Here is a 191,071-nt window from a genome sequence, read left to right as displayed (position 1 = left end):
GCCTCCCTCGCGCCATCAGAGATGTGTATAAGAGACAGCTGGTACGACCTGTCGATCGACAACGAGGACGCTCGGGACAACCTGACGCTCGCTTTTCTCCAGAACTACTCCGGGCCGGGCTTTCGCGAGGAACTCGACCGGGCGCTGGACCTGGCGCGGGAACTCGACCAGTCCTACGAGGAGGCCTACAAGAACGGCGAGACGACCACGCGCCAGGAGTGCCAGACCCTCCAGGCCGCGACGTTCGTCGAGGACTGGCTCGACGAGTCCGCCGCCGAGGGGCAGTACCCCGTCGTGAGCGTCCGCCGAGCGGAAGGGGGCGGCCCGCGGGACGCCGGCGAGATCTACGGCCGCGCGGAGCTGTACACCTGCATCCCGAGTCAGGTGACGGCGGATCTGTTCGGCGACCTGCACGCCGGCGTGTTGATGAGCGCGACGCTGCGGCCCTTCGACGTGACCGAGGACGTGCTCGGCCTGGCCGAGCCCGAGACCCTGGCCTACGGACCGCAGTTCCCCGAGGAGCGCCGGCGGACCTACGCCGTCGACGGCCCCGCCCTGTTCGCCAGCAAGCGCGACGACATGGGGGTCCAGTCGACGGTCGCCGGCGCGCTGGAGGACGCGGCGCGGTTCACGCCCGGCAACACGCTGGCCTTCTTCCCGAGTTACGCCGAGGCCGAGCGCTATCACCAGCGCGTCGACACCGACGGCGCGATGTATCTCGACCGCCCCGGCACGTCGGCCAAGGAGCTGCGCGAGCGGTTCACCGACGACGACGGCGCGATGCTCTTCACCTCGCTGTGGGGGACCCTCGCCGAGGGGGTGAGTTTCGACGGCGACGACGCCCGCACCGTCGCTGTCGTCGGCGTTCCCTATCCCCACCTTGACGACCGCATGGACGCCGTCCAGGAGGCCTACGACGCCGAGTTCGGCGAGGACGAGGCGGTCGCGAGTCGCGGTGGCTCGTCGACCCGTAACGACGACGAGGGCGCGGGCTGGCGCTACGCCGTCGAGATCCCCACCGTCAGGAAGACCCGACAGGCGCTCGGTCGCGTCGTCCGATCGCCCGAGGACTTCGGCGCCCGAATCCTGCTCGACAGGCGCTACACCGAGCGTTCGGAGGTCGAGATGTCCGACTACTCGGTGCGGGGCACCTTCCCGCCCGAGGAGCGCCGGGAGATGGTCGACGTCGACCCCGGGAAGCTGAAGTTCGCGCTGTTGAACTTCTACCAGGACGTGGACGGCTACGACGGCGAGCCGCCGCGGCCGTAGGGCGGTCCCGAGCGGTTCACCGCGCCGAGCAGCGCGAGACGCGGCTTTTCGCCCACGTTTTGCGGCGAGTGGTCTCGAGGGGAGCGAGCGACCGCCGAGACGGGAACGGGGAGCGCCGAAGCGACCAGCGGGCGCTCGCGATGCGAACGGTGAACGAAGTGAACCGTGAGCGAAGCGACCCGTGAACGGTAAGAGCAGTCTACCGGGTTCGGGCGTCGACGGTGTCCGGACGCGGGTATCGTTCACCCGGCTGAACTCGCAAGCGCAGGTTGCGGGTCGCCGCGGTCTGGGCGCGAGCTGTTCGCCGGGTTGTCCCCCGATTCCGGGTACGTAAGCCGGGTCCGGCCCAACGACGCCACGCTATGGTGCTCGACACAGAGGAACCCGAGACGGAACGGCACGGCAACTTCACGGTCGCTGGCGTCGCCCATCGAGGGACCGACGTCGACGAGGCCGCGCTGTGGGACTCGATCGACGACTACGCCGACCACCTCGACGACGCCGCGGTCGACACCGACCGCTACGCGGTCATGTTCGACGTGGACGCCGACAGCGGCGAGTTCACCTACGTGGTCGGTCGCGAGGTCGAGGACACCGACGAGCTCTCGGCGGAGCTGACCGCCGTGGAGATCCCGCAGGCGACCTACGCCGCCCTCCACCCCGAATACGAGTCCGTCGAGGAGATGGTCCTCGAGGTCCACGAGGAGGTACTCGACGGCGACGACCGCGGGGACGACGTACACGCCCCCGTCTTCGAGCGCTACGAGTCCGACCGCGACCCGACGACGACCGCCGACCGGGAGATCTACGTCCCCGTACGCGACGACGAGTACTGATACCGTCTCCCCGACCCCGCAGTCGGCGGGCGCTCGTCCACCCGAAATCGGGGGCTTTGAATCCCCCCGTAGCGAATCGACGAGCAATGACTGTAGTCGCGTTCGACTTCGACGGGACGCTCTCGGACTCGGAGATGACCGTCCTGCTGGGCGACCGGAACGGGACGGCCGACGACATGGCCGAGATCACCGAGCGGGCGATGAACGACGAGATCGAATACGCCGAGAGCCTCCGTCAGCGCTGTGCGCTGCTGGAGGAGTTGCCCGACGAAGAGGCGCAGGCCGCCTTCGACCAGGTGGAACTGCGACCGGGCGCCGCCGACGTGATCGCGGCGCTGCGCGACGCCGGCGTCTACGTCGCCATCCTCACCGGCGGGTTCGAACGCGGGGTCGCCGCCGCGCTCGAACGGGAGGGTGTCGAGGTCGACGCCATCGTCGCCAACCGCCTGCCCGTCGAGGGTGACGCGCTGACGGGGACCGTCGAGGGCCCGCTCATCGAAGGGACCAAAGACGACGCGCTGGAGGTGCTGACCGCGGTGGTCGGCGCCGACCGGACCGACACCATCGCCGTCGGCGACGGCGCCAACGACCTCCCGATGCTACAGGTCGCCGGCCTCGCCGTCGGCTTCGACCCGAAACCGGCCGTCGCGCCCGCTTGTGACACCATCGTCGAGACGATGGAGGAACTCCACGAGGTGCTGCAGGGCGAAGACGTACTGGACTGAACGGCACTGCTGTCCTGCGACCGCGTCGCTCCGCTGAGGCCGTCGAAGGTCACCCCTGAAAGCACTTACCCCGGCCGAGAGTGATGCGACCGTGCGCCACAGATCACTCGCTCTCCTGCTCGTCACCGCCCTGGTCTGTAGCACGGGGTGTGTGGGGATGGATTCTGGTGCGACCGATGCCCCTCCCACGGACACGTCGACCGCGACGCCAGACCCGTTCGACTGTCCCTACGTACTCGAGGCGGATCCGGCGACCGACGATCAGAAAGAGCGGATCGACCGTCGGATCGATTACGAGGACCTCGACGCCGCTCGCCAGTCCGAGTTCGACCGCATGCTGAACGGAGCCACCGAAGTGGAATCGCTCCCCGAGCGGTGGGCGTCGCCGGTCCTCGTGAACTACCGGGGAGCGGAGTACTACGTGGTCGCGTCGACCTGCTGAGTCGGCCGCTCCGGCGGTTCGCCGATTTACCGGCCACCGACGCCGAGGTTCGACGAGACCGTCTGACTACGTCTCATCCGAGGAAGTACCGCAGCCACGGGTTCGACTGGACGACCGCACTCGACTCGATGTAGCTGTCGACGCCGAGGATCCGGCCGGCGCCGATGGCGCCGAGGCCGAACAGCAGCAGGACGTAGACGATGTGGCTGGAGACGACCCAGCCGTGCTCGATGGGGAACCCGGCCATCACGCCGCCCGAGAGGTGGGACATCCAGAAGAGCAACATCTGGAGCGCCCCGCAGAGCGCGGCGAACCGGACCGCGACGCCCGCCAGCAGGGCCAGGCCGATCAGGATCTGCCCCCAGATAACGAGCGGGTCGACCAGCGGCGCGGCCGCGAGCGCGTCCCAGAAGCCGAAGGGGTTGCCCGCCGGGATCGCGTTCTCCAGGTAGCCCGCGGCCGTCCAGTCGCCGGCCAGCAGTTTGTCCAGCCCCGCCTGCAGGAAGATCCAGGCCATGACCACTCGCAACCCCACCAGCGCGTAGCCGATCCAGTCCTCCGAGTACTCGAAGGTCGTCTCCCGCCCGAACAGTTCCGCCTCCAGCGTGCGCCGTTTCGTTGACATTTTCGCGTCCTCCGCCGAATTTTCGACGGAAGATCATTTAACAGTAGGTGATGGTTTCCCGACCGGGGAACCCAACCAGTTGGGTTTCAGGAGACGAGCGGACGGATCGGGTCGAGGACGCGGGGAGCGCGAGACGGCGCCGTTACTCCGTCGCGGCGTCGATCGCCTGGTCGAGGTCGCCGACGATGTCGTCGACGGATTCGAGGCCGACGGAGAGCCGAACCATGTCGTCGGTGACGCCGGCGGCCTGTTTCTCCTCGTCGCTCAGTTGCTGGTGAGTGGTCGAGGCGGGGTGGATGATCAGCGTCTTCGCGTCGCCGACGTTCGCCAGGAGCGAGGCGATCTCCGTCGATTCGACGGTCGTCCGCGCGGCGTCGTACCCCTCCTCCAGCCCGAAGGTGATCATGCCGCCGTAGCCGCCGTCGAGGTACTCGCTGGCCTCGCCGTGGGTCTCGTGGTCGTCGAGGCCGGGGTAGGTGACCCAGGAGACCTCCGGGTGGTCGGCCAGATGTTCGGCGACGGCCATCGCGTTCTCGCAGTGGCGGTCCATCCGCATCGGCAGCGATTCGAGGCCCTGCATCGTCGTCCACGAGTCGAAGGGGGACTGCTGGCAGCCCAGGTCGCGCAGGCCGCGGGCGACCGCGGCGTAGGTAAAGGCGGCGTCGCCGAAGCGCTCGCGGAAGTTGACGCCGTGATACGCGGGGTTGGGCTCGGCGATCTCCGGGAACGAGTCGGCGTGCTCGTCCCAGGGGAAGGATCCGCCGTCGACGAGGACGCCGCCGACGGTCGTGCCGTGGCCGTGGATCCACTTCGTGGTGGAGTTCCAGACGAGGTCGGCGCCGTGGTCGAGCGGCTGGCAGAGATGCGGCGTCGCGAACGTGTTATCGACGAACAGCGGGACGCCGTGGTCGTGGGCGATGTCGGCGATGCGCTCGATGTCGGGGGTGACCAGCGCGGGATTGCCGATCGTCTCGAAGTGGACGTACGCGGTGTCGTCGTCGATGGCCTCCTCGTAGGCCTCGTAGTCGAGCGTGTCGACGAACCGCGCCTCGACGCCCATCCGCGGCGCCGTGTGGGTGTAGTAGGTGTAGGTGCCGCCGTACAGCGAGGAGGCGGTGACGATGTTGTCGCCCACGTCCGCCAGCATGAAGGTAGCGAGGTTCAGCGCGGCCATCCCCGAGGACGTGGCGATGGCGGCCGCGCCGTTCTCCAGCGAGGCGATGCGCTCTTCGAGCATCGCGTTGGTCGGGTTCATCAGCCGCGAGTAGATGTGGCCCGGCTTCTCCAGCGCGAACTGCTGAGCGGCGTCGTCGGCGTCGTCGAAGACGTAGCTCGTAGTCTGGTAGATCGGCGGCGCGCGCGCGCCGGTCGCCGCGTCGGGTTCCTCCTGGCCAACGTGCAGTGCCTTGGTCGCCGGGTCCCAGTCGTCGGACATACCACCAACCCACGACTGCCGACCACATAAGTCCCCCCAAGCCCGGCGAGACCCGCCCGCTGTCGGCGGTCCCGGCAGGATTTCCCAGCGGCCGAACCCGTTCGCTCCGAACCGATGGTCTCGCCGGCCGGGAACCCGCTCCCGTCCCGTCTAACACGCAGTTAAGTCGCTGGAAGCCCTCGGTAGTTGGTAATGAGTTCCTCGGGTATCCTGTCGCGGCTGGTGACGACGGTCAGCGCGAACGTGTTGCGGGCCGTCGGCTCGCTCATGATCGTCCTGTCGGTCGGTATCGCCGCGGCCAGCGTCTCCACGGACTTCCGACTGAGCGGTGCCAACGCGACCGGTGCGACCGCCACCTACACGGCCGACGTGGGCGCAGTCACCGCCCTCGTCGAGTTCGCCAGTGCCCATCCCGCCTACCCCGCGGCGATGCTGGTCGGGCTGGTCCTCGTCGCCGCCGGCGACGAAACGCCGCTGATCGGAAGTTAGCGCCCGGTCGATGCGGTGCCCCCGTCCCGAGTCTGACGCACTTTTATAGGGGAATCCGTCCTCTACTCGGTCGATGACGCGACTCGGCGGAGACCCCGGCACGGGAACGCTCCTCGACGGGCAGACGCTGCGCATCGCCGGCCTGGTGACGCTCTGCTGCGTGGCGGCCGTCACCGCCGCGAGTCTCGGCACGTCCCACGGGCTCTCGATCCCCGACCACTCGGGGGCAAACGCCGCGACGGTCGTCGCCGACCTCGGCGCCGCGGCGGCGCTGGTCGAGTTCGCCGTCGCCCATCCGGCGTACCCCGCACTCGCGCTGATCGGAGTCGTCCTCGTCGTCGCCGGCGAGGAGACGCCGCTGCTGGGCTGATCGGTCGGTTCACGGTTCGACCCGAAACGAGGGGGTTCCCACGCCGTCGCTACTCGAAGTCGTGGATGCGCAGGTCGAGCGTGTCGAGCGAGACGATGGGCGCGAAGGCCACGTCGGGGTCGATGTTGACGCTCTTCTGGAAGTCCGTCTGTGCCTGCCAGCAGCCGGAGTTGATGGCGAGGACGTTGTGGTACTTGCCGTACCCGAGCTTGTGGACGTGGCCCGTGTGGAAGATGTCGGGGACCGACTCCATGACGAGGTAGTCCTCCTCCTCGGGCGCCAGGCGGGTCTGGCCGCCGAACTGCGGGGCGACGTGCCGTTTTTTCAGCAGCTGGTACATCGGCTTGTGCGGTTCGTCGTAGCTGGCCTTCTCGTCCGGGAGTTCGGCGATCACCTCGTCCAGCGAGACGCCGTGATACATCAGCACGTCGACGCCCTCGACGGTCACGGTGGACGGGTTACCCGAGATGCGCGCGTCGTGAGCGGTCATGATGTCCCGGAGGTCCTCGTCGAAGGCGGGCTGGGGCTCGGCCAGCCGGACCGCGTCGTGGTTGCCCGGGATCATGATTATCTCCATGTCGCCGGGCACCTCCTTGAGGTACTCGCTGAACCGCTCGTACTGCTCGTAGATGTCGACGATGTCGAGTTCCTCGTCCTGGTTGGGGTAGACGCCGACGCCCTCGACCATGTCGCCGGCGATGAGCAGGTACTCCACCCGGTCGGCGTCGGCGGTGTGGAGCCAGTCGGTAAAGCGGTGCCAGGCGTCGGCCTCGAACTCCTGGCTGCCGACGTGGACGTCGCTGATGAGCGCCGCCTCGACGTCGCGGTCGGCCGTCGACGGCTCGTAGGTCCGGGGGATCTCGGGAAAGTACAGCGAGTCGACGAAGAGGATGCCGCCGTCGTCGGCCAGCGTCCCGTCGACGGCGATCACCTCGTCGAGCAGGAGTTCGTTCACCAGGTCGGCGATGTCGCGGTCTTTCATCACCAGACAGGGGAACGTGCCGTTGGTGTCCTCAAGTTCGACCAGCCAGTGACCGCTGGCGGTCGAGCGGATGTCCGAGACCATCCCGACCATCGCCGCTTCGCTGTTGCCCGGCATCGACTCGATGGCGTCGGTCGGCCGGTGGTTGACCCGTCCGCGCAACTGCTTCGAGAGCTTCTCGTAGCGGTCGCGGAACACCGAGACGAAGTCGGAGTACTCACCCGTCCCCGTGCTCTGGATATCCCCCTCGATGGCGATCGACTGCTGGTCGGGATCCGCGGGCGTCCGTCCGTCGCTCGGGGCCGTGTCGCCGGATCGACCCCCCTCGCCGCCCGCGCCGACCCCCTTCGTTTCGACTGCAGCGCTGGCACCGCCGTCCTGGGATTCGTTCGCGGCCGTTCCAGTTGAAACAGAGGGGTCTTCAGTCGGGGGAGCGTCGGCGTCTGCTGCGGTCGGTTCCGGGTCGGTTCGGTCGGCAGAACCACCGGACCGCGACCGGGTATCGACGACTTCTTTGACGTGGTCGGCGGTGAGTACGACGGCGTCGTCGGGGACCGTTTCGAGTGTACGTTCGAGGGCGCCGGCAGGGTCGGACGCGGAGGCGAGGAGGGTGACCGCCTCGGGTTCGGCGTTGTACCCGTGGCTGGCGAGTTCGTTGGCGACGTGAACCGGCGTCTCGAGCGGCACACTCAGTGATCGGTGGCGGTCCGCAAAAGCGTAGCGAACCCGCGGGACGGCGCTCGCGCGCTGAGGGCGGGTCAGAACATTCAAACGCCCACTGACCCAACGGGCTGGCAATGAGTCCGCCCGGTGACGACGAGCTGCCCTCCGAAGAGCCCGACGGATCCGGCGGTGGCGGGACCGAGTCGGGCGGAAGCGACGCTCGCGGTCCAGACGCGGCCGGCCCCACCACGGGCGACGACCCCACCGATCCGAGTCCGTCCGGTTTCGACCCCGACGGCAGGGCCGACGCCCCCTCCGAATCGCAGGCCGGCGGCGAACGCGGCGAGGGAACGGACGTCGCCGTCAACGGGGGGGCTCCGACTGCGGACGCGGCGCCCACTCGACACGGCGACGCCGAAGCGGCCGAATCGACGGCCGAGAGCGGGGCGCGGACGTTCCTGATCGACGTGGTGTCGAGCGCGCTGGCGGTGTTGCTGGTCGGCGCGTTGCTGTTCGCGGTCAGCGGCGTCTGGCCGCCGATGGTCGCCATCGAGAGTTCGAGCATGGCGCCGCACATGAACACCGGCGACCTGGTGTTCGTCATGGACGAGCAGCGGTTCCCGGGCGACGGCGAGATCGCCGGAACCGGGGTCGTCACGCTCCGCTCGGGCCAGGACAGCGACTACCGGCAGTTCCAGCGCCCGGGGGACGTGATCGTCTACAAGCCCAACGGCGACGACGGGGCCACGCCGATCATCCACCGGGCGATGTTCTACGTGCAGGAGGGCGAGAACTGGTACGAGGAGGCCGATCGCCAGTCGATCGGCCGGTACAGCGAGTGCGGGGAGTCGACCGAAGAGGCGCTGCCGTACTGCCCGGCACCGCACGCCGGCTTCATCACGAAAGGCGACGCCAACGGCGGCTACGACCAGGCCCAGCCGGACCCGCTGAGCGCGCCGGTCAAGGCCGAGTGGGTCGTCGGCACCGCCGAGGTCCGCATCCCGAAGCTCGGGTGCATCCGACTGCGGAACGAGCGGTGTCTGGGCGCCGCCCGCGCGGCGACTACCGACACCGGGCAGACGGTCGACGCGACGCTCGCGGCCGGCGCGGCGAATCGAAGCGCGGTCGCTCCGTAGAGACGAGTCGGGAGTCACGACGAGCGGTCACGGGCGCAGTCGTCGGGTCTGGCCGTGGCCGTCAGTTCGAGTCGCTGTCGAAGCGGGTCTGGACGAACGGCTGGGTGTCCTCGATATCCGACAGCCGCGAGTCCGAGAGGAGGACGGCCTCGGTCTCGTCGATCGGGACCGACAGGGAGATCTCCTTCGTGCGGCCGTAGCGGCCCTTGCTGACGACGACGGCGTTGACGATGCCGAGCATGTCCAGCTCGGAGATGAGGTCGGTGACCCGTCGCTGGGTGAGCGTGTCCACGTCGATCTCCTCGCAGAGCCGTTGATAGACGTTGTACACCTCGCCCGTGTTGATGTTGTGGACGCCGTTTTTCTCCAGCATGATGATGGCGAACAGGACGAGCTTCGACTGGGTCGGGAGGGTGCGGACGACCTCGACGACGCGGTCGAGTTCGATCTTCTCCTGGGCCTTGCGGACGTGGTCCTCGTCGACGTCGTCTGTCTGGTCGCGCTCGGCGAGTTCGCCGGCGGTCCGGAGCAGGTCGAGCGCGCGGCGGGCGTCGCCGTGTTCCTGCGCGGCGAACGCCGCACACAGCGGGATCACGTCGTCGGTGAGCGCGTCGCCCTCGAAGGCGACCTCGGCGCGGTGTTCGAGGATGTCTCGCAGCTGGTTGGCGTCGTAGGGGGGGAAGACGATCTCCTCCTCGCCGAGGCTGGACTTGACCCGGGGGTCGAGGAAGTCGGTGAACTTCAGGTCGTTCGAGATGCCCATGATCGACACGCGCGAGCGCTCCAGCTCGGAGTTCATCCGCGAGAGGTTGTAGAGGGTGTCGTCGCCCGACTTCTCGACGAGCTTGTCGATCTCGTCGAGCATAATAACGACGACCCGCTCGTGGTAGTCGACGGCGTCGAAGAACGTGCTGTACACCCGATCCGTGGGCCACCCGGTCATCGGCACCTGTTCGAACGACTCGCGGTCGTCTTCCAGTTGCTCGATGCGGTCCTCGACGGCGGCGACCGAGTCGTACTCGGTCTCGGCCAGCACCGTCGGGTTCTCGTGCGCGCGCTCGCGGAGCGATTCGAGGTCGTCGAGCTCCTCGTCGATGACCGCTTCGTTCTTCTCGACGAACTTGTTCGCCAGCTGGGCGAGCACGCGGTACTGCGTGTCGGTGACCTCGCAGTTGATGTACTCGACCTCGCAGGGGACCTCGTACTTCTGGGAGGTGGATTCGAGCTCCGTGCTGACGAACTTCGCGCTGGCGGTCTTGCCCGTCCCCGTCTTCCCGTAGATGAGGATGTTCGAGGGCGAGTCCCCGCGCAGCGCGGTCACGAGGATGGTCGCCATGTTGTTGATCTGCTCCTCGCGATGGGGGAGCTTGCGCGGCGTGTAGGAGGGGCGGAGAACCTCCTTGTTCTCGAAGATGGGGTCGCCGGCCAGCAGGTCGTCGAACAGTCCCTGGGAGGCCTCCTCGGGCTCCTCGGACCCGACGTCGTCGAGCATCACGTCGTCGAGTACCGACGAGTCGGCGTCGTCACTCTCGGAGTCGAAGTCGACCCCGGACGAGCCGACGCCGCCCCGGACGGTCGAGGACGAATCGGTGTCGACCGTACTCGCGGTCTCGGGATCCGACTCGTCGTCCGTCGGATCCTGGTCCCCGGCGGCCGACGCTTCGTCCTCACGAGTCGTTCGCTGCTCCCGGTCGCCCGACTGTCCCTCGGCGGCGCGCTCGGACTGTGCCCCCTGGTCACCCGTCGACGGGGGTAGCTGTTCGTCGTCTCCGTCCGCCCCATCCACGAACCGCTGTGAATCGAGCGTCGTATCCTGGTCTGTGTCGTCCCCGTTCATCGTAGTCGTTCGAGTACCGCGAAACCGAACCCCTCTGTTTCGTCTGGAAGTGCCATCGCGCACCCGCGGAGCGCGACTCATACCGATGATATCACCGCGTTCCGTCGATTCCGACGAAACCGGCGAGTCCAGTTGAACCACAAGAACCCGTGGTTGATACGATATTAAATATTTCGGTGACTATCGCGTGGGGGCCCGCGGCGGCGAACGGATCCCGCCGATACGGCGACGTAAACGGAATCTTCGGCAGGCATCACGATACCGAATTCCGTGCCACACCGCCGACCGTTCGAAAGCGACGCGGGGATTGGATCGAACGTGTCGAAGAGACGATCAATAGGCGTGACCCCCCCCCCACCCCTTTGTTTCGGGTGGAACCAGCAAACAGATAGGTAGGGGGTCAGCGACGACCGGCCGCTCTGAATGGAGAGAAAGATTTACCACCTAGACCGTTAAACCAAATCCGCACCAGAGAGAAAACAATATTTCGTCTAGTTTTATGTCTAGTTGTAGAGCGTCTATGTTTCCTAGTTATCTTGAAATCACCGCAGGTTATTCTAGACTAGGTCGGAATCACCGAGACGCATCCCGTTCCGACCTCGGTCCGAGGACACGTCCCGTCACCGTTCGAGCGGCCCCTACGGGTCCCGGTCGTTCCAGTTGAAACGAAGGGGTGGGGGGTCCGGTGGAATCACTGTGTCGAGTGAACAGGGGACATCCAATCGAATTCCCGATGGACCGGACCGACTCCTCCGTCCCGGTTCGAGTCGACATGGCCACCCCCTGTCCGTCGGGTTGGGCTGGGTCACTCGTCTACTGGTGACACCGTGATCTCTTCCCGATCGTCCCGCGGTCGTCCCACGACCGTCTCCCCCCCTGCTGACTCTCTTCGACGCTTCGCTCGTAACTCCGGTGACGGAGGCTGAACCGACCGAATTCCGCCGTTGTTGTAGAATTATTTATATATGTCTGACGTAGGCTTAAGTGAGTCGGAGCGGCTTATTCGCTCAGACGCGCCTTCGCGGCGCAGGAGGATAGGATGGGACTGTTCACAGAACTCAAAGACAGTATTTCGCGGGCAGCATCGACGCTGTTCTCCGAGGAGGATCCGAAACGTATCGGTATCTACGGCCCGCCGAACGCGGGGAAGACGACGCTCGCCAACCGCATCGCCCGGGACTGGACCGGGGACGCGGTCGGTCCCGAGAGTCACGTCCCCCACGAGACGCGCCGGGCTCGCAGGAAGGAAGACGTCGAGATCGAGCGCGACGGCAAGACGGTCAACATCGACATCGTCGACACGCCGGGCGTGACGACGAAGGTCGACTACACGGAGTTTCTCGAACACGACATGGAGAAAGACGACGCGGTCCGTCGCTCCAGGGAGGCGACGGAGGGCGTCGCGGAAGCGATGCACTGGCTCCGCGAGGACGTCGACGGCGTCATCTACGTGCTCGACTCGACGGAGGATCCGTTCACACAGGTCAACACGATGCTCATCGGGATCATCGAGAGCCAGGACCTGCCAGTGTTGATCCTCGCGAACAAGATCGACCTGGAGGAGTCGTCGGTCCAGCGGATCCGCAACGCGTTCCCCCAGCACGAGACGACGGAGCTGTCGGCCCTCGAAGGTGACAACATGGACGAAGTGTACGACCAGATCGCGGAGTACTTCGGGTGAATCATGGCTGAAGCACGACACCCCGAAGACGAAGACGGAGTGCAGATCGACCTGATCAGCGCCGAGCGAATGGACGGCAAGACGACGATGGAGAAGATCCGGATGATCTTAGACGGCGTCCGGGACAACAACATCGTCATCCTCGAAGCCGGGCTCACGCCCGACGAGGAGTCGCGGCTCATCGAGGTCACCATGACCGAGATCAGCCCCGACGAGTTCAACGGCATCGAGATCGAGACCTACCCCAAATCGCAGGCGGACGACTCGAGCCTGCTCGGCCGACTGATGGGCAAAGAGGAGACCAAGAAGCTGACCGTCATCGGACCGGCCAACCAGATCGAGACGCTTCACAAGGACGAAACCCTCATCAGCGCGCTCGTCTCACGGAAATAGTCAGGCATGCCCCACCAGTGTACGAGCTGCGACCGGACGTTCGCCGACGGCTCCAAGGAGATGCTGTCGGGCTGTCCGGAGTGTGGCGGCACGAAGTTCCAGTTCCGTCCGGACGGCTTCGACGGTGCGAGCGACTCGGGCGGTCCGGACGCGAGCGACGGTGGGGTTTCCGATCCGACGCCGGAGTCGCCGCCCGAGCCGACCGATCGGCCGGGCGACTCGGTGAGCCGGACGGTCGGCAACGCCGCCGCGACGGTTCGTGACCTGGTCGGCGGGTCGGCCGGAAGCAATGCCACCGAGGCGCGCCCGCCGTCGGAGTCGAGCGGTGCGGGCGCTTCGCCCGACACCGCAACCACGGGCTCCGCGAACGCGGGCTCCTCGACGGTGACCAGCGAAGGCTCGGACCCGACCGCGGAGGCCGACGGCTCGTTCGACGACGACATCATCGTCGCCGAGTCCGAACCCGGGACCGAAGACACCGCACAGGCCGACGCGCGTAGTCAGCTCGTCGACCCCGACGAGATGCCCGACTCCGACGGGTTCGACCCGGCGGACGCCGACGAGGCGGGTGAGGCGGCCGACCCGTCACCCGACGGCGTGGCGGCCGAACAGGCCGAAACCGACGTATCAGCCCGCGAGGGACCCGATGAGGACTCGGCGAACGGGCGCACCGTCGCGGAGGAACCGGACGCCGAGCGGGCGGACCGACCGGATCTGGCCGAGTTGCGCGAGGAACTCAACGACCAGTTCGAGAGCATCCGGGTCCTCGAACCCGGGCAGTACGAACTCAACCTGATGGAACTGTACGACCGCGAGGAGTACATCATCGCGCTTCAGGAGGACGGCCGCTACAGCATCCAGGTGCCCGAGACCTGGCGCCAGGCCGACGCCTGAACCCACCCTCCTGCGCCGCTCACCCCCCGGTTTCGACTCGACACCCTCCCCACCGGCGCCCCGGCGATGCGATATCCCGACTCACCGCTCCGACGCCGATGCCGGGCTCCGGGACTCGCTCCGACTCACCACGCCCCCGCGATCGCCAGTGCAGGCACAACCGTTATACTCTCGGCCGTCGATATCCGCGCTAACGGAGGGGTACCCGTGAGTCACCAGCGCACGCATCTCGAGGAGTGGGCGTCACTGCTCGACGAGCGAGTGTCCGAAGAAGCCCTCGACGAGGGGCGCCGAACGGACGGTCGTGCCGACCGGTCGGAGCCGCGTCGAGGTAGATAACTCGTCAGTGCCGCGTCGTCGTCACTCCTCGCTCGTCATCTGATCGTACTGGTCGGAGAGCTTCTCGGCCGCGTCGTCCATCAGTTCCCGCTCGTACTCGGAGAGTTCCCACTCGACGACCTCCTCGACGCCGTCGGAGCCGAGCTTGACCGGGACGCCGAAAGCGGTGTCCTCGTAGCCGAACTCGCCGTCGAGGACGACCGAGCCCGGCAGCACCTCGCCGGTGTCGTGGAGGATGGCCTCGACCATGTGGGCGACGCCGGTCGCCGGGCCCCACTCGGTCGCGCCCTTGCGTTCGATGACGTTCATCGCCGACTCCTGGAGGTCTTCGAGGATGGCCTCGCGCTCGTCGGCGTCGAACTCGGGGTCGCGACCGTCGACGCGGACCTTCGAGAACATGGGGACCTGCGCGTCGCCGTGCTCGCCGAGGATGGTCGCCTCGACGTTGCCGACCTGTGTATCGAACCGTTCGGAGAGGACGTAGCGGAAGCGCGCGGAGTCCAGCCGACCGCCGAAGCCGACTACTTTCTCGCGTGCGCGCGAGCCCGTCTCGTAGAGGTGGCGGTTGAGCAGGTCCACCGGGTTCGAGGTCGTCACCGTGACGAAGTCCTCGTTGTGCTCGGCGATCGACGAGCCGATGTCGTCCATGATCGGCGCGTTGTCGCCGGCGAGGTCGATGCGGGTCTGGCCCGGCTGGCGCGGGATACCGGCCGTGATGACGACGACGTCCGAGCCGGCGGTGTCCTCGTAGGTGCCCTGCCGGACGGTCGTGTTCGAGTCGTAGGCCACGCCGTGGTTGGCGTCGGCGGCCTGGCCGATCGTCACGTCCTCCTGGTCAGGGATGTCCACGAAGACGAGGTCGTCGACGATGTCCCGAAGCGCAAGGTTGTACCCCGCTGCCGCCCCGACGGTGCCCGCCGCACCGACGATGCTAACTTTCGTCATATCACGTCAAACTGTGCCACGTTCAGTGGGTAAATCTATCGAAACCCGTCCGCTGGGGCCGTCGTTCGTCCATTAGCGGTTCGACAGCCGTCGATCTTTTCTTTCGGTGTGGCAGTGGCTGGGCGGGGCGACCGCGGGGCGGCCGTGCCGACGGTCTTTTTGGCGGTCGCGGGTATCCTACGGGTATGAGCGACTTCGACAAGGAAGCCGAGCGCGAGCGGCTCCGCGAGAAGTACGAACAGGACAAGCAGAAACGGGAGGCCAGCGAGCGGATGAGCGACCTCCTGCTGAAGGGCGCGACGATGACGAACGCCCACTGCAACGACTGTGGTGACCCGATCTTCCGCTACGACGGCGACGAGTTCTGCCCAACCTGCCAGCGCGTGGTCACGAACGACGAGGCCGTCGAGGAAGCCGCCGAAGGTGAGGGGCAGGTCGACGAGCCCGTCGAGACGCCCGAGGAAGCCGGAGAGGCCGGTTCCGCGGAAGCGGACGGGACGACCGACCGGCCCCAGACGGCCGAGAACGGTGACACTCCCGACCACATCGAGGTCAAACAGCCCGACGGTCCCGCCGTCCGGACCGGTGCCGACGAGGCCGGCGCCGGGGAGTCGGCGGTCGAGGGAGCGAGCGCCAACGCCGGTTCGGCGCGCAGCCAGCACCAGCCCACACAGGAGCAGTCGAGCCAGCAGCCCACTCAGCAGCAGTCGAGCCAGCAGCCCACACAGGAGCAGCCGAGCCGGCAGCCCACTCAACAGCAGCCGAACCAGCCGCACGAGCGACCGTCCCGGAACCCGTCGGAAACGTCGGCCGCACCGACAGCATCGGGCGACGACTTCGGTTCGGCCCGCGCGTCGCTGGTCCGGACCCTCCGGAAGCACGCCGAACGCGCCGAAAACGCCGACGACCCACGCCGTGCCCGCGACCACCTCGCGGCGGCCCGCGAAGCGGCCGAGGCCCTCGGCGCGCTGTCCGGGTCGTACTGAGAAGAACCGCCCACCGCGTTTTCCCCCACTGCGGCCGACTTCCCCGGTCGGCAGCCGCCGGCCCTACGTTTCCAGTGCGTCGCAAGCCGCGTCGAGCGCCTCGCTCGGGCTCGGACACTTCTGAAGCGTCTCGCCGCCCTCGGTGTGGACGAGCCGCGGGAACTTCGAGCGCGTGTCGAGGACGCCGATCCCGGGTAGCGTGTCGACGCCGACCTCGATGTCGGAGAAGGCGTCGAACCGCGGCGTGCCGTCGGTCATCGCCGTCGCCCCCCCGGCGTCGACCTCGGCGGCCGCCGGCCCTTCGGCCGAGTCGGCGAGGACCGGATAGGTCAACTCGTACCGGCGCCGCCAGTAGCCGGCCCGCTCGGCGGTGTCCGGGAGCGCGGCGACGACGGCCACGTCCTCGGCGGCGAACTCGTCGAACGCCTCGCTGTAGGCCGTGGCCCGCTCGCGCGACACCTGGCAGTAGTGGTCTCGCAACAGGAGTACGACCACGGCGTCGAACTCGCCCGCGAGATCGTCGCTCGCGACCGTGTCCGGCCCTGGCCCCCCGTTCGGCAACTCGAACCTGACGATCCATTGCATGCCGTCGCTCATCTATAGCCCCCTGCTGTTATCAACTTTGAACCCAGGGGTAATCGTTGTTTTGATTGTTCAATATCTCGACTCGAAACGAAGGGGTGTCGGACTGCCGAGACGGAACGCTGTGTGGCGGTCGACCTCGCGGGTCAGCCGTCGTAGTCGCTTCCTACCACTTCACGGATGCGTTGTGCGGTCACTTCGCCGACGCCCTCCGCGGCCATGAGATCGTCGGCGTCGGCGGTCATCACGGCCTCGACGCTGCCGAACTCCGCGAGCAGGGATTCGGCGGTCACGGGGCCGACCTCGGCGACGCTGGCGACGACGTACTCCTGCTGTTCGGCCAGCGTCTTCGAGCTCTTTTCGCCGTGGACGCTGACGGTCCTGTCTTCGTCCTCCTGCTCGCGGGTCGCGATGGTCGCCATGAGTTCCCGGGTCTCGTCGGCGTCGGTCGTCCGGAGGACGCTCGCGCCGAAGTCGACGGCGATCGAGGCCAGCGCGCCGTTGATAGCGTTGGGGTGGACGTTGCGCTCGCCGTAGAGGTCCTCGCCCTCGACGACGACGACGGGTCGGGCGTAGTAGCGGGCCGCGTCGGTGAGCTGCTCGAACAGCGAGCGTTCGTCGTCGCCGGTCAGCGTGTCCAGGAAGTCCGATACGGTCTTGCGCTCAACGACCACCCGGTCAGAGAGCACGTAGTCGCCGACCGCCAGCGTCTCCAGGCGCGTCACGACGCCGTCGGTCCGCGAGAGGTCCTTGGCGATCGCCGCGTCCAGCTCGCGCTGGTCGACGACGACTTCCACGCTCTCGTCGTCCGCGCTCGCCGTTGCGACCTCCCCGTCGGGCTCGTCGCGGTCCGCGGTGTCGTCGGCTGGGGCGGCGTCGCCACCAGCACCGGACTCGCCACCGGCGAACGCGTCCAGTCCCGCTTGCCCGTCGCCGTCGCCGGACGCTTGCGAGGTGGTTGCGGAGTCCCCAGTTTCGGGTGCAGCGTCGTCCGCCTCCGATGTAACTTCGCCCACTTCGGCTACCGATTCGCCCCCCGTTTCGTGTGGAGCCGAACCGTCACTGCCGTCCGCGTCGGCACTATCGCTGGCGTCGGCGCCACCGCCAGCGTCGGCGAACTCGTCCATCCCGGTCTGGGTGAGTTCGCTCTCGATCTCGCCGGCCATCGACTTCAGCGAGCGCAGTTCCTTCTCCATGCGCTTCTGGTCGTTGCGGGCCTTCCAGAAGTACGCCTCGTCGCGGGTGTCCTCCGCGAGCAGCACCGACACCGCCCCCTCGGTCTGGCGGCCGGTCCGGCCCTTGCGCTGGATGGCGCGGATGGCGGTCGGGACGGGCTCGTAGAAGAGTACGAGATCGACCTCGGGCACGTCCAGCCCCTCCTCCGCCACGGACGTCGAGACCAGCACCTCGAACTCGCCGGCGCGGAACTCGTCCAGCGTCTCCTGTTGCTCGTTCTGGGTCATCCCGTCGCTACCCTCGGTGTCGGACTGGCCGACGAACTTCCGGGCGGTGAAATGCTCGCCGAGGAAGTCCGTCAGCGTCTCCGCCGTGTCTCGCGATTCGGTGAAGACGATGACCCGGTCGCCGTTCTCGATGCCGAGCGTCTGGGCGATGAGCATCCGCGTCCGCCGGAACTTCGGGTGGAGGTCGTCGTAGTCCTCGGCCCGCCTGATCGCCTCCCGGACCTTCGGCTCGGAGATCATCCGCTGGTCGGCCTTCGAGGCGCCCGACGACCGGGCGGCCTGTTTCTGCCGTTCGAAGTACCGGCGGAGGCTCTCGACGCTCTGGGTCTCGGCGTAGGTGACGGCGGTCCGTAGCTTGCGGACCTCCGCGAGGAAGCTCATCCCCTCGTACCCCTCCGACTGGTCGTTGTTCATCAGATCCCGCAGCTGTCCCTGGATCTTCTGGATCTCCCGCTCGGACACGTCGGCCTTGCTGGTGTTCGTGACGCCTAGCTCTCGGAGCTTCGCGAGGCGGTCCTCGATGACCTCGTTGATCGCGTCCCGGAGCTCGATCACCGTCTCGGGCAGCTCGATCCGTTCCCAGTCGACGCTGGTCTCGTGGGTGTAGGTCGACACGTCGGCGTCGTCCTCGGTCATCACCTCGACCTGGGCGAGCCCGAGGTTGGCGCAGACTTCGAGGATGGCCTCCTCGTCGTCGCCGGGGGAGGCGCTCATGCCGGTCGCGAGCGAGTCACGGGCCTGTTCGTGGTAGCGCTCGGCGATGTAGTTGTACGCGTAGTCGCCGGTCGCGCGGTGGCACTCGTCGAAGGTACAGTGGACCACGTCGGTCAGGTCGATGCGGTTGCCGACGAGGTCGTTTTCGACGACCTCGGGGGTCGCGACGACGATCCGGGCGCCCGACCACAGATCCGCGCGGTCGTCCGGGCGGGTGTCGCCAGTGTAGACGACGATCTCGTCGTCGGGGACTTCCAGCGCCTCGCGGTAGAACTCGGCGTGCTGGGTGACCAGCGGCTTGGTCGGCGCGAGCAGCAGCGACTTGTTCACCACGTCGCCGGCCAGCCGGTCGGCGGTGACCAGCAGGCTCACCGTCGTCTTGCCCAGCCCCGTCGGGAGACAGACCAGGGTGTGGGTCTCCAGCGCGGCGTCGGCCAGCTTGCGCTGGTAGGTCCGGTCCTCGAGAAAGCCGTCCGCGAGGAGCGGCCCGGAGACCCCCTCGCCCTCGTCGGTCGTCGCCATTTCGTTTGGGTAGTTCCCGCCACCCGATAAGGGTTCAGATACCGCGGCGAAAGTGAAACGGAGCGCCGACGGCGCCGTTCCCGACTCAGGTCCCCGAGGCGACGCTCACGAGTCGCAGTTCCTCCCCGTCCTCGCTCTCTTCGAGGCGAGCGTTCGGGAGCGTACAGGGCCACTCGTCGTAGTCGACCGGCAGGTCGCTCTCGCCGTCGCGCCAGCGGTCGTAGTCGACGTCCTCCCAGTTCACGTCGTAGTCGGCGTGGTCGCCCCACCCCAGCCCGTCCCAGGTGTTCTCGTCGATCTCCGGTGAGGGTTCGAGGTAGAACGCCGCCCGATCGTCGTCGAAGTCCACGATCGTCCCGATGGGTTTGCCGCGGTCGCGGACGAGCGTGCCGAGATACTCCTGCCAGTTCGGGTCGTCGAGCATACCCGCTCTTGCCGGGCGCACCCGATGAACGGCGGGCCTGCCGTGGCAAGCCAGCCGGCGCGCGGCTCAGACCGGCGTCGAGGGGAGGAACTGCATCGCGAGGAACATCGCGACGGCTCCCGCGACGGGGATGGTGAGGTTGTCGTCGATGACGTACCCCCGGATCACCGGTTTGACACCGTCGGCGAGCGTGGCGGCGGCGCCGCCGAGGACGGCCGCGACGGGCGTGACGAACGGGACCGCAAGCAGCGTCGCGACGGCGAAGGTCGTCAGCAGGACGGTGACGTCCTTGGCCGTCCGCAGTTCGCCCGACCCCAGCAGGCCGGAGACGGGGTCGGCGATCGTGAGCATGAGGATCGCCGGGACGGCGACCGCCGGCTCGAAGGCGAGCGCGACGACGGTCATGCTGAAGACGGCGAGGAAGTAGCCGGCGAGGTTGTCCTGTTCGTACTCGCGGGTGAGCTTCTCGTAGACCCACCAGTCCAGGCCGACGACCAGCCGGACGACTTCGAGCACGAGCGCGACGGCGAGCCCGGCGACCAGCAGCGCCTGGACGTGGACCCACTCGACGCCCGGGGCGAACAGGTACGCGAGCGGCACCGCTGTGCCGCTCGCGTGGACCAGTCGACGGGCGATTTCGTCGCGCATTGGTGAGAGCGGGTCCCCCGGATCCCGGCGGTGCCTACAGCTCCGCGAACGCCAGTTCGCCGTCGCGCAGCGCTTCGAGCGTCTCCGGGAGCTCCTCGACGGCGATGCGCTTCTGGGCGGTAGTGTCGCGCTCGCGGACCGTCACGGTGCCGGGCTCGCCCTCGTCGTCGTCCCGGGCCTCGCCGACGGTCGCGTAGTCGACGGTGACGCAGAAGGGGGTGCCGACCTCGTCCTGGCGGCGGTAGCGCCGACCGATGGCCCCCGAGTCGTCGTACGCCACGGAGAGGCCCCGCTCGCGAAGGTCCGCCGCGATCTCGCGAGCCTCCTCGCCGAGGCCGTCGCGGTCCATCAGCGGGAAGACCCCGACGGTCGTCGGCGCCACTTCTGCGGGCAGTTCGAGGAACGTGCGCTCCTCCCCGTCGACCTCGTCCTCGCGGTAGCAGTGGTCGAGGACGGTGTACAGCGCGCGGTCGATCCCGAGCGACGGCTCGACCACGTGGGGCAGGAAGTGCTCGCCGGATTCGGTCACCTCCTCGACGGCGAAGCCGGTCTGGCTGACGGGCACGTCGAACGAGTCGCCGTCGACCTCGACGGTGACCTCGCCGTCCTCGCCGGCGGATTCGAAGGCCTCCGGGGTACGCTCGGCGAGATCTTCGAGCGCCTCCGCGACGGCGGCGGCGTCGCCGCCGAACTCCGGCCCCAGGTAGCTCATGTCGGGGTCGACGGTGGGGCGTTCGACCGTGAGGGGTTCGTCGTACTGTTTGAATATCGTGTAGTCGTCGTCGGAGTGTTCGTCGTGTTTCGAGAGGTCGTAGTCGCCGCGGTAGGCGAAGCCGGCGATCTCCACCCAGTCGCCCGTGACGTAGCTCTCGGCGTCCCAGCAGTCGGCGGCGTAGTGGGCGAGTTCGCCCCCGAGGTGCTGGCGGAAGCGGAACCGGTCCATGTCGACGCCGATCGACTCGTACCACTCCGTCGCGACGCCGAGGTAGTAGGCGATCCACGGGTCGGCGACGACGCCCTCCTCGACCGCCTCGCGGATCGTCAGCTCGCGGGCCCCGCCGCCGTCCTCGTTCTGGGCCTCGGCGCTGTAGAACGGCGCGACGACATCTTCGACCGCCGAGAGGTCCGGCTCGTCCGCTTCGGGGTCGATGAACAGCTCTAGCTCGGCCTGGGTAAACTCCCGGACGCGAACCAGCGACTTCCGGGGGCTGATCTCGTTGCGGTAGGCCCGGCCGATCTGCGTGACGCCGAAGGGCACCTGGTTGCGGGCGTACTCCTTGAGCTGGGGGAACTCGACGAAGATGCCCTGGGCGGTCTCGGGCCGCAGATAGCCCGGCGACGACGAGCCCGGCCCGATCGTCGTCTCGAACATGAGGTTGAACTCCTCGATGGCCTGGCCCGCCAGGCCGGTGCCACAGACGGGACAGACGAGTTCGTACTCGGCGATGATCTCGCCGACGCGGTCGGGACCGAGCGCTTCGGCCTCCTCGTAGTCGGTGTTGTCCTCGACGACGTGGTCGGCCCGGTGGGACTCGCCACAGTCGGGGCACTCGACGATCATGTCGTCGAAGCCGTCGAGGTGGCCCGAGGCCTCGAAGACGGGTTCGGGCATCACCGTGGGGGCGTCGATCTCCATGTTGCCCTCCTGGACGGTAAAGCGGTCGCGCCAGGTGTCCTCGATGTTGTCCTTGAGACTCGCACCCTGCGGCCCGAACGTGTAGAAGCCGGAGACGCCGCCGTACGCGCCGGCGCTCTGGAGGAAGAAACCGCGACGCTTGGCGAGTTCCGTCAGGTCAGAACTACGGCCCTCACTCATCGAAGCGCCTCCAGCAGATCCATGTCCCGGACGACGCCGGAGAGCTCGTCGCCCGAAACGAGGGGGATCTGCTCGATGTCGTGTTCGATCATCAGCTGGGCGGCGTCCTGGGCGGTGCGGCGGCCGCTGATGGTGACCAGATCGCTCGTCATGAACTCCGAGACGGGACCGGCGGGGATCTCGACGTTGCGGGTGGGCATGTAGCGCGAGCCGACGGCCTTGACGCTCTCCCACTTCCAGTCGTCGTCGTCGGCGGCGAGGCTGTCGCCGGTCTCTTCCTCGCCCTCGACGACGCGGGCTACGTCGATGATGTCGACCTCGGTGATCATCCCGCTGGTCTCGCCCGCGTCGTCCAGCGCGACGCCGTAGGGGGCGTCGGCGTGGGAGAGCTCGCGCTCGGCGACGGGCAGAGGCGCCCCCTCGTAGACGCAGTTGACCTCGTGCTGGGCGAGGCCGTCGACAGTTACGTCGCCGTTCACGTCGCCGGTGGCGATGGCCCGGACCACGTCGGTGATGGTGACGACCCCTTCGAGTCGGCCGTCGACGACGGGGACCCGCCGGGCGCCCTCGGCGAGCATGAGTCCGGCCAGCTCGGTCAGGGTGGCGTCGGCGCCTGTAGTGGGGACCTCCTCGACGAGCATGGCGAGCTGGTCCTCGTCGGGCTGGTCGATCAGGGCGTCACGGGAGACGAGACCGCGGAACTGTTCGCCGTCGTCGCCCTCGGTGACGACCGGGACCGACGAGAACGCCCGCTCCTGGAGATACTCGAGGACGTCGTCCCGGGTACCGGGTAGCTCGGCCGTGACGAGGTCCTCGCGGGGCGTCATTACGTCTGCGACGTTCATAGTACAGCGTACTCCCAGCCCCAAATACTAAGACCTTACACTTCACCGCTCGCCGGCGAGCGACCACGCCGGCGGGAAAACGCGGCGGCCGCTCACTCCTCGGCGAGCGGGAGCGGCTCGTTCTCGGTGACGACTTCCAGCGCGATGTTCGTCGCGATCGACTCGATGTCGTCGTCGACGAGCAGTTCCTTGATCCGAGCGTTCAGCGACGCCGTGTCGGTGAACTTCCCGATCGCGATCACGTCCTGGCTGCCGGTGACCTCGTAGACGCCCACCATGTCGCCGGCGTCGGCAAGGTCGGCGACGACGGCCTCGATCCCGTCGCCGGCCACGTCGAGGTTGAACACGGCGGTCACTCCGAAGCCCAGCGCGCCGTAGTCGATCCTGGGCCGGTAGCCGTCGATGATCCCGGCGTCCTCCAGCGTCTGCACGCGCTTGGTAGCCGTCGCCGTCGCGATCCCGACTTCGGCGGCGAGCTCGTTCGCGCTGGCGCGGCCGTCGGCCAGCAGCGCGTCGACCAGCCGCCTGTCCGTCTCGTCGATATCGACCATCTGTCCCCCTCCTGGGAACCCTTAGACCGCGTCCCGGCCGGTCTTGCCCGTGCGGATCTGCGTCGCGCTCTCGACGGGGAGGACGAACACCTTGCCGTCGCCCTTCTCGCCGGTGTTGCCGCCCTCGGCGATGGCGTCGACCACGTCCTCGGCGGGGATGTCGGCGACGACGCACTCGATTTTCACTTTCTGGTGGAGGTCGACGACGTACTCCTCGCCGCGCCACTGTCCCTTCTTCGCCGGCTGGGAGCCCCGCCCCGAGACGTTCGTCACCGTCAGCGACGGGGCGCCGATCTCCGCCAGCGCCTGTTTCACGTCGCCCAGCTTGTCCGGGCGCACGACCGCGACCACCATCTTGATCTCGCCGTCGTTGGGAAGCTCTTCGCCGCCGTCCGTTCGAATTTCGGTGTCGGTCATAGTCGTTGAGTTCGCGTTCGCGTGGTCGTCCGTGTCGATACCGTCAGTGTGCGTGTCGTCGGTCATCGGTCAGTCACTCCGTTCGTCCGTAGTTCGTTCGGCGGGAACGTAGTTCTCGCCGGAAACACCGCCGTCAGATCGCGGCTCTGACGAGGTCTGACTCTCTTCGGTCGCCAGACCGCCGTCCGTCCGAACCGTGCCGCCGTCGGCGACCGCCGCACCTTCGTCGCCGAACTCGGGGTAGGTCTCGACGCCGTGTTCGCTCACGTCGAGGCCCTCCTGCTCGTGTTCGCGGCTGACGCGGGCCTGGCCGAGCGCCTTCAGCGCGCCCCAGATGAGGCCGGTCGTGACGACCGTCCAGGCGACGATGACGACGACGCCGGTCAGCTGTGCGAGGAACATGTCGACGCGGCTCGTGTTGCCGAGATAGCTCGGGGCGACGACGATCGGCAGCATGAGCGTCCCGATGACGCCCGCGCTCCCGTGGACGGGGAACACCGCACACACGTCGTCGATGTTGAGCCGCTTCTCGACGATGCTGAAGACGATGGGGAGCTGCGCGCCGGCGACGCCGCCGACGAGGAACGCGCCCCACCACGTCGCGGCGTGGGGGATGGCCGTGATGCCGACGAGGCCTGCCAGCAGGCCGTTGGCGACGTACAGCGTGTCGACCTTGCCCGTCTTCGCCCACGCGACGCCGCCGGCGGCCATCGCACCGGAGGCCATCGCGAGCGTGGTCGTCATCGCGACGCGGCCGAGCTGCTCGCCGAGGAAGGCGCCCTCCCCGTTGAAGATCGCGGAGGTGCCGACGTTGAAGCCGTACCACCCGAACGCGAGCATCAGCGTGCCCAGCACGGCGAAGGTCATCGAGTGGCCCGGGATGACGTTGGCCGAGCCGTCGTCGTTGAACCGGCCGATGCGCGGGCCGAGCACCCACGCGGCGGTGAGGCCGGCGATGCCGCCCATCGCGTGGACGACCGTCCCGCCGGCGAAGTCGTCGAAGGCGACGCCGAACGTCGAGCCGACGAAGCCGTCGATGCCGAGCAGGCCGGCGTCGTACCAGGCCATCCCGGAGACGACCGGGTAGATGACCGCGGCCAGCAGGAACGTGTAGGCCACGTAGGCGCGCAGCTTCGCGCGGCCGGCGACGGCGCCGGAGACGATGGTCGCGGCGGTCATCGCGAAGACGGCGCCGTAGAGCCAGGTGATCCAGTCGGCGGGGGCCTCGTAGCCGAAGGCGGGCGCGAAGCCGCCGCCGCCGACGAGGCTGTCTATGCCGGCACCGATCAGGAAGAACACCGATACCCCGACCGACCAGGTCAACAGGTTCTTGGTCAGCTGGTTCGAGACGTTCTTCGAGCGGACCTGGCCCGCCTCCAGCATGGCGAAGCCGGCGTGCATGAAGAAGATCAGGAAGGTGACTACCAGCACCCACGTGGTGTTTATCGCGTCTATCAGCGTCTGGGTTTCCGTCTGCAGCGCGGTGAGTTCGAGCATGTTGATGTGTTGTCTCGGTGTGGCGCCCGACTGGTTTCGAATCGTTCAGTCGAGCGCTGTTTTGCCCTCCGAACGTTTCGGAGAGTACGGGAGAACTGTGCGGAATCACTCCGTATAAGGGTTGGCTTTACAATGATGCAACTTTCAGGAGTTACGTAGACGCTCGTCAAAATTATAGTAGAGTATTATGGATTTAAGGTTGTATTCCGTCCAGAAACGGTGGGTTGACACGCGTCTAATTTGGACGCTCGTCAACCGAGGATCACGGCAAAATCGGCCTATCCGGGGGGTAGACGCTCTCGCGCGGTCGACGTGACGATCGGCAGTGGAAGGGGGAGGAAAGTGATCGGGTGTGGTTCGACCGCGGGGACGACCGTTACTCCTCGGTGTCGACGGGGAGGCGGTCGTACTCGCAGACGGTGTCGAGGACGATGCTCGTCCGGGCCGACCGCACCTCGGGGTGGGTGAGCACCGACTTGATCTGGGCGTTCAGGGCTTCCGTGTTCTCGAACTTCCCGACGGCGACCACGTCGTCGCTCCCGGTGACCTCGTAGACGCCGACCATGTTGCCGGCGTCGCGCAGGTCGTCGACGACCGTCTCCAGGCCCTCGCCGTCGACGTCGAGGCGGAAGACGGCGGTGACCTCGTAGCCGAAGGCGCCGTAGTCGATCTCCGGTTGATAGCCGTCGATGACGCCGTCCTCTTCGAGGCGCTGGAGTCGCTTCGTGGCGGTCGCGGTGGCGATCTCGGCCTGCTCGGCGAGTTCGCTGGCGCTGGCGCGCCCGTTGTCGAGCAGGGCGTCGATGATCCGCCGGTCAGTGTCGTCCAGTTCTGCCGACATCGAATTTCAGACGGCCCCTGGCCCCGAGTCGCCGGTCCGGACTTGGACGGCGTCCTCGACGGGGAGGACGAAGATCTTGCCGTCGCCGGGCTCGCCCGTCTGGGCGGCGTCGGCGATGGCGTCGACCACGTCCTGGGCGGGGATCTCCGAGACGACGCATTCGATCTTGACTTTCTGGTGGAGGTCGACGACGTACTCCTCGCCGCGCCACTGGCCCGTCTTGGCGGGCTGGGAGCCCCGCCCCGAGACGTTCGTGACGGTGAGCGAGGGGGCGCCGGCCTCGGCCAGCGCCTGTTTCACGTCGCCGAGCTTGTCGGGACGGACGACCGCGACGACCATCTTGATCTCGTCGTCACTCATCGGAGACACCTCCCTGGCTCCCGCCATCCGTGCGGACCTCCGTTCCACCGTCCGCGCTCACGGCCGGGCTGTCGCGGCTGCCGCCGGCGGTGAACTCGGGGTAGACGGAGACGCCGTGTTCGCTCTCGTCGAGGCCGGCCTCCTCCTCGGCTTCGGAGACGCGCAGGCCGAACAGCACGTCGGCGATCTTGAACGCGACGATGCTGGCGAGCACGGTCCACGTGCCGACGACGGCGACGCCGGCGACCTGCATGATGAGCTGGTTGACGCCGAGGAACGTGTAGCCGCCGGAGGCGGTGACGCCGAACAGCGGGATCAGGATGGTGCCGACCGCGCCGGCCATGCCGTGGACGGCGAAGACGCCGCAGACGTCGTCGATCTTCAGCGAGTCGACGACCCAGCGGAACGTCGGCAGGACGAGCGCGCCGGCGAGGCCGCCGAGGATGACGCCGCCCCACCACGTGACGTGGGGGACCGCGCCGGTGACGGCGACCAGCCCGGCGAGCAGGCCGTTGGCGGCCCACAGCGGGTCGGGCTTGCCCTGCCACGCCGAGGAGACGAGCATGGCCGCGACGCCGCCGGCGCCCATGCCGAGCGTCGTGTTCATGACGACCTGGCCCAGCGCACCGCCCTGGAAGGCGACGCCGGAGTCGGTGACCGAGAGGACCGTCGCCTGCGTGCCGACGTTGAAGCCGTACCAGCCGAACGCGAGGAACAGCGTGCCCAGCACCGCGAGCAGCATCGAGTGACCGGGGATGGGCTGGCTGTTGCCGCTGGAGTCGTAGCGCCCCGAGCGGGGCCCCACCATCTTCGCGCCCACGAGGCCGGCCATGCCGCCGCACATGTGGACGATGGTCGCGCCCGCGAAGTCGAGGTAGCCGGCGCCGATGGCCTGGCCGAGGTAGCCGTCACCGGAGAGCAGGCCCGTTCCGCCCCAGGCGATGCCGGGCATCGCGGGGTAGATGACCGCGACCATCGCCGCGGCGACGAAGACGTACGCGCGGAAGTTCATCCGCTCGGCCACGGCACCGGAGACGATGGTCGCCGCGGTCATCGCGAAGACGGCGCCGAAGAACCAGCCGATGTACGCGCTGGGGTCGTTGACGTAGCCCCAGGCGCCGGCGATGTCCAGCGCCACGCCGGGCGTCGTCAGCTGCCCGACGAGCGCGCTGAACGCCGACCCGATGGCGAAGAAGACCAACACGCCGAGCACCCAGTCGGTCATGTTCTTCATCAGGACGTTCCCGACGTTCTTCGCCCGTACCTGCCCGCTCTCCAGTAGCGCGAACCCGGGCTGCATGAAGAAGATCAGGAAACAGACCACGAGGACCCAGACGTTGTTCACGCCGTTGGCGACCTGCGTCGGGTCCAGCTGCAACAGCGCGTCGGCCGCCGGCGCCAGCAGCGCCGTCATGCGACGGTCACCCCTGCCCCGCCTGAGCAGCCCGAATTATATTGATGATCGTATACCTTTCCACCCATTCTCACTACGTTCGTAGTGTACATCTCGATTGAGGGTCATGGAATCCTACCACATAAGGGTGTGCTTGAAAACATCGAAATCTTGCGTGCATAACGAGACGGCTGTCAGAAGTATCCCATGGTATTATGGATATAAGGTCTCCGTTCGTCCAGATCGATGGACGATCCTCCGCTCGAATCGAACGTTCGTCGACCGGTTCGCGGGGGAGGGGCGGTCGAACGGGGGCGCTGGGCTCGCGCGCGCCGCTCGCTCTCGGGCGCTCGCCGACGCCGGTATCGGGGTGTGGACAGACACAGTACGGACGCGAGCAGGGACCGGTCACACTGGGTGCCGCCCGCCGACCCCGACGGACCGCGCGAATTGTGCCAAGCGCGAGAGTTATGTGTGATCATAAGAGTCGAAGATACGACTACGAATGCACACTTATTCATCGATAAACATAACCGTAGGTGGGTATATCGGCGATATTGCTATCTGTTCCGTGATCGAGGTGTCGAGACGATGACCGTCGGCGAGCAGCGGGCTCGGCCGGACTCGGCGGCAGCCGACCACGACGAGCAGATGGTCGCGAACGCGGCCGGCGCGCTGGACGTGGTCAGGACCGCGTCGGCGACGGTCGACGCGGAGCTCGACGCGATCGCCGAGGAGGCGGGCCGTCAGGTCGACGAGGCCGACTCGGCGGTCGACGACGTCTCGTCGCTGTCGGCGACGATCGAGGAGATCGCCGCGACGGCGACCGCGGTCAGCGAGCAGTCCGAGCGGGCCGCCTCGGAGGCGGCGGAGGGGCGCGAAGCGGCGGCGGCGGCCACCGAGACGCTGCGGGAGGCCCGCGAGGCCGGCCAGGCGGCGCTCGAACGGATCGACGCGCTGACGACCCAGATCGACCGGATCGCCGAGGCGCTGTCCGGGATCGACGACATCGCCGACCAGACGAACATGCTCGCGCTGAACGCGAGCATCGAGGCGGCCCGCGCCGGCGACGGGAGCGACGGGTTCGCCGTCGTCGCCGAGGAGATCAAGTCCCTGGCGGGGGAGTCCCAGTCCCAGGCCGACGACATCGACGCGCTGCTGGCGGACGTGCGCGACGCCACCGACGAGACCGTCGCCCAGCTCGAACGGGCGGTCGAGCGGATCGACCGGGCGAGCGACCGGTCGGCGGAGACGAAGGCGGCGTTCGACGACGTGACCGACGCGGTCGACGAGACGGCCGCCGACATCGGGTCGGTGTCGGCCGCGGCCGACGAGCAGGCGACCACGAGCGAGCGCGTCGCCGCGACGGTCGAGCGCGTCGCCGAGAGCGCCGGGAGCGTCGAACGCGATATCGAGACGATCCGCGACGCCCGGAGCGAGCAGACCGAGATGCTCGCCGAGGTCGAGGAGGCCCTCGAGAGCGCGGCGGGCTCGCGCGAGCGCGAACTCGCGGAGGCGGTGCGGATTCCGACCGGGATCGACGGCGTCGACGCGCTCTGCGACGGCGGGATCCCCCAGGGCGGCCGCGCGGTCGTCCGCCACGACGGGGCGGGCCCGGTCGGGCGCCTCCTCGCCCAGTTGTGTGCGGCCGCGATCGCCGACGAGCGGGCGGTGTCGCTGTCGGCGCCGCCCGGGCTCGACCGAGCGACGCTCGACGCCGCGCTGGACGCCGTCGGCACCGGCGTCGACGAGGCGCTCGCGACCGACCGGCTGTTCGTCCTCGACATGTTCGACGACTGGGGCGCCGGCCGCAACGTGTTCGACCTCGACCGCCGGTCGCTGAGCGACGTGAACGAGCGCACCGCCGACCGGCGCGACCGCCCGCTCCTCGTCGTCGGGAACGTCGCCGGCGAAATCGAGGTCCTCGGCGAGCGAGCCGCCCGGGCCGCCCGGTACGACAACGACGACGGCGTCCTCGAATCGACGGACACGGTCGTCAACGTCGTCGACGACGCCAGTGTCAGCGACTCCTTCGCCGCATTCTACGCCGGCGCGGCCGACCAGGTCCTGTCGCTGACCGGCGGCGACAGACGGCCGACCGTCGAACTGGCGACCGCCGTCGACGGGGCCGGGGGTGTGAGCCGTCCCGTGGCCGCGTCGGCGGAGCCCCCGTTCCTCACCGTCGCCGACGGGGAATCGTGATGAGCGGCCAGCGGAGCGCAGAGCGGTTCGACGCGCTGTTCGAACTCATCGACGACGCGGTCGTCGAGGTGGAGATCGTGGAGATGCGGCCGGTCGTCCGCGCGGTCAACCCGGGGTTCGAGTCCGTGTTCGGCTGGTCGGCCGAGACGGTCGTCGGCGAGTCGCTCAACGACTTCATCGTCCCGGAGGGCCGCGCGGAAGCGGCGGTCGACTTCGACCAGCGGACCGCCGACGGGAAGGTCAACAGCGGCACCGTGACTCGTCGAACGGCGGACGGGCTTCGGCAGTTCATCTACCGCGGGGTCCCGTACGAACACGGTGACGGCGGCCGGGGCGGACTGGCGATCTACACCGACATCACCGAGCGGACTCGTCGCAAGCGCCACCACGCGGTGGTCCATCGCGTGCTCCGTCACAACCTGCGCAACGCGCTGACGGTCATCCTCGGGAGCGTGAACGAGGTCGAACGAATGACCGACGGTCCGGTCGCCGAGCAGGCCCGGCTCGCCCGCTCGGCGGCGCGAGACCTCGAGACGCTCAGCGAGCGCGCGCGCCTCGTCGAACGCGCCTTCGACGAGGAGATAAACCGGCAGGTGGTCGACGTCGCCGACCTGTTTCGATCGGTGGCGAGCGCGGTGCGGTCGGTGAACGGGTCCGCGACGGTCACTACGGAGTTGCCCGGGCGGCTCCCGGTCCTCGCGGGGGGACCGCTCGAGGCCGCGCTGGAGAACCTCGTCTCCAACGCCGTGATCCACGGCGGCGACGCGCCGGACGTTCGGGTCGTCGGTCGGCGAGCGGGCGACACGGTCGAGATCGACGTCGTCGACGACGGCCCGGGGATCCCCGACGGGGTACGGGCCGTCGTCTTCGCGGACCGGCCGCTCACGCAGCTCTCTCACAGCACCGGACTCGGTCTCTGGCTGGCCAAGTGGGCCATCGAGGCCTGTCACGGACGTCTCGACTATCGACGTGTCGACGGTGAGACCGTCGTCCGGGTGACCCTCCCGGCGGTCGACGAGGCGTGACGGGTCGTCACCGCTACAGCCGCTCGGCCACGTCCTCGGCGAAGTAGGTGAGGATCAGGTCCGCGCCGGCGCGCTTGATCGACAGCAGCGACTCGTAGGCGACCGCTTCGAGGTCAAGCCACCCCTTCTCGGCGGCGGCGTGGAGCATCGCGTACTCGCCGGAGACGTTGTACGCGGCGACGGGCTGGTCGAAGTTCTCGCGCACGTCCGCGACCACGTCGAGGTACGGCAGCGCCGGCTTGACCATCAGCACGTCGGCGCCCTCCTCCGCGTCCAGCGTGACCTCGCGCATCGCCTCGCGGCCGTTCGCGGGGTCCATCTGGTAGTGGCGGCGGTCGCCGAAGGCGGGCGCGCCGTCGGCGGCGTCGCGGAACGGGCCGTAGAAGGCCGACTCGTACTTCGCCGCGTAGCTCATGACCGGGAGCGACTCGAACCCGCGGTCGTCCAGTTCGGCGCGGATCGCCCCGACCATCCCGTCGGTCATGCTGGAGGGCGCGACCATGTCCGCGCCGGCCTCGGCGTGGGAGGCGGCGGTCTTCGCCAGCAGCTCCAGCGTGCGGTCGTTGTCGACGGTCATGTGTGGGTCCGCACGGGCGTCGTCCTCCACCACCCCGCAGTGGCCGTGGTCGGTGTACTCGCAGAGGCACACGTCGGTTATCACGTAGGCGTCGGTCTCCTCGGTGATCGCCCGGACGGCGCGCTGGACGACGCCGTCGTCGGCCCACGCACGCGAGCCCTCGGGGTCTTTCGACTCGGGGATCCCGAAGAGGATGACGGCCTCCACGCCGGTCTCCCGGACCTCTCGGACGCGCTCGACCGCCTGGTCGACGGGCACGCGCGTGTGCCCGGGCATCGACTCGATCGGTACTCGCTCGTCGGTCGTCGCGTCGACGAAGACGGGCGCGATCAGGTCCGACGCCGAGAGGTCGGTCTCCCGGACGAGCGGGCGGACGCCGTCGCCTCGGAGTCGCCGGGGGCGGTGTGACAGATCCATACCCGCATTCGTCGTCTCGGGGTAATCAGGCTAGCGACTGTCGGACCGAATCGTCTCCGAGCGGAAGACATTTGACCGACACGCCCGCACCGCTCAGGTGAATGGCATCACTCGATTCGACCCGTCGATCCCGGCTGCGCGGGTTCGCCGAGGACTACGGGTTGATCGTCGTCGCCGGCTTCTTCTTCCTGCTGGCGGTCGCCGGCGCCGTCCTGTTCGTCTTCGGCGACGAGCAGTTCGCCCAGCGGATCATCGACACGTACGGCCTGCCCGTCCTGCTCCCTATCTTCGTCCTCGAAGGCGCGATGTTGCTGTACTTCGCCCCGAGCGAGGCCCTCGTGCCGGGAGCCATCGAGTTCCTCGCGACCGAGCCGTCGGGGTACGAGTGGCCGGTGATCGCGCTCATCTTCGTCGTCGCGACGGTCGGCGCGACGCTGGGCCAGGTCGCGCTGTTCCAGCTCGCCAAGCGCGGCGGTCGCGAGTGGCTGCTCCAGAAGCCGTGGTTCCGGATCGACGAGTCCAAACTCGACCGCTTCGACCGCTGGTTCGACCGCTGGGGCAAGTGGGGCGTGTTCGTGAGCAACGCCCTGATCCTCACCCGCGGCATGCTGACGGTGCCCGCCGGCGTCGCCGAGATCGACACCCGCGAGTTCGTCGCCCTCTCGGCGGCCGGCACGGTCGTCTTCGAGACCTGGCTCGCCCTGGTCTGGCACTACGCCGTCGAATTCGGCCTGCTGAACTTCTTCTGAGCGACCGCCGCGACGGTCACTCCTCGGATTCGGCGTCGGCCACCCGTTCGTCGACCCATTCGACGGCCCGCTCGACGGTCGCGGGGTCGGTCCCGGTCACCTTCACCCGACCGGGCTTGCCACGCCGGGCGGGGTAGCTGCCGACGGCCACGTCGAAGCGCTCGCGCGCGCCGTCGAGTACGTCCTTCAGCGCGCCCTCGGGGGTCGCGGTCTCGACCGACGCGGAGACGGCATCGCCACCGAACTCGTCGGCGACCGAGTCGAACATCACCCGCAACTCCTCGGGGAACCCCGGGAAGACGTAGACGTTCTCGACGACACAGCCGGGGTTGAAGCTCTCGGCCGTCACGAGGGGGCGAGCGCCCTCGGGCAGCGCCGCCGTCTCGTCCAGGTCCAGGTCGAAGTCGTGGGTCTCGTAGTACTCGGGGTCTTCCTCGCGGAACTGTCTCGCCTTCTCGGCGATCCGGTCGCGCACGTCCGACTGGACTTCGAGATCCCGGTCGAAGGCGTCGGCGACGGCCTCTATGGTCACGTCGTCGGGCGTGTCGCCCAGCCCGCCGGTGACGACCACGGCGTCGAAGTCGTCGGCGAACTCGCCGACCCAGCGGGCGATCAGCGCGCGGTCGTCGGGGATGGTGAGCATCCGCGCGACGGTCGCGCCGCGTTCGGTGAGCTGGCGAGCCAGCCAGGTCGCGTTCGTGTTCTCGGTGTCCCCCGCGAGCAGTTCGTCTCCGACCGTGACGAGCGCGACTTCCATGGGCGTGTGCAGGGCGTAGAACGGGTAAACGCTACCGGGTTCGCGACGACGACTCGCTCGTGTCGTCAGTGTCTCGGTTGTCTCTGATCGGCTTGGCTTGGGTGGCAATCGAGTGGACGCGGCCGCCCTCGACGGCAATCGGTGAACGCCCTCGCCGCGCTCGCGGTCGCTGACCGGGATATTCGCGCTCTCCGCACCACCCGCGCGGATAGCGCCCGCTCAGGCGACTGAACTGCACGCGAGCAGGGCGATCGGCTCCGCCGACCGCCGCAAGCCGTGGCGGCGCAGCCGCCACGCGCGTCTCGCCCGTTCAGTCCGCCAGGCACTCCATCCGCACCGCGACAGCGACCGCAGACGGCCACGAACCTCCCCAGCCGATTCGCTCCTGTCGTCGCTCATCCACTGTCAGAGCACGCTCTGACAAGCCCTCGCTCACACGGTTCGCGAGGACCTCNTCCCCAGCCGATTCGCTCCTGTCGTCGCTCATCCACTGTCAGAGCACGCTCTGACAAGCCCTCGCTCACACGGTTCGCGAGGACCTCGCACGACTATTTCGAGCGGCCCGCCAAGAGGCGGGCACGCTCACGGCAGCGCCGTTCACATCGAGGCGCTCCGGAGTCGCGCCTCGCACCGCTCGACAGCGTGTGCCACTACACTTATCCAGTAGCTATCTTGTTCGGAAGGTCCCCGCGCCGGGAACGCCTGGAGCATGGAGTATCGGCCTCAGACCAGCTCTTCGACGTCGACGCCCCAGCGCTTGTCGTTGTATTCGAGATGTCGGTCGCTGCCGAGTTCGCGCTCGATGCGCCGGCGGAGCTGCTCGTTGGCCTGGCGGTCGATGTGGGCGAGTTCGTCGGCCTTGGCGACCGCGAGGGGCGGTCCCTGCTCGCCGGCCACGTCGTGGAGAATCTGCAGGCGCAGCGCCTCGCGGGTGTCGTCGTCCTTCGTGAACGCGTAGGGCGCCTCGACGCGGTAACAGAGGTCGTCGCGGGGGTCGTACAGCACGAAGAAGGTGACCTCGTAGGCCTCGGGGTCGAGGCGGCGTTCGATGTCGAGCGCGTCGCCGTCGGCGGCCATCACGCGGTCGGTGCCGACCCGCGAGCGGAACCAACCCGTCGCGGTGAGCGCGTCGGTCCGCAGGTCGCCGCTTCCGTCCCGGCGGGCGAGCACGCGCTGGAAGAAGGCGTTGTCGTTGGCCCAGGGGGCGTTGGTCTTCTCGCGGACGACTCGGGTGATCGCCTTGGCGGTGCTGTTCTTGATGAACCCGACTAGCGGCACGTCCCGGTCGACGAAGGTCTCGACGAGCCGGATGTAGTTCTCGACCACGTCCCGCGGGCGCTCGTCCTCGACGAGCAGGTCCGCCAGCTCCGTGTCGCGCTCGCCCCACTTCAACAGGCCCGTGGGGTAGAGCGGCCCGTCGAGGATCAGCAGATCGTCGACGATCTCGGCCTGTTGGCGGGCGTGCTCGCTCTCGGCGAGGTACAGCGCGAGCGCGTGGACGACGTTCTGCTCGTAGCGGTCGACGCTGGGGGCGTGCAGCGCCCGCTCGCGGACGTAGCCCTCGTCCTGCATCGTCCAGTCCTCCTGGCCGATGCGGTAGGTGTCGTCGTTGGAGTGGGCGGTCATCACGATGGTGCGCGCGCGGTGGAGGTCGAGGTCGGAGGGGACGGCGGCCATCGCGGCCTGGGACACGTCGAGGACGAGCCCGTTCTTGAAGGTCGTGGGGTTGATCGTCCCCGAATCGAGGCCGTGCTGGGTGGGGAACGGGGCATCGCGAAGCGCGACGGCGTCGATGGGGACCTTCTCGCGGCGCTGCTCGCCCAGCGGTTCGAGGACGGCGTCGCCGTCGCGATAGAGCGGGTCGAGGAAGTCGGCCCACACCGTCTCGGCGGCCTCGGCGTGGTCGTCCTCGTCGACGCCCTCGCCGACGCGGCCGGCCAGACGGGCGATGCCGTCGACGTGGACGGGGTCCAGGGTCATTCCGAGGTCGGGTCCTCGGCGAGCATCTTCTCGATGGCGTCTGCGACCTCCTCGTATGACTGCATCTGGAGGCCGTCCGTGGTGATGAGGACGCCGCGGCGGTCGCCCGTCACCCGGAGGAGGTAGCCGTTGGTGAACGCGCGGACGGTGAAGCGGTACTCGCCGAGCTCCGAGGACTGGTAGGCGTTGCTCGTGTCGCGAAAGCCGCGCCACTCGTGGCCGACGAAGGTGTCGAGGTCGGCGTCGCGTTCGAGGTCCTCCCGGAGGTACAGCTGCTCGAAGTCCGAGCGTGTGAAGTAGGTCACCGACCGGAGGCTGTCGCCGGTCGCGGTCCGGGCCGTCGTCACGATCTGGTCGGCGAGGTCGTCCGACAGCAGTTGCGCGTCCATAGGCTAACGACGGTCGCCCACTCACAATAACTTTCCGCGGAATCGGGTGATCCGGCCGGCGTCAACGGGTCCCACGCTCCAAGGCCGCCCGTCCGCCCTCGACCCACGTCCGGAACAGCTCCGGGCCGAGGGTCGGCTCGTCGACCCCGACCAGTTCGCCCCTGCAGTGAGGACGGTAATCGGGCGGTGAGGCGACGAGCGTCAGTCGCGCCGACCGACACCGACTTGGGCCGGCCGGGCGGAGGGCCGAGTATGAAAGCCGCGCTCGTCATCCTCGACGGCTGGGCGCTCAACCCCGACGAGGGAGTTCGCGACGCCGTCGCCGCCGCCGAGACGCCGAACTTCGACCGCCTCTGGAACGCGGGCGGCCACGGGACGCTCGTCACCTCCGGGCGTCGCGTCGGCCTGCCCGAGGGACAGATGGGTAACTCCGAGGTCGGCCACCTCAACATCGGCGCCGGTCGCGTCGTCGTCCAGGAGTCCGCCCGCGTCACCGACGCTATCGCCCGCTGGCGGGGGGAGCGCGTGGCGGCGGAGCCGCCACGTTCGGACGAGGCCGGCGACGCCGGCCTCGCACCGGACCCCCAGGGCGACGGCGCCATCGACGACAACGAGGCCGTCCAGTCGGCGTTCGAGTACGCCGACGAACACGACGGTCGCGTCCACTTCATGGGGCTCGTCTCGGACGGCGGCGTCCACTCCTACCAGTCCCATCTCCACGCGCTGATCGACCTCGCGGCCGACGAGGGGGTCGAGGCCGTCACCCACGCCTTCACCGACGGCCGCGACACCTCGCCGACCGGCGGCGAGGAGTACCTCGCCGATCTGGAGGCCCACGCCGAGGAACAGGGCACGGGCCACGTCGCGACGGTCTCCGGGCGCTACTACGCGATGGACCGCGACGAGAACTGGGACCGCACCGAACTCGCCTACGACGCCATCGTCGAGCGCCACGCCGGCCACGAAGCGGACTCCGCGGTCGACGCAGTACGAGAGTCCTACGACCGGGGCGACACCGACGAGTTCGTCGAGCCGACGCTCGTCGCGGACCGACCGGCGCTGTCGGACGGCGATGCCGTGGTCTTCTTCAACTTCCGCTCGGACCGCGCTCGGCAGTTGACGCGGATGCTCGCGGACATCCGTTCCGACGCCTGGGGGGGCCGCACCGACCCGCCGGCGACCCGCGTGGTCACGATGACCCAGTACGACGAGACGTTCGACCTCCCCACCGCCTTCCCCCCGGTCCGCCCGGAAGATACGCTCGGCGAGGTCGTCTCCGAGACGGGCCACACCCAGCTCCGGCTCGCCGAGACCGAGAAGTACGCCCACGTCACCTACTTCCTCAACGGCGGCCGCGAGGTGGAGTTCGACGGCGAGATCCGAGAGATCGTCCCCAGCCCCGACGTGCCCACCTACGACCGCCAGCCCGAGATGAGTGCGGCTGAGGTGACCGATACCGCCATCGAGACTATCGAGGCCCGGGACCCAGATCTCCTGGTCTGCAACTACGCAAATCCGGACATGGTCGGTCACACCGGCGACTTCGACGCCGCCGTCGAAGCGGTCGAGGCGGTCGACGAACAGCTCGGGCGGCTCGTCGAGGCGGTCCGGGTCGCCGGCGGGCACGTGCTGGTCACCGCCGACCACGGCAACGCCGACGACATGGGCACCGAAGAAGAGCCCTACACCGCCCACACGACGAATCCGGTCCCGCTGATCTACGTCGCGCCCGACGGCACCGACGGCGGTCGGCTCGTCCGTGAGGGCGGCGCGCTCGAAGACCTGGCACCGACGCTGCTGGAGTTGATGGACATCGAGACGCCGTCAGCGATGACCGGCGAGAGTCTGCTGGAGTAGCCGACCGCCTCCGCTGTTCTACAGCTCCACGGGCTCGCCGTCCTCGATAGACTCGTTGACCGCCAGCGTCAGTTCGAACGTCCGCCGAGCGTCCGCGTAGGGCGAGCGTAGCCCCGCGCCGTCGCCCGACGCAACCGCGTCGACGAACGACTCGACCTCGGCGGCGTAGGGGTTGCGGTCGAACTTCTCGTCGACCGCCTCGCCGTCGACGACGCCCGAGACCGACTGCTCCGTGACTTCCAGGGTCGCGCCGTCGGCGACGACCTCCAGGCCGTGCTTGTCGTCCTCGGCGGCGCAGGTGGTCGAGACGTGCGATATCGCCCCGTTCTCGTGGGTCATCGTCGCGGAGGTGGCGTCGGAGAAGTCCACTTCGTCGGCGAGGCGGTGGCTCCCGGCCGCTGCGACGCGCTCTACGTCGCCCGCGAGGTGGCGGACGGTGTCGTAGACGTGGGTGGCCTGTTCGACGACCTGCCCGCCCGACTTCTCGGCGTGGCGCCACCAGTGGTCCTCGCCGCCGGCGACGCCGCCCCACCAGTAGCCGTCGACGTAGCCGATGTCGCGGCCGGAGAGGATCTCGCTGGCGCGCTCGACGCCCGCCGAGTAGCGCCAGTCGTAACCGACCTGCGCGAGCACGTCGTTGTCCTCGATCGCGGTCTCGATCTCGCGGGCCGTCTCCGCCGAGAGCGCGAGGGGCTTCTCGACGAACAGGTCGTAGCCGCGCTCGGCGGCGGCGATCTCCTGGTCGTCGTGGGCAAAGGGTGGGAGGCAGACGAAGACGGCGTCGGGGTCGGTCTCCTCGTAGAGGTCGTGGTGGTCCGAGAAGGCGGGCGCGTCGAAGCGGTCGGCCGCCGATTCGGCCGTCTCGCTGTCCACGTCGCAGATCCCGACGATCCGTGCGTCGTCGAGGGCTGCGAGGTTGTCGAAGTGCTGCCACTGGGCGATGCCGCCGGCGCCGACGAAGGCCAGGTCGACCGTCATTGGCTGACCCGCGCGCCGGCGGAGCAAAAAGGCGGCGTCGGCGGAGAGCGCGGCCGGATCGTGGTCGCGGGGGCGGACGCGGTGCGGTAGGTGGGGCGCGGTGAGTCGCCCGTCGTGGACGGTGCCGACCCGCTATTTGGGTTTCCAGTCGAGCTTGATCGTGAACGCCTCGCGACTACCGCGCAGCAGCGAGGACATCTCCCGGACGCCGATCTCCATCCCGATCTCCTCGGGCGGCGCGAGGTGGACGGTCCGGTTGTTCACGTTCACGTCGAAGCTCCCGTCGCCGCGCAGGTCCGCGGCGAGCGATTCGAGCTTGTCGGCGGCCTCGTCGCGAGTCATGTCGTACGCTTCGAGCTCTTTCGCCATATCCGCCTTTCGGGAATCGGTGGGGAAAAGTAACGGGCTGAAACCGACGGTAACGGCTCCTTACGGCGGATCGTCGCCGTTCGATCGGCCGACGGCAGCCGCCGCGGGCTCCTACTGGGCGACCTGCTCGGGTCGAGTCAGCACCTCGCGTTCGACGCCCTCGAAGGCCTCCGCGAACCCCGGCCCGAACGCGGAGGCGGGCGTCTGAAATCCCTCGCCGGCCGCGCCGCCGAGTACGCGCCGGGCGGCCTCGACCGCCGTCGCCGTCGTCAGGTCGTAGGTGTCCGGCGTCCGCATCCGCGCGCGAGCGACACTGCCGTCCTCCCCGACCACCTCGCCCCAGACGTGCGTCTCGCTCTGTGCGCGCTCGTCGGCGGTCGGTCCGGACACCAGGCGGCCGGCGACCGCCTCGGCCGCCCGGCGGACCGGCCCTGCGGCGAGGGCGGGAACGAGCCGTCGGGCGCGCTCCATCGCGCCGGCGACGCGGTCGGGGACACCGGCGTACACCTCGATGTTCGGGATGCCCGTCGAGTAGTACGCCGAGGACACGTCGCCCCAGGGGACGGTGACGGCGGTCCGTTCGCCCGTCGGGAAGTCGAAGGTCCGGCGCTTGAACGCGACGGGAACCGTCTCGACGCGGCCGTCGCGACGGACGGCGCCCGGGCGGTCGAGCCCGCGGAGCATCGACTTCGCGGTCCCCGGCGAGAACGTCCCCAGGCCGTCGATGGCGAGCGTGAGTCGCTCGGCCTCGGGGAGCAGGCCGTGCAGCGTCGCGGCCAGGCAGTCGGTCGGGACCACGTCGAAGCCGACGCCGGGGACGACGGCGACGCCGGCGTCGGTCGCCTCGGCGTCGCGAGCGGCCGTCGCTTCGAGCACGTCGACGTTCCCGGCCAGGTCGAGGTAGTCGGTGCCGGCCCGGAGACAGGCGTCGATCAGCGGTTCGGCGGTGTCCTCGAACGGCCCGGCGCAGTTGCATACCGCGTCGACGCCGGCGACGCGGCGCTCGACGACGGTCGGGTGTTCGAGGCTGAACACCCGGTGGTCGCAGCCTCGTTCGGTCGCCGCCGCCTCGACGCGCTCGGCGTCGCGTCCGGCGAGGATCGGGTCGAGGCCGTCGGCGACGGCGCGCTGGGCTATCAGCGACCCGGTGTACCCGTACGCTCCGTAGACGAGCAGGTCCCCTTCCATGGCGCCCCGTTCGCGCTCGACGTGAAAAACGGGCGCGTCCGTTCACCTCCGAACGCCGACGGAGCCGGATCGCGCCGGTCACCCCGGCCGGTCGGCCGCTCGTTCAGCCGTGCTTTCGGCGCGGTAACCGGCGGATACGACGGCGCCGTCCTCGGGTCGTTCGGTAGCGAGCGGATTACTATCGGCGCCGATGCCCGAGTGGCTTACGGAGGTTTACCATGTCAGTCACATCTGCGAAGGAGCTGTTCACGCACGAACTCGAAGACATCTATTACGCCGAGAACGAGCTGCTCGACGTGCTCGACCAGTTGGCCGACCAGACCGAACACGAGGAGATCTCGCGGGCCTTCGAGGAACACCGCGAGGAGACGAACGGCCAGATCGAACGTCTCGAATCGGTGTTCGAGATGCTCGGGCAGGAGCCCGAACAAGAGGAGTGCGAGGGGATCCAGGGCCTGATCGAGGAACACGAGGAGCTGCTCGAGATGGACCCCGAGGCCGACGTGCTCGACGTCCACAACCTGACGGCGGCCCAGAAGACCGAACACTACGAGATCGCCGCCTACGGGAACCTCGCGCTGCTGGCCGACCGGCTGGGCATGGACGAGGCCGGCGACATCCTCCACGAGAACCTCGAAGAGGAAGAGGCGGCTCTGGAGAGGCTGAAGACGCTCACCAGCGAGTACGACTACGAGCCGATCGTCGCCGCCTGAGACGCCGACTCGCCGTCGAAACCGCGGATCGCCACCCCCTCGCCGCGTCTCTCAATCCAGCGTGACGACGACCTTCCCCTGATGTTCCCCGGATTCGAGGTAGCGGTAGGCGTCGCGGACCTCGTCGAAGCCGAACGTGCGGTCGACGACCGGTTCGATGTCGTTCGCGGCGATGGCGCGGTTCATCCGGTCGAACATCTCGCGGCTCCCGACGCCGACGACGCCCTCGACGGTCAGCCCCTTCCCGAGGACGGGGCCGGGGTGGACCTGGCCGTCGGGACCGTCGAGGACGCCGATGAGGCTGACGTGGCCGCCCGGCGCGGCCGCTTCGAGCGACTGGTCGAGCGTGCCGGGCCCGCCGACTTCGACGACGTGGTCGACGCCGCCGCCGGTCCGCTCGGCGACCGCCTCGCCCCACTCGGGCGTGTCCTCGTAGTTGACCGTCTCGTCGGCGCCCCACTCCGCGGCGCGGTCGAGCTTCTCGTCGCTAGCGGAGGTGACGACGACCTCGGCGCCCTGTGCGTCGGCGAACTGGAGCGCGAACGTCGAGACGCCGCCGGTCCCCAGCGCCAGCACCGTCTCGCCCGCCGTCAGGTCGCCGTCCTCGACGAGTGCGCGCCAGGCGGTCAGGCCGGCACACGAGAGGGTCGCGCCCTGCTCGTAGTCGAAGTGCTCGGGCAGGACCGCGAGGCTCTCGGCCGGGAACGTCGCGTACTCCCGGAGCGCACCGTCGATATTGCCGCCGGTCGTGCGCGCCCACTGCTCGGGGCTCCCCTCGCCGGCCACCCAGTCGGGGGCGAACGGCGTCGCGACGCGGTCGCCCTCGGCGAGCCGCCGGACACCGGCCCCCACCTCGACGACCTCGCCGGCGCCGTCGGAGAGGGGAACGACCGGGAGTTCTGCGCCCGGGTAGTGTCCCTCACCGGCGATGATCAGGTCGCGGTAGTTCAGCGAGCAGGCGCGGACCCGGACGAGCGCCTCGCCCGGTCCCGGTTCGGGTCGCTCGCGTTCGACGGCCACCACACCCTCGTAGTCCGCTGCGGAGTCTTCGACTTCGTACGCTCGCATCGGCGGGAGTTGGACCAGACCCTCTTGGGCCCTCCGGACGCGGCAGGCGACTGGGGTGACCGTCCGACGGCCGGGACCGACCGCGGACCCGTGACGGTGAGCGAGCCCGCCGCCGAGGTGTCCGGTCGGTCCGGCGAGATAGCGATAACAACGTTCTTGCGGCTGTGTACAGAGGGATCGAGACAGAGATGAGCGTCTCCAGCGAGTTCGACCTCGACGGAAGCGTCTGCGTGATCACCGGCGGATCGGGCGAACTCGGGTCCGCGATGGCGAAGGCGATCGGCGCTCACGGCGGGAGAGTCGCCGTCCTCGCCCGCGGCGAGGAGGGGCTGGCGGAGACGAGCGAGGAACTCGCGGCGATGGACGTCGAGCACGTCACGCTCCCGGCGTCGGTCCTCGACAGGGCGGAACTCGAAGCGGCCGCCGAGACGGTCGTCGAGGAGCTCGGGCGGATCGACGCGCTGATCAACGCGGCGGGGGGCAACAGCCCCGAGGCGACGACGGGCGAGGACACCTCCTTTTTCGACCTCACGACCGAGGGCTTCGAGCGCGTCCTGAACGTCAACTTCGTCGGGACGGTGCTCGCGACCCAGGCGTTCGGCGAACACATCGTCGAGCAGGGCGAGGGCGTCATCCTGAACGTGTCGTCGATGACCGCGGTCACGCCGCTGACGAAGATCCCGGCCTACTCGGGCGCGAAGGCGGCCGTCTCGAACTTCACCGAGTGGCTGGCGGTCCACGTCGCCAACGAGTACTCGCCGGACGTGCGCGTCAACGCGATCGCGCCGGGATTCTTCCTCACGGAGCAGAACCGATACCTGCTGATCGACGAGGAGACCGGCGAGTACACCGACCGCGGCGAGTCGATCGTCGAACACACGCCCCAGCGGCGGTTCGGTGACCCCGAGGACCTGGCGACGACGGTGCTGTGGCTGCTGGCCCCCGGCTCGTCGTTCGTCCACGGAGCGGTGATCCCGGTCGACGGCGGGTTCTCCGCGTTCAGCGGGGTTTGAACCAACGGTCGGCGCCGCCCCGCCGACCCGTCACGGAAGTCGTCGCCACGGCGAGGGTTCCGTCTCGACCGCGGAGAACCGCGGGAGGGCGCGGCGTCTGACGCCTGACCGACTGGGGTTTATGAGGTGTGAGCGCCTTCGTTGGAACCGAGACGAGGATGATCCCGACCACGGAACACGGCGACGACGCAGGTGTCGGCGAGGCGGGCGGGGAGCGGTCGATCCCCATCGAGATCAGCGTCGCGACCGACGGCGACGAACGGCCGCCGGTCGACGACGCGACGCGCGTCGACGTGGAGGTCGACGGCCAGATGTACCCGACGGCGCGGCTGGCCGACGGCCGCTACGTCGCCTGGTGGTTCGAGACCGACGCGCCGGAGCTGTCGGACCCCGTCACCACCGAGTGGGTCGCCGCGCCGACCCGATTCCTCGCCGCGGGCACGCTCCACGAGCTGTGGGAGGACCCCGCGGCGTTCGACCAGTTGCCCGACGGCGAGCTGTAAGCGACGCCGTCGGTTCGATTTCTGTCCGACGTGACGGCTCCCCGGGGCGAAAGGGTAATCCGCGCGTGGTCGAAGGTGTACCCACGCAGTTCTGCCGGGAGCGTTGGGGCCGCGCCCGCCGGCACAACCGGAGTGTCTGCAGACGATGAACGACCGACCGCGGCCGGTGTGTGTAGTTCGCGTCGGCGGTGATCCCGACCCCGAGAGCGACGCCCTCGCCGCGGTGGCAGGCGCGACCGTTCGGCGCGTCGACGGCCCCGACGACGCGCTCGCGGCGCTCGACGACGAGCGGGTCGACTGCGTCGTCGTCGACCCGGACGACGCCGAGTGGGACCCGGTCGCGCTCGTCGCGGCCCTGAACCAGCGCGACCCCGGTCTCGACGCGCCTGTCGTGCTCGCGACCACGAGCGACCTCGACCCGTACGTCGAGGCGGACGTCGTCGGCGCACTGGCCGCGGTCGTGCGGCCGGACGACCAGCGGGCGCTGACCGACGCCGTCGGCGAGGCGCTCGCGGCGAGTCGCGAGCGAGCGGCCGACCGCGAGGACGCCGCGCGGTACCGGGCGCTCGTCGAGGGCGCGCCGGTCCCCGTCTGCGCCCTCGACGGCGACGGCGCGATCCGAAGCGCGAACGACGCGCTGGCGGCGTTGCTGGAGCTGGCGGACCCCGACGACGTGGTCGACCGCAACGCGCGGGAGTTCGTCGCCGCGGACGCCCGGGCGAGCGCCGCCGCCCGTCTCGAACGCGTGATCGACGACCGCGAGCGGACGCCGCCGGCCCAGCGGACCCTCGTCGCCGCCGACGGCACCGAGAAATACGCCCTCGCGTCGATGCAGCCCGTGACCGACCGGGGGGAGCCGGCGGCCCAGGTCGTGTTGCACAACGTCACCGAGCACAAGCGCCTGGAGGCGGCGCTGCGCGAGCAGCGCGACCGCTTCTCGACGCTGTTTGAACACCTGAGCGAGCCGGTCGTCGCGACTGAGTTCGACGACGGGGGACCGCTCGTCACCGACGTGAACGAGTCGTTCGCCGAGACGTTCGGCGTCGACGCCGCGGCCGTGACCGGCCGCCCGCTCGACGACCTCATCGTGCCGACCGAGGACCGCGAGACGGCCGCGGCGTTCAACGAGCGGGCGCGGACGGGCGAGCGGCTGGAAGTCGAGGTGCGCCGCCGGACGCCCGACGGACCGCGGGATTTCCTGCTGCGGTTCGCCCCCTACGACGACGCCAGCGGGGGCTACGCCATCTACATCGACGTGACCGAGCGCCGCGAGTGGGAGCGCCAGCTGCGCCGACAGAACGAGCGTCTGGAGGAGGTGGCCCGCGTCGTCTCCCACGACCTCCGCAACCCGCTGAACGTCGCGGCGGGGACGGCCGACGCGCTGGCGGCCGACGCCGACGACGAGGACCGAGACCACTTCGAGCGGATCGGCCGCGCTCACGACCGGATGGCGGCGATCGTCGACGACATGCTCGCGCTCGCTCGCCAGGGCCAGTCCGTCTCGGACCTCGGACCGGTCGCGCTCGCGGCGATGGCCCGCGACGCGTGGGACACCGTCGAGACCGCCGACGCGACGCTCGACATCCGGACGACAGCGACGGTCATGGCCGACGAGAGCCGCCTCCGCGGCGCCTTCGAGAACCTCTTCACGAACGCGGTCACCCACGGCGGCGCGGACGTGACCGTGACGGTCGGCGACATGCCCGACTGTCCGGTCGACGAGCGCGACGACGGCGACCCCCGTCGCGGCGGCTTCTTCGTCGCCGACGACGGCCGCGGCGTCCCCGACGAGGACCGCGAGAGGGTGTTCGACTCGGGCTACTCGACGGGCGAGGAGTCGACGGGATTCGGCCTCGCCATCGTCCAGAGCATCGTCGAGGCCCACGGCTGGGACGTTCGCGTCACCGACCGTCTCGACGGTGAGTCGGGCGCGCGCTTCGAGGTCACCGGGGTCGAGTTCGCCGGGAACTGAGCGGTGCCTCGCGGTCCTCGGTCAGGACTGCCGCGACTCCTCGGCGTTGAACACGTCCGGACCCGCCGAATCGGCCGGTTCGGACTGGTAGCGGCCGCTCGATTTGATGATCGACAGCGCGCTCATGATGTCCGTCCGGGTGAGTAGCCCGACGAACTCGTCGTCGTCCATGACGAGCAGGCGGCCCACGGCGTGGGAATCCAGCTCCTCCAGCGCGGTCATGACGCCGTCGTCGGGCGCGACGGTGTAGATCTCCGTCGACATGACCTCCTCGACGCGGTAGGCGTCGCGCTCGACCTCCCGCACCGCGCGGGCGTCTTCGAGGGTCACGAGGCCGACGATCTCCCCGTCGCGCTCGACGGGGTAGCCGGTGTGCCGTTCCCGGAACATCGTCTCGATCAGGTCGGCGACCGACCCGTCGTCGTCGACGGTCGTCACGCGGTCGGCCGGGGTCATCACGTCGGCGACGGTGACCCCCTCGAAGGCCGCCCGCATCGTCGTCTGCTGGGCCTCGCTGGCCGCGCCGATGTAGATGAAGAAGGCGATGGCGACCAGGAAGAGGCCGCCCCCGCCGAACAGGCCGAACAGACCGAGGCCGACGGCGAACAGCTTGCCCACCTCCGCGGCGATCTCGGTGGCGCGGGCGTACGGGCGAGTGCGGTTGAGCAGCGCCCGGAGGACCCGACCGCCGTCCATCGGGAAGACGGGCAGCAGGTTGAACCCCGCCAGCACGACGTTCATCAGCGCCAGGTACCCGAAGACGAACTGGGCGGCCGCCAGCGTCAGCGAGTCGCCGACCGGAACCGCGAGGAACGCGACGTAGGAAACGACGCCGAGCGCGATACTGACCACGGGGCCGGCGATGGCGATGAGGAACTCCTGGCGCCAGTCCTCGGGCATCTCGTCCAGCTGGGCGATGCCGCCGAAGATCCACAGCGTGATCGACGAGATGGGGAAGCCGTAGCGCATCGCCACCAGCGAGTGGCCCAACTCGTGGAGCACGACACCGACGAACAGCCCCAGCGCCGCGACGAGCCCGAGCCCGAGCGAGAGTTCGGTCGAGGTCGTCAGCACGTCCACGGCGATCCCCGACCCGAACAGGTCGTTGACGATCTCGACGTACCGCCCGATCTGCGACCCGATCGCCCAGGCGAACAGCGGCAGGACGAGGAGGAACGTGAGATCGACGTCGATCGGGATGCCGAAGGCGCTCCCGATTCGGAATCGGCGCATACCTCCGAGTAGTCCCGGCACGAACTTAAGCCCGCCCGTGGCGACGGGGATAGCAGCGAGGTCCGCCCCCTGCGAGGGGTATATACCGACAGCGGGCGACGCTCGGGCCATGTACACGAGCTTCGGGCTCGACGCCATCGGCGTCGACCGCCCCTTTCCCGAGGCGGCCGCGCTGGCCGCCGAACACGGCTTCGACGCGGTCCAGGTCGACCTCGGCTATCTCCGCGAGGTCGGCCCCGACGACTACCGCGCGGTCCGCGACGACCACGGCCTCCGCTCCGGAAGCGCCACCCTCCCCGTCGACGTGACCGCCGACGCCGAGACCTACGAGGCCGATCTGGACGCGCTCCCCGAGGTTGCCGAGTCGGTCGCCGCCGTCGGCTGTTCCCGGATGTCGACCTACATCATGTCGTTCAGCGACGAGCGACCGTTCGAAGGGAACTTCGCGTTCCACCGCGACCGGCTCGAACCCGTCGCCGCGGTCCTCGCCGACCACGGGATCGACCTCGGCCTGGAGTTCCTCGGCCCCGAACGGCTGCGAGCGGGCCACGAGTACGACTTCATTTCGACCGCCGACGGCATGCTCGACCTCTGTTCGGCGGTCGGCGACAACGCCGGCCTGCTGCTCGACTGCTGGCACTGGCACACCGCCGGCGGCTCCGTCGAGGCGCTGGAGGCCCTCGACGCCGACGATATCGTCGACGTCCACGTCAACGACGCACCGGAGGGGCTCGGGCTCGACGAGTACGTCGACACCGAGCGGGCGATGCCCGGCGCCACCGGCGTCGTCGACATCGAGACCTTCCTCTCGCATCTCGACGCCGTGGGCTACGACGGCCCCGTGATGGCCGAACCGTTCTCCGACGAACTGGAAGCGATGGCCGACGCGGACGCCGCCCGCGCGACGGCCGAGTCGCTCGAACGCGTGTTCGAGCCCGCCGGCGTCTGAACGAAAGCCATGTCCGAGGGGAGTCGGCTCGCCCGCACTTGACAGCATGCGGTGAAAGCCCTCGACCCGTTCGCTCTGAGTCGGCTCGCCCACACTCGACGGCATGCGGTGAAAGCCCTCGGCCCGTTCGCGGTCGCTGAGCGGGATATTCTCGGGCGCTTCGCGCCCTCGAATAGAGCCCGCTCAGGCGACTGGAACGAGCGCGAACGTGCCTCGCCCTTTCAGTCCGCCAGGGGCCGCACCCACTCCGCATCCCCCCCGCACAACAACCGCAGACGGCCACAACCCTCCCCAACCGATTCACTCCGTCACTTCGTTCCTCCGTTCATCCCTCGCACGATGCTGTCGCGCGATGAAACGCACGACAGCGCGCGCCACCACGCCTGACCCATCGTCCGTGCTCGCCGACCACGTTCCGCCGCGCCGGGGCCACAGTCATTGTCCCGGGGGTCGTAGCCGCGGGTATGAGCGAGCGTGAGGCGACCGACGACGAATCGACCGCGGACCCGGCGACGCCGACGGTCCGCCGCGCGGAGGACATCGAGTACGAGCCGGTGGACGCCGCCGAGGGGCTGTCGAAGGCGGTGCTGGTCGGCGAGGACCACGGCGCCGAGAACCTCGCGATCCGGCGGTTCACGCTCGCGCCCGGCGCCGAGGTGCCGAAACACAGAAACGAGATCGAACACGAGCAGTACGTCCTCGCGGGCGAGTACGTCGTCGGCATCGACAGCGAGGCGTCGGAGACGCCCCGAGTAAACGGCGAAGCCGTTGACGGCGAGGAGCACACGGTCAAGGGCGGGGACGCGCTGCACATTCCCGCGGGCGCGGTCCACTGGTACCGCAACGAGCGCGACCTGGAAGGAGCCTTCCTCTGTGCGGTCCCGACCGGCGACGACGCCATCGAACTCGTCGAGGAGTAGCGGGCGCGAGCGAGCTACTCGGGCGGCCAGCACGGAGGGACGCCGCGGACGACGCGCCGCCCGAGCCTTTTTTGACCGCGGTGGCCCACCCTCCGGCAATGACCGACCACGAATCGCTCGTCAGGCGCTCGCTCGCCGGGACCGACGCGTTCGACGAGCGGGTCCGCGCGCAGGCCGACCGGCTGACCGACGCGCTGGCCGACGGCGCCTTCGACAACGAGGCGGCGACGCTGGGCCTGGAGCTGGAAGTGTACGCGCTGGCGGGCGACGGCGCCGACCGAACGCTCGCGCCGATCCCCGACGACGTGTACGAGGGCCCGGCCGACAAGGAACTCGGGCTGCACAACGCCGAACTCAACGCCGCGCCGAGCGAGTTCGACGACGAGGGGGTCGCCGCCCAGGCCGCCGAGATTGAGAGCGACCTGGCCGCCACCCGCGAGCGAGCGCGCGAGCACGGCCTCGAAATCGTCCTCGACGCGATGCCCGCGGTCGCGCCCGCGGAGGGGACCCACGCCTATCTGGACGACGTGACCGTTCACGGTCCCGGTCGTCAGGACACCGGGAGCGACCACCCGGTCGTCGTCCCCGGCGGCGACCCCGACGACCCGGTCCTCGTCGCGCGGAACATGCGAAAGGACCCCCGCTACGGCGCGCTCGACAACGTCGCCGTCCGGCGGGCCGGCGGCGAGATCGACTTCTCGGTCCCCGGCGCCGAGACGGGCTATCGAACCATCCTCTTCGAGTCGCTGGCGACCTCGATCCAGCCCCACGTCCAGGTTCCCGACACCGACTCGTTCCCCCGCTATCACAACCTCGCGACCCGGACGCTCGGCCCGCTGGTCGCGCTGGCGGCCAATTCCCCGTTCCTCCCCGGCGACTGCTACGGCGACGTGGACGACCCCGAACGGCTCGTCGACGAGACCCATCACGAACTCCGTATCGCCGCCTTCGAGCAGTCGATGAACCAGAGGTGTCGGAAGGTACGGGTGCCCGATGACCTCGACGACCCCGCCGAGGCGCTCGAACACGTCGTCGCCGACGACAGCTTCGCGCCGTTTCTCAGAGAGTGGATCGAAGACGAAGATGACCTGGAAGAGGAGGGCCAGAAGGGCGGCGACCCGACCAGCGCGGCCTGGGAGTTCGACTACAAGCGGGGCACCTTCTGGCGGTGGGTGCGGGGCGTGGCCGGCGGCACCGCCGTCGACGGCGCCTGCGACCAGCGGTCGCTGCGCATCGAGTACCGCCCGCTGCCCACCCAGCCGACCGTCCGCGACATCGTCGGCCTGCAGGTGCTCACCGCGGGCCTTCTCGAAGGGCTGGTCGCCGTCGACCACCCGCTCGCCGAGTTGTCGTGGGACGACGCCGAGCGGAGCTTCTACGGCGCCGTCGAGGACGGTCTCGACGCCGAGTTGGCGTGGGTGACCGCCGACGGCGAGCGGACCGACGACAGCGACGAGGTCTTCGCCGAGGTGTTCGAGTACGCTCGGCGCGGGCTGGCCGAGCAGGGGGTCGACGAGGCGACGCGGGACCGCTACCTCGACCCCATCGAAGCGCGCTGGGGGGCCGGTGTCACGCCCAGCGCCTGGAAGAAGGAGCGTGCCCGCGAGCATCTGGCCGACGGCGCGGACCTGGAGGAAGCGCTCGCGCGGATGCAGGGCGAGTACGTCGAGCTGAGTCGCGGGCGCGAGCACTTCGCTGAGTGGATCTAAGCCGACGCTCCGCGCCGAGTAATTGCGGATCCGTTGCGGGTCGCTCGCGGAACGGTTGCCCTACATAACCGTACCGCCGGCGTGCGTCGTGACGGCACGGGCACACGGTCGAGTCGGTTTCTTTCACCCCCCGCGAGTCCACTCGGATATGTCGACAGCGACCGAGGCTGCGACGGAGGAATCGCACGCGAACGACTCCTGGCAGGCCGGCGTGGTCGGGGGGATACTCGGCGCGCTCGGGATGGGCGCACTGGTGGTCGTGATGAACGAGCCGACGATCGCCGTCGCGATCCCGTCGCTGTACGCGCTAGCGCCGCCGCCCAGCGGCGCCGCGGGGCTGTTCGTCCACGCCTCCCACGGCGCCGTGCTGGGCGTGGTCTTCGCCGCCATCGTCGGCGCGCTGGACCTCGATTCGCCCGGCGAGCAGGTCGGCGCGGGCGTCGTCTGGGGCGTCCTGACGTGGGCGGTCCTCGCTGCGCTCGTCATGCCGCTGTGGCTCGGCGCGGTGGGGTCACCGGCGTCGCCGCCGTTCCCGAACTTCGCCGTGCCGTCGCTGCTGTGGCACGCTGTCTACGGACTGGTGCTCGGCGGCGTCTACGCCGCGACCGTCGACCGACTGTAGGCGGCGCTGGGACCGGTCACTCGTCCACCTCGACCGCACCGGTTCCCGACCGGTCGACCGCCGCGAGGTCGATCTCGCCGTCGGACATCGGCACGCCCTCGAAGGGATCAGCATCGAGCAACAGCGAGCCGTCCAGGTCAGCGTAATCGAACAATGGCGCGAGGTGGGCGCTGGCCGCGATGGTGGCGTTCGAGGCGACCATACACCCGATCATCGCCTCGCAGCCGCGGGCCTGGGCGATTTCCGCGACCCGACGCGTCTCCCGCAAGCTCCCGCACTTCTGGAGTTTCGCCACGACGATGTCCACGGCGTCGGCGATGCTGGGTACGTCCGTCGCGCGCTCGACGGACTCGTCGGCCGCGACGGGGACGGCCCCCTGGTCGCGGACCCGACGGAGTCCCGCGATATCGTCGGCAGGGACCGGCTGTTCGACGAACTCGACGCCGTGGCCAGAGAGGGTTTCGGTCTTCGCGACGGCCTCGGCGGGCGTCCAGGCCGCGTTGGCGTCCACGCGGACCGTCGCCTCGGGCGCGCCCTCGCGGACGGCCGCCAGGCGTTCTGCGGTGCGGCCGGCCCCCAGTTTCACCTTGAGGATCGAGTAGCCCTCGTCGACGGCGCGTTCGGCCCAGCGGCGGGTCTCGTCGGGCTCGGCGAGGCCGATCGAGAACGACGACGTGGGCGCCGCGGCGGGGTCGAGCCCCCACTGGCGATAGAGGGGAACGTCGAGGCGTTTCGCGGCCAGGTCGGCCAGCGCGGTGTCGACGGCGGCCCGTGCGGCGGGATTGGCTCCGACGCGCTCCCGTAGCTCGCGGTCGATCCGCTGGCGCACGTGCGGGTCGCCCACCTCCTCGACGACTTCGAGGAGGTCCGGCAGGACGGCCTCGACGGTCGCGGGCGTCTCGCCGTAGTAGGTCGACGGCGCGGCGGCGCCGATACCTTCGTGGGAACCATCGGATACCTGGACGAGGACGTTCTCTGCCGTCTCGGTCGTCCCGCGGGCGATGGTGAACGGGTCCGCCAGCGGGAGGGAAAGGCGTTCGAACTCGGTAGTGAGGTCGGCGTCGGCGCTCGCTGGCATCCTCAGTCCTCCCCGAGGACCGCCGGGAGCAACTCGGCCGCGTCGAAGCGGACGGGGTCAGTCGCGGGCGCGTCGATGGCCTCGGCGTACTCCTCGACCGCGGCGCCGGCCGCGTCGTCGTCGAGTCGCTGGGTGTTCAGCGCCCCGGCGACCACCTCGGCGGGCGCGACGGGCGCGGCCAGCGACTCGTAGAGCGCCGCGTACTCGCCTGGCGGCGGGATCGGGACGTGCTCGTAGCCGTGGACGGCCTCGTGGTCGGCGACGTGACAGAGGACGAGCCGGTCGGGCATCGCCCCGTGGAGGATACTCGTCGTCACGCCCGAGTAGGCGGGGTGAGCGATGGCGCCCTGGCCCTCGACGAAGAGTACATCGAACTCGGCGGCGCGCTCCTCGACCATCCGCTCGACCGCGCCGGCGGCGAAGTCCGAGACGACCCGATCCACGGCGATCCCGTAGTTCTCGACGGCGATTCCGGTCTGGCCGGTTGGGACGACGCCGGCGTCGACCCCGCGGTCGCGGGCCGCCGCCGCGAGTTCGAACGTCGTCGTCATCTTCCCCGACGAGCAGTCGGTGCCCACGGTGAGGACGACTTCGGCGTCGACATCGCTCGCCGTCCCCTCGCTGACGGTCAAGTCGTCGGGCGGCCGGCGCAGGTCGCGGATCGCGGCGTCGCGTTCGTCGGCCAGGTCGGCGAACTCGGGGTCGTCGCCGAGGAAGTAGTGCAGGCCGGCGACCACGTCGGCGCCGCGTTCGAGCGCGCCGCGTACGTCCGGTCGCCACGTCTCATCGAAGCCGCCGCCGATGGGCGCGATCCCGACGACGAGCGCGTCGATCGGCTCCCCGACCGCGTCGATGCCGTCGACGATGGGGGCGTCGGCCGCGTCCGGGACGTGGTCGCGGACGCGCTCGCCGGCGCGGGTTCGGTCCAGCACCGCGACCACCTCGTGGTCGCCGTACTGCAGGATCCCGACGGCGGTCTTCGCCCGGTCGGGGAACCCCTCGTGGGCCAGGATCGCGACACGCATGGATCGGTGTTCGTGCGGGTCGGATTTAATCGCACGGTGGAGGGGGCTTTCTCAGTCCCCGCTCTCAGCACCGCGACCGCAGGCTCGATCATGACCGCGAACAGCGTGAAAGCCCCAGCCTGCTTCGGTCGCGCGCCTTGCTGCGCGCTTCGCTCACTCCGTTCGCTCCAGTGCTTGCTGCGTCGGGCTTCCCGAAGCAGGCTGCCCCTTTCATTCCCGCCCATGTCGGCTGATCGGCCAGTCTGTGCGGGTGGGAATGAAAGGAGCGGGGCTTTCACGCTGTCTGCGGTTGCTGTTGTTCCGTTCGCACTCGGTGCTGTCACGCTGTTCGTGGCCGTGCTGCTCGCGGAAGTTCCGATTTTCACTCCGCCACAGTCTACAACGCTCGCAACCGTACTTGCCAGAACTCCCGGAACGCCTCGTCGAGAGCGGGCTCGGGCTCACCGGAGGCGCTGACCGACGAAACCCCGTCCGCCACCTCTTCGAACTCGTCCAGCACCGTGCGCTCGCCGACGACGTACAGCCGCTCGGTCTCCCGGTCTTCCAGCGCCACCTGGCAGCGCTCGATGTGATTCTCGATCTGCTCGTCGCGCAGCCGTTCGAAGCGGGCCTGCGAGTAGCCGCCCTTGGAGTGCTGGCTCTTCAACTCGGAGTCGAACCCCTGGAACGCCACTCGCTCGTCCCCGTCGTACTCGCCCATGGCGAACAGATCCGAGCGGACGAGGGCGAACGTGAACGAGCCCGTGGGTTCGAACCACGACCGGTCGAACGCGAAGGCGTCGCTCCACTCCGCGAACGGCTCGGGCGGGTTCGGCACGGAGAGACAGCTGTCGACCAGTGCGGCGTCGTCGGTGACGGCGAGACAGGGGGCGGCGCGGCCCACCAGCGCCGCGCGGTCGCCGAAGGCCTCCCGGACGGGTTCGGACAGGTCGTGACCGTCCGGGACGTACGCGGTGAACGCGCCCTCGGGGTCGGTCTCGACCGACTCCAGGCGGTCGAGGACCGCGCGGAGGCGCCCGTCGCGCAGCGTCTCCTCGGCGGCGAACGACCGGTCGGCGCCGGCCTGGCCGTCGCGCAGCCGCTCGACTTCGCCCTCCAACTCGGCGATGCGGTCTTCGAGGCGGTTGACCCGCTCCTCGGCGTCCTGGCGGTCGCTGGCGGCGTCGGCGCGGCGGCGTTGCTCGGCCTCCAGTTGTTGCTCGCGGCTGTCGAGTTCGTCCTCCAACTCCGCGATGCGCTCTTTGAGTTCGGCGCGACCGAGCACCCGGTCTAACATCACCGGATGGGGACGCCGCGTGCGGTTAAAATGCGGGGTCCCAGCGCCGGGTCAGATCCCGGTCGGCCCGCCGAACTCCCCGTCGACGGGGTGGTCGGGGACGGCGTCGTCCATGGCTTCCTCGCTGGTCGGGGTGCCCGCGGCGACCGAGAGCAGTTGCTTGGCGCGCTCGGCCTTGGCGAGGAACACCTCCCGGAGCGAGGGGGGGTTGCGGACGTTCGTCGCTTCGACGAGCGACTCGGGGATGGCGATGGTGTCGGCAGGGACGCGCTCGTCGCCGTAGACGGTGAAGTGTGTGTTCTCCAGTTTCATTACCAGTGGGAGGTCCGTCCGGGAGACCCCCTCGCCCGCGTACAACTGCTGGTTGACCTGCTCGTGCTGGGCGGCGGCGATAGCCGCCGCGTCGCCCTCTCTGGGTTCGACGTAGAGCCGCCCCAGGTAGTAGCCGCTGGAGAACTGTTCGAACATTGCTGTGCGAGTGGATCACAACCATGGCAACGGATAAGTCTTCCCCGGTAGCCTTATACCGGCGTGCTTTCAGACCGCACGACGGGACCGCGGTGGGACCGTGACAGGACCGGTCAGCGGGATGACGGGGGAGGGGCGCGGGTCGTCTACGGCTTCGATACGGCTATGTGGCCGGGGGACTCGGGGTCGTCTATGGACGAGTCGCCGGTCGGCGACGAACGGGCGGAGGGGGGAGCGGCCGGTCGCCACGCCGTGATCCCGCGCCGATGGGCGCGGTACTACCTGGAGAACGCGCCCAGTCTCCTCTGGCTCGTGTTCGCCAACGTCGCGGGCGTGTTCGTCGGCGTGTTCTTCTACCTGGAGACGCTGCCCGAGGTGGACACGCTCGCGTGGCCGGTGTACATGGACTCGCCGGTCGCGACGCTGTTGATGGCGCTGGCGCTGGCCACGCTGCTACCGAACCTCGGCCGCCGACTCGACGCGGCCCCCGCTAACCTCGTACTCGCCTATCTGTACACGATCTCGTTCGTCTGGCTGGTCGAGACCGGGCTGTGGCTCGCGCTCGCGCTGAACCTCCACTTCGGCCTGTACTACCCCGACGTGTGGCGCTACTTCGGGGTGCTGGTCACCCACCTCCTGTTCATTCCCGAGGCGTACCTCCTGCCGCACTTCGGGCGGACCACGCCCGGCGCGCTCGGCCTCGCGCTGGCGCTCGCCCTCGGTAACGACCTCGTCGACTACGGGTTCGGCCTCCACCCGCCGCTGCGCTACGAGACGGGGGCGCTCTTCTCGGCCGGCGGGTTCACCACCTCGGGCGTCGTCCTCGCCGTCGGAAGCGTCGCAACGTCGGTCGTCGCCGTCGGGCTCGCCGCCCGGGCGTTCCCGCGACTGGGGGCCGACGACGCGGCGTCGCGGTGACCGCTCACGGTGCCCGGAACGGTCGCACGACGGCGTCGGGACGGCGGGGAAACGCTTTTCACTCTCTATCGCGAACCTCAGGTGAATGGACTCCGCCGAACTGCTCGACCTGCTGGGCAACGCCAACCGTCGGCGGATCCTCCGGTTGCTCGCGCACAAGCCCTGTTACGTCACGGAGATCAGCGAGTACATCGGCGTGAGCCCGAAAGCGGTCATCGACCACCTCGAACGGCTCGACGAGGCCGGGCTCGTCGAGAGCAGCGTCGACGACCAGCGCCGCAAGTACTTCCGCATCGCGCGCAACCTCCGTCTCGAAGTGACCGTCTCGCCCTACCAGTTCGGCACCAAGAGCGCCTATCCCGGCAGTTCAATCGACGTGACCACCTGCCGGCACATCTCCATCGACGCCGAGGTCCAGGAAGATTCGGACACCGGCGAACTCGCCGCGGAACTCGACCGCCTGCAGGATCTCGATCGCGAACTCTCGCTCGCCCAGCGGTGGGTCCACGGCCGCCTCGCCGAGGTGATGGGCGAGCTGACCGACCAGTTCGAGGGCGAGGACGCCCGGCTGCTCGGGGACGTGGTCTCGGCGCTGGCGACTCGCTCGGGCACCGTCGAGGCGGTGAGCCGCCGCGTCGAGGCGCCGCCAGAGGTCGTCGAGGAGGCCCTCGAACGGCTCGCCGAAGAAGACGTGGCCGAACGCGACGGCGACGAATGGTCGCTACCGGACTGATTACTCCTCGAGGTCGTAGGCTCGTTCGGCGTCGCGTCTGAACTGGTTTCGCTCGACGAGTTCGGGGACCGCCTCCTCGGCGTCGTCGCCGCCGACGGCGAACGCGACTGCGACGAGCGCGACGCCCGCGGCCGCGAGCGCCAGCGAGTCGCTGAGGACGCCGTAGGCGGCGATCCCCAGCGCGACGAGTCCGGCAGCCAGCAGTCGGCCGACCCGGCGTTTGCGACGCTCTCGCTCGTGAGCCGCGACGATCGCCTCGCCCTCCCCGGCCGGGGCCGCGCGGTAGACCGGTGCGTCGTCGGTCTCGTAGCGGAGTACGTCGACGGGCCCGCTCTCGGTGTCTGACTCGCCAGTCACCATCGACCGTATCTGTCGCCTCCGGCGTCGTAAGCGTTCAGGATCAGACCTCGCGGGTGAGCCCGTCGCGCAGGTCGCGGCCGAAGTAGTGGCCGACGACGGCGACGAGGATACCCGTGGTCGCGCCGAGCGCGGCGGTCGGCGCCAGGCCGAGACTCTCGACGGCCGTCAGCGTGAGCACGCCCTGCATCATCGTCGCGACCACGGCGGCGGCCGCGCCGGCCACCGCGACCGGGACGTATCGGCGGGTTCCGCTCATCGCGCCGAGGAGGAACGCACCCAAGAATAGGCCGACCAGGCCGGTGACCGACCCGATGAAGGGGACGGCGCTCCCGACGAACATCCCGCCGATCACGACGACGGCGGCGAGCAGGAACGAGCGCAGCGACGGGACGCTGATCCCGAGACTCGGCCGACCGATCGAGGGCGTGAGCCGCGAGCGCAGGCTCGGCCCCGAGTCGGTGTCGGACGCGGCGCTCGACTCGCTCTCGGCGGGCGACGCGGCCGGCCCGCCGCTCGCGCCGTCCGGCCCGCTCGTCAGCGAATCCACGTCGACGCCGAGTTCGTCGTCGCTGAACCCCACGTCGCCGTCGGAACCGTCGATGTCGCCGAGGTCCTCGACCCGCTCGTCCGTCCGCTCTGACATACCCGACACTCCGGACCGAGGGCCCATGTGCCTTTTCCTCGGGTCGCCCGCGCGGCGACAGAACGGTCGATCGCTTCCGGTGCCCGCACGTTTTTGCGCCCGATCCGCGTAGGAGATACATGCCAGTGGAGACGCACCCGCCGGCCGACTGGACGAGCGGGTACGTGGACGTGGCGGACGGCGTCAGACTGCACTACGACCGCAGCGGCGGATCAGGCCCGCCGCTGCTGGTCGCGCACGGCGTCTTCGACGACGGCCGGTGTCGACTGCCGCTCGCGCGCGATCTCGCCGACGACTACGACGTGATCTGCTACGACGCCCGCGGTCACGGCCACTCCGACGCCCCCGAATCGGGGTACGACGCCGACACGCGCGCCGCCGACCTGATCGGGCTACTCGAAGGGCTCGGCGTCGAAGACCCGACCTACTTCGGGCACTCGATGGGCGGCGATACCGTGCTGGCGGCCGCCGCGCTCGACCCCGGCCGGCCGCGGGCCGTCGTCGCGGTCGACCCCGCCTGCCTACTGGGCCACAACGCCGAGAACCGCGGCGACGAGCGCATGGACGACGCGGAGATCGAGGGGGTCCGCGACCGCATCCTGTGGTGGCAAGACCACAGCAAGGCCCAGCTCCTCGAAGCCGACGACGAACTCGCCGGTCACGTCGCGGCCGGCGACGAGGAGTTGGCGAGCCTGCTCGCCGACGCGCGCCTGCGGGTCAGCCCGAACATCACCGAGGTGTTTTCGAGCGGCTGGGTCGACCCCGAGGAGACCTTCCCCGGGATCGAGGCGCCGACGCTCGTCTTCCGCGCGGACGTGGACGAGGAGGCGCGCGAGCGCGACCGCGAGGCCGTCGACTCGATCCCCGACGGCCGACTGCGACACGTCGACGACGCCGGCCACTGCGTCTTCCGCGACCGCCGCGAGTTCGCGACGGCGGAACTGCGGTCGTTCCTCGCCGAGGTCTGAACGGCGGGCACGCTCGCGGGCACGTTCGGTGACCTGCGCCAGTCGTGGCCGGGTGACGGCGCGACCCCCCAGCGACCGCCGATCGACGCACTATCCGACCGACCGGTAGTCGACGCGTTCGCCGGGATACCCGTCGGCGCTCCGGAAAATCGCTCGTCGTTATCAGTCGGCGGGCTGGCGGGGTCCGCGGTGTCGCCCTTCGTCGTCGTCGTCCGCCCGCTTGCTGGCGACGATCTGGCTGGCGACGAACGGCGCGGCGACGATGGCGCCGGCCAGCCCCCACAGCGAGGTCTTGAAGAGGTCGATCCCCGCGCCGCCGCCGCTCGCCGCGGCGGGATTGCCGACGACGACCGCACCCTTCATCCCCGCCGCCTTGTGCGGCGTACAGGCGTACTTCACGACGCCCTCGCCGTCGAGTTCCAGCGCGTAGGTGTCGCCCTCGGAGCCCTGCATCGGGCTCTCGAAGTCGTGGGTCTCGCCGGCGACGTTGTGCTGACCGCCCTTGCCCGTCCACTCCCAGACGACCGTCGTGCCGGGGTCGACCCGCACCGCCGCGGGCCCGAACGCGAACGGACCGCTGTTGCCCTCGGCGCCCACCTCGATGGTCACCTCGTCCTGGCCGGTCATGTCGACCGTGCCGTCGTAGTTGCCGACGCCGTCGAACCACCCCTCGTAGTCCGGTTCGACGAAGTCGCCGCTCCCGCCGGACCCGCCCGAGCCGCTCCCGCTGGTCTCGTTGCCGCCGCCCCCGCCGGAGGCAGTCGCGGTCGAACTCCCCGAGGAGACGGTCACGTCGGCGTCGCCGACGATGACGGCGCCTTTCATCCCCGACACCTTGTGCGGCGTACAGGCGTACTTCGAGACGCCCTCGCTCTCGAAGGTGTGGCTGAACGTGGCGCCGGCCTCGGTGATCATCTCGCTCTCGTAACTGCCGTCCTCGGCGACGACGTTGTGGGGCGTGCCCTCGCCGGTCCACTCCCAGACGACCGTCGTGCCGGGGTCGACCCGCACCGCCGCGGGCCCGAACGCGAACGGGCCGCTGTTGCCCGAGACGCCGACCTCGACGGTGACCTCGCTCTTGCCCGTCTCGTCGACGACGCCGTCGGCGTTGCCCACGTTCGAGAACCAGTCGGTCAGATCCGTCGACTGGGCCGCGGCCGGCCGCGCACCCGCGGCGGCCAGCCCCCCGACCGTCGCCCCGATAGCGAGGGTCTTCATGGCGTCACGACGCCCCTCGTCGATACCGTCGTCCGTGCTCATACACGACCGTTGCCGCCTTTCTCAAATAACCACCCTCGGGCGTTCCCGGAGACTGGGAACGCCGTCGCTCGGCGACGAACGCGTTCGGCCGGATCCTATCCGGGCGGGAACCCGCGTCCCCCCTTATCCGTGTGGTTAACTCACATCCGAATGTACCCGGCCATGACCCCCAAATCCACCCGTCGAACGTTCCTGAAGACCGGCGCCGCGGCGGGCGCCGCGGCCGTCGCCGGCTGCGCCGGCGAGATCCCCGACGACAGGGTCACCGTCACCGAGGTCGACAGCGAACCCCGGTCGCTCGACGCCCCGAAGGCGCCGACGGTCGACCGGGTCGCCGCCGATCCGACGGCGATCCCCGACCCGATCGACCGGTCGGAACCGGCGACCGTCGAGGCGGAACTCACCACGCGGGAGGTGACCGCCGAGATCGAACCGGGGGTCACCTTCGAGTACATGACCTTCGACGAGCGGATCCCCGGCCCGATGATCCGCGCCCGCGTCGGCGACACGGTCGACCTGACGATCACGAACGCCGAGGGCAACCGGATGCCCCACAACGTCGACCTGCACGCGGTGCGAGGCCCCGGCGGCGGCGCCGAGGCCACGAACGTCGCCCCCGGTGAGACCGAGCGCGTCCGCTTCGAGGTCACCTACCCCGGCGCGTTCATCTACCACTGCGCCGTCGCCAACATGGACTACCACATCTCCTCGGGGATGTTCGGCATCATCCTCGTCGAGCCCGAGGACGGCCTCCCCGAGGTCGACCGCGAGTTCTACCTCGGCCAGCACGAGGTGTACACCGACGGCGAGACCGGCCAGGAGGGCCACCACACCTTCGACATGGGCGCGATGGCCCGCGAGGAGCCCACCTACGTCCTGATCAACGGCGAGAAGTACGCCATCACGCCGGACAACTACGCCGAGATGGCCGCCGAGACGGGCGAGACGGCGCGGGTGTACTACTGCGTCGGCGGCCCGAACCTCGCCAGCTCCTTCCACCCCATCGGGAGCGTCTGGGACGAGGTCTACCCGCAGGGCGGGCTGGGAGGGAGGCCCCAGCGGAACATCCAGACCACGCCCGTCCAGCCCGGCTCGACTGCCATCGCCACGATGCACTACCCCGTCCCCGGCCCGATCAAGCTCGTCGACCACGCCCTCTCGCGGGTCGCCCGCAAGGGCGCGATGGCCGTCATCGACGTGCAGGGCGAGGAGAACACCGAGATCTTCGACCCGAACCCCGAGGCCTGAGAGTCGACGGGGCGGGTCACAGGCGTTCCTGCCGGTCACGGTTCGGCGGGCGTCGTCTGTCCGGCCTGATGCACGATGCCGTCCGGTTCGGTGTGCGAACAGCCTACTGCAGGTCCTGATAGACATTTTATATATTCTCGGAGTTGTGCAAGATAGAGCGCGCTTGTCCGACAGGATAACTGATCGGGCCGTCCAATACAGGCCATCGTGCGACGAGCCCACTCCAGCCAGTTCGTAATCTCGCGAACTCGGTACTTCGAGTGTGGGTCTAATACTACTGTCTCGCCCTTGTCGGCAACACCCTTTTGATAGTCTCTCTCTCTATCAGTATCTGCACCCGAGCAGCTTTCTGTGTGTGACACTGGATCGATGATTTTCTGAGAATGCGGACTCGCGAACTTCGTGGGGGATCGACTCGTGATCAGCTAGAGCTCTGTTGTCGAAAAATGAATATCAGACCAATCAACGCAAGTATCACAGCTACAGGTGTGAATCCGGGTCCAGTCGCGCCGGTTGTTGGTAGTTCGGTGTCTTCTGGTGTGAACTCAGTCGCCGTTGCCACTTCGGCTTGAGTGGCAGTCTCGGTTGGAGCCGGAGCAGCAGTCTCGGTCGGAGTGGGTTCGATGGTCTCGGTCGGAGTGGGTTCGATGGTCTCGGTTAGAGTGGATCCGGCGGTCTTGGTTGGTGTGGAGGTGGCAGTCTCAGTCGGAGTGGGTGCGGCGGTTTCGGTCGGAGTGGGTGCGGCAGTTTCGGTCGGAGTGGGTGCGGCAGTCTCGGTCGGAGTGGGTGCGGCGGTTTCGGTAGGGGTTGGTGTAGCAGTCTCAGTCGGGGTGGGTGCGGCGGTTTCGGTCGGAGTGGAGGTAGCAGCTTCTCCGTCATCGGAAGAATCAGATTCTTCCGAACTGTCCGTCTCTGTGCCTTTCACTGACTCGTCGGCGACTACAGTGAAATTAGAGAATCCAGGAGTGTTCCCGGTCACTGTTACTGTAGTGCTGTTCTCGCCCAGAACGCTCGTCGGAATCTCTTCGTAATCACCAGCAGATTCGTTATATCTGACGAGTCTGAGCGACTCTGCAGGGTTATCGAATTTCGATTTGTCGAGTGTCACATTCACGTTGGCGTCTGAATCGGGATCAGGCGGGATAATACCGACCGTATCCAACGTTGTATCTTCTGTTGAGACGTTTTCGACATCTGAAGTCATGTTCGCAAAGTCTTCTTCACCAGTCGGCGGTAGACCTCCTTTGACGTTGACGCGCAACTGACCGCTACTGATACTTTCTTTAAATTGGATTTCGATTTCGTCGACCGACTGATTCTCCTTCTCGGTTGCTAAACGAATCGCGACTTTCCGGACATCCTGATTTACAGGCCTGTACTGCGGCGTGCTACTAACCACTACTGGCCTCGTGACCGTATCATTCGCAGTTTCGAGCCGATGGTAGTACACCCCGATGCTGTTGTTGCCGTGTCCTGCGATGGCTCCCTCTATTTCTTCGTCTTCGCTGAGTGTGACAAACTGGCCGACGGTGGGTGTCCCTCTGATTCCGTTGGAGCCTATCGACACCGTCTTATTAACTATTAGTTCCGATGAATTGAATTTCCCATCTTGGTTGTGGTCAAAATAGTATTTCACCTGTTGAGTCCCCGCATCGGGAGAGTAGTTTGCTATGGGGGCTGAGATACTGAGACCGGACACATAGCTGTCCTCGATCCTGTTTTTCACGACGTTTCCTACCCCGTCGACCGCCTGTGATCCCTGTGCGTTAAACGCGCTAATCTGGAAGTTTCCTGCTCCATTCGTCGCCGTATTGCCCGCTGCTGCTGCTGTCCCTGGGACGCCGGTGAAAACAGTGCCCAGAAGCATACACGAGATAACCAAAGATTTCAATTTGGTGTTGGGTCCCTTCTCCATGATGGCTCGCGGGTACAGGCTCGGTTGCTATTATTCTTGGGACACACGGATACTGAATCTCAATACCCGAAATACTGCAATCGGGTAGCCTCTCCCAGTGAATCGAGTATCGTCTCTTTGGCGAGTAACTACTGATGTATTTTAGTACCGAGTAGCGGACAGTTCGGTGTGAAATAACTGAACACAATGGGGCGCTGTGCTGGCCTCTTGCGCTCCATCTTGCATATCACTCGTGCCGAGAGTTGGGTGTGTTGTATCCGGTTCTGCTACATCGTTCACTTGTACCGAGGGTTCGCGCGAGCGTAGCGAGGGCGAGTCACGCGGCTGAACGGAGCGAGCCCACCCATCTCTACCCCTGTCTCTGTCGGCCGGGTTTCCTCGGCACGCAGAGCGCGCCTGCGGGAACCCACCCGTCAAAAAGATGGTAACGTACAAGCGGCGTCCGGCCAGAGGGCGGGTATGGACGCCGACCCGATGTTCTACGACGACCGGCTCGCCGCGGAGATGGACCGCGGCGAGTTCGTCCTTGCGGTCGTCACCGCGACCAAGCCCGACTTCTACAAACAGGCGCCGGTCGTCGCCGCCGCCCGCGAGCGGGACCTCCCCTGTTTCGTGGTCCACACCGGCCAGCACTACGACGACCTGCTCGGTCACGGTCTCGAGGAGTACGATCTCGAACCCGCGATCGCCGCCGACCTGGGCATCCGCGGCGACCTCAGCGAGAAGACCGCCCAGATGATGCTCGCGGTCAAACAGCTGGCCGAGCGCCTCGCGGAGTGGCCCGACACGACCGTCCTCCCGCTGGTCCACGGCGACACCCACGCCGCGGCTATCTTCCCGCAGGCCTGGCTGTTCGCCACCAACCAGCAGGTGGCCCACAACGAGGCCGGCCTCCGCGGGATGGCGCCCGACTACGACGCCGTCCCCGACACGGCCGAGGGGTACCCCGACCCGGCCGCGCTCGTCGACGCCCAGTGGGACGGCGAGTGGCGCGTCGACCGCACCGAGCCGTTCCCCGAGCAGTACGACACGTTCGTCGGTTCGGCCGCCGCCCGCTACCAGTTCGCCCCCGTCGAACTCAACCGCGAGCACCTCGAATCGGAGGGCTACCCCCCCGAGGTCGACGGCGACGAGCGCATGCCCGTCGTCGGCAACTCCGTCGTCGACGCGATTCAAATGAAGGCCGACCACGACGGCGAGAGCGTCTTCGACGTCTACCCCGTCCTCGAAGCGCGGGACGACTGGATCCGCGTCGACGTACACCGCCGCGCGAACCTCTTGCCCGGCCGATTCAGGGCGCTCGTCGAGGGCGTGATCGCGCTGGTCGAAGACGGCTACAACGTCAACTTCGTCGAACTCACCGCGACCCGTCACGCGCTCGAACGCCACGGCTACCGCGACCGCCTGCAGCGGCTGGCCGACGAGCGCGACAACTTCCTCTTCACCGGGCTCTGGAAGAAACACGCCCACGTCTACGAGTTCCTCCGCTCCGGGCAGTGTCTCGCCGAACTCACCGACTCGGGCAGCATGCAGGAGGAGCTGAACTACATCGACGAGGCGTGCTGTCTCACCGCCCGGTTCAACACCGACCGCCCGGAGACGGTCTTCGACGCCGAGACGAACCTGCTCGTCCCGCCGGTCTCCGGCGAGTTCGTCCACGAGACGGTCACGCACGTCCTCGAAACCGACGCCGTGCGCGAGCGCCTCCGGTCCGGCCCCGATCTGTACGGCGAAGGCGTCGGCGAGCGTATCGTCGACTTCCTCGCCGAGCGCCGCGACGCGGACACCTTCGAGTGGTCCCACGAACGGCAGGGCTTCGACGGCCTCGACGGACAGTCCGTCGACTACCTGTAGCGGCGCACGGACCGAAAACGGCCGAGAGAGATTCTAACTGCCGTACTCTTCTTCGAGGTACTCGACGATGTCAGTCCCACGTTTTTCCGCTCGGGTATCCTCGCTCGCTTCGCTCGCTACGGGTACCACTCGCGCAAAAACGTGGGCGAAAAAGCGCTCGCTCCGCTCGCGCTCGATCAGCTACCGTACTCTTCTTCGAGGTACTCGACGATGTCGTCGCTCTCGGGCATGCCCTCGACGCCGTTGTCGGGGTCGACGAGGACGGGGACGCCCGTCTGGCCGCTCACGTCCTCGACCTCGGTCCGCTCGGAGTGCGACCGGGGCACCATGTGCGACTCGTAGTCCAGACCGAGCTCGTCGAGCTTGCTCGTGACCTTCGCGCAGTAGGGACAGCCTTCGAGTTCGTACAGTTCGAGGTTTGCCATCGCTTTCCGTAGGGGATCCACGGTGAAAGGGCCAACGGTCGTGTGTCCCGGCCGCGCAGGGCCGGCGGCCGGTCGCCGAAGCTGTTCGGCCCGTCCCGGGGACCGATCAAAGCCAGGTTGAAGCTTACGGGAGTGGTATTTGTGTTCCGACTGACGATCCGAGTGCGATGAGAGACGACTGCCACCCTGACCGGTCGCCCGCGACCGGCCTCCGACCGACGTACCGTCCGCCGATAGCCCCGCCCGCTCGCGACCGCCCCACGGGGGTGGTCGGATGACCGCCGACGGCCTCGTCGCGCGAGTTCGCGGGGGCGTCCGCCCCGCGCTCCTCGTCTTCCTCGTCGCGACGCTGGTCACGAGCCCGCTGGCCGGCGTCGTCGCCGCCGACGCGGCGAGGAGCGCCGACTCCGGTCCCTCCTTCGAGGAGTCGATCACGACGGTCCGGCAGGGCGAGACGGCCGAGATCGCCGTCAACACGACGGGCGCGTCCGGCGACGGCGTCCAGTTCGTGATCGGTGACGCCGACGACGAGGACCAGAACTTCGAGGCGCATGCGACGGTCACCGACGCCGACGGCGACGGGACCGTGGTCGTCCGCTTCGACACCGCCGCCGTCGACGAGGGCAGCCCAGAGTCGTACCTCACGGTCGCCGGCGACGACGCCATCGAGGACCGGACCGAACTCGCGGGCACCGACGACCCGCTCGCGCCCACGGCCTACGACCTCGCGCTGGGCGACCCCGCCGATCCGGTCGCCATCGGGACGCTGGCGCTGCTGAGCGCCGACGGCGACTCGGCGGGCGGGGCCGACGGCGACGACGGAACGGCGACGCCGCGCCCGCTCCACGACGGGACGACCGTCGACACGACCGACGGCGAGGTCGTCGTCGACGCGGGCGCGGGGCAGACGATCGCCGGCGAGACGACGCTCGACCCCGGGACGACGCTCTCGATCCGGGTGACCTCCCGCTCGGATAAGTCGCCGTTCCTCATGCAGGCCGAGACCACCGTCGGCGACGACGGTTCGTTCTCCGCGCCGTTCGACTTCGGCAACGTGCCGGTCGGCACCGCCCTCGAGGTGTCCGTCCGTGGCGACGGCGAGGCGCTCGCGGAGGTCTACGGGCGCGTCGCCGACTGCGAGGACAGCTGTCCGACCGCGACGGCCACGCCCGGCCCGGACGGCGAGGGCTCGACCGCGACGCCGCTCGATACGGACGAGATCCAGGTCCAGAGCGTCGCCCAGGTCGCCAGCGGTGACACGGTTCGGATCCCCGTCACCTTCGGTGACGCCGACGCGCTGACGGTCACGCTCGGCGACGAACGAGCGGTCAACTACGAGACGAGCGCCGTCGTCCGCGACACGAACGGCGACGGCCGCGCGGTCGTCGTCGTCCGGACGGGAGCCGCCGCCGACGCCGACCGACCGGTCCTCGCCGTCGCGGAAGCCGGCGAGACCCGCCCGGCGAACGTCACGAGCGAGACCACCCTCGACGGCTCGCTCGACCCGTTCGAGTACGACGTCTCGGTGTCGGCGGGGACCGCGGCCGACGGCGAGCCCGACGCCATCGGGACGCTCGTCGTCCTCGCCGACGACGGGAGCGCGGGCGACGACGCCCCGACCGCCACCGCCGACGACCCGCCCGCCGACCCCGCCGGGCCCAACGGCGCGACGGTCGCCGCCGAGGGCGGCTCGGGCTCACCCCTCGCCGGCCTCGGCGCGCTCGCCGTCGGCGGCTTGATCGCCTTCGGCGGCGTCGCCACGTTCCTCGGCTTCGTCCGCGACTGACCGCCGCCCACGCTTCCGTTCACCCTCCTGCGCTCCGCTGTTCCTCTCGGGCTCTCGTCCTTCCTCCCTCGCTTCACTGTTGCTCCTGCCTTCTCTCTCGTCCGCGTTCTCCGCTTCCCGCTCACCGTTCCGTCTCTCGGGCCTCGCGACCTTTACCGCCGGTGCCCGGTCGACGCCGGACCGACGGTCTCGCTGTGTCGTCCCGAGCGTTGCTGGGTCGTCCCGTTCGTCGTGGCGCGCACCGGTCGCTCACCGCTGAGTCGTCGATGCGGACGGCGACCGCTCGTTCGCGCGGTACCGGTCGCTGCAGGGTGGAGCCGAACTCTCGGAAGTCGGAGCCTACCGGTCGAGCGCGAGGGCCGCGAGCGCGGCCACCGCGAGGCAGAGGAAAAAAAAGAGGACGCCGGGTTCGACCACGTCGAAGACGACCCAGGCCAGCGAGCCGGGCTCGCCGATCGTCGCGTTGGGGCTGGCTGGGCCGGCGCCCGAGCCGCCGATCGAGGGGCGGGCGACCCGTTCGGCGCCCCACTGGACGAGCAGGGCGGCGACCCCGAGCAGGCCGATCCCGCCCACCACGTCGGTCAGCGTCCGCTGGACGCGGGGGCGAACCTCCTCGTTGCCGACGATCACGAGCGGGTCGCTGGCCGGGCCGTAGACGGTCATCTCGTTGCCCTTCTCGGAGTACCGCGAGTCGACGGGCTCGACCAGCCCGGCGGCTTCGAGGTTCGAAACGTGGTAGTGAACGTTCTGGACGGACGTGTCGACGGCGTCGGCGATCTCCGAGGCGGTGCGCGGCCGCTCGAACAGCGTCCGGTAGACCGCCCGCCGGGTGTCCGTCGCGAGCGCGTCGAGCACGTCGTCGGTCTCCTCGCCCTCGACGTCGAGGACTCGCAGTCGCTCGTCGCTCGTCGCCGTCCGGTCCTGGATCCGGTCGATGAGTCCCGACATCTCTCCGTCCCGATCGATCCGTCCGCGCCCATATATCCCTACCCGAAGGTTAAATCTCGCTTTGAACGCCCGCCGTCGCTCGGTATCGGGAACGCCCGCCGCGCCGGATTCGATCGGCCGCTGCGCTCCGTCGAACACGCCCAGCGGACGGAGGTGGCCGCGTCGCCGAACGGATGCGGCGGCAGGTTTTCACGGCCGGGCCGCCCACTCCCCGTATGAGCGCCATCGAGGAGAAACGGATGTACGGCGACCGTCGCGAGGAGACGGTCGCCTACCTCGCGACGGGACAGGGCGTAGCGACCGTGCGGGTCTCGGGCGACCAGGTGGGTCGGTTCGGGCTCGCCCACCGGGCGGACGCTCGCGACGTGACGACGGTCGACGGCGCGGTCGTCGTCGCCACCGACGAAGCAGTTCTCGTCGGCCCCGAGGAGTTCGAGCCGCTCGAATTCGGCCCGGCGGTCGCCGTCGGGACCGACCGCGAGGGCGACGTGCTCGCCGCCGACGAGTCCGGCCGAGTCGCCCGCTACCGCGGCGACGAGTGGACGGACCTGGGAACGGTCGCCGACGTGCGGGCCATCGCCGACGGGTTCGTCGCCGCCGCCGACGGCGTCTGGCGAGTCGACGGCGACGGCCTCGCGAACGCGGGGCTCGACGCGGCCCGCGACGTGGCGGTCGCCGACGGCGTCCCGCTGGCGGCGACCGACGACGGGCTGTACCGACTGGGCAACGGCTGGCTGCGCGAGCGCGAGGGGGCTTTCCGCGCGGTCGCCGCCGGCGGCGACCACGCCCACGCCGCGACGGCCGACGCGCTGTTCGAACGCGACGGCGAGGGGTGGGGAGCCGTGGACCTGCCGATCGAGGAGCCGGTCGTCGGCGTCGACTACGGCGAGTGCGTCTACGCGGTCACCGCCGGCGGGACCTTCCTCGTCGAGGCCGACCCCGAGACGACCGCCGACGGCGCTGGCGGCTGGCGTTCGCGGTCGATCGGACTCCCCGGCGTGGTCGCGCTCGCGGTGGCCTGAGCGGTCACCGCTCGGGGGAGAGCGGTCCCGGAGGGGCGACGGACGGCGGAGGCGATCGACGACTCGTCAGTTCCCGTCGCCGTCTCGACCGCGCGCGAGCGCGCCGGCGACGAGCGCCGCCGCCGCGGAGAGGAGGCCGAACCCGGCGCCCGCCCCGTCGGTCGTCCCGGCGGGCTGGGTCGGTGAGCCCACCGACGCGTTCGTCGCCGAGTCGGTCCGGCCAGCGGCCGATGCGGGTGTCGGCGTCCGGCTCCCCGTTCGGGTCGGTGTGGACGCCGGGCCCCGCGCCGCGGTCGAACTCCCCACCGGGGTCGGAGTCGGCGACCGAGTGGGCGACGGCTCCGCGATCGGATACGTCGCGGCGACGCCGGCGTGGTCTGAGGGCCACACGGTGACGGGCTCGCCGTCGACCGTCGCCGCCACGCGGTCGGCGGGGTCGGCGCCGAGCCGTTCGACCGCGGTCGGGGCGGGGCCGCGCGAGAGCACGTGGTCGACGCGGCTGCCGAAGCGCGGGCGCTCGTTCCGCAGGTTCGCCGGCTGACAGCAGGTGTCGCCCGGCTCCGGCGGCGCGACGCTGGCCGCCGCGTCGGTCAGCGCCCGGGTCACCGTCTCGTAGGCGTCGCGGCCGGCCGCCGGTCCGCTGTTGAGGTCCGCGCCGACGACGACGGTGCCCTCGGCGGGGAGCACGTCGACCAGTTCTGCGGCCTGCCGACGGCGGACGCCCGACTTCGACGATTCGAGGTGGGTCGAACAGGCCGTCAGGGCCGTCCCGTTGACGACGAGGTCGGCCAGGCAGTACCCCCGCCGGAGCGTCACCGTCAGGTCGTCGCCGAGTATCGGGAACCGTGCCTGCGCGTCGTAGCGGCCCGAGCCCGCGTCGCGCACGTCAACCCCCTCGCGGACGAGCAGCGCGACGCGGTCGGTCAGGCGCACGTCCAGCCACTCGTCGTCCGACTCCGCCGGGACGGACACGTCGGTCGTGACGGCGGTGGCTGCCACCTCGTAGGCGCCGTCCCGGTCGGCCAGCGCCGCGGTCACGAGGTCGAGCATGTCGACGACCGTCTCCCCGCTCCCCTCGCCGAACAGCGGCCGGGTCCGGACGACCGCCGCTTCCTGGAGCGCCACCACGTCGGCCTCGGCGGCGAGCAACCGCTCGGCGATCGCGTCCGCCCGGGCGGCGTAGGGATGGCGCCGCGCCTCGGCGAGGAGGTCCCCGGCGATCGACCGCGCCTCGGACAGCGAGTCGGCGTCGAACAGGTCGAACAGGTCGACGCCGAGATAGCAGTTCCAGGTGGCGACGGTCACCGCCGCGGCGCCGTCCGCGCCGGTCGCGGCGTCAGTTCGCTCGCCGACGGTGTCACCCCTCCGCTCGCCGGGCGCGGCCGTCGACCGACCGACGGCGCTGGCCCCGAGTCCGGCCGCGCCGGCGAGAACCGCCCGACGCGTCGGCGAGCCGAGCGGCGAGTCGGTCGCGTCGTCACGGTCGCTGCCGTCACCGTCGCCGTCGTCGCCCCCGGCCGCATCGGTCGTCGCGGGCATCGTCGGCCCGTATCCGGTTGTCCCTCTTGACGATGTCGAACCAGTTCTCAGCGTCGATTCTGGGGGGTCACTCGCCGGTCGACGCCCCGGTTCGCCGGTCGCGGGCGACCGTCCGCTGCAACCGAAACGGTGTTTACCGGCGAACGCGACCCCCCGGACATGATCGTCAGCGGGTCCACGTCACAGGCGTTCGCGGCCGCACTGGCCGACGCGACGGGTCGGGACCTGGCCGCCGTCGAGTACGACCGCTTCCCCGACGGCGAACTCCAGGCCACCCTCACCGACTTTGCGGCCGACGACGCCGTCGTCGTCGGGTCCACCGTCTCCAGCGACGCCCACGTCGAACTGCTCCAGCTCCAGGACGCCGTCCGCGAGGCCGGCGCGAACGAGGTAACCACGGTCCTCCCCTACATGGGTTACGCCCGCCAGGACGCGGCATTCTCCGATGGCGAGCCCGTCTCGGCCCGGGCGGTGGCCCGAGCCGTCTCGACGGGGACCGACCGCGTACTCACCGTCAATCCCCACGAGACCGCCGTCTGTGACTTCTTCACGGTTCCCGCCGAGCCCGTCGACGCCGCCGGCCGCCTGGCCGACCCGCTGCCCGCCGATCTGGCCGACCCGCTCTTCCTCTCGCCCGACGAGGGCGCCATCGACCTGGCGGCGACGACCCGCGACGCCTACGGTCGCGGCTCGACCGACTACTTCGAGAAGGAGCGCGACTACGACACCGGCGCGGTGACGGTCGAGCCCAGCGACGCCGCGGTCGCCGACCGCGACGTGGTGCTGGTCGACGACATCGTCGCGACGGGGTCGACGATGAGCGAGGCCATCGCCGTCCTCACCGACCGCGGCGCCGCCCGCGTGTTCGTCACCTGTGTCCACCCGATGCTCGCCGCCGACGCCCGGACGAAACTCGAACGCGCCGGGACGACCGCCATCTTCGGCACCGACACGATCGAACGCCCGGTCAGCGCCGTCAGCGCCGCTCCCGCCGTGGCCGACCGCCTCTGAGTCCGTCGCCGCGCCGCCCGTCTCCGCAGTGACGTGTCAACACCGAAGCCTATAAGCCGGCCGTACGTGAGCTACCAGATAGCACGGACCAATGACGCGACACACGCAAGGCACTTCGGGGGCGACGGAGGGGCCACCGCTGGGGACGCTCGATCCGGACTCGATCGAGCGGATAGACGTCCACCTGCAACGGGCGCTCGATACCGAGGACACCGACGAGAAGGACTTTCACGTACGCCACGCCAGGCAGTTGCTCGAAGCCTGCCGGGAGTAGCTCACTCCGACCGGGGTCTGACCCGTATCCGGCCGTCGCCCGTGACGGTCACGTCGGTCCCCGCGTAGTCGATTGTGACGTTGACCGTCAGCGGGTCGCCCGAGCGGACGAGCATGTCCAGCGCGTCCGCGTCGACGACCCCCTGTACCGGCGGGAGCGCCGTCACGTTTCGGTTCGTGACCGCCGCGACGGCCTCCGCGACCGCGATACTCGGCGAGTCCTCCTCGCCCCAGTCGTAGTGGTCGAACGTGACACCGCTGGTTTCGCTGCTGTGCGCGTCGACACTGTCGCCTTCGTCCCCCTGCTTTTCGTCTCTCATGTCTCGTATCCGATTGACGACGCCGGTCGGCCCGATACGTGACCGGCAATACACGTCACTACGGTCCCCTGTCGCATATGCCTTGTGTCGCCAGCTATCAGTAGTGAAATTAACCATCGGCCCAATCGGACCCGTCAGATAGTCATACGATGGTGTCACTGTAATCATCGATAAATGTAGTGCTAACTTAATCTCCGAAGAAAATGACATTAGGCAGATACACCCTGCCACCGTTTTCCGCACGGGATGTCCTCGCTCGCACCCGCTCGCTGTGGGCACCCCCGACGCAAAAAGATGGGGCAAAAACCGGGTCTCGTTCCACTCGACCCGGAGCACCGGCGGCCTGCGGCCGCCGGACGGTCCCGACTTAGTCCCACTTGGCGCCGGGGTTGGTGACCGCGCCGTTTGCCGCAGACCCGAAGTCGCGGTGGTACTTGGCGAGCACGCCCGACTCGTAGTTCGGTTCGGGCTCGTAGTCTTCGAGACGCGCCTCGATCTCCTCGTCGCTGAGGTCGACCGAGAGTTCGAGTTCGTCGACGTCGATGGTGATGGTGTCGCCGTCCTCGAGCGCGGCGATCGGGCCGCCGACGAACGCTTCCGGGGCGACGTGACCGATCGAGAAGCCCCGGGTCGCGCCGGAGAAGCGACCGTCGGTGAACAGCGCCACGTCGTCGGCGTGGCCCTGGCCGGCCACCGCGCTCGTGACGCCGAGCATCTCACGCATGCCCGGACCGCCGCGCGGCCCCTCGTTGCGGATGCCGATCACGTCGCCGCTGTCGACTTCCCCTTCCTGGACGTACCGCATCGCCTCGCTCTCCTCGTCGAAGATCCGGACCGGTCCCTCGTGGCGGCGGTACTCCTCGCCGGAGATCTTGATGACCGCGCCCTCGGGCGCGAGGTTGCCCGTCAGGATGCGGATCGCGCCCTGCTCGTTTTTCGGCTCGTCGACGGTGTAGAGGTAGTCGGCGTCGACGTCCTCGATCGCGGGCGGGTCGTAGGCTTCGAGCGCCTCGCCCATCGTCTCGCCGGTCACGGTCAGTGCCTCGCCGTGGAGCAGGTTCGCCTCGTACAGCGCGTTGAGGACGACCGGGACGCCGCCCACCTGGTGGAGGTCGTTCATCACCTTCTCGCCGCCGGGCTGCAGATCAGCGATCTTCGGCGTGCGCTTGCTGATCTCGTTGAAGTCCTCGATATCCAGGTCGACGCCGGCTTCGGCGGCCATCGCGAGCAGGTGGAGCACGGCGTTGGTCGAGCCGCCGATCGCGACCTGCAGGGCGATAGCGTTCTCGAACGATTCGCGGGTGAGGAAATCGGATGGGCGACGGCGCGCCTCGACGACCGCGGTCGCGAGTTCGCCGGCCCGGCGGGCTTCCTCGTAGCGGCTCTCGTCTTCAGCCGGCGGGCTCGCGCTGCCCAGCGGCGCGAAGCCGATCGCCTCGGAGATCGAAGCCATGGTGTTGGCGGTGAACATTCCGCCACAGGACCCGGCGCCGGGGCAGGCCTGCTGTTCCATCTCGTAGAGTTCGTCCTCGGTCATGTCACCGTCGGCGACGGCGCCGACGCCCTCGAAGACGTTCTGGATGGTGATATCGCGGCCGTCGTGTTCGCCGGGCATGATCGACCCGCCGTAGAGAAAGACGCTCGGCAGGTCCGTGCGGATGGCGGCCATCATCATCCCGGGCATGTTCTTGTCGCAGCCGCCGATGACGACGAGCCCGTCCATGCGCTCGCCGAAGCTCACCAGTTCGACGGAGTCGGCGATGACCTCCCGGGAGATGAGCGAGGCCTTCATGCCCTCCGTGCCCATGGAGATGGCGTCGGAGATGGTGATGGTGCCGAACTCGATCGGCATGCCGCCCGTCTCGTCGACGCCCTCGTAGGCCTCGTCGGCCAGGTCGTCGAGGTGGACGTTACACGGCGTGATGTCGGCGGCCGGGTTGGCGACGCCGACCATCGGCGACGAGAGGTCCTCGTCGTCGTAGCCCATCGCGCGGAACATCGCGCGGTGGGGCGCGTGCTCGGCGCCTTTCGTGACCTCGCTGCTCGGGAGGTCGTCGGGTTTGTCGTCGGCCACTCCGCTCGCACCGTCGCGGGGTTCCGATTCCTGCTGACTCATACCTCTGAATCGTCGCCAGTGGCCTAAACCGTTTTCCACCGCGTGCGGAGACGTCCCATTCGACCCCGAACCGGTTCGACCCGGTCCGACGACTTCCCCGCGGGCGGCGTCGTGCGCGCGTCTGACGGGTAGCTTTGTAGGACGGGCGACAACGGTCGGCTATGCCCAGTCTCTCGGAAGCCTACGACCGCGGGGAGTGGACCGGGCGCGACCCGCGGCGCGTGTCGGCGGGCGGCGGTCTGTTCGTCGTCGGTGCGCTCGCCGTCGTGAGCGCCATCCTCGTGTTGACGACGGACCTGGCCGCCGTCTTCGACGCGACGAGCACGACCGACGCCCGCCGCGTCGCGGGCGTCCTCGCCGGGCTCGGGATCCCGGCGATGTTCGTCGGCGTCGTCGCCGTCCTGCCCGCCAGCCGCCGTGAGCGACTCGGCGCGCTCGCCGGCGCCGCTATCACCGTCGCCGGCGTCGTCATGTACTGGCGCGTCTACCCCCAGCGGTGGGTCGAGGCCAGCGACTCGATGGCGTTCCCGACGGCGATGCTCTATTTCGTCGGCGGGAGCGTCGCGCTGTGGTTCGTCCTCTCGGCCGTCGCCTCGTTCAAGCTCCGCAACAACCCCCAGGGGACCGTTCGGCTGGCGGTCACCCGCCAGGGCGAAACCGAGGAGATCCACGTCACCCGCAGCGAGTACCAGCGCTACAAGCGCGCCGTCCAGGGCGACGCCGACAACAGCGAGGCCGTCGCCGAGGAACTGCGCGCGCTCCACCGGGACTGAGCCCGCGCCGCACCGCTCGACCGTTTCTGCCGACGTCGACGCTGTCGACAGCGCAGCGAGCGGTAGCCGACCGTCCCCCCCGCCGACGCGACCGCCAGCCAGTGGCGACGCCGCTCCGCTGACCGTCGGCTTTATTCGACGGTAGGAACAACGAGCGGTCGATGCGAATCGAGCCCATCCACGCCCGGTACCCCTGGCGGGGGGAGTCGCGACAGGCCGTCGGCGAGGCGGGCGTCGACCTGGCGGCCCTGGTCGCCGAGGACGCCGCCGTCGTCGAACGGGGGGTCGAGCGCGTGGTCTGGGCGCTGGAGGACGGCGCGGTCGGCGACAGCCACGATATCGACCGGATCGAACTGCTCTCCTATCCGGTCGCGCGCGTCCTCGTCTCGCTCGTCGACGAGCACGTTCTCACGCGCAAGTACGCCGAGGCCGAAGCCGCGACGGCCTTCGAGCGCTTCACCGCCGACTTCGCCGATACGACGGAGTTCAAATCCGCCAGCAAGCCCCGGCTCACGCTCCGGGAACTGCTCGCGGAGTTCGACCTGTCCGGGAGCGTCCGGGCGGCCGACGGGACCGTCGGCGACGGCTCGGCCGTCGTCAGCGACGGCGCCTCCCGGGAGTTCCACGTCGAAGTGGGAACGTACCTCGACCTGGTCGCCGACCAGCGAGGCGACGAGTGGCGCCTGGTCAACCGCGCGCTCGCCGACGGCGAGGTGCTGGTCGACGGCGAGGAGCTCCTCACCCTGTTGCGCCAGGCCGTCCGTCACCGCGTCGACGACGGCCTCCCCCTCTCGGTCCCCGAGACCATCGCCGACGAACTCGCCGAGGAAGCCGAGAACCTCCGCGAGCGGCTCTCCGAGCTCGACCTCACCCGCGACATCGACACCGTCGTTCCCGAGCTGTTCCCGCCCTGCATGAAACACCTCCTCGACCAGGTCCAGCAGGGCGACCACCTCGAACACCACTCGCGATTCGCCATCGCTTCCTTTCTGACCAGCATCGGTATGACGACCGACGAGATCGTCGATATCTTCGAGGTCAACCCGGGCTTCGGCGAGGAGGCGACCCGCTATCAGGTCGACCACATCCGCGGGGCGACCAGCCCGACGGACTACTCCCCGCCCGCCTGTGCGACGATGCAGTCCTACGGCGACTGCATCGGCAAAGACGAGATCTGTAAAGACGAGATCAACGAGTCTCACCCGCTGAACTACTACGAACATCAGCTCGACGAGGCCGAGGAGGACGACCTGACCGACTGGCGCGAAGCGCGCGAGGACGGGGACGGAGAGAGCGAGGACCCCGAGGACGGAGAAGCCGAAGACGCAGAAGACGGGGAAGCCGAAGACGCCGAAGCCTGAGCGGTTCCGGCGCGACGGCGGAGGGCGTCTACGCCTCGTCGAAGCTCGCCCGGTACAGGATCAGTCCGGCGACGGCCATGATGAGGACGAACAGGCCGACGACGCCGACCATGACGAGCCCCCCGTCGGGCTGGAGTACGGGCGCAGCCGAGCCGTTGTCGGTCACGTTGGCGGGGTCGGCGTAGTTGGAACTGACGACGTAGGCCGCACCGACGAACAAGACGACCGAGGCCGCCGAGATACCGAGTTCGACGGCGAACTTCCGGTCGATTTCCATGGCCGTGGATTTCCCCGGCCCGGGCAAAAGCGCTTCGAAGCGCGCGTTCACTGGTCACCGACCGGCCGCCGACGCATCGGCGTCGTCGACCGCCGGCACCGCGCGCGCACACCCGCGATGGAGTTAGGTGCGTTCGGAACCTACGTTTCGAGTGGACGCGACAGCGATAAACACCAGCGTCCGAACGCCTATGTCCGAATCACGTACCCCTACCCAGGTCCGAAAGACCGCACTCGCACCGGACGTTCGGCGGCTCGACGAGCGGGCCGCCCGCGCCTGGACCGAGCGCATGGCCGTCCGCCCGCTGGGCGGCGGCCGCTACGCCGTCGACAGCGCCAGCGGCGCGACCTACGTCGTCGACCTCCCCGCGGGCACCTGTACCTGCCCCGACTACCAGATCCGCGGCGAGCGGTGCAAACACCGCCGGCGCGTCGCCATCGAGATCACCACCCGCCGAGTGCCCGCTCCGGGCAAGCGCGCGGCCGTCTGCGACGCCTGCGGCGTCGACACCTTCGTCCCCGAGAGCGAGGGAGCCCCCGACCTCTGCGGGGCCTGCCGGCTGGAGCCCGGCGACGTGGTTCGCGACCGGGAAACGGACGACCGGCTCGTCGTCGCCCGCGTCACGCCCGAGCGGGCGCACGAGGTCGTCATCGAGGGCGTCGGCGAGACGGTCGCCGACTACGCCACCAACGAGGGCTACCCCCTCGACGATCTGGTGGTCGAAGCGGTGTATCTGGGCGACCTCGCCCGCCGGGAGTCGCCGCGCCGCTACTCGTTTCCCCTGTCACGGCTGCAGCGGGTCGACGACGCCGCGGTCGTCGACCGAGATCTGCGTGAGCGCGCCACGGCGTAGCGGCGACCCGGCGGACCGCGTCCCGTCGTCCGCTTCGTGTCCGGGCACGAGACCGTCTTCGACGCCGGCGAGCCGCGCCTCCGGCCCGCGGTGGGGTGGGTTCGAGACGAAACCGGGGGGTCGAGCGCGGGCCCGTCGGGGGACCGCGACGCTACAGCATCTCGGCGGCTTCCTCCTTCGAGAGGTCGCCGCGTTCGAACGCCGAGAGCACGTCGAGGGTTCCCTGGTCGGGGCCGTCGTCGGCCACCTCGTCTAAGGTGACCTTCTCGGAGTGGCCGACGAGTTCGTCGAAGTCGACGCCGTGGGCCAGCGCGGTCTCCTTCTTGACGCGGTAGTTGCCGCCGTCGGTGACGTGGACGGCCTCGTCGCCGGGGTGGAAGAAGTACCAGTCCTCGCGGTCGAAGCGGACGCCGATGCGGGGTTTGGCGCCGAAGTTGCGCGAGAAAAAGAGGAGCGCCTCGACCTCCTCGCCGTCGAGGTAGATGGGGTCGCCCGCCGACGACTTCGCCTCGACGGCGTAGAAGTCCTCGCCGTCGCCGGCCAGCACGTCGGGGAGTTCGCGCTCGGTGGCGCTCCCGCTGGCGGGCGCGCGCATCACCGCGAAGCCGGCCGCGTCGAGTTCGTTGACGAGCTCCCGCTCGCGGCGGTCGCCCTTCGCGTTCGAATTCGCCATCTGCCCGAAGATTGCCGACGGCCGGCTAAAGACTGTCGGGACCGGAGCGGAAGTGGTCGCCCGACCGCCCGACTGCGAACCGGTGACGCGCCGGCCGCGCTCAGCGGCCGAGCGCGACGGTGGCCATCGCCGAGGGCGTCTCCCAGACGGCGTCGGACTCGTCGTACCAGGCGACCTTCGCGTCGCGCCTGATGCCCCCTTCGGCGTCGTCGACGACGTGAACGTCCATGCCGAGGCGGTCGCCGACGAAGGGCGCGACGCCGTAGGGTTCCCAGGGCACCGCGATTTCGGCCCGCCAGCCGTCGCCCGTCTCGGTCACGGTCGCGTCGACGGGGTCCACGGTGGCCGAGTTGGCACCCGGAGTCAGCCGGCCGGATCCGGCCTCGACGACGAGCTGGAGGTCGTCGACGCCGTCGTACTCGTCGCCGCCGTCGTGGGCCAGGTCGAGGTACAGCTCGACCGCGTCGTGGTCCAGCACCGCCTCGTCGGCCACCGTGACGAGGACGTACAGCGCGCGCCCGTCCCACAGCGCCCGCCACTCGCCGGTCACGTCCGACGCCTGCTCGGCCCAGACTCGGGTGTCGATCGGGTGGGGCGGCGTGTCGGCCCAGGCGTCCTCGACCGACCGGTCGACGGCCGGCGCGTCGCCCGCGGCAGGGATCGTCGCCGCCGCCTCGGCGGACGCGGCGGTCGTGAACTCGGCGGTCGCGGGCCGGGACTCGCGACCGGCCCCGTCGACCGCGGTGGCGCTCACTGCGTATCGCTCGCCCGGGTTGAGCCCCGTCAGCTCGTACGACTGGCGCGAGCCGCGGAGGACCCGCGGGTCGTCGTCGCCGAGCGCGATACGATACTGCACCACGTCGTCGCCGCCCGAGTCAGTGGGCGCCACCCACACGAGCGTCGCCGCCGTCTCTCCGATCGACGAGAGGCCGAGGCTCTCCGGGGCGCCTGGCGGTCGGCCGGTCGGCGTCGCCGTCGCGGTCGGCGCGTCCGCGCCCGCCGGCGGCCAGTGGCGCTCGCGCTCGGCCGCCAGCCACCGCTTGACGAGCTCGCCCATGTACCGGTCGCCCCCGCGGAGGTTCCACTCGGCGTCGAACATCGGCGGGACCCACTGGGAGTCGAACGCGCGGGCGCACCAGCCGACGTTGTCGTGGCTGGCGAGCCACTCCCGGAAGGGACGACCCCACGACCCCGTCGTGGCGGCGAAGTGAGAGTCGACGTTCGCGTCGTCGGCGTACCCCCACTCGGTGACGAACACCGGCACGGACAGCGCCGGGTCGCCGAACGTCGCCTCCCAGGTCTCCGGTTCCCAGGAGGGGTAGACATGGGCCGAATAGACGACGTTGTCGTCGGCGAACGGCTCCTCGGCGGCGTAGGCGGTCAGCGACGACCACCGCGGCGAGCCGACGACGACCGGCGTCTCCGGCGCCCGCTCGCGGACGAACCGTACCCAGGGCTCGGCGTACTCAGTCCAGGTCCGCCAGGCCTCGATCCCGCCCGTCGCCGGCTCGGTGGGCTCGTTGAACAGCTCGTAGAGGACGTGGCTCTCGTCGGCGTACCGCGGCGCGACCGTCCGCCAGAACGTCCGCAGTCGGTCGTCGATGGCGTCCGTGTCGTAGCGCTCGGTCGCGTGATAGTCGATCAGCAGGTAGACGCCCCGCTCGGCCGCCAGCGCCACCGCCTCGTCGAGATACTCGTTCGCGAACCGCTCGACGCCCACGTTGGCGAGGGTCTGGGGCGTCGCGGGAACCCGGAGGACGCGGCTGTGCCAGCCCGCCCCGGCGTCGGTGGCGAGTTCCAGGGTCTCCCGGTACCCCTTCCCGCGGGCGTCGGCCCGCTCGCGCCCCCACACCGGCCCGGGGACGTTCACGCCCCGCAGGACGACACGGCCCCCCGACGGGTCGGTGAGCCACCGCCCGTCGACCGACAGCCGCGGCGGCCCCGCCGGTCCCGACCGCCCATCGGACCCGAGAACGTCCCCACAGCCCGCCAGGCCCGCGAGCGACCCGGCAGCGGCGCCCGACAGGAACCGTCGCCTTCGCATACACGTCGGTTTCGGCGTGACCCCTAAAATGGTAGCGTCGTAGTTATCAGTAGAGATTCCTGAAAGCGAATCGCACATAAGAGGTATCGAACCGTGTGTAGGAAGGTACACAACAGTTATCGAGTGCGATTCTGTGCGGGATACGTCAGCCTTCTGGGCTGTCGGTGTCGGTGGCGTCGTCGAACACGTCGGAGACGACGAAGCGGGCGCCGTCGTGGTCTGGGTCGACGGCGACCGACCAGCCGTGGGCCTCGACGACGGTTTCGACGATCGCGAGGCCGAAGCCGGTCCCGTCTTCGTCGGTCGTGTGGCCGTATTCGAAGACCTCGTCGACGGTGTCGGCCGGGATGCCGGCGCCGTCGTCGGCGACGGCGAAGCCGTCCTCGGTGAGTTCGACCGTGACAGTCAGCCCGTCGCTCTCCGTGCCGTCGTCGGGGAGTCCGTGTTCGACGGCGTCGTCGGGCGCGTCAGCGCCCGACGGCTCGACGGAGCTTGCTCCGTCGGTGCCCTGCTGAGCCTGCGAATCCGGGCTCGTGGAACCGTGTTCCACGGCGTTCCGGAAGCAGTTCTCGAAGGCCTGCCGGAGGCGGTCGGGGTCTGCCGCGATAGTGCGGCTCTCGGGCACCGACAGCGTCGCCGACCCGCTGTCGACGGTCGCCCAGGCGTCGCGGGCGACGGTCGCCAGATCGACCGACTGCGTCTCCTCGATGTCCCGGCCCTGCCGGGCCAGCGTCAGCACGTCGTCGATGATCTCCTCCATCCGAAGGTGGGCGTCGTCGATCGTCTCGACGTGGGGATCCAGCGCCTCGACGCCCTCCGCTCCGAGGTCGTCGACTTTCCCATCGATCAGTTGGAGGTGGCCGCTGGCGACGTTCAGGGGGTTGCGCAGGTCGTGGCTGACGGTGCTGGCGAACTGGTCGAGCCGTTCGTTCTGCCGCTGTAGTTCCGCCCGCGAGCGTTCGGTGCGCTCGCGTGCCGCCTCCGCCTCCCGGATCTGGCTCCGCAGCGCCTCGCGCATGTTGTCGAACGCGACGAACAGCCGTCCGATCTCGTCCTCGCGGCTCGTCGAGAGGTCCACGTCGAGGTCGCCGTCCGCCATGGCTTCCGCGCGCCGGCGCAGCCGGCGCAGCGGGACGACGGTCCCGCGGCCGAGGACGAACCCGACGACCGCCAGCGTCGTGATCGAGGCGACGACGAGGACGACCACGTTCCGCCCGACCGTCTCGCTGGCCTGGTAGAGCTGCGACTTGGGCGCCTCGGTCACGACGACCCACGGGCTGTCGGGGACCGGCGCGAACGCGACCACGTCCGAGGCCCGCTCGCGGCTCGCCGACTCCCCCGCGACCGCCCGCTCGAAGGCAGCCGTCTCCGCCAACGGGCTCGGCGCCGTCTGCCGGGAGGCGAACACGTTCCGCCCCTCGGGGTTCAGCAGCTGCGTCCGGACGATCGAGCGGGCCCGGTGGAGCTGTTCGAAGTCGCCGCGCACGTCACCGACGACGACGAGTACGCCCTCGCCGACGCGGACCCGTCCGGCGAAGGCCATCAGCAGGCGACCGTTGGACTCGTAGGCCCGGTCCGAGACGCCGACGCGCCACTCGCCGCCCGACGCGTTCCGCGCCGCCGCGATCGGCGCCGTCCACTCCGGGCGCCTCGTGTCGACCGCGCTCCCCTCCACGTCGGCGACCGTGCTCGCGAGGACCGTCCCGTCGGCGTCGACGTAGTGGATCCCCGCCACGTCCGTACTGGCCTGTGCCCGCAAGGCGTCCAGCGTCTCGCCGATCCGTTCGGGGTCCTCGGTGGCGTAGACGTTCGAGCCCGAGAATCCACGTACCTGCGCCCGCATGCTCGTCATCCACTCGCCGACCGAGTCGGCCTGCAGCGTCGCTGTCGACCGGAGCGTGTGCTCCGCGTCGTCCTCGATGATCCCCCGGATCTGGACGTAGCTTCCGACGCCGACGACCGCGACCAGCAGGATCACGACTGCCATCGCGACCGCGAACTTCAGGGCGTAGCTGCGCCGGACCGGCCCCGGGACCAGCCGCTCGGCGACGCCCCGAACCGACCCCGACGCGTCGCCCGTGTCGGCTCCGTCCGCGTCCGATTCCGCCGTGTTCGATCCCTCCATCGTCGTCGCTCCCGTCGTACTCTCTGATACGATCCCTTGAGCGTTGTCCCCCGATTCTCAGGGTCTGATCGGCAATGATTTATATATCGACTGGCCATTCAGTCAGATATGTCGGGGGACGATTCGACGCGCGCGGCGATCATGGACGCCACCTTTCGCGCGCTCGCGAACCACGGGTACGCCGACCTGACGGTCCAGGCCATCGCCGACGAGTTCGAGAAGAGCAAGTCGCTCATCCACTACCACTACGACTCGAAGGCGGACCTGATGGTCGCGTTCCTCTCGCACCTGCTCGACGAGTTCATCGACGAGGTCGAGGGGGGCGGCCCGGACGACCCGCGCGAGCGACTGCTCCGGATGGCCGAGATCGTCGTGGTCGGCCTGGGCGACGACGCGGCGACTCGCGATTTCCACACCGCGCTGCTCGGAATGCGCGCCCAGGCCCCCTTCGAGCCGGACCTGCAGGAGCAACTCGTCGAGAACGACCGGCTCATCCGCGGCGTCGTCGCCGACATCGTCCGCGAGGGGATCGACGAAGGGGCGTTCCGCGACGTGGACCCCGAGCGCTACGCCGCGCTGTTCCGCTCGACCATCGAGGGCGCCCAATCGCACGACGTGATCCTCGGCGACGCCGCCCCGACCGACGAGGCGTTCGCCGGGATCGAGGCGTACCTGATCGACGACCTGCTGATGGCGGACGGCGTGCCCGACGGCGCCGACGACGGAGGGGCGTGACCGCGTGACGGATGCACCGGACGAGTCGTCGGCCGAAACGGCGGATATCTCGGAGGACGGTCGGCCGGACGAACCGGCTCGGGACACCGACTACGACCTGACCGAGGGGTCGCTCCTTCGGCCGCTGGTGGCTCTATCGGCGCCGATCGTCTTCACGCAGCTGCTTCAGGTGGTGTACAACCTCGTCGACACGTTCTGGGTCGGCCGGCTGGGCGGCGACGCCGTCAGCGCCCTCTCCTTTTCCTGGCCGCCCGTGTTCGTGCTCATCTCGCTGGGCGGCGGACTGACGCTGGCCGGGAGCGTCCTCGTCGCCCAGCACAAGGGCGCCGGCAACCTCGAACGGGTCAACGAGGTGGCGGGCCAGACGCTGGCGTTCGTCACGTTGTTCTCGCTGGCGCTGGGCGCCGTCGGCTACCTGCTCGCGCCCGCGTTCCTCCGGCTCATCGGCGCCGATCCCGGGACCACGGTGTTCACCTACTCCCTGGAGTACATGCGGGTGATCTTCCTCGGCGTCTGGTTCATGTTCGGCTTCTTCGTCTTCCAGTCGCTCCTCAGAGGCTGGGGCGACACCCGAACGCCGATGTACCTGATGGCCGTCAGCGTCGCCGTCAACGTCGTCCTCGACCCGATCTTCATCTTCGGGTTCGTCGACAACCCCCTGTTCGGTATCCTCGGCATGCGCGGGCTCGAAGCGGACCTGCTCGCCGCGACGGGGTTCACCGGCCACGGCGTCGAGGGCGCGGCGATGGCGACGGTCCTCTCTCGCGCGCTCGCGACGATCCCGGGAGTCGCCCTGCTATTTTCGGGCCGACTCGGCCTCTCGCTGTCGCTGGCCGACCTGCGACTGGAGCGGGCGACCGTCCGGAAGATAATCGAGATCGGCTACCCCGCCAGCATCGAACAGAGCTCCGGCGCGCTGTCGTACACCGCGATGACGGCCATCGTCGCGGTCATCGGCTCGACGGCCGTCGCCGCCTTCGGCATCACCGCCCGGCTGACCTCGTTCGTCTTCCTCCCCGCGGTCGGGCTGGGGATGGGCGTCGAGACGGCGGTCGGCCAGAACCTCGGCGCGCGCCGCGCCGACCGCGCCCGAAAGGCCGTCTATCTCGCCGTCGGCATGCTCGTCGCCGCCTACGTCGTCGTCAGCGCCGCCGGGATCTACTGGGCGCGGGACATCGTCGGCGTCTTCATCGTCGGCGAGGAGGCCGACCGGATCGTCGATATCGGGGAGACGTACATGGTGATCGTCGCTCCCACCTTCGCGTTCATGGGCACATTCCACGTCATCAAAGGCTGTTTCAACGGCGCCGGCAACACCCGCGCCGCGATGATCATGTCGGTCACCGCCGTCTGGGGCCTGCAGGTCGTCCCCGCGTGGGTCCTCGTGACGAACTTCGACATGGGCACCACCGGCGCCTGGTGGGCCATCGCCGTCATGCACGTCGGCTCGGCGCTGATCGTCGGTGCCTGGTTCCTCCGTGGCACCTGGACCGACACCGTCGTCGAGGAGGAGGAAGCGGCCGCGACGGCCGCGGACTGATCCCCGGCCGCCGCCGCTTCTACCCGTATTCGCCGCATTCGATCGGTCCGGGTCGCCGCTTCCGCGACCGCCAGTCCTTTATTTGATTGAATACTCAATCAAGAGCATGACCGACGACGCCGCGGACGAGAGCGCGACGACCGAGGGCGATCCACCGGACGGTCGGTCCGACGACGCCGCCGACGCGACCGCCGACGGCGGCGACGAGCCCTCGACGGCCGACGAGATCCGCTGGGCGGCGTTCGACGTGCTGGTCGAGGACGGCTTCGACGCGTTCACCACCCAGGCGGTCGCCGACGAAGCGGGCGTGAGCCAGTCGCTCGTCCACTATCACTACGACACGAAGGAGGATCTCGTCTTCGCGATGTTCACGAACGGGCTGGACCACCTCACCGACGAGGTCCGCGAGCGCGCCGACAGCGACGACCCGCGCGAGCGACTGCTCGAACTGGCCCGGTACATGCTCAGAACGCCGGAGGGCGAGGGGTTTCAGGAGACCGTCGAGTTCTCCCGGATGCTGCTGGAGATCGAGGCCCAGGCCCCCTACGACGACCGCCTGCGCGACGCCGTCGAGTACGATTCGGAGTTCCTGGAGGGGTTCGTCACCGACGCCGTCGAGGAGGGGATCGAGTCCGGACAGTTCCGCGACGTGGAGCCCGAACCGTTCGCGGTCACCTTCGTCGCGGCCATCCGCTCGGGGCAGAACCGCCGCGCCATCTTCGCCGACGACGAGCGGGTCGACCCAGTCCTCGACGGCGTGGTGGCGATGGTCGACGACTACCTCGGGGAGGGCGACGCGTGAGTCGGCCGACCCGCTCGCCGGCGGCCGACCGCGTCCCGCGCGCCACCGCTTCACACACCACCGCCAGCGCTTTCCGGGACCCGACGACAGATCGATGGACGCCGCGCCATCGCCCCGCCGCCCTCCCCCGAGGTGACTACGAGTGAGCGAATCGTCCGACACCCCCGAGTACGAGGTGCCCGACCACGTCGACAACCCGCTGGTCCACCTGATCCGGCGGTACGCCAGCCCCTACGGCGCCCGCTACGCCGTCGCCATCGTCGGCACGGCGCTCGCCCAGATCCCACAGCGCGTCCCCGCGCTGGTCGTCGGCGTGGCGCTCGACGCCATCCTCCTGTCGAGCACGCCCTACGACCTCCCGCTGGTTCCCAGCGGGTGGGTCCCGACGACGACGGAGGGCCAGGTCACCTTCACCATCGGCCTGCTCGTCGGCGCGTTCGCGCTGGACGGCGCGCTGACCTGGCTCTCCGGCCGGGTCGCCGGTACCGCTCGCCTGCGCACGCTGCACGACATCCGCGTCGACACCTTCGACGCGCTGGTCGGCCGGGAGATGGACTTCTTCGACCGACGCCAGACCGGTGACGTGATGAGCGTCCTCAACAACGACGTGAGCAACCTCAACGGCTTCGGCAACAACGCCGTCGAGGGGCTGCGCTTCGTCACCCAGATCGCCGTCGCCTTCGCGTTCATGGCGCTGTTGCACGTCCGGCTGGCGGCGCTGTTGCTCGTGCTCCCGGTCGGGCTCGCGTTGCTCGGTCGCTGGTACACGACTCGCGTCGAGCCCGTCTACGAGGACGTCCGCGAGAGCGTCGGGCGGATCAACGCGCGCCTGGAGGACAGCATCGACGGCATCGCGACCGTCAAGAGCTTCGCCCGCGAGGACCGCGAGCGGACGGCCGTCGCCGACGCCTCCCGCGAGTACCGCGACCGCAACTGGTCGGTCATCCGTTTGCGACTCATCTTCAACTACAGCAGCTGGTCGGTGTCGTCGTACTCGTTCGTCGGGCTGTTCGCCGTCGGCGCCTACATCAACCTCAACGGCGCGCCGCCGTTCCTCGGCCGCTCGCTGACCGCCGGGACTCTCCTCACGTTCCTGCTGTACAGCAAATCGTTCTACGGCCCGATCCGCCAGCTCATGCTCGACGTGCTCGACAGCTACGAGAACGCCCTCGCGTCGAGCAAGCGCATCGTGGCCGTCCTCGAAACCGACCGGCAGGCGAACGAGACCGGCGACGACCTCCGCGTCACGGAGGGCCGCATCGAGTACGACCGCGTCGACTTCGGCTACGAGAGCAGCGACGAGCAGCAGCTGAGGGACGTGAGCTTCACGGCAGAGCCGGGCTCGCTCGTCGGCATCGTCGGCCCCACCGGCGCCGGCAAGTCGACGATCACGAAACTGCTCTTTCGCTTCTACGAGGCCGACGCGGGCACCGTCACCGTCGACGGCCAGGACGTGACCGACGTGTCCCCGCGCAGCCTGCGCGAACACCTCGGGTACGTCAGCCAGGACCCGTTCCTCTTCTACGGGACGATCCGCCAGAACATCGGATACGGGGTCGACGACGCCAGTGACGAGGACATCGAACACGCCGCGAAGCTGGCGGGCGCCCACGAGTTCGTCACCGGTCTCGACGACGGCTACGACACACAGGTCGGCGAGCGCGGCGAGAGCCTCTCGGGCGGCCAGCGCCAGCGGATCGCCATCGCCCGCGCCCTGTTGCGCGAGCCGGAGATCCTCGTCTTAGACGAGGCGACCAGCCACGTCGACAACGAGACCGAGCGCCAGATCCAGGAGAGCATCGACGCGCTGGCCGGCGAGCGGACGACGCTGGCCATCGCCCACCGGCTGTCGACGGTCAGGAACGCGGACACCATCGTCGTCGTCGACGACGGCCGCGTCGTCGAGCAGGGGAGCCACGAGGAACTCGTCGAGCGCGACGGCCTCTACGCCGACCTCTGGCGGGTACAGGTCGGCGACACCGACGCCGTCTCCGAGGCGTTCCTGCAGCGGGCCCGGGCGGAGGATCGGCCCTCCGAGCGCATCGAGTCGGCGGTCGACGGGGAGGTGTCGCGATGAGTGGCGAGGACGAGCAAGGCGAGTCCTCGGGGAACGCGAGCGGCCGCGCCGCGAGCGACGAGGAGGCGGACTCCGACGACGACCGCGAACGCGGCCGGATCGCGGCGGCGGCCGACGACGTGCGCTGGCCGCTCCCCTCGCTGCTGCGCGACGGCGGCCGCGGGAACCTGCGGTGGCTCGGCGCCGGCAGCGTCTCCTCGGTGATCGCCCAGTTCCTCTCGAACCTCGACATGTTCGTCGTCGGGCTGGCGTTCGACGCGATGTTCAACGACCGGGCCTACGACCTGCCGCTCGTGCCGGCGGGGTGGATCCCGGCCGACCCGACCGGGATGCTCTGGTTCACCGCCGCGCTGCTGGTCGGGCTGAAGCTCGTCGACATGAGCTTCGGCATCTTCGCGGAGTACTCGCTGTTCCTGTTCGCCCAGCGCACCCTCCACCGCATCAGGGTCGACGCCTTCGACCGCGTCCAGCGCCTGGACATGGGATTTTTCGACACCCAGCAGACCGGCGAGGTGATGAGCGTCCTCAACAACGACGTGAACGCGCTGGAGCAGTTCCTCGAAGTCGGCCCCAACCTCGGGGTCGTCGCCGCCGCGATGTTCGCAAGCTCAGTCGTCTACATGGCGCTACTGAACTGGCAGCTCGCCCTCATCTCGGTCGCCGTCGCGCCGCTGTTGCTGGCCGCGAACGTCTGGTTCGGCGCCCGCCACGAGGCGCGCAACGACGACGTGCGCGAGGAGACAGGCCTCCTCAACGCCCTCCTCGAGACGAACATCAGCGGCATCCAGACGGTCAAGGCCTTCGGCGGCGAGGGCCACGAGACCGACCGCGTCACCGACCAGTCGGCCACCCACCGAACCGCGAGCTGGCGGGCCCACATGGTCGGCGTCGGCCACCAGCCGGCGCTGCGGATGCTCGCCGGCGCCGCGTTCGTCGCGACGCTGTTCGTCGGCACCGAGTGGGCCATCGACAGCCGCTTCTGGTTCCTCCCGGGTACCATCACCGCCGGCGAACTCGTCCCGTTCATGTACTACACCCAGCAGCTCGTCCTCCCCGTCCGATTCCTCGCCTGGGTGACCGGCCTCTACAAGGGCGCCACCGCCGCCGCCAAGCGCATCCTCGGCGTCCAGCGCATCGAACCGCCCCGCGAGGACGGCCGGACCGAACTCGACGACCCCGAGGGCCGCGTCGAGTACGACGGGGTCTCGTTCTCGTATCCGGGGACCGACGAGCGCGTCCTCCACGACGTCGACCTCGACGTCGAGCCGGAGGAGACGGTCGGGCTCGTCGGCGAGACCGGCGCCGGCAAGTCCACCCTGCTCAAGCTCCTGCAGGCGTACTACGACCCCGACGAGGGGAGCGTCCGCGTCGACGGGACCGACGTGCGCGAGATCAGCCGCGAGAGCCTCCGCACCGCGATCGGCTACGTCGCCCAGGACCCGTTCCTGTTCACCGGGACGATCCGCGAGAACATCGGCTACGCCGTCGACGGGGCCACCGAAGAGGACATCGAGCGCGCCGCCCGCGAGGCCGGCGCCCACGAGTTCATCGCCGACCTGGAGGAGGGGTACGACGCCGAGGTCGGCGAGCGCGGCGTCATGCTCTCTGGCGGCCAGCGCCAGCGGATCGCTATCGCCCGCGTCCTGCTGGCCGACCCCCCGATGCTCGTCTTCGACGAGGCGACCAGCCACGTCGACAACCGGACCGAGGTGCTGATCCAGCGCTCGCTCGACGCGGTGACCGAAGACCGCACCACCTTCGTCGTCGCCCACCGCCTCTCGACCGTGCGCGACGCCGACCGCATCGTCGTCATGGACGACGGGCGGGTCGTCGAACAGGGCACCCACGACGAACTGCTCGAGTTGGACGGCAAATACGCCGACCTCTGGAGGGTGCAGGTGGGCGCCGTCGGGACCTGAGGCGGTCCCGGCCGCCGACTTCGGGGACTGCCGGGGGCGAAGCGCTTACCCGGCTGTTGGCCCTATCTCCGTCGAGATGAGCGACCCAGCCATCACGCTCTACCGGCTGCAGGCCTGCCCGTTCTGCGAGCGGGTCGTCCGCACGCTGGAGGCGTACGACCTCGACTACCGCTCGCGGTTCGTCGAACCGATGCACAGCGACCGCGACGCCGTCCAGCGGCTCACCGGCAAGCGCTCCGTGCCGGCCATCGTCGACGAGTCGACCGGGGTCACGATGTCCGAGAGCGCCAATATAGTCGAGTACCTCGACGCCACCTACGGCGAGCGTTCGAAGGGAGGCGCCTGAATGGACCTGCCCTTCGAGGTCGTCGACCTCCCCGAGACCGACCACCCCGAGGTCGGCGACCGCGTCCCCGACTTCGAGCGGCCGCTCGTCGGCACCGAGTTCTGGGAGGACGTGGCGCTCTCGGATCTGACCGACGAGGCGCCCGTCGTCCTCCTGTTCCACTCGATGGACGGCGCCTTCCCGGCGACGTACGTCTGGAACGAGGTCCGCGACCGCGGGTGGCTCGACCGCGAGGACTGCCAGGTCGTCGGCCTCTCCATCTCCTCGCCGTACGAACACGCCGACCTGCTGGACGACCGCGGCGTCGACGCGCGGCTGTACTCCGACCCGAGCAACGGAGTCGCCGAGCGCTTCGACATCGTCAACGATCTGGACGGGATGGCCGGGGTCGAAGAGCCTCGGCCCGCCGTCTTCGTCCTCGACGGCGAACGCGTCGTCCAGTACGCCTGGGTCGCCGAGGAGTGGCCCGACTTCCCCGACTACGACGACGTCGAGGCCGCGATGGACGAGCTGTAACCCGATTCGGCGGAACGACGGGCGCCCCCGCGCGCCACCGACACCGGCGGGACCCGGTGACATCGATGTCAGCGCCTTTTGAAGTACCGCGAGCGCCTACGTAGTCGTAATGGCAGATCCGAACCCGACACCGGGCATCCACCACGTCACCTGTATCGCGGGCGACCCCCAGCGGAACATGGACTTCTGGGTCGAGACCCTTGGACTGCGGCTCGTCAAACGGTCGATCAACCAGGACGACCCCGGCACCTACCACTTCTTCTTCGCCGACGCGGAGGGGACCCCCGGGACGAGCATGACTTTCTTCCCCTGGGAGGGGATGAGCCGCGGCAAGGTCGGCTCCGGCCAGGTCTCCCGGACCGCCTTCCGCGTGCCCGAGGGGAGCCTCGACTACTGGGAGGACCGGTTCGACGACTACGGCGTCGACTACGACGACCGCGTCGACCGGTTCGGCGAGACCGTCCTCCCCTTCGAAGACCCCGACGGCCTCCCCGTCGAGCTGGTCGAGACCGAGATCCCCGACGACGACCCCACCGTCCCGTGGACGGAGTTCGTCCCCGAGGAGTCCGCCATCCGCGGGTTCCACTCGGTGACGCTGTGGCTCGCCGACCCCCAGCCCACCGAGGAGCTACTGGAGACGATGGGTCTCGAACGCGTCGGCACCGAGGAGGCCGAGGGCGACACGCCCGGCGACGAGCGCACCCGATTCGAAGCCACCGGCACCGTCGGGCAGTACGTCGACGTGCTCCCGACCATTCAGGGCGGTCGCCAGGGCCACGGGACGGTCCACCACGTCGCCTTCCAGACGCCGACCGACGACGACCAGGCGGCGATGCGCTCGGCCATCCGCTCGCGCGGGCTCAGTCCCACCCAGCAGATCGACCGCCACTGGTTCCGATCGGTGTACGTCCGCGAACACGGCGGCGTCCTCTTCGAACTCGCCACGAGCGACCCCGGCTACGACAGCGACGAACCGCTCGACGATCTGGGCGGCCGGCTCGTCCTCCCCGGGACGTTCGGGGACCGCCGCGAGGAGATCGAAGCCAACCTCACCGACGTCACCGTCCCCCGCGCCGAACAGGCCGAAGCCGACGACTGAGGAGGGTTACCGAGGTGCGGAACGGATACGAGACGGCCACCGTGGCGCGTGCTGTCGAGCGTGCCCGCCTCCTGGCGGGCCGCTCGAAACAGCCGCGCGAGGGATGAGTAGCGCAGCCTGCGAGCAACGCAAGAGGCTGGGGAGGTAAGAGGCCGTTTGCGGTGCCGTGCGGGGCGGGTTCGGCCCCTGGCGGACTGAAAGGGCGAGGCGCGCTCGCGTTTAGGTGGTCGCCTGAGCGGGCGACTATCCGCGCGGGCGGTGCGGAGAGCGCGGATATCCCGCCTCAGCGACCGCGAGCGCGTCGAGGGCTTTCATCGCTTGCTGTCACTTGCGGTCAGGACATCTCCGAGCGAGCGGGTCGAGGGCTGTCATGGCCTGCGGTCTCCGTCGAGTACCGTCGATCCAACTCCTAGCGAGCGAATCGCGTCACGCTTTTGCCGACGACCGACGGAACACCGACAATGAGCGACGTGAAGCGCGCCGCACGAGCCATCGCGGACGGCGACCTCGCGGTCTACCCCACAGAGACGGTCTACGGGATGGGTGCGAACGCCGTCGACGCCGAGGCGGTCGAGCGGGTCTTCGAAGTCAAGGGCCGGGACCGCGACAAACCCGTCTCGCTGGGGGTCCCGAGCGTCGAGCGCGCGACCGAGTACGTCGACCCGACCGAGCGGGAACTGCGGTTCATGCGGGCGTTCCTCCCCGGCCCGGTGACCGTCGTCGTCCAGCGCCGCGACGTCGTCCCCGACGTGCTGACCGCCGGCCGCGAGCGAGTGGGTGTTCGCGTCCCCGACCACGACCTCGCGCTCGACCTGTTCGAGGCCGCCGGCGTGCCCGTGACCGCTACGAGCGCCAATCTCTCGGGAACCGGGAGCGTCCGTGAACTCGACGAGTTGAGCGACGAGGTCCGGGACCGGGTGAGCGCGATGGTCGACGGCGGCCGCACCGACGGGATGGAGAGCACCGTCGTCGACGCCGAATCGGGCGACGTCCATCGCCGCGGCGCGATGGCCGACGAGATCGAGGCGTGGCTCGCCGACCACGCGGACACCGAGTAGTTCGACCCGAAACCGGGGGGTCGTCCGGGTATCGACGCGCCAGCGGTGATCCGAGCGCGACCGACCACAGCGCCCCTCACAACATCGATTTCAGCGAGCGGGTCGTCACGCCGCACTGGCCCTGATAGTCGCAGGGCGAGCACTTCTCGCGGTTGGGAGTCCGCGAGGGCGGGCCGTCGATGGCGTCGGCGGTGCGGACGGCCGAGCGGTAGGTCGCCTTCCGGCGCGTCGTGAGCGGCACCTCACGGACGACGCCGTAGGCGGGATACTCGGCGATGGCGCTCTCGACGGTCGTTTCGCGTTCCCAGGCCAGCGCCTTCGCGGCAGCGACCAGCCGGACGGTCTGGGGTTCCCAGACTCCCTGGTCGGGCGGAGCGCCCGCGAACACCAGCGACGGCCGCGGCGGGCCCGACAGGACCTTGTGGGCGATACCGCGACACTCCCGCCCCTCCAGCAACACGTCGCGGCCGGCGGGGTCGACCAGGTCGTCCCAGGCGTCGAGACTCGCTCGCAGACGGCCGAGTCGCGAGCGATACTGCGTGGGCGTGACCTCGATGGGGGCGGCCTGTATCTCGGGGTCCGAATCGAGCAGTTCCGGGTAGCGAAAGGCCAGGTCCCGGCGAGCGTGGACCTCCTGTGGAACGTCCTCGTCGGCCGAGGGGTCGCGGTGACGGTAGTAGAGCTTCCGCGGGCAGTACGCCGCCGTCGCCACGTCGCGGAACGTGTGCATACACGGCGGTGGCCCGGCTTTCGGTCTTAAATTCTCGGTGGCACTGGTCGGAGTCGTCGACCGTTCGGCGAGCGAGAAAGATCGAGTCCGGGGCCGCCACTCAGAACGAGACGTTGGTCTCGATGTCCTCGGCGGCCTCGTCGAGGCCGTCCTCCGTCACGCTCTCGGTGAGCGACCCGGAGATGGCGGCGTCGGTGCATATCTCGTCGAACTCGGTGCGGTAGCGGTGGTTCGCCGCCCGGGCGGCGTCCTGGGCGTCGACGACGCGGCGGTAGTGGGCCAGCGTCGACTCGTCGACGCCGAACTCGGCGGCCAACGTCGCATCGTCGGCGTCGCGACGGCGGCGCAGTTCGCAGACGTCGAACGGCGCCTCCGTGTCGTCCCCCCGGAACAGGTGCAGATCCATGCGTGCGCGGAACACTTCCTCGGGCGAGAGGCCGAGGTCGTCGGCGATCCCCTCGTCGGACCCCTCGTCGTAGAACCCCCGGACCAGGTCGACGTACGTCTCCGTCTCGAACGTCGAGTCGAAGTCGTAGCGGTCGGCGAGCGCCTCGATTACCCCCCGCAGGCGCTCGCGGATCGTCGCCTCGTCCGGCTGGTCCGCGATGGAGCCCCGCGGCTCCTCCTGGGTCTCCGTGACCGTCTCCTCGTCGGAAACGTCCATGAAGATGTCCCGCAGTTCCTCTGTCTTTTCGTCCATTGCCCGAACCGCACTGCAGGGACGCACACCTAAATAATTGTTGACACCTGCGGCCGGTCGGCACGGTCGTCGCCGGCTCGGCGGCGCCCGCAACCGGCGAAACCGACAAACGGAACAACGATTGTGAACCGTGCCCGTGTGGGATCGTGACAAACGTTAAGGGCGCGTCCCACCGCGTTCTAGTATGCTCTTGCTCCAGGCCGACGCGCCGACCCGCCCGACGTTTTGGGGGATCGGCCCCGTCGGGAAGGCGGCGTTCTACTATCTGGCCGCCGTCGCCATCGCCGTCTTCCTGCTGGGGTCGTACCGTCGCGTCGCCCGCTACGCCGAGGGCCGCGAGGACCCGCTGAATCGGCTCGACGACCTCCCCCAGCGGGTCGTCGGCGCCGCCGGCACGATCCTCTCGAACCGAACCCTGCGCGACGGCGACCTCGTCGCGGGGCTCGCCCACGCGTTCGTCCTCTGGGGCTTTCTCACCCTCCTCATCGCGACCACCATCCTCGGCATCGACATGGACGTGTACGGCCCGCTCACCGGCGACTCCTTTTTCGTCGGCGACTTCTATCTCTCCTACTCCTTCGTCGTCGACGCGATGGGCCTGCTGTTCGTCGTCGGCCTCGGCGTCTTCCTCTACCGTCGCTACGCCGCCCGCGACGGCCGCCTGTGGGGCCGCCACACCTCCGCCGAGGACGACCTCTTCGTCTGGGCCCTGTTCCTGCTGGGCGTCGGCGGCTACCTCACCGAGGGGGTTCGCATCCTCGGGCAGAACTTCCCGGACTTCGAAACGGTGAGCTTCGTCGGGTGGGCGGTCGCCGTCGCCCTCGACGGCGTGGGCGTGACCCCCGCCGCGGCCGAGGCCGCGTACCCGCTCGTCTGGTGGAGCCACTCGATACTCGCGCTGGCCTTTGTCGCGGCGCTCCCGCTGGGAAAGCCGTTCCACATGCTCGCCTCGGCGGCCAACGTCGTCGCCCGCGACGAAGACGCCGGCCGCCGACTCCCCGGCGTCCCCGCCGATCTGGACGCGACCAACGCCGAATCTATCGACGATTTCACCTGGAAGGAGTTGCTCGACCAGGACGCCTGCACCAACTGCGGCCGCTGCTCGACGGCCTGCCCCGCCAAGGCCGCCGGCCGCCCGCTCGACCCGCGGGACGTGATCCTCGACCTGAAGAACTACCGCGAGAGCCGCGACGCCGGCGGCGAGGCGGTCGACATCGTCGCCGACGGGGGTCGCTCCGTTATCGACGCCGAGACGATGGAGTCCTGCATGTCGTGTATGGCCTGTATGGACGCCTGTCCCGTCGAGATCGAACACCTCGATTCGTTCACCCGGATGAACCGCCAGCTCGTCGACCAGGGCGACCTCGACCGCAACGTGCAGGACGCCTTCCAGAACGTGATGCAGCAGGGCAACACCTTCGGCGAGTCACAGCGGACCCGCGCCCAGTGGGCCGACGACCTCGACGCCGAACCCACGGACGCCCGCGAGGAGTCCGTCGAGTACCTCTGGTACGTCGGCGACTACCCGAGCTTCGACGACCGGAACAAGCGGGTGGCTCGCTCGCTCGCCAGGATCTTCGAGCGGGCGGACGTGGACTACGGCATCTGCTACGACGACGAGGTGTACGACGGCAACGACGTGCGCCGCGTCGGCGAGGAGTTCCTCTTCGTCGAGCAGGCCGCGACCATGGTGAGCGCCTTCGAGGACTGCGAGTTCGAGCGGATCGTCTGCACCGACCCCCACGCGTTTAACACCTTCGACAACGAGTACCCCGAGGTCGACTTCGAGGCGTTCGCCGACGACCCGATGATGGAGGTGCCCGAGGACAACTGGGACGGCGCCCCCGTCTTCCACTGGACCCAGGTCGTCGAGGATCTGGTCGACGAGGGCCGACTCGGCCTGCGCGGCGACGAACTCGACTACACCGTCACCTACCACGACCCCTGTCACCTCGGGCGGTACAACGGCGAGTACGAGGCCCCCCGCGACCTCGTCCGCGCGACGGGCTGCGAGCTGGCGGAGATGCCGCGCAACCGGAGCGACTCCTTCTGTTGTGGCGGCGGCGGTGGCGGCCTCTGGATGGAGTTCGACGAAGACCCCAAGCCGAGCGAGGAACGGCTGCGCGAGGCCGTCGAGGACACGGCCGTCGGCCCCGCCGTCGAGAAGTTCGTCGTCGCCTGCCCGATGTGTACCACGATGTTCGAGGACGGCCGCAAGACCGGTGGCTTCGAGGACGACATCGAAATCGTCGACGTGGCCGAGTTGCTGATCGAAGCGATCGAGGTGCGTGAGGGAGGCGGTGTGCCAGCCGGTGAAGGCGACGCGGCGGCGTCGCCGGCCGACGACTGAGCGACGCCGGACTCACGACTCGGCGACGGAGGCGCCGGGACGCCCCTGGCGCCCGCGTGTCACCGAATCCTCGCGACCGTCCGTCGCGCCGAAGCGCGGCGACGGCGCGGTCAGTACAGCCCTTCGGTCAGGCTCACGGTGCCGTTGCCGACTTCGACCCGGACGGTGTGGCCGGGGGCGGAACTGACGCGGCACTCGGTGGCCACCTCGCGGCGGTTGTCGAGTTCGACGACGACCTCGTACTCGCCGGGCGGGAGGACGTTCTCGACGGCGATCACCTCGCCGGGCTGGCAGAAGTACCGCGACTCGAAGACCGGGTCCTCGCCGCGCCCGAGAACGGTCACGTCGAGGTCGTACCCGCACTCGCGGTCGTAGTTGCGCAGGTGGATGTCCTCGGTGCGAGGGGGCTCGCGGGTCGCGGAGCGGCCGGGGCTGCGGTCGGCGAACGGCAGGTCGCCGTCGGAGGGCGGGTTCGCTCGCATACCTCCTCCTTCGAACGGGCGCATCAAAGGTCCGCTGAAGGCTCAAACGGCGATTTAACCCGCTTCCCGCGCGACCGTTCGATCGCCGGACCCCGCCCGGATCGACGGTCCCGTGGCGGGACGGATCGACCGCCGCGACCGATCGGTTAACACGCTCGGGGCCCACCTGCGTCCCATGGGACTGATCGCCGAGTTTCGGCTGGCCGGTGAGTCGCTCGCGCTGGTGGACGTGGCGGCGGGCGTGCCCGACGCGACCGTCGAGTTCGAGTCGGTGCGGGCGGCGCCGTCGGGGCCGCCGGAGTTCGTCGTGCGGACGGTCGGGGCCGACCGGGAAGCGGTTGCGGCGGCGTTCGCCGAGGCCGACTCGGTGACCGACCACTCGATGGTCGTCGCCGACGGCGACGCGCGCCGCTACCGGTGTCGACCCACCGGCGGTCCGCCGGAGGGGCTGGAGACCCTCGCGAACAACAAGTCGGTCCCCGACCGCGTCACCGTCACGCCCGACGGCTGGACCGAGCGGCGCTGGTTCGCCGACCGCGAGGAGTTCGACGCCTTCCGCGAGTTCTGTCGTACCAACGACTTCACGTTCCGTCTCGACCGCCTCGTCGAGGTCGACGGAGACGACGTCGGCGAGGACGCGACGTCCGGCCCGTTCGGCGCCGTCGACGGCGACGCCCCGCGCCCGCCCGGGATGACCGAATCCCAGCGCGAGGCGCTCGTCCTCGCCCACGAGATGGGATACTTCGACGTACCCCGCACCGCCTCGACGGCCGACGTTGCCGACGAACTCGGCGTCGCCCCCGCCTCCTGTTCCGAGCGGCTGCGCCGCGCCCAGAGCCACCTCGTCGCGCAGTTCCGCCGCGCCGACGCCAACATAAAACCCCGAATGGATTAGGGCCAGGGCTACGGGCGCGTAGCCGTAACCCACTCGCGTGAGAGAACGGAAGCCACGAACGGACGGCGGCCGCGACGCCGGAGACGGTCGCGGGAACGCCATCGAGGCCAGCGGCGTGGAACTGACGTACGCCGACGGGACGGAGGCAGTCAGGGGGATCGATCTGGCGGTCCCGAAAGGCGAGTTCTTCGGCTTCCTCGGCCCCAACGGCGCCGGGAAGACGACGACGATCAAGACCTTCGCGACGCTGCTGGCGCCGACGGGCGGGTCCATCACCGTCAACGGCTACGACGTGCGCAGCGAGTCCCGCCGCGTCCGCGAGACGATCGGCTACATGGCCCAGGAGACCAGCGTCGACGAGGAGCTCACGGCTCGCGAGAACATCCGCTTCGCCGCGCGGGCCTACGGCGTGCCCAAAAGCGAGCGCGCCGACCGCATCGACGAACTGCTCGATCTGGTCGACCTGGCCGACGTGGGCGACAAACGCGCCGGCGAGTTCTCCGGTGGGATGAAAAAACGGCTGGACGCCGCGACCGCGCTCGTCCACAGCCCCCCGCTCGTGTTCCTCGACGAACCGACGACGGGACTCGACCCCAAAGCCCGCAATCGCCTCTGGGAGTACTTCGAGCGCATCAACGAGCGCGGGACGACCCTGTTTCTCACCACGCAGTACCTCGAAGAGGCCGACCAGCTCTGCGACCGCATCTCGGTCATCCTCGACGGCGAGATCGTCGCCACGGGGTCGCCGATGGAGCTGAAACGACGGGTCGGCGGCGAGATCCTCGACGTCGAGATCGCCGGCGACCCCGGAGACACCGACGACCCCCGCGAGCGCGCCGCCGAGATCGCCCGCACCGGCGACGTGTTCGGCGCCGACGCCGACGTGGCGGTCACCGACGACGGCGTCACGGTCACCTCCGAGCGAGCGCGCCAGCACGGGACCGACCTCCTCGTCGCGCTCCGGGACGCCGGGATCACGGTGACCGGCTTCAACATCCGCGCACCGACGCTCGACGACGTGTTCCTGGCGATCACCGGCGAGGAACTCGACTCGGAGGACCGCTCGGCCGAGCGCGGCGACGTGACCGGCCCGGAGGTGACCGCCGAATGAGCGACCGATCGGCCGACTCCAACCACTCCGACCGCACTCACACCGACGGCGGTCCGGCGAGCGAAGCGAGCCAGACCTCCTCGGAGCGTCGCTCTGACGGCGGGACCGCCCGCCCGACCGGCGACCGTTTGTCGGGCAACTCCTTCCTGGGCGACTTCTGGGTGAACTTCGTCCGCTGGAACATCAAGGCGGTGCGCAACCCGTTCGTCGTCGTCGGGTCGCTCGTCCAGCCGATCATCTTCCTCGTCCTCTTCACGCAGGTGTTCGGCCAGGTCGCGACGGGCGCCATCAGCGGCGGAGCGACCGGCGGGATCACCTACGAGACGTTCCTGCTGCCCGCTATCGCCATGCAGGTGTCGCTCGCGGCCGGCGCGGGCTCGGGGATCGGTCTCGTCAACGACATGGAGGAGGGACTGTTCGAGAAGACGCTGGTGATGCCGATGAGCCGCTCGGCGATGTTCCTCGGCAAGACCGCCGCCGAGATCCTCCGCATCGTCGTCCAGATCGCCATCATCCTCGGGCTCGGCACGCTCCTCGGCGCTAACGTCGCCACCGGATTGCTCGGCGCCGTCGGCATCATCTTCATCGGGATCCTCTTCTCGCTGTGGTTCGTCGCGCTCTCGAACATCTTCGCCGTCGTCACGAAGGACCAGGAGTCGACGATCATCGGCGCGAACCTCCTGCAGTTCCCCCTGCTGTTCGTCTCGACGGCCTTCCTCCCGCTGTCGGCGATGCCCGGGTGGATCCAGACCGTCGCGACCTTCAACCCGATCACCTACGGCGTCGACGCCGCCCGCGCGCTGATGCTCGACCAGGACGTGATGACTGTGGTCGAGGTCACCCGCTTCGGCGGGATCTGGGACACCCTCGTCCCCGCGGTGGCCGTCCTGCTCGCGCTCGACATCGTCATGGGCGGGATCGCCGTCTACCTGCTCAACCGCGCGTCCTCGTCGGACGTGCAGTAAGCGACCGTCCTCACTCGCTTCGGTTCCTCTCGCCGACCGCTACAGGTCCGGCTCCTCCCTGTCGGGGTTCTCGATCACCTCGATCTCCACGTCTTCGCTCGCGAGCCCGAGCCGCGCGAACTGCGTGCGGACGTGTTCTTTCGCCGCGTCGAGCGCCGTCTCGCGGGTGTCGAAGCCGCGGGCCGTCGGCGCCTCGAAGGCCACGTGGCGCTCCTGCCCGTCGATCCGCTGAACCTGTCCGCCCGACTCGACCTCGTAGAACTCGTCGCAGACCCAGACGTAGGGGGCGCCCTCGTCGGGGGCGCCCTCGAAGGTCGGCGGCCGCTCGCCGCGCTCGTAGAGCGTCCCCGTCAGCGCCGTCCCGCCCGCGTGACCGCGTACCAGTAGCATATTCCCGATAGTAGGGAGCCGAGCGGCAAAAGCGCGCCGGGCGGTTCCAGAATCACTATCGTGTCGGCCCGCCGACCGCTCGGTAATGTCCCCGGATCTCGAACCCCTCGCTCGCCACCTGGCGATGCCGTACTACGACGACGCCCTCCCCGCCCACGACAGCTTCCACGCCAAGCGGGTCCGCGACCTGTCGCTCCGGCTCGCCGCCGACTGGGATGAACCCGTCGACCGCGGCGTTCTCGCCGCTGCGGCCTGGCTGCACGACGTCGGCCGGCCGCTCGAACGGACCGGTGAGATCGACGACCACGGCGAGTGGGCGGCCGCTCGGGCTTCGGACCTGCTGGCCTCCGAAGGCGTGGCGGCCGACCGCGTCGACGCCGTGGTCCACTGTCTCCGGAGCCACAGCATCCGGCCGAGTTCCCCCGAGCCGGAGACTCCGGCGGCGAAACTGCTGTTCGACGCGGACAAGCTGGACGCCGCCGGGGCGGTCGGACTCGTCCGCCTGGCGTGTATCGTCGGCGAGCGCTCCGGTCGCGCCGGTGAGAAGTACGCGGCTATCGACACCGGGTCGGTCCCCGGCGCGGACGACGCCGGTACGCCCGACCTGACGCTGCTGCGCGAGTGGGCGCGCGAGCGGCTGGACGCGCTGTACACGCCCCCCGGTCGCCGCCACGGCGAATCGCGCTGGGCGTTCATGCAGGACTTCTTCGACCGGTTCGAGGCCGAGACCGCGATTCCTGACACCTGACCGCTCCGGCGCGGCCGCTCACTCCCCGCTCACAGCGCCAGATCGACGACGACGGGGAGGTGGTCGGAGGGGAACCAGCCGTCGCCGACCACGTCGGCGGCGACGCCGTACCCCTCGACCGCCGCACCGGCGACGAAGACGTGGTCGATCTGCAGGTCCGGTCGCAGCGACTCGAAGTCGGTTCGGGTGGTGTCGGGGCCGTGGGGCGGGTACGGGCTCGACTCCCGGGCGTCGACGAGCGGTGACTCGCCGCCGCCGGCCTCGCGGTCGTCGCCGTCGACGATCGCCCGATACGGGTCGTCACCGGCCACGCAGTTGAAATCCCCGCCGACGACGACCGGCTCCTCGTCCTCGCGGATCTCGCTCACCCGCTCGCGGAGCACCCGAGCGCCCTCGACGCGGGCGCGTTCGCCCTCGTGGTCGAGGTGGGTGTTACAGTACAGGACCGTCCCGCCGGCGTCGCGGTCGCGTAGTCGGGCCCACGTGGCGATCCGGGGGTAGGCGGCGTCCCAGCCGACGCTCCCCGACTCGTCGGGCGTCGGCGAGAGCCAGAACGTCCCCGAGTCGAGTCGCTCGAAGCGCTCGGGCCGATAGCCGACCGGGCAGAACTCCCCGTCTCCCTCGCCGGCCTCGCGCGAGCGTCCGACCCACTCGAAGTCGGGGAGGGATTCGCGCAGGTCCGAATACTGGTGACCGAGCGGCTCCTGCAGCCCGACGATGTCGGGGCGGTGAAAGCGGACCGTGCCCGCGACGGCGTCACCCCGGCCCGCCCAGTCGAACTCCCCGTCGCGCGCCGTGTCGCGGCGAACGTTGTACGTGAGCACCCGAACCGCCTCACCGTTCATACCCGCCTCTCGGGCGCCGGGGGCCTTGAGGCTACCGAGGGCGGCGGTCGTCGACGCTTTCCCGACGACCCCACGGCCGCCAGGACCTCGACGGGGCGGCCGCTCGGCGGTGGCCGACCGACGCGACGACCGCGGCCTCCGAGCGTCCCGAAGCGCCGCGGGGTCGTCGGTCGGTGAGGCCCGGTCGCTGCCGTCGCGGTCCAGGGGGCGGTTTCGTCAGCTACTTGCGGGGCTGTTCCTAAGCGTGGGGCGATGGAGTACCTGGAGTCTCGTCGGGGACGCGTCGAAGAGCGGCTGGAGGCGACGCTCGACGCCGTCGAACCCGACGAACTCGGCGAGGAGGTGCGCCACGTCGTGCTCTCGGGTGGCAAACGGGTGCGCCCGACGGTGACGGTGCTGGTCTGCGAGGCGCTGGGCGGCGACGTCGACACCGCCGTCGAGTTCGCCGTCGGCATCGAACTCGTCCACAGCGCCTCGCTGGTCGTCGACGACATCATCGACCGCTCCGAGCTTCGGCGGGGAACGCCCAGCGCCTGGGCGGAGTTCGGCCACGGCCCCGCCATCATCGCCAGCGACGGGCTGCTCGGCGAGGCGTTCGCGCTGTTCTCCTCGAACGAACGGGCGATGCAGGCCGTCTCGGAGTCGATGGTCGAACTCGGCGAGGGCGAAGCGACCGAGCTGGTCGCCCAGCCGACGAGCGAGGAGGAGTACATGGAACTGGCCCGCCGGAAGACCGGCGCCCTGTTCCGGGCGGCGGCCGAGCTGGGCGCCATCGCCGCCGAGGCCGACGCCTACACCGTCGAGAACTTCGGCAAGTACGCCGAGCGGGTCGGCGTCGCCTTCCAGATGCGCGACGACGTGTTGGACGCGACCGCCGACGCGGCCGACCTGGGCAAGCCCACCGGCCACGACGCCGCCATGGAGCGCCCGTCGCTCGTACAGGTGGCCGACCTGACGCCCGAGGAGGCCAACGATAGGGCGCACGAACAGTCCCAGGTGGCCCTCGACGCGCTGGCCGCCGTCGACGCCGAGGACTCGAAGGCGATGGATTATCTCAGCGACCTCGCGGAGTTCGTCGTCGTCCGCGAACGGTAGCCGGAGATTTTGCGGCCTATCGGGAGCGGTTCCAGTCGAACCGACGCTCGGTCTCGAGGACACCGGCCAGGAGTATCGAGAGCGTCCCCAGCGTGACCGCGTAGCCCGCGGCCGTGGCCGAGTACGGGTCGAAGACGACACCGACGAGGGTCACCGCGGACCCGCAGACGCCGACGACGAGGGCGGCTACCGCGCGGAGTCGCGGCGCCGCGACGGCCCAGACGAGCGCGACCGACGCTACCCCCGCGGTCAGCGCCCACTTGAGCGCGGGACGGAGCCCGACCGACGCGAATCCGGCGTCTAGCAACTGTGCCCGGGCGAACGCGACGACGAGAACGACACCGAGCGCGAGCAGTAACGCCGAGCGGGTCGCCCATCGCTCGGCCTGGGACCACAGCTCGTCGGCGGTCGACATGCGCGGACGGTCGTCCGGCGCGTTCAAAAGTGCCCTGCCGACCCGGGCCGTCTACTCGTCGTCGGCCGCGACGACCGCCTCGGCGCCGCAGTCCGGACACTCCTCGTACTCGGTGGCGAAGCGCGCGTCGCAGGCCTCACACCGGTAGTCGTGGCGCTCCTCGGCGGCCTCTTTGGCGCTCTGCTTGAACTCCTCGACCTCCCGGCCGAGCCTGTTGAAGATGCCCATCGCTCTGGTCTACCGAGGTCGTCGACCGGGATAAGCCTCGTGGCGCGCCCGTCCGGTCGCGGTCCCCTACCCGTCGAAGTGTACGTCGGCGAAGTCGAGGACGGCGTCGAGGTAGCCTTCGTTCAGGGAGTGGCCGGTCTCGCGGCGGTAGTGACAGAGCGAGCCGACGGTCTCGTCGGTGATCGCGTCGTCGCCGTACAGCGGGAGGTCGTCGCCGATGCCCTCGGCGCCGAGCAGTTCCCAGACTGGCTCGGCGGCGCGGACGGCGTCCAGCGCGCGGCCGGGGTTGGTCCAGTAGTCGCGGGCGCCGGCGGTGTCGAAGAGCGGGCGAGGCGCGACGAGCGCGGCGAGGGAGTGGCTGTCGACGGGCAACCGGTCGACCTGCCCGTCGAAGGCCGCGTAGGTGTCGGCGAACCACTGGGGGAACATGCCGGTGATGTCGCCGACCCCCTCCTGGTCGTTGTCGCGGTCGAGGGCCATTCCGCCGGTGCCCGACTGGTGGGGCGCGACGAGGCCGATCCGCTCGTCGGTCGCGCCCGCCAGCAGCGCGGCCTTGCCACATCGGGAGTGGCCGAGTACGGCGATCTCCTCGGTGCGAACCGCGTCCATCGGGCCCAGCGCGTCGACGCAGCGCTGGAGTCCCCAGGCCCACGCGGCGAGGACGCCCCACTCGGTGCCCGGCGGGCCGGGCAACTCGCCGTCGTAGTACGGGCGGACGCCGTCGGCGGGGTCGCCGCTGTCGGGGTCGACATCGGCGAGCTGGAAGGTCGCGAAGCCGTAGCCCCGCGCGATGACGTGTTCGACGCACCAGTAGTCGGCGGCGGCGCCGCGCTCGGCGGCTCCCTCGTCGCGGCCGCCGTGTTCGCGGGCGGTGTCGGTGATCCTCACCGCCGGGTCGTCGACCGCGGCGTGGTTGCCCCGCCAGTTCAGCCCCAGCAGGACCGGCACCGAGCGGTCGGCGGCGACGGCGTCGCTCGGCAGGAAGACGGCGAGGGTAATGGTGGGCGCGTCGTCGGGTAACTCGGCGAACGCGATCTCGGTCTCGACGAGCGTCGCCGCGCCGTCGAGAATCTTCGGGGTGCGCTCGCTCGTCGTCTCGATCTCCGGCGGGTCGGGCGCGTAGCCGTAGACGTAGTGCCGCAGGAGCCGGCGGAGTTCCTCGCGACGCTCGCGCCAGTCGGCGGGATTCTCGACAGGCGAGCCGTCGCGGAATTCGAGAAGCGGGGGCAACTCGTCGGTCGGGCGACACCGCGACGGCGGCGCCAGCCCGTCGGCGTCTCGGGACACGTCCGTTCCGGTGGCCCGCCAGCGGCAAGGCGTTTGCCCCGCCTGGGGCGGCGGAGCGCGGTCAGACGGGAGTGCGGTCGAGCGCGCCGTCGGCGCGCGCTAGTCGTCGGCGTACTCCTTGCGGAAGCCGCGGAACTCGGTGCGGTGGGCCTCCTCGTCGGCGAGCAGCGTCACGGCCAGGTCCTCGGTGAGCGGGTCGTCGGCGTCCTCGGCGGCGTCGATGAGGTCGTGGTAGGTGTCGATGGCGTCGGACTCGGCGTCGAGGACGCCCTCGATGACGGCGAGCACGTCCGTCGAGTCCTCGGGCGGCTGGAGGCTCTCCTGGTGGGCCTCGAACGCCATCGAGCCCGGCGGGCGGGCCTCCAGCTGCTTGAGTCGCTGGCCGATCTCCTCGGCGTGGGTCAGCTCCTCCTGGATGTCCGCCTGGAGGCTCGCCTTGACCTCCTCGGCGTGGATCCCGTCGAGGACGATCGCGTTCGTCTGGTAGTTCATCACCGTCTCGATCTCGTCGCTGTACGCGCGCTTCAGCAGGTCGACGACGCGGTCGGATGTCATGACGGTTCTGACTACGGTCGCCAGCGTCATAGGGGTGGCGTGGGACGGGGTGACTCGGCCGTCGCGAGGCGGTACGCAGCCGCGTGCGTCCCGTGGGGCGACGGCGGTGAGTCGGGAGAGCCGACGCCAGCGAGTCGTTCCGGGAGGCCAACGGCTTTCGGCGCGCGGGACCGATCTGGACCGATGACACGCTCTGCCGTCCAGCTGTACACGCTCCGGAACGTCGACCGCCCGTTCACCGAGGTACTCGAACTGGTCGCCGACGCCGGCTTCGAGGGCGTGGAGTTCGCCTACCGCGTCACCGAAGCCGACACCGACGAGGTGCTCGCGACGCTCGACGAAACGGGCCTCGACGTCGCGGGCGCTCACGTTGGAATCGACGAACTCGAAGACGACTTCGAGGAGACCGTCGCCTACTACGACGACCTCGGCGTCGAACACGTCGTCGTCCCGTGGCTCGACGCCGAGCACTTCGAGTCCGTCGCGGCCGTCGAGGCCGCGGCCGCCCGCCTCACCGAACTGGCCGACGAACTCGCCGCCCACGGCATGACCTTGCACTACCACAACCACGACCACGAGTACACCGACCTGGGTGATCGGACTGGCTTCGACGCCTTCGTCGACGAGACGGCGTTCCCGATCGAACTCGACCTCGGGCTGGCGCTGGCGGCCGGCGACGACGTGGTCGAGCGACTGCGCGACCTCGGCGACCGCTCCCGGCTGGTCCACCTCAAGGACTACGACGTGGCCGGTGGCGAGTCGGTCCCGGTCGGCGAGGGCGACCTCGACCTGGACGGGGTCGCCGACGCCGTCGCCGACAACGACAGCGAGTGGCTGATCTACGAGTACGAGGGCGCCGACCCGCTGGACTCGCTGGAGCGGGCGGCCGAGCGGACCAACGAACTCGTCTGAGCGGCGCCGAGCGGGGGCGGGGCGAACCGGTCGCGGTCAGTTCCAGGGGCCAAACGCGGGGTCGAAGACGCGGTGTTCGCGTTCGATGTCGTCGATACGGGCGACGTCCTCGTCGTCCAGTTCGAGGTCGCGAGCGGCGATGTTCTGGCGCATGTGCTCGCGACCGCTGGCCTTGGGGACGACGGCGACGTTGTCCTTCGAGAGGAGCCAGGCGAGCGACACCGTCGCGGGCGTGGCGTCGTGTTTCTCGGCGACCTCGCGGACGGCGGGCACGTCGAACACCTCGCCCTGTGCGAGCGGGGAGTAGGCGACCAGCCAGTGGTCGTGTTCCCGGGCGTAGGCGCGGAGTTCGTCCTGCTGGAGCAGCGGGTGACACTCGACCTGGTGGGCGGCGACCGGCGCGTCGAGGTAGTCGCGGGCCTCGTCGAGCAGTTCCGGCGTGAAGTTCGACAGGCCGACGTGGCGGACGACCCCTTCGTCGCACAGTTCGTCGAGCGCACGGAGCGTCTCGTCGGGGTCGTAGCTGTCGGCCGGCCAGTGGACGTACAGCAGGTCGATGGTGTCGACGCCGAGGCGGTCGCGGCTCGCAGCGGCCGTCTCGAGCGCGTCCTCGTACGCGAGGTTGCCAGGGGCGAGTTTCGTCGCGAGGTAGACCTCCTCGCGGTCGACGGCCGCGTCGGCGATCCCCTCGCCGATGTAGGTCTCGTTGTCGTAGTCCTGCGCGGTGTCGAAGTGGCGGTACCCCTCCTCGAGGGCGGTCGCGACGTTGTCGCGCCACTGCTCGCGGTCGTCGTCGGAGTACGTGCCCAGCCCGATCGGTGGGAGCGCGTCGGTCGGCATCGTCTTCCTGTCGGACTCGGCCGCCTTCGGAATGACGGTCGCGGCAGCGCCATCGGGGGCCGGGGAGACGACACGGGCGGACGCCGGCGACGGCCAGCGGTCGATACAGCGCTCGTTTGAGCCTCCTGAAGACACTTTGCCGCGGCGCGCGCTCGGTCGAACACGATGGACTGGGACCGACGACGCTACCTCGGGCTGCTCGCCGCCGCGTTAGCGGGGACCGCCGGCTGCCTGGGGAACGGCGGCGACGCGACGGTGACCGACCTGGGGAGCGGCGCGGGCGACGGCGATCTGACCGCGACGCCGACCGCGACCGGCCCCCCGACAGTCACCGATAGGCGGACGACCGACAGGCGGACCGCAACGGCTCCCCGGACGACACCCGCCCCGTCGCTCGTACTCGATTCCGTGGAACCGACGGGCGACGCGTCGCTGACCGTCTATCCGCCGAAGCTGGCGTCGATACTTCGTGAGGCCGCGGCCGGTGACGGTCCCGTCCGCGCGGTGGCCGACGCGTTCGTCTACGCGCCGGTGCCGGTGGTCCCCTCGTTCGACGCGGTCGCGATCGACGACCCGCACGGCGACGCCGGCGGCACGTACGCGGTCGACTGCGAGGGGGGAACCTACCACGAGATGACGCTACAGGCCGAGGAGGTCCCGTCCGAGGAGGCCGACGATCCGACCCCCGTCTCGTCGTTCCGGGCCCCGTACCGCGAGCTGGTCGTCGACGCGCTCACGGAACCGGCCGCGCGGACGCAGGTTGCCCCGCAGACTGAGCGCGGCGAGTGGGTGCGCGAGCACTTCTTCGGCGAGTACGTCGCGTACGAGGGGCAAACCTACCGCGGCCGAGCGGTCCACCCGACCGATGCGGTCTTTTTCAGCACCGAGGTCTGGTACGTCTGCTCGCTGTCGCCCGTCGACGACGCCGACGACTCCGTTCGGCTCCGCCTGCCCGAGATCGACCCCGCGGTCCGGAACACCGTCGACGGCGCGCTGGAGGAGTGGTCGAAGAACGAACGAGCGCCCGCCGCCGCCGGGCCGCCCCTGGACGAGTCGGTTCGCGCGTTCGCCGACGGCACCGACCGAATCCTCACGCACACTCACGCCTACGACCCGTCGGTTCGATCCCGGGACGAGCGGGAGTCCGGGTGACCGGGCCTCCCGGGAGCGACGCCCCGCGACGACCCGCTCGGACACTCCGACGGATCGGTGGACACATGGGCGACGGCGGGCCAATCCAGCACGATGGACATCGACTGGCGGGCGCGGGCGAGCGAGGTGTGGACCGTCCCGAACCTGATCTCCCTCTCGCGGCTCCCCCTCGTGGCGGGGATCGTCCTCACCGTCGATTCGCCGGTCCGCTACGCCCTGTTCGCGCTGGTCGTCCTCTCGGACGGCGTGGACGGCTGGGTGGCCCGCCGGCTCGACCAGACGACAGAACTGGGCGCCCTGCTCGACCCCGCGCTGGACAAGCTTACGGCCCTGGTCCTCGTCGTCGCCCTCTTTCCGGCGACGGGGCTCGACCTCGCGTATCTGGCCCTCTTCTTCGCGCGGGACGCCTTCGTCGTGGCGCTGGTTCCCCTGGTTCCGTTCCTGGCCTTCGAGACGGACAAGGTGAAAGCGCGGCTGCCGGGGAAGGTCGTCACGAACCTGCAGTTCCTGGCGATGGTGGCGATGCTGGTGCCGGCCGTCGGGGCGACCGAGGCGCTGCTGTGGGCGCTCGGCGTCGCGTCCGCCGTGGCGGTCGCCGACTACGTCGTCTTCGTGGCCCGGGAGCAGACCGACCGCGCGTGGGTCCACGACTGGCGGGGGATAGCGGTCGCGGCCGCCGCCGTCGCCCTGGCGTTCGCCGCCGTCGTCCGACTGTTGCTCGCCGAGCAGCTCGCGGACGTGCTGGCGGCGCTGTAGGGGCGAAACGCCACTGTGAGGGTGGGATACAGGTGAACAGGGGAACCGCTAGAGCAGCCCGCCGTCGCTCCCGTAGGCGTTCATGTCGGCGAAGCGGTCGGGGTAGTCGCCGGCGGGGTGGGTGGGCTCGTCGCCGGGGAGGACGACCCGCTTGAACTTGTCGTGGGAGTTCTCCCAGCCCAGATGGGCGAACTCGGCGCGGCGTTTGAGCTGGTGGACGAGACCGTCCCGGTGGTACATCCGGCGGGGGGCGCCCGAGCGCAGCGCCGCGACGAGGTCCGCCGCCGAGTCGATGGGCCGGTCGAACTCGACCCAGGCCTCGCCGATGGTGGCCGTGAGATGGGCGTACGAGGAGAGGTACGTCGGGAGGCCCGACTCGCGGGCGATCTCGCGGGCGCGGCGGTCGTCCCACGGCCAGTGTTTGGGGTTGTACACCTCGACGGCGTCGACGGCGTCGGCGTGGTCGGCGATGTCCGTTTCCGTCATGCTGAGCGTGAGGAACTCGGGGTGGGGGACCAGGATTCCGGTGTCGTGGTCGGCGATCTCGGCCACGGTGTCCTCGAAGGTGAGGAAGTCGGGGACCGGCTCGTCGGGGTCGACCGCGAGGACGTGCTTGCGGGCGGACCACTTGCCGGTGAAGTACTCCCGACCGGGCACCACCAGGAGGTCGTCGTCGGAGAAGCGAGCGGCGCGCTCGCGGATCGTCGAGAGATGGGTGAAGTGGGGGGCGTAGACGATGGCGTCGAGGCCGACGGCCTTGGCCCGGCGGACGACCCCCTCGTCCAGAATCTTGACGTGGAGGTCGACGCGCGACTCGCCGTCGGTCGATGCGCCACCCTGAGCCATGCCACGAACTACGCAAGCCGGACTTTATGTGTTACGAAGCCCGGAAGCGCGCTGTCGGGCGACTGTGCGGTCGAGCGCTCCGGCGGCGACGGGTCTGGGTGACCGTCGGTCGGCTGCTCACCGGAATTTTCTGGCGAGGTCGGCCAGTCCGGCGGCCTTGCGGCCGGCGGCGAGGAAGGACCCGAGGACGACCATGAAAACGTAGAGGCCGAGCGTCGAGAGCCAGACGACGAGCATGGCGGCGACGGCGGCCCAGTTGTTCAGGTAGTAGAAGGCGCCGATGGTCATCGCGGTGCCGTAGAGGAGGACGACGTAGGGGCCCCACCCCGTGGCGTGGCCGCGGCGCTGGCGCTTGCGGACGTAGCGCCGGAGTTCCTCGCGGATGTCGTCGCGATGGACGGTCTTCTCGTCGATGCGGGTCCGCAGCGCATCCAGTTCCTCGCGTAGCTCGTCGACTTCGGCGTCGACCCCCGCCTCCTCGGACCCCGGGCTCGGGGAGGCCGTGCGCTCGTCGCCCGCGGCGGAGTCGTCGTCGCCACCAGTGTCGGCGGTCATGGGCGCGTACCTCCACTGTCGCCTGGGTCCCTCTTGGTGTTGGTGGTACGGCCCCCTCGCTCGGCCAGCACCGCGTTCAGCGCCGCCCCGACGAGCAGGACCGTCGCACCCACGTAGTACCACGTCACCAGCAGCAGGACGACCCCGAGCACCCCGTACACGTCGAACTGCCCGGCCATCCCCGCGTAGACCCGAAAGCCCGTCCCCAGCAGCGCCCACCCGACCGCGGCGAAGACCGTCCCCGGCAGCGCCTCGCCGAGCGCGGTCTCGGTGTCCGGGAAGATCACGAACAGCGGGAAGAAGACGACGCTCAACACGACGACGAGCGCGACGGTGCCGAGGAGTCCGACCAGCGCGATGTCGGCGTAGCCGACCGCGACCCCGACGCCGACGAGCGCCGCCAGGCCGACGCCGACCGCCCCCAGCGCGACCGCCGCGTCGCGCACTTTCCCCACCATCGAATCGGCGGTCTCCGTGCCGTAGATCCGTGAGAACGCGATGTCCAGGCCGCGGAACACTTTCAGCGTGCTCCAGGCCAGCAGGCCGACGCTGACCAGCGTCGCGGGCGCGGCCCCGGCGGCGTCGACCAGCGTCGACCGCACCAGGTCCTGCCCCACCGGCGAGAGCGCGTTCCCGGTCGCCGCCACGACCTCGCCGGCCAGCTCCTCGCCGCCCAGCGTGGCCGCGACGACGAGCAACAGCAACAGCGCCGGCAGGAGCGACACGAACGCGTAGTAGGCGATGCCCGCCGCCAGGAAGGTCACCTCCCGCTCGCGAACGAGCGCGACGACCCCGCTCCCGACGGCGACGGCTTCCCGCCCGCCCGCTCGCGCCCGCTCGCCGACCGACTCCGGTTGCACGCTCTCGTCTGCGTGCCTCGCCCACTAATAGCCGCGGGCTCCGTCGGTCGCGTCTCGGCCCCGGGGGCGCGGTCGCGCCTCGATCCGGCGGTCAGACCGCGTGACGAAAGGACCAAGGCGCGCCCGCCGTGCCGTAGGTGTATGGACCGGGGACTCGACGAGGTCGTGATGCGCGGGACGGTCGTCCTGCTCACCGGCGGCCTGCTTCTGGTCGCCGCCGGGACTGCGGGCATCACCGGCTCGCTCGCGCTCGTGGCCGCGCTCGTCCTCGTCGGCGTCGGCCTCTATCTCGTCTCGGAGCGGGTCGGTGCGGTCGCCGCCGCGGACGCGAGCGACCTCGACCCGCGCGTGGTCGCGGCCGACCTCTGGCTCGGGCCGTTCCTCGCGGCCGCCGTCGCCGGCTTCTACCTCGGCGCGACCGCCGGCGAGGTGCAGGCGCTGGGCGGCCTCCTCGGCCTCGTCGGCATGCTCAACTACTTCCTGCGCCCGTTCTACCACCTGCTCTACGGGCTCGCTCGGCGCGTCCAGACGCTGTGAGCGCGGTCCTCCGCGGATAGGAAGGTACTCGTGTCGTCGGCCTGTCCGTTCTGGCGATGACGACCAGACGGAAGGTGCTCGCGGCGTTCGTGAGCGGCGCCGCGGTCGGGGGAACTGCCGTCGGGCTCGCGTCCTCGGCCCTGGAGTCCGGCTACGGCTCCGTCTCGTGGATCAACGAGCGCGAAGAACCGGTGTGGGTCCGCACGGTCGTCCGGTCCGACGGGGGGCCCTTGTCCTCGGCCGGCATCGCCTACGAGAGCGAGTACCGGATCCGGCCGACGACCCACACCCGAGGCGGGGACACGAACGTCGTCGAGACCGGGACCTACGACGTGACGGTCACGGTCGAGTCGGCCGACCGCTCGGAGCGAGCCGGGCCGTTCACCGACACCTGGGCGCCTGCGGGCTGTTTCCACCAGGACCTGATCGTCACGGTCACCGACGACCTGTCGGTCGAGTTTCTCCAGGACGAGTGCTGAAAGGCGTTGCGCTCCGCCCCGCCTCCGACCGCGCCGCGTTCGTCCCTGCTCAGTCCTCCTCGACGGCGGCGGCGCGGATCTCGGTCACCTCGGCGTCGGTCTTGAACGTCGTCCCGCCGTAGTGGGTCCGCGAGGCCGAATACCCGGCCGCCCGCAGTCGCTCGATGAACTCGTCCATCGCGACGGCGCCGACCCCCCAGCGCTTGCACAGCCGGTGCTGGTCGTAGTGGGTCGGCTCGTCGAGTTCCGCGGCGACCGTCTCGCACAGCTCGCGGGCCTGCTCGGCGGTGCCCATGCCGTCGTCGACCGCCTCGCGGACCGTCTCGGCGAACGCGGGGTCGCAGGTTCGGCCCAGCCAGATGGGGCCGGCGGTCTGGATCGCCTCGTCGCACTCCGGACACCAGTCCAGCGGGTCGGCGACCAGCCCGGGCGTCGCCTCGCGGTAGAGACAGTGCTCGCAGTGGTCGACGTGGCCCAGTTCGTCGACGAGCGCGTTGGCCGCTCGCGCGCCCGAGTCCAGCCGGAGGTAGGTCCGGGCGTAGTGTTTCGTCGCGTGGCTGAACACCGGTCGAGCGGCCAGGTCGTAGCGGGCCGCGGTGCGCACGAGCGCGGAGATCAGGACTCGCATCCCCATCTCGGCGTGGTACTCGGTGTTGCGCGGGACCGCCGAGTAGTGGCGGACGCCGCTCTCGAAGTGGGCGCCACAGAGCGGGGCGGTGTCGGTGGCGGTGATACACACCAGGCGGGTCGCCCCGCGGAAGGCGGCGTCGGCGAAGGGGATCGGCGTGCCGAACGGGTCGATATCGACCACGTCGAACGTCTCCTCGTGCATGAGGGCGTTGGCGTCGCGGTGGACGACGCGACCGTCGAGGTCGTTGCGCGCCATGTTCTCGCGGGCGAGTTCGACCGCGTCGGGATCGACGTCACAGCAGGTCGCCTCGAACCCCTCGGCGGCGGCCCGCACCCCGCGGACGCCCGAGGCGGCGTTGGCGTCGAGGTAGCGGGGCGTGCGGTCGCCGTCGCGGTCGGTCTCGGCTTCCAGCGCCCGGAGGACGGCGACGGTGAGGTCGCGGTTGAGCTCCTGGACGGGGTTGAAAAAGACCGCGTCGCCGACCCCGGCGTCGGGCTGTTCGGGGACCGCGACCGTCACGTCGCCCTCTGTCACGCGCATACCGGGACCACTCCGGCGACGGCGAAAAGCCATGCGTTTGCCGGTCGGGGTCGGCCGCCGTCCCCGTCCCCACCGTCCGGCCGTCAGGGCTCCGAGAGGACGTGGACGCGGTCGGTGTCGAGCGCGAGCGACACGCGGTCGCCGGTCGCGGGCGCCTCGGCGGGGTCGACCCGGAGCGTGACCGATTCGCCGTCGGGCAGGTCCGCGACCGCGCGGACGTGTTCGCCGAGGTAGAACCGCTCGCGGACGGTCGCCTCGAAGGACCCGTCGCCGACGCGGAACGCTTCCGGACGGACGACGACGGTCACCTCGCCGTCGTCGCCGTTCGGTGCGGCCGTCGTCGCGTGACCGAAGTCGAGCGTGCCGTTCCGGGCGGTCGCCCGGAGGCGATTCGACGTGCCCACGAAGTCGGCGACGAACGCGTTCGCGGGGCGCTCGTACACCTCGTCGGGCGTCCCGACCTGCTCGACGCGCCCGTCGTTCATCACGGCGATCCGGTCGCAGACGGCCATCGCCTCGGTCTGGTCGTGGGTGACGTACAGCGCCGTCACGGCCAGTTCGTCCAGCAACTCGACCAACTCGCGCTGGAGGCGGGTCTTGAGTTTGGCGTCGAGCCCGGTCATCGGCTCGTCGAGCAGGAGGATGGTCGGTTCGATGGCCAGCGCCCGCGCGAGCCCGACCCGCTGTTGCTGGCCGCCCGACAGCGTCGTCGGGTCGCGGTCGGCTAACTCCGCGATGTCGAGCAGTTCCAGCAGCTCCGTCGCCCGCTCGCGGCGCTCGGGCTTCGAGACGCCGCGCATCTTCGGGCCGAACTGGACGTTCTCGCGGACGGTCATGTTCTCGAAGAGGGCGTACGACTGGAAGACCAGCCCCACCGAGCGCCGCTCGGGCGGGACGCGGGTCACGTCTTCCTCGTCGAACAGCACGCGGCCCTCGGTGGGCGTCTCGAAGCCCGCGATCGTTCTGAGAGTGGTCGTCTTGCCGCAGCCGGAGGGCCCGACGACCCCCAGTATCTCGCCGTCGCCGACGGTCAGGTCGACGCCGTCGACGGCGGTCGTCTCGCCGAATCGTTTGGTCACGCTGTCGAGTGTGATGGTAGCCATGTTATCTGGTGGAGAATCCCCTGTTGCCGAGCAGTTGCAGCGCCGCCGTCACCGCCGCGATGAGGACGAAAAACACCGACACCGCGGCGCTGGTCGTCAGGAAGGTGCTGTTCGAGATGTTCGCCTTGAGGAACAGGGCGAGCGGCCGCGCGCCCCGCGAGAAGACGACGTAGGAGAAGTTGAACTCCGCCGCCGCGAGCGCCCAGCAGATGATCGCTCCCGAGACGATACCGCGTCTCGCGTTCGGGACGATCACCGACAGGAACGTGCGCGGCCACGAGGCGCCCAGCGAGCGGGCGCTCTCCTCCAGTTGGCGCAGCGGCATCGACTCGAAGCTCGACTGGACGGCCATCACCATGAACGGGGCTTTCAGCAGCGAGTAGCCGACGATGAGTCCGAAGTCGGTGCCCGAGAGCTGCGGGTACGCCCGGAGGAAGGCGACGCCGAGGACGATCCCCGGCGCCAGCGGCAACACGGCGAGGGCGTTCAGCAGGTCGCGGCCGGGGAACTCGTAGCGGGCGACCGCGTAGGCGATCGGGACGCCGACGACGAGGTTGATCAGCACGCCGCCGAGCGCCAGCCACATGCTCCGGAACAGGGGGCTCTGGCCGGGCGCGGCCAGCGGGTTCTCCGTCAGCGTCCGCAGGACGGCGCCCAGCCGCAACGAGTAGTCGGCGGCGCCCTCCGTCGTCCGCAGGCCCAGCACCTGCTCCCAGTGGGTGAACGTGACGAACCCCGAGGGGAGCGCGCCGGTCCACTCGGCGGCGAACGAGGCGACGAAGGTGACGACCACCGGGAAGACGAGAAAGGCGAACGTCAGGGCGAACACCGCCGTCACGAGCGGCCGACCCAGCACCGCCGAGGGGGACCGGCGCCACGACCGCTCCGTGATCTGCCCGGCGGCGACGGCGCCGCCGTCCGTGCGGCGCGGGTCGGTCGCCTCGTCGGACGTAGCCTCGTCGCCGCCGACGACGTCGTCGCCCTCGACGGCGTCGGGGTCGCGGTCGCTCACAGCCCCACCTCCGCGCTGGTGTAGCGCAGGCCCAGCGTCGTGAACCCGAGGACGAAGACGAACCAGACGGTGGCCATCGCGGCCGCCAGCTGGATCTGGAAGCCGTTCGACAGCCCGTAGTCGATCTCGTAGGTCCACACCCGTAGCGCCTGGAGGATCAGGACGGTGCCGAAGATGGCCAGGGCCGTCCGGACGGTGAGGATGAAGGCGCCGATGAGCCCGGGTTTGATCTGCGGCAGCGTGACGTGATAGAACGTCCGGGCGGGAGAGGCGCCCAGCGACCGGGCGGCCTCCTCCGTGCGTTCGTTCACCTCGGCGTAGCTCCCCCGGAGAAGCAACAGCGCCCGAGGTACCATCGAGTAGCAGTACGCGACGAACAGGCCGCCGACGCTCGTGGCGATGGCCAGATCGGCCGCGCTCCGGCCGGAGAACCACGCGATGAGGTTCGTTATTAGGCCGCTGTTGCCGAGCAGGACGATGATCATGAACGCGGCGACGATCCCGGGGAGGCTGATCGGGAACGAGAGGAGCGTCAGGAGCGCGCCCCGGAACGGCAGGTCGTACTTCTCTAGAGCGTGGGCGGTCGCGGTCGCGACGCCGAGGCTGACGACGGTGGTCGCGAGCGCGAACCACAGCGTGTTGAGAGCCGACGCGCGGAGGTGCGGGTTCGCGACCAGTTCGCGGTAGGCGGCCAGCGAGAACCCCTCCGAGACGTATCTCGCCTCGGAGACGCTGATCCGGGCCATCTCGGTGAGCGGGTACAGCCCGGCGACGACCGCGAGCGCGAGGAACGGCGCGCACAGCGCGGCGATGCGGCGACGCTCGCGGTCGCGCTCGGTCCGCGGAACGAGGAGCCGCTCCATCGGTTCGGGGAGCCTGGCGACACCGGCGCGGGCGGCGCTCGCGGCCGCGTCGACGACCGGGGCGAACCGGTCGGGGACCCTGCCGGGCGACTCGTCTGCCGCCATCGGCCTACAGGCCCGCCGAGCGCTCGATCTCGTCGATGATGTCTTCCTGCTTTTCGACCATCGTCCCGTAGTCGACCTGGAACTCCGTCTCGTCGTAGGTCGACTGGGCCGGGAACTCGTCGGGCATCTCCAGTTCGGGCGCGCGGATCGGCCGCACGTAGGCGTCGAGGAACTTCCGCTGGCCCTCCTTCGAGAGCACGTAGTCCATGAACAGCTTGCACGCCTCGGGGTTCGGGGCGCCGTCCATCATCCCGAAGCCGTAGGGCTGGTTGAACGCCCCCGCGTTCCCGTCGGCCCCCTTCAGCAGCGCCACGCCGACCTTGTCCTCGGCGACGTCTCCGTTGTTGTACTTGAGGTTCAGGCCGGAGTAGTCGTAGCGGACGAACGTGGCGTACTCGCCTTTGGTGAACTGCGCGAGGAAGTTGTCGGTGAACTCGGCGCCGCCCTCCTGGATCTGCTCGTAGTAGTCGATCACCGGCTGGACATCGTCGAGCGACCCGCCGCGGGCGTTGTTGACCGACAGCGCGGTCGCGAGCCCGACCGCGGCCGTCGGGGTCTGGAGCGCCAGGTCCTGCATGATGTCGGGATGGAGCAGGTCCTCCCACGTCTCGGGCGCGTCGAGGCCGCGCTCCTCGTAGATGTCCTCGCGGTAGGTGACCGCGGTGGTCATCCGCCGGGTGGCGGTCATCTCACCGTCGTCGGTCTTGAGCTTGCTCGGCACCGTGTCCCAGTTTTTGGGCTTGTATCCGGTGAGAAACCCCTCGTTCTTGGCGATAATGCCGTAGGTGTAGCCGCCGTTGTACGCCGAGTGGTCGGGGTTCTGGGCGCGCGAGCGCATGTGCTTGAGCGCCTCGCCCGACGATCGGTCGTCGTCGTTGAGCGGGACGCCGTACTCCTCCTCGAAGGCGGACATGATCGCCGGCCAGTTCGACCAGCCCGACTGCACCGCGTAGACGTAGAGTTTTTCCGGGAACGACGAGGCGTTCACGGTCGTCTGGTAGTCGCCGTGGCCGACTTCGTACTGCTCGCCACTGGGTGTGCTCGTCCCGCCGCCCCCGAGCGCGCTGGAACAGCCGGCCAGTCCGGCCGCCGCTACCGCACCCGTACCTGTGAGGAACCGCCGTCGTGTTCGCGTCATACGGGTGAACCGCCGAAGACGACGTACATTCTGGTTTATATTTTCTACCCGTTACGATCCCGAGGCGTACGTTCCCCACTGTGCGATAGTCGCTGCTATTGACGTGGACCGACCGCTATATACGACCGGGTAGTGGCCTCACTCCGCGTCCGCGGTCGCCGCCACGACCGCCTCCGCCAGCGCGTCGAAGTCGGCGACCTCGGGGACCACGTCGACCTCGATTCCGGCGTCTGTCGCCGTCTCGGCGGTCGGGTCACCGATGACGCCCACGACGGCCCCGTCGAGTCCGTCGAGCGCCTCGGGGCGGACGCCGCGCTCGTCGGCGGCCGCGAGGAAGTGCTGGACCGTCAGCGACGAGGTGAACACCGCCCCGTCCAGTCGCCCCTCGGCGGCCAGCACCGCGGAGTCGCCGGCGTCGGCGGGCCGCTCCAGCCGGTAGAGGACGGTCTCGTGGACGTACGCGCCGGCGGCTTCGAGCCCGGTGAGCAGGACCGCCGAGCCGTGGTCCGAACGGGCCACCTCGACGCGGGCGCCGGCCACGTCGTCGCCGAGTTCCTCGACCAGTCCGGACGAGGTGAACTCCGACGGGACCCGGTCGACTCGATAGCCGTGCGCCCGCAGCACGTCGGCGGTCGACTCGCCGATGGCGCAGACGGTCGCCTCGCCGGGCTCCCAGCGCTCGTCCGGTCCCCCGCCCTCGGCGCGCTCGCCCGCCACCAACTCGACGCCGGTCTTGCTGGTGAACACGACGTAGTCGGCGTCGCTGCGGGGGGCGGCGCCGGTCGGGTCGACCGTCAGCATCGGGTCCGGGACGGCCTCGGTGCCCAGCGATTCGAGCAGTTCCACGGCGGCGTCCAGTCGCTCGTCCGGCGGCCGGAAGACGGCGATCCGCGGGCGGTCCGCGGCACTCATCGGCGATGTCCCCCCGTCACTGTTCGCTCACCTCGCCCTCCTCGGGCGCGTCGCTGCCGTACCCGCGGAGGAACGCGGCCAGCGTCTCGCGCTCGCCGGCCACGTCGCCGATCACGGTGATCGCCGGCGGCGAGATGTCGGCCTCGTCGCGGGCGTCGACGACGGTATCGAGCGTCCCCGTCGCGACCCGCTGGTCCGGCCAGGTCGCGCGTTCGACGAGCGCGACGGGCGTGTCGGCGTCCATCCCGGCCTCGCGGAGCGCGGCGGTGTAGTCGGGGAGCTTGCCGACACCCATCAGGACGACGATGGTGCCGCCGGTGGCCGCCAGCGCGTCCCAGTCGACCGCGGATTCGTCCTTCGTGGGGTCCTCGTGGCCGGTGACGAACGAGACCGAGGAGGCGTGGTCGCGGTGGGTGACCGGGATCCCGGCCACGGCGGGGCCCGCGATGGCCGAGGTGACGCCCGGGACGACCTCGAAGTCGATCCCGTGGTCGGCGAGGTAGGCCGCTTCCTCGCCGCCGCGACCGAAGACGAACGGGTCGCCGCCCTTCAACCGGACGACGGTCTTCCCGTCCTCGGCGAGTTCGACCAGCCGCTCGTTGGTGACCGACTGGGGCGTCCGGTCGCCGCCGGCGCGCTTGCCCACGTCCTCGCGTTTCGCCTCGGGGATCAGTCCCAGAATTTCGGGCCCGGGCAGCTTGTCGTGCAACACCACGTCGGCCTCCTCTAGCAGGCGCTGCGCCTTGACGGTCAACAGATCGGGGTCGCCCGGCCCGGAGCCGACGAGGTAGACGGTCCCGGTCATTCCTCGCCACCCGCACCGGCGCCGTCTCCCTCTCCGTCGCCGCCGTCGGCGGCGCGTCCGTCACCGTCCTCGTCGGGCGTGTCCGGCGAGGCGCTGGCGGCGCCGCTCTCCTCGCCGGTCGTTCGGCGCGCCTGCTCGATCAGGTCGGCGGCGCCGGCGTCGGCGAGATCCGCGGCGAACTCGCGGGCTGCCTGCGCGTGGTTCTGGACGGGCAGTTCGCGCGTCTCGCGGACCTCCTCCTCGCCCTCGCGGTCGAGCACCCGAACGGCGGTGCGGACGACCGACCCCTGGAGGACGGCGTAGATACCCACGGGCGCGACGCAGCCGCCGCCCAGTTCCTTCAACACTGTGCGCTCGACGGTCGCTTCGACCCGCGTCGGCGAGTGGTCCAGCACGCTCCGGAGGTCCTCGGCGAGCTCGCCGTCGCGGGCGGTCACCGCGAGCGTCCCCTGGCTCGGCGCGGGGACGAACCCCTCGGGACCGAGCTGTCGGTGCTCGACGTGGTGGAGCAGGCCCGCCCGCTCCAGCCCCGCCTCCGCGAGGACGATAGCGTCGTACTCCGTGTCGGGATCCCGTTCCAGCGCCCGCCGCTGGAGTTCGGTCAGGTCCTCGAACCACTCCTCGACGGTCCGGTCGTACTCCGAATCGTCGTCCTCGTCGTCTTCGTCGTCCTCGTCGTCGTCGTCGGCATCGTCGAGGTGCTTGTACTCGGCCATGTCTTCGGCCTCCTCATCGGCCTCGGCGACGACGCGGCGCTCGTGTTCGGCCAGTAGCGGCGGCGCGAGCAGCTTCTGGATGCGCGTGTCGACGTTGCCCCGCAGCGGCTGGACGTCAAGGTCCTCGCGCTCGGCGAGCAACTGCGCGCCGCGCCGGAGGCTGGACGTGCCGACCGTCGCGCCCTCGGGCAGCCCGTCCAGGGTCGCCCCGTCGCGGGTGACCAGCACGTCCCGCGGCGCGGCCCGCTCGGGGACGCCCGCGACGATCATGTCCTCGGGCATCGCCGTGGGCATGTCCTTCATCGAGTGGACGGCGGCGTCGCAGTCGCCGTCGATGACCTCCTCGTCGAGCGCGCGGACGAACGCCCCCGTCTTCCCGAGTTCGTGGATCGCCTCGTCGGTGATCTGGTCGCCCGTGGTCTCGACCTCGACGAGTTCCACGTCGAAGCGACGGTTCTCAAGCCGTTCCTTGATGGTTGCGGCCTGCCGCAGCGCGAGCGCGGACCCGCGAGTCCCCAGCCGGAGCGTCGTACTCATTGGTACGCACTCGGCCGCCCGAGGTGAAAAGCACACCAGTTCCGGACTCGGACGGCCCTCGGCGCGGCTCCGCCCGGTCCGGCGGGCCGACCGCCGACGAGGTGCTCGAACGCGTGATTTTTCCGTCCGGCGGCGTCACCGATCGCCGTGCCCTCCAGCCCGCCATCGAGCGACAGCGAGACTCGCAGAGCGTTCCTGGCGACGTTCGGAACCGTGACCGGGGCGGCCCTTGCCGGCTGCGCCGGGCGACTCCCGGGAACGGATCCGAAAGGGGTCGACGCCCGACGGACGACCGAGGCCGGCGAGATCAGCTGGGAGTACCCGCCGAACGACGACGCCGACGGGATCGGCTACGCGAGCGTCGAACTCGACCGAAATCGGACTGGCGAACGGTCACCCTCGGCGTACCGTCTCACGCTCAACTCGACGGTGCGGGGCTCGCACGGGAGCGAACAGTACGAGGGGTACCGGGCGGACTGGTTCCGGTTCCGGGTCGGGCCGCCGGCCGCGTACGCGGCGCGGTACGGCTTCGAGATGCGAGTCCAGCCGCCCCCGTGGCCCGAGCTTTCCCTCCGGTACGACCGGCGGGGCGGCCGGCGAGCGCTCGTCGTCGAGAGCGAACAGTTCGGTTCCGACGGGACGATCACGTTCGACCTCCTGTTCGTTCCGGGCGGGAGCCCCGCACCCCAGCGGTTGCACTGCTCGTTCGAAGTCCAGGCGTCGCGGGGCGGCGCGCTCGCGAAGACGGTCAGCGCGGACGGCCAGGGGACGCTGGCGATCCCGTCCGACTCGGGCTGACCCGCTTCGCCGAGCACGCTCCTCGGTTCGGTCATCGAGGCTCGTCTCTGCCGAGGCGAGAGTCGAGGCCGTCTCAGCGGATCGCCGCGGACGGCCCGCGGTGTCGGGGAGTGACACGAGTGATTGATATGGCGTCCGCCCTCTAATTCCCGTATGGAGTGGAAAACGGACTGGGGCCTCCGCGGGCGCATGTTCTTCACCATGTTCCTCCTGGCCGCCCTGTACATCGCCTTCCTCGGGGTGTTGCTGTGGACGAACCAGTCGTTCGTGCTCATCGTCGGCTTCATGAGCGTCTTCCTGATCGCACAGTTCTTCTTCAGCGACAAACTGGCGCTGCGCAGCATGGGCGCCCGGGAAGTCTCCGAGGAGGAGTACCCCGAACTGCACCGGATGGTCGGCCGGCTCTCCCAGCAGGCCGACCTGCCGAAACCGACCGTCGCGGTCGCCGATTCGCGGACGCCCAACGCCTTCGCGACCGGGCGCTCGCAGAAGAACGCGACCGTGGCGGTGACGACCGGTCTCCTGAAGACCCTCGACCAGGACGAACTGGAGGGCGTGATGGCCCACGAACTCGCCCACGTCAAGAACCGCGACGTGGCGGTGATGACCATCGCTTCGTTCCTCGCGACCATCGCGATGTTCATCCTCCGGTGGGGCTTCCTGTTCGGCGGCGGCGGCCGCAACCGCGAGGGCGGAGGTGCCGGCATCCTCGTCGCCATCGTCGCCTCGCTGGTGGTCTGGATCGTCTCGTTCCTGCTCATCCGCGCGCTCTCCCGGTACCGCGAGTACGCCGCCGACCGCGGCGGCGCCGCCATCACCGGCAAGCCCGCCGCGCTCGCGAGCGCGCTGATGACCATCGACAACCGGATGGACCGCGTCCCCGACGAGGACCTGCGCGAGCAGTCGGAGATGAACGCCTTCTTCATCGTCCCGATCAGCAAGGGCGTCGTCGCGAACCTCTTCCGCACGCACCCGACGACCGAGCGCCGCGTCGAGCGCCTCCAGGAGCTGGCCGGCGAGATGGAGACCGCCTGAGCGCCGTTCGACGGAACTCTCATCAGTCAGCCAAAGTTACTTTTCGGCATGGAATGGCAGACCGACAGCCGCCTGACCCGTCGGATGGTCCTCGCCCTCGCGCTCGCCCTCCTCGGCTACGCCGCGCTGCTCGGCCCGGTGGTCTGGCTCCTCCCGCCCGCCGGCGCGCTCGTCGTCTGCGGCGTCCTCCTCGCCATCCTCGGCGGTCTCGTGCTGGAGGCCGACCGGCTGGCCTACCTCGCGACGCGGGCCGTCGCTATCGAACGCGATGACCACCCCGAACTGTTCGACACCGTCGAGCGACTCGCCCGTCAGGCCGACTTGCCCCGGCCGCCCGTGGCCGTGATCCCCAGTGACGAGCCCAACGCGATGTCCGCCGGGACCGGCAACCGTACCGTCGTCTGCGTGACCCTCGGGCTCCTGAAGGAACTCGACGACGAGCAACTGGAGGCCGTCCTCGCCCACGAACTCGCGCACGTCAAGAACGGCGACTCGTCGGTGCTGACGGTCGCGGGGTTCCCGGCGACGGTCGCGCTGGCGATGCTCTCGACGGCGCTTGAAGGGATGAACGGGTGGGCTATCGTCCTGGGCTACTTCGGCGCCGCGGTGGCCCTGGCGATACTGAGTCTCCCCCTGTTGCTGGTGAGTCTGCCGGGGACGCTCGTCCTCTCGCGGTACCGCGAGTACGCCGCCGACCGGGGTGCGGTGGCGATCACCGGCAAGCCGGTCGCGCTCGCCGAAGCGCTCGCCGAGTTGCACGGCCTCTCGAAACCGCCCCAGGAGGACATGCGCTCGATGGCAGGGTTCAACGCCTTCTGCATCGTGCCGTCGCCGTCGCTGGGACTGCCCGGGACACATCCGCCGACGCACATGCGCATCCGGAAGCTGCGGGAACTGGCGGCCGAGCTGGAGCGGCCGGCGTAGGGGGAGAGGACGGCCGCTTCCCCAGCGGTTAGGTGCCCCCAGTCCAAGCCGGGAACAGCATGAGCGAACTCGACCTCCATCGACTCGGACTCGGCACCTGGCAGAACACCGACTCCGACCAGTGCGCCGAAAGCGTGCGGACGGCGCTGGAACTCGGCTATCGAAATATCGACACCGCACAGGCCTACGGGAACGAGGAGGCGGTCGGCCGCGGGATCGCCGAGGCCGACGTACCCCGCGAGGAAGTCTTCCTCGCCACGAAGGTCGATACCGCTAACCTCGCCCACGAGGACGTGCTGGCGACGGCCGAGGAGAGCCTGGATCGACTGGGCGTCGACTACATCGATCTGCTGTACGTCCACTGGCCGACGGAGGCCTACGACCCCGAGGGGACCCTGTCAGCGTTCCAGCAGCTCTACGACGAGGGAACGATCCGCCACGTCGGCGTCTCGAACTTCGAACCCGAGCATCTCGACGAGGCCCGCGAGGTGCTGGACGCGCCGGTCGCCGCGAACCAAGTCGAGATGCACCCGTACCTCCAGCAGGCCGAACTGCGAGAGTACGCCGCCGAACACGGCCACCACGTCGTCGCCTACTCGCCGCTGGCCCGAACGGAAGTGCTCGACGACCCCGTGCTGCAGGACATCGCCGAGAAACACGATGCGAGCGTCCCGCAGGTGACCCTGGCGTGGTTCCTGTCGCTGGAGGGGGTGGCGGCCATTCCGAAGGCCACGAGCGCCGAACACATCCGGGACAACTGGGGCGCCTACGACGTGGATCTGGACGAGGAAGACCTGGACCGGATCGCCGACCTGGATCGGGGCCACCGGGAGATCGACTTCGAGGGCGCGCCCTGGGATAACTAAACGCCGGCCGCTGCGCTCGCCTCGCACCCGCGAGACACGCCGGAGGGAAGCGACTTTTACGCGCTCGCCCGAATACACGGACATGGGACTGCTGGACGGCCTGAAGTCCGCGCTGGGGATGAAAGCGGAGGCCGACGCGACCAGGGACGCCGACCCCGAGGACCTGTTCGGGATGAGTACGGCCTACATGACGATGGAGGCCGACCTGGGGTTCGTCCCCGCGGACGCGGCCGCGCTGTGTTTCGCCGAGGTCGACAGCACCGACTTCGAGGACGCCGTCGAGAACGTCGAGGCCATCCTCGAAGCCGGCGAGGTCGAGACCGGCACCGAGGCGCGGTTCACGACCGACGACCACGGCTACGAGTGGGTGGTGCTGGAGGACGACGACCCCGAGGACCTGGTGACCAGCGTCCACTTCGCCGCCGACGAGTTCATCGAACGGGGCTACGGTTCTCGATTGCTCGCCGCGCTCTTCGCGTTCGAGAAGGACGACCGGCTGGCCTACTGGGTCTACTCGTTCCGCCGGGGCAAGTACTACCCCTTCGCGCCCGAGGGCAACCACGACCGCCACAACCAGACGGAGATCAAGCTCCAGAGCGTCCTCGACGGCGAACTGACCGTCGAACCGGACAAGGAGTACTGGTACCCGCTCTGGCCGGACCGGCCCGGCGGCCACCCCTGGGAGTAGCCCTCCCCGTAGGCTTATTCCGGCCGCGAGCGTCGGCCCTGCCGTGACGCCGACCGACTACACCGTCTACGACCACGTTCGACCGCCCGCGTCCAGCGTCGCCACCGACGCCGCTCTCTCACCGGGTGTCTACCGCGTCGTCGGCGTCGACGAGGGGACAGTCACGCTTCTCCGAGTCGGGGACGCCGACGGCTATCGGGTCAACACCGGTGCGGTCGCGACCGTCGACCGCGACGCGCTGGCGGCGTTCGAACCGGCGGACAATCCCGACGGCGACCGACCGGTCGGCGAGAAGATCAGACGGACTGCCGAGACCCTCGTCTGGAACCTCCGGGCGTTCGTCGCCGGCCTGCTGGCCCACCCCGTCCTCGCCGTCGCCGCGCTCGCGCTGGTCGTCGTCGGCCACCAGGGCCACCGCGTTCTCTCGGTGCCCGAGCCGTGGCTCACCGCCGTCTACTTCCTCGGCGTCCTCGGCGTCGTCTACCTCGGAGTCCGTGGTTGAGCGCGGCGGCAGACTCCAACCGGCCCACCCCGACGCAGTTCCGCCGAGCGCCCCGCTCGACGCGTACCCACACATCAGTGTTCGGACTGGTTCGATCCGAGCGGCGAGCCCACCCGCGGTTTCACTTTCACTATGGTGTTAACGAGGGTTTATATGACGGGCGGCGCAAGCGATGTCCATGGCGACAGAAGACCTCGAAGAACTGCCGGGCGTGGGCCCGGCGACGGCGGAGAAGCTCCGGGAGAACGGGTTCGACGGCTATCAGGGCATCGCGGTCGCGTCACCGGCCGAGCTGTCGAACACGGCGGACATCGGCGAGTCCAGCGCGGCGGACATCATCAACGCCGCGCGTGACGCCGCGGACATCGGCGGCTTCGAGACCGGTGCGACGGTGCTGGAACGGCGCGAACAGATCGGCAAGCTCACCTGGAGCGTCGACGAGGTCGACGACCTCCTGGGCGGCGGCATCGAGACCCAGTCGATCACCGAGGTGTACGGCGAGTTCGGCGCCGGCAAGTCCCAGGTCACTCACCAGATCTCCGTCACCGTCCAGCTCCCCAGCGAGCACGGCGGGCTGGAGGGGTCGGCGATGTTCATCGACAGCGAGGACACGTTCCGCCCCGAGCGGATCGACCAGATGGTCAAGGGCCTCGCCGACGAGGTCCTCGAGGACACGATGGTCCTCCACGGCGTCGTCGAGGAGCCCGAGGACGCCGACGCCACCGACGAGGCCCTGCTCGACGACCTCGTCGAGGTGATGCTCGACAACATCCACGTCGCGAAGGCGTTCAACTCCAACCACCAGATCCTGCTGGCCGAACAGGCCCAGGAGCTCGCGAGCGAGAGCCAGGACGAGGAGTTCCCCATCCGGCTGCTCTGTGTCGACTCGCTGACCGCGCACTTCCGCGCGGAGTACGTCGGCCGCGGCGAACTCGCCGACCGCCAGCAGAAGCTCAACAAGCACCTCCACGACCTGATGCGCGTCGGCGACCTCCACAACACGGCCGTCGTCGTCACCAACCAGGTCGCCTCGAACCCCGATTCCTTCTTCGGCGACCCGACCCAGCCCATCGGCGGGAACATCCTCGGCCACACCTCCACGTTCCGCATCTACCTCCGCAAGTCCAAGGGCGACAAGCGGATCGTCAAGCTCGTCGACGCCCCGAACCTCCCCGACGGCGAGGCGGTCATGCGCGTCGAAGAAGACGGCCTGATGAACGAGTAGGGAACCGGGCCGTTCGCTCCGAGTGGTTCGGGCCGCAACGCACTTGCCGGTCGCTTCCGAACGGCCGGGTATGGCGTTCACGCTCTACCAGCTCGACGGGTGTCCGTACTGCGAGAAAGTCGCCGACCGGATGGACGAACTGGACCTGGACTACGAGACGGTCTGGGTCGACGCGCTCCACTCCCAGCGCAACGAGGTCAAGCGCGTCTCCGGCCAGCGCGGCGTTCCCGTCCTCGTCGACGACGACCGCGGCGTCACAATGGCCGAATCGGCGAAGATCGTCGAGTACCTCGACGCCAGCTACGCCTGACTGCGCCTCACGTTCTGTCACGATAGACCAGCCACGCCCCCAGCGTCGCGAAGATCGTCGGGTAGGCGAACCCGTAGACGACGAGCAGGTACCGGTCGGGCAGGATCGTCACCCCACCGACCGACACCGCCGTGAACAGCACCGACCCGACGAGCAGGACGAGAACGTAGCCAGCGGCGATGGCGAGCCCGAACCGCGCCACCCCCGCGAACGACTCCGTCGTCGTGTCCGCCCAGTGGCTGTCGGCGAACTCGTAGCCGGCGCCGACCAGCGCCACTGGGGCGAGCAGGTAGTAGACGACGACCGACACACCGGTCTCGCCCAGTTGGGTGAGGAGGTTCAGATGACCGATCTCGGCCGTCTGCCCGCTCACGATCCCACTGACGTGGGAGACCGGCGCCGCGTGGCCCGTCCCGAACGTGAACAGGCCGCGCAGGAGCCGACCGATGCCCGGGACCGCGACGACCGGGTCGGCCACTGGAGCGAGCAGCTGCGGTACCGCGCCCGTCGTAGCCGGGATGTTGTGGGCGTTGAAGACGGCGATACCCAGCAGCGCGAACCGCCGCTGGAGCGATCCGGAGCCGAAGCCGCCGATCGCGGCGACTGCCCCCGTCAACACGAAGGCGGCGAGAAAGGCGCTGGGCGCTCGCGCCATCCCCGCGCGCCACGGGAACGAGACGAACGCTCCCTCCAGAACGACCTCGGTCCCGCGGACCGACACCGTCCGGTCGCCGGACCGCTCGCCACCCGTCGACTCGTCCGTCCGATCCGAAGTCACACCTGTCCACGCGCTCAGCAGTTCAAAAAGGCTTCCGCCCGCTTCGACCGGTCGCCGGACGACCGTCGGGCCCGGAGACAGAGCCCCTACTCGTCGCCGTCGAAGTCCAGCGCCGCCGAATTGATGCAGTAGCGCTTGCCCGTCGGGTCGGGGCCGTCGTCGAAGACGTGGCCGAGGTGGCCGCCGCAGGTCCCACACACGACCTCGGTCCGGCGCATCCCGTGGCTCGTGTCCAGTTTCGTCTCGACGTTGCCGTCCTCGATGACATCGAAGAAGCTCGGCCAGCCGTGGCCGGCGTCGTACTGCTGGTCCGTCGAGAACAGCTCCGTCCCGCACCCGGCGCAGGTGAACTCGCCCTCCTCGTCCACGTCGAGGAACTCGCCGCTGAACTTCGGTTCGGTCCCCTGCTCGCGCAGGATCTTGTACTCCTCGTCGGTCAGCCGCTCGCGCCACTCCTCGTCGCTACTCGGGAGCCCCTCTTCCTGTTCTGACATACCTTCGCGTAGCCGCTCCAGGCGTTTATACCGACCGCTCGGGGAATCGGTGCCGTTCGGTACGGGGCGGCGAGCGAGCGGGAGTCGGCGAGAACCGCGCCCCCGCGACGGGTCTAGCGGCGGTCACCGTCGTTCGTAGGTCACGAACGACAGCTCCCCCTCGCGCTCGCGGTCGGCTTCCACCCACTCCGCCGAGTCCCACTCCGGGAACCGCGTGTCGCCCTCGGGCTCGCCAGGTACCTCCGTCAGCACCAGCCGGTCGGCTCGGTCCAGAAACGCCTCGTAGACGGTCGCACCGCCGGCGACGAACGCCGTCTCCGCGCCCGTCTCGGCCGCGGCCGCTTCGGCGGCCTCGACTGCGGCGTCGGCGCTCTCGACCTGTACGACTTTCTCGGGCGCTTCCACGCCGGAGCGCGTCAGCACGATATTGGTCCGGCCGGGCAGTGGCCCACCCAGCTGCCCCGAGATCGACTCGTAGGTCACCCGACCCATGATCACGGGGTGGCCCGTCGTCGTCTCCTTGAAGTGGGCGAGATCCGCGGGGTAGTGCCACGGCATCTCTCCCTCGTGACCGATGACGCGGTTCTCCGCGACGGCGGCGATGAGCGCGATCTCTATCGACGCCCCGTCCCGCTCGGCGTCCGCCATCACGCCCCCTCCATCACTCGGCGACCGCGAAATCCAGTCCGGGCGCGGGGTCGTAGTCGCGCACCGCGATGTCCTCGTAGGTCAGGTCGTCGATAGGCTTGTCCGCGACCTCGATCGTCGGCCGGTCACGGGGCTCCCGGGTCAGTTGCGCCAGCAGGTTCGGGACGTGGTCGGCGTTGTCCGTCCCGGGTTCGGCCGGTGCCTCCGCCAGGATCCAGTCCCGAACCCCGGCGTAGCCCTCGCGGCCGTCGACGGCGGCCATCCGCTCGCGCAACTCCGCGCGATTGGCCTCGTACCACTCGCCGCGGTCCCCCTCGCCGCAGTAGGCGTGGGCGTCGACGACCGAATGGGAGAAGCTCCCGACCTCGAAGCCCGTCCGTTGAGCGACGATGTGTGTCACTAGCGAGTAGGCGGCGATATTGAAGGGGATCCCCAGCGCGATGTCGCCCGAGCGCTGGGTCAGGTGGAGGTTCAGTCGGTCGTCCTGGACGTTGAAGACGAACGTGTAGTGACACGGCGGGAGGGTGCTGACCGCGGCGTTGGCGGGGTGCCATGCGTTGACCACGATGCGCCGCGACTGGGGGTTCTCCCGGAGCGTGTCCAGCACGTACTGGAACTGGTCGAAGGTGTTCTCGTCGTCGTTCACCCACCTGTGGGCGTCGTCGGGCCAGGATTCCCCCTCCAGCCCCTCCGCCGGGATGGGGTACCGGCGCCAGAATCGGCCGTAGGCGGTGTCGAGCCGGCCCTCGTCGTCGGCCCAGGCGTCCCAGATCTTCGTCTCCTCGCGGAGGTTGCGGATGTGCTCTTCGCCGGAGAAGTACCAGAGCAGTTCGTGGATCAGGGAGTTCCAGCGGTAGCCCGAGAGGTCCTTCGTGGTGAGCAGGGGAAACCCCTCCTGGAGGTCGACCTCGTAGTGCGCGCCGAACGTCGAGAGGGTGTCCACGCCCGTCCGGTTGGGCTTGTAGGTGCCCTCGGCGATGGCCTCCCGGACGAGATCGAGATACTGCTGCATCTTTGCGAGTACCACCGTCCGAGGATTCTTTAGTTTGCCTACTCCGGTTTAGCGAGCAGCAGATCGAGAAAGAGACCTACGGGCGAAAAGAATTCACTCGTCTCTCTGGGTTTTAAACAACTCTTTCGACTCAAGGTGAAGTCGAAGATTATGAAAAAACGCGTACCAGCCGATGATTCCGATCAGCAAAGGCGCGAGTAGGACTGTGGGAACATCATACAGATAGTTCGGGACAGTATCTGAAGCTTTGATCAGCAGCTCTCCTATTAAATATAGGATGTAGAACAAGATCAAACTAGCAGCTTTGGCAACCCCGAACCTGATAGGATCCGGGAATTCCCCAAAGTGATTTCTGACAAATGGGTTCTTCTCGGAAATATCCTGGTTGGGCCATACTGTTGATGCCCAATCTAGCGTCCAGCCAGTTGCAGCAAACGACCATATTAGAACTTCTAAAGAAGCCATTGGACTGGATAACAGCTATCCGGAGGGCCGACTTGGAACGAGCACCAGCACGTGCCGAACGAGCGACCGGTGAACGCGTCGCTCGAAGTGTTCCTCGACGGCCCATCCGGCGTCGACGGCTTCCCCCTCCCACGAGCGGTCAGCGACGACGACCGCGCGCGCGGCGACTCGCCGCGCCTCCGCGAGCGCGCTTCCGACGAGGTCCGCCAGCGAGTCGCCCTCGATCTTCGACTGCCGGCCGTAGGGCACGTCGAAGACGGCGGCGTCGGCGAAGCCGTCGGCGAAGGGCAGCCGCGTCACGTCGCCGCGACAGACCGCGAAGTCGCCGTCGTCGCCGAGCGCGTCCCGGAGGTTCGCGCGCGTCCCGCGGGTCATCTTCGCCTGGGCGTCGCTCCCGACGGCGCGGGCGCCGACGAGTCCCGCTTCGAGCAGCAGGCCCCCGGTCCCGCACATCGGATCGACGACGGTCGCGCCGTCCCGTGCGCCGGCGATGTTCACCAGCGCGCGGGCGAGGATCGGGTCCATGCTCCCCGGCTGGAAGAACGGGCGGTCGGTGGGACGGCGGTCGCCGAACCCGCGCTCGCTCTCGGCTTCGAGCCAGCCGAGGACGCAGATACCCGTGCCGTCGGCGTTCTCGGAGTCGTCGACCGCGTCGGCATCCGCGTTCGCCACCGTGCTCTCTGCGCCGGGCGGGCCGGCGAACAGCGCGCGCAGTTCGTGGTCGGGGTCGTCGAGGTCGACGGGAAAGCCGCGGTCGACGAGCGCCTGTCCCAGCTCGCGCTCGGCGCGCTGGGTGTCGACGCCGGTCGTCCCGCGCACGTCGACGGCGCGGACGGCGACACTCCCCTCGCGGTCGACGCTCGCGGCGTCGAGGAGCGCGCGGGCGCTCGCCGCGTCTGGGTCGCAGTGACCGACCACCTCGCTCGCGCGGTGGACGTAGGCGAGACCGCGCACGCGGTCGGTCACCGCGCGCGCGGTGGCCAACCCCGCGCCGACGACTTCGACCCCCGCGGCGGCGCTCGCGGCCTCGCACGCCGCGAAATCGTCGTCCTGGCCGCCGAGTTCGAGGACGTACACGCTCGACAGTCGCCCGCCGCCGGCCAAGAACCCACCGGTGCCCACCGGCGACCACTCTCGCCCCCGAGCGGCCCACTCGCCGGACCCCCACCCCTCATAAAACCGGTTCTCACCCCTACTAAAAGGCGTTTTTAGGCGTCGCCCGGACCGAGAACCTAAGCGAGGTGACCCGTCCGCGTTCGTGACGTATCAACGTCCCGTATGAAAGTTTATAAGCCTTAAATACAACGTTTAAGTCGAGACATGGTTGACCCCAAAGAGACAATCAATATCGAAAACGTCGTCGCCTCGACTGGAATCGGGCAGGAGCTTGACCTGCAGAGCGTGGCGATGGACTTAGAGGGGGCGGACTACGACCCCGAGCAGTTCCCCGGCCTCGTCTACCGCACTCAGGAGCCCAAATCGGCGGCGCTGATCTTCCGTTCGGGCAAGATCGTCTGCACCGGCGCCAAGAGCACGGACGACGTCCACGAGAGTCTGCGGATCGTCTTCGACAAGCTGCGCGACCTGAACATTCAGGTCGACGACGACCCGGAGATCGTCGTCCAGAACATCGTCACCTCCGCCGACCTCGGTCGCAATCTCAACCTCAACGCGATCGCCATCGGCCTGGGCCTGGAGAACATCGAGTACGAGCCCGAGCAGTTCCCCGGCCTCGTCTACCGGCTGGACGACCCCGACGTGGTCGCGCTGCTCTTTGGCTCCGGCAAGCTCGTCATCACCGGCGGCAAACAGCCCGAGGACGCCGAGGAAGCGGTCGACAAGATCGTCTCCCGGCTGGAAGACCTCGGACTGCTCGAATAGACGCGACCCGCGCCGACGGGACGACGGCCCCACCGCGAAACGACGGCCTGCGATAGCAGGCTACAAACGGCGGCCCTCCATACCGCCTCCATGGACCTCGTAGCGCAGCCCTCGGCGGACGCCGTCGCCGCGCTGGGCCCCGCCGCGCTCGATCCCGCCTCGCTCGCCGGCCTCGGGCCGCTCGGAGCCGACACCGTCGCGCCGCTCCAGACCGACCCGACGGGCGGCGGCATCTTCGCGGTCGTCGTCACGTTCCTGCTCACCGCCGCCTTCTACGCTGTGACGCTGCATCTCGCCGCGACCTTCTTCATCGGCGACGTACCCAGCCAGCGGGCCGCCTACGTCGGGCCCGTCCCCGCGGCCGTTTCTATCCTGCTGGGCCGCTACGGTGTCGAGAGCATCGGGTTCGTCTCTCCCGCCCTCGGGATCGTCATCGTCCTGCTGGCGACGCTCGTCGCCGACGCCATCGCGATCAGCGTCTCCTACCGGGTCTCCTGGCGGCCCGCCGCGATCCTCACCGCGCTGCACTTTGCCTTCGCGGCCGTCCTCGGGTTCGCGCTGAACAACATCTTCGGCTTCTTCTGAGCGACTCTCGCGGCGATCGCCGTTGTGGCAACCCGTCGCATCCGACCCGAAGCAATTTTGTCAACCCGTCTGAACGAGTGGTGTGCCGACGATCGAAGTCGCGGACGAGGCGCTCTCCGACGAGGAGGCGCCGGTCCGTGTGACCGGAGTGGAACCGGGGGCGACGGTCGCACTCGTCGCCGAGAGCAACAGGTGGTACGACGACGGCTGCGGTTCGCGGACGACGTTCGAGACCGACGGCGAGGGCGTCGTCGACACCGCTGCACACGAACCCGTCGAGGGCTATGACGGCGTCGCGCCGATGGGCTGGCTCTGGTCGATGACGCCCGACGGTGAGGCCGAGACGGGGTTCCCCCACGCCGGTCGCGACCCCATCACCGTCGAACTCGAAGCCCGCGTCGACGGCGCGGTCGTCGCGCGGGCGGAGACGACCCGGCGTCCCACGGACCCGGGCGTCGAGCACGTCGCCGTCGACAGCGAGGTGGTGGGGGACCTGTTCGTCCCCGCCGGCGAGGGGCCGCACCCGGGCGTACTCGTCCTGCACGGGTCGGAGGGCGAACCGTCCCGCGGCCGCGCGGCGCTACTGGCCGCCCACGGCTTCGCGGCGCTGGCCGTCCACTACTTCGGCGACCCCGACCCGATCCCCGATCAGTTGCTCGACGTGCCCGTCGAGTACTTCGACGCGGCGGTCGACCGCCTGCGCACCCGGTCCGACGTGGCGGACAGCCCGGTCGGCGTGTACGGGCACTCCAAGGGCGCGGAAGCGGCGCTCGTCGCGGCGGTGCGGTACGACTGGGCGGGCGCGGTCGTCGCTGGCGCGCCGGCGGCCCACCGCTGGCAGGGACTCGACCAGTCCGGCGAGCGGCGGACGGGCTCGTGGACGGCGGACGGCGACCCGCTCCCGTACGTCCCGTTCCGCGCCCCGCCGGGCTCCGACGAGGACGGCAACGTCGCCTTCGCGAACGTCTACGCGAACTCCCTCGAGCGCGCCCCGGACGACCGCCGCGAGGCCGCCCGGATCCCGGTCGAGCGGGTCGACGCCCCCCTCCTGCTGGTCGCCGGCGGCGCCGATCGGATGTGGCCGAGCGACGAGTTCGCGACGACCGTACGCGAGGCGCACTCGGACGGGGACAGCGCCGGCACGGACACCCTGGTCTACGACGACGCCGGCCACAGCGTCACGCCCCCGTACCGACCGACCGCCGGCACGACGGTCGCCGACGGGATGGCGCTGGGCGGAACCCCCGCCGCGAACGCTCGCGCGAGTGCGGACTTCTGGCCGCGGGCGCTGGGCCTGCTGGACGGCACGCTCCGTTCCGAGTGACTACTCCACCAGCCGCTCGATCTCGGTGACGAGCACGTCGCTCGCACCCACTTCCTTGAGCGCGTTGATGGTTTCGAAGACCGCGCGTTCGTCAACGACTGCGTGGACGGCCACGTCCGCCTTGCCGGCGATGTCCATCACCGTCGGGCCGCCCATCCCCGGCAACACGTCTTTCACGTCGTCCAGTCGGTCCTCGGGGACGTTCATCATCAGGTACCGTTTCCCTTCCGCCGAGAGGACGGATTCGAGCGCCATCCGGATCTGCTGGACCTTCTCGTCGTCGGCCACGTCCTCGCGGGCGAACAGGCGGACCGACGACTCCAGCACGTCGGCGATCTCCGCGAGGCGGTTCATCCGGAGCGTGGTGCCCGTCGAGGTGATGTCGACGATGGCGTCGGCGATGTCGACGTGCGGCGTCAGCTCCGTCGCACCCGACACCTCGGCGATATCCACCTCGATACCGCGTTCGGCGAAGAAGTCACGGGTGACGTTCGGGAACTCCGTGGCGACGGTGCCGCCGTCGAGGTCTTCGACGGCCTCGATGTCGCCGTCCTCGGGCGCCGCGAGGACGAGCCGACAGGAGCCGAATTCGAGGTCGAGCAGGTCGACGAGTTCGTCGGTGTCGGACTCCTGGGCCTGGTCCAGGCCCGTGATCCCCACGTCGGCGGCGCCGTCGGCGACGTACTCGGGGATGTCGGCGGCCCGCGCGTAGAGGACGGTCACGTCCGGGTCCACAGTCTGAGCGTAGAGCTTTCGGTCGGCCCCGTCGACGACGTGGAGGCCGGCCCGGTCTAGGAGATCGATCGCCGGGTCGTGCAGGCGGCCCTTGTTGGGGACGGCGATGCGCATACCGCCAGTGGGCGGCCCGCGGGCAACTGTCTTTCCCTCTCCGGGCGTCGCGCGTCCCCTCGGTGGCGGTGCTCCCCCGCGGCGACGCCCTGGGCGGTCGGTGCCCGTAGGTTTATATCTGAACGTGGGGCCACCGAATTCCATGACATCAGTCAGCGTGACCGACGGACTCGCGTACGGGTTTCGAATGGTGGCGGCGTTCGGCGTCCTCCTGACCGTGGCGGCCGTGTTGAGCGTCGTCGGAGTGAACATGGCGACGACGGCTCGGACCTACGGCCTCTACGGCGAGGGCACGAACTGGGGGCAGTTCTCCTCGGTGCGACCCTGTCGATCGCGGGCGGATTTGCCCTGTACGCCGGGTCGATGGGGTTGCTGTACAAAGTGATCGCCGACGGTGTCCGCCGGGGGAACAGCCGCGCGGTCTGAGCGAACGTGACGACACACAAACGTTTTGCCGCGACCGGCCGGATCACCGGCCATGCTCGCCCGTCTCCCCACCCTCCAGTCGGGCATCGACAGCGGTGCCGTCCTCGACTCGCTGGGCGCGCTCGGCGCGGGCGCCGCCATCGGCGGCCTTGTCCTCTACCTGTACGGACTGCGGGTACGAGACGCGGACGACCGCGTCGCCGCGCTCTCGCGACTCCGGCGGGCCGTCCGCGTCGTGCTGGTGGTCGTCTACGCGGCGACGGTCCTCGCGTTGCTGGACGCCGACTGGTTCCTCGTCGTTGACGCGGCGGCCGCGCCGCTGCTCGGGACGGACACGGAACTCGCGAGCGCCGTCACGCTGTTTCTCGGCGTTACGACGCCGCTGGTGGCCGTGATCGGCGCGTACCTCGGCGCGTTCCCTGCGATTCGGTCGCTCCGGGGGACCGACCTGTCGCCGGGGTCCGCCGCGCTCCGCCTGGGTCGGTTCGGTCTCGCGGTGGCGCTGTACTTCACCGCGCTCGTCGTCGTGCAGGACGCGTTGACCACCGAACGGACGACCGCGCTGCCGTTCGTCGCCGTCCTCTTCCTGTCGGTCCTCGCGGTCTGGGTCACGGCGCCGTGGCTGGTCAGGCTGACCCGGTCGACGCGGCGACCGACCGAGGCCGAGCGCGACCGACTCGGGCGGCTGTGCGACGACGCGGGACTGGCACCCCACGCCGTCCGCGTCCTCGACGGCGCCGACGCGAAACAGGCGTTCGCGGTCCTGCGCGGCCCGCCCCGCCGCCGACAGCTGTTCGTCACCGACTACCTGCTCGACGAGCTCGACGACGGCACGCTCCGGGCGTACCTGGCCCTGCAGGCCGAGCGCGTGGACAGGAAGCACCTCGAAGCGCGACTGGCGATCGCCGTCGGAACGACGGTGTTCGCACTCGGTCCGCTCCTGGGTGTCTTCTCCGTACCGGGCGTGAGCGACGCGGTGGTCGCGCTGGTCGCAGTCGCAGCCGGTCTCCTCGGGCTGTGGGCGGGCCAGTGGCTGGTCTACCAGGCCGACACCGCGGCCGTCGAGCGGACGAGTCGCGAAGCCGTCGAGCGGGCTATCGAGCGCTACGCCGACCTCAACGACGCGCCGATGGAGTGGGGTCGCCTGACCGGCATCCGCCGGATGGAACCCTCGCTCAACAGCAGGGTCGACCGACTCCGGGACCGCGCCGCCCGGAAGTGACGCCGGACACGCCGTCGTCGAGGGACAGATTCACGCACCCGCCGCGAAAACTCCCGTGACATGAGCGACCTTCTCGTCGCGGGCGGACAGGTACTGCGACCCGACCACACAGTCGAGCGGGCGGACGTGCTGGTCGATCGGGATTCGGGCGACATCGTCGACGTGGTCGATCCCGGCACCGCGGACGCGTCGGAGACGCTGGACGCGAGCGGCGGCCTGGTGATCCCGGGGCTGGTCAACGCCCACACTCACGTCGCGATGACACTCCTGCGCGGGTACGCCGACGACAAGCCGCTGGACGCCTGGCTACAGGAGGACATCTGGCCGGTCGAGGCCGAACTCAGCGCCGACGACATCGAAGCCGGTGCGGAACTCGGCATCGTCGAGATGATCAAGTCGGGAACCACCGCGTTCTCGGACATGTACTTCCACGTCGACCGGATCGCCGACGCGGTCGAGCGAGCCGGTGTGCGGGCCGTCCTCGGCCACACCGCCGTCACCGTCGGCAAGGACGACGAGGCCGCGCGGGCGGACCTGCAGCGGAGTCTCGACGTGGCGGCGGAGTTCGACGGCGCCGCGGACGGGCGGATCGCGACGACGTTTCAGCCCCACTCGCTGACCACCGTCGGCGAGGCGTACCTCCGGGAGTTCGTCCCGAAGGCCCGCGAGGCTGACCTCCCCATCCACTTCCACGCCAACGAGACCGAGAACGAGGTCGACCCGATCGTCGACGAGCACGGCGTTCGCCCCCTCGAATACGCCGACGACCTCGACCTGCTCGGGGCGGACACCTACGTCGCCCACGGCGTCCACGTCGACGAGACGGAGATCGACCTGCTGGCCGACACCGGGACCGGCGTCGCCCACTGCCCGGCGTCGAACATGAAACTCGCCAGCGGGATGGCGCCCGTCGAGCGCCTCCGCGAGGCGGGCGTGACCGTCGGGATCGGCACGGACGGCGCGGCCTCGAACAACGATCTGGACGCCTTCGACGAGGTGCGCGACGCGGCGATGATCGGCAAGCTCGCCGCCGAGGACGCCAGCGCCGTCCCCGCCGAGGCCGTCGTCGAGATGGTCACGGAGGGGAGCGCCGACCTCCTGGGCGTCGACGGCGGACGCGTCGAGGCGGGCGCCAACGCCGATCTCGCCGTGGTGGGTCTGGAAGCGGCGCACCTGACGCCCGCCCACGATCCGGTGAGTCACCTCGCCTACGCCGTCCGCGGCGGCGACGTGCGCCACACCGTCTGCGACGGCGAGGTCCTGATGCGCGACCGCGAGGTGCTGACGCTCGACGAGCGCGCCGTGCGCGAGCGCGCGACCGAACACGCCCGGGACCTGGTCGCGCGGGCCGAGGACGGCGCGTAGCGCGGCCGGCCCGCGGCGAGCCGGGAGGTGGGTTCTTGTACGCTCGACTACGTGTACGCACACGTGGTGGAATTAACGGGGTTGCTGTACGTCGGGTTCGGTCTCTACGTCGCGTACGTGGCCCGGGCGATCGCCGCGCGACTCGGGACGGGTGTCGAAGGCCGCGGCAGTTCCGGTGCGGACGTCGCGGCCGTGCGCCTCGCGGGCGGAGCGGTGGCGATCTGGGGCGTCTACGTCCTGATCACCGGGTGAGAACCCTCGGACGGCGAGTGCCCGCTCAGAACGGGTAATTGAAGTAGAGGTATCCGACCGCGGCCAGCACGACCGCGGCGACCGACGCCCCGAGGACGGTGTCGGTCACCGCGCCGACGACGAGGGCCGGGACGAGGAACGCGACCAGCCACAGCGCGTACGAGTCCGTCGGCACGTCGCGAAGGTTCATGCCCGCTTCTCACCCATCGCACCTGAAAACGCTTCCCATCCGCTGGGCCGATGCTCCCGTCCCGCTGGCCGTTTTCAACGTGGATAATCGCCCGGAGACTGTTCATGGCGGGAAAATTCGCGTTAACTCGGCGAAAATCGAGCCGAGAGTAACCCACGACTAAGTGGAAACCGACCCTGGAGTGTCGATGTATGAACCAGGGCACACGAGCACTCGTATTGGCGGCGCTGATGGTCGTCTCGGTTGCGACGCCGGCGATGGCTGCGGCGTCGTCGGCCGAGTCGCTGGGCGTCGATGTGGAACAGGACGACGACATCACGGTGACGGTCGCGAACGGGACGGCGAACGACACGGTCGCGAACGCGTCGGTCGAGGTGACGGCGGTCACGGAGAACGTCACGTACGACGGCACGGGAACGTACACCACCGGACCGGACGGGGCCGTGGGCCTGCCCGCGCCGAACCAGTCGCTGACGGTGTCGGTGACGGCGACGGTCGACAACGGCACGGCGACGACCACGGCCAACTTGACCGCCGCGGCGTCCAACGAGGCAGCGGCGGGCGAGACGAACGAGACGACGACGCCATTCGGTCTGCAGCTCGGCGGCTTCGTGTCGAACCTGAACGACACCGACGGACCGCGCGGACTGGCGATCGCCTCGTGGGTGACGGCCAACAACCCCGGCAACGGCAGCGGCCCGCCGGCTCACGCCGGCCCCGGGAACCAGACGGGCAACGAAACCGACAACAGCACGCAGGGTCCGCCCGACCACGCCGGCCCCGGGAACCAGACGGGCAACAGCACGCAAGGTCCGCCCGACCACGCCGGCGACGATGAAGACGGAGTCGGTGAAGAGGAAGACGAGGAGGAAACTGAGGAGGAAGAAGAAGAGGAGGAAACTGAGGAGGAAGAAGAAGAGGAGGAAACTGAGAAGGAAGAAGACGAGGCGGACGAAGGAGATAGCGAAGAAGCTGAAGACGAAGAGAAAGAGGATGGCTCGGACGGTCCGCCGGATCACGCCGGCGGCGGTAACGGCGACGAGAAGAGCGGCGGGCAGCCGTAGGGCGAGCGCGAAATCGTTTTCAGTCGAATGTCCCGTCGGGCAGCGACAGCAGAGCCGGTCCTCACCCGTCGAAGTCGTCGATGACGGGAATCCCGACCGTCTCGAAGTCGGTCATGTCGTCGAGGACGCCCGACACCTCCTCCAGGCCGATGCGTTCGGTGATGATCGCGGCGGGGTCGAGTTTCCCGGTGGCGACCATCCGGAAGATTTCGTCGTAGCGCTCGGGCGGCATGCCGAGCGCGCCGAGGAAGTCGATCTCGGCGGTGACCATCTCGTCGGTCGGCAGCGGGAGGGTCCCGCCGGCCTCCTTCGTCGTCAGCCCCACCTGGACGTGCTGGCCGGTCTTGCCGAGACTACCGATAGCGTTGCGGCAGGTGGTCTCGATGCCCAGCGCGTCCATCGACACGTCGGCGCCGCCGTCGGTGATCGCCCGGACTTCCGCCGCGGGGTCCTCGACGTCGCCGGCGTTGACCGTCTCGACGGCGCCCTGCGCTTCGGCGAAGTCGAGCTTGTCGTCCATCAGGTCGACGCCGATGACGTTGGCGCCCAGCGCGTCGGCGATCTGGACGGCCGAGAGCCCGACGCCGCCGCAGCCGTGGACGACGAACCAGTCGCCGGCGCCCACGTCCGCGCGGTGGGCCAGCCCGTGGAACGCGGTCATGAACCGACAGCCCAGCCCCGCCATGTCGACCGAGGAGACGCCCTCGGGGAGCGTGACGAGGTTGTGGTCGGCGTGGGGGACCGGGACCTGCTCGGCGAAGGCGCCCGGTGCGCTCGGCTGGAGACCCAGCGCCTCGCGGTTCTCGCAGATGTTCGAGTGGCCGGTCCGACAGAGGTGACAGGAGCCGTCGCCGAGGTTGAACGGGACGGCGACGTGGTCGCCCTCGGAGACGCCCGTTACCTCCTCGCCGACGGCGACGACGTGGCCGGCGGGTTCGTGGCCGAGGATGTGGCCCGGCACCGGGTCGAGGCCGCGCCACTCCCAGTCGCCCTGCCAGGCGTGCCAGTCGCTGCGACACACTCCGCAGGCCTCGACGGCGACGACCGCGCCGTGGGGGTCGGGCTCGGGGTCGTCGACCTCACGCACGTCCAGCGGTTCGCCGTAGTCCGTGAAGACTGCTGCGCGCATACCCGGGCTATCGGCAGCGCCCGCTATATACCCTCGTACCTGGAGTCGTCTCAGTCGTCTCGTGCGTGAGTTTTCGCGGCGGACGAGACAGTGCGACCGGGACGGCTACCGCTACTGATCGCCCGATTGCGAACGGCCCGCGACCCTCCGCGACCGCGACGACAGACAGCACCGCGGGACTGATCGTAGTGCAAGACAGCGTGAAAGCCCCCGTGCTCTGCGCTCCCGGGCCTCGCTGTCGTTCGAGAGAGCTTTGCTCTCTCGTGATGACGAAAGACGCCTGTGGCGTCTTTCGAACCACGCTCCTCGGCCTTTGACCTGCGGTGTCTGAGGGCTACGGCCTCAGATTAGCGGGACCTCCGGTCCCGCGTCACTTGCTTCGTCCGTCGTCGTCGAGCGGGTCGGGGCTTTCACGCTGTTCGCAGTCACGATCACGAGGGCGGTCGTGGTAGCGGCGGCTGTTCGAGGGTATCTCGCGCTGTTCGCGGAAGCGATAGTAGCGGAAGCAGTCGGGGCCGTAAAACGAAGCCGACAAACAGCAGATCGACGGAGAGGGGCTGTATCTGTTCCTAGCCGGAGAACTTGTGATAGTCGAGGCCCTTGTGTTTCATCTCGTTGTGCTTCTCTTCGAGGAAGGAGTAGACGGTGCCGTGGGGGGCGCCCTCGATGATCATCTCGGCGGCTTCGCGGACGGTGTCGACCTGTTCGGGGCCGCCGATGATGCCCAGGGTGGAGCCGTAGATGACGACGGAGGCGCCGGAGAGTTCCTCCATGAGTTCGCGGGTGCGGCCGTCCTCGCCGATGAGTCGGCCCTTGTGGCGCTGGAGGTCGTTGCGGTTGCGCGCGGCGGCGTCGATGTCGATGATGTCGAACATCATCATCTCGTCGTCGAGCAGGCGCATGGCCTCCTCGGGGGCGAACCCGCGGCCGATGGCCTTGACGATGTCCGGCCCCTTCAGCGCGGTGAGGGGGTCGCCGGTCTGTTCGACCTTCACCTGCCCCGTCTCGCTGTCGACGTCGAGTCGCACCTCCGCGCGGTCTTCGATCTCCCGCAGCGTCGCACCCCCTTCGCCGATCAGCACGCCGATCCGGTCCTGCGGAATCTTCACGTGTTGCATGCCTGACCGTAGGAGTCTCCGTCGGTTTAAGCCTTTGTTGGACGGGCCACCGTGTGACGGGCACCCAGACCGGCGTACGGGCGACCCACCCGCCGACCGTCCGCGAGACCGGCACATTCTTGTTAGACGGAGTGAACTATCGGCCGTGACGCAGTCGCTGACCCAGCGACAGTGGGGGACGCTCCTGATCGTCGTGGGATTCGCGCTGCTGGTGAACCCGTTCGTCGTCGGCGCGCTCGACATCGGCGACCCGGACAGCTACACGTACGAACCCGGACGGGTCACCTTCTACGACAACGGGACGTACGACGCGGCGGACCCCGCAGACGTGATCGACCCGAAAGTCGCGTGTCTGGACGACCAGCTCCCGACCCGGTCGTGCATGCTCGAACGGGCGGTTCACGCGAATGACGGGGTCGTGTACGACGGACTCCCACAGCGGATCCTCGGCACCGACTACTGGTACGTCTACGTCTGGGACGAGGGATTTTTCGAACCGACCAGCCTGGACCGGGGGAACGGCACCTACGAGTACGGCCTCGAACCGGCCGAACAGTCCCAGGCGCTGGACTACGTCGCGGTGTCGAGCGAGGACGCGTCGACCGGCGTCCGTCGAGCACTGGAGACCGGCCAGTTCCGGACGAGCGACCCGCTCGACGACGCCGACGAACTCGTGGCCCACGACGGGAGCTACTACGTCGTCACGGCGACGAGCTACAGCACTACCGACGGGGAACGCCGCGATATCGTCGTCGCGCTCCAGTGGATCGCGGGCATCGCCGGCGGGTGGCTCGTCCTCCAGGGCCAGCGATTGCGGGTCGCGGGGACCGGATAGCGGCGACCCCCGCGGGGGTCGGTGACTCGATTCCGCGCCCCCTCACTCGTAGCGCAGCGCGTCGATGGGATCGACGCGGGCGGCCCGCCAGGCGGGGTAGAGCCCGGCGACGACGCCGGTGAGGACGCCGACGGCGACCGCGGCGGCGAACCATCCGGGCGCGAGTTCGAGGGAGATCTCCGCGTAGCGGGTGGCGGCCCAGCCGCCCGCGATCCCCAGGGGGACGCCGATGAGAGCGCCCAGCGCGCCCAGCAGGACCGCCTCGGCGAGAAAGAGCTCCATCACGTCGCGGCTGCGCGCGCCGACGGCCTTCATGATCCCGATCTCGCGGGTGCGCTCGGTGACGCTGACGAGCATGATGTTGGCGATGCCGACGGCGCCGACGATCAGCGCGATGACGGCGATCCCGGTCACGAAGCGGGTGAGCCGCGTGACGATGCGCTCGATGCTGTCGACGAGGTCGGCGTTCGTCCGGGCGGCGACCTCGTACCCCTCGGGGACGAGCTGTGCGGCGTCCGAGCGGGGGCTGGCGAAGTACTCGCGGACGCGCTCCTGGGTCGCGGTGGTGTCGGCGGGGTCGGTGACGACGGTCACCTGTGAGTAGACCCGTTGGTTGCTCACGGCGTTGGGGCTCTCGACGACGGACTGGTAGAACGGATCGGCGGGCACGAACACCCGCGGCTGGTCGGTAAAGGAGCTAAAGGGGAGCTGGCCGCCGGTTCCGTTGACGATCCCGACCACGCTGACGTTGAATCGCTCGCCCGACGAACGGGTGATCGAGAGGTCGTCGCCCGTCGTGAGGTTGCCCGGGAACAGCCGCGCGGCCGGGCGGTTGACGACCGCCTCGTTCGCGCCGTTTTCGAAGGCCCGGCCCGACTCGAAGGTGGCCGTCTCGAATGCAGTCGCGTTGGTCGCGGTGACCTGTCGCTGGGCGATCGTCTCGTTGTCGTGGGCGATCGCGCTGACGGGGACGATCCCGCGGGGGACGACGCGCTGGACGCCCTCGATCTCGCGCAACTGCGAGAGGTCGTACTCGGTGAAGACGGGCTGGCCGGCGCCGCCGAAGCCGCCGCCCTCGTCGGCCTCGCTGGCGACGAGGTACACCTCGTTGGCGCTGGAGCCCTCGATCTCCGAGACCACGTCGGCCTTCAGGCTCGCGCCGAAGGTGGCGAAGGTGACGACCGCGGCGATCCCGATGACGATGCCGATCACCGTCAGCGCCGCCCGCAGGCGATGGGAGCGCAGCGAGCGGACGCTGATCCGCAGCGTCTCCGAGAGATCCATCAGAGGTCCTCCACGTCCTCGATCACGCCGTCGCGGAAGTGGACGATGCGCTCGGCGTGTTCGGCGATGCGGCGCTCGTGGGTGACCAGCAGGATGGTGTTGCCGGCCTCGTGCAACTCGGCGAAGAGATCCATGATCTGCGCGCCCGTCTCGGTGTCGACGTTGCCGGTCGGCTCGTCGGCCAGCAGCAGTGCGGGGTCGGCCGCCAGCGCGCGGGCGATGGCGACGCGCTGGCGCTGGCCGCCCGACAGCTCCGAGGGGCGGTGGTCGAGGCGGTCGCCGAGGCCGACCCGCGAGAGCAGGTCCGCGGCGCGCTCGCGGCGCTCGCCGCGGTCGACGCCCTGGAAGACCAGCGGCAGCGCGACGTTCTCGACGGCGGTCAACCGCGGCATGAGGTTGAACGTCTGGAAGACGAAGCCGACCGTCCGGCCGCGGGCCCGCGCGCGCTCGGCGTCGGACAGCGCCGCGATGTCCTGGCCGTCGATCCGGACGACTCCCCCGGTGGGCGTGTCGAGCCCGCCGACGAGGTTCAGGAGCGTGCTCTTGCCCGACCCGCTGGGGCCCATGACGGCCGTGTACGAGCCCGCGGGGAGCGACAGCGAGACGTGCGAGAGCGCCTCGACGGCCACGGCGCCCTCGTAGGTCTTCGTCACGTCCGCGAGGTCGACGACCGGCTCGCCGTCGCCGGGCGTCGGGTCCGCCCTCGCGGGGGAGTCGCCCCCTGCCACGTCCGTGTCAGTCGCGTCGGTCACACCCGTCCCAGGGGGCCCACGGAGATTAAACGTTGGACGTTCGCGCGCTGGCGGCGCGAACGCGTGCGACGGCGACGCCGGCGACGAGACAGACGGCGATCCCACCGTAGAGGAGGAGATGCACGGGACTGTCCGGCGAGATGGCGACCGCGATCGCGGCCATCCCGAGGAGATAGGCCAGTGCCGCACCGACGGCGAACGCCCGGACCCCGACGCCGGTGAGCGCCCCGAACGCGCCACTGAGCGCCAGTGCCGCGACGACGACCAGCGCCAGCGTCGCAGTCTCGCCGACCGCCGCGGCCACCGCGGTCCAGTAGACGCCGCCGGGCGGCCAGAGGGCCAGTCCCGCCACGGCGGCGAAGACGGCGCTGACCGCGACGGTCCGGGCGTTCACCGTCGGGTTCGCTCCGGCCTTCGCGTTCACGGCCGCGGGTTCGGCGCCCGGCGGGAAAGCAGTTGGTGTGGTCGACGGCCGTCCTCACTCGGCCGTCGACACCCAGGCGTCGGGTCCGAGCGACTTGACGGTCGAGAGGTCTTCCTGGGCCTCGACGCGGCTCTCGAAGGTCGCGATGCTCCGGGCGAGTTCCTCGCCGTGGTCGTCGACGAGGCGCCACTGCCAGCCCTCGTCGGTCCGGTGGAACTCGAAGGCCGCCGAGTCGATCTCGAGGACGCTCGCGTCGGCGAACGTTTCGCGGGCCGCCTCGAGGTCTTGCTCGGCGTCCTCGCGGGTGTCGTGGTACCCGGCCGCCGCCCCGAGGGCGCGGCCGTCCTCGTCGACGAGGCGCCACGTCCAGCCGTCTGCCTCGGACCGGAGTTCGAAGGCCACGTCGTCGTAGTCGACCACGTCCGCGTCCGGCGCGAGCGCGCTGACGCGCTCGACCGCCGACTGCACGGCCGCGCGGTCGTCGTAGGTCGCCGACGCGCGGGCCAGCGGCTCGTGGTCGGCGTCGACGAGCCGCCAGGTCCAGCCGTCCTCGGAGCGATAACAGTCGAAGGCGGCGTCGCGGATCTCGTAGACGGTCGTCTCGGCGGCCGACGCCTGCAGGTCCGAGACGGCCGACTCGACGGCCGCGCGGTCGTCGTGGGACACCCGACCGGTCGCCACCGGCTCGCGGTCGGCGTCGACGAGTTCCCAGTGCCAGTCGTCGGGATGGAGCCGGACCGCGAGTTCGCCGAGCGTCGCCACGGACGCGTCGGTCGCGTCGCCGCGGAGCGATTCGACGGCCGCTTCGACCTGGTGGCGGGTGCCGAACGCCGAGGGCGACTCGGCGACGACCCGACCGTCCGGGTGGACGAACCGCCACCACCACTCGTCGTCGCCGTCGGCGTACACCTGGAAGATGCCGTCGCGCATCCGGCGCTCGTCGACCTCGCTGACGGAGGCGACGAGGCTGTCCATCGCCCCACGAGCGCCCTCCTCCTCGTCGTAGCGGGTCGCGCTGTCGGCGATGGTGTCGCCGATGTCGTCGACGAGCCGCCAGCCCCAGCCGTCGTCGTCCTGGAACAGCTCGAAGGCGGCGTGTTCGATCTCGAGGTGCTCGGCGTCGGGGGCGTTCTCCTGCAGGGTCATCATCGCGCTCATCGCGTCGTCTTTGGACTCGTACTCGCCCTGGCCGCTGTCGGCCAGGACCGTCCCGTCCTCGTCGATGAGCCGCCACCGCCAGGCGCCGCCCTCGGCCTCGTACACCTGGAAGGCGGCGTTATCGAACTCGATGAGGTTCGCCTCGGGCGCTTCGCTGCGGACGCGGTCGACCACCGCGGCCGCTTCCTCCTCGGAGTCGTAGGCGTCCGTGCTCCGGGCGTGGACCGCCCGTTCGGCGTCGACCAGGCGCCAGTGCCACGCGCCGCCGCGCCGGTAGGTCTCGAACTCCAGGTCCTCGATCTCGACCACGTCGGCCGCCTCGGCGTGAGACTGTAGCTCCTCGGCACCGGCAGCGGCCGTCTCAGCGTCGCCGACGCGTTCGACGCCGCGGGCGACGGGTGCGCCCGCGTCGTCGACGAGGCGCCACGCCCAGTCGCTCCCGGTCCGGTAGACGTCGTAGGTCGGCTCGCCGGCGACGACGGTGTTCGCGCGCTCGACCCGTTCGAGGAGGTCGTAGACCGCCGACTCGGCGACGCCCTTCGACTCGTAGGTGCCCGTGCTCGACGCGAGCCGACGGTGGGCGTCGTCCCGGAGGAACCAGCGCCAGCCGTCGTCGTCCGACCGGAGCTCCACGCCGTAGGCGTCGACGAGCAGTTCGGTCGCCGCGCCGACCCGCTCGCGGAACGCGTCGAGGTCGGTCCGCGCCGCCGAGCGGTCGCCGTGGGCCTCGACGGCCTCGGCCAGCGGCCCCCGGTCGTCGTCGACGAGCCGCCAGGCGAACTCCGAATCCCGGCGGTAAACGTCGAAGGCGGCCGCCTCGCGGACGATGACCTCGGCGTCGGGGCCGTGGTCCTTGATCGCGTTGATCGCCGACTCGGCGGTGTCGCGCGAGTCGAAGTCGCGGCCGCCCTCGGCCACGGCGCTACCGTCGTCGCGCAGGAGGTGCCACTGCCAGCCGTCGTCGCCGCTCTCGTACAGCCGGAAGGCGGCGTGTTTGATCTCCAGCAGCCCCGCGTCGGCGACCTGCTCTTTGACCGCGTCGACCCGCTGTTCGGCCTCCAGTCGCGAGAGGAACGACCCCGTCGACCCCGCGACGGCGTTCTGGTCGATGAACCGCCAGCTCCACTCGGTGTCGCGCTTGAACACCGCGAACAGCCCGCCGCGGTCGGCCTTCCCGAGCGCGATGTCGGGGTGGTCGTACTCGTGGCCGACGGTCGTCTCCGAGAAGTAGCTCCGCTCGCCGGTGACGACCGGCACCATGATCACCACGCCGGCCACGATCGCGACGCCCGCGGTGTAGACGGCGATGATCGGTTCGCTGTAACTCGGCGTCCCGAAGTGCCAGTTCTGCGGGTAGTGCATCCCGAACGCCACGACCGCGCCGAGGCCCACGAGGGTCCCGACGACCGCCGCGTAGAGGCTCCGGTTGGTCACCGGCAACAGCGACACGATCCCGAGCAACGAGAGCAACAGCCCCGGCGCGGCGAGCAACACCGCGACCTTCCGCACCAGATACACCGTGTCGTTTGGCACCCCCGTACCGCTCGGCCCGATCAGGTAGACCGCCATCCCCCCGATCGCCAGCAGGTATCCCGTCACGAGCAAGGTGTACCCGTAGACGTCTATCTTCGACTCCGGTTCTCGAACGTACTTGGTGTACAGTTCGAACAGCCGCCCGTCGTAGGGCGTCCCCCGACTGTTCGTTTCTGTCGCCATGGCCGAGCGCACAGCGGAGGTACTAATAAGTCTTCAGACAGTTCACGGCGGTCTGGGGCTGATTGTAAACGGCAACCGTCCGACGAATCGCCGGTACACACCTGGGATCGTCGCGACCGTCTCCCGGGGCCGGTCTCTCGCTCCGCTCAGGGGTCCAGGCGCCGTCCCGACCGGCCGGACGGCGTCTCGACGGTCGACCGTGGCGTTATGAGTCTCCGGTCCTAACTCGCGCCAATGACTGACGACAGCGGGTCCCTCCCGATGCGGTCCGCGCTGGTCGCCGTCGGCCTCCTCGCGGTGGCGCTCGCCGGCGCGGCCGCGGCGGGCGCGCTCCCCGGCTCTCTGGACGGCGACGCGCAACCGGACGGCGAGGAAGTCCTCGACCGGGTCGAACAGCGCTACGAGAACGCCGAGACGCTGAGCGGCGACGCGACGGTCACCGTCGCCAACGCCACGGCGGAGCGCTCGGAGACCGTCTCGTTCGTCGTCGACCGCCCCAACCGGACGAAGCTGAGCCACACCCGCGACGGCAGCGAGTACGCCGTCGGCACGAACGGCACGGTCGCGTGGGCGTACGACGGCGCGAACGACACCGCCCGCGTCTGGGAACTGCCGGAGAACGCCTCGGCCTGGAACGAGTCGGTGACAGCCGCCGACGGCGCCGCGTTCGCCGGTAACGCCACCGCGCCCGCCGGGAACTGGTCGACCGCCGGGGACAGCCACGACTGGAACGGGAGCCACGCGAACGCGGGTAACTACACTTGGAACGACAGCTCGTGGGCCGACGTCGACCGTTCGACGAACGTCTCGACGTGGCTCGCCGAGAACGTGAGCGCCGAGGTGCGCGAGACGACCGCGCTCGACGGCGCGGAGGTCTACGTCGTCGGGGTCGAGCCGACGAACGAGTCCTACCGCGGCGAGGCGACGCTGTGGGTCGACACCGACGACTACCGCGTCCACCAGATGCGCGCGGACTACGGCGACAACGCGACGACCGTCGCTTTCGACGGCCTCCAGTTCAACGCCAGCGTCCACGAGAGCACGTTCCAGCCGCCCGACGCCGCGTCGGTGAACACCGTCGGCCAGGAGCGCTACGACACGTTCGACGCCGCGCAAGCGGGCACCGACGTGACGCTCCAGCGCCTCGACGGCGAGGGCTACGCGTTCGACGAGGCGGTCGTCGTGACCCGGGCGGGTCGGACCGTCGCCGTCCAGCGCTACGCCGGCGCGGCGAACGTCACCGTCGTCGCGACGGGCGATGACCTGCCGTCTCTGAACGCCGCGGACGAGAACGCGACCGAGGGCGAGTCCGTCACCGTCGCCGGGACGAACGCGACGTACGTCGAGCGCGACGACGGGTCGGCCGTAGTCTGGGACGACGACGGCGTGACGCGAGCCGTGGTCGGCGACCTGCCGCGCGAGGAACTGGTCGAACTGGCAGAACGGGTCGCGGCCTGACGGCGGTATCGACGCGATGGGGCCGGGTCAGGGCGGTCCCTCTCGGTGCAGGACCCAGAATACCGTGTGAACGTCGAGTAGGTTCGCCTCCGCGTCCATTCGGTCGTCGAGTTCCGCCACGAGGTCGTGACAGGCGTCGTTGAGGAGCCGGTAGTGGTGTCTGTCGTAGCCGTCGGCGAACCCGTAGTCGGTGTACCGGTCGAAGAACGTCTGCATCATGTCGTGGCGATACAGCACGTAGTTCTCCGGGTAATAGAAGGCCAGGAACAGGGTGGCGACGCTCAACAGGGTCCCGCCGGACGCGCGGTCGTTCTCGAACACCTGCTCGAACCAGGCGAGGCGGGAATCGACCGCCGACCGGTCGCCCGGTGCGTCGACGACCTCGAACAGATACGAGAACACCTCGGCGGCCGTCCCCGGGTTCTCCGTCGCGATCTCACGCACGCTGTTCCAGGCGTAGGTCCCCCACTGCCCACCGAGCAAGTACTTCGGGGCCGTTGCCCCCCAGGACGTGGCGTACTCGTAGGCGTCGAACAACTCCGGAACGTCCTCGCCGTCGAGCGCGGTCAGGCTCAGCGACGCCAGTTCCGACGTGAGGTGGTCGTGGTAGCTCCACTTCCACCGCTCGTGGTGGGCGCCGCCCCAGTACTCCGTGTCTTCGTCGCGGTAGGCGCGGTTGTTCCGGGCGCGAGCGTACGCCTCGAACACGGGGTCCGCTTCCCGGAGCGATATCTCACCGCCGGCGATCTGCCCTCCCGAGCGCAACCCGAGGAGCGGCCGGTAGAGCGGAGCGAGGTCGCCCGAGGCGTAGCCGCGGATCTCGGCGTTCTCCAGTTCGCCGACCAACAGCAGCAGCTGTTCGAGTTCGACGTGGAGGTGGACCTCGTGGTCGGTCCCGCACGTCACCTGTCCGACGGCGGCCTCGTAGTCCGACCGGAAGGCCTCGGCTGTTTCGACGACACTGGCGTACTCGCTGCCGGGATCGAAGCCGAGCGTCGCCAGCGCGGACCGGACGTGGCTACTGACGATCGGGGACTCGTCGGCGTGAAACCGACTGTAGACCTCCCAGGCGGTCTGTCCCGGAAGCTTCGACTCCCACGCCGGGTCGTACTCGTCCGCCGTTCGCATCTCGCCCAACAGGTCGGCCAACCCCTCGACGGTCCCGTCCCACCGGTTCAACACGAGCCCGGCGATGCGGACGTGTGCATCGAGCAGCGTTTCCGCCGACCAGAACGCCTCGAACCGTTCTTCGGTCGGATCGTCGAGAAAATCCTCGACCCGCCGCTCGAACCGAAACGTGGGATTCGACCCGGTCAGATCGAAGCCCGGACCGCTGGCGTGACGGCTCGCGACGTTGCGCCACCCCTGCAGGAGTTCCGCGTGATTGACAGATTTCCGAGACATCTGTGCCGTATTGCAGCGTTCCCGCCAAATAGCTACGTGTCGGCGCGCGCTCGTCCCGTCGCAGTCCCGAAGCGTTACCCCAGCACGGTCGGCCCCAGTCGCGTCCGTTCCTCCTCGCTCAGTCGATACGGGTCGAGTTCAGTCTCCAGGTCGCCGAGCGCGTCCCTGCGCTCGCGGTGTTCGGCGAGGAAGGCACCGATGCGCTCGGCGGCGATCTCCTTGAGTTCGCCCGTGAGCAACTCGCCCGAGCGGTAGTCGGTCGCGAGCTCCTCGACCCGCTGGTCGTCGGGCTCGAAGAACGTGTGGAGATACTGGTAGGCCACGTCGACGCTCGGGTCGCCGCCGTGTTCGCGGTGGTCGTCGATATCGACCCGGCCGCCCGAATGGGCGTGTCGCATGATCTTCTCGCGGACGGTCCCGCGGTCGTCGGTCAGCTCGATGGCCGGTGCGTCCGACGAGGACGACATCTTCCCGGGGCCGTCGAGCGCGGGCAGGAACTTCCCGAGGAGCGCCCCGGGCTTGTCCACGTCGAAGCGCTCCTTGGCGGCCACGTCGCGACAGACGCGGACGTGTGGGTCCTGGTCGACGGCGATGGGGACCAGCGTCGGGTGGCGGCCGTGGACGAGCTGGGGCAGGAGGAGGTGGGTCGCCTGCACCGCTGGATAGAACGAGAGGCCGACGTTGTCAGGGTCGCCGTAGGTCGCGTCGACGGTCGACTGGGTGATATCGGTGGCGACGCGGGCGGCCTGCGGGTACACCACGTCGGCGTCGAGGCGGTCGACGACGATCCGGGTGCGCTCGGGGTCGAAGCCGACCGCGAGCAGATCCCGCAGGTTCGAGCGGGTGGCTCGCTCGATCTCCTCGAACGACAGATCCTTCGCGTAGAACTTCTCGTCGTCCGAGAGCGGAATGTAGACGTGGGCACCGGTCTCCTCCTGCAGTCGCCTGGCGAGGTAGAAGACGAGGACGTGGCCCAGGTGCATCGGGCCGGAGGGGCCGATCCCGGTGACGATCGAGTGAGTCTCACCGGCCTCGGCGGCCGCGAGGTAGCGGTCGGCGTCGCGGCCGGCGTAGAAGACCCGCCGGCGCAGCATCGGGTGGTCGGGGAAGCGAGCGACCTGCTCGTCGGTGAGCCGGTCGGCGCCGAACTGCTCCAGCAGGCGGTCGTAGTCGACGGTCCCCGCCACGTCGTACGGCGTGACGGTGAAGTCGTCGCCGTCGGTCTCGTCGATTTCGTCGGGGTTCGAGGCCGGATCCGTGGGCTGTTCGGTGTGCGGTGCGTCGGTGGCGCTGTCGTCGTGCATGTGTGTCGGTGGGAGTGCGGTGGCTGGCGAGCGAGCGTGCGGGAGAACGAGTGAGCACCGCGCCCCGGACGACCGGGTTAGGCCCGACCGACCGCACTCGCGATACTGTCCGCTCTCTGGGCGGGCGAGCGCCAGCGCCACGCGAGAGCGGACCGGGTCATCACCAGTCGGTAGCCCGCTGGCGGGCAAATAGGTTTCGGAACGTCTGGACATATCACTGCGTTCACAGGGGTGTGACGCCCGGCTGACGGGTGTTTTTGTACGGAGACGGCCGTCGTTGTAGTGATGGCTACGTCGGCGAACGGGTATCTCGAACGGGACGTACTGGCACGGGCGGGGCCGCTCATCGGCGCGACGACGCTCGCGCTCACGGCGGCCTTTCTGGGCATCGTCGGGATCGCATCCGGGAACGCCGGGGGGCTGGTCGGGCGACTGCCCCTCTACGTGCTCGCCGGGTCGGTCGGCTTCGTCGCCGCCCTGCTGGCGGCCGAACACTCCGAGTACTACGGGCGGCCCGCGCTCGTCACCGCGGCGGGCGTCGGCGTCGTCGGCTTCGTGATGATCGGGCTGGGCACCGAGGGCGTCGTCTACGGCGTGACCTATCCCGACGCCGTGGTCGCCTCACACCTCTTCGTCTACCTGCTGTCGGCCGCGATCGTCGCCTCCGGTGTCGGCTACTGGACCGTCCGCAACTGGCGCGACGTGACGACCGCCGTGAACACGAGCGGACTCTAAACAACCAACCGCCGGATCCGGCCGACGGGGAAACCGTTTTTCGGCCACAGTGTCAACTGGCTGTATGTTCGAGAACTTCGTCGAGGCCGCGGCGTTTCTCGTCGCGATGCTCACCCTCCCACTGGGCATCCTGTGCGCGCTCTTCCTCGGACTGACACCTGCCGCTACGGTCTTCGTCGTCGGGTGGCTGCTGCTGACGCCGCTGTTGCTGTTCGTCGGGACCGAACTCCTCCCGATGCTACGGAACCGAACGGACGACGGTGCCGAAGCGCCGGAGACGGACCCCCTCGACGAGCTCAAAACCCGCTACGCTCGCGGCGAGATCGACGAACGCGAGTTCGAGCGCCGCGTCGACCGGCTCGTCGAACTCGATACGGGTGATACGGGCGGGGTCGACGCCGCCGACCCGGACGGATTCGACCCGGCGGACCGAACGCTCGCCGCCGAGACCGAGTGATCAGACGCCGGCAGTCCCGGGGCCGCCGAACAGTTCCTCGTGGCGGTCGGCGAGGTTGGCGTAGTCGCCGGAACTGAACGCCTCGAAGACGGCCTCGGGGTCGATGTTCGTCTCCGAGAGCGGCGTGACGGTGGCGGGCATGCCGCGGACGAACGACTCGGGCGGCACCTCGTAGCCCGGCGGGACGACGGTGCCCATCGCGACGATGCTGCCCGCGCCGATGACGGCGTCGCTGACGGTGGAGTTGAACCCGACGAGGGCGCCGTCCTCGACGGTCGTGTCGTTCAGCACCGCGCTGTGGCCGACCATCACTTTCTCGCCGATCGCCGAGGCGTGGACGGTCGCGTTGTCGCCGACCGCCGACTCGCGACCGACGCGGACCGGTGCCACGTCCCCGCGCAGGACAACCCCCGGCCAGACGTTCGCGTTCGCCTCGACGGTCACGTCCCCGACCAGCGTCGCCTCCCGGCTGACGTGGGCGTATCCGTGGATCTCCGGCCGTCCCCCCTCGAAGGCGTATTCGCGACTGTCCATACTCTGTGTGTCGTGTTCACACGTCTAAACGCTTGGCCCGTCCCGTGCAGTTCGGTCGTTCGTGACACGGTGATCCCCCCCGTTTCGTGTGGAACGGGCGCGCGTCGCCAGCGTCCGGCGTCGGGCGGCCCCACACAGCTATGCGGATTGAGGCCGTGGGCCACGTCATGAACATGGCGTCGGACGATATCGCGGTCGAGCGCCCCGTCCTCGCGACGATCATCGTCGCAGTCGTCGCGACGGTGGCCTACGTCGGGGTCCAGCTCGGCTTCGACGGGGCCGTCGCGCCCGCCGAGACCGCTTCGTTCGTCCTGATATTCACGCTCGTGTACGTCGCCGGGAGTCGCTACCTGCGCGAGCGAACGAACGACACCGGCGACGACGCGGCGACCGGTGACGACGCGGCCGGCGAGCCCGTCGAGTAACTCACAGGAACCGGTCGAGGCCGGCCTGCCGGCGGTCGACGCCCGCCGGGTCGGGCTCCCAGGCGCTTCGTCGGGCGCGGACGGCGTCCGAGTCGGCCACCGGCGGCTCCCCGTCTTCGTCAGTGTCGGCATCCCCGTCGACGGGCTCGTACCCCGGGCACGTCGGCCCGCAGTCGGCGACCGGACGGACGATTTCGTCGCCCCACGCGCACCACGGCAGCCCCGCGTCCGCGAACGCGACGGGCTCGGCGTCGCCCGGCACGCACCGCTCGCAGTCGGGCGGCTCGTAGGTCCGCCACCCCTTCCCGTAGGCCCGTTCGGCGATCCGACGACGCTGGCGGCGCTTCTCGTCGGCAGTGACCGGCCGCACCTCGGCGCGGCCCGGCTCGCGGTCGAGCAACTCGATGCCCGGCCCGTCGGTGTCGAGCGGTTCGGGCTCGCGGACGACCTCGCGCTCGCCGGTCTCGGGGTCGAACCGCCAGACCCCGACCGCGTCGGGCAGGCGGTTGAGGTGCGCGCCGGTGACGTACGTCTCCGTCGCCAGTATCACCTCGTCGAACACGCCCAGCGAGGCGTCGATGCGGAGCTGGTCCCGCAGGTCGCCCGGTCGGTCCAGGTCGGGCTTGTTCTCGATGCCGACCAGCGAGTCGAACCAGTCGTCGGGGTAGCGGACGGTCGCGCGGACGGCCGTACTCGAACCCGCCCGCTCGCGCTCGAAATAGCCCAGTTCTACCGCGCGCTCAGCGATCGCGCGGGCGCGGTCGGGGTGGCAGTCGAAGGCGTCGGTGACCGACCGAGCGGTCCCCGGCCCGACGGCGCTCTCGATCGCCAGCGGCGGGATCGTCTCGGCCGTGATCGCCGCGCGGTCCTCGAACTCGGGACCGGGCTCGACCAGACAGACGTCGGCGACCCGACGGCCGTGGACCGCGGCGCCGAGCTGGCGGCCGACCACCCGCTCGGGCTCTTCGAGGCGGGCACACAGCGCGAGCTCGAACGCGAACTCCTGCACGGGCGTGGGTTGGCGCGAACGGACATAAGGACGCCGGCGCGGTCCGAGGCGGGGAGATCGAGCCGGAGCGGCGCCGGCTTGCCGGGCCGAGTATCCCGCACCTATCCCCACGCATGGCGCAAGTTTTATCTAAACGTGTTAAGCTATGTGACGTACGACACTGGTGACGACTCGGGTCGTCCGCGAGCGAGAGTCGGTCGCGGACGCGGGTCACAGGGGGGTCCGGCGGTTCCCGGTCGTCGCGCAGGGTAGGGACCGATGAATCGGGACAATCACGGGGTCGGAGTCGGTGATCGCGGCCAATCAGTCTTCGACTTCTCGATCGGCGTGAGCCTCTTTCTGGTCGTCGTGCTCGGGACTCTGGTGTTCGTGCCGACGGCGTTCGGGTCACTGAGCGACGACAGCGGTACCGACAGCGAGGACTCGCTGGCTACCGAACGCGTCGCGGACTATCTCGTCGAGACGGCGCTTTCGGGGTCCGGGGACTCCAGCGAACTCGATCAACGCTGCACGCTCGCGTACTTCCGCGACCAGGGAGAGTGTGGATTCGGGGCCGACAACGGGTTCGCGGTCGACTCCGGACGCGCTCCCTATCAACCGCTCAACGTCACGTTCGAAGCGGACGTGAACGGCGACGGAACTCGCGAACGGCGTTGTTTGGACACCAGCGGAAACGGTGCGCTCGTGGGCGTCGGAGACGGTAGTTGTGATACGCCCCTGACCGCCGGATCGAGCGCAGTCAGAAACCAGAACTACGTGACGGCCACGCGACTCGTGCGGTTCGAGGGCGAGGACGTGTTCGTCGTCGTCAGGACGTGGTAACGTGAGGGAGAACCGTGGACAGGTGTTCGCGCTCGAGGGGGTGTTGGCCGCGCTGGTCGTCCTGGCAGCGCTCGCGTTCGCGCTCCAGGCGGTCGTGCTCACACCGACGACGAGCGGTGCAACGGAGGCACCGGTGGACAGCGCTCTGGTCGGCAGCGTTCTCACGACGACGGCCGCGGACGGCGACCTCCGAACGGCACTCGTCGACGACTGGGCCGGAACGAGCTTCGGCGGCGCGACTGGACGGTGGTACACCGGTTCGTACCCCTCGAACAAGTTCGGGACAGCGCTTGAGGAGAGCTTCGGTCCGGCCGTCACGGCCAACGTCGTCATCCGCTATCGAACACCGGGTGACGGCCGGCAACGAACGAGACTCGTCTACAACGGCGCGCCCGGTGACGGGGCCGTCCGGAGTTCGACGACGGTGACGCTGTACGACCGGCACGTGTCGTCTCCCGGGACGTTCTACGCCAAGGACGTGAGCCCCAGCGAGCTGTACAACGTCCTCGAAGTCGAGGTGGTCGCGTGGCGGGGGTAGTACTCGATACCGCTCGCGACGACCGCGCACAGTTGCTGCTGGCCGGCGCGTTCGTCCTGGCCGTCGGACTGATCGGGTTGACGCTCGTCCTCACGTCGAGCACGTACACCGCGACGCTCGCGAGCCACGACAATCAGGTCGTCCGCGGAAGCGACGCCGTCGCGGTCCGCGACACGGTCGAAGCGGATCTGACCGACCAGTTCGACGAGGTCTTCGACGGGCAACCGGGCGCTCCGTCGTCGTCCGTCGAAACGAATCTGAAAACGCAGTTTCGGGAAACCCTATACCCCCTCGGTAACGAGACTGGGACACACCACGCACGACACGGTCGACTCGTCAACGTCACCGCTCCGCCGAGTGGCGGCCTGTTCGTCGAGGGGTCGCGTATCAAGCAGTCCAGCACCGACCGGTTCGCCGAGCCGAACAGTCTCACGGGTGTGCTGATAGATGACTGGACGGCCGCCGAAGACGTCGAACTCAGGAACGCGACGTTCAAGATCGAGAGCCTCACCGCGACCAGTCCTGCGACCGGATTCACGCTCCGTCTCGATTCACCCGAAAGCTCGGGTCCCGAGTGGACGATAACGCTCTATCAGACGGGCTCTTCGACCATGGAGATCAGAACCGAAGGTCCGGATGGAGGGGACTGGACGTGTACGCGGCCGAGACCGGACGGCACCACGAACGTCTTTCTCGACCTCGATGCCGGGACGGCCGGCGGAACCCACTGTCGGGCACTGGCTGCGCTCGAACCCGACTGGAACAAATACGACGTGGAGTTCGTCAACGGAAACACAGTCTCGGGGAAATACTGGATGATCGTCGACGCGCCACCGTCGAGTTCGAAGGTCATGACCGACGCGAACCGCGTGGTCTACGGTGCCCAGGTGCGATACCGCTACCACTCGGCGACCGTGTCCTACGAGACGGACCTCGAGGTCGCACCGGAGGAGATCACATGATCGACGACCGCGGGGTCTCGACGGCGGTCTCCTACGTCCTGATCGTCGCGATCGCGCTGTTGCTGACGACCGGGCTCATCCTCGGGACGGAAGCGCTCATCCAGAACGAGCGCCAGGAGACGGTCCGCCAGCAGCTCGAAGTCGTCGGCCAACAGCTCTCGTCGACGGTCATGACGGTCGACCGCTTCAACGAGACGGACTCGGTTCCCGAGCAGGCCGCGGTGACCCGGCAGTTCCCCACCCGCGTCGCGGGGTCGCAGTATCAGGTCGGCGTCCTCCCCGAGGACGTCGATAGCGGCCGGTACACGCTCTACCTCGATGCGGTCGACTCGAACATCAACGTGACCGTCCCGGTGCGACAGGCCGACAGCGACCTGCGCCGGACGCGGCTCAACGGTGGACCGATCCGAGTCAGATACGACGGCCCGACGGCCGAGGTGGTGATCGAACGTGTTTGAGCGCCGGCGCGACCGCGAGCGAGGACAGAGCCAGGTCATCGGCTACGTGCTGGTCTTTTCGGCGGTCGTCCTGGCGGTCGGTGGGGTCGTGACGTTCGGCGTGTCGGCGCTCGACCAGGTGCAGTCGTCGACGGTCGCCGACAACGGCGAGTTCGCGATGCAGTCGGTCGCCGCTGACGTGGAGGCGCTGTACTACGGGACGGCGACGAGTCGGAACACGGAGTTGACCCTCGACAGCGCGACGCTGGAGACCGGCGCGCCGACGACGGTCAACGTAACGGCGAATCGGGGAAGCGGGAAAGTCGCGATCAACCGAACGTTCCGACCGATCGTCTACAAGACCGACGACGTGAACATCGCCTACGAGAACACGCTCGTGATCCGCGACCAGGCGAGGGGGTCGGTCGCCGTCACCGAACCCCATCTCACCATCTCCGGTGACCGGTCGGTCGTCCCCGTCGTCGAGACGAACTCGTCGGTCCAGTCAGTGGGCGGCGCGACCCACCAAATCCACGCGGTGCTGGCCAACAGTAGCGGACGCTCGCTCACGAAAACTGCCAGCGACCCCGTCCGACTCAACGTGACAGTCCAGAGCGTCCCCGACCGCGTCGACGTGTGGGAACGCCAACTCAACGAGAGCGTCGACGGCATGACCCGACCCGCCAGCGCGCCGCTGGCCGGCCGGCCGGCCTGTCGCCGTCCGGACCCCGGACACGTCACCTGTATCGTCGGGACGGACCGGGCAGTCATCTCGCACTCGAAGGTCGTTTACGACTTCCGGTGACTTGGATCAGCGATTTCTGCTTCACCTCGCGTACCACCGTATCTCCGTCACGGTGGTGTGCGACACGGGGCTCCAGCTTACAACAAGTCTGCTCGGCGAACGGAGAATCGTTGGCCAGTAGTGCAGTGTCTCAAGCCGGACTCACGAAGCTGGCTCGTTTCCGGTCATCCGTCGACGGAGACGGCCCGGTTTTTCATCTGAAGGTATAGGATCCTGTCGCTACCGGACACGCTCGTGACGTACGACCGCGAACTGAGCGCCTCGTCGTAGTGAATCTCGAAATTACTGCTCACTTCAGTCACATCGCCGATCATACTCCCGTACATATCTACGTCGTTCGTGACCTTGGTATCGGCGCCCGAGGAACTACCGCCGTGTAACAGGCCGGTGAACGACGCGTCGCTGTTCAGTTCCATGCTCTTCGAGGGGTTTACGTAAACTGACATCAGCGATGCCTGGTCACCGGTCGTCGTGAACTTCGACGATCCAGTCATATAGAACGCGTGTCCGCCAGACGATGTCGATTGTCCGTCGACGTATATTTCGACATCGTTCTCCGCACTCGGAACGGAGATCGTCGAACTTCCGATGACCGAGACGTAGTCGCGGACGAATATTCGAATCGGACCATTGGACGTATCGAGCTCGAGGTTCGTGTTGCCGAGGTCGATCGCATTGAGGTAGTAGTCTCCGGCCTCGAGCCGAATCGTGTTCGTGTCGTCGTTGCTCCACAGCTGTGGATTGGGACCGGCGTTCTTGTAACACTGCGAGAGCCCCCCACAGATGAGTTCATTTCCGCTGATATAGGTCGCAGCAGTGTTGTCTCGGTCTCCGGGGTTCGAGAACGTCTGGAAGTCGCTGTTGACTTCCGAGGGGTTCCGCTCGGTCAGGTCGGCCGGAACGTCGGTCTCGAGGGGGTCTTCCATCGAACTGGAGGGGATAGTCGAGGGCTGCTGAACGGTCCCATCGACCACAACTTCCGACGGATTCCCTTCGATGTTCTGGTCGGTCGTGATCACGTCCCCTTTGACGTAGGGCTTGGCGCCGCCACCGGTGTTGTCGCTGAATTCGAGGTCGCCGCGGACGTACAGGTCACCTTCGATCACCGCACCGCTCCCGATTTCGGCGTCACCATCGACGTACATATCCGCCTCATCCGGTCCGGGATCTTCGATAACCGACCCGTCGAACAGGACTACGTCGTTGTCGACGATCACGTCTCCTTGGAACGTGACGCTGCTACCGGCCGTCTCAAACGTATCCTTCGTGGAGAACGTATCGCGGAAGACTGGGCTCCCGCCAGCGAAAACGGTCGTCCCCGAAGGATTGTCCCCGAGTGCAGTCGTACCGTACACCTCCAACGTGTTCGTTATCTGTTCCACACCTTCTTCTGCCCTTACATCACCACGGATAGTGACAGCCGACGATGGATCTAGCGACCCCCTCGTCCAGACATCGCCGTTGGAACCACCTGGTGCCGAATACGGTCCGTTTGCCGAGTCGTAGCTGTCCGTCGATATCGTGTTCGTCACCGGCAGGACCCCACCGACCGCGGTAATCGACGTCGATACGCTCGTCGCGGGGCTCGGTCCTTGCAGTGTGAATGACACCTGCTCGTTGGTGTGGTCGTAGCTTATCGGCGCCGACAGGCGGCTTTCGAGGACCGCTCCCCATCCCTCGTAGTACTGGCTCTCTATCGTGAGCGTGACCTCCATTCCCGGGCGGATAGGGTTAATCGGTTCGCCGGCGCCGATCGAAGCGAACTTCGACCTGTCGATCGATTCGAGCAAGTCGGTGGCCGGTTGTTGTTCGAATCGGACTCGCCCGTCGACGCCGTTTCCGGTTCCCAACAGTTGCACAACCGGAATATTCAGCGTCGGTTCGTCGTTACGAGTTCGGTACCCGATCTGTGGCTCCGATGTAACTGCGGTTCCCTCTCCGGTCCGTTCGAAGATCGCGCCGTTCTGATAGGCGAGTGTCCGCTCGCCTTGCTCGTAGACGATGGCACCGAGGTCCGTGCTCACAGAGTCACTGCTTCCCCCGGATCCCTCGAGCGTGAGCGTAACCGCCCCGTCGTCAACGCGTTTCCAGTTCCCGTTCTCGATCGGCGGAAGATCGAACGACTGCCCCCCATCGTTAGCCAGGGTCTCCTGTATCTCGGCATCGAGCGACTGCATCGACTGCTCGGCGGTCGAATACGATGTGCCATCTTGCGCTTCATTGATCGCCGTCGACCCGGCGACGACGACCACAGTCGCGCCCGCGAGGACCAGTCCCGCGAGCAACACCACCGCGATGACGTTCGATTGCCCCCTGCCCGACCGCAACCCCTCGTCCCGACGGATGCCCCTACGCATATGTTCAGTCAACGTAACGTACAGCTACGTCGAAATAATCCTTTCGACACTTCACTACCGACCGGCAAGCGAGCGGCAGCCTACCGGCCACTACCGGTCGTCCACCGGCTACCAGTCCACCGACATCCGTCGCGAGAGAACCCGGGGACGGCGGGGGAGCGAGCGACGACCGACGGAGGATGGCCCTTCGCGTCACCCCTCACAGGTGAGACACTCGCTGTCGACCACGTCGAGGTCGCCGTCGAGCGTGACCGTCAGGCGGTCGTCGGCCAGCGGGATCTCGACGGTGACGCGCCAGGGGTCGACGGAGTCGACGGTCGTGTACTCGTCGTCGACGCACCACGGGAGCGTCCAGTAGCGCCGGTCGGACAGGTCGATACCGTGGTCGTCGTAGAACGCCGAGACGACGGACTCGTCGAGCAGGACGAGACCGACGGGCGAGCAGAGCTCGTTGCGACAGCGCTCGCAGACGTGCTCGGCGCGCAGGGCGACGTCGAGACAGCAGTCGCCGCCGCGGGCGATCTCGGTGTGGATGCGGCCGGCGCAGGAGGGGCAGACGCCGTCCGCCGCGAGGCAATGGAGGTGTCGGACGCGCTCGTCGAAGGCGGTGGCGATCTCCTCGTTCGTGCGGTCGACGAGCCCGCCGGGCGGGAACTCGTACTCGCCGTGGGACTTGCCGCAGTCGACGCAGTCGATGCGGAACTGCTCGTCGGCGTAGCGCGCTTCGAGCCCGCCGCCACAGCGGGTACAGGCGCCCTCGACGGCGAAGGGGTCGACGTCGGGCTGGCGGGTGAACGTGCCCGCCCGGACCGCGCGGACGACCTGGGCACCGGCGTGGCGCAGGTCGTAGCCCGCCTCGGTCTTGACGACGAACTGGTCGGTGAGCTGCTGGAGGTGGTAGTTGAACTGCGCGCTGTCGCGCATCGCCACGTCGTCGTGGAGCGCCGAGAAGCTCACGGGTCGGTCGTCGGCGCGCCACAGCGCCTCGAGGATGTCCAGACGGGTCTCGTTGGCGACGACGCCGAACGCCTCCGCCGGGTCGACGTCCGCGACATCGCCCTCCTCGCCGGCCTCCTCGCTGGCTCTGCTCATACCCCAACCATCGGCGCCGAGCCCCTAAACGGTTCGCTGAAGCGGCTTTTTGTATTCGAATTGCCATTATCGGGCGGCACTTTCAGCGACAGAAAACGCTGGTCGGTCATTAACACGGACCGAAAATAATCTTGGGGTGATGTGTGCATCGCGTGATTCGGGTCCGCTCCACCGGTCGACGGGGCGCTGTGAGATGCGGACGGTGCTGGTCGTCGACGACGACCCGGACCTGACGGCGCTGGCGGGCGCCTATCTGGGTCGGCTCGACGACGTGGCCGTCCGGACGGCGACCGACGCGGACGACGCGCTCGCCCGTGTCGACGACTCGGTCGACTGCGTGGTGAGCGACTACGAGATGCCCGGTATGGACGGACTGGCGCTGCTCGACGCCGTCGACGCGGCCCACCCGGAGGTGGACCTGGTGCTGTTCACCGGCGCGGAGGAGGACGACCTCGCCGAGCGCGCCCGCGAGCGGGGCGCGCAGTACGTCCGGAAGGGCGCCTCGACGGGAGGGTTCGACGATCTGGTCGATGCCGTCGAGGGCGCGCTGGACGGCTGAGGCGGCGACACCGTGGACGGCCGGTGCTCGGTGCTACCACGGTCCGGCCACGGAACAGTAGGTTTATCAGTCGCAGAGGGCGAAGATTCGGCAAGATTACTCTCCAGATGACGACGAACACACAACCGGAGGTGAACATCGGACTCGTCGGTCACGTCGACCACGGCAAGACGACGCTGGTGCAAGCGCTCTCGGGCGAATGGACGGACCAGCACTCCGAAGAGATGAAACGCGGGATCTCGATCCGTCTCGGCTACGCCGACGCGACCTTCCGGCAGTGTCCGGAGGGTGAGGTGCCCGACGCCTACACCGTCGAGGAGACCTGTGGCGACCACGACACGGAGACGGACGTGCTGCGCACGGTCTCGTTCGTGGACGCGCCGGGTCACGAGACGCTGATGGCGACGATGCTCTCCGGCGCGGCGATCATGGACGGTGCGGTGCTGGTGGTCAGCGCCAACGAGGACGTCCCGCAGGCACAGACCGAGGAACACCTGATGGCGCTGGACATCATCGGCATCGACAACATCGTCGTCGCCCAGAACAAGATCGACCTGGTCGACGCCGAACAGGCCCGCGAGAGCTACGAGCAGATCCAGGAGTTCGTCGAGGGCACCGTCGCCGAGGACGCCCCTATCGTCCCGATCAGCGCCGGGCAGGGAGTCAACATGGATCTGCTGATCGACGCCGTCGAGCGGGAGATTCCGACGCCCGACCGGGACCCCGACGCCGACGCGGAGATGCTCGTCGCGCGCAGTTTCGACATCAACCGTCCCGGCACGACCTGGGACTCGCTGCTGGGCGGCGTGCTCGGCGGCTCGCTCGTCCGGGGCGAACTCGAAGCGGACGACGAGATCCAGCTCCGCCCCGGCCGCGAGGTCGACGAGGGCGGCCAGACCGAGTGGCAGCCCGTCGAGACGACCGTCAGGTCGCTGCAGGCGGGCGGCGACACCGTCGAGACGGCCACGCCCGGCGGGCTGTTGGGCGTCGGTACCGGGCTCGACCCCTCGATCACGAAAGGCGACGCGCTCGCCGGGCAGGTCGCGGGACCGCCGGGGAGCCTGCCGCCGACCCACGAGCAGTTCACGATGGACGTCGATCTGCTCGACCGCATCGTCGGCGAGAACGCCGGCGAGGTCGAGGAGATCTCGACGGGTGAGCCGCTGATGATGACCATCGGCACGGCCACGACGGTCGGCTCGGTCACCAGCGCTCGCGGCGGCGAGGCCGAGGTCGCGCTCCAGCGACCGGTCTGCGCTCGCGAGGGCGCGAAGATCGCCATCAACCGACGGCTGGGCGGCCGCTGGCGGCTCATCGGGATCGGCACGCTGCGGGAATGAGCGTCGTCATGGACACGAACGCACTGATGATGCCCGTCGAATGCGACGTTCGCGTGTTCGAGGAGATCGAGCGGCTGCTGGGGGACGACGAGTTGCTCGTCCCCGACGCGGTCCGCGACGAACTCGCGAAGCTCGCCGACGGGCGGGGCAAAGAGGCGACGGCGGCCAGCGTCGGGCTGGATCTCGCGGCCGACCGCTGTGAGTCGGTCGGCCACGAGGAGGGCTACGCCGACGACGCGGTGGTCGAGGTCGCCGGGCGGGAGGCGGTAACGCACGCGGTCACGAACGACGGTCCGCTCAAGCGCCGGCTGCTCGACGCCGGCGTTCCGGTAGTTAGTTTACGGGCCGAGAACAAACTCACAGTCACTCAACCATAACATGTACAAACGGGTTACACTCCGCGACACGGTCGAAGTGCCGCCGGCGCACCTGGCCGAGGTGACGCCGGGGCTGGTCAAACGGCTCCTGCAGGACAAGCTCGAGGGACGGATGGACGAAGACGTGGGCTCGGTCGTCTCGGTGATCGACGTCCACGACATCGGCGAGGGAGCGGTCGTCCCCGGACAGGAAGGGGTCTACTTCACCGCCGAGTTCGACGCGCTGACCTTCGATCCGCAGATGCAGGAGGTCGTCGACGGCGAGGTCGTCGAGGTCGTCAACTTCGGCGCGTTCGTCGGGATCGGCCCCGTCGACGGCCTGCTGCACGTCTCCCAAATTTCCGACGAGTACCTCGCCTACGACGAGGAGGGCCAGATGCTCTCCTCGCGGGACTCCAACCGCACGCTCGGGGTCGGCGACGCCGTCCGGGCGCGCATCGTCACCAAGAGCATCGACGAGCGCAACCCCCGGGACTCGAAGATCGGCCTCACCGCCAAACAGGTCGGCCTCGGCAAGCACGGCTGGCTCGAAGAGGAGCGCCAGCAGCGCGAGGCGCCGACGGAAGCGGGTGAGGACTGATGGCCGACCGACTGGTCTGTCGCGAGTGCCACCGCGTGCAGGACTCCGAGGAGGCCGAGACCTGCGTCTCTTGTGGGTCCTCGTCGCTCACGGAGGACTGGGCGGGCTTCGTCGTCATCACTCACCCCGACCGTAGCGAGATCGCCGAGGAGATGGGCGTCACCGAGCCCGGCCGCTACGCGCTGAAGGTCCGCTAACGTGACCGTCGTCCTCGAACTCCAGTCCGCGCTCCGTTCGGAGCTCAAAGACCCGTTCGGCCCCGTTTCCACCGACACGGCCGCCGTTCTCGACGCCGCCGGCGACCCGCTCGTCACCGTCGGCGACATCGTCACCTACCACACCCTCGACGCGGGCCGGGTGCCCGACCTGGCCTTCGTCGACGAGCGCACCGAGCGCGTCGCCGTCGACGACGAGGTCAGCGACGGCATCGAGGACGACCGCTTCGACCGCGTCCGCGCCATCGAGAACCCGCCCGGGACGCTCACCGCCGCGCTGCTGGACGCGCTGACCGACGCGCTCGCGACCGACGAGCGGACGCTCGTCCGCGTCGACGGCGAGGAGGACCTGGCCGCGCTCCCCGCTATCGCCGCCGCGCCCGACGGCGCGAGCGTCTGCTACGGCCAGCCCGGCGAGGGCGTCGTCCACGTCACCGTCGGCGCCGAGTCCCGCGACCGCGTCGTCGACCTCCTCGGCCGGATGGACGGCGACCCGCCCCGCGCGTTCGACGCGCTCGGCGTCGACCCCGAGTGACATCCGTTTCTCTCGGCATCCGCGCTTGCCCGTAGCCGTGCGACAACCTTCAGCACTTGCCGTCGACTGCGGTAGATACGACAGCTAGCGAGCGCGGCGAGGGCTTTCAGCGCTCACTGTCGAGTACGGTCGCGGTCACTCGACGCACGCCTCAGTACCGGAATCGAACACGAACGCGCGCTCAGTCGGGTCGGGAGTAGGCGGTCGCGGAGGCGGACTCCCCCGAACGGACGGCGCCGACGACGGCGTAGACGAAGGGAGTGTCGGCGACGGCGACGAACAGTTTGAAGAGATACTGGCCGGCGATGAGGGTGACGGCGCCCGACAGGGATGTCGAACCGAGGAGGACGAACCCGACGAGGATGAAAATGACGGTGTCGATGAGTTGACTGGTCGCGGTCGAGCCGACGTTACGCAGCCAGAGGTGGTCGCCGTCGGTGGCCTCGCGGATCCAGTGGAAGGCGAACACGTCCCAGTTCTGGCTGACGACGTACGCCGAGAGGCTGGCGACGACGATGGCGGTGCTCGACCCCAGCACGCTCCGGAAGGCGGCGAGGTCGATCTGTCCGGGGGCGGACTGGGGAAGCGCCGGCGCCTCGATGGTGCTCCAGACGAGCACGAGCATGACGACGTTCATCAGGAAGCCGACGTTGACGACGACGGTTGCGGCCTTGCGGCCGTACAGCTCCGAGTAGCAGTCGGATGCGAAGAAGGTCACCGCGTACGCCAGCGCCGCGCCCGGGAGGACCAGCGCGCCGCCAGCGAGGGGGAGCTGAAAGGGGAGCTGGAACATCAGCAGCTTCGAGGCGGTCAACTGCGCGGTGACGATGGCGGTGACGAACAGGCCGATCAGGCCGACCTGCACCGGCGAGAGCGCGGGACGCGGCTCGCTCATCGCTCCTCGTCGAGGCGGCCCTGTCGGGCGTCGATGTCGTCGAGCATGTCGAGCGTCTTGCGCATCGAGGCGCGGATCGCCTCGCTGCGGTTGACGAACTTGCCGTCCTCCCCGACGTGTTCGTCCATGTCGTCCAGCAACTCCTGGGGCACCTCCACGCTTATCTTGGGCATGATATTATCCAGGGGTTCCCAGAGGAATATAGGCGGTTCGATCCCGCCGACCGGGCCGCTCGTCGACTGGACTTCCGTGCAACCATGCACCACGTTTATGATACGAACCGGCATAGACGGCGCCATGTCCCGATTCGGTGACACCTCGGCGCGGGTCGCGGTGGTCGCGGAGGACCCGGTGGTTCGCGACGCCGCCGCCGACGCGCTGGCGTCCGACGCCACCCTCTCGCTGGGGGCGCCGTCTGGCGACGGCGACGAGCCGACCCGAGACGGGCTCGGGTCGGTTCGGGAAGCGGTCGAGTCGAGCGCGGACTGTCTGGTCTGCGGGACGGGCGCGGGCGGCTACGACGCGGTCCGCGAGGTCGACCGGACGGTCCCGGTGGTCGTCCTCGACCCGGGCGGCGAGGGGATCGACGGGGCCACGCTCGACCGGGTGCTGGACGACCCGGCGGCGGCGTACGTGGGCGAGGACCGCCACACCGGGCGAGTGGTCCGCACGCGGGTGGACGAGTTCGTCGAGCGCGAGCGCGACGAGGTGGGCTGGCGCCTCGCGGACCGGTCGGGCGACGCCGTCGTCTCCTTCGACCTCGACAGCCACGCGGTCCGCGAGGCCAACGACGCCTTCCTCGAACAGTGGGCGCTCTCGGAGGCCGATCTGGAGACGGCGACGCTGGCCGACCTCCGGGAGACGGACCTCACCCACGAACACCGCGGTCGGGGCCGAGGCGAGCCCGGCGAGGCGGACCTGGAGTGGATCGACGGGACCGAGGCGGACCCGGTCGAGACGTTCGTCGCGGGCGCGCTGACCGGCGACTTCGAGCGCCGCGAGTGGCACTGCACCGGTGTCGACGGCGCGTTCAAAAGCGAGGTCGAAGTCGTCGCCGACCGCTCGACGGGGATCGGCTATCTGCTCGCGTCGGTGCCCGACTCGGCCGGCCAGGACACCGACCACGACGACGGCGCGATGCTGCGCTCGGTCATGGAACACGTTCCGATGTCGGTGTACTTCGAGGACCGACGAGGCCGCCACGTCCGCGTCAGCGAGGACCTCGTCGAGCCGTTCATCGAGGGGACCGACGGGAAGATCATGCACACGCCCGAGGACGTGCTCGGGAAGACGTACTTCGACCTGTACACCGTCGACATGGCCGAGCGGGCGACCGCCGACAACGAGCGCATCATGGAGACGGGCGAGCCCCTGCGGGGCGAGGAGAAACACGTCCAGCCGCCCCACGGCAGCGACCTGTGGTTCTCGACGAACAAGGCGCCGTGGTACGACGACGACGGGCGCCTGCAGGGTATCGTCGGCATCACCGTCGACATCACCGACCGGAAGCGCCGCGAGCGCGAACTCGACCGCCAGAACGAACGGCTCGAGGAGTTCGCCGGCATCCTCAGCCACGACCTGCGCAATCCGCTCAACGTCGCCGAGGGCCGGCTCGACCTCTACCGCCAGACGGGCGACGAGTCGGAACTCGACGTGGTCGCGGAGATGCACGACCGTATCGGTGCCATCATCGGCGACGTGCTCGACTACGCCCGCGAGGGCAGCCGCGTCGAGGAGACCGAGTGGTTCGACGGCGCCGCGGTCGCCGCCCGCGCCTGGGGGAGCGTCGACACCGGCGCGGCGACGCTCGAACAGGACTGGACCCACGCCATCGAGGCCGACCCCGACCGGCTGGCCCGCCTGTTCGAGAACACCTTCCGGAACGCCGTCGAGCACGGCTCGACGAGCCCTCGGTCGCAAGCTCCCGAGGACGCCGTGGAACACGGTTCCACGAGCCCTGATTCGCAAGCTCAGCAGGACGCCGTCGAGCACGGTTCCACGAGCAGTCGGCCGGAGGCCGACGACGCCACCGAACACGGCTCGACGAGCAGTGGGCCAGGGGACGACGACGGCGACGCGTCCGCGCTCGCCGGCCGAGACCTGACCGTCCGCGTCGGCACGCTCGCGGATCCCGACCCCGGGTTCTACGTCGAGGACAACGGGCCGGGGATCCGGATCGACGACCCCGGGACGGTCTTCGAGCGCGGCGTGACGAGCGCCGCGGAGGGAACCGGCTTCGGGCTCGCTATCGTCCGCGAGATCGCCGAGGCGCACGGCTGGGAGGTACGGGCAACCGAGAGCGACGACGGCGGCGCCCGCTTCGAGTTCCGCGGCGTCCCCCGCGGCGACGACGTCTGAGGGCGTCGCCGGCACACCCTCGGCGCTGTCGTCCCGGACCCCATCGAAGATTCACATTTCGAGCGCGACTGTCCCGTCGGGAGGTATTTCACAGGGCCGAGCGAAGACGGGTCCAATGCAGGGGACGCGGGACGAACCAGTCAGGACTGCGGTCGTCGGGGCGCCCGAGGACCGCGAGCGGCTCGCGGCGGTGTTGTCGGGGGACGACGCCGTCGCCGTCGTCGAACACGGGGGACTCGACACGCTCGTCGACGGGTCGACGACCGAGGTCGATTGCATCGTCTGTCCGTCGAGCGCGGACTACGAGTGGACCAGGGAGGCCGACTGCGCGGCCGCGGTCGTCGTCGTCGCCGAGGGGCTGGAGCGGTCGGTCCTCGAGCGGATCGTCGACGACGCACGCGCCGCCCACGTCCAGCCGAGCGACGACCTCGCGACGGTGCTCCCGGTGCAGGTCGAACGACTCGCCGACCGCGCCTCGTCTGCCACCGCGTGGCGCCTCGCCGACTTCGCCGACGAGGCCGTCGTCGAGTTCGACCCCGAGACGCTGGCGCTCCGCGACGCCAACGAGCGGTTCTACGAGCGGTGGGGGTGGGAGCCGGCCGACCTGACCGACGCGACGGTCCGGGACCTGCTCGTGACCGACATCACCGAGGAGCTTCGCGGCCAGGGTCGCGGCGCCGACGGCGAGGAGCATCTGGAGTGGATGGACCCGGACGCGGACCCGGTCGAGACGATGCTCGAACGCGCGCGGGGCGGCAACTACGAGACCCGCGAGTGGCACTGTACCGACGCCGACGGGGTCGCGTTCAAGACGGAGGTCGACCTGCTCGTAGACGAGCGCACGGGCTCCGGCTATCTCGTCGCCAACGTTCCCTCACCGGAATCCGGACGCGAGGCCGACCCGCTCGCCCGCGACGAGGCCGCGATGCTGCGCTCGCTGGTCGACCACGTCCCGATGTCGGTGTACTTCAAGGACACCGAGGGCCGCCACGTCCTCGTCAGCGAGGACGTGGTCGAGCCGTTCATCGAATCGCCCGAGGGGAAGATCCTCCACACCCCCGAGGACGTGCTCGGGAAGACGGACTTCGACCTCTACGAGGTGGACAACGCCGCCGAGGCGGTCGCCGACGACCGGTCGGTCATCGAGAGCGGCGAGCCGATCCGCGACCGGATCGAGCACGCCCAGCCGCCCAACGGTCAGGATCTCTTCTTCCAGACTACCAAGGCGCCGTGGTACGACGAGGAGGGCCGCGCTCGCGGCATCGTCGGCGTCACCGTCGACGTGAGCGAGCAGAAACGCCGCGAGCGCGAACTCGACCGCCAGAACGAACGGTTAGAGGAGTTCGCCGGCATCCTCAGCCACGACCTGCGCAACCCGCTCAACGTCGCCCAGAGTCGCCTGGAGCTGTACTGGCGGTCGGGCGACGAGTCGGAACTCGAGGAGGTCGAGGAGATGCACGACCGCATCGAGGCCATCGTCGACGAAGTGCTCACCTACGCTCGGGAGGGGAGCCACATCGACGAACTCGAGTGGATCACCGGGGCGGACCAGGCCGAGACCGCCTGGGACGCCGTCGACACCGGCGGGGCGACGCTGGCGACCGACTGGGCGTACTCGATCCGGGGCGACGCCGACCGCCTCGGACGTCTGTTTGAGAACTGCTACCGGAACGCCGTGGAACACGGTTCCACGAGCAGTGAGCCAGGGGCCGACGACGCCGTCGAGCACAGCTCGACGAGCCCTGCTTCGCAGGCTCAGCAGGACAGCGTGGAACACGGTTCCACGAGCAGTCGGCCGGAGGCCGACGACGCCGACCACGTCACCGTTCGCGTCGGCACGCTCGCGGAGAGCGACCCCGGGTTCTACATCGAGGACGACGGCCCCGGGATCCCCGAGGACGTGCGCGGGCGAGTGTTCGAACGCGGCGTGTCGAACGACGAGGGTGGGACCGGCTTCGGGCTCGCCATCGTCGCCGAGATCGCCGACGCCCACGGCTGGGAGGTGCGAGCGACCGAGAGCGAGGCCGGCGGCGCCCGCTTCGAGGTGACCGGCGTCACTCGCGGCGACGAACTGGACGAGTAGCGGGCGGGCCGAGCGGTCGCGAGACCGTCACCGACCCGTCAGTCGGCGGCTTCGCCCTCGCGGCTGGGCGTGCGGCGGCCGCCGAGGGTGTACACCCACAACAGCCCGAGGCCGATCATGTAGGCGACGGCGACGGGAATCGCGAACACGAGCATCGTCAGCAGGCTGGAGGGGGTGATGAAGGCGGCGACGACGATGATCGCCATGACGACGGTCCGCCAGCGGTCGAACATGGTCTGGAAGGAGATCAGGTTGCCGCGGTGGAAGAGGAACATCGTGACCGGCACCTCGACGAGCAGGCCGAAGCCGACGGTCGTCAGCACGACCAGCCACCCGAACTTGTTGATCCGGTAGTAGATGACCATGCTGGACTCGATGGCGTCGGCCGCCAGCCAGGAGATGATCGCCGGCGCGACGTAGAGGAAGCCGACGATCGACCCACCGATGATGCCGACGATCAGGGTGACGGCCCACGCGCCCAGCACCCGTCGGTCGCCGCCGACCAGTCCCCGTTCTTTCAGCCGGGGCCAGGCGTAGTAGAGGATCAGCGGGAACGTCGCCACCAGCCCAAGCAGCGTCGCGAACTTGATCTCGAAGATGAGCGCTTCGGCGGGGTGCAGCGTCACGATGTTGGCCTGGATCTGTTGGCTCTCGGGCATCCGTCCGAAGAACGCCCGCTGGAGCGTCCCGATCCCGCCCTGGTAGAGGAAGACGAACGTCGCGGCCATGACGATCCCGAACAGACCGACGATCCGGAACGCCCGCGAGGTGAGGCTCTCCAGGATGAAAGCGATGTCGTAGTAGTAGCCGCCGATGTCGTCCTCGGTGGTCTCCTCCTCGGTAAAGGAGTCGACGACGCCCGCGGTCGTCGAGGTGAGGAGGCCGCCCTCGTCGTCGTCGGCCGCCCCGTCCCCGCCGGTGGTCGCCTCCTCGCCGTCTTCGGCGGCGGCCTCGGCGCGAGCCTCCTGGGCCTCCTGGACCTCGTCGAAGCGGTCGAGGATGGCCTGGGCCTTGTCGGGGTCCTCCTGTTCCTGTAGCGCCTCGCGGGCGAGTTCGGTGGCCTCGCTCTCGTCCATCTCCTCGAAGCGCTCGGGCGGTGCAGCGGGGATCGCGGCGGCCGACAGCGCGAGCAGGTCGATGTCGGTCGGCGAGCCCGTCGGTTCGGTCGGGTCCCGCGCCGCGTCGAGTTCCCTGATCGAGAAGTAGAAGATGGCGATCCCGAAGGCGACGCCGGCGACGGCAACGCCCGCGAGCGCGGCGACGACCTGGGTGTCGAGGCCGGTGAGTTCGGTGAGCGTCGGGAACGGGCCGACGCGGTCCGATATCGAGGTGACGACGTCGTTGATCGCGGGGACGCCGTAGCGGGTAAAAAACAGGTAGCCGGCGCCGCCGGCGACCAGCGCGACGGCGAGGAGCTTGTTCCAGTAGCGGCGTGCGACCATCCCCGCGGAGACCTCGTCGGCCGACCGGCGCAGGAGTTCGGCGAAGCGGGCGAGCGCGAGGCTGAAAGCGTAGAGGCCACACAGCGGAAGCGCCCACATGATCTGGGTGAGCGGGTCCGGCGGCGAGAAGAACGCGCCGAACGCGAAGATCGCGAGCACGGCGTACCGCCAGCGGTCGCGCATCGCCTCGTAGCTCACCACGCGCAGGTAGGCGAACGAGCTCATCGCCAGCGGTAGCTGTGCGGCGAGACCGAAGGAGAGACTGAGGAAGGCGATGAACTGCGTCCACTTGACGATCGACCACGCGGGCTGGAAGCCGGCGTTCGCGGCGTTGCCGGCGAGGAACTCCAGCATGAGCGGGAAAAACAGGTAGTAGGCGTAGGCGATGCCGACGACGAACAGCACGACAGAGAGCACGGCCGGGCCGGCGAGCTTCCAGCGGGGCACGTCTTCGGCGGGCCACCAGCCGCGCGCCCGAAGGGCGTCGCGGCCGAAGTAGACGACGACGGGGATCGCCATGAGTACCCCGACGGCCATCCCGATCTTCGCCTGCAGCAGGATCACGTCGAACGGCGTTGTCGCGACGACGCTGACCTGCGTGTCCCCCGGGAGCTGGGGATTCAGGTCGGCCTTGAGCTGGTCCCAGACGTAGAGCCGCAGCGCGTAGAACGTCCCCATGAACCCGATCACGAAGACCATGAACGCCTTCTGGAGGTCCCCGCGGGCGCTGCCGATCATGGACCCGAGGGTCGCGCGACCCTGTGCGACGGTCCGTTTCGTATCCTCGTCGATCGCGGCAGCCATCTCGGGGAGTGGTAACCGAGTGACTGTTATCAATCTATTCATCACGAGAGCGTGCGCGGGTCGAGACGACCGTTCGAGCGCCCGAACGCCGGCCGCTTCCCCCCACCGACGGGGCGAGCGAAAAGAAGGCTTACAATAGGGGAGCGCAAACCCGGCGACGAATGACTGACGAGCGGCCCGGCGACGGCGACGACGAGGAGGGAGCCGCCGGTCCGCGCGACGACGAACGGGGGGCAGACGGCTCCGCCGACGAGCACGCGGCGGACTCGCCCGACGACGGGTCGGGGGAACCACCCGAGGAGCCGACCCCCGGCGGTCGGGAGGAGCCCGACCGCTACGACCCCGCGGCCGAGCGCCGGACCGACGCCAACCCCTCGCCGCGCCCCGACAACCTCCCGGGCGACGACCAGAGCGACTCTTCGGACTCGCTGGGCCGCCCCGGGGCCGACGACGACGACGCGCCGGGCGACCCGTCCGAGTGGGTCGACGACGAGGGAGACGCCGGTGGTGACGACACCGACGGGGTGCCCGCCGACACGGTCGAGGGCGGTGCGGCGGCCGACGGCGGCGACGCCACCGAGTTCGGCGGGGACATCAACCCGCACGCGAACCCCTCCGCCGGCGGGCCGGCCGAGGGCGCGCCGGCCACACCGGTCGAGGAGGGTATCGGCGGCGCCCCCGACGACCAGGAGATGCCGCTGGCCCAGCACATCGAGGAGATGGTCCGCCGGCTGGGCGTCGTCGTCGTCGTGATGGCGCTGGTCAGCGGGCTCACCTTTCCCTTCGCCGACCGGCTCATCACGTTCCTGTGGTACTCCTTCCTCGAAGGGTCGCCGCAGGTCTGCCCGACGACCGCTCCCTCCGCCGACGCGGCCTGTCCGTACCTGTTCCAGCCGCTCGCGCTAATGTTCGCCCGCTTGAAGGTCGCCTCGTTGGTCGGGTTCGTCATCGCCCTGCCGGTCACCGTCTACGAGTCGTACCTGTTCATGCGCCCCGGTCTCTACCCCCGCGAACGCCGCTACTACCTCGCCTCGGTCCCGACGAGCCTCGTCCTCGCCGGCGTGGGGATCCTCTTTGCGTACCTGCTCATCCTCCCGACGCTGTTCGTCTACTTCACCGGCTACACCGCCCAGGCCGCCGAGGTCACCTTCAGCCTCACCGAGACGTTCAACCTCATCGTGATGATGCTCGGCTTCTTCGCCCTGGTCTTCCAGATCCCGCTGCTCATCATGCTCGCGGTGATGATGGGCGTCACCTCCCGCAAGTGGCTGGCCGCCCGCCGCATCTACTTCTGGGGCGGGTTCGCCACCGTCGCGTTCCTCTTCAGCCCGGACCCGACCGGTATGGCGCCCATCCTCGTCGCCGCGACGATGATCGTCCTCTTCGAGGGCACCCTGCTGCTCCTGTACTGGACCGGCGAGGCGGCGGGCGTCACGGCCGAGGATATCGCCGCTCGCCGGCCGTTCGTCTGGCTCGGCGCCGCCCTGGTCGGTTACGTCGTCTCCACCGCGCCGCTGCCGGGCGGCTACTACGAGCAGCTGCCCGCCGCGGTCACGTCGGCGCTCGCCGACTTCGGCGTCACCCGCCTGACGCCGCTGTTCATCGGCCTCGCCCTCATCGGGGTCTACGAGGCGGTGTTGTACGTCGACCGGAACGCCCTCGGCCGCTCGGACATCTACAGCTACCTCGCCCGCGCTCGCGTCGGCGTCTGGCCGCTGTCGCTGTTCGTCGGCTACCTCGGGAGCCCCGACCCCGCCCTGCTCGCCCGCATCGACGCGGTCGACCTCTCGACGGTCGAGTCGGCCGGCGTCGTCGTCGGTCTGATCGTCACCTACGAGTTCGTCATCGTGGTCGTGGACTGGGTCGAGAACCGCGGATGACGGGGACGGTGGTGCTGGTCCGCCACGGCGAGACCACCTGGAACCGGGCCGGCCGTATCCAGGGATGGGCCGACGCGACGCTCACCGAGGACGGCCGCGAGCAGGCCCGCGCCGCCGGGTCGCATCTCGCCGACTCGCACGCCGTCGACCGGCTCGTCGTCTCCGACCTCAAGCGGACGCTGGAGACGGCCGACGCGCTCCGAACGGCCGGCGTCGCTGCCGAGCCCGAGCGCGCCCGCGCCTGGCGCGAGCGCGACTTCGGCGAGCTACAGGGGCTGACCCGGACCGCCATCGCGAGCCGCCACCCCGAGTACCATCGGGGCGGCTCGCTGCTGGCGGTGCGCTCGGTCGAAGGCGGCGAGTCGCTGTCGGCGTTCGAGACGCGCGTCCGCGACGGCTGGGACCGACTCGTCGGGGATCTCGGTGCGAGCGAGACCGTCGCCGTCGTCACTCACGGCGGCCCGATCCGGGCGGTATTATCGGCTGTGACCGGCCGCGAACTGGCGTCGCTGGCGTCGGAGTTCTCGCCGTCGAACTGCGGGCTGACAGAGATATCGGTGGCGGGGTCAGGGCCCGAAGTGGTCGTGCAAGACGGGACCGACCATCTCCCGCTCTAACGGCTCAGGTCGCGGTGTCGATCTTCGACAACCGCCAGAGCCCGTACAGCAGGGCCGCGGAAATCGAAACCGCGAGCAGCAGCCAGAGCCAACCCCAGGACCGCGGCGTCGACGTTCGCACGAGGGGCCACTGCCAGTTCGCGATCACGGTAGCCCGAATGTCAGGCCCGACGGTAAAAACGGTTCCCTCAGTCGAACTTCTCAAGCAGTTCGACGTAGAAGCCGTCGCGTTCGTCGGCGAGCTTCTCGACGATGAGTTCGGGCGTCGAGCGGGCGAGCACGTTCTTGACGGGCGAGCGGTCGACCACGAGTTGGCCGTCGACGAGTCCCTCGGCTTCGATGCCGTCGACGGCCAACTCGGTGCGGGCGGCGTCCCGGATCTCGCGGGCGAGGTGGGTGACGAAGACGGCGGTGGCGTCGGTGGCGTCGAACGCTTCGAGGATGCCGGCCATGATCTTCGCGCTGGCGCCGGGTTCGGTGATGCTTTCGAGTTCGTCGACGAGGACGACGACATCGCCGCCCTCGCCCGACCGGACCGCCTCGACGAGGCTACCGAACTCCCGGAGCGTGGACTCGAAGGCGCCGGCGTCCAGCGTCCCCTGGGTCTTGGCGTGGTAGTGTAGCTCCTCGACGTGCTCGACGCGGGCCGAGTCGGCGGGGACGGGCAGGCCCATGTGCGCGAGCGTGACCGTCAGCGCGACCAGATCGAGGACGGAGGTCTTCCCTCCGCTGTTGACGCCCGTCAGGAGGGCGACGCCCCCGACCTCGTAGTCGACGGGATCGACCGCCTCGTAGGGCACGTCCAGCAGCGGCGAGCGGCCGCCCTCGATGGCCACCCCCTCGCCGCCGATCTCGGGCAACGTGGCGTCGTACGCGCGGGTGAAGCGGGCGATCGCGAGTTCGACGTCGAGTTCGAGCGCGGCCTCGGCCAGCCGCTCGGCGTCGTCGCGGGCGTCGGCGAGGTCGGTCGCGACCTCGCGTTTGAGGCTGGTCGCGCGGCGGTCGCGGGCGGTGGTGAGCTCCTCGCGCAGCCGGGAGACCACTTCCTCGTCGCGCTCGACGGGGAAGGTGGGCTGGTCGGGGAAGGCGCGACGGGCCATATCGGCGTAGTCGTCCAGTCCGAGGGCGTCGACGAGGTGGTCGCGGGCGTCGTCGACCGCCGCGGCGTACTCGTCGGCGAGTTCGCGCTGGAGCAGCGAGTCGACGCCGGCGCCCTGCTCGACCAGCGAGAGCAGGTCGGCGCCCTCGATGGTCACGTCGCGTTCCTCGATGGCCCCCCGGAGGCGGTCGTTGGCGACGCTCTCGGCGGTCGAGACGGCGGCGTCGAGGTCGTCGACGGCGGTCTGCAACCGTTCGAGACGGTCGTCGTCGGCGACGTTGCCGTCGTCGTCGATGCGGGCCAGGGCGTCGGCGAGGGCGTCCAGATCGCAGGGCGGGTCCAGGTCGGCGACGCGGTGGACCTCGACGGCGGCCCGCAGGCGGTTGCGGTTGTGGGCGAAGAAGGCGAGGGTGCGCTCGGGGACGACGGTAGCCGGGTCCTCTAAGGCGTCGGGCTCGACGCGCACGTCGCCCTCGACCTCGACGCCCGTGAAGGCGTCGTCGAGCGCGACGACGGTGGCGTACCCCCGGGCCAGATCGGCGAGCCCGCGGGCGTCGTCGACGATTTCGACGCTGACCTCGGGGAGGGCGTCCTGGGCGCGGGCGTAGGTCTCGGCGTCGGTCGTGGCGAGACAGCGGTCCCGCACGCGGACGCTGGGTGGCGATTCGAGCGGTTCGACGCCGGCCAGCGCGCCGCGGATCTCGTCGTCCGGTTCCCGGTCCATCGCGCGGGCGGCGAACTCGCGGGCCTCCTCGACGCGGGTGCGGGAGGGCGAAGGGTAGAACGTCTCCAGGCGGCGCTCGGCGTAGCGGGTGACGGCGTGGTCGGCGACCAGATCGAGGGCGTCGCGGTAGATCTCCTGGGCGCGCGGCGTGGCGGCGAACCCGCCCGGATCGCCGTGTTCGCGGCGGATAGCGGCGCGGGCGATGCGGGCGGCCCGGCCGTCGCTGATGCCCGGCGCGCGCGCCAGCGCGGCCACGTCACCGTCGCGCAGCGCCCGCTCGGGGTCGTCGAGGTCCGACAGCGCCGCGGCCGTCTTCTCGCCGACCCCGGGGATCGTCTCGATGTCCATCTACCCGCCACATTACCACCGGCGGAGAAAAATCCCGCGGCCGCCGCGGCGGCCGCTCCTCCACCCGTCACCGGGGTCACTCGTTCCAGGGCCAGTCCTCCGGCGGCGCGAACGGCCCCGTCGAGACGGTGTAACGCATCACCGTCGACACGCGCAGCAGTCGCACGACGAGCACGACCAGCGGCGCGAGCACGACCGCGACCGCCCCGCTGATCACCCACGGCAGCGCCGCCGCCGACAGCGTCGCCCCGTTCGAGCGATACAGCAGCGGGACGGAGAGCGCGACGAGCAGACAGGGGACGCTCAGGTAGATGATCTCCCGCGAGAGCTTCGCCAGCTCCTGGTGGAGCGCGAGCGTCTTGTAGTACTGCCGGGCGACCGAGAGGTGACCGAGCAGTTCGCCGACCGCGTCCGCGTCGTCGGCGACGCGGTCGGGGAGGTCGGCGTCGGCGGTGGCCGCGCGGAGCCGCCGGCGGAACCGCGCGTAATCGGACCCCGCGGTCTTCGAGATGACCTCGACCGGCTTCATCTCGCCCGAGACGCGCTGGATCCCCTCGGCGTAGCCAGACAGGTCGTCCGCCAGGGCGGCGAGGCCGTCCCCGCTTCCCGTCCCCTCGGTCCGCCCGCTGTCGGCGGTCGCGGTCGCTCGTCTCGCGTCCCGCAGTGAGTCGGCGCGGTCGTCGAGCGCCTCGCCCACGGCGGCGACGAACTCAGCGGTGTCGACCGGCGTCGTCGTCCGGTCGCCCAGGTCCGTGACGGCGTCCCGGAGGCCGACGCCCTTCTGGTAGCGCTGGCGCAGCGAATCGGGCTTGCCGAACACCTGCGAGGAGACGAGCTGGTTGATCGTCAGCGTCAGCGTGACGAGCGTGAACACGCCCGCGGTGATGCCGCTGCCGAACACCGTCGGCACGTTGCCGCTCGGCCCGACCGCGAGGGCGCCGGCGGCGACGGCGACGCGGACGACCGCGAACACGCCCAGACTGACCAACGCCGTTATCAGCAGGCGGTTCCCGTCGAGGAACAGCCAGTGGCGGAGGCCGCCGTCGCCGTCGTCGTTCGAGCCGGATCCGCCGCTCTCACTCATGCTGTACCGCGACTCGACGACTTCGACTCGGATCCCCGGTGAGGCCGACGCCGTCGGCGCCGCAGTGGTGCGGGAGCCGAGCCGCAGGCTCCGCGTTCGACCGTGAGACTGGGACGCTCATGTCGGAGGGTCGGCCGCCGCGCTGAAAGGGGCGGGGCAGGCACTCGCCGGTGGGCGGTCGAACAACGGGCTTTTGCCCGTTCACACCGAATCGCCGTCGATGAGCACTTCGGTCGCCGACAAGCTCGCCGCCGCGCGCGCCGACCTGGCCGACCGCGACGGCGTCCTCGTCGCCTTCTCCGGTGGTGTGGACTCCAGCGCCGTCGCCGCCATCGCCCACGACGCGCTCGGCGACGACGCCGTCGCCTGCACGGCCAGAAGCGAGACGCTCCCCGACGCCGAACTCGACGACGCCCGCCGCGTCGCCGACGAGATCGGCATCCGCCACGNGATCGTCGAGTTCTCCGAACTCGACAGCCAGGCGTTCGTCGAGAACGGCGACGACCGCTGTTATCACTGCCGCACGATGCGGCTGGGCGCGATGTTCGACCACGCCGAGGAACTGGGCATCGACGTCGTCTGCGACGGCACCAACGCCTCCGACCCCGGCGAGGGCCACCGCCCCGGCCTGCAGGCCGTCGACGAACTCGACGCTTACTCCCCGCTCCTGAAACACGACATCGTCAAGTCGGAGGTCCGTGAGATCGCCGACGACTACGGCCTCTCGGTCGCCGACAAGCCCTCGATGGCCTGTCTCTCCTCGCGCATCCCAACGGGCCTGGAAGTCACCGAGGAACGGCTCGGCCGCATCGAGCAGGCCGAGACCGTCCTCCGGACCTGGGGCTTCGAACAGTTCCGCGTGCGCGACCACGACGGCATCGCCCGCATCGAGGTCGGCGAGGACGAACTGGAGGACGCCCTCGACCCCGAGTTCGTCCGCGCCGCCCGCCAGTACATCGGCGAACTCGGCTTCGACCACGTCACCCTCGACCTGGACGGCTACCGGACGGGGAGTGTCAGTCCGGCCGACGAGAGCGATGAGAGTGACGGCGAGCGCGAGGACGCCGACTCCGCAGGGGAGAGCGACGACGCCGTCGTCGAGGACGTATTCGGCACCGACTACCCGACGGCCGACGAGATCTGAAACTCAGGCCTCCGTAGTACGTCCGACTTCCGCCCTGAGACCGGCAGTCGTCGCCGTGCGAGCCGTCTTTTCACGCGACCCGATGCCGGCCGAGGAGACGTTTTTCTACGAGAAACGGACGTAGTCGTACGCTCGTTCGGGCCCAAAGGTTCGTGAGACGGAACGGAACCAGACCGACGTGTCCGTGCCGACGACGGTGACGACCTGTCGAGACCGGCCGAAACACGGTAACACGGCGCGTACGAGTCCGCAACACTGAAATACGGGACGGCAGTATAGTCGAGTGCAGTCCTGTGGTGTAGTGGCCAATCATGTAGCCTTCTGGGGGCTACGACGGAGGTTCGAATCCTCCCAGGACTATGACTTTTGACACTAACTCACGAGTAGCTGCGTCTACGGCGCCACCACGAGCTTCCCGACGCTCTCTCGCTCGGCCATCGCGGCGAACGCCGCGCCGGTCTCCGCGAGCGGGTAGGTTTCGTTCACCAGCGGTGAGAACGCGCCGTCGGCGACGAGTTCGACCAGCCGCTGTAGGTCGGGCTGGGTGCCCATCGTCGAGCCGACGATCCGCTTGTGTCCGAGAAAGAGGTCGGCCACGTCGAACTCGGAGGTGCCGCCGGCGGTGCGACCGCAGACGACCATCGTCCCGCCTCGGCGGAGGACGGACTGGCCCAGCTTCGAGTACTCGCCGCCGAGGTGGTTGACGACGGCGTCGACCGGCTCGTCGATCGCGGCCTCGATCTCGTCGGTGTCGGCCGATTCGATCCCGCGGTCGAGCCCGACGTCGCGGACGCGGTCGAGTTTCGCGGGCGAGCGGGAGGTGCCGACCGATTCGAGTCCGAGGGCGTCACAGAGCTGGACGGTCGCGACGCCGACGCCGCCCGTGGCGCCGGGGACGAAGACGCGGTCACCGGCTTCGACCGCCGCCCGCTGAAGCATCCGGTAGGCGGTCATGTAGGCGGTCGGGAGCGCCGCGGCGGTCGCGGCGTCGACGCCGTCGGGGAGGGCGACGAGGCGGTCGGCGCTCACGCGCGCTCGCTCGGCCAGCCCGCCGTGGTACAGCGAGAAGTTCTCGCACAGGTTCTCGGGACCGTCGCGGCAGAACCGGCAGCGACCGCAGGTCTCGTTGGGGCAGAGGACGACCCGGTCGCCCGGTTCGACGCCGGTCGCGTCGGGACCGACGGCCGAGACGGTTCCGGCCACGTCCAGGCCGGAGACGAACGGGAGGTCGTCGGCGTCGACCATCGCGGAGTCGCCCTCCAGGATCCACAGGTCGTGGCGGTTGATCGAACAGGCCTCTACGTCGACGACGGCTTCTCCCCGTTCCGGTTCGGGATCGGGTCGGTCGACGACGCGCACGCCGTCCGGTCCGACGAGGTCGGTGAACGCTGCGGCTTGCATGGGTCGCGATCCGCGGGCGACGGCCAAGAGTGCGGCGGCGGCGGCGAGTCCGTCGGGCTCTCCGACAGATGGGTCCCCGCCGCGCGGAGCGCCGTAGATACTTGTGTCACGGCCTGCTCTGTCCGGGTATGGCCCCTTCGCACGTGCTCGTCCCGCTGGACGGGTCGCCGCTCGCGGACGACGCGCTCGCCCACGCGCTGGAGACGTTCGACTGCCGCGTCACCGTCCTGAACGTCGTCACACCGCTCGACGCCTCGATGGCCGAGGGCGGCGTTCTCGAACCCGACGAGCAGCGCCGGGAGGACGCCCGCGAACGGGCCGAACGGCTGGTCGAGGACGCCCGCGAAACCGCCGCGGAGGCCGACCGGACCGTCGAGCCCGTCGTCGAGACGGGCGACCCCGCCGAGACCATCCTCGCGACCGTCGACGACCTCGACATCGACCACGTCGTCATGGGGGGCCACGGCGGCGAACGGAGCGACATCGGCCGCCGGTTCCTCGGTACCGTCGCGACGACGGTCGTCGGCGAGGCGCCCGTGACCGTGACCGTCGTTCGGTGACGCGGTCGGTGACCCGCGGGCTGACGAGGCGGTCGAGCCGCTGTACCCGCCGCCGAACCGTTTTGTAGGGGAGGAGCCAACCCCGGTCCATGGACGCACAGGACCGCGTCGCCGCGTTCGTCGACGACCACGACATGGGCGCCGACCCGGCCTACCGGGTGCTAGACCTGGCCGCCGAGGTGGGCGAGATCGCCGCCGACGCCGCCAAGTCCAGCGAGTACGGTGGGGCGCCCGAGGAGTTGGCCGTCAGCGAGGACGAACTCGGCGACGCCCTCTTCGCCCTGCTGGCGACCGCCGACGCGCTGAACGTGGACGCCGAGGCCGCGCTGGAGGAATCGCTCGCGAAGTACGAGCGCCGGCTGGACGAGTCGGATTCGGCCGGTTCGGAGTGACGGTCGGCTCTCGGCGAGTCCGGTGGAGAACGGCTCTGAAGGGAACCGTCGGATGCGCCGTCAGTCGTTTCGTAGCGCGTCGAGATCGAACTCGAAGGCAGCGACGGGGACCTCCAGGTCGTACTCGACGAGCACCTTCGGGTGGACTTCGCCGATGACGCCGACCTTGCGGCCGTCGATGACGATGTCGGCGGTGCGCCCGGAGATGAACGTCGGGTGCTCGGTCGGCGGGGTGGCCAGCTCGACGTCGAAGGCGCGACACAGCGCCTGCAGCGAGGCCTTGGCGTCCTCGTAGGAGGCGTCGTGGTCGGCGACGGCGGCCGCGACGGTGTGGCGTTCGTCGACCAGCGTCGGCTGGGTTTCGTCCTGCTCGATGGCGAGGCCGACCTCGGAGAGGTGCTGTGGGTACGAGCGGTGGGTGTTGTTTTCGAGGACGAGCATGACCGAGGGCAGCGCCCAGGTGCGGACGATCTCGTAGTCCTCGCTGTAGGGCTCGCCGATGACGGCGGGCTCGCCGCCGCCCAGCGCGCCGCTGCCCCGTTCGACGCCGGGTCGCTCGTAGTTGGCCGCCTCGCTGATGAGGTGGAAGTTCAGCAGGTCCTCGAACCCGAGCCCCACGAGCGTCTCGCGGGTCGCCCGCTCCAGGCGGGAGCGCTCGTGGCGGCCGCCGACGGTCGACACGTCGGGGTAGCGGGGGTCGAGTTCGTTGAACCCGAAGGCCCGCCCCACGTCGTCGATCACGTCGACGGGGTGGAGCACGTCGACGCGGTAGGGCGGGATCGTCACCTCGTAGGACAGCGCGTCCTCGCCAGCGTCGTAGTCCTCGGCGCTCGCGTCGAGGCCCGCCCGTTCCATCAGGTCGACGACCTCCTCGCCGTCGAGGTCGACGCCGAGCATCGACTCGATGTCGGGGTGGTCGACGGTCTTGGTCTTGGTGTCGAAGTTCGGGCGGACGAGCGTGTTGCCCGCGTAGTCGCCGCTGGCGTCGTCCGCATACTCGATCTCGACTTCCTCGACGCGGCCGCCGCGGGCGTCGAGCGCGTAGCAGACGATCGACAGCATGTGGTCGATCGTCCACTGGTCGGTGCCGGTCATCTCGATGAACAGATCCCGAGAGTCGGTGGTGACCTCGGTGCGCTTGCCGTTGATGATCGGCGGGAACGAGAACATCCCCACGTCGTCGTAGATGGCCGGCATCGACTCGTAGTCCTCGACCAGGTCGGAGAACTTGTTGGCGGTGTGGTGGGCCATCAGCACCTCCTGGGGCGTCATCTCGTGGTTCTCCTCCAGGGGGACGAAGCGGTCGTCCCGGCGACCGATACCGGTGTAGCGGACCGAGTTGCCGCTCGGGGTGGCGATCTCGGTGCGGGGGTCGGCCTCCTCCTCCGGGGTGTCCTCGCCGCCGGTGGCGCCGACCTGGCCTTTCAGCATGGTCAGGTCGTGGACGCCGATGGCGCCCTTGGCGCGCTGGCGGCCCATCGTCGCGTGGAGCTTCTCCTGGAGCTGGATGAGCGATTCGAGGGCGGCCTCGTCCATGTCCAGCCCGCGGACGACGGCGCCGGTGACGTAGGGGCGCTCGTCGGGCACGTCGGCGTCGACCTCGATGGTCCAGTCGGCGTCGTTGGTCGTCGGCACGTAGACGCCGCGGTCGTCGCCGTACTGGTAGCGCAGCGAGCGGGCGACGCCCTCGACGGAGAGTCGGTCCAGCCGATCCGGCGCGAACTCCAACTCGAACTCGCCGTCGTCGGTCTCGCCCTCGTACTCGAGGCCGAGGGCGAACATGTCCTCGCGGAGTTCGTCGTCGCTCTTGTCGTCGTGGCCGGTCAGCTCGCGGAGTTCGTCGGGGTCGATTTCGACTGTCGGCATCAGTACACCACCTCCTCGTTGCGGAGGAAATCAAGGTCCACGAGCGTGCCGTGGACGTCGCGGATGTCTTCGGCGCCGGTCGCGAGCATGAACAGTCGCTCCAGCGCGAGCCCCCAGGCCATCACGTCGGCCTCGACGCCGAGCGGTTCGAGCATCTCCGGACGGAAGATGCCCGAGTTACCGATCTCGATGAGTTCATCAGTTTCAGGATGGCGGCCGAACAGCTCGAAGCTCGGCTCCGTGTAGGGGTTGTAGTGGGGTTTGAACTGGATGTCGGTGATGCCGAACTGCTCGTAGAACTCGGTGAACGTGCCCATCAGGTCCCGAACGGACAGATCCTCGGCCATCACCCACCCCTCGATCTGGAAGAACTCGAGCAGGTGCGTCGCGTCCAGCGTGTCGTTCCGATACGCTTTCTCGATCGAGAAGTACCGCTGGGGCGGGTCGATGTCGCCCTCGGCGAGGCCGGCGAGGTGGCGCACCGAGAGGTTCGTCGTGTGTCCGCGCAGGGCGAGCGCGCGGGCGAAGTCCTCGTCCCAGGGGGAGTGATACCCCTCGCCGTCGGGGCCGACGCCGTCGCGGTGGGCGGCTTCGACTCGGTCGACCAGGTCCGGCGGGAGGTTCTCCCGATCCATCTGGGCCGGCTCTTCGAGGGCGAAGCGGTCCCAGTGGTTGCGCGCCGGGTGGTCCTGGGGCATGAACAGGCAGTCGTTGATGTAGAAGTCGGCGTCGACGTGGGGGCCCTGCATCTCCTCGAAGCCCATCCCGACGAGTACGTCCTTGACGCGCTCGGACATCTCCCGCAGCGCGTGGGGTTTGCCGCCGTGAACCGTCTCGGCGTCGGCCTGGACGTTGTACTCGGCGAACTCCACGTCCTCCCACTCGCCGGAGGTGAGCAGTTCGGGCGTGACCTGGCCGACGGTCTCGGCGACCTCGACGCCCTCCATCATCGCGGTGACGCCCTCGTCGGTCAGGGTGACCTCCCGCACCGTCGACTCCTCGACCTCGACGAGGCCGCGGCGTTCGAGTGCGTCGACGCGGTCGTCGTCGGTCTCGGCGGGGTCGACTCCTTCCTCCTCGGAGAGGCGTTCGAGGAGCGCGTGCTCGGGGTCCGAGTCGGGATCGAACTCAGGGTCGACCGCGACCGTGCCGCTGTCGATGTCCCCCATGCCCTTCCGGGCGAAGTTCGAGAGCGCGATGTCGACCTGTTCGCCCTGGAGGCCGGCGGGACCGATGGCCTTGCCGAGTTCGATCGGCTCCTCGTCGGCGCCCCCCGAGAGGGCGCCGACCCACAGGGAGTGTTCGGGCAGTCCCTCGAAGGCGTACTGTTCGCCCTCCTGGGTGAGCACGAGTTCGGCGTCGATCCGTTCGGTGACGGCGAGCAGCCCCTTCTCTTCGAGTTCGAAGGCGGCGCCGGCCACCGCCTGGACCTGCTCGCCGGTCTCCTCGGCGATCTGTTCGACTGGTGTGGGGTCGTCCGCGCTCGCGGCTTCGAGCACGGCGACCTGGGTTTCCGGAAGTTTCATTCGTTGGTCGTGAATCTGCGTGGTCGTCAGTTAACGGTTGCGAGGTCGACCGTAGGGAGACCTCGGCGATGCGACCGGGGAGCGGGGCGAGGGTGACTGAACGGAGCCCTCGATGCGAGCGGGGCGGAGCGCCGTGAGCGGAGCGACCCGTGAGCAGACGAAGTGCGTGCCGTGCCCCGCGAGCCGACGCGGACGGTTTCCGCCGGGACCCCGGGCGTTCGCTTCGACACGAACCGTCGGTCCGGGCGTCCGCCGTCCGTCAGGCGACGGAGAAAAACCCGAACCCGGGCCGCGAGGCCGATAGCTTGCGGACGAGGCGCGACCGGGAGGAGCGCCTCGAAGCGAGCGGGGCGAGGCGTCCCGCCGTGGGTTCGGGTGCCATGTGAGAGTTGTCCACGGCGCCGCGCAAAAGCGTTCCGGACTCGGCGGCCGCGAGGCAACGTCTATGCCCTCGGGTCACAAAGGGCGCGTATGGACCGCACTCGCAACGCCGTGCTCAACTTCGCGATCAACTTCTTCGTGGGCTACGTCCTCGGTCGCGTCCTGCGTGACCGCGACACCGGAGTTCGGGCGGGCGTCGTCCTCGGGGCGCTCGGTGCCGTCGCGAGCTGGCGGCTGGCCGAGCGGTTCGAGGTCGACGCGGTCGAGCCCACCGCCGAACCGATCGAGATCGAGATCGAGGACTCGTAACCGCACGCGCCCCACGAACGGGAGACCACTATCCGGAGAAGCGAAGACACTTCTTATTAGCGCGAATTTTCCGACTCGATGACGGGTACTTGGGAGCGACGGGAGTTACTTGGATGGGGCACCGCGGTCGTGGCTGCGGGGATCGCGGGCTGTCCGGCAGGGACGAACGGTGACTCGACGGACGAGCGGGCGACGGCGGTGACACCGTCCGTCACGCTCACGCCGGACGAGACTGCCGCTGCGATGGGGACGGGAACACGACCGACGAGCGTCGAGACCTCGACCGCATCGACGACGGACGTATCGACACCCGCGGTGACGGCCACCGAGACGGCGACACCGACACCCACGGAGACGCCGGGGACGGTTCCACAACCCGCGAAGATCACGGCTACGGACGGCGAGTCCAAAGACGTCTTCGGGGTCGCCGTCGCGCTGACCGAAGACCGGGCAGTCGTCGGTGCCGACGGTGCGACGAACGCCGACGGCGAGCCCGGGGGCTCGATGTACGTCTTCGAGCGGTCCGACGGAGGCTGGCGACAGGCGGCGAGGGTCAGTCCCGACGACGGCGCACACGTCGGCGAGTTCGGCGCGTCGATAGCGGTAGACGGCGATCTCGTACTCGTGGGCGCTCCGTCGACCGACGCGAACGGGGACAACAGCGGGGCCGCGTACGTCTTCGAACGCTCGAAGGGGAGTTGGACGTCCCAGGCCGTCCTTCGACCCACCGACGGTGACTCGGGCGACTACTTCGGGAACGCGGTCGCTCTGCTCGACGATACCGCGCTCGTCGGCGCCCACTGGGACGAGGACCCGCGCGCCGAACAGTCGGGGTCCGCGTACGTCTTCGAGCGGACGGGCGAAGAGTGGTCTCAGCGGGCCAAGCTGTCGCTACCCATGGCGGGGCCGAACGACCACTTCGGGAACGACGTCGCACTCGGGGAGGAGACGGCGCTGATCGGCGCGCCGATACACGACGACAGCACCGGACTCGCTCGTGTTTTCGAGGTCGTCGACGGCTCGTGGATCGCGACGGCGGAGTTGGAAGCGAACGACGGGAGCGGACAGGACAAATTCGGGTCGGCGGTCGCACTCGACGGGGAGACCGCTCTCGTGGGCGCGAGCTCCGTGGACGAGAACGGCAAAGCGTCCGGGGCCGCGTACGTCTTCGAGCGCTCGGGGGTCGACTGGGACCGGCGTGCCACGCTCCTCGCGGACGACGGGACCGTCGGGGACCGTTTCGGCTGGTCCGTCGCGCTCGCGGGAGACACGGCGGTCGTCGGTGCGTTTCAGGACGCCGATCCGTACGGCCGGAGCGGCGGGTCAGCGTACGTCTTCCGACGGGCGGACGGGGAGTGGGCCCAGCGAGCCAAGCTGGTCGCCCCCGACGGCGAAAGCTACGACCACTTCGGGTACGACGTCGGTGCGACGGAGACGAACGCGCTCGTCGGCGCCCGCTGGGACCGGAACGTCGACGGCGAACAGACCGGATCCGCGTACCTCTTCGACTTCTGAGAACGGCTCATCCCCGGAAAGTCCCCGATTGACCTCCGCCGGTCGGCCGCTCCGTCCAGGTATCCCTACGAGGAGCCGCCGCCGACGACGACCTCGACGGTCCCGTCGGCGTAGGCGATCTCCGTGTTCTGCATGAAGGTCCCGCGGTGAGCGACCACGACGGTCGTGTCCTCGGCGGGCCGCGTGACGTTGACGGCGTACGTCCCGTCTGCCCTGGCCTCGCCGTAGGCCTGGCTGGCGTTGACGAACTCGTCGGCCTCGCTCGCCGAGTCCCAGCTGTGGACCCAAACGGCGCCGGCCGACTCGTTGCGGGCCGACGTGAACGCCATCCCGGTGTCGTTGCCCCAGCCGTCGGCCGCGGCGGTGGCCTCGGAGGCCGAGAGCTGACTCCGGAGGACCGCGCGGGTCCCGAGCTCACCGAGCGTCGACTCCAGGCGCGGCATCCGCTCGTCGATCCACCAGTTCGACACGTCCGCGGTCACCGAGAGGTCGGTCGGCCCCTCGTCGGTGTCGTGGAGGAGCTGCTCGGTCGTTTCTGGGACACCGCCCTCGTAGATCGACGAGATCTCGCTGGCCGAGTCCGTCTGCGAGTCGACGTAGTCGGCGCCGTAGTAGTTCAGCGCATCGTAGGTGGCCCACTCGTACGGAGTGGTCGCCTCGAACGCGGCGTCGGCGGAGTCGTACGCGTTCACGAAGTTCACGTCCATGTGCTCGTCGGCGTATTCACGCATGACGGCTTCCAGCGTCCCCCGCAGGACCGCACTCTCGGTACTCTCGGCGTCGATCCAGTCGTTCTGGTAGTGGAGCCCGAGCGCGAAGTTATAGGCGAGCTGATACTCGATCTGGGAGCCGTTCAGGTCGAAGACGGTATCGTCGTTGAACAGGACCGTCTCCTCCTCGGGGTCGTACGTCGCGTTGACGGGATTCGTCAATCGCTGAGGGTCGTCAGGCAGCCCGACCATCGCGTTCATGAACGGGCTCGACAGGTTGCGGCTGGTCGGCAGGTTCGTCACCCTGACCCCCGGCGCCTCGCCTTCGACGTCCATGATCTCGGTGACGCGGCTGAAGACCTCGCTCGCCGAGGGGTCCATGGGCTCGGCGATCTCCCGCGGCGCGTCGATGTTCCCCTGTGCTCCGCCGTCGCCGTCGCCGCCGTCGCCGCCGTCGCCGCCACCGAGCATCCCGCATCCGGCGAGACTCGCGGCCGTGACGACCAGCGCGACGATCGCGAGCGACCGGACCGTCGTCATCGCGCGACCGGCCCGGCCTCGCTCGTCGGTGTCGATACCACCCCGTCCGCTGCCACTGTCAGTCATCCGATGACTCGTATGCCACTTACCCACATTATCCTTGGGAATTCCTACCGCGTTCGTGCGAAGCGTCGCGAGCCCGTCGCCGTCTCACTAGCCTCGCCGGTCGGCCGCCACGTCCAGATCGATGTCGAGGTCGTCGAGCTTCTCGGCCCACTCGTCGCGTTTCTCCTGGTGGTCTTCGAGGAACTCGGCCATCAGCTCGGCGGCCTGCTCCTTGCAGCCGCCACAGAGGCGCTCGCCGCCGACGCACTCCTCGTAAACTTCCGTGGCGAACTCGTCGTCCTCGCCGGCCAGCAGGTAGGCGTACAGCTCGTAGACGGGACACTCGTCGGCCTCGCCGCCGAGTTCGCGCTGCTCCTCCGCGGACTGGCGCCCGCCCGTCGTGGCGGCCTTGACCTTGTCGTAGCCGTCCTCGGGGTCGTCGAGTAGCGAGATGTGCGAGGCGGGAACCGACGAGGACATCTTGCCCCCGGTGAGTCCGGTCATGAATCGGTGGTAGATCGACGAGGGTGCCCGGAACCCGTAGCCGCCGTGGTCGAGTTCGACCTCGCGAGCGAGGTCCTCCGCCGCCTCGCGGGAGAGGTCGAAGGCGTCGACGTGTTCGTCGTAGACGCGCTTCTCGCCGTCGACCGCCTCGATCAGCGCGTCGAAGGCCGCGTCGGTCGCGTTGCGCCCGAGGAACCGGGTCCGCCGGCGGATCGGCTCCATCCCGGCGTTTTCGAGCTTCTCCAGGACGCCCTCGACGGTGGCCGCGTCGTAGCCGGCGGCCTCGTAGGACTCGCGGTCGGCGCGCAGCGCGTCGGCGGCGTTCTCACAGCGCAGGGTGTCGTCGCCGTCGTCGCCCCCAGCGTCCTCCTCGGCCGTCAGCGCCTCGTACACCTCGCCGAGCAGTGCGCGCTCGTCCTCGGCGACCTCGAAGCCGGCGAACGCCTCGGTGACGCGGAAGTAGCGCATCCGCGCGGCCAGGTCCCGCGCGAGGCGCATGTGCGGGTCTTGGTCGGGCCCGACCGGGATCACGGTCGGGCGGGGCTCGTCGGCCTGCGGGTAGAGGATGTCGGCCATCTGCGTGACGACGCTCTGCATGTGCGACACGTCCGTCTCGCCGTCGAAGTCGTAGATCGCCTGCAGCTCCGAGAAGTTCGCCTCGACGCCGAGTTCGAAGGCGAGGTCCTGGACCTCACGGTTCGTGGACTGGCGGTACAGCTCGCCCGCCTCGGGGTCGAAGCCCAGCGCGAGCAGCGAGAGGACGTAGTCGGTGGCGTGGGTGTCGATCTCGT

The 191,071-nt window shown here is 69.4% G+C and carries 189 protein-coding genes, 1 tRNA gene and 2 pseudogenes (1 of these 192 cut by a window edge); 96 read left to right on the top strand and 96 right to left on the bottom strand.

All coding sequences use genetic code 11. From position 1 onward, the window contains the following. Nucleotides 1–1,631 precede the first annotated feature (1,631 nt). From C475_RS03955 to C475_RS03945, 3 genes are all read left to right on the top strand, one after another. Entirely contained in the window at nt 1,632–2,105 is a 474-nt protein-coding gene (locus C475_RS03955; RefSeq protein ID WP_006882477.1) for a GyrI-like domain-containing protein, read from the top strand. Nucleotides 2,106–2,191: 86 nt separating this feature from the next. Next, nucleotides 2,192–2,830: a phosphoserine phosphatase SerB gene (gene serB / locus C475_RS03950; protein WP_006882476.1), complete on the top strand. Its 639-nt coding sequence runs from the start codon at nt 2,192–2,194 to the stop codon at nt 2,828–2,830. Nucleotides 2,831–2,921: 91 nt separating this feature from the next. Further along, on the top strand, nt 2,922–3,272 hold the full coding sequence (locus C475_RS03945; RefSeq protein WP_152436316.1) for a hypothetical protein: 351 nt from the start codon (nt 2,922–2,924) through the stop codon (nt 3,270–3,272). Between the two features lie 73 nt (nt 3,273–3,345). Here C475_RS03945 and C475_RS03940 read toward each other — a convergent pair whose 3' ends face one another. Then, nucleotides 3,346–3,897: a DoxX family protein gene (locus C475_RS03940; protein ID WP_006882474.1), complete on the bottom strand. Its 552-nt coding sequence runs from the start codon at nt 3,895–3,897 to the stop codon at nt 3,346–3,348. 142 nt (nt 3,898–4,039) lie between these two features. Continuing rightward, a complete protein-coding gene (locus C475_RS03935; protein ID WP_006882473.1) occupies nt 4,040–5,332 on the bottom strand; it encodes an O-acetylhomoserine aminocarboxypropyltransferase/cysteine synthase family protein in 1,293 nt (430 codons plus the stop codon). A gap of 192 nt (nt 5,333–5,524) precedes the next feature. Between C475_RS03935 and C475_RS03930 the strand changes: the two genes are divergently transcribed. Both C475_RS03930 and C475_RS03925 read left to right on the top strand, forming a co-directional pair. Next, a complete protein-coding gene (locus tag C475_RS03930; protein WP_006882472.1) occupies nt 5,525–5,821 on the top strand; it encodes a hypothetical protein in 297 nt (98 codons plus the stop codon). 73 nt (nt 5,822–5,894) lie between these two features. Beyond that, nucleotides 5,895–6,191 (top strand): hypothetical protein, encoded by a 297-nt coding sequence (locus tag C475_RS03925; protein ID WP_006882471.1) that lies wholly within the window; start codon nt 5,895–5,897, stop codon nt 6,189–6,191. Nucleotides 6,192–6,240: 49 nt separating this feature from the next. Here C475_RS03925 and C475_RS03920 read toward each other — a convergent pair whose 3' ends face one another. After that, the gene (locus C475_RS03920) at nt 6,241–7,860 is read right to left on the bottom strand and encodes a DNA-directed DNA polymerase II small subunit (protein WP_006882470.1); all 1,620 of its coding nucleotides are present in this window, start codon (nt 7,858–7,860) and stop codon (nt 6,241–6,243) included. A 110-nt stretch (nt 7,861–7,970) separates the two neighbouring features. Here C475_RS03920 and C475_RS24825 point away from each other — a divergent pair, with 110 nt between their 5' ends. Then, nucleotides 7,971–8,972 carry a S24/S26 family peptidase gene (locus C475_RS24825; RefSeq protein WP_006882469.1) on the top strand — a complete coding sequence of 334 codons (1,002 nt, stop codon included), beginning with the start codon at nt 7,971–7,973 and terminating at the stop codon, nt 8,970–8,972. A 61-nt stretch (nt 8,973–9,033) separates the two neighbouring features. Here the strand turns inward: C475_RS24825 and C475_RS03910 are convergent, their stop codons facing one another. After that, nucleotides 9,034–10,809, bottom strand: coding sequence for an AAA family ATPase (locus C475_RS03910; RefSeq protein WP_006882468.1), 1,776 nt, complete (start codon nt 10,807–10,809; stop codon nt 9,034–9,036). 1,039 nt (nt 10,810–11,848) lie between these two features. Between C475_RS03910 and C475_RS03905 the strand changes: the two genes are divergently transcribed. From C475_RS03905 to C475_RS03895, 3 genes are read left to right on the top strand one after another with little or no spacing between them, the layout of a single operon-like run. After that, a complete protein-coding gene (locus C475_RS03905; RefSeq protein WP_006882467.1) occupies nt 11,849–12,490 on the top strand; it encodes an Era-like GTP-binding protein in 642 nt (213 codons plus the stop codon). A gap of 3 nt (nt 12,491–12,493) precedes the next feature. After that, nucleotides 12,494–12,883: a DUF2073 domain-containing protein gene (locus tag C475_RS03900; RefSeq protein ID WP_049930009.1), complete on the top strand. Its 390-nt coding sequence runs from the start codon at nt 12,494–12,496 to the stop codon at nt 12,881–12,883. A gap of 6 nt (nt 12,884–12,889) precedes the next feature. Then, nucleotides 12,890–13,777, top strand: coding sequence for an OapC/ArvC family zinc-ribbon domain-containing protein (locus C475_RS03895; RefSeq protein WP_006882465.1), 888 nt, complete (start codon nt 12,890–12,892; stop codon nt 13,775–13,777). Between the two features lie 360 nt (nt 13,778–14,137). Here the strand turns inward: C475_RS03895 and mdh are convergent, their stop codons facing one another. Further along, complete coding sequence (gene mdh / locus C475_RS03890; protein ID WP_006882464.1) at nt 14,138–15,061, bottom strand: malate dehydrogenase; 924 nt, start codon at nt 15,059–15,061, stop codon at nt 14,138–14,140. A 185-nt stretch (nt 15,062–15,246) separates the two neighbouring features. Between mdh and C475_RS03885 the strand changes: the two genes are divergently transcribed. Further along, entirely contained in the window at nt 15,247–16,047 is an 801-nt protein-coding gene (locus C475_RS03885; RefSeq protein ID WP_006882463.1) for an Sjogren's syndrome/scleroderma autoantigen 1 family protein, read from the top strand. A gap of 63 nt (nt 16,048–16,110) precedes the next feature. Here C475_RS03885 and C475_RS03880 read toward each other — a convergent pair whose 3' ends face one another. From C475_RS03880 to C475_RS03830, 12 genes and pseudogenes are all read right to left on the bottom strand, one after another. Next, nucleotides 16,111–16,644: a redoxin domain-containing protein gene (locus C475_RS03880; protein ID WP_049930006.1), complete on the bottom strand. Its 534-nt coding sequence runs from the start codon at nt 16,642–16,644 to the stop codon at nt 16,111–16,113. 131 nt (nt 16,645–16,775) lie between these two features. After that, nucleotides 16,776–19,328 carry a DEAD/DEAH box helicase gene (locus C475_RS03875; protein ID WP_006882461.1) on the bottom strand — a complete coding sequence of 851 codons (2,553 nt, stop codon included), beginning with the start codon at nt 19,326–19,328 and terminating at the stop codon, nt 16,776–16,778. A gap of 85 nt (nt 19,329–19,413) precedes the next feature. Then, entirely contained in the window at nt 19,414–19,752 is a 339-nt protein-coding gene (locus tag C475_RS03870) for a hypothetical protein (protein ID WP_006882460.1), read from the bottom strand. A gap of 66 nt (nt 19,753–19,818) precedes the next feature. Next, nucleotides 19,819–20,400: a diacylglycerol/polyprenol kinase family protein gene (locus C475_RS03865; RefSeq protein ID WP_006882459.1), complete on the bottom strand. Its 582-nt coding sequence runs from the start codon at nt 20,398–20,400 to the stop codon at nt 19,819–19,821. Between the two features lie 34 nt (nt 20,401–20,434). Continuing rightward, nucleotides 20,435–22,216 carry a glycine--tRNA ligase gene (gene glyS / locus C475_RS03860; protein ID WP_006882458.1) on the bottom strand — a complete coding sequence of 594 codons (1,782 nt, stop codon included), beginning with the start codon at nt 22,214–22,216 and terminating at the stop codon, nt 20,435–20,437. After that, nucleotides 22,213–23,061 (bottom strand): CBS domain-containing protein, encoded by an 849-nt coding sequence (locus C475_RS03855; protein ID WP_006882457.1) that lies wholly within the window; start codon nt 23,059–23,061, stop codon nt 22,213–22,215. Before C475_RS03855 ends, glyS begins: the two co-directional genes overlap by 4 nt. Before the next feature lie 92 nt (nt 23,062–23,153). Next, nucleotides 23,154–23,612, bottom strand: a complete 459-nt coding sequence (locus C475_RS03850; protein WP_006882456.1) for an Lrp/AsnC family transcriptional regulator — start codon at nt 23,610–23,612, stop codon at nt 23,154–23,156. Between the two features lie 21 nt (nt 23,613–23,633). Then, nucleotides 23,634–24,023 (bottom strand): annotated as a pseudogene (locus C475_RS22165) (P-II family nitrogen regulator); the annotation flags it as partial. Between the two features lie 75 nt (nt 24,024–24,098). Further along, nucleotides 24,099–25,526 (bottom strand): ammonium transporter, encoded by a 1,428-nt coding sequence (locus C475_RS03845; RefSeq protein ID WP_006882454.1) that lies wholly within the window; start codon nt 25,524–25,526, stop codon nt 24,099–24,101. A 376-nt stretch (nt 25,527–25,902) separates the two neighbouring features. After that, on the bottom strand, nt 25,903–26,367 hold the full coding sequence (locus C475_RS03840; protein ID WP_006882453.1) for an Lrp/AsnC family transcriptional regulator: 465 nt from the start codon (nt 26,365–26,367) through the stop codon (nt 25,903–25,905). A gap of 6 nt (nt 26,368–26,373) precedes the next feature. Then, nucleotides 26,374–26,727: a P-II family nitrogen regulator gene (locus C475_RS03835; protein ID WP_006882452.1), complete on the bottom strand. Its 354-nt coding sequence runs from the start codon at nt 26,725–26,727 to the stop codon at nt 26,374–26,376. Further along, on the bottom strand, nt 26,720–28,141 hold the full coding sequence (locus C475_RS03830; protein ID WP_006882451.1) for an ammonium transporter: 1,422 nt from the start codon (nt 28,139–28,141) through the stop codon (nt 26,720–26,722). Before C475_RS03830 ends, C475_RS03835 begins: the two co-directional genes overlap by 8 nt. A gap of 570 nt (nt 28,142–28,711) precedes the next feature. On the opposite strand from C475_RS03830, the gene C475_RS03825 reads away from it, so the two are divergent. Further along, a complete protein-coding gene (locus C475_RS03825) occupies nt 28,712–30,322 on the top strand; it encodes a methyl-accepting chemotaxis protein (protein WP_006882450.1) in 1,611 nt (536 codons plus the stop codon). Continuing rightward, nucleotides 30,322–31,347 carry an ATP-binding protein gene (locus tag C475_RS03820; RefSeq protein ID WP_006882449.1) on the top strand — a complete coding sequence of 342 codons (1,026 nt, stop codon included), beginning with the start codon at nt 30,322–30,324 and terminating at the stop codon, nt 31,345–31,347. The genes C475_RS03825 and C475_RS03820 overlap by 1 nt, the downstream gene beginning before the upstream one ends. Nucleotides 31,348–31,360: 13 nt before the next feature. Here C475_RS03820 and hemB read toward each other — a convergent pair whose 3' ends face one another. Next, a complete protein-coding gene (hemB, locus tag C475_RS03815) occupies nt 31,361–32,341 on the bottom strand; it encodes a porphobilinogen synthase (RefSeq protein ID WP_006882448.1) in 981 nt (326 codons plus the stop codon). A gap of 101 nt (nt 32,342–32,442) precedes the next feature. On the opposite strand from hemB, the gene C475_RS03810 reads away from it, so the two are divergent. Next, nucleotides 32,443–33,090, top strand: a complete 648-nt coding sequence (locus C475_RS03810) for a DedA family protein (protein WP_006882447.1) — start codon at nt 32,443–32,445, stop codon at nt 33,088–33,090. Nucleotides 33,091–33,106: 16 nt separating this feature from the next. Here C475_RS03810 and C475_RS03805 read toward each other — a convergent pair whose 3' ends face one another. The 3 genes from C475_RS03805 to C475_RS03795 all read right to left on the bottom strand — a co-directional run bounded on the left by C475_RS03805 (nt 33,107) and on the right by C475_RS03795 (nt 36,216). Further along, nucleotides 33,107–33,847 carry a competence/damage-inducible protein A gene (locus C475_RS03805; RefSeq protein ID WP_006882446.1) on the bottom strand — a complete coding sequence of 247 codons (741 nt, stop codon included), beginning with the start codon at nt 33,845–33,847 and terminating at the stop codon, nt 33,107–33,109. Between the two features lie 723 nt (nt 33,848–34,570). Beyond that, nucleotides 34,571–35,827, bottom strand: a complete 1,257-nt coding sequence (locus tag C475_RS03800; RefSeq protein WP_006882445.1) for a DNA double-strand break repair nuclease NurA — start codon at nt 35,825–35,827, stop codon at nt 34,571–34,573. Further along, on the bottom strand, nt 35,824–36,216 hold the full coding sequence (locus tag C475_RS03795) for a DUF7522 family protein (RefSeq protein ID WP_006882444.1): 393 nt from the start codon (nt 36,214–36,216) through the stop codon (nt 35,824–35,826). Before C475_RS03795 ends, C475_RS03800 begins: the two co-directional genes overlap by 4 nt. 252 nt (nt 36,217–36,468) lie before the next feature. On the opposite strand from C475_RS03795, the gene gpmI reads away from it, so the two are divergent. Beyond that, entirely contained in the window at nt 36,469–38,073 is a 1,605-nt protein-coding gene (gene gpmI / locus C475_RS03790; RefSeq protein ID WP_006882443.1) for a 2,3-bisphosphoglycerate-independent phosphoglycerate mutase, read from the top strand. Between the two features lie 18 nt (nt 38,074–38,091). Here the strand turns inward: gpmI and C475_RS03785 are convergent, their stop codons facing one another. The 3 genes from C475_RS03785 to C475_RS03775 form a co-directional block, all read right to left on the bottom strand. After that, entirely contained in the window at nt 38,092–39,051 is a 960-nt protein-coding gene (locus C475_RS03785) for a Gfo/Idh/MocA family protein (RefSeq protein ID WP_006882442.1), read from the bottom strand. A 132-nt stretch (nt 39,052–39,183) separates the two neighbouring features. Further along, entirely contained in the window at nt 39,184–39,420 is a 237-nt protein-coding gene (locus C475_RS03780; RefSeq protein WP_006882441.1) for an amphi-Trp domain-containing protein, read from the bottom strand. A gap of 111 nt (nt 39,421–39,531) precedes the next feature. Further along, nucleotides 39,532–40,608, bottom strand: a complete 1,077-nt coding sequence (locus tag C475_RS03775; protein ID WP_006882440.1) for a saccharopine dehydrogenase family protein — start codon at nt 40,606–40,608, stop codon at nt 39,532–39,534. Nucleotides 40,609–40,826: 218 nt separating this feature from the next. Between C475_RS03775 and C475_RS03770 the strand changes: the two genes are divergently transcribed. Beyond that, nucleotides 40,827–41,321 carry a DUF892 family protein gene (locus C475_RS03770; protein WP_006882439.1) on the top strand — a complete coding sequence of 165 codons (495 nt, stop codon included), beginning with the start codon at nt 40,827–40,829 and terminating at the stop codon, nt 41,319–41,321. Between the two features lie 51 nt (nt 41,322–41,372). Here C475_RS03770 and C475_RS03765 read toward each other — a convergent pair whose 3' ends face one another. Beyond that, nucleotides 41,373–42,389, bottom strand: coding sequence for a zinc-dependent alcohol dehydrogenase family protein (locus C475_RS03765; protein ID WP_006882438.1), 1,017 nt, complete (start codon nt 42,387–42,389; stop codon nt 41,373–41,375). A 188-nt stretch (nt 42,390–42,577) separates the two neighbouring features. On the opposite strand from C475_RS03765, the gene C475_RS03760 reads away from it, so the two are divergent. The 3 genes from C475_RS03760 (at nt 42,578) to C475_RS03750 (ending at nt 45,877) form a co-directional block, all read left to right on the top strand. After that, a complete protein-coding gene (locus tag C475_RS03760) occupies nt 42,578–43,402 on the top strand; it encodes an SDR family oxidoreductase (RefSeq protein ID WP_006882437.1) in 825 nt (274 codons plus the stop codon). A 128-nt stretch (nt 43,403–43,530) separates the two neighbouring features. Further along, entirely contained in the window at nt 43,531–43,905 is a 375-nt protein-coding gene (locus C475_RS03755; RefSeq protein WP_235728429.1) for a hypothetical protein, read from the top strand. A gap of 145 nt (nt 43,906–44,050) precedes the next feature. Then, on the top strand, nt 44,051–45,877 hold the full coding sequence (locus tag C475_RS03750) for a PAS domain S-box protein (RefSeq protein ID WP_006882435.1): 1,827 nt from the start codon (nt 44,051–44,053) through the stop codon (nt 45,875–45,877). 21 nt (nt 45,878–45,898) lie between these two features. On the opposite strand, the gene C475_RS03745 is transcribed toward C475_RS03750, so the two are convergent. Then, nucleotides 45,899–47,110: a site-2 protease family protein gene (locus tag C475_RS03745; protein WP_006882434.1), complete on the bottom strand. Its 1,212-nt coding sequence runs from the start codon at nt 47,108–47,110 to the stop codon at nt 45,899–45,901. 109 nt (nt 47,111–47,219) lie between these two features. On the opposite strand from C475_RS03745, the gene C475_RS03740 reads away from it, so the two are divergent. From C475_RS03740 to C475_RS03730, 3 genes are all read left to right on the top strand, one after another. Then, complete coding sequence (locus tag C475_RS03740) at nt 47,220–48,059, top strand: sugar phosphate isomerase/epimerase family protein (RefSeq protein ID WP_006882433.1); 840 nt, start codon at nt 47,220–47,222, stop codon at nt 48,057–48,059. 464 nt (nt 48,060–48,523) lie between these two features. After that, nucleotides 48,524–48,979 (top strand): cupin domain-containing protein, encoded by a 456-nt coding sequence (locus tag C475_RS03735; protein WP_006882432.1) that lies wholly within the window; start codon nt 48,524–48,526, stop codon nt 48,977–48,979. Nucleotides 48,980–49,077: 98 nt separating this feature from the next. Next, entirely contained in the window at nt 49,078–50,688 is a 1,611-nt protein-coding gene (locus C475_RS03730) for a hypothetical protein (RefSeq protein WP_006882431.1), read from the top strand. A gap of 60 nt (nt 50,689–50,748) precedes the next feature. Here the strand turns inward: C475_RS03730 and C475_RS25290 are convergent. Further along, a pseudogene (locus C475_RS25290) lies at nt 50,749–50,811 on the bottom strand (hypothetical protein); the annotation flags it as partial. A 25-nt stretch (nt 50,812–50,836) separates the two neighbouring features. Here C475_RS25290 and C475_RS03725 point away from each other — a divergent pair. Beyond that, the gene (locus C475_RS03725; RefSeq protein ID WP_006882430.1) at nt 50,837–51,310 is read left to right on the top strand and encodes a DUF6789 family protein; all 474 of its coding nucleotides are present in this window, start codon (nt 50,837–50,839) and stop codon (nt 51,308–51,310) included. Between the two features lie 16 nt (nt 51,311–51,326). Here the strand turns inward: C475_RS03725 and C475_RS03720 are convergent, their stop codons facing one another. From C475_RS03720 to C475_RS03705, 4 genes are all read right to left on the bottom strand, one after another. Beyond that, nucleotides 51,327–52,388 (bottom strand): dipeptide epimerase, encoded by a 1,062-nt coding sequence (locus tag C475_RS03720; RefSeq protein WP_006882429.1) that lies wholly within the window; start codon nt 52,386–52,388, stop codon nt 51,327–51,329. Nucleotides 52,389–52,390: 2 nt separating this feature from the next. After that, nucleotides 52,391–53,413, bottom strand: coding sequence for a DUF1611 domain-containing protein (locus C475_RS03715; protein ID WP_006882428.1), 1,023 nt, complete (start codon nt 53,411–53,413; stop codon nt 52,391–52,393). 376 nt (nt 53,414–53,789) lie between these two features. Next, nucleotides 53,790–54,689 (bottom strand): Vms1/Ankzf1 family peptidyl-tRNA hydrolase, encoded by a 900-nt coding sequence (locus C475_RS03710; RefSeq protein WP_049930002.1) that lies wholly within the window; start codon nt 54,687–54,689, stop codon nt 53,790–53,792. 51 nt (nt 54,690–54,740) lie between these two features. After that, a complete protein-coding gene (locus tag C475_RS03705) occupies nt 54,741–55,157 on the bottom strand; it encodes a DUF5802 family protein (RefSeq protein WP_006882426.1) in 417 nt (138 codons plus the stop codon). 192 nt (nt 55,158–55,349) lie between these two features. On the opposite strand from C475_RS03705, the gene C475_RS03700 reads away from it, so the two are divergent. Further along, nucleotides 55,350–56,075: a DUF1405 domain-containing protein gene (locus C475_RS03700; protein WP_006882425.1), complete on the top strand. Its 726-nt coding sequence runs from the start codon at nt 55,350–55,352 to the stop codon at nt 56,073–56,075. A gap of 85 nt (nt 56,076–56,160) precedes the next feature. Beyond that, nucleotides 56,161–56,808: an ArsR/SmtB family transcription factor gene (locus C475_RS03695; RefSeq protein ID WP_006882424.1), complete on the top strand. Its 648-nt coding sequence runs from the start codon at nt 56,161–56,163 to the stop codon at nt 56,806–56,808. Here C475_RS03695 and C475_RS24205 read toward each other — a convergent pair whose 3' ends face one another. Further along, complete coding sequence (locus C475_RS24205) at nt 56,809–57,168, bottom strand: hypothetical protein (RefSeq protein ID WP_006882423.1); 360 nt, start codon at nt 57,166–57,168, stop codon at nt 56,809–56,811. Nucleotides 57,169–57,208: 40 nt separating this feature from the next. Continuing rightward, entirely contained in the window at nt 57,209–57,811 is a 603-nt protein-coding gene (locus C475_RS03685; RefSeq protein ID WP_006882422.1) for a hypothetical protein, read from the bottom strand. A 119-nt stretch (nt 57,812–57,930) separates the two neighbouring features. Between C475_RS03685 and C475_RS03680 the strand changes: the two genes are divergently transcribed. Further along, complete coding sequence (locus C475_RS03680) at nt 57,931–58,779, top strand: alpha/beta fold hydrolase (RefSeq protein ID WP_049930000.1); 849 nt, start codon at nt 57,931–57,933, stop codon at nt 58,777–58,779. Nucleotides 58,780–58,941: 162 nt separating this feature from the next. Here the strand turns inward: C475_RS03680 and C475_RS03675 are convergent, their stop codons facing one another. Beyond that, a complete protein-coding gene (locus C475_RS03675) occupies nt 58,942–60,039 on the bottom strand; it encodes a halocyanin domain-containing protein (protein WP_006882420.1) in 1,098 nt (365 codons plus the stop codon). A 162-nt stretch (nt 60,040–60,201) separates the two neighbouring features. Between C475_RS03675 and nirK the strand changes: the two genes are divergently transcribed. Further along, entirely contained in the window at nt 60,202–61,287 is a 1,086-nt protein-coding gene (nirK, locus tag C475_RS03670) for a copper-containing nitrite reductase (protein WP_006882419.1), read from the top strand. Nucleotides 61,288–61,708: 421 nt separating this feature from the next. On the opposite strand, the gene C475_RS23735 is transcribed toward nirK, so the two are convergent. Then, nucleotides 61,709–63,202, bottom strand: coding sequence for a hypothetical protein (locus tag C475_RS23735; protein ID WP_161625162.1), 1,494 nt, complete (start codon nt 63,200–63,202; stop codon nt 61,709–61,711). A gap of 459 nt (nt 63,203–63,661) precedes the next feature. Between C475_RS23735 and C475_RS03665 the strand changes: the two genes are divergently transcribed. Then, entirely contained in the window at nt 63,662–65,056 is a 1,395-nt protein-coding gene (locus C475_RS03665; RefSeq protein ID WP_006882418.1) for a UDP-N-acetyl glucosamine 2-epimerase, read from the top strand. 176 nt (nt 65,057–65,232) lie between these two features. Here C475_RS03665 and C475_RS03660 read toward each other — a convergent pair whose 3' ends face one another. Beyond that, the gene (locus C475_RS03660; protein ID WP_006882417.1) at nt 65,233–65,481 is read right to left on the bottom strand and encodes a glutathione S-transferase N-terminal domain-containing protein; all 249 of its coding nucleotides are present in this window, start codon (nt 65,479–65,481) and stop codon (nt 65,233–65,235) included. Nucleotides 65,482–65,755: 274 nt separating this feature from the next. On the opposite strand from C475_RS03660, the gene C475_RS03655 reads away from it, so the two are divergent. Beyond that, on the top strand, nt 65,756–67,267 hold the full coding sequence (locus C475_RS03655) for a BGTF surface domain-containing protein (protein WP_006882416.1): 1,512 nt from the start codon (nt 65,756–65,758) through the stop codon (nt 67,265–67,267). 339 nt (nt 67,268–67,606) lie between these two features. Here the strand turns inward: C475_RS03655 and C475_RS03650 are convergent, their stop codons facing one another. Next, the gene (locus C475_RS03650; protein WP_006882415.1) at nt 67,607–68,215 is read right to left on the bottom strand and encodes an ArsR/SmtB family transcription factor; all 609 of its coding nucleotides are present in this window, start codon (nt 68,213–68,215) and stop codon (nt 67,607–67,609) included. 215 nt (nt 68,216–68,430) lie between these two features. Between C475_RS03650 and C475_RS03645 the strand changes: the two genes are divergently transcribed. After that, on the top strand, nt 68,431–69,237 hold the full coding sequence (locus tag C475_RS03645) for an HVO_0234 family beta-propeller protein (RefSeq protein WP_006882414.1): 807 nt from the start codon (nt 68,431–68,433) through the stop codon (nt 69,235–69,237). 66 nt (nt 69,238–69,303) lie between these two features. Here the strand turns inward: C475_RS03645 and C475_RS03640 are convergent, their stop codons facing one another. Next, complete coding sequence (locus C475_RS03640; protein WP_006882413.1) at nt 69,304–70,776, bottom strand: endonuclease/exonuclease/phosphatase family protein; 1,473 nt, start codon at nt 70,774–70,776, stop codon at nt 69,304–69,306. A gap of 159 nt (nt 70,777–70,935) precedes the next feature. Here C475_RS03640 and prs point away from each other — a divergent pair, with 159 nt between their 5' ends. Both prs and C475_RS03630 read left to right on the top strand, forming a co-directional pair. Then, nucleotides 70,936–71,787, top strand: a complete 852-nt coding sequence (gene prs, locus C475_RS03635) for a ribose-phosphate diphosphokinase (RefSeq protein WP_006882412.1) — start codon at nt 70,936–70,938, stop codon at nt 71,785–71,787. A 91-nt stretch (nt 71,788–71,878) separates the two neighbouring features. Beyond that, entirely contained in the window at nt 71,879–72,061 is a 183-nt protein-coding gene (locus C475_RS03630) for a hypothetical protein (protein ID WP_006882411.1), read from the top strand. A gap of 1 nt (nt 72,062) precedes the next feature. Here the strand turns inward: C475_RS03630 and C475_RS03625 are convergent, their stop codons facing one another. Together C475_RS03625 and ilvD are read right to left on the bottom strand one after the other, a co-directional pair. After that, nucleotides 72,063–72,380 carry a HalOD1 output domain-containing protein gene (locus tag C475_RS03625; protein ID WP_006882410.1) on the bottom strand — a complete coding sequence of 106 codons (318 nt, stop codon included), beginning with the start codon at nt 72,378–72,380 and terminating at the stop codon, nt 72,063–72,065. A 367-nt stretch (nt 72,381–72,747) separates the two neighbouring features. Further along, nucleotides 72,748–74,496 carry a dihydroxy-acid dehydratase gene (gene ilvD / locus C475_RS03620; RefSeq protein ID WP_006882409.1) on the bottom strand — a complete coding sequence of 583 codons (1,749 nt, stop codon included), beginning with the start codon at nt 74,494–74,496 and terminating at the stop codon, nt 72,748–72,750. Nucleotides 74,497–74,657: 161 nt separating this feature from the next. Here ilvD and C475_RS03615 point away from each other — a divergent pair, with 161 nt between their 5' ends. Both C475_RS03615 and priL read left to right on the top strand, forming a co-directional pair. Next, entirely contained in the window at nt 74,658–75,269 is a 612-nt protein-coding gene (locus C475_RS03615) for a DUF7139 domain-containing protein (RefSeq protein WP_006882408.1), read from the top strand. A 167-nt stretch (nt 75,270–75,436) separates the two neighbouring features. Next, complete coding sequence (gene priL, locus C475_RS03610; protein WP_049930037.1) at nt 75,437–76,630, top strand: DNA primase regulatory subunit PriL; 1,194 nt, start codon at nt 75,437–75,439, stop codon at nt 76,628–76,630. Nucleotides 76,631–76,658: 28 nt separating this feature from the next. On the opposite strand, the gene C475_RS03605 is transcribed toward priL, so the two are convergent. Then, entirely contained in the window at nt 76,659–76,907 is a 249-nt protein-coding gene (locus C475_RS03605) for a DUF7472 family protein (protein ID WP_006882406.1), read from the bottom strand. A 190-nt stretch (nt 76,908–77,097) separates the two neighbouring features. Between C475_RS03605 and C475_RS03600 the strand changes: the two genes are divergently transcribed. Continuing rightward, a complete protein-coding gene (locus C475_RS03600) occupies nt 77,098–77,760 on the top strand; it encodes an SWIM zinc finger family protein (RefSeq protein WP_006882405.1) in 663 nt (220 codons plus the stop codon). A 151-nt stretch (nt 77,761–77,911) separates the two neighbouring features. On the opposite strand, the gene hjc is transcribed toward C475_RS03600, so the two are convergent. The 3 genes from hjc to C475_RS03585 all read right to left on the bottom strand — a co-directional run bounded on the left by hjc (nt 77,912) and on the right by C475_RS03585 (nt 82,602). Beyond that, entirely contained in the window at nt 77,912–78,433 is a 522-nt protein-coding gene (gene hjc / locus C475_RS03595) for a Holliday junction resolvase Hjc (RefSeq protein WP_006882404.1), read from the bottom strand. A gap of 100 nt (nt 78,434–78,533) precedes the next feature. After that, nucleotides 78,534–80,477, bottom strand: a complete 1,944-nt coding sequence (locus C475_RS03590) for a cellulase family glycosylhydrolase (protein WP_006882403.1) — start codon at nt 80,475–80,477, stop codon at nt 78,534–78,536. Nucleotides 80,478–80,622: 145 nt separating this feature from the next. Beyond that, a complete protein-coding gene (locus C475_RS03585; RefSeq protein WP_006882402.1) occupies nt 80,623–82,602 on the bottom strand; it encodes a sensor histidine kinase in 1,980 nt (659 codons plus the stop codon). A 108-nt stretch (nt 82,603–82,710) separates the two neighbouring features. Between C475_RS03585 and C475_RS03580 the strand changes: the two genes are divergently transcribed. The 9 genes from C475_RS03580 (at nt 82,711) to C475_RS03540 (ending at nt 92,694) form a co-directional block, all read left to right on the top strand. Further along, entirely contained in the window at nt 82,711–83,337 is a 627-nt protein-coding gene (locus C475_RS03580; RefSeq protein WP_006882401.1) for a TetR/AcrR family transcriptional regulator, read from the top strand. A gap of 46 nt (nt 83,338–83,383) precedes the next feature. Further along, a complete protein-coding gene (locus C475_RS03575; protein ID WP_049930035.1) occupies nt 83,384–84,877 on the top strand; it encodes an MATE family efflux transporter in 1,494 nt (497 codons plus the stop codon). A 106-nt stretch (nt 84,878–84,983) separates the two neighbouring features. Beyond that, a complete protein-coding gene (locus tag C475_RS03570; protein ID WP_006882399.1) occupies nt 84,984–85,679 on the top strand; it encodes a TetR/AcrR family transcriptional regulator in 696 nt (231 codons plus the stop codon). 142 nt (nt 85,680–85,821) lie between these two features. Beyond that, nucleotides 85,822–87,756 carry an ABC transporter ATP-binding protein gene (locus tag C475_RS03565; RefSeq protein ID WP_006882398.1) on the top strand — a complete coding sequence of 645 codons (1,935 nt, stop codon included), beginning with the start codon at nt 85,822–85,824 and terminating at the stop codon, nt 87,754–87,756. Then, complete coding sequence (locus tag C475_RS03560) at nt 87,753–89,675, top strand: ABC transporter ATP-binding protein (RefSeq protein WP_006882397.1); 1,923 nt, start codon at nt 87,753–87,755, stop codon at nt 89,673–89,675. Before C475_RS03565 ends, C475_RS03560 begins: the two co-directional genes overlap by 4 nt. A 76-nt stretch (nt 89,676–89,751) precedes the next feature. Beyond that, nucleotides 89,752–90,021 carry a glutaredoxin family protein gene (locus tag C475_RS03555; RefSeq protein WP_006882396.1) on the top strand — a complete coding sequence of 90 codons (270 nt, stop codon included), beginning with the start codon at nt 89,752–89,754 and terminating at the stop codon, nt 90,019–90,021. Then, nucleotides 90,022–90,537, top strand: coding sequence for a redoxin domain-containing protein (locus C475_RS03550; RefSeq protein WP_006882395.1), 516 nt, complete (start codon nt 90,022–90,024; stop codon nt 90,535–90,537). Nucleotides 90,538–90,646: 109 nt separating this feature from the next. Then, on the top strand, nt 90,647–91,636 hold the full coding sequence (locus C475_RS03545) for a ring-cleaving dioxygenase (RefSeq protein WP_006882394.1): 990 nt from the start codon (nt 90,647–90,649) through the stop codon (nt 91,634–91,636). A gap of 461 nt (nt 91,637–92,097) precedes the next feature. Then, nucleotides 92,098–92,694, top strand: coding sequence for an L-threonylcarbamoyladenylate synthase (locus C475_RS03540; protein WP_006882393.1), 597 nt, complete (start codon nt 92,098–92,100; stop codon nt 92,692–92,694). 76 nt (nt 92,695–92,770) lie between these two features. On the opposite strand, the gene C475_RS03535 is transcribed toward C475_RS03540, so the two are convergent. Further along, a complete protein-coding gene (locus tag C475_RS03535) occupies nt 92,771–93,424 on the bottom strand; it encodes a CRISPR-associated protein Cas4 (RefSeq protein WP_006882392.1) in 654 nt (217 codons plus the stop codon). 100 nt (nt 93,425–93,524) lie between these two features. Next, on the bottom strand, nt 93,525–94,124 hold the full coding sequence (locus tag C475_RS03530; protein ID WP_006882391.1) for a hypothetical protein: 600 nt from the start codon (nt 94,122–94,124) through the stop codon (nt 93,525–93,527). Between the two features lie 184 nt (nt 94,125–94,308). On the opposite strand from C475_RS03530, the gene C475_RS03525 reads away from it, so the two are divergent. Further along, nucleotides 94,309–96,474 carry a heterodisulfide reductase-related iron-sulfur binding cluster gene (locus tag C475_RS03525; RefSeq protein ID WP_006882390.1) on the top strand — a complete coding sequence of 722 codons (2,166 nt, stop codon included), beginning with the start codon at nt 94,309–94,311 and terminating at the stop codon, nt 96,472–96,474. Nucleotides 96,475–96,584: 110 nt separating this feature from the next. Here C475_RS03525 and C475_RS03520 read toward each other — a convergent pair whose 3' ends face one another. Then, nucleotides 96,585–96,956 carry a hypothetical protein gene (locus C475_RS03520; RefSeq protein ID WP_006882389.1) on the bottom strand — a complete coding sequence of 124 codons (372 nt, stop codon included), beginning with the start codon at nt 96,954–96,956 and terminating at the stop codon, nt 96,585–96,587. Nucleotides 96,957–97,131: 175 nt separating this feature from the next. Between C475_RS03520 and C475_RS03515 the strand changes: the two genes are divergently transcribed. The 3 genes from C475_RS03515 to C475_RS03505 are packed head-to-tail and all read left to right on the top strand — an operon-like array spanning nt 97,132 to nt 99,927. Continuing rightward, nucleotides 97,132–97,851: a helix-turn-helix domain-containing protein gene (locus C475_RS03515; protein WP_082223234.1), complete on the top strand. Its 720-nt coding sequence runs from the start codon at nt 97,132–97,134 to the stop codon at nt 97,849–97,851. 37 nt (nt 97,852–97,888) lie between these two features. Next, entirely contained in the window at nt 97,889–98,962 is a 1,074-nt protein-coding gene (locus C475_RS03510; RefSeq protein ID WP_006882387.1) for an ABC transporter ATP-binding protein, read from the top strand. Further along, on the top strand, nt 98,959–99,927 hold the full coding sequence (locus C475_RS03505) for an ABC transporter permease (protein ID WP_006882386.1): 969 nt from the start codon (nt 98,959–98,961) through the stop codon (nt 99,925–99,927). The genes C475_RS03510 and C475_RS03505 overlap by 4 nt, the downstream gene beginning before the upstream one ends. A 39-nt stretch (nt 99,928–99,966) precedes the next feature. On the opposite strand, the gene C475_RS03500 is transcribed toward C475_RS03505, so the two are convergent. Next, nucleotides 99,967–100,317, bottom strand: coding sequence for a DUF7113 family protein (locus C475_RS03500; RefSeq protein WP_006882385.1), 351 nt, complete (start codon nt 100,315–100,317; stop codon nt 99,967–99,969). Between the two features lie 85 nt (nt 100,318–100,402). On the opposite strand from C475_RS03500, the gene C475_RS03495 reads away from it, so the two are divergent. Then, nucleotides 100,403–101,065, top strand: coding sequence for an HD domain-containing protein (locus tag C475_RS03495; protein ID WP_006882384.1), 663 nt, complete (start codon nt 100,403–100,405; stop codon nt 101,063–101,065). 29 nt (nt 101,066–101,094) lie between these two features. Here C475_RS03495 and C475_RS03490 read toward each other — a convergent pair whose 3' ends face one another. Continuing rightward, entirely contained in the window at nt 101,095–101,910 is an 816-nt protein-coding gene (locus C475_RS03490) for an endonuclease/exonuclease/phosphatase family protein (RefSeq protein ID WP_006882383.1), read from the bottom strand. 252 nt (nt 101,911–102,162) lie between these two features. Here C475_RS03490 and C475_RS03485 point away from each other — a divergent pair, with 252 nt between their 5' ends. Next, nucleotides 102,163–103,005: a polyprenyl synthetase family protein gene (locus tag C475_RS03485; RefSeq protein WP_006882382.1), complete on the top strand. Its 843-nt coding sequence runs from the start codon at nt 102,163–102,165 to the stop codon at nt 103,003–103,005. A 16-nt stretch (nt 103,006–103,021) separates the two neighbouring features. On the opposite strand, the gene C475_RS03480 is transcribed toward C475_RS03485, so the two are convergent. The 4 genes from C475_RS03480 to C475_RS03470 form a co-directional block, all read right to left on the bottom strand. Beyond that, nucleotides 103,022–103,420, bottom strand: coding sequence for a hypothetical protein (locus tag C475_RS03480; RefSeq protein WP_006882381.1), 399 nt, complete (start codon nt 103,418–103,420; stop codon nt 103,022–103,024). A gap of 51 nt (nt 103,421–103,471) precedes the next feature. Beyond that, nucleotides 103,472–103,648, bottom strand: coding sequence for a hypothetical protein (locus C475_RS24200; RefSeq protein WP_006882380.1), 177 nt, complete (start codon nt 103,646–103,648; stop codon nt 103,472–103,474). A 66-nt stretch (nt 103,649–103,714) separates the two neighbouring features. Then, a complete protein-coding gene (locus C475_RS03475; RefSeq protein ID WP_006882379.1) occupies nt 103,715–104,935 on the bottom strand; it encodes a glucuronyl esterase domain-containing protein in 1,221 nt (406 codons plus the stop codon). A gap of 99 nt (nt 104,936–105,034) precedes the next feature. Then, nucleotides 105,035–105,490, bottom strand: coding sequence for a ferritin-like domain-containing protein (locus tag C475_RS03470; RefSeq protein ID WP_006882378.1), 456 nt, complete (start codon nt 105,488–105,490; stop codon nt 105,035–105,037). 183 nt (nt 105,491–105,673) lie between these two features. On the opposite strand from C475_RS03470, the gene C475_RS03465 reads away from it, so the two are divergent. Continuing rightward, nucleotides 105,674–106,402, top strand: coding sequence for a sugar phosphate isomerase/epimerase family protein (locus C475_RS03465; RefSeq protein WP_006882377.1), 729 nt, complete (start codon nt 105,674–105,676; stop codon nt 106,400–106,402). Between the two features lie 36 nt (nt 106,403–106,438). On the opposite strand, the gene C475_RS03460 is transcribed toward C475_RS03465, so the two are convergent. Further along, nucleotides 106,439–107,242 carry an aldo/keto reductase gene (locus tag C475_RS03460; protein WP_006882376.1) on the bottom strand — a complete coding sequence of 268 codons (804 nt, stop codon included), beginning with the start codon at nt 107,240–107,242 and terminating at the stop codon, nt 106,439–106,441. Between the two features lie 165 nt (nt 107,243–107,407). Between C475_RS03460 and C475_RS03455 the strand changes: the two genes are divergently transcribed. Both C475_RS03455 and C475_RS03450 read left to right on the top strand, forming a co-directional pair. Then, nucleotides 107,408–108,394 carry a hypothetical protein gene (locus C475_RS03455; RefSeq protein ID WP_006882375.1) on the top strand — a complete coding sequence of 329 codons (987 nt, stop codon included), beginning with the start codon at nt 107,408–107,410 and terminating at the stop codon, nt 108,392–108,394. Between the two features lie 57 nt (nt 108,395–108,451). Next, the gene (locus tag C475_RS03450; protein WP_152436314.1) at nt 108,452–109,150 is read left to right on the top strand and encodes a CDP-alcohol phosphatidyltransferase family protein; all 699 of its coding nucleotides are present in this window, start codon (nt 108,452–108,454) and stop codon (nt 109,148–109,150) included. Nucleotides 109,151–109,198: 48 nt separating this feature from the next. Here C475_RS03450 and C475_RS03445 read toward each other — a convergent pair whose 3' ends face one another. The 3 genes from C475_RS03445 to C475_RS22770 all read right to left on the bottom strand — a co-directional run bounded on the left by C475_RS03445 (nt 109,199) and on the right by C475_RS22770 (nt 111,411). Continuing rightward, nucleotides 109,199–109,996: a PHP-associated domain-containing protein gene (locus C475_RS03445; protein WP_006882373.1), complete on the bottom strand. Its 798-nt coding sequence runs from the start codon at nt 109,994–109,996 to the stop codon at nt 109,199–109,201. A gap of 117 nt (nt 109,997–110,113) precedes the next feature. Next, nucleotides 110,114–110,551: a hypothetical protein gene (locus tag C475_RS22775; protein ID WP_006882372.1), complete on the bottom strand. Its 438-nt coding sequence runs from the start codon at nt 110,549–110,551 to the stop codon at nt 110,114–110,116. Continuing rightward, a complete protein-coding gene (locus C475_RS22770) occupies nt 110,548–111,411 on the bottom strand; it encodes a YihY/virulence factor BrkB family protein (protein WP_006882371.1) in 864 nt (287 codons plus the stop codon). The genes C475_RS22775 and C475_RS22770 overlap by 4 nt, the downstream gene beginning before the upstream one ends. Nucleotides 111,412–111,552: 141 nt before the next feature. Here C475_RS22770 and C475_RS03430 point away from each other — a divergent pair, with 141 nt between their 5' ends. Further along, a complete protein-coding gene (locus C475_RS03430; RefSeq protein WP_006882370.1) occupies nt 111,553–111,948 on the top strand; it encodes a hypothetical protein in 396 nt (131 codons plus the stop codon). A gap of 56 nt (nt 111,949–112,004) precedes the next feature. Further along, on the top strand, nt 112,005–112,427 hold the full coding sequence (locus tag C475_RS03425) for a hypothetical protein (RefSeq protein WP_006882369.1): 423 nt from the start codon (nt 112,005–112,007) through the stop codon (nt 112,425–112,427). A 49-nt stretch (nt 112,428–112,476) separates the two neighbouring features. Here C475_RS03425 and C475_RS03420 read toward each other — a convergent pair whose 3' ends face one another. The 8 genes from C475_RS03420 to hemC all read right to left on the bottom strand — a co-directional run bounded on the left by C475_RS03420 (nt 112,477) and on the right by hemC (nt 120,789). Next, nucleotides 112,477–113,598 carry a tRNA (guanine(26)-N(2))-dimethyltransferase gene (locus C475_RS03420; protein ID WP_006882368.1) on the bottom strand — a complete coding sequence of 374 codons (1,122 nt, stop codon included), beginning with the start codon at nt 113,596–113,598 and terminating at the stop codon, nt 112,477–112,479. A gap of 83 nt (nt 113,599–113,681) precedes the next feature. Further along, nucleotides 113,682–114,701 carry an ABC transporter ATP-binding protein gene (locus tag C475_RS03415; RefSeq protein WP_006882367.1) on the bottom strand — a complete coding sequence of 340 codons (1,020 nt, stop codon included), beginning with the start codon at nt 114,699–114,701 and terminating at the stop codon, nt 113,682–113,684. Nucleotide 114,702: 1 nt separating this feature from the next. Further along, nucleotides 114,703–115,557, bottom strand: coding sequence for an ABC transporter permease (locus tag C475_RS03410; protein WP_394295275.1), 855 nt, complete (start codon nt 115,555–115,557; stop codon nt 114,703–114,705). Nucleotides 115,558–115,709: 152 nt separating this feature from the next. Continuing rightward, nucleotides 115,710–116,681: an ABC transporter permease gene (locus tag C475_RS03405; RefSeq protein ID WP_006882365.1), complete on the bottom strand. Its 972-nt coding sequence runs from the start codon at nt 116,679–116,681 to the stop codon at nt 115,710–115,712. A 4-nt stretch (nt 116,682–116,685) separates the two neighbouring features. Continuing rightward, nucleotides 116,686–117,819, bottom strand: coding sequence for an extracellular solute-binding protein (locus C475_RS03400; RefSeq protein ID WP_006882364.1), 1,134 nt, complete (start codon nt 117,817–117,819; stop codon nt 116,686–116,688). A 138-nt stretch (nt 117,820–117,957) separates the two neighbouring features. Further along, nucleotides 117,958–118,731 carry a uroporphyrinogen-III synthase gene (locus tag C475_RS03395; RefSeq protein WP_006882363.1) on the bottom strand — a complete coding sequence of 258 codons (774 nt, stop codon included), beginning with the start codon at nt 118,729–118,731 and terminating at the stop codon, nt 117,958–117,960. Between the two features lie 16 nt (nt 118,732–118,747). After that, nucleotides 118,748–119,536: a uroporphyrinogen-III C-methyltransferase gene (gene cobA / locus C475_RS03390; RefSeq protein ID WP_006882362.1), complete on the bottom strand. Its 789-nt coding sequence runs from the start codon at nt 119,534–119,536 to the stop codon at nt 118,748–118,750. Next, complete coding sequence (hemC, locus tag C475_RS03385; protein WP_006882361.1) at nt 119,533–120,789, bottom strand: hydroxymethylbilane synthase; 1,257 nt, start codon at nt 120,787–120,789, stop codon at nt 119,533–119,535. The genes cobA and hemC overlap by 4 nt, the downstream gene beginning before the upstream one ends. 147 nt (nt 120,790–120,936) lie before the next feature. Here hemC and C475_RS03380 point away from each other — a divergent pair, with 147 nt between their 5' ends. From C475_RS03380 to C475_RS03345, 8 genes are all read left to right on the top strand, one after another. Then, entirely contained in the window at nt 120,937–121,587 is a 651-nt protein-coding gene (locus C475_RS03380) for a hypothetical protein (RefSeq protein WP_006882360.1), read from the top strand. A 153-nt stretch (nt 121,588–121,740) separates the two neighbouring features. Further along, nucleotides 121,741–122,622, top strand: coding sequence for a zinc metalloprotease HtpX (htpX, locus tag C475_RS03375; protein ID WP_006882359.1), 882 nt, complete (start codon nt 121,741–121,743; stop codon nt 122,620–122,622). A gap of 48 nt (nt 122,623–122,670) precedes the next feature. Next, on the top strand, nt 122,671–123,546 hold the full coding sequence (locus C475_RS03370; protein ID WP_006882358.1) for a M48 family metalloprotease: 876 nt from the start codon (nt 122,671–122,673) through the stop codon (nt 123,544–123,546). A 59-nt stretch (nt 123,547–123,605) separates the two neighbouring features. Beyond that, complete coding sequence (locus C475_RS03365; protein WP_006882357.1) at nt 123,606–124,412, top strand: aldo/keto reductase; 807 nt, start codon at nt 123,606–123,608, stop codon at nt 124,410–124,412. Nucleotides 124,413–124,494: 82 nt separating this feature from the next. After that, nucleotides 124,495–125,100, top strand: a complete 606-nt coding sequence (gene pspAB / locus C475_RS03360) for a PspA-associated protein PspAB (RefSeq protein ID WP_006882356.1) — start codon at nt 124,495–124,497, stop codon at nt 125,098–125,100. 43 nt (nt 125,101–125,143) lie between these two features. Continuing rightward, on the top strand, nt 125,144–125,602 hold the full coding sequence (locus C475_RS03355) for a hypothetical protein (protein ID WP_006882355.1): 459 nt from the start codon (nt 125,144–125,146) through the stop codon (nt 125,600–125,602). Nucleotides 125,603–125,780: 178 nt separating this feature from the next. Beyond that, nucleotides 125,781–126,827, top strand: coding sequence for a DNA repair and recombination protein RadA (radA, locus tag C475_RS03350; RefSeq protein WP_006882354.1), 1,047 nt, complete (start codon nt 125,781–125,783; stop codon nt 126,825–126,827). A 70-nt stretch (nt 126,828–126,897) separates the two neighbouring features. Then, on the top strand, nt 126,898–127,137 hold the full coding sequence (locus C475_RS03345) for a glutaredoxin family protein (RefSeq protein ID WP_006882353.1): 240 nt from the start codon (nt 126,898–126,900) through the stop codon (nt 127,135–127,137). A gap of 7 nt (nt 127,138–127,144) precedes the next feature. Here C475_RS03345 and C475_RS03340 read toward each other — a convergent pair whose 3' ends face one another. From C475_RS03340 to C475_RS03320, 6 genes are all read right to left on the bottom strand, one after another. Continuing rightward, nucleotides 127,145–127,915 carry a hypothetical protein gene (locus C475_RS03340; protein WP_006882352.1) on the bottom strand — a complete coding sequence of 257 codons (771 nt, stop codon included), beginning with the start codon at nt 127,913–127,915 and terminating at the stop codon, nt 127,145–127,147. An 86-nt stretch (nt 127,916–128,001) separates the two neighbouring features. Then, nucleotides 128,002–128,409 carry a peptide-methionine (R)-S-oxide reductase MsrB gene (gene msrB / locus C475_RS03335; RefSeq protein ID WP_006882351.1) on the bottom strand — a complete coding sequence of 136 codons (408 nt, stop codon included), beginning with the start codon at nt 128,407–128,409 and terminating at the stop codon, nt 128,002–128,004. Between the two features lie 123 nt (nt 128,410–128,532). Further along, nucleotides 128,533–129,057: a dihydrofolate reductase gene (locus C475_RS03330; RefSeq protein ID WP_006882350.1), complete on the bottom strand. Its 525-nt coding sequence runs from the start codon at nt 129,055–129,057 to the stop codon at nt 128,533–128,535. A 13-nt stretch (nt 129,058–129,070) separates the two neighbouring features. Continuing rightward, nucleotides 129,071–130,069: a thymidylate synthase gene (gene thyA, locus C475_RS03325; protein WP_006882349.1), complete on the bottom strand. Its 999-nt coding sequence runs from the start codon at nt 130,067–130,069 to the stop codon at nt 129,071–129,073. A 93-nt stretch (nt 130,070–130,162) separates the two neighbouring features. Next, nucleotides 130,163–130,534 (bottom strand): hypothetical protein, encoded by a 372-nt coding sequence (locus C475_RS22955; protein WP_152436313.1) that lies wholly within the window; start codon nt 130,532–130,534, stop codon nt 130,163–130,165. A 15-nt stretch (nt 130,535–130,549) separates the two neighbouring features. Continuing rightward, nucleotides 130,550–131,611 carry a methyltransferase domain-containing protein gene (locus tag C475_RS03320; RefSeq protein ID WP_049930027.1) on the bottom strand — a complete coding sequence of 354 codons (1,062 nt, stop codon included), beginning with the start codon at nt 131,609–131,611 and terminating at the stop codon, nt 130,550–130,552. 243 nt (nt 131,612–131,854) lie between these two features. Here C475_RS03320 and C475_RS03315 point away from each other — a divergent pair, with 243 nt between their 5' ends. From C475_RS03315 to C475_RS03305, 3 genes are all read left to right on the top strand, one after another. Continuing rightward, a complete protein-coding gene (locus C475_RS03315) occupies nt 131,855–132,415 on the top strand; it encodes a TATA-box-binding protein (protein ID WP_006882347.1) in 561 nt (186 codons plus the stop codon). 90 nt (nt 132,416–132,505) lie between these two features. Continuing rightward, on the top strand, nt 132,506–133,000 hold the full coding sequence (locus C475_RS03310; protein ID WP_006882346.1) for a DUF7473 family protein: 495 nt from the start codon (nt 132,506–132,508) through the stop codon (nt 132,998–133,000). A gap of 82 nt (nt 133,001–133,082) precedes the next feature. Continuing rightward, on the top strand, nt 133,083–134,324 hold the full coding sequence (locus C475_RS03305) for an acyl-CoA thioesterase/bile acid-CoA:amino acid N-acyltransferase family protein (protein ID WP_006882345.1): 1,242 nt from the start codon (nt 133,083–133,085) through the stop codon (nt 134,322–134,324). On the opposite strand, the gene hisG is transcribed toward C475_RS03305, so the two are convergent. Further along, nucleotides 134,325–135,173: an ATP phosphoribosyltransferase gene (gene hisG, locus C475_RS03300; RefSeq protein ID WP_006882344.1), complete on the bottom strand. Its 849-nt coding sequence runs from the start codon at nt 135,171–135,173 to the stop codon at nt 134,325–134,327. A gap of 142 nt (nt 135,174–135,315) precedes the next feature. On the opposite strand from hisG, the gene C475_RS03295 reads away from it, so the two are divergent. The 4 genes from C475_RS03295 to C475_RS22950 all read left to right on the top strand — a co-directional run bounded on the left by C475_RS03295 (nt 135,316) and on the right by C475_RS22950 (nt 138,438). Then, the gene (locus tag C475_RS03295; protein WP_049929985.1) at nt 135,316–135,558 is read left to right on the top strand and encodes a hypothetical protein; all 243 of its coding nucleotides are present in this window, start codon (nt 135,316–135,318) and stop codon (nt 135,556–135,558) included. Nucleotides 135,559–135,651: 93 nt separating this feature from the next. Beyond that, nucleotides 135,652–136,821, top strand: coding sequence for a M48 family metalloprotease (locus C475_RS03290; protein ID WP_006882342.1), 1,170 nt, complete (start codon nt 135,652–135,654; stop codon nt 136,819–136,821). Between the two features lie 60 nt (nt 136,822–136,881). Continuing rightward, complete coding sequence (locus C475_RS03285; RefSeq protein WP_006882341.1) at nt 136,882–138,186, top strand: amidohydrolase; 1,305 nt, start codon at nt 136,882–136,884, stop codon at nt 138,184–138,186. Between the two features lie 63 nt (nt 138,187–138,249). Next, nucleotides 138,250–138,438, top strand: coding sequence for a hypothetical protein (locus tag C475_RS22950; protein ID WP_152436312.1), 189 nt, complete (start codon nt 138,250–138,252; stop codon nt 138,436–138,438). A 25-nt stretch (nt 138,439–138,463) separates the two neighbouring features. Here C475_RS22950 and C475_RS23730 read toward each other — a convergent pair whose 3' ends face one another. After that, nucleotides 138,464–138,628, bottom strand: a complete 165-nt coding sequence (locus C475_RS23730; protein WP_161625161.1) for a hypothetical protein — start codon at nt 138,626–138,628, stop codon at nt 138,464–138,466. Nucleotides 138,629–138,819: 191 nt separating this feature from the next. On the opposite strand from C475_RS23730, the gene C475_RS23725 reads away from it, so the two are divergent. Beyond that, on the top strand, nt 138,820–139,692 hold the full coding sequence (locus tag C475_RS23725; RefSeq protein WP_161625160.1) for a hypothetical protein: 873 nt from the start codon (nt 138,820–138,822) through the stop codon (nt 139,690–139,692). Nucleotides 139,693–139,753: 61 nt separating this feature from the next. Here the strand turns inward: C475_RS23725 and C475_RS03275 are convergent, their stop codons facing one another. Together C475_RS03275 and C475_RS03270 are read right to left on the bottom strand one after the other, a co-directional pair. Continuing rightward, nucleotides 139,754–140,821: a zinc-dependent alcohol dehydrogenase family protein gene (locus C475_RS03275; protein WP_006882338.1), complete on the bottom strand. Its 1,068-nt coding sequence runs from the start codon at nt 140,819–140,821 to the stop codon at nt 139,754–139,756. Between the two features lie 569 nt (nt 140,822–141,390). Next, nucleotides 141,391–141,939 (bottom strand): KH domain-containing protein, encoded by a 549-nt coding sequence (locus tag C475_RS03270; RefSeq protein ID WP_006882337.1) that lies wholly within the window; start codon nt 141,937–141,939, stop codon nt 141,391–141,393. 145 nt (nt 141,940–142,084) lie between these two features. Between C475_RS03270 and C475_RS03265 the strand changes: the two genes are divergently transcribed. Beyond that, nucleotides 142,085–142,774: a hypothetical protein gene (locus C475_RS03265; protein WP_006882336.1), complete on the top strand. Its 690-nt coding sequence runs from the start codon at nt 142,085–142,087 to the stop codon at nt 142,772–142,774. Nucleotides 142,775–142,816: 42 nt separating this feature from the next. On the opposite strand, the gene C475_RS03260 is transcribed toward C475_RS03265, so the two are convergent. From C475_RS03260 to C475_RS03245, 4 genes are all read right to left on the bottom strand, one after another. Further along, nucleotides 142,817–144,058 carry an ABC transporter permease gene (locus C475_RS03260; protein ID WP_006882335.1) on the bottom strand — a complete coding sequence of 414 codons (1,242 nt, stop codon included), beginning with the start codon at nt 144,056–144,058 and terminating at the stop codon, nt 142,817–142,819. Beyond that, on the bottom strand, nt 144,058–144,711 hold the full coding sequence (locus C475_RS03255; RefSeq protein ID WP_235728431.1) for an ABC transporter ATP-binding protein: 654 nt from the start codon (nt 144,709–144,711) through the stop codon (nt 144,058–144,060). The genes C475_RS03260 and C475_RS03255 overlap by 1 nt, the downstream gene beginning before the upstream one ends. Nucleotides 144,712–144,835: 124 nt before the next feature. After that, nucleotides 144,836–145,234, bottom strand: a complete 399-nt coding sequence (locus C475_RS03250; RefSeq protein WP_049929981.1) for a hypothetical protein — start codon at nt 145,232–145,234, stop codon at nt 144,836–144,838. 54 nt (nt 145,235–145,288) lie between these two features. After that, nucleotides 145,289–148,108 (bottom strand): DUF1508 domain-containing protein, encoded by a 2,820-nt coding sequence (locus tag C475_RS03245; RefSeq protein ID WP_006882332.1) that lies wholly within the window; start codon nt 148,106–148,108, stop codon nt 145,289–145,291. A gap of 234 nt (nt 148,109–148,342) precedes the next feature. Between C475_RS03245 and C475_RS03240 the strand changes: the two genes are divergently transcribed. Continuing rightward, nucleotides 148,343–149,566 (top strand): DUF4367 domain-containing protein, encoded by a 1,224-nt coding sequence (locus C475_RS03240; RefSeq protein WP_049929979.1) that lies wholly within the window; start codon nt 148,343–148,345, stop codon nt 149,564–149,566. 27 nt (nt 149,567–149,593) lie between these two features. Here C475_RS03240 and C475_RS03235 read toward each other — a convergent pair whose 3' ends face one another. Together C475_RS03235 and C475_RS03230 are read right to left on the bottom strand one after the other, a co-directional pair. Then, nucleotides 149,594–150,970, bottom strand: a complete 1,377-nt coding sequence (locus tag C475_RS03235; protein ID WP_006882330.1) for a hypothetical protein — start codon at nt 150,968–150,970, stop codon at nt 149,594–149,596. Between the two features lie 74 nt (nt 150,971–151,044). Continuing rightward, entirely contained in the window at nt 151,045–152,274 is a 1,230-nt protein-coding gene (locus tag C475_RS03230; protein ID WP_006882329.1) for a tryptophan--tRNA ligase, read from the bottom strand. A 285-nt stretch (nt 152,275–152,559) separates the two neighbouring features. On the opposite strand from C475_RS03230, the gene C475_RS03225 reads away from it, so the two are divergent. Beyond that, nucleotides 152,560–153,009, top strand: a complete 450-nt coding sequence (locus tag C475_RS03225) for a hypothetical protein (protein WP_006882328.1) — start codon at nt 152,560–152,562, stop codon at nt 153,007–153,009. A 64-nt stretch (nt 153,010–153,073) separates the two neighbouring features. Beyond that, nucleotides 153,074–153,466 (top strand): SHOCT domain-containing protein, encoded by a 393-nt coding sequence (locus C475_RS03220; protein WP_006882327.1) that lies wholly within the window; start codon nt 153,074–153,076, stop codon nt 153,464–153,466. On the opposite strand, the gene C475_RS03215 is transcribed toward C475_RS03220, so the two are convergent. Beyond that, nucleotides 153,467–154,000 (bottom strand): gamma carbonic anhydrase family protein, encoded by a 534-nt coding sequence (locus tag C475_RS03215; RefSeq protein ID WP_006882326.1) that lies wholly within the window; start codon nt 153,998–154,000, stop codon nt 153,467–153,469. Nucleotides 154,001–154,167: 167 nt separating this feature from the next. Between C475_RS03215 and C475_RS03210 the strand changes: the two genes are divergently transcribed. Then, complete coding sequence (locus C475_RS03210) at nt 154,168–154,425, top strand: hypothetical protein (RefSeq protein WP_049929976.1); 258 nt, start codon at nt 154,168–154,170, stop codon at nt 154,423–154,425. A 1-nt stretch (nt 154,426) separates the two neighbouring features. Here C475_RS03210 and C475_RS03205 read toward each other — a convergent pair whose 3' ends face one another. Next, nucleotides 154,427–155,434, bottom strand: coding sequence for a DUF5787 family protein (locus C475_RS03205; RefSeq protein ID WP_006882324.1), 1,008 nt, complete (start codon nt 155,432–155,434; stop codon nt 154,427–154,429). A gap of 258 nt (nt 155,435–155,692) precedes the next feature. On the opposite strand from C475_RS03205, the gene C475_RS03200 reads away from it, so the two are divergent. Genes C475_RS03200 through C475_RS03180 form a run of 5 tightly spaced genes read left to right on the top strand, consistent with a single transcriptional unit; the run spans nt 155,693 to nt 158,998 of the window. Continuing rightward, complete coding sequence (locus tag C475_RS03200; protein WP_006882323.1) at nt 155,693–156,256, top strand: DUF7287 family protein; 564 nt, start codon at nt 155,693–155,695, stop codon at nt 156,254–156,256. Nucleotide 156,257: 1 nt separating this feature from the next. After that, nucleotides 156,258–156,794 carry a DUF7288 family protein gene (locus C475_RS03195; protein ID WP_049929973.1) on the top strand — a complete coding sequence of 179 codons (537 nt, stop codon included), beginning with the start codon at nt 156,258–156,260 and terminating at the stop codon, nt 156,792–156,794. Then, complete coding sequence (locus C475_RS03190) at nt 156,782–157,756, top strand: DUF7261 family protein (RefSeq protein WP_006882321.1); 975 nt, start codon at nt 156,782–156,784, stop codon at nt 157,754–157,756. Before C475_RS03195 ends, C475_RS03190 begins: the two co-directional genes overlap by 13 nt. Then, nucleotides 157,753–158,214, top strand: a complete 462-nt coding sequence (locus C475_RS03185; protein ID WP_006882320.1) for a DUF7266 family protein — start codon at nt 157,753–157,755, stop codon at nt 158,212–158,214. The genes C475_RS03190 and C475_RS03185 overlap by 4 nt, the downstream gene beginning before the upstream one ends. After that, the gene (locus C475_RS03180; protein ID WP_006882319.1) at nt 158,207–158,998 is read left to right on the top strand and encodes a DUF7289 family protein; all 792 of its coding nucleotides are present in this window, start codon (nt 158,207–158,209) and stop codon (nt 158,996–158,998) included. Before C475_RS03185 ends, C475_RS03180 begins: the two co-directional genes overlap by 8 nt. Before the next feature lie 164 nt (nt 158,999–159,162). On the opposite strand, the gene C475_RS03175 is transcribed toward C475_RS03180, so the two are convergent. After that, nucleotides 159,163–161,355 (bottom strand): DUF7289 family protein, encoded by a 2,193-nt coding sequence (locus C475_RS03175; RefSeq protein ID WP_049929971.1) that lies wholly within the window; start codon nt 161,353–161,355, stop codon nt 159,163–159,165. Between the two features lie 192 nt (nt 161,356–161,547). Continuing rightward, on the bottom strand, nt 161,548–162,447 hold the full coding sequence (locus C475_RS03170) for a winged helix-turn-helix domain-containing protein (protein ID WP_006882317.1): 900 nt from the start codon (nt 162,445–162,447) through the stop codon (nt 161,548–161,550). A gap of 139 nt (nt 162,448–162,586) precedes the next feature. Between C475_RS03170 and C475_RS03165 the strand changes: the two genes are divergently transcribed. From C475_RS03165 to C475_RS03140, 6 genes are all read left to right on the top strand, one after another. After that, nucleotides 162,587–163,006 (top strand): response regulator, encoded by a 420-nt coding sequence (locus C475_RS03165; RefSeq protein WP_082223233.1) that lies wholly within the window; start codon nt 162,587–162,589, stop codon nt 163,004–163,006. Between the two features lie 107 nt (nt 163,007–163,113). Further along, nucleotides 163,114–164,346, top strand: a complete 1,233-nt coding sequence (locus C475_RS03160; protein WP_006882315.1) for a translation initiation factor IF-2 subunit gamma — start codon at nt 163,114–163,116, stop codon at nt 164,344–164,346. Further along, nucleotides 164,343–164,723 (top strand): hypothetical protein, encoded by a 381-nt coding sequence (locus tag C475_RS03155; protein ID WP_006882314.1) that lies wholly within the window; start codon nt 164,343–164,345, stop codon nt 164,721–164,723. The genes C475_RS03160 and C475_RS03155 overlap by 4 nt, the downstream gene beginning before the upstream one ends. 1 nt (nt 164,724) lies before the next feature. After that, entirely contained in the window at nt 164,725–165,303 is a 579-nt protein-coding gene (locus C475_RS03150; protein ID WP_006882313.1) for a DNA-directed RNA polymerase, read from the top strand. Next, a complete protein-coding gene (gene spt4 / locus C475_RS03145; protein ID WP_049929968.1) occupies nt 165,300–165,500 on the top strand; it encodes a transcription elongation factor subunit Spt4 in 201 nt (66 codons plus the stop codon). The genes C475_RS03150 and spt4 overlap by 4 nt, the downstream gene beginning before the upstream one ends. 1 nt (nt 165,501) lies before the next feature. Continuing rightward, nucleotides 165,502–166,053 (top strand): GTP-dependent dephospho-CoA kinase family protein, encoded by a 552-nt coding sequence (locus C475_RS03140; RefSeq protein ID WP_006882311.1) that lies wholly within the window; start codon nt 165,502–165,504, stop codon nt 166,051–166,053. A gap of 181 nt (nt 166,054–166,234) precedes the next feature. Here the strand turns inward: C475_RS03140 and C475_RS03135 are convergent, their stop codons facing one another. Continuing rightward, complete coding sequence (locus tag C475_RS03135; RefSeq protein WP_006882310.1) at nt 166,235–166,948, bottom strand: queuosine precursor transporter; 714 nt, start codon at nt 166,946–166,948, stop codon at nt 166,235–166,237. Then, nucleotides 166,945–167,121, bottom strand: coding sequence for a ribbon-helix-helix domain-containing protein (locus C475_RS03130; RefSeq protein ID WP_006882309.1), 177 nt, complete (start codon nt 167,119–167,121; stop codon nt 166,945–166,947). The genes C475_RS03135 and C475_RS03130 overlap by 4 nt, the downstream gene beginning before the upstream one ends. A 124-nt stretch (nt 167,122–167,245) precedes the next feature. On the opposite strand from C475_RS03130, the gene C475_RS03125 reads away from it, so the two are divergent. After that, nucleotides 167,246–169,306, top strand: coding sequence for a sensor histidine kinase (locus C475_RS03125; RefSeq protein ID WP_006882308.1), 2,061 nt, complete (start codon nt 167,246–167,248; stop codon nt 169,304–169,306). A 115-nt stretch (nt 169,307–169,421) separates the two neighbouring features. Further along, the gene (locus C475_RS03120; RefSeq protein WP_006882307.1) at nt 169,422–171,389 is read left to right on the top strand and encodes a sensor histidine kinase; all 1,968 of its coding nucleotides are present in this window, start codon (nt 169,422–169,424) and stop codon (nt 171,387–171,389) included. A gap of 38 nt (nt 171,390–171,427) precedes the next feature. Here the strand turns inward: C475_RS03120 and C475_RS03115 are convergent, their stop codons facing one another. After that, nucleotides 171,428–173,635: a twin-arginine translocase subunit TatC gene (locus C475_RS03115; RefSeq protein ID WP_006882306.1), complete on the bottom strand. Its 2,208-nt coding sequence runs from the start codon at nt 173,633–173,635 to the stop codon at nt 171,428–171,430. Nucleotides 173,636–173,796: 161 nt separating this feature from the next. Here C475_RS03115 and C475_RS03110 point away from each other — a divergent pair, with 161 nt between their 5' ends. Both C475_RS03110 and C475_RS03105 read left to right on the top strand, forming a co-directional pair. Further along, nucleotides 173,797–175,515, top strand: a complete 1,719-nt coding sequence (locus C475_RS03110) for a twin-arginine translocase subunit TatC (protein WP_006882305.1) — start codon at nt 173,797–173,799, stop codon at nt 175,513–175,515. Next, on the top strand, nt 175,512–176,132 hold the full coding sequence (locus tag C475_RS03105) for a histidine phosphatase family protein (protein WP_006882304.1): 621 nt from the start codon (nt 175,512–175,514) through the stop codon (nt 176,130–176,132). The genes C475_RS03110 and C475_RS03105 overlap by 4 nt, the downstream gene beginning before the upstream one ends. 4 nt (nt 176,133–176,136) lie before the next feature. On the opposite strand, the gene C475_RS23720 is transcribed toward C475_RS03105, so the two are convergent. The 3 genes from C475_RS23720 to C475_RS03095 form a co-directional block, all read right to left on the bottom strand. After that, nucleotides 176,137–176,280: a hypothetical protein gene (locus tag C475_RS23720; protein ID WP_161625159.1), complete on the bottom strand. Its 144-nt coding sequence runs from the start codon at nt 176,278–176,280 to the stop codon at nt 176,137–176,139. 40 nt (nt 176,281–176,320) lie between these two features. Continuing rightward, complete coding sequence (locus C475_RS03100) at nt 176,321–178,303, bottom strand: MutS-related protein (protein ID WP_006882303.1); 1,983 nt, start codon at nt 178,301–178,303, stop codon at nt 176,321–176,323. 76 nt (nt 178,304–178,379) lie between these two features. Beyond that, nucleotides 178,380–179,387 (bottom strand): hypothetical protein, encoded by a 1,008-nt coding sequence (locus C475_RS03095; RefSeq protein WP_006882302.1) that lies wholly within the window; start codon nt 179,385–179,387, stop codon nt 178,380–178,382. A gap of 220 nt (nt 179,388–179,607) precedes the next feature. Between C475_RS03095 and larE the strand changes: the two genes are divergently transcribed. Beyond that, nucleotides 179,608–180,531: an ATP-dependent sacrificial sulfur transferase LarE gene (gene larE / locus C475_RS03090; protein ID WP_006882301.1), complete on the top strand. Its 924-nt coding sequence runs from the start codon at nt 179,608–179,610 to the stop codon at nt 180,529–180,531. 287 nt (nt 180,532–180,818) lie between these two features. Further along, nucleotides 180,819–180,891: transfer RNA gene (locus C475_RS03085), tRNA-Gln, on the top strand. A 33-nt stretch (nt 180,892–180,924) separates the two neighbouring features. On the opposite strand, the gene C475_RS03080 is transcribed toward C475_RS03085, so the two are convergent. Further along, complete coding sequence (locus C475_RS03080; RefSeq protein WP_006882300.1) at nt 180,925–181,932, bottom strand: alcohol dehydrogenase catalytic domain-containing protein; 1,008 nt, start codon at nt 181,930–181,932, stop codon at nt 180,925–180,927. Between the two features lie 128 nt (nt 181,933–182,060). Between C475_RS03080 and C475_RS03075 the strand changes: the two genes are divergently transcribed. Both C475_RS03075 and C475_RS03070 read left to right on the top strand, forming a co-directional pair. Continuing rightward, a complete protein-coding gene (locus C475_RS03075) occupies nt 182,061–182,492 on the top strand; it encodes a universal stress protein (protein WP_006882299.1) in 432 nt (143 codons plus the stop codon). An 89-nt stretch (nt 182,493–182,581) separates the two neighbouring features. Further along, entirely contained in the window at nt 182,582–182,884 is a 303-nt protein-coding gene (locus C475_RS03070) for a MazG nucleotide pyrophosphohydrolase domain-containing protein (protein ID WP_006882298.1), read from the top strand. Nucleotides 182,885–182,944: 60 nt separating this feature from the next. Here C475_RS03070 and pheT read toward each other — a convergent pair whose 3' ends face one another. Then, on the bottom strand, nt 182,945–184,750 hold the full coding sequence (pheT, locus tag C475_RS03065) for a phenylalanine--tRNA ligase subunit beta (RefSeq protein WP_006882297.1): 1,806 nt from the start codon (nt 184,748–184,750) through the stop codon (nt 182,945–182,947). Beyond that, nucleotides 184,750–186,276 (bottom strand): phenylalanine--tRNA ligase subunit alpha, encoded by a 1,527-nt coding sequence (gene pheS / locus C475_RS03060; protein WP_006882296.1) that lies wholly within the window; start codon nt 186,274–186,276, stop codon nt 184,750–184,752. Before pheS ends, pheT begins: the two co-directional genes overlap by 1 nt. Before the next feature lie 471 nt (nt 186,277–186,747). Here pheS and C475_RS03055 point away from each other — a divergent pair, with 471 nt between their 5' ends. Further along, a complete protein-coding gene (locus C475_RS03055; protein WP_006882295.1) occupies nt 186,748–186,966 on the top strand; it encodes a hypothetical protein in 219 nt (72 codons plus the stop codon). A 78-nt stretch (nt 186,967–187,044) separates the two neighbouring features. Next, nucleotides 187,045–188,481 (top strand): FG-GAP repeat protein, encoded by a 1,437-nt coding sequence (locus tag C475_RS03050; protein ID WP_082223232.1) that lies wholly within the window; start codon nt 187,045–187,047, stop codon nt 188,479–188,481. 65 nt (nt 188,482–188,546) lie between these two features. On the opposite strand, the gene C475_RS03045 is transcribed toward C475_RS03050, so the two are convergent. Both C475_RS03045 and C475_RS03040 read right to left on the bottom strand, forming a co-directional pair. Continuing rightward, complete coding sequence (locus C475_RS03045) at nt 188,547–189,797, bottom strand: hypothetical protein (protein WP_006882293.1); 1,251 nt, start codon at nt 189,795–189,797, stop codon at nt 188,547–188,549. Between the two features lie 87 nt (nt 189,798–189,884). Then, a protein-coding gene (locus C475_RS03040; RefSeq protein ID WP_006882292.1) for a tryptophan--tRNA ligase crosses the window boundary here: on the bottom strand, nt 189,885–191,071 show its 3' portion. 487 nt of this gene lie beyond the right edge of the window; the window shows 1,187 of its 1,674 coding nt (coding positions 488–1,674); the start codon falls outside the window, past its right edge; its stop codon occupies nt 189,885–189,887.

Origin of the sequence: Halosimplex carlsbadense 2-9-1 (assembly GCF_000337455.1) — an archaeon.
In the GTDB taxonomy this organism is placed as follows: domain Archaea; phylum Halobacteriota; class Halobacteria; order Halobacteriales; family Haloarculaceae; genus Halosimplex; species Halosimplex carlsbadense.
The sequence above is the reverse complement of the archived record's forward strand: the minus strand, read 5'-3'. Positions and strand labels throughout refer to the sequence as shown.

Coding starts and splice junctions, on each gene's coding strand:
- C475_RS03955 (WP_006882477.1), top strand. CDS start 1,632: ATGGTGCTCGACACAGAGGAACCCGAGACGGAACGGCACGGCAACTTC.
- serB (WP_006882476.1), top strand. CDS start 2,192: ATGACTGTAGTCGCGTTCGACTTCGACGGGACGCTCTCGGACTCGGAG.
- C475_RS03940 (WP_006882474.1), bottom strand. CDS start 3,897: ATGTCAACGAAACGGCGCACGCTGGAGGCGGAACTGTTCGGGCGGGAG.
- C475_RS03935 (WP_006882473.1), bottom strand. CDS start 5,332: ATGTCCGACGACTGGGACCCGGCGACCAAGGCACTGCACGTTGGCCAG.
- C475_RS03930 (WP_006882472.1), top strand. CDS start 5,525: ATGAGTTCCTCGGGTATCCTGTCGCGGCTGGTGACGACGGTCAGCGCG.
- C475_RS03925 (WP_006882471.1), top strand. CDS start 5,895: ATGACGCGACTCGGCGGAGACCCCGGCACGGGAACGCTCCTCGACGGG.
- C475_RS24825 (WP_006882469.1), top strand. CDS start 7,971: ATGAGTCCGCCCGGTGACGACGAGCTGCCCTCCGAAGAGCCCGACGGA.
- C475_RS03910 (WP_006882468.1), bottom strand. CDS start 10,809: ATGAACGGGGACGACACAGACCAGGATACGACGCTCGATTCACAGCGG.
- C475_RS03905 (WP_006882467.1), top strand. CDS start 11,849: ATGGGACTGTTCACAGAACTCAAAGACAGTATTTCGCGGGCAGCATCG.
- C475_RS03900 (WP_049930009.1), top strand. CDS start 12,494: ATGGCTGAAGCACGACACCCCGAAGACGAAGACGGAGTGCAGATCGAC.
- C475_RS03895 (WP_006882465.1), top strand. CDS start 12,890: ATGCCCCACCAGTGTACGAGCTGCGACCGGACGTTCGCCGACGGCTCC.
- mdh (WP_006882464.1), bottom strand. CDS start 15,061: ATGACGAAAGTTAGCATCGTCGGTGCGGCGGGCACCGTCGGGGCGGCA.
- C475_RS03885 (WP_006882463.1), top strand. CDS start 15,247: ATGAGCGACTTCGACAAGGAAGCCGAGCGCGAGCGGCTCCGCGAGAAG.
- C475_RS03880 (WP_049930006.1), bottom strand. CDS start 16,644: ATGAGCGACGGCATGCAATGGATCGTCAGGTTCGAGTTGCCGAACGGG.
- C475_RS03875 (WP_006882461.1), bottom strand. CDS start 19,328: ATGGCGACGACCGACGAGGGCGAGGGGGTCTCCGGGCCGCTCCTCGCG.
- C475_RS03870 (WP_006882460.1), bottom strand. CDS start 19,752: ATGCTCGACGACCCGAACTGGCAGGAGTATCTCGGCACGCTCGTCCGC.
- C475_RS03865 (WP_006882459.1), bottom strand. CDS start 20,400: ATGCGCGACGAAATCGCCCGTCGACTGGTCCACGCGAGCGGCACAGCG.
- glyS (WP_006882458.1), bottom strand. CDS start 22,216: ATGAGTGAGGGCCGTAGTTCTGACCTGACGGAACTCGCCAAGCGTCGC.
- C475_RS03855 (WP_006882457.1), bottom strand. CDS start 23,061: ATGAACGTCGCAGACGTAATGACGCCCCGCGAGGACCTCGTCACGGCC.
- C475_RS03850 (WP_006882456.1), bottom strand. CDS start 23,612: ATGGTCGATATCGACGAGACGGACAGGCGGCTGGTCGACGCGCTGCTG.
- C475_RS03845 (WP_006882454.1), bottom strand. CDS start 25,526: ATGCTCGAACTCACCGCGCTGCAGACGGAAACCCAGACGCTGATAGAC.
- C475_RS03840 (WP_006882453.1), bottom strand. CDS start 26,367: ATGTCGGCAGAACTGGACGACACTGACCGGCGGATCATCGACGCCCTG.
- C475_RS03835 (WP_006882452.1), bottom strand. CDS start 26,727: ATGAGTGACGACGAGATCAAGATGGTCGTCGCGGTCGTCCGTCCCGAC.
- C475_RS03830 (WP_006882451.1), bottom strand. CDS start 28,141: ATGACGGCGCTGCTGGCGCCGGCGGCCGACGCGCTGTTGCAGCTGGAC.
- C475_RS03825 (WP_006882450.1), top strand. CDS start 28,712: ATGACCGTCGGCGAGCAGCGGGCTCGGCCGGACTCGGCGGCAGCCGAC.
- C475_RS03820 (WP_006882449.1), top strand. CDS start 30,322: ATGAGCGGCCAGCGGAGCGCAGAGCGGTTCGACGCGCTGTTCGAACTC.
- hemB (WP_006882448.1), bottom strand. CDS start 32,341: ATGGATCTGTCACACCGCCCCCGGCGACTCCGAGGCGACGGCGTCCGC.
- C475_RS03810 (WP_006882447.1), top strand. CDS start 32,443: ATGGCATCACTCGATTCGACCCGTCGATCCCGGCTGCGCGGGTTCGCC.
- C475_RS03805 (WP_006882446.1), bottom strand. CDS start 33,847: ATGGAAGTCGCGCTCGTCACGGTCGGAGACGAACTGCTCGCGGGGGAC.
- C475_RS03800 (WP_006882445.1), bottom strand. CDS start 35,827: ATGACCCTGGACCCCGTCCACGTCGACGGCATCGCCCGTCTGGCCGGC.
- C475_RS03795 (WP_006882444.1), bottom strand. CDS start 36,216: ATGGACGCGCAACTGCTGTCGGACGACCTCGCCGACCAGATCGTGACG.
- gpmI (WP_006882443.1), top strand. CDS start 36,469: ATGAAAGCCGCGCTCGTCATCCTCGACGGCTGGGCGCTCAACCCCGAC.
- C475_RS03785 (WP_006882442.1), bottom strand. CDS start 39,051: ATGACGGTCGACCTGGCCTTCGTCGGCGCCGGCGGCATCGCCCAGTGG.
- C475_RS03780 (WP_006882441.1), bottom strand. CDS start 39,420: ATGGCGAAAGAGCTCGAAGCGTACGACATGACTCGCGACGAGGCCGCC.
- C475_RS03775 (WP_006882440.1), bottom strand. CDS start 40,608: ATGGAAGGGGACCTGCTCGTCTACGGAGCGTACGGGTACACCGGGTCG.
- C475_RS03770 (WP_006882439.1), top strand. CDS start 40,827: ATGTCAGTCACATCTGCGAAGGAGCTGTTCACGCACGAACTCGAAGAC.
- C475_RS03765 (WP_006882438.1), bottom strand. CDS start 42,389: ATGCGAGCGTACGAAGTCGAAGACTCCGCAGCGGACTACGAGGGTGTG.
- C475_RS03760 (WP_006882437.1), top strand. CDS start 42,578: ATGAGCGTCTCCAGCGAGTTCGACCTCGACGGAAGCGTCTGCGTGATC.
- C475_RS03750 (WP_006882435.1), top strand. CDS start 44,051: ATGAACGACCGACCGCGGCCGGTGTGTGTAGTTCGCGTCGGCGGTGAT.
- C475_RS03745 (WP_006882434.1), bottom strand. CDS start 47,110: ATGCGCCGATTCCGAATCGGGAGCGCCTTCGGCATCCCGATCGACGTC.
- C475_RS03740 (WP_006882433.1), top strand. CDS start 47,220: ATGTACACGAGCTTCGGGCTCGACGCCATCGGCGTCGACCGCCCCTTT.
- C475_RS03735 (WP_006882432.1), top strand. CDS start 48,524: ATGAGCGAGCGTGAGGCGACCGACGACGAATCGACCGCGGACCCGGCG.
- C475_RS03730 (WP_006882431.1), top strand. CDS start 49,078: ATGACCGACCACGAATCGCTCGTCAGGCGCTCGCTCGCCGGGACCGAC.
- C475_RS03725 (WP_006882430.1), top strand. CDS start 50,837: ATGTCGACAGCGACCGAGGCTGCGACGGAGGAATCGCACGCGAACGAC.
- C475_RS03720 (WP_006882429.1), bottom strand. CDS start 52,388: ATGCCAGCGAGCGCCGACGCCGACCTCACTACCGAGTTCGAACGCCTT.
- C475_RS03715 (WP_006882428.1), bottom strand. CDS start 53,413: ATGCGTGTCGCGATCCTGGCCCACGAGGGGTTCCCCGACCGGGCGAAG.
- C475_RS03710 (WP_049930002.1), bottom strand. CDS start 54,689: ATGTTAGACCGGGTGCTCGGTCGCGCCGAACTCAAAGAGCGCATCGCG.
- C475_RS03705 (WP_006882426.1), bottom strand. CDS start 55,157: ATGTTCGAACAGTTCTCCAGCGGCTACTACCTGGGGCGGCTCTACGTC.
- C475_RS03700 (WP_006882425.1), top strand. CDS start 55,350: ATGGACGAGTCGCCGGTCGGCGACGAACGGGCGGAGGGGGGAGCGGCC.
- C475_RS03695 (WP_006882424.1), top strand. CDS start 56,161: ATGGACTCCGCCGAACTGCTCGACCTGCTGGGCAACGCCAACCGTCGG.
- C475_RS24205 (WP_006882423.1), bottom strand. CDS start 57,168: ATGGTGACTGGCGAGTCAGACACCGAGAGCGGGCCCGTCGACGTACTC.
- C475_RS03685 (WP_006882422.1), bottom strand. CDS start 57,811: ATGTCAGAGCGGACGGACGAGCGGGTCGAGGACCTCGGCGACATCGAC.
- C475_RS03680 (WP_049930000.1), top strand. CDS start 57,931: ATGCCAGTGGAGACGCACCCGCCGGCCGACTGGACGAGCGGGTACGTG.
- C475_RS03675 (WP_006882420.1), bottom strand. CDS start 60,039: ATGAGCACGGACGACGGTATCGACGAGGGGCGTCGTGACGCCATGAAG.
- nirK (WP_006882419.1), top strand. CDS start 60,202: ATGACCCCCAAATCCACCCGTCGAACGTTCCTGAAGACCGGCGCCGCG.
- C475_RS23735 (WP_161625162.1), bottom strand. CDS start 63,202: ATGGAGAAGGGACCCAACACCAAATTGAAATCTTTGGTTATCTCGTGT.
- C475_RS03665 (WP_006882418.1), top strand. CDS start 63,662: ATGGACGCCGACCCGATGTTCTACGACGACCGGCTCGCCGCGGAGATG.
- C475_RS03660 (WP_006882417.1), bottom strand. CDS start 65,481: ATGGCAAACCTCGAACTGTACGAACTCGAAGGCTGTCCCTACTGCGCG.
- C475_RS03655 (WP_006882416.1), top strand. CDS start 65,756: ATGACCGCCGACGGCCTCGTCGCGCGAGTTCGCGGGGGCGTCCGCCCC.
- C475_RS03650 (WP_006882415.1), bottom strand. CDS start 68,215: ATGTCGGGACTCATCGACCGGATCCAGGACCGGACGGCGACGAGCGAC.
- C475_RS03645 (WP_006882414.1), top strand. CDS start 68,431: ATGAGCGCCATCGAGGAGAAACGGATGTACGGCGACCGTCGCGAGGAG.
- C475_RS03640 (WP_006882413.1), bottom strand. CDS start 70,776: ATGCCCGCGACGACCGATGCGGCCGGGGGCGACGACGGCGACGGTGAC.
- prs (WP_006882412.1), top strand. CDS start 70,936: ATGATCGTCAGCGGGTCCACGTCACAGGCGTTCGCGGCCGCACTGGCC.
- C475_RS03630 (WP_006882411.1), top strand. CDS start 71,879: ATGACGCGACACACGCAAGGCACTTCGGGGGCGACGGAGGGGCCACCG.
- C475_RS03625 (WP_006882410.1), bottom strand. CDS start 72,380: ATGAGAGACGAAAAGCAGGGGGACGAAGGCGACAGTGTCGACGCGCAC.
- ilvD (WP_006882409.1), bottom strand. CDS start 74,496: ATGAGTCAGCAGGAATCGGAACCCCGCGACGGTGCGAGCGGAGTGGCC.
- C475_RS03615 (WP_006882408.1), top strand. CDS start 74,658: ATGCCCAGTCTCTCGGAAGCCTACGACCGCGGGGAGTGGACCGGGCGC.
- C475_RS03605 (WP_006882406.1), bottom strand. CDS start 76,907: ATGGAAATCGACCGGAAGTTCGCCGTCGAACTCGGTATCTCGGCGGCC.
- C475_RS03600 (WP_006882405.1), top strand. CDS start 77,098: ATGTCCGAATCACGTACCCCTACCCAGGTCCGAAAGACCGCACTCGCA.
- hjc (WP_006882404.1), bottom strand. CDS start 78,433: ATGGCGAATTCGAACGCGAAGGGCGACCGCCGCGAGCGGGAGCTCGTC.
- C475_RS03590 (WP_006882403.1), bottom strand. CDS start 80,477: ATGCGAAGGCGACGGTTCCTGTCGGGCGCCGCTGCCGGGTCGCTCGCG.
- C475_RS03585 (WP_006882402.1), bottom strand. CDS start 82,602: ATGGAGGGATCGAACACGGCGGAATCGGACGCGGACGGAGCCGACACG.
- C475_RS03580 (WP_006882401.1), top strand. CDS start 82,711: ATGTCGGGGGACGATTCGACGCGCGCGGCGATCATGGACGCCACCTTT.
- C475_RS03570 (WP_006882399.1), top strand. CDS start 84,984: ATGACCGACGACGCCGCGGACGAGAGCGCGACGACCGAGGGCGATCCA.
- C475_RS03560 (WP_006882397.1), top strand. CDS start 87,753: ATGAGTGGCGAGGACGAGCAAGGCGAGTCCTCGGGGAACGCGAGCGGC.
- C475_RS03555 (WP_006882396.1), top strand. CDS start 89,752: ATGAGCGACCCAGCCATCACGCTCTACCGGCTGCAGGCCTGCCCGTTC.
- C475_RS03550 (WP_006882395.1), top strand. CDS start 90,022: ATGGACCTGCCCTTCGAGGTCGTCGACCTCCCCGAGACCGACCACCCC.
- C475_RS03545 (WP_006882394.1), top strand. CDS start 90,647: ATGGCAGATCCGAACCCGACACCGGGCATCCACCACGTCACCTGTATC.
- C475_RS03540 (WP_006882393.1), top strand. CDS start 92,098: ATGAGCGACGTGAAGCGCGCCGCACGAGCCATCGCGGACGGCGACCTC.
- C475_RS03535 (WP_006882392.1), bottom strand. CDS start 93,424: ATGCACACGTTCCGCGACGTGGCGACGGCGGCGTACTGCCCGCGGAAG.
- C475_RS03530 (WP_006882391.1), bottom strand. CDS start 94,124: ATGGACGAAAAGACAGAGGAACTGCGGGACATCTTCATGGACGTTTCC.
- C475_RS03525 (WP_006882390.1), top strand. CDS start 94,309: ATGCTCTTGCTCCAGGCCGACGCGCCGACCCGCCCGACGTTTTGGGGG.
- C475_RS03520 (WP_006882389.1), bottom strand. CDS start 96,956: ATGCGAGCGAACCCGCCCTCCGACGGCGACCTGCCGTTCGCCGACCGC.
- C475_RS03515 (WP_082223234.1), top strand. CDS start 97,132: ATGGGACTGATCGCCGAGTTTCGGCTGGCCGGTGAGTCGCTCGCGCTG.
- C475_RS03505 (WP_006882386.1), top strand. CDS start 98,959: ATGAGCGACCGATCGGCCGACTCCAACCACTCCGACCGCACTCACACC.
- C475_RS03500 (WP_006882385.1), bottom strand. CDS start 100,317: ATGCTACTGGTACGCGGTCACGCGGGCGGGACGGCGCTGACGGGGACG.
- C475_RS03495 (WP_006882384.1), top strand. CDS start 100,403: ATGTCCCCGGATCTCGAACCCCTCGCTCGCCACCTGGCGATGCCGTAC.
- C475_RS03490 (WP_006882383.1), bottom strand. CDS start 101,910: ATGAACGGTGAGGCGGTTCGGGTGCTCACGTACAACGTTCGCCGCGAC.
- C475_RS03485 (WP_006882382.1), top strand. CDS start 102,163: ATGGAGTACCTGGAGTCTCGTCGGGGACGCGTCGAAGAGCGGCTGGAG.
- C475_RS03480 (WP_006882381.1), bottom strand. CDS start 103,420: ATGTCGACCGCCGACGAGCTGTGGTCCCAGGCCGAGCGATGGGCGACC.
- C475_RS24200 (WP_006882380.1), bottom strand. CDS start 103,648: ATGGGCATCTTCAACAGGCTCGGCCGGGAGGTCGAGGAGTTCAAGCAG.
- C475_RS03470 (WP_006882378.1), bottom strand. CDS start 105,490: ATGACATCCGACCGCGTCGTCGACCTGCTGAAGCGCGCGTACAGCGAC.
- C475_RS03465 (WP_006882377.1), top strand. CDS start 105,674: ATGACACGCTCTGCCGTCCAGCTGTACACGCTCCGGAACGTCGACCGC.
- C475_RS03460 (WP_006882376.1), bottom strand. CDS start 107,242: ATGCCGACCGACGCGCTCCCACCGATCGGGCTGGGCACGTACTCCGAC.
- C475_RS03455 (WP_006882375.1), top strand. CDS start 107,408: ATGGACTGGGACCGACGACGCTACCTCGGGCTGCTCGCCGCCGCGTTA.
- C475_RS03445 (WP_006882373.1), bottom strand. CDS start 109,996: ATGGCTCAGGGTGGCGCATCGACCGACGGCGAGTCGCGCGTCGACCTC.
- C475_RS22775 (WP_006882372.1), bottom strand. CDS start 110,551: ATGACCGCCGACACTGGTGGCGACGACGACTCCGCCGCGGGCGACGAG.
- C475_RS03430 (WP_006882370.1), top strand. CDS start 111,553: ATGGACCGGGGACTCGACGAGGTCGTGATGCGCGGGACGGTCGTCCTG.
- C475_RS03425 (WP_006882369.1), top strand. CDS start 112,005: ATGACGACCAGACGGAAGGTGCTCGCGGCGTTCGTGAGCGGCGCCGCG.
- C475_RS03420 (WP_006882368.1), bottom strand. CDS start 113,598: ATGCGCGTGACAGAGGGCGACGTGACGGTCGCGGTCCCCGAACAGCCC.
- C475_RS03415 (WP_006882367.1), bottom strand. CDS start 114,701: ATGGCTACCATCACACTCGACAGCGTGACCAAACGATTCGGCGAGACG.
- C475_RS03405 (WP_006882365.1), bottom strand. CDS start 116,681: ATGGCGGCAGACGAGTCGCCCGGCAGGGTCCCCGACCGGTTCGCCCCG.
- C475_RS03400 (WP_006882364.1), bottom strand. CDS start 117,819: ATGACGCGAACACGACGGCGGTTCCTCACAGGTACGGGTGCGGTAGCG.
- C475_RS03395 (WP_006882363.1), bottom strand. CDS start 118,731: ATGAGTGCCGCGGACCGCCCGCGGATCGCCGTCTTCCGGCCGCCGGAC.
- cobA (WP_006882362.1), bottom strand. CDS start 119,536: ATGACCGGGACCGTCTACCTCGTCGGCTCCGGGCCGGGCGACCCCGAT.
- hemC (WP_006882361.1), bottom strand. CDS start 120,789: ATGAGTACGACGCTCCGGCTGGGGACTCGCGGGTCCGCGCTCGCGCTG.
- htpX (WP_006882359.1), top strand. CDS start 121,741: ATGGAGTGGAAAACGGACTGGGGCCTCCGCGGGCGCATGTTCTTCACC.
- C475_RS03370 (WP_006882358.1), top strand. CDS start 122,671: ATGGAATGGCAGACCGACAGCCGCCTGACCCGTCGGATGGTCCTCGCC.
- C475_RS03365 (WP_006882357.1), top strand. CDS start 123,606: ATGAGCGAACTCGACCTCCATCGACTCGGACTCGGCACCTGGCAGAAC.
- pspAB (WP_006882356.1), top strand. CDS start 124,495: ATGGGACTGCTGGACGGCCTGAAGTCCGCGCTGGGGATGAAAGCGGAG.
- radA (WP_006882354.1), top strand. CDS start 125,781: ATGGCGACAGAAGACCTCGAAGAACTGCCGGGCGTGGGCCCGGCGACG.
- C475_RS03345 (WP_006882353.1), top strand. CDS start 126,898: ATGGCGTTCACGCTCTACCAGCTCGACGGGTGTCCGTACTGCGAGAAA.
- msrB (WP_006882351.1), bottom strand. CDS start 128,409: ATGTCAGAACAGGAAGAGGGGCTCCCGAGTAGCGACGAGGAGTGGCGC.
- C475_RS03330 (WP_006882350.1), bottom strand. CDS start 129,057: ATGGCGGACGCCGAGCGGGACGGGGCGTCGATAGAGATCGCGCTCATC.
- thyA (WP_006882349.1), bottom strand. CDS start 130,069: ATGCAGCAGTATCTCGATCTCGTCCGGGAGGCCATCGCCGAGGGCACC.
- C475_RS22955 (WP_152436313.1), bottom strand. CDS start 130,534: ATGGCTTCTTTAGAAGTTCTAATATGGTCGTTTGCTGCAACTGGCTGG.
- C475_RS03315 (WP_006882347.1), top strand. CDS start 131,855: ATGGTTGACCCCAAAGAGACAATCAATATCGAAAACGTCGTCGCCTCG.
- C475_RS03310 (WP_006882346.1), top strand. CDS start 132,506: ATGGACCTCGTAGCGCAGCCCTCGGCGGACGCCGTCGCCGCGCTGGGC.
- hisG (WP_006882344.1), bottom strand. CDS start 135,173: ATGCGCATCGCCGTCCCCAACAAGGGCCGCCTGCACGACCCGGCGATC.
- C475_RS03295 (WP_049929985.1), top strand. CDS start 135,316: ATGACATCAGTCAGCGTGACCGACGGACTCGCGTACGGGTTTCGAATG.
- C475_RS03290 (WP_006882342.1), top strand. CDS start 135,652: ATGCTCGCCCGTCTCCCCACCCTCCAGTCGGGCATCGACAGCGGTGCC.
- C475_RS03285 (WP_006882341.1), top strand. CDS start 136,882: ATGAGCGACCTTCTCGTCGCGGGCGGACAGGTACTGCGACCCGACCAC.
- C475_RS23730 (WP_161625161.1), bottom strand. CDS start 138,628: ATGAACCTTCGCGACGTGCCGACGGACTCGTACGCGCTGTGGCTGGTC.
- C475_RS23725 (WP_161625160.1), top strand. CDS start 138,820: ATGAACCAGGGCACACGAGCACTCGTATTGGCGGCGCTGATGGTCGTC.
- C475_RS03275 (WP_006882338.1), bottom strand. CDS start 140,821: ATGCGCGCAGCAGTCTTCACGGACTACGGCGAACCGCTGGACGTGCGT.
- C475_RS03270 (WP_006882337.1), bottom strand. CDS start 141,939: ATGCAACACGTGAAGATTCCGCAGGACCGGATCGGCGTGCTGATCGGC.
- C475_RS03260 (WP_006882335.1), bottom strand. CDS start 144,058: ATGGATCTCTCGGAGACGCTGCGGATCAGCGTCCGCTCGCTGCGCTCC.
- C475_RS03245 (WP_006882332.1), bottom strand. CDS start 148,108: ATGGCGACAGAAACGAACAGTCGGGGGACGCCCTACGACGGGCGGCTG.
- C475_RS03240 (WP_049929979.1), top strand. CDS start 148,343: ATGACTGACGACAGCGGGTCCCTCCCGATGCGGTCCGCGCTGGTCGCC.
- C475_RS03235 (WP_006882330.1), bottom strand. CDS start 150,970: ATGTCTCGGAAATCTGTCAATCACGCGGAACTCCTGCAGGGGTGGCGC.
- C475_RS03230 (WP_006882329.1), bottom strand. CDS start 152,274: ATGCACGACGACAGCGCCACCGACGCACCGCACACCGAACAGCCCACG.
- C475_RS03225 (WP_006882328.1), top strand. CDS start 152,560: ATGGCTACGTCGGCGAACGGGTATCTCGAACGGGACGTACTGGCACGG.
- C475_RS03220 (WP_006882327.1), top strand. CDS start 153,074: ATGTTCGAGAACTTCGTCGAGGCCGCGGCGTTTCTCGTCGCGATGCTC.
- C475_RS03215 (WP_006882326.1), bottom strand. CDS start 154,000: ATGGACAGTCGCGAATACGCCTTCGAGGGGGGACGGCCGGAGATCCAC.
- C475_RS03210 (WP_049929976.1), top strand. CDS start 154,168: ATGAACATGGCGTCGGACGATATCGCGGTCGAGCGCCCCGTCCTCGCG.
- C475_RS03200 (WP_006882323.1), top strand. CDS start 155,693: ATGAATCGGGACAATCACGGGGTCGGAGTCGGTGATCGCGGCCAATCA.
- C475_RS03185 (WP_006882320.1), top strand. CDS start 157,753: ATGATCGACGACCGCGGGGTCTCGACGGCGGTCTCCTACGTCCTGATC.
- C475_RS03175 (WP_049929971.1), bottom strand. CDS start 161,355: ATGCGTAGGGGCATCCGTCGGGACGAGGGGTTGCGGTCGGGCAGGGGG.
- C475_RS03170 (WP_006882317.1), bottom strand. CDS start 162,447: ATGAGCAGAGCCAGCGAGGAGGCCGGCGAGGAGGGCGATGTCGCGGAC.
- C475_RS03165 (WP_082223233.1), top strand. CDS start 162,587: ATGTGTGCATCGCGTGATTCGGGTCCGCTCCACCGGTCGACGGGGCGC.
- C475_RS03160 (WP_006882315.1), top strand. CDS start 163,114: ATGACGACGAACACACAACCGGAGGTGAACATCGGACTCGTCGGTCAC.
- C475_RS03155 (WP_006882314.1), top strand. CDS start 164,343: ATGAGCGTCGTCATGGACACGAACGCACTGATGATGCCCGTCGAATGC.
- C475_RS03150 (WP_006882313.1), top strand. CDS start 164,725: ATGTACAAACGGGTTACACTCCGCGACACGGTCGAAGTGCCGCCGGCG.
- C475_RS03135 (WP_006882310.1), bottom strand. CDS start 166,948: ATGAGCGAGCCGCGTCCCGCGCTCTCGCCGGTGCAGGTCGGCCTGATC.
- C475_RS03130 (WP_006882309.1), bottom strand. CDS start 167,121: ATGCCCAAGATAAGCGTGGAGGTGCCCCAGGAGTTGCTGGACGACATG.
- C475_RS03125 (WP_006882308.1), top strand. CDS start 167,246: ATGTCCCGATTCGGTGACACCTCGGCGCGGGTCGCGGTGGTCGCGGAG.
- C475_RS03120 (WP_006882307.1), top strand. CDS start 169,422: ATGCAGGGGACGCGGGACGAACCAGTCAGGACTGCGGTCGTCGGGGCG.
- C475_RS03115 (WP_006882306.1), bottom strand. CDS start 173,635: ATGGCTGCCGCGATCGACGAGGATACGAAACGGACCGTCGCACAGGGT.
- C475_RS03110 (WP_006882305.1), top strand. CDS start 173,797: ATGACTGACGAGCGGCCCGGCGACGGCGACGACGAGGAGGGAGCCGCC.
- C475_RS03105 (WP_006882304.1), top strand. CDS start 175,512: ATGACGGGGACGGTGGTGCTGGTCCGCCACGGCGAGACCACCTGGAAC.
- C475_RS03100 (WP_006882303.1), bottom strand. CDS start 178,303: ATGGACATCGAGACGATCCCCGGGGTCGGCGAGAAGACGGCCGCGGCG.
- C475_RS03095 (WP_006882302.1), bottom strand. CDS start 179,387: ATGAGTGAGAGCGGCGGATCCGGCTCGAACGACGACGGCGACGGCGGC.
- C475_RS03080 (WP_006882300.1), bottom strand. CDS start 181,932: ATGCAAGCCGCAGCGTTCACCGACCTCGTCGGACCGGACGGCGTGCGC.
- C475_RS03075 (WP_006882299.1), top strand. CDS start 182,061: ATGGCCCCTTCGCACGTGCTCGTCCCGCTGGACGGGTCGCCGCTCGCG.
- C475_RS03070 (WP_006882298.1), top strand. CDS start 182,582: ATGGACGCACAGGACCGCGTCGCCGCGTTCGTCGACGACCACGACATG.
- pheT (WP_006882297.1), bottom strand. CDS start 184,750: ATGCCGACAGTCGAAATCGACCCCGACGAACTCCGCGAGCTGACCGGC.
- pheS (WP_006882296.1), bottom strand. CDS start 186,276: ATGAAACTTCCGGAAACCCAGGTCGCCGTGCTCGAAGCCGCGAGCGCG.
- C475_RS03055 (WP_006882295.1), top strand. CDS start 186,748: ATGGACCGCACTCGCAACGCCGTGCTCAACTTCGCGATCAACTTCTTC.
- C475_RS03050 (WP_082223232.1), top strand. CDS start 187,045: ATGACGGGTACTTGGGAGCGACGGGAGTTACTTGGATGGGGCACCGCG.
- C475_RS03045 (WP_006882293.1), bottom strand. CDS start 189,797: ATGACTGACAGTGGCAGCGGACGGGGTGGTATCGACACCGACGAGCGA.